The sequence below is a fragment of the Butyricicoccus sp. AM05-1 genome, from assembly GCF_003474415.1.
GTDB classification, from domain to species: domain Bacteria; phylum Bacillota; class Clostridia; order Oscillospirales; family Butyricicoccaceae; genus Agathobaculum; species Agathobaculum butyriciproducens.
In genome coordinates this window covers 1-230,686 of record NZ_QUDG01000003.1, presented here as the reverse complement: position 1 = coordinate 230,686, position 230,686 = coordinate 1, and the positions used below count along the sequence as shown (strand labels likewise).

Annotated in this window: 233 protein-coding genes, 1 tRNA gene and 13 pseudogenes (1 of these 247 cut by a window edge); 162 read left to right on the top strand and 85 right to left on the bottom strand. The window is 49.7% G+C overall.

Features of this window, described 5'->3' with window-relative positions; genetic code table 11:
• Positions 1-154, bottom strand: partial view of a hypothetical protein gene (locus DW088_RS07140; RefSeq protein ID WP_116704816.1) — the 5' end (the start) only. It extends 749 nt beyond the left edge of the window; only the first 154 of its 903 coding nucleotides appear in the window; it begins with the start codon at positions 152-154; its stop codon lies beyond the left edge, outside the window.
• Positions 155-293: 139 nt separating this feature from the next.
• Between DW088_RS07140 and ychF the strand changes: the two genes are divergently transcribed.
• The 4 genes from ychF to DW088_RS07120 all read left to right on the top strand — a co-directional run bounded on the left by ychF (position 294) and on the right by DW088_RS07120 (position 3,324).
• Positions 294-1,397 (top strand): redox-regulated ATPase YchF, encoded by a 1,104-nt coding sequence (gene ychF / locus DW088_RS07135; RefSeq protein ID WP_118360199.1) that lies wholly within the window; start codon positions 294-296, stop codon positions 1,395-1,397.
• 349 nt (positions 1,398-1,746) lie between these two features.
• Positions 1,747-2,520, top strand: coding sequence for an IclR family transcriptional regulator (locus DW088_RS07130; RefSeq protein WP_118360198.1), 774 nt, complete (start codon positions 1,747-1,749; stop codon positions 2,518-2,520).
• A 12-nt stretch (positions 2,521-2,532) separates the two neighbouring features.
• A complete protein-coding gene (locus DW088_RS07125) occupies positions 2,533-3,081 on the top strand; it encodes a tRNA (mnm(5)s(2)U34)-methyltransferase (protein ID WP_118360197.1) in 549 nt (182 codons plus the stop codon).
• Positions 3,082-3,087: 6 nt separating this feature from the next.
• Positions 3,088-3,324: a hypothetical protein gene (locus DW088_RS07120; RefSeq protein ID WP_118360196.1), complete on the top strand. Its 237-nt coding sequence runs from the start codon at positions 3,088-3,090 to the stop codon at positions 3,322-3,324.
• A 61-nt stretch (positions 3,325-3,385) separates the two neighbouring features.
• Here the strand turns inward: DW088_RS07120 and DW088_RS07115 are convergent, their stop codons facing one another.
• The 3 genes from DW088_RS07115 to DW088_RS07105 all read right to left on the bottom strand — a co-directional run bounded on the left by DW088_RS07115 (position 3,386) and on the right by DW088_RS07105 (position 6,958).
• Positions 3,386-5,011: a class I adenylate-forming enzyme family protein gene (locus DW088_RS07115; protein WP_199720419.1), complete on the bottom strand. Its 1,626-nt coding sequence runs from the start codon at positions 5,009-5,011 to the stop codon at positions 3,386-3,388.
• A 227-nt stretch (positions 5,012-5,238) separates the two neighbouring features.
• Positions 5,239-6,477, bottom strand: a complete 1,239-nt coding sequence (gene fabF / locus DW088_RS07110) for a beta-ketoacyl-ACP synthase II (protein ID WP_118360195.1) — start codon at positions 6,475-6,477, stop codon at positions 5,239-5,241.
• A gap of 220 nt (positions 6,478-6,697) precedes the next feature.
• Positions 6,698-6,958: a manganese catalase family protein gene (locus DW088_RS07105; protein WP_367399550.1), complete on the bottom strand. Its 261-nt coding sequence runs from the start codon at positions 6,956-6,958 to the stop codon at positions 6,698-6,700.
• Positions 6,959-7,217: 259 nt separating this feature from the next.
• Between DW088_RS07105 and DW088_RS15850 the strand changes: the two genes are divergently transcribed.
• The 16 genes from DW088_RS15850 (at position 7,218) to DW088_RS07030 (ending at position 20,772) form a co-directional block, all read left to right on the top strand.
• Positions 7,218-7,373 (top strand): hypothetical protein, encoded by a 156-nt coding sequence (locus DW088_RS15850; RefSeq protein ID WP_158574629.1) that lies wholly within the window; start codon positions 7,218-7,220, stop codon positions 7,371-7,373.
• Positions 7,360-8,421: a DNA cytosine methyltransferase gene (locus tag DW088_RS07100; protein WP_118360194.1), complete on the top strand. Its 1,062-nt coding sequence runs from the start codon at positions 7,360-7,362 to the stop codon at positions 8,419-8,421. The genes DW088_RS15850 and DW088_RS07100 overlap by 14 nt, the downstream gene beginning before the upstream one ends.
• Positions 8,422-8,438: 17 nt before the next feature.
• The gene (locus tag DW088_RS07095) at positions 8,439-8,762 is read left to right on the top strand and encodes a YdcP family protein (RefSeq protein ID WP_116704820.1); all 324 of its coding nucleotides are present in this window, start codon (positions 8,439-8,441) and stop codon (positions 8,760-8,762) included.
• A gap of 22 nt (positions 8,763-8,784) precedes the next feature.
• Complete coding sequence (locus tag DW088_RS07090) at positions 8,785-9,165, top strand: YdcP family protein (RefSeq protein ID WP_117751331.1); 381 nt, start codon at positions 8,785-8,787, stop codon at positions 9,163-9,165.
• Complete coding sequence (locus tag DW088_RS07085) at positions 9,165-10,475, top strand: FtsK/SpoIIIE domain-containing protein (RefSeq protein WP_118360193.1); 1,311 nt, start codon at positions 9,165-9,167, stop codon at positions 10,473-10,475. Before DW088_RS07090 ends, DW088_RS07085 begins: the two co-directional genes overlap by 1 nt.
• A gap of 80 nt (positions 10,476-10,555) precedes the next feature.
• The gene (locus DW088_RS07080) at positions 10,556-10,858 is read left to right on the top strand and encodes a type II toxin-antitoxin system RelB/DinJ family antitoxin (RefSeq protein ID WP_110437267.1); all 303 of its coding nucleotides are present in this window, start codon (positions 10,556-10,558) and stop codon (positions 10,856-10,858) included.
• Positions 10,855-11,160 (top strand): type II toxin-antitoxin system RelE/ParE family toxin, encoded by a 306-nt coding sequence (locus tag DW088_RS07075; RefSeq protein WP_110437266.1) that lies wholly within the window; start codon positions 10,855-10,857, stop codon positions 11,158-11,160. The genes DW088_RS07080 and DW088_RS07075 overlap by 4 nt, the downstream gene beginning before the upstream one ends.
• A gap of 282 nt (positions 11,161-11,442) precedes the next feature.
• A complete protein-coding gene (locus DW088_RS07070; protein ID WP_243038521.1) occupies positions 11,443-12,597 on the top strand; it encodes a replication initiation factor domain-containing protein in 1,155 nt (384 codons plus the stop codon).
• Entirely contained in the window at positions 12,597-12,818 is a 222-nt protein-coding gene (locus DW088_RS07065; RefSeq protein WP_110437264.1) for a hypothetical protein, read from the top strand. The genes DW088_RS07070 and DW088_RS07065 overlap by 1 nt, the downstream gene beginning before the upstream one ends.
• Positions 12,819-12,864: 46 nt before the next feature.
• Positions 12,865-13,353 (top strand): antirestriction protein ArdA, encoded by a 489-nt coding sequence (locus tag DW088_RS07060; protein WP_199677292.1) that lies wholly within the window; start codon positions 12,865-12,867, stop codon positions 13,351-13,353.
• A 2-nt stretch (positions 13,354-13,355) separates the two neighbouring features.
• Positions 13,356-13,688 (top strand): antirestriction protein ArdA, encoded by a 333-nt coding sequence (locus DW088_RS07055; RefSeq protein WP_243022699.1) that lies wholly within the window; start codon positions 13,356-13,358, stop codon positions 13,686-13,688.
• Between the two features lie 172 nt (positions 13,689-13,860).
• Complete coding sequence (locus DW088_RS07050; RefSeq protein ID WP_118360191.1) at positions 13,861-14,253, top strand: conjugal transfer protein; 393 nt, start codon at positions 13,861-13,863, stop codon at positions 14,251-14,253.
• Positions 14,237-16,687, top strand: coding sequence for an ATP-binding protein (locus tag DW088_RS07045; protein WP_118360190.1), 2,451 nt, complete (start codon positions 14,237-14,239; stop codon positions 16,685-16,687). Before DW088_RS07050 ends, DW088_RS07045 begins: the two co-directional genes overlap by 17 nt.
• Before the next feature lie 3 nt (positions 16,688-16,690).
• On the top strand, positions 16,691-18,817 hold the full coding sequence (locus DW088_RS07040) for a CD3337/EF1877 family mobilome membrane protein (RefSeq protein ID WP_118360189.1): 2,127 nt from the start codon (positions 16,691-16,693) through the stop codon (positions 18,815-18,817).
• Positions 18,817-19,851, top strand: a complete 1,035-nt coding sequence (locus DW088_RS16730) for a lysozyme family protein (RefSeq protein WP_118360188.1) — start codon at positions 18,817-18,819, stop codon at positions 19,849-19,851. The genes DW088_RS07040 and DW088_RS16730 overlap by 1 nt, the downstream gene beginning before the upstream one ends.
• Positions 19,852-19,869: 18 nt before the next feature.
• Entirely contained in the window at positions 19,870-20,772 is a 903-nt protein-coding gene (locus tag DW088_RS07030) for a conjugal transfer protein (RefSeq protein WP_118360187.1), read from the top strand.
• 135 nt (positions 20,773-20,907) lie between these two features.
• Here DW088_RS07030 and DW088_RS07025 read toward each other — a convergent pair whose 3' ends face one another.
• From DW088_RS07025 to DW088_RS06990, 8 genes are all read right to left on the bottom strand, one after another.
• On the bottom strand, positions 20,908-22,056 hold the full coding sequence (locus tag DW088_RS07025) for a hypothetical protein (protein ID WP_118360186.1): 1,149 nt from the start codon (positions 22,054-22,056) through the stop codon (positions 20,908-20,910).
• 580 nt (positions 22,057-22,636) lie between these two features.
• Complete coding sequence (locus tag DW088_RS07020) at positions 22,637-23,680, bottom strand: stalk domain-containing protein (RefSeq protein WP_158574628.1); 1,044 nt, start codon at positions 23,678-23,680, stop codon at positions 22,637-22,639.
• A 141-nt stretch (positions 23,681-23,821) separates the two neighbouring features.
• Positions 23,822-24,520 carry a hypothetical protein gene (locus DW088_RS07015; protein ID WP_117491610.1) on the bottom strand — a complete coding sequence of 233 codons (699 nt, stop codon included), beginning with the start codon at positions 24,518-24,520 and terminating at the stop codon, positions 23,822-23,824.
• A gap of 506 nt (positions 24,521-25,026) precedes the next feature.
• Positions 25,027-25,659, bottom strand: a complete 633-nt coding sequence (locus DW088_RS07010) for a copper amine oxidase N-terminal domain-containing protein (RefSeq protein ID WP_117491608.1) — start codon at positions 25,657-25,659, stop codon at positions 25,027-25,029.
• A 46-nt stretch (positions 25,660-25,705) separates the two neighbouring features.
• A complete protein-coding gene (locus tag DW088_RS07005) occupies positions 25,706-26,848 on the bottom strand; it encodes an amidase domain-containing protein (RefSeq protein ID WP_158574627.1) in 1,143 nt (380 codons plus the stop codon).
• A 207-nt stretch (positions 26,849-27,055) separates the two neighbouring features.
• Positions 27,056-28,321 (bottom strand): sensor histidine kinase, encoded by a 1,266-nt coding sequence (locus tag DW088_RS07000; RefSeq protein ID WP_118360183.1) that lies wholly within the window; start codon positions 28,319-28,321, stop codon positions 27,056-27,058.
• Positions 28,318-29,004, bottom strand: coding sequence for a LytR/AlgR family response regulator transcription factor (locus DW088_RS06995; protein ID WP_117491603.1), 687 nt, complete (start codon positions 29,002-29,004; stop codon positions 28,318-28,320). Before DW088_RS06995 ends, DW088_RS07000 begins: the two co-directional genes overlap by 4 nt.
• A gap of 11 nt (positions 29,005-29,015) precedes the next feature.
• Positions 29,016-29,333: a helix-turn-helix domain-containing protein gene (locus DW088_RS06990; RefSeq protein ID WP_117491601.1), complete on the bottom strand. Its 318-nt coding sequence runs from the start codon at positions 29,331-29,333 to the stop codon at positions 29,016-29,018.
• Between the two features lie 220 nt (positions 29,334-29,553).
• Here DW088_RS06990 and DW088_RS06985 point away from each other — a divergent pair, with 220 nt between their 5' ends.
• The 7 genes from DW088_RS06985 to DW088_RS06955 all read left to right on the top strand — a co-directional run bounded on the left by DW088_RS06985 (position 29,554) and on the right by DW088_RS06955 (position 38,526).
• Positions 29,554-30,150, top strand: a complete 597-nt coding sequence (locus tag DW088_RS06985; protein WP_118360182.1) for an accessory gene regulator B family protein — start codon at positions 29,554-29,556, stop codon at positions 30,148-30,150.
• On the top strand, positions 30,147-30,293 hold the full coding sequence (locus DW088_RS06980) for a cyclic lactone autoinducer peptide (protein ID WP_117491597.1): 147 nt from the start codon (positions 30,147-30,149) through the stop codon (positions 30,291-30,293). Before DW088_RS06985 ends, DW088_RS06980 begins: the two co-directional genes overlap by 4 nt.
• Before the next feature lie 293 nt (positions 30,294-30,586).
• A complete protein-coding gene (locus tag DW088_RS06975; RefSeq protein ID WP_118360181.1) occupies positions 30,587-31,072 on the top strand; it encodes a sigma-70 family RNA polymerase sigma factor in 486 nt (161 codons plus the stop codon).
• A 446-nt stretch (positions 31,073-31,518) separates the two neighbouring features.
• On the top strand, positions 31,519-31,719 hold the full coding sequence (locus tag DW088_RS06965; RefSeq protein ID WP_110437253.1) for a hypothetical protein: 201 nt from the start codon (positions 31,519-31,521) through the stop codon (positions 31,717-31,719).
• A gap of 131 nt (positions 31,720-31,850) precedes the next feature.
• On the top strand, positions 31,851-36,656 hold the full coding sequence (locus DW088_RS06960) for an S-layer homology domain-containing protein (protein ID WP_118360180.1): 4,806 nt from the start codon (positions 31,851-31,853) through the stop codon (positions 36,654-36,656).
• Positions 36,657-36,750: 94 nt separating this feature from the next.
• On the top strand, positions 36,751-36,900 hold the full coding sequence (locus DW088_RS16055; protein WP_188885711.1) for a hypothetical protein: 150 nt from the start codon (positions 36,751-36,753) through the stop codon (positions 36,898-36,900).
• Between the two features lie 69 nt (positions 36,901-36,969).
• Positions 36,970-38,526, top strand: a complete 1,557-nt coding sequence (locus DW088_RS06955; RefSeq protein ID WP_118360179.1) for a recombinase family protein — start codon at positions 36,970-36,972, stop codon at positions 38,524-38,526.
• Between the two features lie 110 nt (positions 38,527-38,636).
• On the opposite strand, the pseudogene DW088_RS06950 reads toward DW088_RS06955, so the two are convergent.
• The 3 genes and pseudogenes from DW088_RS06950 to DW088_RS06940 all read right to left on the bottom strand — a co-directional run.
• Positions 38,637-39,044: pseudogene (locus DW088_RS06950) on the bottom strand (manganese catalase family protein); the annotation flags it as partial.
• The gene (locus DW088_RS06945) at positions 39,044-39,301 is read right to left on the bottom strand and encodes a spore coat protein CotJB (protein WP_117491587.1); all 258 of its coding nucleotides are present in this window, start codon (positions 39,299-39,301) and stop codon (positions 39,044-39,046) included. The gene DW088_RS06945 and the pseudogene DW088_RS06950, both read right to left, overlap by 1 nt.
• Positions 39,298-39,477, bottom strand: a complete 180-nt coding sequence (locus DW088_RS06940) for a spore coat associated protein CotJA (RefSeq protein ID WP_118360178.1) — start codon at positions 39,475-39,477, stop codon at positions 39,298-39,300. Before DW088_RS06940 ends, DW088_RS06945 begins: the two co-directional genes overlap by 4 nt.
• A 192-nt stretch (positions 39,478-39,669) precedes the next feature.
• Between DW088_RS06940 and DW088_RS06935 the strand changes: the two genes are divergently transcribed.
• Genes DW088_RS06935 through DW088_RS06925 form a run of 3 tightly spaced genes read left to right on the top strand, consistent with a single transcriptional unit; the run spans position 39,670 to position 41,222 of the window.
• Positions 39,670-40,230, top strand: coding sequence for a TIGR01440 family protein (locus tag DW088_RS06935; RefSeq protein ID WP_117491574.1), 561 nt, complete (start codon positions 39,670-39,672; stop codon positions 40,228-40,230).
• Positions 40,231-40,237: 7 nt separating this feature from the next.
• Positions 40,238-40,942 (top strand): HAD family hydrolase, encoded by a 705-nt coding sequence (locus tag DW088_RS06930; RefSeq protein WP_118360177.1) that lies wholly within the window; start codon positions 40,238-40,240, stop codon positions 40,940-40,942.
• A 25-nt stretch (positions 40,943-40,967) separates the two neighbouring features.
• Complete coding sequence (locus DW088_RS06925) at positions 40,968-41,222, top strand: TIGR03905 family TSCPD domain-containing protein (protein WP_118360176.1); 255 nt, start codon at positions 40,968-40,970, stop codon at positions 41,220-41,222.
• Between the two features lie 43 nt (positions 41,223-41,265).
• On the opposite strand, the gene DW088_RS06920 is transcribed toward DW088_RS06925, so the two are convergent.
• The 4 genes and pseudogenes from DW088_RS06920 to DW088_RS06900 form a co-directional block, all read right to left on the bottom strand.
• Positions 41,266-41,925, bottom strand: coding sequence for a 4'-phosphopantetheinyl transferase family protein (locus tag DW088_RS06920; protein WP_118360175.1), 660 nt, complete (start codon positions 41,923-41,925; stop codon positions 41,266-41,268).
• 230 nt (positions 41,926-42,155) lie between these two features.
• The gene (locus DW088_RS06910) at positions 42,156-42,557 is read right to left on the bottom strand and encodes a (deoxy)nucleoside triphosphate pyrophosphohydrolase (protein ID WP_118360173.1); all 402 of its coding nucleotides are present in this window, start codon (positions 42,555-42,557) and stop codon (positions 42,156-42,158) included.
• Between the two features lie 12 nt (positions 42,558-42,569).
• Positions 42,570-44,225 (bottom strand): DUF3427 domain-containing protein, encoded by a 1,656-nt coding sequence (locus tag DW088_RS06905; RefSeq protein ID WP_118360172.1) that lies wholly within the window; start codon positions 44,223-44,225, stop codon positions 42,570-42,572.
• 128 nt (positions 44,226-44,353) lie between these two features.
• Positions 44,354-44,755 (bottom strand): annotated as a pseudogene (locus DW088_RS06900) (MobQ family relaxase); the annotation flags it as partial.
• A gap of 685 nt (positions 44,756-45,440) precedes the next feature.
• On the opposite strand from DW088_RS06900, the gene DW088_RS06890 reads away from it, so the two are divergent.
• The 5 genes and pseudogenes from DW088_RS06890 (at position 45,441) to DW088_RS06875 (ending at position 48,472) form a co-directional block, all read left to right on the top strand.
• The gene (locus DW088_RS06890; RefSeq protein ID WP_207663032.1) at positions 45,441-45,638 is read left to right on the top strand and encodes a helix-turn-helix domain-containing protein; all 198 of its coding nucleotides are present in this window, start codon (positions 45,441-45,443) and stop codon (positions 45,636-45,638) included.
• 175 nt (positions 45,639-45,813) lie between these two features.
• Positions 45,814-46,038: pseudogene (locus DW088_RS16725) on the top strand (transposase); the annotation flags it as partial.
• Positions 46,033-46,605 (top strand): IS256 family transposase, encoded by a 573-nt coding sequence (locus DW088_RS06885; protein ID WP_442861177.1) that lies wholly within the window; start codon positions 46,033-46,035, stop codon positions 46,603-46,605. The pseudogene DW088_RS16725 and the gene DW088_RS06885, both read left to right, overlap by 6 nt.
• A 619-nt stretch (positions 46,606-47,224) precedes the next feature.
• Positions 47,225-47,341, top strand: a pseudogene (locus DW088_RS16250) (glucosamine-6-phosphate deaminase); the annotation flags it as partial.
• Between the two features lie 105 nt (positions 47,342-47,446).
• A complete protein-coding gene (locus tag DW088_RS06875) occupies positions 47,447-48,472 on the top strand; it encodes an MATE family efflux transporter (protein WP_118360168.1) in 1,026 nt (341 codons plus the stop codon).
• Between the two features lie 253 nt (positions 48,473-48,725).
• Here DW088_RS06875 and DW088_RS06870 read toward each other — a convergent pair whose 3' ends face one another.
• From DW088_RS06870 to DW088_RS06860, 3 genes are all read right to left on the bottom strand, one after another.
• On the bottom strand, positions 48,726-49,733 hold the full coding sequence (locus tag DW088_RS06870) for a Gfo/Idh/MocA family oxidoreductase (protein ID WP_118360167.1): 1,008 nt from the start codon (positions 49,731-49,733) through the stop codon (positions 48,726-48,728).
• 95 nt (positions 49,734-49,828) lie between these two features.
• On the bottom strand, positions 49,829-50,848 hold the full coding sequence (locus tag DW088_RS06865) for a Gfo/Idh/MocA family oxidoreductase (protein WP_118360166.1): 1,020 nt from the start codon (positions 50,846-50,848) through the stop codon (positions 49,829-49,831).
• A gap of 117 nt (positions 50,849-50,965) precedes the next feature.
• A complete protein-coding gene (locus DW088_RS06860) occupies positions 50,966-52,609 on the bottom strand; it encodes a solute:sodium symporter family transporter (RefSeq protein WP_118360165.1) in 1,644 nt (547 codons plus the stop codon).
• A 592-nt stretch (positions 52,610-53,201) separates the two neighbouring features.
• Between DW088_RS06860 and DW088_RS06855 the strand changes: the two genes are divergently transcribed.
• On the top strand, positions 53,202-54,248 hold the full coding sequence (locus DW088_RS06855) for a LacI family DNA-binding transcriptional regulator (RefSeq protein WP_330428043.1): 1,047 nt from the start codon (positions 53,202-53,204) through the stop codon (positions 54,246-54,248).
• Positions 54,249-54,324: 76 nt separating this feature from the next.
• Here the strand turns inward: DW088_RS06855 and DW088_RS06850 are convergent, their stop codons facing one another.
• Both DW088_RS06850 and DW088_RS06845 read right to left on the bottom strand, forming a co-directional pair.
• Positions 54,325-54,906 carry a hypothetical protein gene (locus tag DW088_RS06850; RefSeq protein WP_118360163.1) on the bottom strand — a complete coding sequence of 194 codons (582 nt, stop codon included), beginning with the start codon at positions 54,904-54,906 and terminating at the stop codon, positions 54,325-54,327.
• Positions 54,907-54,943: 37 nt separating this feature from the next.
• The gene (locus DW088_RS06845) at positions 54,944-55,813 is read right to left on the bottom strand and encodes a recombinase family protein (RefSeq protein ID WP_158574626.1); all 870 of its coding nucleotides are present in this window, start codon (positions 55,811-55,813) and stop codon (positions 54,944-54,946) included.
• Between the two features lie 10 nt (positions 55,814-55,823).
• Between DW088_RS06845 and DW088_RS06840 the strand changes: the two are divergent.
• From DW088_RS06840 to DW088_RS06820, 5 genes and pseudogenes are all read left to right on the top strand, one after another.
• Positions 55,824-56,114, top strand: a pseudogene (locus DW088_RS06840) (ABC transporter ATP-binding protein); the annotation flags it as partial.
• 532 nt (positions 56,115-56,646) lie between these two features.
• The gene (locus DW088_RS06835; protein WP_118360161.1) at positions 56,647-57,081 is read left to right on the top strand and encodes a sigma-70 family RNA polymerase sigma factor; all 435 of its coding nucleotides are present in this window, start codon (positions 56,647-56,649) and stop codon (positions 57,079-57,081) included.
• 4 nt (positions 57,082-57,085) lie between these two features.
• Positions 57,086-57,322 carry a helix-turn-helix domain-containing protein gene (locus DW088_RS06830; RefSeq protein ID WP_118360160.1) on the top strand — a complete coding sequence of 79 codons (237 nt, stop codon included), beginning with the start codon at positions 57,086-57,088 and terminating at the stop codon, positions 57,320-57,322.
• Positions 57,323-57,847: 525 nt separating this feature from the next.
• Complete coding sequence (locus tag DW088_RS06825; protein WP_118360159.1) at positions 57,848-58,054, top strand: helix-turn-helix domain-containing protein; 207 nt, start codon at positions 57,848-57,850, stop codon at positions 58,052-58,054.
• Positions 58,055-58,074: 20 nt separating this feature from the next.
• Positions 58,075-59,469: a site-specific integrase gene (locus DW088_RS06820; RefSeq protein WP_199720418.1), complete on the top strand. Its 1,395-nt coding sequence runs from the start codon at positions 58,075-58,077 to the stop codon at positions 59,467-59,469.
• Positions 59,470-60,096: 627 nt separating this feature from the next.
• Here DW088_RS06820 and DW088_RS06815 read toward each other — a convergent pair.
• From DW088_RS06815 to DW088_RS06785, 7 genes are all read right to left on the bottom strand, one after another.
• Complete coding sequence (locus DW088_RS06815) at positions 60,097-60,402, bottom strand: hypothetical protein (RefSeq protein ID WP_002304425.1); 306 nt, start codon at positions 60,400-60,402, stop codon at positions 60,097-60,099.
• Positions 60,403-60,487: 85 nt separating this feature from the next.
• Complete coding sequence (locus DW088_RS06810; protein ID WP_002304423.1) at positions 60,488-61,861, bottom strand: site-specific integrase; 1,374 nt, start codon at positions 61,859-61,861, stop codon at positions 60,488-60,490.
• Positions 61,862-61,865: 4 nt separating this feature from the next.
• Positions 61,866-62,489, bottom strand: a complete 624-nt coding sequence (locus tag DW088_RS06805) for a helix-turn-helix domain-containing protein (protein WP_002304420.1) — start codon at positions 62,487-62,489, stop codon at positions 61,866-61,868.
• A 117-nt stretch (positions 62,490-62,606) separates the two neighbouring features.
• A complete protein-coding gene (locus DW088_RS06800; RefSeq protein WP_002304418.1) occupies positions 62,607-62,843 on the bottom strand; it encodes a helix-turn-helix domain-containing protein in 237 nt (78 codons plus the stop codon).
• A gap of 6 nt (positions 62,844-62,849) precedes the next feature.
• Positions 62,850-63,254, bottom strand: a complete 405-nt coding sequence (locus DW088_RS06795; protein WP_002304415.1) for a type II toxin-antitoxin system PemK/MazF family toxin — start codon at positions 63,252-63,254, stop codon at positions 62,850-62,852.
• Between the two features lie 517 nt (positions 63,255-63,771).
• A complete protein-coding gene (locus tag DW088_RS06790; protein WP_002304413.1) occupies positions 63,772-64,077 on the bottom strand; it encodes a helix-turn-helix transcriptional regulator in 306 nt (101 codons plus the stop codon).
• Positions 64,078-64,339: 262 nt separating this feature from the next.
• Entirely contained in the window at positions 64,340-64,903 is a 564-nt protein-coding gene (locus DW088_RS06785) for a hypothetical protein (protein WP_002304412.1), read from the bottom strand.
• A 286-nt stretch (positions 64,904-65,189) separates the two neighbouring features.
• Between DW088_RS06785 and DW088_RS06780 the strand changes: the two genes are divergently transcribed.
• Positions 65,190-65,639, top strand: coding sequence for a helix-turn-helix domain-containing protein (locus DW088_RS06780; RefSeq protein ID WP_002304411.1), 450 nt, complete (start codon positions 65,190-65,192; stop codon positions 65,637-65,639).
• A gap of 51 nt (positions 65,640-65,690) precedes the next feature.
• Positions 65,691-66,245 carry an ImmA/IrrE family metallo-endopeptidase gene (locus tag DW088_RS06775; protein ID WP_002304410.1) on the top strand — a complete coding sequence of 185 codons (555 nt, stop codon included), beginning with the start codon at positions 65,691-65,693 and terminating at the stop codon, positions 66,243-66,245.
• 162 nt (positions 66,246-66,407) lie between these two features.
• Here the strand turns inward: DW088_RS06775 and DW088_RS06770 are convergent, their stop codons facing one another.
• Entirely contained in the window at positions 66,408-66,785 is a 378-nt protein-coding gene (locus DW088_RS06770) for a helix-turn-helix domain-containing protein (protein WP_002578940.1), read from the bottom strand.
• Positions 66,786-67,167: 382 nt separating this feature from the next.
• On the opposite strand from DW088_RS06770, the gene DW088_RS06765 reads away from it, so the two are divergent.
• The 3 genes from DW088_RS06765 to DW088_RS06750 all read left to right on the top strand — a co-directional run bounded on the left by DW088_RS06765 (position 67,168) and on the right by DW088_RS06750 (position 68,965).
• Entirely contained in the window at positions 67,168-67,800 is a 633-nt protein-coding gene (locus DW088_RS06765; RefSeq protein ID WP_235844072.1) for an N-terminal phage integrase SAM-like domain-containing protein, read from the top strand.
• A gap of 18 nt (positions 67,801-67,818) precedes the next feature.
• A complete protein-coding gene (gene erm(B), locus DW088_RS06760; RefSeq protein WP_118219131.1) occupies positions 67,819-68,556 on the top strand; it encodes a 23S rRNA (adenine(2058)-N(6))-methyltransferase Erm(B) in 738 nt (245 codons plus the stop codon).
• A gap of 145 nt (positions 68,557-68,701) precedes the next feature.
• The gene (locus DW088_RS06750) at positions 68,702-68,965 is read left to right on the top strand and encodes a topoisomerase DNA-binding C4 zinc finger domain-containing protein (RefSeq protein WP_118219135.1); all 264 of its coding nucleotides are present in this window, start codon (positions 68,702-68,704) and stop codon (positions 68,963-68,965) included.
• Positions 68,966-69,266: 301 nt separating this feature from the next.
• On the opposite strand, the gene DW088_RS06745 is transcribed toward DW088_RS06750, so the two are convergent.
• The 28 genes from DW088_RS06745 to DW088_RS06605 form a co-directional block, all read right to left on the bottom strand.
• Positions 69,267-70,679: a relaxase/mobilization nuclease domain-containing protein gene (locus tag DW088_RS06745; RefSeq protein WP_002578945.1), complete on the bottom strand. Its 1,413-nt coding sequence runs from the start codon at positions 70,677-70,679 to the stop codon at positions 69,267-69,269.
• Between the two features lie 62 nt (positions 70,680-70,741).
• Positions 70,742-71,026, bottom strand: a complete 285-nt coding sequence (locus tag DW088_RS06740) for a hypothetical protein (protein WP_002578946.1) — start codon at positions 71,024-71,026, stop codon at positions 70,742-70,744.
• A gap of 116 nt (positions 71,027-71,142) precedes the next feature.
• Positions 71,143-71,475 (bottom strand): plasmid mobilization protein, encoded by a 333-nt coding sequence (locus tag DW088_RS06735; RefSeq protein ID WP_002578947.1) that lies wholly within the window; start codon positions 71,473-71,475, stop codon positions 71,143-71,145.
• Positions 71,475-79,805 (bottom strand): LPD11 domain-containing protein, encoded by an 8,331-nt coding sequence (locus DW088_RS06730; protein ID WP_118360158.1) that lies wholly within the window; start codon positions 79,803-79,805, stop codon positions 71,475-71,477. Before DW088_RS06730 ends, DW088_RS06735 begins: the two co-directional genes overlap by 1 nt.
• An 18-nt stretch (positions 79,806-79,823) precedes the next feature.
• A complete protein-coding gene (locus DW088_RS06725; RefSeq protein WP_015564218.1) occupies positions 79,824-80,027 on the bottom strand; it encodes a transposon-transfer assisting family protein in 204 nt (67 codons plus the stop codon).
• Entirely contained in the window at positions 80,027-80,623 is a 597-nt protein-coding gene (locus DW088_RS06720; protein ID WP_002304389.1) for a YodL domain-containing protein, read from the bottom strand. Before DW088_RS06720 ends, DW088_RS06725 begins: the two co-directional genes overlap by 1 nt.
• A gap of 13 nt (positions 80,624-80,636) precedes the next feature.
• On the bottom strand, positions 80,637-81,482 hold the full coding sequence (locus DW088_RS06715) for an LPD16 domain-containing protein (protein WP_002304387.1): 846 nt from the start codon (positions 81,480-81,482) through the stop codon (positions 80,637-80,639).
• Positions 81,479-83,554 carry a DNA topoisomerase 3 gene (locus tag DW088_RS06710; RefSeq protein WP_002578949.1) on the bottom strand — a complete coding sequence of 692 codons (2,076 nt, stop codon included), beginning with the start codon at positions 83,552-83,554 and terminating at the stop codon, positions 81,479-81,481. Before DW088_RS06710 ends, DW088_RS06715 begins: the two co-directional genes overlap by 4 nt.
• A gap of 177 nt (positions 83,555-83,731) precedes the next feature.
• On the bottom strand, positions 83,732-84,964 hold the full coding sequence (locus DW088_RS06705; protein ID WP_002304383.1) for an ATP-binding protein: 1,233 nt from the start codon (positions 84,962-84,964) through the stop codon (positions 83,732-83,734).
• A gap of 151 nt (positions 84,965-85,115) precedes the next feature.
• Positions 85,116-85,799: a DUF4366 domain-containing protein gene (locus DW088_RS06700; RefSeq protein WP_002578950.1), complete on the bottom strand. Its 684-nt coding sequence runs from the start codon at positions 85,797-85,799 to the stop codon at positions 85,116-85,118.
• Complete coding sequence (locus DW088_RS06695; RefSeq protein WP_002304378.1) at positions 85,789-86,046, bottom strand: DUF4315 family protein; 258 nt, start codon at positions 86,044-86,046, stop codon at positions 85,789-85,791. Before DW088_RS06695 ends, DW088_RS06700 begins: the two co-directional genes overlap by 11 nt.
• A 14-nt stretch (positions 86,047-86,060) precedes the next feature.
• Positions 86,061-87,797: a C40 family peptidase gene (locus DW088_RS06690; protein ID WP_002304377.1), complete on the bottom strand. Its 1,737-nt coding sequence runs from the start codon at positions 87,795-87,797 to the stop codon at positions 86,061-86,063.
• Positions 87,798-87,800: 3 nt separating this feature from the next.
• Positions 87,801-90,188, bottom strand: a complete 2,388-nt coding sequence (locus tag DW088_RS06685; protein WP_002588967.1) for a VirB4-like conjugal transfer ATPase, CD1110 family — start codon at positions 90,186-90,188, stop codon at positions 87,801-87,803.
• Positions 90,148-90,582 (bottom strand): PrgI family protein, encoded by a 435-nt coding sequence (locus DW088_RS06680; protein WP_002304375.1) that lies wholly within the window; start codon positions 90,580-90,582, stop codon positions 90,148-90,150. The genes DW088_RS06685 and DW088_RS06680 overlap by 41 nt, the downstream gene beginning before the upstream one ends.
• Before the next feature lie 17 nt (positions 90,583-90,599).
• Positions 90,600-91,466 (bottom strand): VirB6/TrbL-like conjugal transfer protein, CD1112 family, encoded by an 867-nt coding sequence (locus DW088_RS06675; protein ID WP_002304374.1) that lies wholly within the window; start codon positions 91,464-91,466, stop codon positions 90,600-90,602.
• Between the two features lie 25 nt (positions 91,467-91,491).
• On the bottom strand, positions 91,492-91,707 hold the full coding sequence (locus tag DW088_RS06670) for a Maff2 family mobile element protein (RefSeq protein ID WP_002576404.1): 216 nt from the start codon (positions 91,705-91,707) through the stop codon (positions 91,492-91,494).
• Positions 91,708-91,790: 83 nt separating this feature from the next.
• Positions 91,791-92,183 carry a helix-turn-helix domain-containing protein gene (locus DW088_RS06665; RefSeq protein ID WP_002304334.1) on the bottom strand — a complete coding sequence of 131 codons (393 nt, stop codon included), beginning with the start codon at positions 92,181-92,183 and terminating at the stop codon, positions 91,791-91,793.
• 5 nt (positions 92,184-92,188) lie between these two features.
• Entirely contained in the window at positions 92,189-92,509 is a 321-nt protein-coding gene (locus DW088_RS06660; protein WP_002304332.1) for a hypothetical protein, read from the bottom strand.
• 12 nt (positions 92,510-92,521) lie between these two features.
• A complete protein-coding gene (locus DW088_RS06655; RefSeq protein ID WP_002588968.1) occupies positions 92,522-94,273 on the bottom strand; it encodes a VirD4-like conjugal transfer protein, CD1115 family in 1,752 nt (583 codons plus the stop codon).
• Positions 94,273-94,755 (bottom strand): PcfB family protein, encoded by a 483-nt coding sequence (locus tag DW088_RS06650; protein ID WP_002304320.1) that lies wholly within the window; start codon positions 94,753-94,755, stop codon positions 94,273-94,275. The genes DW088_RS06655 and DW088_RS06650 overlap by 1 nt, the downstream gene beginning before the upstream one ends.
• A gap of 36 nt (positions 94,756-94,791) precedes the next feature.
• Positions 94,792-95,103: a DUF5720 family protein gene (locus DW088_RS06645; protein ID WP_002304317.1), complete on the bottom strand. Its 312-nt coding sequence runs from the start codon at positions 95,101-95,103 to the stop codon at positions 94,792-94,794.
• Between the two features lie 10 nt (positions 95,104-95,113).
• Complete coding sequence (locus tag DW088_RS06640; protein WP_002588969.1) at positions 95,114-95,755, bottom strand: DUF3846 domain-containing protein; 642 nt, start codon at positions 95,753-95,755, stop codon at positions 95,114-95,116.
• A 54-nt stretch (positions 95,756-95,809) separates the two neighbouring features.
• The gene (locus DW088_RS06635; RefSeq protein WP_002304315.1) at positions 95,810-96,337 is read right to left on the bottom strand and encodes a hypothetical protein; all 528 of its coding nucleotides are present in this window, start codon (positions 96,335-96,337) and stop codon (positions 95,810-95,812) included.
• Between the two features lie 8 nt (positions 96,338-96,345).
• On the bottom strand, positions 96,346-97,272 hold the full coding sequence (locus DW088_RS06630; protein ID WP_002304314.1) for a ParB/RepB/Spo0J family partition protein: 927 nt from the start codon (positions 97,270-97,272) through the stop codon (positions 96,346-96,348).
• Positions 97,229-98,056: a ParA family protein gene (locus DW088_RS06625; protein WP_002304313.1), complete on the bottom strand. Its 828-nt coding sequence runs from the start codon at positions 98,054-98,056 to the stop codon at positions 97,229-97,231. The genes DW088_RS06630 and DW088_RS06625 overlap by 44 nt, the downstream gene beginning before the upstream one ends.
• Positions 98,057-98,062: 6 nt before the next feature.
• Positions 98,063-98,992, bottom strand: a complete 930-nt coding sequence (locus DW088_RS06620; protein ID WP_002304312.1) for a DUF6017 domain-containing protein — start codon at positions 98,990-98,992, stop codon at positions 98,063-98,065.
• Positions 98,989-99,192, bottom strand: coding sequence for a hypothetical protein (locus DW088_RS06615; RefSeq protein WP_223385014.1), 204 nt, complete (start codon positions 99,190-99,192; stop codon positions 98,989-98,991). Before DW088_RS06615 ends, DW088_RS06620 begins: the two co-directional genes overlap by 4 nt.
• 569 nt (positions 99,193-99,761) lie before the next feature.
• Positions 99,762-99,838, bottom strand: a tRNA-Arg gene (locus DW088_RS06605).
• 474 nt (positions 99,839-100,312) lie between these two features.
• Between DW088_RS06605 and DW088_RS06600 the strand changes: the two genes are divergently transcribed.
• The 6 genes from DW088_RS06600 (at position 100,313) to spoIIID (ending at position 105,025) form a co-directional block, all read left to right on the top strand.
• Positions 100,313-101,680 (top strand): pyruvate carboxylase subunit B, encoded by a 1,368-nt coding sequence (locus DW088_RS06600; protein ID WP_243029826.1) that lies wholly within the window; start codon positions 100,313-100,315, stop codon positions 101,678-101,680.
• A 2-nt stretch (positions 101,681-101,682) separates the two neighbouring features.
• Positions 101,683-102,012, top strand: a complete 330-nt coding sequence (locus DW088_RS06595; protein ID WP_118360156.1) for an OadG family protein — start codon at positions 101,683-101,685, stop codon at positions 102,010-102,012.
• A 14-nt stretch (positions 102,013-102,026) separates the two neighbouring features.
• Positions 102,027-102,407, top strand: a complete 381-nt coding sequence (locus tag DW088_RS06590; protein WP_118360155.1) for a biotin/lipoyl-containing protein — start codon at positions 102,027-102,029, stop codon at positions 102,405-102,407.
• 15 nt (positions 102,408-102,422) lie between these two features.
• Positions 102,423-103,574, top strand: coding sequence for a sodium ion-translocating decarboxylase subunit beta (locus DW088_RS06585; RefSeq protein ID WP_118360154.1), 1,152 nt, complete (start codon positions 102,423-102,425; stop codon positions 103,572-103,574).
• 251 nt (positions 103,575-103,825) lie between these two features.
• A complete protein-coding gene (locus tag DW088_RS06580; RefSeq protein ID WP_158574625.1) occupies positions 103,826-104,398 on the top strand; it encodes a TetR/AcrR family transcriptional regulator in 573 nt (190 codons plus the stop codon).
• 354 nt (positions 104,399-104,752) lie between these two features.
• On the top strand, positions 104,753-105,025 hold the full coding sequence (gene spoIIID / locus DW088_RS06575) for a sporulation transcriptional regulator SpoIIID (RefSeq protein ID WP_117492171.1): 273 nt from the start codon (positions 104,753-104,755) through the stop codon (positions 105,023-105,025).
• A 67-nt stretch (positions 105,026-105,092) separates the two neighbouring features.
• Here the strand turns inward: spoIIID and DW088_RS06570 are convergent, their stop codons facing one another.
• The gene (locus DW088_RS06570; RefSeq protein ID WP_110437393.1) at positions 105,093-105,335 is read right to left on the bottom strand and encodes an AbrB/MazE/SpoVT family DNA-binding domain-containing protein; all 243 of its coding nucleotides are present in this window, start codon (positions 105,333-105,335) and stop codon (positions 105,093-105,095) included.
• 87 nt (positions 105,336-105,422) lie between these two features.
• Between DW088_RS06570 and DW088_RS06565 the strand changes: the two genes are divergently transcribed.
• Both DW088_RS06565 and DW088_RS06560 read left to right on the top strand, forming a co-directional pair.
• Positions 105,423-106,007: a nucleoside recognition domain-containing protein gene (locus tag DW088_RS06565; RefSeq protein ID WP_118360152.1), complete on the top strand. Its 585-nt coding sequence runs from the start codon at positions 105,423-105,425 to the stop codon at positions 106,005-106,007.
• A 123-nt stretch (positions 106,008-106,130) separates the two neighbouring features.
• The gene (locus DW088_RS06560; RefSeq protein WP_330425279.1) at positions 106,131-106,658 is read left to right on the top strand and encodes a nucleoside recognition domain-containing protein; all 528 of its coding nucleotides are present in this window, start codon (positions 106,131-106,133) and stop codon (positions 106,656-106,658) included.
• Positions 106,659-106,819: 161 nt separating this feature from the next.
• Here DW088_RS06560 and DW088_RS06555 read toward each other — a convergent pair whose 3' ends face one another.
• The 10 genes from DW088_RS06555 to DW088_RS06510 form a co-directional block, all read right to left on the bottom strand.
• The gene (locus tag DW088_RS06555) at positions 106,820-107,695 is read right to left on the bottom strand and encodes a 3-hydroxyacyl-CoA dehydrogenase family protein (protein ID WP_117492169.1); all 876 of its coding nucleotides are present in this window, start codon (positions 107,693-107,695) and stop codon (positions 106,820-106,822) included.
• A 114-nt stretch (positions 107,696-107,809) separates the two neighbouring features.
• A complete protein-coding gene (locus tag DW088_RS06550) occupies positions 107,810-108,628 on the bottom strand; it encodes an enoyl-CoA hydratase-related protein (protein ID WP_117492168.1) in 819 nt (272 codons plus the stop codon).
• 260 nt (positions 108,629-108,888) lie between these two features.
• Positions 108,889-110,079, bottom strand: coding sequence for an acetyl-CoA C-acetyltransferase (locus tag DW088_RS06545; RefSeq protein ID WP_117492167.1), 1,191 nt, complete (start codon positions 110,077-110,079; stop codon positions 108,889-108,891).
• 191 nt (positions 110,080-110,270) lie between these two features.
• Positions 110,271-111,827 (bottom strand): acyl CoA:acetate/3-ketoacid CoA transferase, encoded by a 1,557-nt coding sequence (locus DW088_RS06540; RefSeq protein WP_117555204.1) that lies wholly within the window; start codon positions 111,825-111,827, stop codon positions 110,271-110,273.
• A 44-nt stretch (positions 111,828-111,871) separates the two neighbouring features.
• The gene (locus tag DW088_RS06535; protein ID WP_110437399.1) at positions 111,872-112,147 is read right to left on the bottom strand and encodes a hypothetical protein; all 276 of its coding nucleotides are present in this window, start codon (positions 112,145-112,147) and stop codon (positions 111,872-111,874) included.
• 117 nt (positions 112,148-112,264) lie between these two features.
• On the bottom strand, positions 112,265-113,710 hold the full coding sequence (locus DW088_RS06530; RefSeq protein WP_118286158.1) for a 4-hydroxyphenylacetate 3-hydroxylase family protein: 1,446 nt from the start codon (positions 113,708-113,710) through the stop codon (positions 112,265-112,267).
• A 109-nt stretch (positions 113,711-113,819) separates the two neighbouring features.
• On the bottom strand, positions 113,820-115,001 hold the full coding sequence (locus tag DW088_RS06525; protein ID WP_227109720.1) for a 4-hydroxybutyrate dehydrogenase: 1,182 nt from the start codon (positions 114,999-115,001) through the stop codon (positions 113,820-113,822).
• A gap of 285 nt (positions 115,002-115,286) precedes the next feature.
• A complete protein-coding gene (locus DW088_RS06520; RefSeq protein ID WP_118360151.1) occupies positions 115,287-116,075 on the bottom strand; it encodes an amino acid ABC transporter ATP-binding protein in 789 nt (262 codons plus the stop codon).
• Between the two features lie 12 nt (positions 116,076-116,087).
• Entirely contained in the window at positions 116,088-116,726 is a 639-nt protein-coding gene (locus DW088_RS06515) for an amino acid ABC transporter permease (RefSeq protein ID WP_118360150.1), read from the bottom strand.
• A gap of 101 nt (positions 116,727-116,827) precedes the next feature.
• Positions 116,828-117,694 carry a transporter substrate-binding domain-containing protein gene (locus DW088_RS06510; RefSeq protein WP_118360149.1) on the bottom strand — a complete coding sequence of 289 codons (867 nt, stop codon included), beginning with the start codon at positions 117,692-117,694 and terminating at the stop codon, positions 116,828-116,830.
• Between the two features lie 308 nt (positions 117,695-118,002).
• Here DW088_RS06510 and DW088_RS06505 point away from each other — a divergent pair, with 308 nt between their 5' ends.
• Complete coding sequence (locus tag DW088_RS06505; RefSeq protein ID WP_118360148.1) at positions 118,003-119,343, top strand: butyryl-CoA:acetate CoA-transferase; 1,341 nt, start codon at positions 118,003-118,005, stop codon at positions 119,341-119,343.
• Between the two features lie 340 nt (positions 119,344-119,683).
• Here DW088_RS06505 and DW088_RS06495 read toward each other — a convergent pair whose 3' ends face one another.
• Genes DW088_RS06495 through DW088_RS06485 form a run of 3 tightly spaced genes read right to left on the bottom strand, consistent with a single transcriptional unit; the run spans position 119,684 to position 122,457 of the window.
• Positions 119,684-120,952, bottom strand: a complete 1,269-nt coding sequence (locus DW088_RS06495; RefSeq protein WP_118360146.1) for a sensor histidine kinase — start codon at positions 120,950-120,952, stop codon at positions 119,684-119,686.
• Positions 120,949-121,686: a LytR/AlgR family response regulator transcription factor gene (locus tag DW088_RS06490; protein WP_118360145.1), complete on the bottom strand. Its 738-nt coding sequence runs from the start codon at positions 121,684-121,686 to the stop codon at positions 120,949-120,951. The genes DW088_RS06495 and DW088_RS06490 overlap by 4 nt, the downstream gene beginning before the upstream one ends.
• Before the next feature lie 36 nt (positions 121,687-121,722).
• Positions 121,723-122,457 carry a tRNA lysidine(34) synthetase gene (locus DW088_RS06485; RefSeq protein ID WP_118360144.1) on the bottom strand — a complete coding sequence of 245 codons (735 nt, stop codon included), beginning with the start codon at positions 122,455-122,457 and terminating at the stop codon, positions 121,723-121,725.
• Positions 122,458-122,719: 262 nt separating this feature from the next.
• On the opposite strand from DW088_RS06485, the gene rplM reads away from it, so the two are divergent.
• From rplM to DW088_RS06300, 33 genes and pseudogenes are all read left to right on the top strand, one after another.
• Positions 122,720-123,148, top strand: coding sequence for a 50S ribosomal protein L13 (rplM, locus tag DW088_RS06480; RefSeq protein ID WP_116704844.1), 429 nt, complete (start codon positions 122,720-122,722; stop codon positions 123,146-123,148).
• A gap of 14 nt (positions 123,149-123,162) precedes the next feature.
• On the top strand, positions 123,163-123,570 hold the full coding sequence (rpsI, locus tag DW088_RS06475) for a 30S ribosomal protein S9 (RefSeq protein WP_110437409.1): 408 nt from the start codon (positions 123,163-123,165) through the stop codon (positions 123,568-123,570).
• Positions 123,571-124,036: 466 nt separating this feature from the next.
• Positions 124,037-124,858, top strand: a complete 822-nt coding sequence (locus DW088_RS06460; RefSeq protein WP_117453424.1) for a ParA family protein — start codon at positions 124,037-124,039, stop codon at positions 124,856-124,858.
• Complete coding sequence (locus tag DW088_RS06455) at positions 124,815-125,750, top strand: ParB/RepB/Spo0J family partition protein (RefSeq protein WP_117453425.1); 936 nt, start codon at positions 124,815-124,817, stop codon at positions 125,748-125,750. Before DW088_RS06460 ends, DW088_RS06455 begins: the two co-directional genes overlap by 44 nt.
• Positions 125,751-125,762: 12 nt before the next feature.
• Entirely contained in the window at positions 125,763-126,041 is a 279-nt protein-coding gene (locus DW088_RS06450; protein WP_117453426.1) for a DUF5720 family protein, read from the top strand.
• Positions 126,042-126,328: 287 nt separating this feature from the next.
• The gene (locus DW088_RS06440; RefSeq protein WP_117453427.1) at positions 126,329-127,207 is read left to right on the top strand and encodes a DUF6017 domain-containing protein; all 879 of its coding nucleotides are present in this window, start codon (positions 126,329-126,331) and stop codon (positions 127,205-127,207) included.
• Positions 127,208-127,255: 48 nt separating this feature from the next.
• Entirely contained in the window at positions 127,256-127,618 is a 363-nt protein-coding gene (locus DW088_RS06435; RefSeq protein ID WP_027644087.1) for a DUF7768 domain-containing protein, read from the top strand.
• On the top strand, positions 127,611-127,922 hold the full coding sequence (locus tag DW088_RS06430; RefSeq protein ID WP_117453428.1) for a DUF5720 family protein: 312 nt from the start codon (positions 127,611-127,613) through the stop codon (positions 127,920-127,922). The genes DW088_RS06435 and DW088_RS06430 overlap by 8 nt, the downstream gene beginning before the upstream one ends.
• Positions 127,923-128,023: 101 nt before the next feature.
• Positions 128,024-128,524 (top strand): PcfB family protein, encoded by a 501-nt coding sequence (locus DW088_RS06425; RefSeq protein ID WP_050005939.1) that lies wholly within the window; start codon positions 128,024-128,026, stop codon positions 128,522-128,524.
• Positions 128,521-129,567, top strand: a pseudogene (locus DW088_RS16720) (type IV secretory system conjugative DNA transfer family protein); the annotation flags it as partial. The gene DW088_RS06425 and the pseudogene DW088_RS16720, both read left to right, overlap by 4 nt.
• Before the next feature lie 60 nt (positions 129,568-129,627).
• Positions 129,628-131,514: a recombinase family protein gene (locus DW088_RS16715; protein WP_330383013.1), complete on the top strand. Its 1,887-nt coding sequence runs from the start codon at positions 129,628-129,630 to the stop codon at positions 131,512-131,514.
• Complete coding sequence (locus DW088_RS06415) at positions 131,511-131,855, top strand: TnpV protein (RefSeq protein WP_085533511.1); 345 nt, start codon at positions 131,511-131,513, stop codon at positions 131,853-131,855. The genes DW088_RS16715 and DW088_RS06415 overlap by 4 nt, the downstream gene beginning before the upstream one ends.
• Before the next feature lie 215 nt (positions 131,856-132,070).
• Positions 132,071-134,035, top strand: a complete 1,965-nt coding sequence (locus DW088_RS06405; RefSeq protein ID WP_004845300.1) for a bacteriocin-associated integral membrane family protein — start codon at positions 132,071-132,073, stop codon at positions 134,033-134,035.
• Positions 134,032-134,640: an ATP-binding cassette domain-containing protein gene (locus DW088_RS06400; protein WP_002593328.1), complete on the top strand. Its 609-nt coding sequence runs from the start codon at positions 134,032-134,034 to the stop codon at positions 134,638-134,640. Before DW088_RS06405 ends, DW088_RS06400 begins: the two co-directional genes overlap by 4 nt.
• 382 nt (positions 134,641-135,022) lie before the next feature.
• On the top strand, positions 135,023-135,382 hold the full coding sequence (locus DW088_RS06390; protein WP_003500140.1) for a DUF3847 domain-containing protein: 360 nt from the start codon (positions 135,023-135,025) through the stop codon (positions 135,380-135,382).
• A complete protein-coding gene (mobQ, locus tag DW088_RS06385; protein ID WP_006858516.1) occupies positions 135,348-136,844 on the top strand; it encodes a MobQ family relaxase in 1,497 nt (498 codons plus the stop codon). The genes DW088_RS06390 and mobQ (DW088_RS06385) overlap by 35 nt, the downstream gene beginning before the upstream one ends.
• Positions 136,841-138,712, top strand: a complete 1,872-nt coding sequence (locus tag DW088_RS06380; RefSeq protein WP_117500180.1) for an AAA family ATPase — start codon at positions 136,841-136,843, stop codon at positions 138,710-138,712. The genes mobQ (DW088_RS06385) and DW088_RS06380 overlap by 4 nt, the downstream gene beginning before the upstream one ends.
• 142 nt (positions 138,713-138,854) lie before the next feature.
• Positions 138,855-139,013: a transposon-encoded TnpW family protein gene (locus tag DW088_RS06375; RefSeq protein WP_004845310.1), complete on the top strand. Its 159-nt coding sequence runs from the start codon at positions 138,855-138,857 to the stop codon at positions 139,011-139,013.
• A gap of 41 nt (positions 139,014-139,054) precedes the next feature.
• Positions 139,055-139,870: pseudogene (locus tag DW088_RS06370) on the top strand (VirD4-like conjugal transfer protein, CD1115 family); the annotation flags it as partial.
• Between the two features lie 219 nt (positions 139,871-140,089).
• A complete protein-coding gene (locus DW088_RS06365) occupies positions 140,090-140,308 on the top strand; it encodes a Maff2 family mobile element protein (protein WP_003525154.1) in 219 nt (72 codons plus the stop codon).
• A gap of 69 nt (positions 140,309-140,377) precedes the next feature.
• Complete coding sequence (locus DW088_RS06360) at positions 140,378-141,247, top strand: VirB6/TrbL-like conjugal transfer protein, CD1112 family (protein ID WP_024724981.1); 870 nt, start codon at positions 140,378-140,380, stop codon at positions 141,245-141,247.
• A gap of 20 nt (positions 141,248-141,267) precedes the next feature.
• The gene (locus DW088_RS06355; RefSeq protein ID WP_117453430.1) at positions 141,268-141,720 is read left to right on the top strand and encodes a PrgI family protein; all 453 of its coding nucleotides are present in this window, start codon (positions 141,268-141,270) and stop codon (positions 141,718-141,720) included.
• Complete coding sequence (locus DW088_RS06350; protein WP_117453431.1) at positions 141,680-144,079, top strand: VirB4-like conjugal transfer ATPase, CD1110 family; 2,400 nt, start codon at positions 141,680-141,682, stop codon at positions 144,077-144,079. Before DW088_RS06355 ends, DW088_RS06350 begins: the two co-directional genes overlap by 41 nt.
• Positions 144,079-144,459 (top strand): DUF3851 domain-containing protein, encoded by a 381-nt coding sequence (locus DW088_RS06345; protein ID WP_429835015.1) that lies wholly within the window; start codon positions 144,079-144,081, stop codon positions 144,457-144,459. The genes DW088_RS06350 and DW088_RS06345 overlap by 1 nt, the downstream gene beginning before the upstream one ends.
• Complete coding sequence (locus tag DW088_RS06340; protein WP_117453432.1) at positions 144,452-146,188, top strand: CHAP domain-containing protein; 1,737 nt, start codon at positions 144,452-144,454, stop codon at positions 146,186-146,188. The genes DW088_RS06345 and DW088_RS06340 overlap by 8 nt, the downstream gene beginning before the upstream one ends.
• Before the next feature lie 29 nt (positions 146,189-146,217).
• Positions 146,218-146,472 carry a DUF4315 family protein gene (locus DW088_RS06335; RefSeq protein WP_117453433.1) on the top strand — a complete coding sequence of 85 codons (255 nt, stop codon included), beginning with the start codon at positions 146,218-146,220 and terminating at the stop codon, positions 146,470-146,472.
• Positions 146,465-147,226 (top strand): DUF4366 domain-containing protein, encoded by a 762-nt coding sequence (locus tag DW088_RS06330; RefSeq protein WP_117453434.1) that lies wholly within the window; start codon positions 146,465-146,467, stop codon positions 147,224-147,226. The genes DW088_RS06335 and DW088_RS06330 overlap by 8 nt, the downstream gene beginning before the upstream one ends.
• Entirely contained in the window at positions 147,223-147,417 is a 195-nt protein-coding gene (locus tag DW088_RS06325; protein WP_003526245.1) for a hypothetical protein, read from the top strand. The genes DW088_RS06330 and DW088_RS06325 overlap by 4 nt, the downstream gene beginning before the upstream one ends.
• A complete protein-coding gene (locus DW088_RS06320; protein ID WP_003526248.1) occupies positions 147,414-148,106 on the top strand; it encodes a hypothetical protein in 693 nt (230 codons plus the stop codon). Before DW088_RS06325 ends, DW088_RS06320 begins: the two co-directional genes overlap by 4 nt.
• Positions 148,087-150,186, top strand: a complete 2,100-nt coding sequence (locus tag DW088_RS06315; RefSeq protein ID WP_117453435.1) for a type IA DNA topoisomerase — start codon at positions 148,087-148,089, stop codon at positions 150,184-150,186. Before DW088_RS06320 ends, DW088_RS06315 begins: the two co-directional genes overlap by 20 nt.
• A complete protein-coding gene (locus tag DW088_RS06310) occupies positions 150,183-150,461 on the top strand; it encodes an immunoglobulin (protein ID WP_117453436.1) in 279 nt (92 codons plus the stop codon). Before DW088_RS06315 ends, DW088_RS06310 begins: the two co-directional genes overlap by 4 nt.
• Positions 150,462-150,467: 6 nt before the next feature.
• Positions 150,468-153,836: an LPD28 domain-containing protein gene (locus DW088_RS06305; RefSeq protein ID WP_117453437.1), complete on the top strand. Its 3,369-nt coding sequence runs from the start codon at positions 150,468-150,470 to the stop codon at positions 153,834-153,836.
• A 1-nt stretch (position 153,837) separates the two neighbouring features.
• On the top strand, positions 153,838-154,053 hold the full coding sequence (locus tag DW088_RS06300; protein ID WP_003526257.1) for a transposon-transfer assisting family protein: 216 nt from the start codon (positions 153,838-153,840) through the stop codon (positions 154,051-154,053).
• 366 nt (positions 154,054-154,419) lie between these two features.
• On the opposite strand, the gene DW088_RS16230 is transcribed toward DW088_RS06300, so the two are convergent.
• The gene (locus tag DW088_RS16230; protein ID WP_199483553.1) at positions 154,420-154,917 is read right to left on the bottom strand and encodes a hypothetical protein; all 498 of its coding nucleotides are present in this window, start codon (positions 154,915-154,917) and stop codon (positions 154,420-154,422) included.
• Between DW088_RS16230 and DW088_RS06290 the strand changes: the two genes are divergently transcribed.
• From DW088_RS06290 to DW088_RS06260, 6 genes are all read left to right on the top strand, one after another.
• On the top strand, positions 154,904-155,260 hold the full coding sequence (locus DW088_RS06290) for a TnpV protein (protein ID WP_117453438.1): 357 nt from the start codon (positions 154,904-154,906) through the stop codon (positions 155,258-155,260). The two genes, DW088_RS16230 and DW088_RS06290, sit on opposite strands and share 14 nt — an antisense overlap.
• Before the next feature lie 110 nt (positions 155,261-155,370).
• Entirely contained in the window at positions 155,371-163,026 is a 7,656-nt protein-coding gene (locus DW088_RS16050) for an SNF2-related protein (RefSeq protein WP_330428042.1), read from the top strand.
• A 1-nt stretch (position 163,027) separates the two neighbouring features.
• Positions 163,028-163,834 carry a DUF3848 domain-containing protein gene (locus DW088_RS06280; protein ID WP_117453439.1) on the top strand — a complete coding sequence of 269 codons (807 nt, stop codon included), beginning with the start codon at positions 163,028-163,030 and terminating at the stop codon, positions 163,832-163,834.
• Positions 163,831-164,175, top strand: a complete 345-nt coding sequence (locus tag DW088_RS06275) for a plasmid mobilization protein (protein ID WP_442861176.1) — start codon at positions 163,831-163,833, stop codon at positions 164,173-164,175. Before DW088_RS06280 ends, DW088_RS06275 begins: the two co-directional genes overlap by 4 nt.
• 151 nt (positions 164,176-164,326) lie before the next feature.
• Complete coding sequence (locus DW088_RS06265) at positions 164,327-164,629, top strand: hypothetical protein (protein ID WP_015529855.1); 303 nt, start codon at positions 164,327-164,329, stop codon at positions 164,627-164,629.
• Positions 164,626-164,925, top strand: a complete 300-nt coding sequence (locus DW088_RS06260; RefSeq protein ID WP_015529856.1) for a CD1845 family protein — start codon at positions 164,626-164,628, stop codon at positions 164,923-164,925. Before DW088_RS06265 ends, DW088_RS06260 begins: the two co-directional genes overlap by 4 nt.
• Positions 164,926-164,999: 74 nt before the next feature.
• Here DW088_RS06260 and DW088_RS06255 read toward each other — a convergent pair whose 3' ends face one another.
• A complete protein-coding gene (locus DW088_RS06255) occupies positions 165,000-166,412 on the bottom strand; it encodes an ATP-binding protein (RefSeq protein WP_117453442.1) in 1,413 nt (470 codons plus the stop codon).
• A gap of 121 nt (positions 166,413-166,533) precedes the next feature.
• Between DW088_RS06255 and DW088_RS06250 the strand changes: the two genes are divergently transcribed.
• Positions 166,534-167,946 (top strand): relaxase/mobilization nuclease domain-containing protein, encoded by a 1,413-nt coding sequence (locus DW088_RS06250; RefSeq protein ID WP_117453443.1) that lies wholly within the window; start codon positions 166,534-166,536, stop codon positions 167,944-167,946.
• Positions 167,947-168,167: 221 nt separating this feature from the next.
• Here DW088_RS06250 and DW088_RS06240 read toward each other — a convergent pair whose 3' ends face one another.
• Positions 168,168-168,524, bottom strand: a complete 357-nt coding sequence (locus tag DW088_RS06240) for a helix-turn-helix domain-containing protein (protein ID WP_008728409.1) — start codon at positions 168,522-168,524, stop codon at positions 168,168-168,170.
• Between the two features lie 361 nt (positions 168,525-168,885).
• Here DW088_RS06240 and DW088_RS06235 point away from each other — a divergent pair, with 361 nt between their 5' ends.
• The 9 genes from DW088_RS06235 (at position 168,886) to DW088_RS06195 (ending at position 178,871) form a co-directional block, all read left to right on the top strand.
• The gene (locus DW088_RS06235) at positions 168,886-169,857 is read left to right on the top strand and encodes a helix-turn-helix domain-containing protein (RefSeq protein WP_044921512.1); all 972 of its coding nucleotides are present in this window, start codon (positions 168,886-168,888) and stop codon (positions 169,855-169,857) included.
• Positions 169,858-170,005: 148 nt separating this feature from the next.
• A complete protein-coding gene (locus tag DW088_RS06230) occupies positions 170,006-170,947 on the top strand; it encodes an ABC transporter permease (protein ID WP_005344243.1) in 942 nt (313 codons plus the stop codon).
• Positions 170,948-171,748 (top strand): ABC transporter permease, encoded by an 801-nt coding sequence (locus DW088_RS06225; RefSeq protein WP_097772885.1) that lies wholly within the window; start codon positions 170,948-170,950, stop codon positions 171,746-171,748.
• Positions 171,748-172,539 (top strand): ATP-binding cassette domain-containing protein, encoded by a 792-nt coding sequence (locus tag DW088_RS06220; RefSeq protein ID WP_117453445.1) that lies wholly within the window; start codon positions 171,748-171,750, stop codon positions 172,537-172,539. The genes DW088_RS06225 and DW088_RS06220 overlap by 1 nt, the downstream gene beginning before the upstream one ends.
• Positions 172,524-173,255 (top strand): ATP-binding cassette domain-containing protein, encoded by a 732-nt coding sequence (locus DW088_RS06215; RefSeq protein WP_049940617.1) that lies wholly within the window; start codon positions 172,524-172,526, stop codon positions 173,253-173,255. The genes DW088_RS06220 and DW088_RS06215 overlap by 16 nt, the downstream gene beginning before the upstream one ends.
• A 1-nt stretch (position 173,256) precedes the next feature.
• Positions 173,257-174,870, top strand: coding sequence for a nickel ABC transporter substrate-binding protein (locus DW088_RS06210; RefSeq protein WP_199483554.1), 1,614 nt, complete (start codon positions 173,257-173,259; stop codon positions 174,868-174,870).
• Between the two features lie 131 nt (positions 174,871-175,001).
• Positions 175,002-176,741: an ABC transporter ATP-binding protein gene (locus DW088_RS06205; RefSeq protein ID WP_097772884.1), complete on the top strand. Its 1,740-nt coding sequence runs from the start codon at positions 175,002-175,004 to the stop codon at positions 176,739-176,741.
• Between the two features lie 11 nt (positions 176,742-176,752).
• Positions 176,753-178,483, top strand: a complete 1,731-nt coding sequence (locus DW088_RS06200; RefSeq protein WP_117453446.1) for an ABC transporter ATP-binding protein — start codon at positions 176,753-176,755, stop codon at positions 178,481-178,483.
• Positions 178,484-178,502: 19 nt separating this feature from the next.
• Positions 178,503-178,871, top strand: a complete 369-nt coding sequence (locus tag DW088_RS06195) for a metal-dependent transcriptional regulator (protein WP_117453447.1) — start codon at positions 178,503-178,505, stop codon at positions 178,869-178,871.
• Between the two features lie 111 nt (positions 178,872-178,982).
• Here the strand turns inward: DW088_RS06195 and DW088_RS16045 are convergent, their stop codons facing one another.
• Positions 178,983-179,144 (bottom strand): hypothetical protein, encoded by a 162-nt coding sequence (locus DW088_RS16045; RefSeq protein WP_015529866.1) that lies wholly within the window; start codon positions 179,142-179,144, stop codon positions 178,983-178,985.
• A gap of 218 nt (positions 179,145-179,362) precedes the next feature.
• Here DW088_RS16045 and DW088_RS06185 point away from each other — a divergent pair, with 218 nt between their 5' ends.
• From DW088_RS06185 to mobQ (DW088_RS06085), 21 genes and pseudogenes are all read left to right on the top strand, one after another.
• Positions 179,363-179,776 (top strand): sigma-70 family RNA polymerase sigma factor, encoded by a 414-nt coding sequence (locus tag DW088_RS06185; RefSeq protein ID WP_015518833.1) that lies wholly within the window; start codon positions 179,363-179,365, stop codon positions 179,774-179,776.
• Between the two features lie 537 nt (positions 179,777-180,313).
• Positions 180,314-180,544, top strand: coding sequence for a helix-turn-helix domain-containing protein (locus DW088_RS06175; protein ID WP_008728422.1), 231 nt, complete (start codon positions 180,314-180,316; stop codon positions 180,542-180,544).
• Positions 180,545-180,628: 84 nt separating this feature from the next.
• Positions 180,629-181,846, top strand: coding sequence for a tyrosine-type recombinase/integrase (locus DW088_RS06170; protein ID WP_055224659.1), 1,218 nt, complete (start codon positions 180,629-180,631; stop codon positions 181,844-181,846).
• A 148-nt stretch (positions 181,847-181,994) separates the two neighbouring features.
• The gene (locus tag DW088_RS06165; RefSeq protein WP_015518835.1) at positions 181,995-183,206 is read left to right on the top strand and encodes a tyrosine-type recombinase/integrase; all 1,212 of its coding nucleotides are present in this window, start codon (positions 181,995-181,997) and stop codon (positions 183,204-183,206) included.
• A gap of 527 nt (positions 183,207-183,733) precedes the next feature.
• The gene (locus DW088_RS06155) at positions 183,734-184,087 is read left to right on the top strand and encodes a phage antirepressor KilAC domain-containing protein (protein ID WP_243029819.1); all 354 of its coding nucleotides are present in this window, start codon (positions 183,734-183,736) and stop codon (positions 184,085-184,087) included.
• The gene (locus DW088_RS16040) at positions 184,084-184,251 is read left to right on the top strand and encodes a hypothetical protein (RefSeq protein ID WP_199720417.1); all 168 of its coding nucleotides are present in this window, start codon (positions 184,084-184,086) and stop codon (positions 184,249-184,251) included. The genes DW088_RS06155 and DW088_RS16040 overlap by 4 nt, the downstream gene beginning before the upstream one ends.
• Before the next feature lie 105 nt (positions 184,252-184,356).
• Entirely contained in the window at positions 184,357-184,905 is a 549-nt protein-coding gene (locus tag DW088_RS06150) for a hypothetical protein (protein WP_442861174.1), read from the top strand.
• The gene (locus DW088_RS06145; RefSeq protein ID WP_118360141.1) at positions 184,902-185,747 is read left to right on the top strand and encodes an ATP-binding protein; all 846 of its coding nucleotides are present in this window, start codon (positions 184,902-184,904) and stop codon (positions 185,745-185,747) included. Before DW088_RS06150 ends, DW088_RS06145 begins: the two co-directional genes overlap by 4 nt.
• Positions 185,744-185,890 (top strand): hypothetical protein, encoded by a 147-nt coding sequence (locus DW088_RS15845; protein WP_158574624.1) that lies wholly within the window; start codon positions 185,744-185,746, stop codon positions 185,888-185,890. The genes DW088_RS06145 and DW088_RS15845 overlap by 4 nt, the downstream gene beginning before the upstream one ends.
• A gap of 16 nt (positions 185,891-185,906) precedes the next feature.
• Positions 185,907-186,749, top strand: coding sequence for a ParB/RepB/Spo0J family partition protein (locus DW088_RS06140; RefSeq protein WP_442861175.1), 843 nt, complete (start codon positions 185,907-185,909; stop codon positions 186,747-186,749).
• Between the two features lie 13 nt (positions 186,750-186,762).
• Positions 186,763-187,005 carry a hypothetical protein gene (locus DW088_RS06135; protein ID WP_243029817.1) on the top strand — a complete coding sequence of 81 codons (243 nt, stop codon included), beginning with the start codon at positions 186,763-186,765 and terminating at the stop codon, positions 187,003-187,005.
• Between the two features lie 10 nt (positions 187,006-187,015).
• Positions 187,016-187,651 carry a DUF3846 domain-containing protein gene (locus DW088_RS06130; protein WP_118360139.1) on the top strand — a complete coding sequence of 212 codons (636 nt, stop codon included), beginning with the start codon at positions 187,016-187,018 and terminating at the stop codon, positions 187,649-187,651.
• Between the two features lie 18 nt (positions 187,652-187,669).
• A pseudogene (locus tag DW088_RS06125) lies at positions 187,670-188,152 on the top strand (PcfB family protein).
• Positions 188,149-188,445, top strand: a pseudogene (locus DW088_RS06120) (VirD4-like conjugal transfer protein, CD1115 family); the annotation flags it as partial. The pseudogenes DW088_RS06125 and DW088_RS06120, both read left to right, overlap by 4 nt.
• A gap of 32 nt (positions 188,446-188,477) precedes the next feature.
• A complete protein-coding gene (locus DW088_RS06115) occupies positions 188,478-190,352 on the top strand; it encodes a recombinase family protein (RefSeq protein WP_118360137.1) in 1,875 nt (624 codons plus the stop codon).
• A gap of 79 nt (positions 190,353-190,431) precedes the next feature.
• Positions 190,432-190,623, top strand: a complete 192-nt coding sequence (locus DW088_RS06110) for a transposon-encoded TnpW family protein (RefSeq protein ID WP_015553283.1) — start codon at positions 190,432-190,434, stop codon at positions 190,621-190,623.
• Positions 190,624-190,757: 134 nt separating this feature from the next.
• Positions 190,758-191,072 (top strand): hypothetical protein, encoded by a 315-nt coding sequence (locus DW088_RS06105; protein WP_118360136.1) that lies wholly within the window; start codon positions 190,758-190,760, stop codon positions 191,070-191,072.
• A gap of 84 nt (positions 191,073-191,156) precedes the next feature.
• The gene (locus tag DW088_RS06100) at positions 191,157-191,717 is read left to right on the top strand and encodes an RNA polymerase sigma factor (RefSeq protein ID WP_118360135.1); all 561 of its coding nucleotides are present in this window, start codon (positions 191,157-191,159) and stop codon (positions 191,715-191,717) included.
• A complete protein-coding gene (locus tag DW088_RS06095) occupies positions 191,714-192,562 on the top strand; it encodes a hypothetical protein (protein ID WP_007887193.1) in 849 nt (282 codons plus the stop codon). Before DW088_RS06100 ends, DW088_RS06095 begins: the two co-directional genes overlap by 4 nt.
• Before the next feature lie 152 nt (positions 192,563-192,714).
• On the top strand, positions 192,715-193,020 hold the full coding sequence (locus tag DW088_RS06090; protein ID WP_118360134.1) for a DUF3847 domain-containing protein: 306 nt from the start codon (positions 192,715-192,717) through the stop codon (positions 193,018-193,020).
• Positions 193,021-193,254: 234 nt separating this feature from the next.
• Entirely contained in the window at positions 193,255-194,766 is a 1,512-nt protein-coding gene (gene mobQ / locus DW088_RS06085; RefSeq protein WP_118360133.1) for a MobQ family relaxase, read from the top strand.
• Positions 194,767-194,827: 61 nt separating this feature from the next.
• Here the strand turns inward: mobQ (DW088_RS06085) and catA are convergent, their stop codons facing one another.
• Positions 194,828-195,451 (bottom strand): type A chloramphenicol O-acetyltransferase, encoded by a 624-nt coding sequence (gene catA / locus DW088_RS06080; RefSeq protein ID WP_118360132.1) that lies wholly within the window; start codon positions 195,449-195,451, stop codon positions 194,828-194,830.
• An 86-nt stretch (positions 195,452-195,537) separates the two neighbouring features.
• Here catA and DW088_RS06075 point away from each other — a divergent pair, with 86 nt between their 5' ends.
• From DW088_RS06075 to DW088_RS06065, 3 genes and pseudogenes are all read left to right on the top strand, one after another.
• Positions 195,538-197,439: an AAA family ATPase gene (locus DW088_RS06075; RefSeq protein WP_118360131.1), complete on the top strand. Its 1,902-nt coding sequence runs from the start codon at positions 195,538-195,540 to the stop codon at positions 197,437-197,439.
• Between the two features lie 77 nt (positions 197,440-197,516).
• Positions 197,517-197,762: pseudogene (locus DW088_RS16620) on the top strand (VirD4-like conjugal transfer protein, CD1115 family); the annotation flags it as partial.
• A gap of 48 nt (positions 197,763-197,810) precedes the next feature.
• Positions 197,811-200,171 carry a recombinase family protein gene (locus DW088_RS06065; RefSeq protein ID WP_021631982.1) on the top strand — a complete coding sequence of 787 codons (2,361 nt, stop codon included), beginning with the start codon at positions 197,811-197,813 and terminating at the stop codon, positions 200,169-200,171.
• Between the two features lie 51 nt (positions 200,172-200,222).
• Here DW088_RS06065 and DW088_RS06060 read toward each other — a convergent pair whose 3' ends face one another.
• Complete coding sequence (locus DW088_RS06060) at positions 200,223-201,188, bottom strand: hypothetical protein (protein ID WP_021631983.1); 966 nt, start codon at positions 201,186-201,188, stop codon at positions 200,223-200,225.
• A gap of 414 nt (positions 201,189-201,602) precedes the next feature.
• Here DW088_RS06060 and tet point away from each other — a divergent pair, with 414 nt between their 5' ends.
• The 9 genes and pseudogenes from tet (at position 201,603) to DW088_RS06015 (ending at position 209,508) form a co-directional block, all read left to right on the top strand.
• The gene (gene tet / locus DW088_RS06055; RefSeq protein ID WP_035300359.1) at positions 201,603-203,540 is read left to right on the top strand and encodes a TetM/TetW/TetO/TetS family tetracycline resistance ribosomal protection protein; all 1,938 of its coding nucleotides are present in this window, start codon (positions 201,603-201,605) and stop codon (positions 203,538-203,540) included.
• 300 nt (positions 203,541-203,840) lie between these two features.
• Positions 203,841-204,134, top strand: a complete 294-nt coding sequence (locus DW088_RS15840; RefSeq protein ID WP_021631985.1) for a DUF3847 domain-containing protein — start codon at positions 203,841-203,843, stop codon at positions 204,132-204,134.
• Entirely contained in the window at positions 204,135-205,601 is a 1,467-nt protein-coding gene (mobQ, locus tag DW088_RS06045; protein ID WP_021631986.1) for a MobQ family relaxase, read from the top strand.
• A complete protein-coding gene (locus tag DW088_RS06040) occupies positions 205,598-206,017 on the top strand; it encodes a cysteine-rich VLP domain-containing protein (protein ID WP_021631987.1) in 420 nt (139 codons plus the stop codon). Before mobQ (DW088_RS06045) ends, DW088_RS06040 begins: the two co-directional genes overlap by 4 nt.
• Before the next feature lie 84 nt (positions 206,018-206,101).
• Positions 206,102-206,368 carry a transposon-encoded TnpW family protein gene (locus DW088_RS16220; RefSeq protein WP_035300361.1) on the top strand — a complete coding sequence of 89 codons (267 nt, stop codon included), beginning with the start codon at positions 206,102-206,104 and terminating at the stop codon, positions 206,366-206,368.
• A gap of 35 nt (positions 206,369-206,403) precedes the next feature.
• Positions 206,404-206,841: pseudogene (locus DW088_RS06030) on the top strand (type IV secretory system conjugative DNA transfer family protein); the annotation flags it as partial.
• A gap of 90 nt (positions 206,842-206,931) precedes the next feature.
• A complete protein-coding gene (locus tag DW088_RS06025; protein WP_118360130.1) occupies positions 206,932-208,812 on the top strand; it encodes a recombinase family protein in 1,881 nt (626 codons plus the stop codon).
• Positions 208,813-208,838: 26 nt separating this feature from the next.
• The gene (locus tag DW088_RS06020; RefSeq protein WP_118360129.1) at positions 208,839-209,192 is read left to right on the top strand and encodes a TnpV protein; all 354 of its coding nucleotides are present in this window, start codon (positions 208,839-208,841) and stop codon (positions 209,190-209,192) included.
• 16 nt (positions 209,193-209,208) lie between these two features.
• Entirely contained in the window at positions 209,209-209,508 is a 300-nt protein-coding gene (locus tag DW088_RS06015) for a hypothetical protein (protein ID WP_021650276.1), read from the top strand.
• A gap of 27 nt (positions 209,509-209,535) precedes the next feature.
• Here the strand turns inward: DW088_RS06015 and DW088_RS06010 are convergent, their stop codons facing one another.
• On the bottom strand, positions 209,536-209,904 hold the full coding sequence (locus tag DW088_RS06010; RefSeq protein WP_005933665.1) for a helix-turn-helix transcriptional regulator: 369 nt from the start codon (positions 209,902-209,904) through the stop codon (positions 209,536-209,538).
• Between the two features lie 144 nt (positions 209,905-210,048).
• Here DW088_RS06010 and DW088_RS06005 point away from each other — a divergent pair, with 144 nt between their 5' ends.
• The 12 genes from DW088_RS06005 (at position 210,049) to mobQ (DW088_RS05950) (ending at position 218,824) form a co-directional block, all read left to right on the top strand.
• A complete protein-coding gene (locus DW088_RS06005) occupies positions 210,049-210,237 on the top strand; it encodes a helix-turn-helix domain-containing protein (protein WP_118360128.1) in 189 nt (62 codons plus the stop codon).
• Complete coding sequence (locus DW088_RS06000; protein ID WP_118360127.1) at positions 210,230-210,922, top strand: response regulator transcription factor; 693 nt, start codon at positions 210,230-210,232, stop codon at positions 210,920-210,922. The genes DW088_RS06005 and DW088_RS06000 overlap by 8 nt, the downstream gene beginning before the upstream one ends.
• A 5-nt stretch (positions 210,923-210,927) precedes the next feature.
• Positions 210,928-211,845: a sensor histidine kinase gene (locus DW088_RS05995; protein WP_002596319.1), complete on the top strand. Its 918-nt coding sequence runs from the start codon at positions 210,928-210,930 to the stop codon at positions 211,843-211,845.
• Between the two features lie 135 nt (positions 211,846-211,980).
• Positions 211,981-212,907 carry an ABC transporter ATP-binding protein gene (locus DW088_RS05990; protein WP_002594743.1) on the top strand — a complete coding sequence of 309 codons (927 nt, stop codon included), beginning with the start codon at positions 211,981-211,983 and terminating at the stop codon, positions 212,905-212,907.
• Complete coding sequence (locus DW088_RS05985; protein ID WP_118360126.1) at positions 212,900-213,694, top strand: ABC transporter permease; 795 nt, start codon at positions 212,900-212,902, stop codon at positions 213,692-213,694. The genes DW088_RS05990 and DW088_RS05985 overlap by 8 nt, the downstream gene beginning before the upstream one ends.
• A gap of 12 nt (positions 213,695-213,706) precedes the next feature.
• Complete coding sequence (locus DW088_RS05980) at positions 213,707-214,522, top strand: ABC transporter permease (RefSeq protein WP_002596321.1); 816 nt, start codon at positions 213,707-213,709, stop codon at positions 214,520-214,522.
• A 5-nt stretch (positions 214,523-214,527) separates the two neighbouring features.
• The gene (locus tag DW088_RS05975; protein ID WP_118360125.1) at positions 214,528-214,989 is read left to right on the top strand and encodes a hypothetical protein; all 462 of its coding nucleotides are present in this window, start codon (positions 214,528-214,530) and stop codon (positions 214,987-214,989) included.
• A 442-nt stretch (positions 214,990-215,431) separates the two neighbouring features.
• The gene (locus DW088_RS05970; protein ID WP_118360124.1) at positions 215,432-215,845 is read left to right on the top strand and encodes an RNA polymerase sigma factor; all 414 of its coding nucleotides are present in this window, start codon (positions 215,432-215,434) and stop codon (positions 215,843-215,845) included.
• Positions 215,846-215,948: 103 nt separating this feature from the next.
• Positions 215,949-216,401: an RNA polymerase subunit sigma-24 gene (locus DW088_RS05965; RefSeq protein WP_117522862.1), complete on the top strand. Its 453-nt coding sequence runs from the start codon at positions 215,949-215,951 to the stop codon at positions 216,399-216,401.
• Between the two features lie 10 nt (positions 216,402-216,411).
• Complete coding sequence (locus tag DW088_RS05960; RefSeq protein WP_118360123.1) at positions 216,412-216,873, top strand: RNA polymerase sigma factor; 462 nt, start codon at positions 216,412-216,414, stop codon at positions 216,871-216,873.
• A 28-nt stretch (positions 216,874-216,901) separates the two neighbouring features.
• Positions 216,902-217,192 (top strand): DUF3847 domain-containing protein, encoded by a 291-nt coding sequence (locus DW088_RS05955; protein WP_024739841.1) that lies wholly within the window; start codon positions 216,902-216,904, stop codon positions 217,190-217,192.
• A 186-nt stretch (positions 217,193-217,378) separates the two neighbouring features.
• On the top strand, positions 217,379-218,824 hold the full coding sequence (mobQ, locus tag DW088_RS05950) for a MobQ family relaxase (RefSeq protein WP_118360122.1): 1,446 nt from the start codon (positions 217,379-217,381) through the stop codon (positions 218,822-218,824).
• Between the two features lie 107 nt (positions 218,825-218,931).
• Here the strand turns inward: mobQ (DW088_RS05950) and DW088_RS05945 are convergent, their stop codons facing one another.
• Positions 218,932-219,222: a type II toxin-antitoxin system YafQ family toxin gene (locus tag DW088_RS05945; protein ID WP_002596328.1), complete on the bottom strand. Its 291-nt coding sequence runs from the start codon at positions 219,220-219,222 to the stop codon at positions 218,932-218,934.
• Positions 219,219-219,497, bottom strand: coding sequence for a type II toxin-antitoxin system RelB/DinJ family antitoxin (locus tag DW088_RS05940; RefSeq protein WP_005924829.1), 279 nt, complete (start codon positions 219,495-219,497; stop codon positions 219,219-219,221). Before DW088_RS05940 ends, DW088_RS05945 begins: the two co-directional genes overlap by 4 nt.
• A gap of 126 nt (positions 219,498-219,623) precedes the next feature.
• On the opposite strand from DW088_RS05940, the gene DW088_RS05935 reads away from it, so the two are divergent.
• The 5 genes from DW088_RS05935 (at position 219,624) to DW088_RS05915 (ending at position 222,411) form a co-directional block, all read left to right on the top strand.
• Entirely contained in the window at positions 219,624-220,022 is a 399-nt protein-coding gene (locus DW088_RS05935; RefSeq protein ID WP_118360121.1) for a cysteine-rich VLP domain-containing protein, read from the top strand.
• A gap of 113 nt (positions 220,023-220,135) precedes the next feature.
• Positions 220,136-220,870 (top strand): phage replisome organizer N-terminal domain-containing protein, encoded by a 735-nt coding sequence (locus DW088_RS05930; RefSeq protein ID WP_014081139.1) that lies wholly within the window; start codon positions 220,136-220,138, stop codon positions 220,868-220,870.
• Positions 220,867-221,730 carry an ATP-binding protein gene (locus DW088_RS05925; RefSeq protein ID WP_118360120.1) on the top strand — a complete coding sequence of 288 codons (864 nt, stop codon included), beginning with the start codon at positions 220,867-220,869 and terminating at the stop codon, positions 221,728-221,730. The genes DW088_RS05930 and DW088_RS05925 overlap by 4 nt, the downstream gene beginning before the upstream one ends.
• A 64-nt stretch (positions 221,731-221,794) precedes the next feature.
• Positions 221,795-221,968, top strand: a complete 174-nt coding sequence (locus DW088_RS05920) for a transposon-encoded TnpW family protein (RefSeq protein WP_005924807.1) — start codon at positions 221,795-221,797, stop codon at positions 221,966-221,968.
• Between the two features lie 77 nt (positions 221,969-222,045).
• Complete coding sequence (locus tag DW088_RS05915) at positions 222,046-222,411, top strand: hypothetical protein (RefSeq protein ID WP_117541254.1); 366 nt, start codon at positions 222,046-222,048, stop codon at positions 222,409-222,411.
• Positions 222,412-222,467: 56 nt separating this feature from the next.
• Here the strand turns inward: DW088_RS05915 and DW088_RS05910 are convergent, their stop codons facing one another.
• Positions 222,468-223,781 (bottom strand): hypothetical protein, encoded by a 1,314-nt coding sequence (locus DW088_RS05910; RefSeq protein WP_118360119.1) that lies wholly within the window; start codon positions 223,779-223,781, stop codon positions 222,468-222,470.
• Between the two features lie 124 nt (positions 223,782-223,905).
• Here DW088_RS05910 and DW088_RS05905 point away from each other — a divergent pair.
• Both DW088_RS05905 and DW088_RS05900 read left to right on the top strand, forming a co-directional pair.
• Positions 223,906-224,496: pseudogene (locus DW088_RS05905) on the top strand (VirD4-like conjugal transfer protein, CD1115 family); the annotation flags it as partial.
• Between the two features lie 97 nt (positions 224,497-224,593).
• Positions 224,594-224,971: a TnpV protein gene (locus tag DW088_RS05900; protein ID WP_118360118.1), complete on the top strand. Its 378-nt coding sequence runs from the start codon at positions 224,594-224,596 to the stop codon at positions 224,969-224,971.
• A 4-nt stretch (positions 224,972-224,975) separates the two neighbouring features.
• Here DW088_RS05900 and DW088_RS05895 read toward each other — a convergent pair whose 3' ends face one another.
• A complete protein-coding gene (locus DW088_RS05895; RefSeq protein WP_118360117.1) occupies positions 224,976-226,025 on the bottom strand; it encodes a DUF6076 domain-containing protein in 1,050 nt (349 codons plus the stop codon).
• Between the two features lie 328 nt (positions 226,026-226,353).
• Here DW088_RS05895 and DW088_RS16710 point away from each other — a divergent pair, with 328 nt between their 5' ends.
• The 6 genes and pseudogenes from DW088_RS16710 to DW088_RS05855 all read left to right on the top strand — a co-directional run bounded on the left by DW088_RS16710 (position 226,354) and on the right by DW088_RS05855 (position 230,673).
• Complete coding sequence (locus tag DW088_RS16710) at positions 226,354-226,506, top strand: hypothetical protein (protein WP_243029812.1); 153 nt, start codon at positions 226,354-226,356, stop codon at positions 226,504-226,506.
• Between the two features lie 108 nt (positions 226,507-226,614).
• Positions 226,615-226,920: a molecular chaperone gene (locus tag DW088_RS05885; protein WP_118360116.1), complete on the top strand. Its 306-nt coding sequence runs from the start codon at positions 226,615-226,617 to the stop codon at positions 226,918-226,920.
• Positions 226,921-227,051: 131 nt separating this feature from the next.
• The gene (locus tag DW088_RS05880) at positions 227,052-227,660 is read left to right on the top strand and encodes a recombinase family protein (RefSeq protein WP_118360115.1); all 609 of its coding nucleotides are present in this window, start codon (positions 227,052-227,054) and stop codon (positions 227,658-227,660) included.
• Between the two features lie 123 nt (positions 227,661-227,783).
• Positions 227,784-228,977 carry a hypothetical protein gene (locus tag DW088_RS05870; RefSeq protein ID WP_199720416.1) on the top strand — a complete coding sequence of 398 codons (1,194 nt, stop codon included), beginning with the start codon at positions 227,784-227,786 and terminating at the stop codon, positions 228,975-228,977.
• Positions 228,978-229,178: 201 nt separating this feature from the next.
• A pseudogene (locus DW088_RS05860) lies at positions 229,179-229,511 on the top strand (macro domain-containing protein); the annotation flags it as partial.
• A gap of 178 nt (positions 229,512-229,689) precedes the next feature.
• Positions 229,690-230,673 carry a transposase gene (locus tag DW088_RS05855; protein WP_147356553.1) on the top strand — a complete coding sequence of 328 codons (984 nt, stop codon included), beginning with the start codon at positions 229,690-229,692 and terminating at the stop codon, positions 230,671-230,673.
• Positions 230,674-230,686: the final 13 nt, after the last annotated feature.

Below are 230,686 nucleotides of genomic sequence, written 5' to 3'. Positions count from 1 at the left end.
ACGGGAACGGCGCGTGATAGAGCGCCAGCGGGTCCGCTCCCTGCGAGCCCCATCGGTAGGCCGCCGGATAGGAGGACGCGATATGGGCAACCGAATCACTGGTTACGCGCTGTACGGTAGCCGCAAAAATATGGTAAGTGACATAAGAAGGCATGGCTTTTCACCTCTTGCAGACAAATTGGTATCTTTAGTATAGCGCAAAACATTGCAAAATTCCAGCGAAAGCGGTATACTATTTTTATGCAGAAAACGGGGAGCAGAAAATCCCCTTATAAAGTTGGAGGAATTACATTATGAAACTCGGCATCGTCGGACTGCCAAATGTCGGCAAGTCTACCTTGTTCAACGCAATTACGCAGGCAGGCGCGGAAAGCGCAAACTATCCGTTCTGCACCATCGACCCGAACGTCGGCATGGTTGCTGTACCGGATGAGCGTCTGCAGCCGCTGACCGATCTCTATCACGCAAAGAAGACCACGCCTGCGGTGGTCGAGTTCGTTGACATTGCCGGTCTGGTGCGCGGCGCAAGCAAGGGTGAGGGCCTTGGCAACAAGTTCCTGTCCCACATCCGCGAGGTTGACGCCATCGTTCACGTTGTCCGCTGCTTCGACAACGAGAACATCGTGCACGTTGAAGGCTCGGTCGATCCGGCCCGTGACATCGAGACCATCAACCTCGAGCTGATCCTTGCGGACATCGAGCACCTCGAGCGCCGTCTCGACCGCACCCGCAAGGCTGCGAAGGCAGACAAGAAGCTGCTCCGCGATGTGGAAATCCTCGAGAACCTGAAGGCGCATTTGGAGGAGGGCAAGACCGCCCGCACCTTCGAGGGCTTTGGCGAGGACGAGGACATTGACCGCGTGATCGGCGAGAGCGACCTGCTGTCCGCGAAGAAGGTCATCTACGCGGCAAACATGGATGAGGAAGGCTTTACCGGCAACGACACCGAGAACGAGCGCCTCAAGGCGGTACAGGCCATTGCAGACGCAGAAGGCGCGATGGTTCTGCCGATCTGCGCAAAGCTGGAGGAGGATATCGCCGGCATGGACGCGGAGGAGAAGGAGATGTTCCTGTCCGAGCTCGGCCTGCATGAGTCCGGTCTGGACCGTCTGATCAAGGTCTGCTACGACCTGCTCGGCCTGATGAGCTACCTCACCGCCGGCGAGCAGGAGGTTCGCGCGTGGACCATCGAGAAGGGCACAAAGGCGCCGCAGGCTGCCGGTAAGATTCACACCGACTTCGAGCGCGGCTTCATTCGTGCTGAAGTTATCAACTATAAGGACCTTATCGAGCTTGGTTCGCTGGCTGCTGCCCGCGAAAAGGGTTTGGTTCGCTCCGAGGGCAAGGAGTATGTGATGCAGGACGGCGATGTTGTTCTGTTCCGTTTCAATGTTTAATTGCTGAATTTTATGCAGACCACAGTCGTTTTGACTGTGGTTTTGCTTTGTAAAAGGAGAAATTTCGATTCCTGCAAGATGGTGTTTATCAGCAGATTTATTCGCAGGTGACAGGCGGTATAACGTGTTAAAAAGCTGCGCGGCACTGTTATCCCACAGGGGACGCTCTCTTGCCCGACGGGCAACTTGCCTTGTGTTGCGCCCGCGCGGTGTCAGCGCAAATTCCGTCCGCTTCGCAAGTGACCAATCCAAATTTGGCGACCACACCAAAATAATCCCTTGTTTTTTGTGCAGCTTTGCTGTATAATGGAGATGTGTTTTATAATACGGAACGAAGGGAAGCGTTTTCATGGCGGAGCAATCGACCGTTCAATCGCTCGACCGCGCATTCGATTTGCTGGAAACTCTGTGCCGCAGCCGCAACGGCATGAGCATCGGCAGTCTGTCTGCGGAAACCGGCCTGCACAAAAGCACGGTTCACCGTCTGCTGACCAGCATGTGTGCGCGCGGCTATGTGCAGCGCGACGCGGAAACCAGCGTCTACCGCGCCGGTATGCGCCTGTGCGAGATGAGCAGCTATATTGTGGATAATCTGGATATTGTTGAGAGAGCACGCGCGTCGCTTGAACGGCTCGAGCAGTGCACGGATGAGACCGTTCATCTTGTCATGCGCGACGACAAGGACATTGTGTACATCCATAAAGTGGATAACGGCTCGTCTGCCATCCGCATGTTCTCGCGCATCGGCATGCGCCTGCCGCTGTACTGTACGGGCGTTGGAAAGGCAATTCTTGCCACATGGGACACCGCAGAGGTGCGCGACGTGTGGCAGCACAGCGATGTGCACGCGTGGACCGAGCACACCATCGTCGATGAGGACGCATTCTTCCGCGAGATCGACAAGGTGCGTCAGCTTGGTTATGCGCTCGACAATGAGGAGAACGAGCTTGGCGTGCGCTGCATTGCGGCCGCCATTCCGGACTACCGCGGACGCGCGTCCTACGCGATTTCGCTGTCTGCGCCGGTTAGCCGCATGACCGACCAGCGCGTGGCAGAGCTGCGTGCGCCGCTCATGGCTGCGCGGGACGAAATCGCGCGTGCGCTCGGTGGCAGTCGCTTTTGAGGAGGGCAGAGCATGAACACACTTTCGGTTGTACATGATGTGCTCCGGCGGCAGGTTCGGGAAGGCGATTTTTGTATTGATGCGACTGCGGGCAAGGGCAGAGACACAGCGCTGCTGTGCCGTCTGACAGGCGAAAACGGCCGTGTGCTGGCCTTTGATGTGCAGGAGGATGCCGTCCGGCAGACCCGTGAGCTGTTGGCGAAGGAGCACCTCAGTGCCGAGGTGCTCCTTGACAGCCACGCTAACATGGCGCACTACGCCGAACCGGAGACCGTGGATTGCATCGTGTTCAATTTCGGCCGTCTGCCCGGCGGAGACCCGACAAAATTCACCACCGCAGAGACTTCACTGCCTGCTGTTGATGCGGGACTGAATCTGCTCAAAAAAGGCGGATTGATGGCGCTTGCGCTCTATTACGGCAAGGAAAACGGCTATGAGGAGCGCGATGCGCTTCTGGCTCACTTGCGGGAACTCGACGACCGAACCTATACCGTGCTCGGCTGTGAATGGATGAACCGCAAGAATGATCCGCCGCTGCCGATTTTCATCTGGAAGGAGTAACAAATTATGCCTTGGTGCCCGAAATGCGGCGCGGAATACGTCGAGAATGTTCGTAAATGCAAGGATTGCGACGTGAGGCTGCTCGACCATAAGCCGACACCGGACGAAATGCTTCCTCCGGACCCGAAGCCGACAGGCTGGCGGCGGTTTGTCACAAGAGAACGATTCCTGCGCGTGCTGAAAACGCTGATCGCCATTTTGCTGGCGCTGGCGGCTGCACTGTCGCTGCAAGGATTGCTGTAAACGTGTTGTAGATGTAAAAAGGAGAATGGAACGAATCCATTCTCCTTTTGTGCTGTCTGGGTTATTTTTGCTTGCGCAGGGCGCGGTGCATGATTTTGCCGGTCGCGGTGTGCGGCAGGGAATCAACGATGTTGTAGATACGCGGCCACTTGTACGAGGACAGCATGGGACTGTTCGTGCAGTACTCCTTCAGCTCCTCAACGGTGAGGGAGGGATCGCTCGGCACAACATATGCCGCAACAACTTCGCCGCGCAGCTTGTCCGGCGCACCGATAACGGCGCTCTCTGCGACCTTGGGATGGTCGTTCAGTACGGCCTCAATCTGCGGCGGATAGATGTTCTCGCCTGCGGAAACGATCATATCGTCCTTGCGGCCGCGCACGGTGACGAACTCGTTCTCGTCCCATGTGCCGACGTCGCCGGTGTACAGAAAGCCCTTGTAGAACTTCTGCTCGGTCATTTCCGGGTTATTATAGTAACAAAATGCGCTCTTTGCCGGAGAGGAGATGATAATCTCGCCCTCGGCCACGTTGTCGTGCGGGACCATGTCGTCCGGCTCGGAATGGGAGCCGTCCTCGCGCAGTTTTACGATGCGAACCTCGTCGTCCGTACACGAGCGGCCGGCCGAGCCTGCGTTATCCGGCAGGTCGAACGGGCGCAGAAATGTGTTCCAGAAGGATTCCGTTGTGCCGTATCCGTTGAAAATGTTCGGCGTGAGTAGCTTCATATACTTCTCACATGCGCTCTTTTCAAACGGCGCGCCCATGGTGACAATGCCGCGCAGCGCAGACAGGTCGTGCGGGGTGCGCTCCTGCGTGCGGGCGAGCATGGCAATGATGGTCGGTACACCGATCAGGAACGAGATGTTGTACTTCGCGGCATATTCCAGGCAGCGCTTCGGTGCAAAATCGCGCAGAATGACAACTTCGCCGCCCGCATAGAGGGTCGGGCATGGGCCGCCGGAGTGGATGCCGCCGCGGTGGAACCACGGGGTCATGTTCATCGTGCGGTCGGTCGGACCGAGAGGGAAGTGCATCATAACGTCATGCGCGGAAAGCACCTCGTTGATATTGTTGATCGGCACGCCCTTCGGACGGTTGGTTGTGCCGGAAGTGTACAGACGGGTGGTCTCGTCGTAGATGTGCGGGTCGAAGTCGATCGGCGGGTCGTTCTCCGGCTGATCGGCAACGTAATCCGCATAGCGCACCTGACCGGCAGGTACGGCATCGTCCGCGCCGACAACGATCTTGATGGCAGGCTTGCTCTCGCACAGGTCGAGCGCACCGCCGGACAGTTCTCCGAACTCGGCGTCGTAGATGAAAGCCTTGGGTGTGCTGTCATCAATGACGAGTGCAATCTCGCCTGCGCCCTGCCGGTAGTTGACCGGACACGCGATCGCACCAATCTTGTGCGCCGCCAGATAACAGAAAACAAACTCCGGCGAGTTGAGCAGGGTGAACATGACAACGTCGTTCTTGCCGACGCCGTCCGCGCGCAGCGCATGCGCCAGACGGTTGGCTTCGGCGTTCAGTTCGCGGTAGGTCCAGCGGCGGCCGGAACGCGGGTCAAAGAGTGCCGGTCGGCTGCCGAAACGCGAAACATTGCGAAGAAAACCGTTCAGATAGGTGAAACGGGTTTCAAATGTGTCGCGGAACATGGAAATATCATAGGTGTATTCGTGACTCAAGGGATCACCTCGTAATAATTTGTATGGGGAATTAGCAATTCGTAATTACCTCAGGAAATGGGTTGTATGTAGAGTTAAAAACTACTTAACGAATATTATAATACCACACAATCATGGAATTGCAAGAAGAAAAATCTTACAGGGACACAGGCTGCATGCCGATGTCCCTGTTTGTTTATTGTTTGACAGGAGGAGAATTGCTGCACAAGCTTCTCACTCCTACCGCCTCACTGTTTCTCGTACCGAGCAACAATCAGGCTGGAATTCTGTCCGCCGAAGCCGAGCGAATTGCTCATTGCGGCGTTGATTTCCGTCTTGCGCGCGGTATTCGGCACATAATCCAGATCGCATTCCGGATCGGGCTTTGCCAGGTGCAGGGTGGGCGGCAGAACGCCTTCCTCGATGGCTTTGATGCAGGCAATGGCTTCGGTCAGGCCGCCGGCACCCATGAGGTGACCGGTCGCGGACTTGGTGGAGCTCATCGGCGGTGCGCTTTCGCGGCCGCCGAACACGGTCTTGACCGCCAGCGTTTCGGCCTTGTCGCCGAGCGGCGTGGACGTGCCGTGCGCGTTGATATAGCCAATGTCGGACGGCTGCATGCCGGCCTTCTTGAGCGCCAGCTTCATGCAGCGGGAAGCGCCTTCGCCGTCCGGGCAGGGCGCGGTAACGTGGTGTGCATCCGAGGTGTTCGCGTAACCGGCGAGTACGGCGTGGATTTTTGCGCCGCGGGCGAGTGCGTGCTCCTCGGTCTCGATCAGGAGAGCGCCGCCGCCCTCACCGATAACGAAGCCGTCGCGGTCAATGTCGAACGGGCGGCACGCCTGCTCGGGGTCGTCGTTTCGGCGGGAAAGCGCCTTGGCCTGCGACAGACCGGAAACGACGATCGGGCACAGAATGCTTTCGCCGCCGACTGCCAGAACCGCGTCTGCCTCGCCGGAGCGGAGCAGCATCGCTGCGGTCATGATGGCGTCGCCGCCTGCCGAGCATGCCGTGTTGAGCGTCAGACTCGGGCCGTGAATGCCGTGTGCAATCGAGATCTGGGCAGCAGCGATGTTGCCGATGGTCATCGGCACAAAGCGAGGGCCGACGCGCTTGCCTGCGTCGAACGCCGCCTGCGTCTGTGCAACGGTGGTAACACCGTCCATTGCAGTGCCCATGACGATGCCGATACGGTCGCTTTCGCTCTCGATGGACAGCTCACTGTCCTTGAGAGCCTCCTCGGCCGCAACAAAGGCAAACTGCATGAACGGGTCCATCGTGCGGGCCAGCGTTTTCGGCATGTAGGCAGCGGGATCGAAGTCCTTCAGCTCTGCCGCGATCTGCACGGGCAGTTCGGATGCATCAAAGCGGGTAATTTTTCCTACACCGCATTGTCCCTCCACCAGTGCGGACCAGTATGCGTCCACACCAATACCGATCGGCGTAACAGCGCCCATACCGGTGATGACCAATTTCTGTTCTTTCATGCTTGTTCCCCTACTTACTGAAATTTATGCGAAGCCTGTCCGATAGTGATCAGGCAAATATATAATATGCGCTACTTAATAACATTATAGCAGAAATGCACGGAAAAGAAAAGTCACTTTACACAGTAAAGTGTTCAAATTTGTTTTGCACAATACCCCAGATTGATACAGTATTTGCACAAAAAAGGAGACGGTCAGGGACCATCTCCTTGCAAATGCGTTATTTCTCTTTGGGCCGGATGTCGATGGATGGATTGTAGGCGTAGTAATTCTTGGCATCCAGATTATCCTGCACAACGCGCAGTGCGTCTCCGAACCGCTGGAAATGCACGACTTCCCGTTCTCGCAGGAATTTGAGCGGTTCACGAACATCCGGGTCGTCGATCAGGCGGAGAAGGTTGTCATAGGTTGTTCTGGCTTTTTGCTCTGGTACGATGGGATAAGAACAACTTTTGAGGGGAATTTGTACAAGCCTTTTCATGCTGCGGTGTGACAAGAACAACAAAATTACCGTAAAATGACAAAAATAAAGCAGGACAAGCTGTTTCCTAAAATACAAACCATATTACGTCAAAAACTGGTAAAGCGAAAGCCGTTCTCAAAGAAGGACGGCTTTTTCATTACCCGAAAAAGGAGAAGATCATGCTTACTCAATATAAAATCTATTGTTTGTTTGCCAGACCGCCGCCGTTCAGCGTACAGATAGTATGACAATTCATGTAATAGCAGGAGGGATACTCATGTACTACAACATCTGTCCGCACTGCGGGGCACACTTAGACCCGGACGAGCACTGCGACTGCCTTGCCCGTGTGCGCGGCAAGAAAATCCGCACCGGCAACTGCCGTATCCACGGCATGATGGGCCGCACGAGGTATGCGCGTGACCGCACTTAAACTCGGCAGTCTGTTCGATGGAATCGGCGTATTTCCATTGGCGGCGGTACACTGCGGCATTGAACCCGTATGGGCGAGTGAGATCGAAGCACGCCCGATCTCCATCACCAAACGGCATTTCCCGGATATGCTGCACCTGGGTGACATTACAAAGATCAGCGGCGCAGAGATACCGCCGGTCGATGTGATTACGTTCGGCTCGCCCTGTCAGGACTTGTCGCAGATTGGCACGAGAAATGGTTTTGCGGGCAAGAAATCCAGCCTGTTTTATCAGGCCATGCGAATTATCGAGGAGATGAGATATGCAACCAATGGTCGGTATCCAGCTTTCTGTATTTGGGAAAACGTTGCGGGAGCGTTTTCTTCAAATGACAGGCTGGATTTTGCAGCCATGCTCAGTGCGTTCACAGGTGCCGAGGTTTCAGTGCCTCCTCGTGGATGGGCGCACGCCGGAATGGTGCGAGGGGGACGCGCTGATACCGCTTGGCGACTGCTGGACGCCCAGTATTGGGGAGAACCCGCCCTCGCACAGCGGCGCAAGCGCGTGTTCGTCGTGGCGGATTTTGCAGGCCAGCGTGCCGGAGAAGTATTATTTAAGCCCCGGACTGTGCTCCCGTTTTCTACGATTAGCGGTCCGGGCGGGTTGTCCGCCACCCAAAGAGGTGGAGTGCCTGCTGCTCAAACAGGGCGGCAGGTACCCATCGTCAGACCGTTTTCCCTCCGGCGTATGCGAACTATGGCACAGGTCGGAGATCAGAAAGGGTTCTGTGCCAGCTTCGGACGAGGAGGAGAACCGTTCCCAACTCTGCTTGCGAGTGTAACGGCGCCGTTTTCGTTTTGGTACGAGAGTGAGGAACGGGACGGATTCCTGCGCGTGCTGACACCGCTGGAATGTGAGCGGTTGATGGGTCTGCCTGAAAACTGGACAAAGTACGGCTGCAAGAATGAAGAAATCAGCGATCATGCCCGTTATCGCGCACTTGGCAACTCGATTGCCCTGCCGTGCGCAGAATATGTGATGGCGGGTATCGCGGAAGTAATGAATTAGAATTTGGAGGTCTTTTTATGGAATTGAAATTTGTGATTCCGAACATGGCGAAGTCGCTCGGCAATCTGGAATTTGGCGGTCCGGCCGAGGTAAAGCGCGGCGACACCCGTCGCAACGGCACCCAGACCAAGGTGCTGTACCGCCGCTACAAGCTGTTCAGCGATGTGCAGCGTGCGGATGATATTGAGGTCGTGATCGACGGCGCAGCAGGTCAGAAGCAGTTCGCGTATATGGAGCCGGTCAAGCTCAAGAACCCGTCCGTGACGGCTGAGGGCTACGTTATCAACGGCCGCGCGTTCGTGGACTACATTCTACACGCGGAAGATATGGAAAAGGCGTAAACGAGAAAGGACGGTACGATTTATGAGATTCAGCAATGGTTTTTTTGGTGAAAATGAAGCAACGCTCGGCACGCTGCGTTTTTCGGCAATGCGCCGCGAGGTGTTCGAGGAGAACGCAGACGGCACGCCGTCCGAGGTGGTCAAGGAGCGCACCTACGATCTGAAAAGCGACAAGCAGGGCCGTATGATTCAGGTCAGTGTTCCGGCGAGCGTTCCGGTGCGCGATTTTGCGTACAACGCGGAAGTGAAACTGGTCAATCCGATGTTCGGTGCAATCGCCCATGTGACGTTCGGCAACAGCGCCGAGGTGGACTGGTACATCAAGGCGGACGATCTGGTGCTCAAAACGCCCGCACAGAACAGCCAGCCGCACAAGGATGTTCCGGCGGATAAGAAATCGTAATGCACAGGCTGTGGAGAAAGCGCGGCAGGCGGATTCGTCCGAACGATAAAGATTTGGTGTTCCGAACGGTGTTTTTCCTGCTGTTCGCGGTGTTTGCCGTGGCATTTGTACTGCTGAATATCCGCACAGACTGGCGCAGTCCGTCCGTGGCTTACCTGCTGTTCAGCGCGGCCATGGGTGTAAAAGTGTGTACCGTGACGGCGTGGCTGCTGTACCGCCGGTTTCCGGACAAGCTGAATGAAATGCGCCATCGGCAAAAGCTGGCGCGCATGGTACTGGAAAACCAGTGGTATGAGCAGAGCGACACCAAACAGTCGGAGGGATTTTTTAAGGACCTGCCTGCAAGTTCAAAACCGAAGATTGCCCGTTTTCTGCGAATGTATTACCGCATGGAAAACGGGCTTTTGCATATCACGGCGGAGATTACGCTCGGAAAGTTTCAAGAACCGCTGCTGCACTTGGAAAACAAGCTGGAAAGCGGTTTGTATTGTGAGCTTGTCAGCAGGGAACTGCTGGACGGATTTGTGGAGTACACGCTGCTGTATGACATGATCGCAAACCGTATCCCCATCTCTGAGGTGTGCGTGGAGCACGGCAAAATGCGGCTTATGCAGAACACCTATTGGGAGTTTGACAGTCTGCCGCATATGCTGATCGCGGGCGGTACAGGCGGCGGCAAAACGTACTTTATCCTGACGTTGATTCGGGCATTGTTAGAAACTAATGCGGTTTTGTACATTCTTGACCCGAAAAACGCAGATTTAGCGGACTTATCCAGTGTCCTGCCGAACGTATGCAGCCGCAAAGAGGAGATCGTGCAGTGTATCACCGAGTTCTGCACGGCTATGCACGAACGCAGTGCGGATATGAAGCGCATGGAAAATTACAAAACCGGCGAAAACTATGCATATCTCGGACTTTCACCGCATTTTCTCGTGTTTGACGAGTACGTTGCGTTTATGGAAATGCTGACCAGCAGGGAGCGCGAAGATGTGCTCAACAAGCTGCGGCAGATTGTCATGCTGGGACGGCAGGCGGGATTCTTCCTGATTCTCGCCTGTCAGCGCCCGGATGCTAAATATCTCGGTGACGGTATCCGCGACCAGTTTAATTTCCGTGTCGCGCTTGGTAGAATGTCCGAACTTGGATACAGTATGATGTTTGGAGAAACGAAAAAGGAGTTCTTTTTCAAGAATATCAAGGGAAGAGGTTATGCCGATACCGGAAAGGGGGTGATTACGGAGTTTTATACTCCGATCGTGCCGAAAGGGTACGACTTTTTGCAGGAGATTGGGAGGTGTGCAAAATAATTATGTAGCAACAATGTAGCTACATAATTGACGCATAGAATACGATGTGTTATACTAAATTTGAAAAGGAGGTCTGCAAGATGGATAATGTTATTTCTTCTGCAAAAACAGATATGTTCCGTATTCGCATGAATCCTGAAATTCGTGAAGAATTGGAGCAGATTTATGCAAAAACGGGGTTGACACTCACGGACGCAATCAATGTGTTTTTTCAGCAGTCATTAAATGCAGGCGGTTTCCCCTTTGCAGTGACAGGAGATAATGCGGAAATTGTTAAGGCAAAGGCTCTGGCACGGTTGGTGAAAGAACTGAAAAAGGGCGATGATTGCACCGAAAGCTATTCTGCCGAGCAGGCCCGGGCTATGTTGGGTATTGCTGAATGAGAATTAAATTTAAGAAAACTGCTGTTGAAGATATGCGGGCAACGGAACGATATATTAGGGAGCAGCTTAACAATCCGTCAGCAGCAGCAAAATTAACTCGTCGGGTGTATGACGCGATTATGCTGTTAGAGGATAATCCGTTTATGGGCACAGAATTGTGCAGTCGCTATGCGGTAGATACGGACATTCGGTTTTTAGTAGTAGCAAAGCAGATTGTGTTCTATCGTGTTGTGGGCAACGAATATGTAGAAGTTACCCGTGTACTTGATGGGCGTCAGGATTATATGGCGCTGCTTTTTTGAAATTAAATATGTACACGCAAAACGCGCAGAGAAAAGAACTCTGCGCGTTTTTCTATGCCCTCGCGCCGTCTGTGCGGCGGCGTGCAGCGCGAAAGCCGACGGCACGGAACGGTGCGTTGGGCGCGGCGCAGCCGCGCCCGAACGTCGGAACCCCCTTTCTCTAACAGGGGGGTACAAATCGGACAAGATAGGCGAACTACGCAAAACTTTGAACAAAATCAATCAGAAACGGAGGTAAAATTGCAAAACAGGACTTGGATAACGGACTTTCGGGCAAAACGGATGCAAATTGGCGTATCCGAACAGGAACTGGCTCTGGAAGCCGGACTGACACCGGAATATTACCGCCGGTTGGAGCAGGAAAACCAATCCGTGCCGCAAAAGGTACGCAGGCGGCTGAAAGACGCGCTCATTCGGCTGCACCCTGAGCCGCTGACACTGCTGTTCGACTATGTGCGTATCCGCTTTCCAACAATGGATGTGAAGCACATCATTGAAGATGTACTTCGGCTGAAAATGAAATATCTGGTGCAGGAGCCGCGTGGAATGTACGGCTACACGAGCACTTACCGGATTGGTGACGTGATGGTGCTGACCTCGCCGTTGGAAGAAATGGGCGTGTTGCTTGAACTGCGCGGCAAAGGCTGTCGGCAGTTTGAAGCGTATCTGGACGGACAAAAGCGGACTTGGTACGAATTTTTCCGTAAGTGTATGAAAGAAAAGGCGGTGTTCAAACGGGTAGACCTCGCGGTGAATGACTTGGTGGGTATGCTGGATATTCCGCTGCTTATCAGCAAATGCCGCAAGGAGGAATGCGTTTCGGTGTTCCGCAGTTTTCGGGCGTTTCGCTCGGGCGGGCTGGTCAGTCGGCAGGAGCAGGACAGCGCCCACATGGGCGCAACGCTGTACATCGGCTCGATGCAGTCCGATTTGTACTTTTGCCTTTACGAGAAAGCGTATGAGCAGCTTGTGAAAAACGGTACGCCGCTCGAACAGGCGGACATTCAGAACCGCTTTGAAATCCGGCTGAAAAATGAGCGGGCGGACAACGCCGTGTATGATCTTGTGTCGAACGAGAATCCGGAACAGACAGCGTTCGGCATTATCAACCGCTATGTGCGTTTTGTGGATAAGGAGAGCGGAAAACCGCGTGAGGAATGGCCGCTGAACCCGATGTGGGAAACCTTTATCGGCAAGCACCGCAATACGCTCAAACTGACAACTGCACCCGAGCCGTACACGCTGGAACGGACGCTGAACTGGTTTTCGCATCAGGTGGCACCGACGGCGAAAATGCTCATGCTGATTGATGAAAAGTGTGGAACGTCCCATGTCAAGGATATTCTGGACAACACAGAACTGCGGGACAAGCACCGTAAAATCATTCAGCAGAAGATGAGAACGGTTAATGAAATGATTCAGATGGAGGATAACTAATGAATTTTGGCGTAAATCTGTATAACTGGCTGCTGTCGAACGCCCAGCCGCTGGTGCTGGTTGCTATCGTGGTGATCGGCCTGTATCTCGGCTTCAAGCGTGAGTTTACGAAGCTGATTGGTTTTCTCGTGGTGGCCATGCTGTCGGTTGGTCTGGTGTTCAACGCGGCAGGCGTTAAAGATGTTCTGCTGAATCTGTTCAATCAGATTCTTGGTGCGTAAGGCTGGCTGAAAAGTCAGCCTTTTCTTATGAGATGGAGGTGAAAACATGGAAGAAATGCGCGTTTATATTGCCAATCTCGGCAAATACAACGAAGGCGAACTTGTCGGCGCGTGGTTTGAACCGCCTATCGACATGGACGAAGTGAGAGAGCGTATCGGGCTGAACGACCAGTATGAGGAGTACGCCATCCACGATTTTGAACTGCCGTTCGAGATCGGCGAGTATACGCCTATCGAGGAGGTCAACCGCCTGTGCGAAATGGTGGAGGACCTGCCGGACTACATTCGGGATAACATGGGTTCGCTGCTCAGTTATTACAGCGGTGTCGAGGACTTCTGCGAACACGCGGACGATATTATCCTGTGGAGCGGTTGTGATACAACGGCCGATGTGGCAGAGCAGATGTTGGACGAGGGCCTGATTTCGGATGAAACACTGCGCCGGTATTTCGACAGCGTGCAGTACGGACGCGATCTCTCGATGGAGGGCGACTTTGTGGAAACCAAAGACGGCGTGTTTGAACTGGTGAGGTGAAAATGATATTAGAAATGCGAGTTTACATCGAAAAGCGGCATAAGAGCCGCGAAATTGAGCTGGTCGGTGCGTGGTTTACGCCGCCCATCGACTATGACGAGCTGGAAGAACGTATTGGCGTGACCGACCAGGAGCCGGACTACGTTATCCGTGATTACGAGCTGCCGTTCGAGATTGATGAAGATATGATGATCGAAGAACTGAACTGTCTGTGTCAGCTTGTAGAATATCTGCCGGAATCCGTGCAGAACAATACGGGTGCACTGCTCAAAGAGTATGGCAGTGTGGAAAATGTGTATAAGCACTTTGCCAAAAATCAGAATCCCGTTCTATAAAAGGAGGGCCGCTGCGAGAATGGTGAGGGGGTGAAGCACGGCTGTGTGTAACTGCCGACAAGGAGTTATACATCAACCGTGTAGGGGGAGAGGAAAGACGCCTGCGGCAGGAACTCGTTCCTCTCCCCCTATACCCTTTATATAATGTAGAAAAGTGAAAAGGAGCTGCAATTTGAAAAAACTAAGAAGTTACAGCAGTGTATGGAAAGTAGAACAGGTAATATACTCGTTCGGTGACGCAAAACTGCCGACACCTGTCACCGTGACCCAGCTGCTCTGGCTGGCGGTAAGCGGTGTGCTGGTGTTCATGTTCCGTAAAGTGCCGCCGCTGGTGCTTATTCATAACCCGCTGATTTTGTGCGGTATTCCGTTCGGTGTGACGTGGTTTATGAGCAAAAAGACCTTTGACGGCAAGAAACCGTACAGTTTCGTGTGCTCGGTAATCGCCTATGCGCTGCGTCCGAAAGTCACCTTTGCCGGAAAGTCTGTCCGGCTGAAAAAGCACCGCGAGAACGCGGATATTACCGTAGTGAGGAGTGAGATTATCCGTGCCGTATCCGATTAAATATATTGAAAATAACCTTGTTTGGAACATTGAGGGCGAGTGTTTTGCATATTACGAACTGATTCCGTTCAACTACTCGTTCCTCTCGCTGGAACAGAAAGACGCGGTGCATGACGCTTTCCGGCAGCTTATCGCGCAGAACCGTGATGGCAAGATTCACGCTTTGCAGATTAGCACAGAAAGCAGTATCCGCGCCGCACAGGAGCGTTCCAAGAAAAGCGTGACCGGACGACTGAAAGAGATCGCTTGCGCCGAGATTGACGAGCAGACGGAAAATCTGATTGCTTCTCTCGGTGATACACAGGTCGATTACCGCTTTTTCCTCGGCTTTAAGCTGGTTGTGACGGATAAGGAGTTGTCCGTGAAAGATGTGGGAAAACAGGTCAAGAATGTGCTGTTCGATGCGGCAAACGCTATCAGCAGTTCTTTCATGGGTGATTTCGTGAGTATGCCAAACGACGAAATCCGCCGTTATTCCCGCATGGAAAAGTTGATGGAAAATAAGCTGTCGCGTCGTTTTAAGGTGCGTCGGCTAAATAAGAATGACTTCGGCTATCTGCTGGAGCATATCTACGGCAGGACCGGCACGGCCTATGAAGATTTTGCGTTTACGCTGCCACTTAAAAAACGCAAGCGTGATACACTGGTTAAAAAGTATGATCTTATCAAGCCTGCCCGTTGTCTGATTGAGGAAAAACAGCGGTATTTACACATGAAGTCCGAGAATTCGGAAAGCTACGTTGCGTACTTTACGATTTCGGATGTGGTCGGTGAACTGGATTTCCCATCCAGTGAGATTTTCTACTATCAGGAACAGCAGTTTGACTTTGCGATTGATACCTCAATGAATGTAGAGATTATCACGAATAAAGCTGCATTACATACGGTTCGCAACAAGAAAAAAGAGCTGAAAGACCTCGATAATCATGCGTGGGAAAATAACTCGGAAACCACCAATCAGGTGGCAGAAGCGCTGGACAGCGTAGATGAACTCGAAAGTGTTCTTGACCAGAGCAAAGAATCCATGTACAAGCTGTCCTATGTTGTGCGCGTTACCGCGCCGGACGTGGAAGAACTCAAACGCCGCTGTAACCAAGTGCGCGATTTCTACGATGACGCAAGTATCAAGCTGGTTCGGCCGATCGGTGATATGATGGGACTGCACAGCGAATTTATTCCGGCAAGTAAGCGGTACATGAATGACTATATGCAGTATGTCACCAGTGATTTTCTCGCCGGTTTGGGATTCGGCGCAACGCAAATGCTCGGTGAGCGTGACGGTATCTATCTCGGCTACAATGTCGATACCGACCAGAATGTCTATGTTCAGCCTGCCAAAGCGGCACAAGGCGTTAAAGGCTCTGTCACCAATGCGCTGTCCGGTGCATTTCTCGGCTCTCTGGGCGGCGGTAAATCGCTGTCGTTCAACCTGCTTACTTACTACGCTGTTCTGAACGGCGCACAGGCTCTTATCCTTGACCCGAAATCCGAGCGCGGCCGTTGGAAAGAGAGGTTGCCGGAGATTGCAGACGAGATCAATATTGTAAATCTGACCTCGGACGAGGAAAACAAGGGGATGCTTGACCCATATATCATCATGCGGAAAACTAAGGATGCAGAAAGCCTTGCGCTTGATGTGCTGACTTTCCTTACGGGCATTTCCTCGCGTGACGGCAAGCTGTTTCCTGTCCTGCGACGGGCGGTGCGTGCGGTCACAAACAGCGAAACGCGCGGTCTGCTCCGCGTCATTGATGCGCTGCGGGACGATGGCTCGGAAACCGCGCTTGCGATTGCCGAGCATATCGAATCGTTCACGGACTATGACTTTGCTCACCTGCTGTTCTCAAATGGCAAGGTGCAGCAGACGATCAGCCTTGAAAAGCAGCTGAATATCATTCAAGTTGCCGATCTGGTTCTGCCGGATAAGGATACCGCGCCTGCGGACTACACCACCATTGAAATGCTGTCTATCTCCATGCTGATCGTCATTTCCACCTTTGCGCTGGACTTTATCCATTCGGACAGAAGTATCTTCAAGATGGTCGGTCTTGATGAAGCATGGGCGTTCCTCAATGTGGCACAGGGCAAAACGCTGGCAAACAAGCTGGTTCGCGCCGGTCGTTCGATGAACGCTGCCGTTTACTTTGTCACCCAGAACGCCGGTGATGTGGCAGACGAGAATATCAAGAACAATATCGGCATGAAGTTTGCGTTCCGCTCTACGGATATTAACGAGATCAAGAAAACGCTTGAATTTTTTGGCCTGGATTCCGAGGACGAAAACAATCAGAAGCGGCTTCGCAATCTGGAAAACGGTCAGTGCCTTTTCCAAGACCTTTACGGTCGCATCGGCGTTATCAAGTTCCATGTCATGTTCGATTATCTGTTCCATGCGTTCGATACGCGCCCGCCGGTTACAGGGAACGAGGTGTAACGTGTGACAAATGCCTTAAAAGTTCAGAAATTAGCCATTACAGCCTTTATCGCGGTTGTGATGGCTTTTCTTTTTCTCAATTTGTTCACCGTGCAGGCGCACGCCGCCGGACTGCTGGACGAAACCATTGATACGGCGCACGAGTTCAGCAGGTATCCCATTGATAACTACCAGCTTGATTTTTACGTTGATTCCTCGTGGGATTGGCTGCCATGGAACTGGCTGGACGGTATCGGCAAAACGGCGCAGTACGCAATTTACCTGTTCACGAATTTCCTGTGGACGCTGAATTTGTACATTTCAAATGCAGTTGGTTATCTGATTCAGCAGGCATATGACCTCGACTTCATCAGCAGTGCCGCCAGTGAGATCGGCAAAAACATTCAGTTGATCGCGGGTGTATCGGCCAGCGGATTTGACAGCACGGGCCTGTTTCCCGGTATGATGGCGATTGTCACGCTACTGGTTGGCGTGTACTGCACCTATGTTGGACTGGTCAAACGAGAAACGACAAAAGCGTTTCATGCGGCGCTGAATTTCGCCGTTGTGTTTGTGGTGTCGGTTGGGCTGATTGCCTACGCACCATCTGCAATTACCGGTGTAAACGAGTTTTCGAGCGACATCAGCAACGGTATTGTCGATGTGAGCGCGAAAATTCTTGCGCCGGACACGGCAGGCGAGAACACGGGCGTTTCTGCGATTCGGGACTGTTTGTTCGGTATCCAAGTCAAGCAGCCGTGGCTTATCATGCAGTTTGGCGATTCGAATGTGGAGAATATCGGAGAAGAACGGGTAAACAGCCTGCTCGGCACTTCGCCGGACGAGAATCGCGGCAAAGACAGGGAAGAAGTCGTGAAATCGGAACTGGAAGATTACGATAATGGCAATCTGACCGTAACCGAGGTGACAAGCCGGTTCGGCCTATCCGTGTTCTTCCTGATTTTCAATCTGATAGTGTCGGCGTTTGCGATTATGCTCACAGGCAGTATGCTTCTATCGCAGATTTTGTTTATCATCAGCGCGATGTTCCTGCCGGTGAGCCTGCTGATCAGCATGATTCCGGCGTTTTCTGGGACAAGCAGACGAGCAGTGATTTCGCTGTTTAACACAATTATGCTGAGAGTGGGAACAACGCTGCTGACCACGTTCGTTCTGGTGCTATCCTCGCTAGCGTACACGATTGCCAACGGAAAACCGTTCGTGGTGGTCGTATTGCTGCAGGTAATTGTGTTCGCGGGCGTGTACATGAAGCGCGACAAGCTGCTCGGCATGATCGGTCTGCGTGATGAGGGCACGGGTCGTGTCGGTCGAGCCATGACAAACCGGCCGCGCCGGACGATTTCTCGTGCTGTGAGAAAGGCACTGCCGTTTGCGGCAGGTGTTGGAGTAGGAAAGCGCTCTGCGCAGCGCCGTGCTATGCAGAGTACACAGAGAACAGCTTCAACTTCGGCAAGCCGTGAAACCGTTCAGCCGAAGAAGAAGAATCTTGGTCAGAGAGTAGGCGAAACGGCAGGCAAGATTGCGGATACGCCATCTCGCGTGCGGGATAAGGCGGTAGAAACCGTGCAAAAGGTCAAGGACGCACCGACTAATGCGGAATATGCTGTCCGCAGCAATGTGGAATCTGCACGGGAAAGTGTGCGGGAAACCATGCAGAAACGTCGAGAAGCGCGTGCTGCACAGATGGAATCTCGCAGGACTACCACGGCAAGCTGCCGGGAACAGTTATCTCAGCGAAAAAGAGAACGCAATGAGGGTAATACGGAAAAGCCCAGAACGGAAAGCACTCGTGTTGCACCAAAGGAGCGCCCAACTGTCCCCAAACAGCAGAAAACCGAACCGGAAAAGCCGTCTGCACCGCAGAATCGACCTCGGTCGGAACGGATTGAACCGACACCCAGACAGCGGGAAGATCGTCCGACGGTCAAGGATAAGCCGCAGACTACGGTTGCAGACCGCAAGCCGGACCGTCCGGCAGAACGTCCGATGGTGCCGGACAAGCCGAAAACACGATATACAATGCCAAAAGGACTGGACGAAGAAACCTTTGGTGTGGAGTTCAAACAGCGGAAAACCGGAGAAATCACGCGCAAACAGCGGCGTTCGGAGAGCCGAGGTGAGCGCAAGTGATGAAAAAGGCGGCAATGGCAGGTGCCCTGGGCTTCGGACTGCTGATTGCTTTACTTCTGTCGATGTTTCTGATTATTGCTTCGGATGATGAGGGCGGCGGAAGTAATTCGGGACTGTATATCGGTGTGAATCTCTCAGCAGAAGTGCTCGCGCATCAACCCATGGTTGAGAAGTACGCACGGCAGAACGGTATCAGCGATTATGTCTATGTCCTGCTTGCTATTATTCAGGTGGAAAGCGAGGGCAAGCTGGAGGACGTTATGCAGTCGTCTGAATCTGCCGGACTGCCGATGAATACGCTCGGCACAGAGGACAGTATCAAGCAGGGATGCAAGTATTTCGCCGAATTGGTGACAAAGGCGGACAAACTCGGCTGTGATATGGACGCTGTAATTCAAGCGTACAATTACGGCAGTGGCTTTCTGGACTTCGTTGCGAAAAACGGCAAGCGGTACACCTTTGAACTGGCACAGGAGTTTTCTCGTCAGCACTCCGGCGGCGTGAAAGTCACCTATAAAAATGAGATTTCCACGCCGATCAACGGCGGCTGGCGGTATAACTACGGCAATATGTTCTATGTCAAGTTGGTAAAGCAATATCTGACGCAGACCGGCGGTGACGCACTCGGAACGGACGCACAGAATCGCATTGTCGAGGTGGCACGAAATTCAGAAAAGTACGGTATTTCGGCTGCTGGCGGATATTGTGAAGCATGGGCGGAAGAAGTTTACCGCAAAGCGGGTGTATCCATCGACCGGCATTGTTGTGCGGGCAAAAATCGTGCGCTGTATACGGTCGGAAAGTCCAGCAAGAATATTCCGCTCGGTGCGATGGTTTACAATGACCCGGCGGTATACCAGTCCCGAACGAACGACACCTGCGGACGAAATGCGGGTCACGTCGGCATTTACATTGGCAACGGCCAGATTATTTCCAACATCGGCGGTACTGTCATTGATACCGTAGAGGGCTGGACGGCCTACTATGGCTTCGGCGGCTGGGGCTGGGGCGGCGCTGTGGTTGCACAAAAATAAGACAAAGGAGAACGAATTATGTTTCAGAAAAAGACAGAAAAGCAGCAGAAACAAAAGAAACTGCGCGTTTACACGGTGAACAGCCGCAAGCCTGCTGTGATTGCACTGTGGCTGCTGTTCGTCTGTGGATTTGCGTTTGCATTGTACAAGAACTTTACAGCGATTGACACCCATACTGTTCACGAAAAGGAGATTGTTGAGCGCCGTGTGGAGGATACCAGCGGCGTAGAAGCGTTTGTGCGGAACTTTGCGAAAACGTACTATTCATGGAGCAACAACAAGGATTCCGTTGCACAGCGTACCGATGCGCTGACCGGTTATCTGACCGAGGACCTGCAGCGTTTAACGGCTGACACCGTGAAAAGTGACGTTGCGGTTTCCTCGTCCGTGCAGGACGTTCAGATTTGGTCTGTGGCGCAGAGAGGCGAAAACGATTTTGCGGTCGTGTTCACGGTAGCGCAAACCATTTCGGACGGCAAGAAAAAGGACACCGTATTCAGCGTTTATAAAACGATGGTCCACAAGGACGATAACGGCGATATGGTTATCACGCAAGCACCGACGATCACCGGAAAGCCTGCAAAATCTGCATATACGCCAAAAGCCGCAGAACCCGACGGAACGGTTTCTGCGGCCGAGAGCGAGGATATTACGGATTTCCTGACCACTTTTTTCACGCTGTATCCGACGGCTACGGAAAAAGAGCTGTCTTACTATGTCAGCAGTGGTTCCATGCCGTCGGTAAAGTGCGTGGACTATGCGTTCAATCAACTTAAAAGCACGGTGCTGAACAAGGACGGCGATACCGTAACGGCAACTGTGGCGGTGGAATATCTGGACAGCGTTACACAAATGACGCAGATTTCGCAGTTTGAGCTTGCGCTGAAACTGGTGGATGGGAATTGGAAAATCGTCGGGTGATGTATGCGTTTGTACGGGGAAAAGTAGCAAGTAACGAAGTGTGAAAATCGAATACCGAAGAGGAAAAAGGCTCGTCGCAGAATGTTTCGATTCTGAGACGAGCCTTCTATTCTCGCGGTGGCGAGCGCAAAAATTTTATGATTCACTTGATATTTTTATACATGGATACTTAGTTTCTTGCGTTTGTGTATTTGTTTCACACCAAACCAGATAATCTTCATCAAAAGGATATAATACATAATCAATTAACCCAGAAACATTTTCGGACAAATCCAATACTTTATTGGTTGTTATATCCCACACATAAAGTGCATTTCCAGTAATCGGACGCCATGTTATAAAATCGTTTGAAGATTGCAGTTCAGCAAATTCTAAGGTGCTGTCAATATTGTTTGGATATAATTTCGTGGTGGCGTCTATCTGTTTTGACCATTTCTTATGAGCGAAGTCATAACAGTATAACGATTCTGATTTTTGCGGCTGCCACTCCGAAACGCCTACGATAAAAGAGTTTGTGATGCATATTTCCTGCAACGGTTCGGGCGGCTCGATACACATACGTTTATGTTTTTCTATGTCATATGTCCAAAGGGAACTGCCATTAGAATCATATTTTAGATAAACAACATTTTTGTCATTCACAGACGGTGAACCAAAAGTGGTTTGCATGGAATCTGCTGTATCTGCAATTTCCAATTTATGATTGTTCAAATCATAAATTTTTATTGCAGGGTAAATACCATCTTCATTAGCTGTATAGCTGGCGTAAACAACAAAGCTGCCATTTACCGAAAGCGACCACGGGTGCGGGTCAAAATTCCGTGTTTTAGGGAAGAAATCGTTTTCGCCGTCTACGAATATGATTTCTCCTGTACGCAGGTCAGCCGCGTATACAGCCCAATTTTCACCAATAGAACTTCCTACACGCAGTTCGGCGTCTTGGCTCTCGGACCAGACAAACCAATTATCCTTATAATCAAAGGTTGTCATGGTGCCGTTTGTTTGCGTGTCCAATTTAATAAGTTCCTGTTGCTCTTGGGTATTTAAGTCAACCGACCTGATATAGTTATCAGCGTAATTTTTATATAATATCTCATGGTCGGATTTGTGACCGATATAAATGCTTTTTTCAAAATCAATATAATCTGATAAGATTACTGCGGTTTCGGTGTATGGTTCAATGGAAGCAACTAAATTTTTATTTTCACGCTCTCGATAACAATAAAGACCGAACATAGTTACTACAGCTAATAGAATGCATGAAATGGAAAGGTTCTTTTTCATTACTTTTCTCCTGCAATAGCCATTATAATTTAACTCAAATATAGCTGGTAAGACTATAAAATGCTTTACAGTTATTGTGAAAGATAATCGAGTATGTAAATTGTTTATTTCATATTTGTATTATACCATTAAAAGTGGAATTTGTACTGAAAGTGCAGAGTTCAGTATGATTTTTGCAGTAAAATGCACAGATGACGAATGGCGTTTTGGAGAGCTGTTGTCTGTTGTTTTACATTTTTAAAATAATCGCTACGGTATATCGATTATTATTCGTTGCGTGTTATGGATTTCTTGATTATCTTTTTCATATTATAGCCGACGGCAACCTAAAGGACTATCTTACTATGTTAGCAATGATTCCATGCTTACATATATGGTCAGCCAGCTTAAAAGCATAGTGTTGAACAGGCATAGCGATACTGTAATGGTAACTGTGACAGTAGAATACTGGATAATGTTATGAAAATGACGCAAATTTCGCAGTTTGAGCTTGTGCTGAAACTGGTAGATGGGAATTGGGAAATTGTCGGATAAATAAAAAGCTGAGGTAATCCTCAGCTTTTTATGGTCTTGGTTTGCATTAAAAAAGTCTATCCATGTTCTGCCGCAGCATACGAACCATGCGTTCGCAGTCCAGCATAGTATTATCAGCGCCGAACATGACAGCGGTCTGATCGACCACGCTCGTATCCGGATTGCTGCTGCCGAGCACGACCCGCCCGTTCTTCACGCGGTCCATCACGGCGTCCGCGTTATCGATGAGGAAATCCAGTTCGTTCATCAGGCTGCTGTTGTAGTAGCGGATCGGATTCTCCTGCTCGGTCATGCCGCTGCGGATGGTCTGCGCTTTGCGCTTGATGGAGTCCAGCGCCGCCATGGCGGTTGCCTTATCGGTAACTACATAGTCGGTATAGCCGCCGTTTTTCACCGCAGACGCACAATTCTTGATCTTCTGCGTATCCGTCCGCATATCAAGCAGCTGCTTCATGAGATTTGTCGCGTAGGTTTCCATTTCGGCACGCTTGCTGTCACTCAGCGGCATGCGCAGGAAGATGGCGTTCACGTCATTCTCCGCCTTGGCACTGTACCACGTTACGTCCATGCCGGTCAGCTCACCGATGTTGCGCAGCGGCAGATAGATGGAATTCTGGTAAAACAGCGGATAAATGGTCACGCCCTTCTGGTTTTTGAAGGTCTGCTGTTTGCCGTCCACGAGGACCTTTACGCCCTTATCGAGCGTAGCATGACCGGTCGCACCGACATATTTCACGCCTTCCTTGTGGTACGCATCGTCATCCGCACACGGACACGACCTTTCCGTAGTACCCGACAGGAACACCGTGCGCGATGCACCGTCCCACGAGATATTTTGGCCCATCCAGCGGCCAACCGTGCGCAGCGGCATGGAGGTCGAGCCGTTGTAGCTCAGCGCCGTGTAAACCGTCTTGCCGTCCTCGCTCGGGAAGGTGGCCGGAATGCCCTCTGCATAAATGTCCGCGCTCTGCGGATTGATTTTTACGGCGGTGCGGGGCTGTGTTGTAGTCTGTGTAGCTGCCTGTTCAGCAATTTGAGCTGTAGTGTGTGCCGGAATATTTGCGGCTTGCGCGCCAATACTTGCAGCCATTAGAGAGAAAACACAAACAATACTTCCTAATATGCGTTTCAGCTTCATACGATACACCCTTTCTCTGGTTACTATAATATTGCGTATAATATTACAACGAAGCACAACGGTTACTTTCATTGTACTTCGTTGATAGGGCGCTTAGTAGATGCCGTACAGTTCGGTAGTTACCTCACCAGAACCCGACACCGCGCTGCCAAAAGCTGTGATGTTATCGCCGGGGCTAATGATAAAATTATCTGCACCATACTGAATATCATCATAAAAGAGTACAGTGCATTCACTTTTCGTATTAACAACGCGTCTCAGCTGATAGCAGTTGCTCTGACCCATTGCAGAAGTCCAAACGCTGACGTTCATCTTAGTGATAGAACGATCAATATTATGCATATATACTGCCAAACCACTGTAGTCAACATTTCCGGCCAAGCCATCGGCTAATGTGACTCCCTGGTTGCCATCAACGTTTGTATATACTGTTGCGGTACGCGAATCGCCAAGACGACGGCCATTCGGTGCAGAGCGCGCAGCCTGAAGCATAATACCAGTAGAATCAGACGCCTGTACAGCTGCATTTACAATGATAGAACCCTGCTCATCGTTGGTCGTATCTTCGGGAATTGCTACTTCTACGGGAGTCTGCGTAGTGCTGCCATCAGCCTTGACATGAACGACATTGACAGTAACATTATCACCGGCAAATGCCGAAATCGACTGAGAATTTGCGAGTGCTGAGGACGGAACATCCTGCGAATTTACTGCGCCTGCGCTCATCATAAGAGCGGATGCGGCCATACAGCCTGCGAGCGTTGTGCTCATCATCTTCTTAAATTTGCTCATAGTGTTAATAATCCCTCCATATTCTGGTGTACTCTCGATGATTGCCATCGTATGGGTGCGACAATCATTCATGCTTTTATTGTAGAATAGTATTTGGTACATTAACAATGCGGTGTTTATCTGCATGATTGCAATTTACTTTTGATTGTTGCTCGGTGTAGCAATCTATGCAGATTTTTGTTAAACCATGGGAACCACTTCCATATGATAAAATGTGTATTAAAGAATTGTTTTTGATGTTTGCATTATAACATTTGAAGTAAAATTTTCAATAGATTTGCAGAGTTTGGTATGTCTGGTGCAGAAAGATGCAAAGGTTAGTAATTAAAGCAGGATTTGGTGGATGTATCTGATAATCAGCTAAGGATATGGCGAATAAATAATACATACTTAATAATCAATAGCTAAAAACATATGTGAACGCAAATATAAGCAGACGCCAATGCGATTGGCATTGGTGTCTGCTTATGAGTGATATTGTAAGTTTCAGAGTATGCGTTGAGAATTTAGAAACCGCTTGCAAATTCATCAATCAAGAACTGACTGCCGACCTTTTTTACATAAATCAAGCAGGTAGTGCTGGTTTGATTGGGGTCATACACCGAGTTTGCGGCGGGTTTCATTGCAAAAGAACATTCAAAAACGAGTTCTTTGGCTCTTGCGGAATAATCACCGTTATAAGTGCAGGACTTTAGTTTTGCTTCTTTCATACCGAATACGCCAATGCTGTAGTCAAATCCTGCGGCATCGCCGGTGCATAGCGTATTCATCTTCTGATACTGCTGATTGCCGAACAGCGTAAAGAACTCACTGATTACATTTTTAGCAGATGAAACGTCGCTGTCAGAAAAGACAGAATCGTTGATAAGAACAGAACTGGTGCTGCCTTGCCATGTAACCGTTTTGCCCAGCCATTCGCTGACAGCGCGTATCGGCACATAAGTCGTACCCTGATAGATCAACGGTTCTACTACCTTGCCGTTTACATCGGTAGCAACCTGTTTCTGGCCGTTCAGGTAAATGGTGATGCCGCCGTAGGTTGCAGTGATTTTGCGGCCATTGACTGCGAAAGCAATCGTACCCAGCAGCATACAGCAAATCAAGCCGATAATTGGGATGCGAAAACGCTTTTTCTTCATGTGCAATACCTCCCTGAATGATTATCGTTGTTACAGCAGGTATGCGTTAGTAGTTTTTGATTACATAGAAGCTGTAATTGCCGTTCAAATCTGCCGAGGAGAACGCAGCGTCTTTTCGATCGGTGGTGTGTGCTGTGTACGCGATTTTAGCACCATCATTGATGCTTACTAACACAATATGACCCGCACCGCTCGAAGTATAGGCAAAGCTGCCAGCTGTAGCATTGGTGTAGCTGGTTTTTGTTGCATAACCCTTGTTTACCATATACGAGGGTACTGCGGATGCACGAATCCACGAAACAGAATCGGCTTTCCAAGTTGCATCGGTGGGAATACCACCAGCATGGATACACTGAGAAACGAAATTAGCGCAGTCACCGCCGTTGCCCTTATAGCTGGTATATGCCGGATTGTAAGACGACCAATACTTGTATGCGTAGTCGCGGGCGGCAATGCGGTTATAGCTGTTGTAGTTATTGATCTTGGTTGCAACCCAAGCGGGGGAAACCATCATGCTCTGAACAGCAGCCTGCGCATCTTCTGCACCATTTCGGTAAATATCATCATACGACCGCAGCTCGTACTCGTTGATATTGACATCATTGTCGAACTCGTCAAGGCCGGTTAGTGTAATGTTGTCCGGCTCGGCAACGGGTGCAGAAACCTTGATGTGATAGGTAAAATCGCTGGTTTCACCAATGTATTCGTCGAACATCTCAACAGTTGCATCCATCGACTGAACGAATGTGTCAACAACATTCTGCTGGGCCGCTGTCAGAGTAACATCCTGATCTAAGCCGAAAGTGGATTTTGCCAACTCCGCCTTATCGGATGCGGCCATTGTGGCATACGAAGAAGCGCCGAGTTCATCCAGATAGCCAGCGATGTACGGCATTTCTTCAACGCTCTGTGCTTTAAGGCGTTCGCTGACAGTTACTGTGGTTTCGTACTGAACCAAGCCGTCGGACTGGGTTACTTCACTGTCATCGAAGCGGAAGCCAACAAGCGAATAGAGGTCTTCATCGCTCTCACGGAAAAAATGCTCAATCTCGTTTTGTGCGGTTGCCTTCAACTGATTGATCGTGGCATCATCGAGTGCGTTGGGTTCCAGTGCAGCGACACCTATGTTGAGACACGAGAGAACCATTACGGAAGAAAGACTGCCTGCAAGAAACTTTTTGATAGTCATACTGCTGTTCATCTCCATGTTAGCAGTTCGGCTTGGATGAAAACTCATTAACTGAACTTACTGCATTGGAGTCATTCCCTTCATTTGGTGTATTTGTATTATACAACATATGATAAAATGCACAATATGAGTGCAGAGTTTGGTAGGTATGGTGCAGTAAAATGCACAAAGAAAGGACGACAGCTTTTAAAACTGTCGTCCATGATTTTACAAATTCAAAATAATCTCTACAGTATATTGATTATTCTCCTGATTGATTTGCATTGTGCCGCCGATTTGTTCTACTGTGGAACTGACGTTTTTCAGCCCATAACCATGAATACCCTCGCGTTTCTTAGAAGAAAATTCTGGGTCATAGGGATTGGAAATGCGGTAATATAGAATACTGTCCTTTTGTCTTAAAGTTAAACTTACGATTTTAGGCGTATCGGCAGATACACCGCTGCACGCGCGAATTGCGTTATCCAATGTATTTCCGAGAATAACACTTAAAACCAGCGGGGACAGGGCAAGCTGAGGGGAAACAAAAACGTCGATTTTTAAAGTAATACCGGCAAGCGAGGATTTTCCCAGTGCATCATTCAAAATTGCGTTAATAACCGGATGGTCTACATCAACGATTTTGCTAAGCGAATTAAATGATTTGGTAATGGTTTCGAGATATAACTCTGCTTGTGATACATCACTGTCCTTGACTAATGCAGTAACAGCAGTTAATTGCTTCTTTATATCATGCCACAGGCTTCGCGTTTGCTCGTTAGCGGATTTCATCTGTTCGTAATAAGACAGCTGAGTTTCGAGTTGCTGTTCAGCCAAACGCCGCTGCTGCTCGTTTTCGTAATTTGTACGAATAGATCGCATATATACGAAGAATACAATGTTGATGTACAAAATTCCGGCAATAGAAAGTGTTAATAATATTAAAAGAAAGTGCGATACGGTTCCGACCAATTCCAATGATACAATGCAGATAAATACACTGACGAGCTGGCAGGTCGTGAGTGGGAGCAATTCTTTGAATGGAATATCAAGTAAACCTTTTTTGCCGAACAGTGTGACAATAAAAAGAATGAGCAGCAAGTTTATCAGCTTTGCAAAGATGATAAATATGCAGCGTGCTAACCCCTGTCCGAGGATAATCGTTCGTGAAATGCCGGAGAGATAAAAAGGATATTCACATATTACGTCAACCAACACACTGAGGGTTATAAATGCTGTTGAAGTTAAAAGTGCCTTGCGAACAGTGGATTCAAAAATCGCATATGTTGATACACTGATAATGCTCCAGCTAAGTAGGATACGAAGTATACCCGGCATAGGGATACAGCTCATCACGATAATAAAAATACCTACAAGCAAGTATAAATGTCCTTTGTATTTAGTGCTGCGATATTTTGAGTAAAATCCAGATGCAAAAAGATAGAGTAGAAAAGTGTCTAATACACCACTGAGGGCTTCAATTAGCAAAGTCATATGTTTTCCCTCGCAAACTTTGTAAAAGCTGCAATGACATCTTTCTTTCGGTTTCTACTGATTTTGATGAGTTGATGGTCCTGCATTTCTATATCGTCTTTTGTTATGCGAATTACATGATGCAGATTGATTAAGAAACTGGCATGAATACGAAGAAAATTGGCTGATGATAATTGGGGTTCGACCTCTTTCAGGCTCAAGCGAGCTTTGTAAATCTGCTGCTGTGTATGAACGAAAAGCATATAATTACGAGACTCGAAATACAGAATTTCTTGTACAGGGATACGATACAATTCGCCGTTCGAGGAGAATGTAAAATACTGCGGAATAATCAGACGCAAAGCGCGCTTTAGAACTTCGTGGAACTTTGCCTCATTAAGAGGTTTTACAAGATAATGAAAAGCCACATCATAACCACGAATCGTATATTCGGTGCTCTTGGTTACAAAAACAATAAGCGGTTTTGCGCTTCCTGACATAAGTTCTTCTGCAGCATCAAAGCCATTTGTATCATCCATTTCAATATCCAGAAAAATCAATGGGAAAAATGTCGTCTTCGCTGCTGCCAGCAGTTCGTCTGCTGAGGAAAAAAGGACAATAGATAATTCGGGGGCATATCGCTTGACTAATGCTTCGATATTGAGCCGTTCCTGATCTTCATCATCACAAATTGCAATTCGCATAAATACTCCTGTTAAAAATCACATCTCGAAATAAGTTTTAACATTCCAAGGGCTAATTGTTGCTGTTTCTTTGAGAGTTTGGAATAGAGTTGTGCGTATTCTTGCTTCAGTTTTGCGCTTTCTTCGAGTGTTGATGTGCAGAATAAAGATTGTACATCAAGTTCTAATGTCTCAATCAACTGTAATAAAACCGGATAAGATGGATAACTGAGTCCGCGTTCAATTTGGCCGATATATCCGGCGGTTTTTCCGATTTTCTCAGCAAGACGCTCTTGCGTCAACCCTAACTCTTTTCGTTTGGCTTGAATAATTTCTCCAAGACCTGTCATTTATAATCACCTCAGGTATAGCGATACTATTATTCTAAGTAGTATGGATACCAATTAGAAGCGACTAATACTATTATTTTATAATAGTTATACTATCTTTTCAACTAATTACTGCAAAAACATGACTAAACTCTGCAAGGACATTGAAATACTTCAAGAGGTCGATATAATAGTGGGTATCAGGTATAGTAAAGTAAATAAGAGAGAATAGAGTATTTTTATGAAGAAATTTGTCGATTCTTATTGTAACTATCTCCAAAAGAAGCGGATTATTGTATCAAATGAGCAATGGGAAATCTGTGCGTATGGCTTGGAATTGATTGTTTCTGCAGTTCTAAATATTGTAATTTTGGTAATGTGTTCATTTATACTACATGAAGAAAGGTATATTTTATTTTACTTTTTGGGATTTATTCCGTTGCGCTTGTTTGCAGGGGGATACCATGCGGATAATCATTTGAATTGCTGTATAATATTTGCAGGAATTTACTTGGTATCAGTTTTTCTGAGATGTATTGCTGAGCCTCCTTTAGTTCTTTGCTTCATTGTGATTGAAACAATATTGATTTTGCTGTTATCTCCGGTCGAATCAGCTAATAAACAGATTACATACAAACGTCGTAGAATTAGCAGAAATAGAAGTATATGGATATTGCTGGCGAATGTGGTTGTATGTATAGTATTTCTTTGGGTTCAGCCCAATAACAGTTATATAGAATACTATCTTATCAGTGGATTTTTAGCATCATCTACGATGATTGCTGGAAAAATAAAATTACATTTTGCAAGTCGTAAAAAGGAGGGTGCATCTTTATGAAAAAATTTATCAACTGGTGTATTGTGCATGGTGGTCAGATTATTACTGCACTGGCAATTGTTGCAGCAACCGCTTCTGTGGGCACTACTTGTCTGTTTGAATCGTATCAGCCGGAAGTTCCAGAATGCCTTCGTGAGCGATAATATGTGGGCGGATGTACAAATATTGAAGTAAAAAATTCAAATCTGTAAAATTTGATCAGAACGCTACTGCAATCCTAATCAAGGGTGTTGTCAGTAGCGTTTTGATTTGTAAAATGTTTTATGAAGCAAAGCCATTTGTATAGCTTAATAGCTGTGCGAAAGGCTTTATTTTTTTGCCCTAAAATCAAAAAGTGCAGAGTATTTCGCTCTTTTATAGATTCCTGGCAAGCCTGTATTGCCCGCTATCCATAATCTCCAATCTCAAACAAAAACTTTGAGATTGGAGCTTGAAAATGAAAAAGTGGCAGAAAAACCGCAACTACAAGCGGATTAAAGATAAGGACGGCAACGTGGTTGCAAACATCATCACTGTGTTCGGACAGGATGTAGAGGTTTCGGACGAGATATTTGATACATACTCGCAGATGGACCGGCGTGCAAGATATATCGGAGAGGATATTCCCGCAGAGAGCGAAATATCGCTGGAACGCACGATTGAGGATGGTATACATATCAAAACGTTGGAAAACGCAGAACTGAGTGCGGAGGAATATTGCTTGCTTGAGGAAGAAGCAGAACATGAAGCAAAAATGCTGGATGAGTTGCCTAAAGTTATTGAATCACTGCCGGAAAGTGACAAAAAGCTGATTAAAGCGCTGTACTATGACGGCTATTCGACCCGAGAATATGCACAAAAATTGGGTATTACGCAGGCTGCAATGCTTAAGCGCCGAAATCGTATTTTGAAGTATCTGAAAAAATATTTTGAAAAATTCTGATTTTCAGGGTGTTCAGTAGGCGTTTTTCTTGGGGGTACAGTGAGGGGATAAATATTCTCTCACTGCTCCTTGGCAACTGAACATCAAACATCAGGTACAAATTCTGTGCGGAGAGCTGCGGCGCAAAGCCGCGAACTGTCGGGCGGCTCCCGACAAGGCGATGACCCGCATAGATGATAATGATACTCCCGATCAGTCACCGTCCGAGCGTTGAAAGCGTCGCAGGCTATGAGATCGGACAACGAGATAGGTGCAATGCCTGTGAGGTCGGTACGCTGCTGACCGCCTGATGTTTCCCGGCAGCCGGGGGTGAGGACGAATAGGCTGACAGAGAAATGCGAGGTGATGATATATATGATAGTGTAAAAATCCAGACAACAGAATAATCACAAACCGGAAGAACCGCATGGATTCCTCCGGTTTTGCTTTTACAGAGAGGTTTATCTATGGAATGGAAAAACGCAAATAAGATACTGCCGGAACGCGGTCATCGGGTTCTGTGCCTGTATCCGAACGGCAAAATGGACGTACAGCTTTACTTAGGCCGTGAGAGTTTCGTTCACGATCTGTACGGACGCTGTATTTTCTGGACGGAACTGCCGAAACGCCCGAAAGCCTATTTTAAGCTGATGGGACGCAATGAATAAAGAACAGCAGGCAATCGCTCGTCTGGCAGAGCGGGGAAGAAGTGCTGCACTGGTGGCTGCAGGACGGCGTGCTGCCGGGGCAGTTGAGTATTTCAGATTACTTAACAGAAATGGAGTGAAGGAGTGAAACAATGTCAATCATAAAGCGAATCACCTCAGCAGGACTGTCGCTGGCGATGGCGGCAACGATTATCCCAAGTTCGTTTGCCGTCAGCACGAAGTCTGCAAGCACGCTGTCCTCGGTGACGGCAAAATATCTTGACACAGAAAACGGCAAGGAGATTGCCAAAAAGCAGACATACAGCGTCACACACGAGGAAAAGTCCCCGCAGACGATCACAAACTACACCTACGCAGATTATACCGAAAGTGTTGAGTATGTGTATTCGCATAAGGACTTGACCTATATCATCGGTTATCCCGACAAGGGCGTACACCCGAACGGTGATCTGACCCGCGCCGAAGCTGCTATGATCTTCTACCGTCTGTATGACGGTGATTATCCCAGCTTCACGCGCCGTATGTCAAACAGCACCTTCAAGGATGTAAGCGCAAAGAACTGGTTCTATGAGCCGGTCGAAACGCTGTACAATATCGGTCTGCTGGAAGGTAAGTCCAAGGACAGCTTTGCACCGAACGCGCCCATCAGTCGTGCGGAGTTCGCCGCGCTGGCGGCTCGTTTCCAGAACCTCAAATACACCAGCGGCAAGGTTTTTTCCGATGTAGAGAAAGGTCACTGGGCATACAGCTATATCAACGCTGCGAGCGAAGCAGGATGGATTCAGGGCTATCCCGACGGCACTTTCCGTCCCGACAAGGAGATTACCCGAACCGAAACCGTAACGCTGGTGAACAGCATGATTAACCGCACTGTTACCCGCGAAAAGCTGAAAGCACTGAAAGTGCGAAATCCGTACAACGATCTTGCAGAATCGTTCTGGGGCTACACAAACCTTATGGAAGCAACGGTATCCCATACCGCCGAAGAATGGCATGACGCGAAGTACAACGATGGCAAGTACAATATCATTGTCGAGAAATTCGTGGACATGAGCGGCAAGGAGATCGCAAAGTCTGTCACTACGGCGGGCAAGGCAGAAACCGCGCCGAAATCCATTCCGGCGTATGAGTATCGCGGCTATATTCGCACGATTACTTATAAGTACAGCACCGGTGATGCGCTCCCGTCCATCGAAAAGACGGCAAGCGTCAAGGACGCTAAGGTAGGCGATGAGATCACTTACACGATCAAGCTGTCAAACGATAAAAAGGCAAGTTCCGCATGGAAAAGCGTTGTTTTGACTGACAACATTCCGTCCAGTCTGACTTTCGTTGAGGGTAGCGTGTATGTGAACAATGTAGCGGCTACCCACACTGCAAAGAACGGCACTCTGACCGTGGGCCTCGGTGATATTGCCGCTGGCAAGACCGTGATTGCCACTTTCAAGGCAAAAATCAACGGTGATATGTACAATCAGACGATCTACAACACCGCTGTTGCCAAGGGTACGAACGGTTATGTGACCGCTGCGGACGGCAAGAAAACCAACATTTACGAGGACAAGGACGATGGCGTGTATGTCAAAAAGGGCGATACCGCGCCGTATGTGACCAAGACTGCGGATAAAGAAACCGCGAATGTCGGTGACAAGATCACCTACACCGTCAAGGTTGGCAACGGTGACGGTGCTGTTTACGAAATCGAAAACGCTAAAATGGCAGATACCATTCCGGCTGAATTTGACTTCGTAGACGGCAGCGTGCAGGTGGATGGCAAGTCCTATCCGTACAGCTATGACAACGCCAGCCGCAAGCTGTCTGTTGTGATCGGCAATCTGAAGCCGAACGCTGCCCGCACCGTAACTTTCGCTGTGACCGTGGGCAAGTCGGCTTACGGCAAGACCGTACACAACACCGCTGTCCTCTCCGGCGATAACATCAAGGACACCGAGGACAAGGACAAGGGCGTTGAGATTGGTGACGGCAAGACCAAGCCGGAAGTTACCAAGACTGCGGACAAGTCCGCTGCCAATGTTGGCGATAAAGTGACTTACACCATCAAGCTGGCAAACGGCGAGTTCGCAAGCGTGACAATCAAGGGCGCTGTGCTGACCGATACCATTCCGAACGGACTGGATATTCAGTACGGTTCTGTCACGCTCAACGGCAAGCTGACCAACGATTACAGCTATGATGAAGCATCCCGCGTTCTGACCGTCAAGGTCGGTGATCTCGGCGTGGAAGAAAGCGCAACGGTAACTTTCGTTGCAGTGGTCAACACCGCCGCATACGGCAAGACTATCTACAACACCGCTGTGATGAAGTCCGACAACACGCCGGACACCAGCGGCAAGGACAATGGCGTAACCGTTGGTGACGGCAAGGCAAAGCCACAGATCGACAAGACTGCAAACAAGTCCTCTGCCCGCGTGGGCGATAAGATTGCGTACACGCTGACCGTAAAGAATGATGATACCGCAACTGTTCCGGTTGAGAACGGCGTTATCACCGATGTTCTTCCGGCTGGACTGACCTTTGAATACGGTTCTGTCACGCTGAACGGCAAGAACACCAACGATTACACCTACGATGAAAACACCCGCCTGCTGACCGTCCAGATCGTCACGATTGAGCCGGATGCAAAGCAGATCATCGGCTTTACCGCAACGGTGAACGAATCCGCGTACAACACCATCATCCAGAACCTTGCAACGCTGACCTCTGATAATGCAGACCCGGTGCAGGACAAGGACGATGGTGTAGCAATCGCAGACGGTGACGTGCTGCTGACTGTTTCCAAGTCCGCAGACAAAACCATTGCTAAGGTTGGCGATACGATCACCTACACCGTAAACGCAGCGAATGCGACTGGTGCAGATGTGAATATCCGCGACGCGGTTATGACCGATACCATTCCGGACGGACTGACCTTCCGCGGCAATGTAACCGTAGACGGCTACTCCGCAGAATATCAGTACGACAATACCGGCAAGACCCTGACCGTATCGCTCGGTGAGATCGCGCCGAACCAGACCAAGGCTATCCGCTTTGATGTAACTGTGAACAGCGATGCTTACGGTATGCACATTGAAAATACCGCCCTCGTCAGCGGCAGCAATACGCCGGACAAGAGCGGTACGGATAACGGTGTGGATATTGAAGATGGTACGGCAGATGGTCATGCGAGCAGCAAGACCGCAAACAAGACCACCGCAGCAGTTGGTGATACGATTACCTATTCTATCCGCCTGGAAAACGGTGCAGCAGCTACCGCTGATTGGGAGAACATGAAAGTGATTGACGTTTTGCCTGACGGCGTAAGTTTTGCAGGAAACGTGCAGGAGAATGGTTCTGCAACGGTAAACTACTCCTACAACGCCGACACTAAGACGATCACCTTCACGCCGGATGCTATCGCAGCAGGCGCACAGACCGTTCTTAGCTTCGATGTAACCGTAGATGATGGTTCGCAGGGCAAGTTCATTGTCAATACCGCTATCCTCGATGATAACGGCAAGGAAACGCCCATGCCGGACGGCGGCGTTCAGATTGACGAGGGCGAAGCGGCTCCGATCGTCAACAAGACTGCCAGCGTCACCACTGCCAATGTAGGCGATACTTTCACCTACACCGTTACCGCCAAGAACGGCAATAAGGCAACTGCCGCATGGAAGAATGTCGTAATGACCGATACGCTCCCGACTGGCGTTAAGCTGGTAGGCGGCGTGTATCTCAACAATGAGTTCGCGCTGTATCATTTGAGCGGCAATGCGCTGTCTGTACTCGTAGGTGATCTTGAACCGGGTGAATCGGCTGAAATCACTTTTGACGTGCAGGTGCTTGAAAATGCGGCTGGAACAACGATTACCAATACGGCTTCACTTGACGGCGATAACGGTCACGGCACTGCAACGGATAAGGGTGTAACGATTCCTGACACGACAGAACAGCCGGACGACACCACCGCGTTTTATGTCACCAAAGAGGTGGATAAAACTGTGGTGAATGTGGGTTCTGGCGTTTCGGCAGACTGCAAACGTGCCACTTTTACCATCACGGTTGGCAACGATTCTAACCAGACGTGGAAACGGGTTATTCTCAAAGACACGCTGGATACTACGCTGGTAACGCCGGTTTTGAAGAACAACGTCTATGTGGACGGTGTTCTGAACGGCAAATGGAGTTTCCAGAACAAAGTGTTCACGCTGGAACTCGGTGACATTGGTCCGCATGAAAAACGTGTAGTGAAAATTACGGTTGAGTTTAAGACCGACGCTGGCGGCAAGACGTACACGAATCTTGCCGCGGCCACGGGTGCCAATGGTTTCGCTTCGGGCCGCTCGCCGGAGATTGAAGTCGTTTCGTCTGGTACACCGGAGCTGACGGATATTCACTATCAGCTGTTCGGTGGCTACGCGGACGGCCTGTGGCGGCCGAATGATCGCGTATCCCTGCAGGAAGCCTGCACGGTTGTATATCGTCTGATTGCTAACGGCGGCAACACTTGGCTGCCGCGCGGCACGGCTACCGTTCCGAAATACAAGTACGATATTCCGGAAGAAGCAAAGTATTTCGTTTCCATCGGCGTTCTGCCTGCGTCCGCATTTGATACCGCTCGCATGGACGAGGGTGACGATTACGAGATCAACTATACGATCTCGAAGAACGGTTATCTGCGTATCTGGGCTACATCTGGTCAGCTTAATTCACTGGTGGCGTATGCGACAAAGGCAAACATTGGCCTGAGCGGTGATGTATCCCGTCTGACGTTCGCAAAGGCAATCTGCCAGATTACCGGACGCGACACCTCGCCGGATGTTTCCGATTACAGCGGCAATCTCCGTACATGGGCGGATGCGCCCTCGTCCGTCGTGACCGAGGTTTCGCACGAACACGATTTCATCATGGACAGTGACCGCAACGAATACTGGATTTGAGAGTAGAATGAGAAAACCCGCCTGTTTTGCAGCAGGCGGGTTTTACATTAGCAGAGAGCAACATAGGCTATTCTGAAAGGAAGGGTGAAGCCGTATGGCAAAACAGCAGATCAAAGCGGTTTGCACACACGTTTTTCAGAATGGAGGGGAAACCTGCGACCGGAAACGATTTACAGAGAAATGGGTAGAGATGATCAATCGTATCGAACGGACAGAAACGAAAATTACGGAGAAAAGGCAATGACAAAAGTGCAGTTATGCGTTACAATAAAAGTAGGAAACAGCTTGTTCTTATCTGAATGAGGGATAGAACATGAAAAAAGCAGCAATTTATTGCCGTTTATCCGAGGAAGATAAAAACAAGCTATGTGCGACCGATGATTCGGGCAGCATTCAGAATCAGAAAGCAATGCTGGTGCAGTATGCAGAAGAACAGGGGTGGGAAGTTTATCAGATTTACAGTGATGATGATTATACTGGTGCAGACAGGCGGCGGCCGCAGTTTAAGCGGCTGCTGAAAGACGCAGAACAGCACAAGTTCGATATTATCCTCTGCAAAACACAGTCACGTTTTACCCGTGAATTGGAACTGGTGGAAAAGTATATCCACGGTCTGTTTCCCATCTGGGGTATCCGTTTTGTCAGCATTGTAGACAATGCGGATACGGACAATAAGGGCAACAAGAAATCACGTCAGATCAACGGTCTTGTAAACGAATGGTATCTGGAAGATATGTCGGATAACATTCGCAGCGTACTGACCAACCGCCGTGTCAACGGTTTGCATATCGGTGCGTTTGCACTATACGGCTACCGCAAAGACCCTGACCGCAAAGGGCATTTGCTGATAGACGAAGAAGCGGCAGCAGTAGTCCGTGAGGTGTTCAATCTATTTGCACAGGGATATGGGAAAACTTCGATCGCCCGTATTTTGAACACACGCGGGATTCCCAATCCCACCGAGTACAAACGACAGCATGGCTTACGCTACAAGCAGGCGGTGAGCAAAAACAGCACCTTGTGGAAATACTTTGCGATTGCGGATATGCTGGAAAATGAAATTTACATCGGCAATATGGTGCAGGGCAAGTATGGCAGTGTGTCGTATAAAACCAAGCAGTGTAAGCCGCGTCCGAAAGATCAGTGGTATGTTGTGCGTGGTACGCACGAGCCGATTATTGACCAGGAACTGTGGAACAAGGTATGTCGGCGGCGAGCAGAGCGCAGCAGACCGTTCAGTGATGGAAAAATTGGTATTTTCGCACGCAAAGCACGGTGCGCATATTGCGGCTATACGCTTCGGTCCTCCAAGACGCAGGACCGGCACTATCTGCAATGTCCGAATCGGCATATCTCTGTGGAAGCCTGTCCCGGTGCGTTTATTGCGGTCAGCCATTTGGAGGAAGCTGTACTGGAAGAGCTGAACCGGATGGCGCAGGAATTTCTCGATAAGGATGAAGCGGCCGAGAGCGTAGCGTTCTGCAAGGATTTGCAGAAACAGAAGAAATGCCTGCAAAAGGAGATCAACACCTATCGTCAGAAGCAGGAGGAATATACAACAGGCATTCGCAATCTGTACCTCGACAAGGTAAAGGGACTGCTGACAGAGCAGGACTATCTTGCTATGTCGAAAGATTTTGCCGGAGAGCGTGATCGGCTGGAGCATGTGATCGAGGATGGCGAAAAGCAGATGCGAGAACTTGAGGAGCGAATCGCTATCGGAGATAACCGCCGTGCGCTGGTCGAGAAGTACATGAACATTGAGCACCTGAATCGTGAGATGGTCGATACGCTGATTGACTATGTGACTGTCGGTCGGCGCGCAAAGGGCACGAAAACGGTTCCCATAGAGATTCATTGGAATTTTTGATCAATTATCGTTCAATGAGTATACCGCGTATGATAATATACAGAAATGCGGCGATATATACACTAAAATGGTGCGAAAAGCCTAAAGGATTGTTCTTGTAAAGGTGTAGCTTCCGCTGCCATATCCTCAAACAGATCAGTGATCGGGTCGCCTTTGGACTGGAACGTTGCGGCGCTCCACGGCACACCGGAGGCCGACTGCGGGTAAATGCCGGTCGTGTGATCGACAAAGTAGGCGTCAAAGCCGCCCTCCTTGATCTGCTCGGGCGTGAGATTGCGCGTCAGCTGGTACACGATGGCGGAGATCATCTCCATGTGGGCAAGTTCTTCCGTGCCGATGTCCGTCAAAATGCCCTTGCATTCCTTATACGGCATGGCATACCGCTGGTTGAGGTAGCGCATGGACGCACCCAGCTCGCCGTCCGGGCCGCCAAGCTGAGAGATAACAATTTTGGCGGTCTGCGGATTCGGATTCTTGATCTTTACCGGAAACTGCAATCGTTTATCGTATGACCACATCAGTCCTCAGCTCCTTCCCACGGCCACGGATCGTCGATCCACGTCCAATGTCCGCTGCAGGTATCCACCTCGCGGGCGGTCAGCGGACCGAATGCATCCTCGTACTCAGCGGCGGCCTTGTCAAACGCCGTGCGCATTTCGTTGTAGTATTTGAGCGCGGCAGCGTTGTCCGGATGGCCGTCGAGGTACTCGATCACCTCGACGAGCGCGAAATCGTACATGCGCACGCGCCCGAGCAGCTTCTCCTTGTCGGTCATTGCGGCACGGCCTCCTCTCCGAGAAACGGCTTGTCGAGTGCCGGAAAGATCGTGCCGCGCGAGAACGCCAGCACCGGATCATACGGCGTATCAAATTCCTGCGTCGGCACAAAGGCCATCGCAAGCGAAAGCAGACCGGCAGGAATACTCTCCTTGGTCTGTGGATTTTTGTTCATAAGATCACCCTGTAAATTGAAAATTGAGAATGGAGAATAGAAAATGAATGAAATGAAATATTGCCGGGCACCCCGCCTTGCAATATAACAAAGCTATAATGATTGCATTCTCCATTGTCATGCTATGCTCTGGGGTCTTAACAAGTTCTCAAACTTGTGTTATACTATATAAATAAAAAGGAGGCATGAAAAATGGAGCTTTCTGAAATCAGAGAACAAAGTGCGAAGGCGGCAGAGCAGGTTTGCGAGGCAGCCAAGCTGAAGATCGGCGACCTGTTTGTGGTCGGCTGCTCGTCAAGTGAGATCCTGGGCGAGAAGATCGGCACGCATTCCAGTGTAGAGGTAGCCGAAGCGGTATTCGAGGGCATTCACAGCGTACTGCATGAGCACGGCGTGGAGCTGGCGGCACAGTGCTGCGAGCACCTCAATCGTGCGCTGATCGTGGAGCGTGCTGTGGCAGAGCAGTTCGGTCTGGAGGAGGTCAACGTCGTTCCGCAGCCCAAGGCAGGCGGTTCGTTCGGCACGACCGCGTACAAGCGCTTTGATGATCCGGTGGCGGTTGAGTCGCTCAAGCAGAGCGCCTCTGCGGGCATGGACATCGGCGGAACGCTGATCGGCATGCACATCAAGCCGGTGGTCGTACCGCTGCGCATTGAGACCAAGAAGATCGGCGAAGCCGTTCTGCTGTGCGCACGCCGCCGTCCGAAGTTTGTAGGCGGCAGCCGCGCAGTCTATAACGAAAAACTTTTGTGAGGATTTTATGGGATTAAAAGCAGTTTTTTTCGATCTGGATGACACGTTATACACCAGCTTTCAGGCCGGGGACGCCTACGCCTACGAAAAGCTGGAGGAGTGGGCCATCAGCACGTTTGGAGACAAAGGCAAGGGGTTCGCGGACGCATTCCGCGTCAACCGCAAGCGTCTGGCACGGCAGCAGCCTGCCATGCCGCCCACGCATGACCGTGTGCTGTTTGCGCAGGGCGCACTCGAGCGCATGGGCCTGAACGCCGTTCGCTATTCGCGCGAGGCATTCCGCGTGTACTGGAATGCGGTGTTCGCTAAGATGACCTTGCGCCCGGGCGTGGATGAGTTTTTGGATGAGCTGCGTGCGGCGGGCGTTAAGGTGGCCATCTGCACCAACATGCTGGCGGATATCCAGATGGAAAAGCTGGAGTACCTCGGCATTGCCGACAAGGTGGACTGCCTTGTTACGAGTGAGGAAGCCGGTGTGGATAAGCCGGGTTCGGCGATCTTCTGGCTGGCGATGCACAAATGCCGCTGTCTGCCGGAGGAGACCGTCATGGTCGGCGACAACTTCACGCACGATATTCAGGGCGCGCTTGACGTCGGCATTGACGGCGTGTGGCTCAACTGGACGGACAAACCGAAACCGGTCGGTGAGCTGTCCTATACCGAGGTAAGCACATTTGAGCAGGCAGCGGCGCATATCCGCACCCTGCTCTGATAAGTTAGGGAGGACAAGGAAAGACATGCAGCATTTTGACTACAAGCCGCACGGCGTATGTCCGATGAACATCTCGTTTGATCTGGACGGCGATACCGTGCACAACGTATCCTTCAAGGGCGGCTGCAACGGCAACCTGCAGGCGATCAGCCGCGTGGTCGAGGGCATGACCGTGGAGCAGATTGAAGGCTACTTCAAGGGCATTTCGTGCAGCGGACGCGGCACAAGCTGCTCGGATCAGCTGGCAACAGCGGTTCGCAAGGCGAAAGAGTCTGAATAAACAGAAAGAACCGATACCTTATGGTATCGGTTCTTTTTGCGTTTTATGGGGTGGATAGATGCTGTAAAACAGTGAGAGCAGGTGCTTCGGAGTGTTCTTCCTGCACGCATACGCCGAGCTTGTAGGCGGGATCGGGAAAATCCGGCACAAAGAGGGAGCAGGGTGCGCCGACGGTGATTGCCGGCGGCTGACAGGCGATATCTACGCAGAACTGCCGCAGCAGCCGCAGACCGCGGCCGTCAGCCTTGACGTAGCTTTCCTTGAGCGCCCACAGTGTGTAAAACGCGTTTTCGCGCTCGGCAGGCGAGAGCGAGGACAGGTACTGCACCTCATCGGGGTGGAAGAAGCGGTCGGCAATATTGGGCTTGAAGGAGCGGCACTGCTGAATGTCTACGCCGACCGGGTGGTCGCTCACCGCACAGACCGCCCATGCGGCGGAATGCGACAGGCTGAAATGGACATCCGGCGCGGCGGTCAGATACGGCTTGCCGTTCTCGTTCGCGGCAATGTCGAGCGGGCGCGGCACGGACGGGAAACAGCGGCGCACCGCCTCGTCCAGCAGCAGGGAAGCGGTGAAGCTCTGCTGACGGGAGACGCCGTGCAGGCTGTCGATATACGTCAGCCGCGCGGCGGACAGGCGGGAACGAAGCGAAATGCTCATAATATCGGTGGCCGCTGCGGACAGGGCGAAAAGATGGGTCAAAGTAATGCTCCTCTTGCAACATTCATGTAATTTGCTGTCTGATTAACGAATAAATGCATCAGTTCGGTATTCATAATACCGGTTTGCGTCTGGTTTCTGTGTAAACCAATATACATCCAACCGGTTTTGCTGTCAACAAGTTTCGGCAAGACGATTATTTTTCGCATATCCGTTTTTTTGAATACCGGAAAGGCTTCGCAGATAATGGCTGCACCGCCGTGCATTACAGTTCAAGATGGCAGCAAAGCGAGCGCTTTCTCAATTTTATCAACCAGAGCTAAATCAGCCGGCAGCCAATCCACGCTTTTCAGCGTTTCCTTTGTCAGCCATCGCGCCTCGGCCGCCTCTAACAGTTCAAGATTACCGCGAATCAGCTGACACCAGAAGCAATCCATTGAAAGGTGAAAGGTCGGATAATCAAATTCAACGGTGTCAATCAATTCACCAACCGAAATCTCGGAGGCCAGTTCCTCCCGGATTTCTCTTTTTAAGGCCTCCTGCGGTGTTTCGCCGGACTCAATTTTTCCGCCGGGAAACTCCCATAGTCCCCTAAAGTCACCATAGCCGCGCATGGTGGCAAAGATTTTTTCGCCATCACGAATGACTGCGGCGACCACTCGGATTGTTTTCATAAAATACCTTCCTTATCCGACGACCAGCTTGTTCGTCTTGCGAAGATACTTCGCCGGAATCGGCTGGTCCAGATGCCATGTAATATTCATTGGCTTGCTGCCGGTGTGCTTCACATAGGCTGCCGTTCCAAGACAGGTATACGGTGCAGCGCCAATGCTGTCCTGCTTGAACTCCCGCACAAAGAGAACGACCTTGCTGCCGCGCTGCCGGTGGTTGATATAACGCTGACCGGTGCTTGCCGTATCGGAGGTCGTGCTTTGGCTTTGCCAATGGAACAGGCTTTCGTTGATCGAATAGTCGTTGTACATGGTAGTCGGGGAGTAGTCCTTGTCCGCCTTGTTGAGCGTGATAAAGAACACATCGACCTGCTTGTCCGGCAGCCATTTGACACCTTCCCGCACATTTTTCGGCACTGAAATAAATAGATGCTCCAGGCTGCTCGGCTTGAAGCTGCCCACAAAAAGCTCTCCGAAATTGGGGTCCTTTAATACAGCGCGGAAGGCACTTCGGCTCTGTTTCAGAATTTCCTCTCGATGAACGACAAACAGCAGACGGGGCTTCGAACCGGAAAAGGCTTTGCAGAACCGTCGGTAATCAAAGGCGGAGATTAAGGTTTTGCCGGTGCCGGTTGCCGCAACGACAAGATTGCGGTAATAGCCACGCACCTCGCGCTCTGCCTGCAGGCGATCCAAAATCTCCTGCTGGTATGGGTAGGGCTGAATATCGAAAACGAACTGCATCTCGCTTGTCGGATTGGCCTTTCCGTTTGTTGACAGTGCACGCTCCAGTCTTTCCCTGCACCCGTCCTCATAGACTTCAAAGCTGGCGGTGTTCCAATAACTATCGAAGGTTGCTTCCATCTTCTGAATGGTCGGCAGCATATCCTTGGTTGTCAGCTTAACATTCCATTCCAGTCCACTGGACATAGCCGGATTGGAGAGGTTGGAAGAACTGACATACGCCGTGGTAAAGCCGGTTTCACGATAGAACATATACGCCTTTGCATGAAGTCTGGTACGCTCGGTATCGTAAGATACACGGATTTCTGTGTTGGGGAGCTTGCGAAGCGCTTCCACCGCTTTCACGTCTGTTGCGCCCATGTATGTTGTCGTAATAACGCGGAGCCTGCCGCCGCGTTCCGCAAAATGCTGAAGGTCATCAATGATTAAACGAAGGCCGCTCCATTTGACAAACGAAACCAGCATATCAATGCGGTCTGCGGAGGCGATTTCTTTCTTCAGCTCGGAAAACATCTGCGGCTCATGAACTGCTCCGGTAAATAAGCTGCTTTGCGCAATCGATGTTTCGGGGCGGGGGAGGTCCTTTGCTTTTTTCTGGCCGATGCGCATCATAGGATCATCGCGGGACAGCAATGCGAATAACTGCTCGCCCTCATCGTCCACAGTAAAATCGCGCAGGTCATCCTGCGCTGTCTCCTGCGAAATCAGATCAACAATTTTGTTGACCAGATTTAACTGCGCAGAAATATCGTCACCGGCAATGCGGTCAAGACCTTTGTGAACGACTTCGGACAGGTACTGCGTTAAGACCGCGGAGGACTCGGCAGCATCGATTTTCTCGACGTGCTTGCTGCCTTCCGGAAGCTGACGCAGCTCATCTTTGATTTCGGTATTCACTACTTGCTCGTAAAGGCCTTGTTTAAGCATGAAAGCAGTCTCCTGTGCGATAGCGTAATTCGTAATAGGTGTTATTCCTTGAACTGTTTTGAGTAATTTCGACAATTTTATTGTACTCTAAACCGCAAGGAAAATCAATCCATTCATCAGCGTCCAACCTTCAAGCTCTCTGTGGCAGCACTGTGTTCGCTGACACGGTGTTCCAAATCTTCAAGGGAATAAATGCCGTTTGCCCGGAGATAATTGAAGGTATCGTTCAGCTCCTTTAGGTTGCTGATTTTGCCTTTCTGGGAATACGCCCTGGCTTTGCGCTGGGTGTAATAGGCGTTCAGCAGAGAAACAAGGTCGGGTGCCTGCGGCTTGGCAAGCTCTGCTTTCATATCCGCTATCCAGCCCATAAGCGAAGTGATTTTCTTCTTGATGTCTCGAATAACGGCGTTGGTGGCTTTGATTCAGCGGTTGAACTCGCCCTTTCCGGTGCGTATGCCTTTCTTCTCCATCGCCCGGACGGTTGCGCCCTCATGGACGGTGGAAAGTAAATCCACGCCTTGCTGACCGTAAAAATAATCAAAACTCACACGGCTTCACCACCTTCTTTCTACGGAAAACTTTCTGTTGTCAGCGGAATGCTGCGGAAAGCCATATCCGTCTTTTCGTCAGGACATCGGGCAAAATAGCAGAAGCGGCATTCTTGTTCATACGCATCCATATCAACGAAGCCCCACTTTACGCATAACCTTCTTCGTACACCAACCAATGCACGGGTGATCTCGCCCATACCGTTTTCTGCTAAACATTAGCTGGCGTTTTTGACTTATAACAACCGTTCGATTCTGGAGGGGTTGTCAAAAATCAAATTTTGGAGTAGAATTTTATCCCATACAGTGAAAGAACTTTTTCACAGCTTTTTATATAAGAAAAGCCGAAAACCCTTGAAAACAAAGGCTTTCGGCGTTGTTAGCTGGCGTCCCAGAGAGGATTTGAACCTCCGGCCCCATGCTTAGGAGTATGGCTTACCATGTGATACACGGTTCGGATGTAACTTCCAATATCATCCCTTACGCAGAATGACTTGTAGTAAACGAACTTTATGGTGCAAAACACCTATTCTGACGCAGTTTTATGTGTCCGTTGGGTGGTCCTATTAGCAAATTCTTAGCAAGAGGACACCCAGCCAAAGCCGATTGCTACTGCCATTCTTCACTCCCTTAGTCAAAATGACAAGGCAAATACATGGAGGTTACTATGGACAAGAAAGAGAAAAAGTCACTGCCGGAACCGCGCACATATACCGTGGAACAGATTGCAGCCATGCTCAACATCGGCCGCACAACCGCATATCAGCTCGTCAAGCAGGAGGAGTTCAGGATCGTCCGCATAGAAAATGCAATCCGCGTTTCAAAGAAATCTTTTGACGAGTGGCTGGAAAGTTTAGAACTGTGAATATCACAAGAAACGCCGTAGGCTCAAAAACCTATGGCGTTTCTATGTTACAAGCTTCGCTTTAGCTGATTGGATAAGGCAGAGTGTGTATAAGCGCCATTGGATTTTTCACAAGTTCTCCGACTCCATCCCAAACTTTGTGTAAACCTCCAACAAGGTGTAGAATAGAAGCAGGATGACGGAGGTAATCACAATGGCAAGAAGGAAAAGAACCCCAGAAGAAAACACACGTCGCGAAAAAATTCGTGAGCTGCTGCAGCTGGCGAATGTAGGCAGCAAGAACAAGGACACGGATAACAGCCGGAACGGGTACAGCAGCAAAACCCTGCGCACCAGTTTTAGCGATGTAGAGGTATCTGTGCCGCGGGATCGCAAGAGCGAATTCGAACCCAAGGTGCTGCGGAAAAATCAGACCAGCATCAGCCAGGACATCGAGGATATTTTTATCGCCTGCACGGACAATTTGACCGGTTTTTTTGCGGCGATCGAGGCGGTCTATCCCAAGACGGAAATCCAGAACTGCATCATCCATCAGCTTCGAAATTCCAGCAAATATGTCTCCTACAAGGATTTGAAGGCACTTATGGCTGACTTGAAAGCAGTCTACGCAGCGGTAGATGAACCGGCTGCTTTGGACGCGTTAGACACGTTCGCAGAACACTGGGACAAGAAATACCCCAAAATTTCTCAGTCGTGGAGGGATAACTGGGCAAATCTCAGTACCTATTTCAAGTTTCCTCAGGCACTTCGGCGGCTGATCTATACGAACAACACTATCGAAGGCTTCAACCGTCAGCTCAGGAAGGTAACCAAGTCGAAATCCGTGTTTCCGACCGATGACAGCCTTTTCAAAATGCTGTATCTGGCGATGATCGACATCACGAAAAAGCGGACCGGCCGCCGGCAGGACTGGAGCATGATTCATGCTCAGCTGGCAATCTACTTCGAGGATCGGATGCCCGATTAACAACCCGGCTCGAAGGTCAAGGGGCGCTACGCCGCCGGCGAGGCTCCAATGGACGAGGGTGTCCCTTGACTTCCGCCCATGTCGGCGTTATGTTGTAAACAAGGCGGGCGCAGCCAACGCCGCTCCCGCCTTGAAATATAAGTTCTATTTTACACCGCATTTTGGCGGTTACACAGAATTCGGGATAGTCCCTATTTTCCCGCGTTTTTGTTCTCGGTTTGTACTTCAAAAACCAATACAGTTCATCCATTTCCACGATCTTTGGTGTCTGTTTGGGCGCTGAATTCTCCTTGCAGCTGGCTTTTTTATCCAATTCATCACATTGAATTTGTTCATGTGCAGAATCTTTCCAACACTTCGTCCGCTGATCCCGCCATAGTACATCTTTAGTGCCAGTTTTCGGGTTTATTCCGGATACGTGTGCTGTTTAGGGTTTATTGTGTAGTATTTGCCGCACTCCTTACATTTGCAGCGTTGACTTCCTGACCCATTATATCCTGCTCGTACCTGATTTTTAGTTTTTCCACATACCGGGCATTTCTTCCATGCCTCTACTGTCATCTTTTTCATAGCTCTATTTTACCACTATATCTTTCATTTGGACACTCTTGCTGTTTGAGAATCCTGTTTCGGTCCGGTGACGCCCAAAGTGCCCGGATCGATCCTGCAGCTGCATAATGATGCGATCGTTATTGCAGATGAGGCAGCGCTCAGCCTGTGCGGTGACTTTATCTGATTTCTGATCATATCAGCGGCGGTATCACCGCCTCGAAACCCGAAGTGCAGTTTCGTCTCCTTCTGTGCTTTGGGTTTTGCTGATTTTTCGCAAGGGAGGTGCGGTATGGCTCGTGTTACCGATATGACACATGGCCGTCCGATACGGTTAATTCTGCTGTTTTCGCTGCCGCTGATGTTGAGCAGCGTGTTTCAGCAGCTATATACCATTGTGGATACGATTATCATCGGACGCGGTGTCGGCATGCAGGCATTGGCGTCCATTGGTGCGGCGGATTGGATCAACTGGCTGGTTTTGTGGGGACTGCAGGGCTTTACGCAGGGCTTTGCGATTCTCGCGGCACAGGAGTTCGGCGCGGGCGCATACGACCGGCTGCGCCGCGTGCTGGCTATGATCATTAAGCTGTCGTGCTGGTTCGGCATCGCAGTGACGATCATCAGCCTGCTGCTGGTAAGGCCGCTGCTCACACTGCTGCACACCGATCCTGCAGTGTTCGGTGGAGCACAGACATACTTATATGTGCAGTTCGGCGGCTCACTCATCATTATTGCATACAATATGGCGGCGGCCGTGCTGCGCTGTCTGGGCGACAGTAAAACGCCGCTGCTCGCGATCATCGCGGCAAGCTTTGCCAATATTGCACTCGACCTGCTGTTCGTGATGGGGTTTGGCTGGGGCATTTTCGGAGCCTCGTTCGCAACCGTACTGGCACAGCTGATTGCGTTTCTGTTGTGTCTGCGGTCATTGCGACGGCTGCCGTTCGTTCAGCTGGCCAAAGCCGACTGGAAAACCGACCCTGCGATTTTGCTGCACTTGTGCCGTCTTGGTATTCCGACTGGTCTGCAGATGAGCATGATCACACTGGGCGGCATGGTGCTGCAGTCCGTATTGAACGGCTTCGGCGTGGTGTTCGTAGCGAGCTATACGGCGGCAAATAAGCTGTATGGCATACTCGAAAGTGCATCGGTGGCGTTTGGCTATGCCATGACAGCCTACATGGGGCAGAACCGCGGTGCACGAAACGCGGCACGCATTGATGCAGGCATTCGGGCGGTGCTGGTACTTTCCATAGGATTTACTGCCGCCTGGTCTGGTATTATATCCGGGTTGGGAAGATCAAGCGGGATATGATGCAATAGCTTCTCGATCGAAACTGCACTTTTGATCGAAGCTCGATGAAAAGCCGCGCCCTGCGGGCGCGAAGGCTTTTCGACAAACCAAAAGACAGCGAGAGATGTCTTTTTTGTTTGCAGAGCGGGTGATCGGTCTGGTCAGCCCTGCTCCTTTACGGAACAGCGCAGGGAAAACGACAAAAGGATGCCCTGCGCACGCATTGCGATACGCAGGGCATGAAAAAATGGGAATAGATTCAGGCAGAAACCATTTAGTAGATGGACGGCTTTTCCATCAGCTCGATCGCTTCCGGCTTGCCGGTCTGGCGGGAGAGAATGAGTGCATCGCCGGTGACACAGGCAACGTAGCCATCCCATGCGGACGGACCGTCCGGTGCACCGTTCAGCAGAGCCTTGGCCCATGCACCGAACTCAATGTCATACGCTTCGATAAAACGCTGCGACCAGTCGGTCATGATCGGGAAGCTGCAGGCTGCGCCCGAGCGCTTGACCACAGCCGACGGATCGGGCAGGCTGACCGTGCCGTTCTCACCGACTACCTGACACTGGATATCATAGGCATATGCGCCGTCGGTCTGTACCTCTACATCGATGCGCTGTCCCGAACGGGTGGTCAGCATCATGATCTGCGGGTTGAGCCAGTCCCCCTGTGTGTTTTTGCTTTGACGGACTGCCAGCACCTGCGCCTCAGCGTATTCATCGTCCAGCAGCCAGCGGGAAATATCAATTTCGTGAATTGCAACACGCGTTACTGCGTAGTCGGTCGCAAAGCCGGGCGCCTGCGACATATTACGATGGCACGAGTGGATCATCAGCGGAGCGCCGATCTCTCCGGACTCGATCGCTTGCTTCATGGCAGCATAGCCGCGGTCATAACGGCGCATGAAGCCGACCTGCACCAGCCGTCTGCCGCCTGCAACCTCTGCGCGGATGATCTCCTCACATTCCTGTGCGGTCTGCGCCAGCGGCTTTTCGCAGAATACGAATTTGCCCGCCTTGATGCATTCGAGCACATAGCCCGCATGGGACGGGTCTGCGGATGTGACGAGCACAGCATCTACTTCGGGGAGTGCGATCAGTTCTTCGCCGGTGGCGCAGCAGGTGATGCCGTACTGCTCTGCAACCGCTTGCGCAGACGGCTGATAATAATCCGCAACGGCAACCACGCGCGTTTCGGGAATCGTGTTCATCAGGCGTGCGATATGCTGTCTGCCGATCGCACCGCAGCCGATGACACCGACTTTGATTTCTTTGCTCATGTCAGAGTCCTCCTTCCGGTCTCTTGGGAAACAGAATGAATGGCGGTACCGGGCGGACAGATGCGTTCTCTGCCCGCCCCGTGATGCAACGATGATTATTCGTTCACCAGCATTTCGCCGGTTTCAAAGGATTCCTTGCAGCGGTATGCCGCCTGAGAAACCTTGGTGCCGTCGTAAACGGTGACACCGGGCTTGCGGCCCTCGTTGATGCAGGATACGAACTCCTGGATCTCATTGATATAGGCCTGATGCCAGCGGCTGAGGAAGTCCGGATAGTACTCCTCGCGTGCGCCGGAGCCGTCTACAATCTGAAGCAGGTTCTTTGCGCCGACATTTGCAATGCGCAGCGTGCCGTGCGTGCCGATGATCTCGGTTTCTACGTTGCAGCCTGCACCGTGGGTGCGGTTGGTGAACATGAAGCCCATTGCGCCGTTGTCCAGCTGTACGGTTGCGCAGCAGTTATCTGCGTCGTTCAGCTCACGGTACAGGTCAAACTCGAATACGCCGCCGATCGCCCAGACGCGCTTGACCTCTGCGCCGGTAAACCAGCGGATCAGGTCGAGGTCATGCACGCACATATCCAGATACTGGCCGCCGGAGTGCGGTGCAAACTTGAGCGTACCCTCGATGGTGGTGCGGGGGTCCTGCGTGTAGGAGCGGACGAGAACGACCTTGCCGATGTCGCCTGCATCGATGCGGCGTTTGGCCTCTGCGTAGGAATCATCAAAGCGGCGCATGAAGCCGAGCATGAACACCTTGTCCGGATGGGCTTCCACAGCCTTTTCTGCCAACTTGCACTTTTCAACCGTCGTGTCGAGCGGCTTGTCGCAGAAGCAGTGCTTGCCTGCATCCAGTGCGAGCTTGATGTGCTCGGCATGGAACATGGAGGGCGAAACGACAACGATCGCATCCAGATCCGGGTTCTTGACCATCTCAGCTACGTCCGTGTAGGTGTAGGGAACGTTCAGCTCCTCGGCTACCTGTGCTACGCGCTCTGCGTCCGTGTCGCAGATGGCGGTCAGCTCTGCGCCGGTGACATAGTTTGCGATATTCTTTGCGTGCTCATAGCCCAGACGACCCAGACCGACCGAACCGATTTTTAAAGTTTTTGCCATGGTAACAGCATCCTTTCTTTGTTTACAGAAATTTCAGTATGTTTTTTGTTGGTGTTTTAGGTTGCCGCCTGTGCACCGCTGTGGAAAACAGTCAGCGGTGCGGGCGGCTCTATCTCATCACCCGGCAAGACCGAGAGGAGAGAACAGCAGGTAAACGCAGCACATCAGGCACAGTGCGCCGATGGCAGCAATCTTGCGGTATTTCCACGGTGTCAGATCGACAGCGCCGACATCCTGCATGACGTACGGCGTTGCACGCGGGCTGGTCTTGCCGATCAGCAGCATGACCGCAACATTCAGTACGAACAGTACCGCAAGAACGTACAGGTAGTGCACATTCTGGAGTGCAGGGATGAATTTGGAAATGGAGTACAGAACAACGTGCATCACGATCGATACCTTGGCGGCACGAGCGGGAACGTTTCTGGTGAACAGACCGACGATGACCGCCGCCAGAATCGGCACGTTGAAGAATCCGAAGCAGGACTGGAGGAAGTCATACAGACCGGAGGGAGCAAAGCTGACGACCGGTGCCACGCAGATCGAAACGATGGCAAGCACGGTGCCGAAGATTTTGCCGATGCGAACCAGCTGTGCGTCCGTTGCCTGCGGATTGAACAGCGGGCGGTGAATATCCAGCGTGTACAGCGTGACCGAAGAATTGAGCGCCGAGTTAAAGGACGACAGGATCGCACCGAACAGCACGGCTGCGAAGAAGCCGAGCAGCGGCTTGGGCAGGACGTTCAGGATGAGCGTCGGATAGGCAAGGTCGCCGTTCTGTGCCAGATTTGCGATGTGCTCCGCGGAGAAGAAGCCCTCGGTGTGGTCCATCGACATACGGTAGCAGATCAGGCCGCAGATGGTGATGAAGAACGGGCCGCAGCACTTAAGGAAGCCTGCAAAGATCGCACCGCGCTGTGCTTCACACAGGTTCTTTGCACCCAGCGTTCGCTGAATGATCGCCTGATTGGTACACCAGTAGAACATATTATTGACGACCATGCCGGTAAAGAGCACCGGCCATGGGATCATCGGCGCCATTGCGTTGGCCGGATTGATGGCGTTGAACTTTTCTGCCGGTACGACCGAGATCAGATCGCGCAAACCGGCGAGGAAGTGGTCATTGCCGAGCAGCAGCAGACCGAAGATCGGGATCATAAAGCCGCCGATGATCAGTCCGATGCCGTTGATGGTATCCGATACCGCAACCGCCTTCAGGCCGCCGAAGATGGCGTAGCAGGCGCCGACGATACCGATGGCAACAGCTGTGATGATAACACCCTGCATCTGCGATACACCCATGCGCTTATCGACCTCGAAGATCTGGTTGAATACCAGTGCGCCCGAATACAGAACGGTCGGCAGATAGGTGAGCAGGTAGCCGAGCAGGAACATGATGGAAACGATACGCTTGGTTGTGCTGTCGTAGCGGTTTTCGAGGAATTCCGGTACGGTAGTCAGTCCCATCTTGAGATAGCGCGGCAGGAATACCAGCGCCAGAATGACAAGTGCTGCTGCTGAGGTGACTTCCCAGGCGATCGGTCCCATGTTGGTTGAAAAGCTCTGGCCGGTCTGACCGATCAGCTGCTCGGTGGAAAGGTTGGTCAGCATCAGGGAGCCGGCGATTACCGGTCCGGTCAGGCTTCGGCCTGCAAGGAAATAACCGTCCTGTGTACTCAGGTCATCGTCGCGCGTGCGCCACCATGCAATGACAGCGACGAGCGCAGTGAATGCAATGAAGGTTACAGCAGTAAAAAGCATATGTTGATCTCTCCTTCTTTCTCTACAATTTTACGCTTTATTATTTTGTGCTTACTCTTTTCGCCGCCTCGCAGTCTTTCTCAAGAAAATTTTACAGGGGCTTGCGACTGCGTATTTGTTTGGGGTCCTCCTTTCCGCTCCGGCGACAGATAGCTTTTTAATATTAGAAATACAAAAATAATGGGGATTTACGATATGATTTTTCTGCTTACAAACACATTTTATCATATTATTTTTCAATGTCAAGCAAGATGATTCTTGTGAAAAATGGCGAGTTTTCATACGAAATAACTCCGATTAAGGGCGCGATTCAGCGAAAGAACGGTAAAAAGTAAACTTTTATGCAAATAATTGAGATTTAATATTAAAAAACTTTGGCTAATTCGTACATTTTCCTAATATTTTAATATAAGATTTACTGATACATAATATGATAAAAGCGCAATAGTAATCGGTAGCTGCGCAGAAATCCGGTCGCATTACCGATAAACAACACGCGGGAACCGCAGATCCGTATCCACGGCGGCAGGATCTGTCTGCGGTTTGGATGCCCCTTGACATCAGCGGCACAATACTTTAATATGAAAGTGACCTGATAACGGTTTTACTTTTTCAAACAAATGGGGAATGCGTCATAGCAAAGGTTACACTCAAACAAATCGCGGAGCGGGCAGGGGTTTCCATCAATACCGTATCGCTGGCACTGCGGGATATGCCAAACGTCAATCATGATACGCGCGCAAGGATTTGCGGCATTGCGGCAGAGCTGGGGTATTATGCGCATAAAAGTCACCGCACACCGTCCCAAAAGCTGGGGCTGATCTCGACCGGCGCACATCTGAAGGATTCCTACTTCTATATGGCGTTCCAGAAGCTGTTTCTGGGGATGGCGTATGAGCACGGCTATCAAATGATGGTTTTTGATAACGAATACTGGGATCGCGATCCACAGGCACTGCGTCGGTGGCTGACGGAAAGCGAGATCAGCGGTGTTTTGATCCTCGGTGACATGGAAGAAACGCTGGCGGCTAATATCGTATCGTGCGGGCTGCCGGTCGTAGCGGTGGGAACACGCTATCATAGCTTGCGTGTGTGCACCTATATTGAGGACAACACAGAGGCGGCCTATCAGGCGGTGCAGCATTTGTATACCTGCGGCTGCCGCAAAATGGGTTTTATCGGTGATCCGATGTATTCCACGGCATTCGGAGAACGGTATGACGGCTTCTGCAGCGCCTTGCGGCGGTTCGGTCTGCCGTGTGATCCGCAGCACCTGCTGCTGACACCCAGAGCGGATGACGCGGATATTCCGCGGACGATTGACCGTGCACTGGATCAGGTGGACGAGTTGCCGGATGCGTTCTTCTGTGCGAACGACTATCTGGGCGTCGGTGCGGCAAAGGCGCTGTTCCTGCGCGGGGTTTCGGTGCCCGGCGAGGTTTCGCTGGTTGGCGTGGATAATAATCCCCTTGGAAAAATAGCACTGCCGTCCCTGACTTCGATTGATGTGCACTGCCGTCAGCAGGCAGAGCTGAGCATCCGCAAGCTGATTTCGTTTGTCTGCGGAGAGGAATACGATCCGCTGCGCTTTCTGGTTCCCACCGAGCTGGTGCAGGGGGATTCGGTGAAGCAGGCGTAATCAACGCAAAAACGACAGACAGGAGCGCTGTTTTCTTTGGAAAACAGCGCTTTTTTCATAGGATTCAATCCAGATGTCACCGTACACAGTACGTCACCTCATACCCGCCCTGATGACCGGAGCGCGGACGCGGAAAGGTCATTTTCAGCGGTGCATCCGAGGCTTGTGATGCGGCGGGAAGCACCGGATCCGTGCAGGACTCTCGGCCGGCGGTGAGGAAAACATCCAGAGAAATACAGGTCTTGTTCTCGTCTGCATCCACAACGATGCGGTTCACCAGTGCCTTGGACATTTCACGCGAAAAGCCGCAGTTCGCCTGCCACTGTTCCTCGATCGTGCGGCGCAGATTTTCCACACGCCGGATGCGTTCCGCAAGGGTTTGCTCTGCGTTCTGCAGGGAGCTGCGCCGCTCCTCGAGTGCGGCAAGCTGCTCGTTGCAGGCTTCGTTGCGCTGCTTGAACTCCTCATTTGAGAGCGCTCCCGCAAGCACCAGATCGAGCAGCTTGTCCTTGCGGCGGGTGACCGTTTCGATTTCCTGCTCGACTTGAGCAAGGGCAGGCGCGTTGTCCTGCCGGGCGGCAAAGGCGCGCAGATTGTCGATGTACTCCTGCACGGCGGCTGAGCGCTCGTCCGTTATCTGCTCGAACACACGCTCCAAAATGCGGTCCAGCTCGTGGCTGTAAACCGTAGGAGAGTTACAGCCGCCGGTTGGCCTGCTCCCACAGCGCCTCCGACACGATGGCGGGGATGCGGTCATCCTCGTGTACGAGCCACTTGTCCTCACTCAGGCGGTAGCTGCGCTTGTCACGGTAATCACGGGAGGCGTACCGCCGTCCGGCATAGCAGCCCTTGTATTTCGGGTTGCGGATCATGCCGTACAGGGTGGAATAATGGAACGGACGGCCCTGCCGTCCGCGTATGCCGCGGCGGTCCAGGTCGTTGGCGATCGCCCGCAGACCGAGTTCTCCGGCGGTGTAGCGCTCGAATACCTCACGGACGATGGCTGCTTCCGGCTCAATGATTTCCAGCCGTCCATCGGTCTTGTTGTAGCCGAACAGGTTGTTCTGTCCGAGCAGAACGCTGTTCTTCTGCGCCCGCTTGAATCCGAAGCGTGTGCGTTCGGACAGCTTACGCACCTCATCCTGTGCGATCGAGGACATGATGGTGAGCCGCAGTTCGGCGTCCTTGTCGAAGGTGTTGATGTTGTCGTTCTGGAAGTACACGCCCACGCCGAACCGCAGCAGCTCGCGCGTGTAGCGCAGACTGTCAAGCGTGTTTCGGGCGAAACGGCTGATCTCCTTGGTGATAATGAGATCAAACGTTCCGCGTTTGGCATCCTCGATCATTTTGAGGAACTGCTCGCGCCCCTCGACCGACGTGCCGCTGATGCCCTCATCGACATAGCCGCCGGTGAACCTCCAGTGCGGATTTTCGGCAATGCAGTCCTCAAAATAGCGTTTCTGGTTGCTCAGACTGTTGATCTGCTTGTCTTTGTCGGTCGAAACGCGGGCATAATATGCCACGGCAAGGTCGGTGTCGAAAATGCTGCGGCCCTGCGCCTGCATTTCGTCCAGTCGGCGAATTTCAATAGCCCGCGCTAATAGCCCCATCCTGCTTTTGGATGAAGCAACAGCATCTCTTGACATTGAAAATGAGCTTGCCGTAAAGCAGGCCATCGCCAATCTGTTAAAAGAGAAAAAGACAGTGGTAATGATTGCTCATACCCTTTCCATTGTCAAAAATGCAGACCAAATCCTTGTAATGGGTGATGGTGGGATTGCTGAATCGGGAACCCATGAAGAATTGCTTGCGAAAGGCGGAAAATATGCTGCTATGTGGAACGCAGAGCAAAAAATATCAGCTTGATAGAAGCTAAAGAAGAATAATTGCATAGCGCATGAACCTGCCCCGACTACGGGGAAAGAAAAAAACGCTGGCTGGGGCAGGTGATTTTGCGCGCTCATTTTAAGTTATTACCCTAACGGTGGTTTTGAGAAATCAGAGCCGGCGTTTCTTTGCGTCTACACAAACCAATGACGACTTGCAGGGACGCGGTAGCCGATTGGAGGTTATTTTGCCGTGTCCTTTTCTCTTTTTCGCAGTATCCATGATCTGCACCAGTTAAAAAAAGCGTAGCCCCTCCCTCGGAGCCATCCGGCTTTGAAGATGAACTATACCATGTAAGTAATCTTCTTTATAAAACATTTCTGCGTCCAGCAGGTCCGTTGCGACTTGCTGGGCGCTTTTTGCTGTTTTCCGAGGACAAGCCCGCCTCGAAAAAAATTTTTAAGAAATTTTCAAAAAGGAAGCTTTTAGCGGGTAGCGAGCGGCTTTGCGTTCGCCTTGTTAGCGGAAAGGGAGAAACCCACCTCATTCCCCCAGGAAAGGGGGTGAAAAGATGGATATGATCCCCCGCAATAACTATGGCGAGCGGTGCCAGTTCGATGCTTACTGCAAGCTGGTACTGTACCATGAGGCAATCGACTACCTTCGGGAAATGCAGAGGCGCCGTGACAGGGAACTGTCATTCAGCGACCTTCCGCAAATGGAGATGGACAAGCTCTGCGTTGTAGATCATTACCCCAGTGACAGATTTACATTCTCGTCCCACGGGTATGACCTACATATCGAAAACGAGCTTGTGGCTGATGCCTTCGCCGGCTTGTCTGTTCAGGAGCAGAGTATTTTGATCCTGCATTTTGTTCTGGACCTGCCGGATCAGGAAGTTGGCCGCCTTGTTGGAATGTCTCGCAGCGCCGTTCAGCGGCGAAGGGCAAAATCATTGACCGAGCTGTGGATCAAGTTGGCCGCACTCATGCCGAAGGGAGGTTGAAGGTATGAAGAAACCCACTTACAAGGGCAAGGAGCTTCTTCCTCTTTCGGTGATTGACGCCGCCCGTGACGGGGATTCTCAGGCTGTGGATCAGGTACTCCGGTATTATGAGGGCTATATCAATAAGCTCTGCACCCGGACGCTCTACGATTCTGACGGCCAGTCCCATGTCCGGGTGGACGAGTACATGAAGCGCCGATGGGAGATCAAGCTCATTCATTCCATTGTCAGCATGAGCTGACAAGCCCGGTCTGAAAGCGAAAACAGTTTACCCTTTCCCTGTTTCTCTCTTTCGTGGCCGGAGGCAGCACCTTGACAAAGAAAGCCCGTTGGGAGGCCAACGCCGCAGTATAAGGCAAACGGATACATTCCTGTTTGTGCCGAGCCATACGGTCGGTGCGCCATGACCTTGTTTCAAGTCCGCAGGACGGGACCACTGTAACGGGCGAGCGAACAGCACCAGACCGCAAAGCAAGCGTGGCAGCTTGCAGGCGATGACACACGGGCAGGGTCAAAGATACTCGCGCATTGAACGCCCACAAAGCATTGTGCGCCGCACCCATCAGCATGGGCTGGGGTTAGACTCCCGTGGAGCTGTGCCAGCAGCCGTCCGTAAGCCTACTTTTCCTTTTTGAAAGTTTATATAGATCGTAAACTTTTCAATTAGCAGCGGACAAACACGGAGCAGCACGGTAAAATGATGGTGGAAGTTATATTATCCACACATATTCGTGCTGTTCCTTTTCATAACTGAAAGGGGGTTCTCATGTCTCAAATATGGAACGGCACGAAGAAAGAAACCCCTGAAAGAAGGACATATACGGTTGACGATATTGCTCAGATTCTGGGCATTGGACGGAGTTCCGCATATCTCCTCGTTAAAGAGGGGCATTTTAGAATCGTGCGAATTGGTAACGCTATACGAATTTCCAAGCGGTCATTTGACGAGTGGCTTGACTTCCTCGACCTGTGATTGAAGAAAGGAAGAACGATATGGCATCTATAATCAAGCGAAAGAAAAACTATTCCGTTGTTTACAACTATGTGGACGAAAACGGAGAAACCAAACAAAAGTGGGAAACCTGGCATACCCACAAAGAGGCCTTGAAGCGCAAGGCAGAAATCGAAAATCAGCAGCACACGGGAACTTTTCTCCCGCCAAGCAATCAGACGATCACCGAGTTCCTTTATGACTTCGTATCTCTTTACGGAGAAAAGAAATGGGGCGTGTCTATGTATGACAGCCAAACGGCGCTGATTGCGAACTATATCAATCCGATCATCGGTGATATGGAGGTACAGGCGGTTACGCCCCGTGCGGTTGACGGTTATATCCAGACCTTGCAGAAAACCAAGTCGGTGTCTACCAAGACCCGAAAGGCCGTTACCACCTATGTCAGCGACAAGACCATTGAAAAGATCATCAAGCTGATGCGGTGTGCGTTCAAGCAGGCGGTACGATGGGAAATCATTGCAAGAAATCCCTTTGACAATGTGATCCTCCCGAAAACGGAGTATGCGAAACGAGATATCTGGACAGCAGATATGATTCGTCTTGCTCTGGACAAATGCACGGACAGCAAGTTCTATGTGGCAATGAACCTTTCCTTTGCCTGCTCTCTGCGTATGGGTGAAATCCTGGGGTTGACCTGGGAGAACGTCCATATTTCCGATGAAGATATTGCGGCGGATAACGCCTATGTCTACATCGACAAGGAGCTGACACGGGCTTCCAAACGGGCGATTGAAACACTGGGTGAGAAGGATATCTATTACATCTTCACTCCGCTCATGCCGAACACCAGCACAAGAATTGTTCTGAAAAAGCCGAAAACCGATTCCAGTATCCGTAAGGTGTGGCTGCCAAAAACGCTGGCTTACATCCTGCGGGAATGGAAGAAGTCCCAGGACGAACTGAAAGGCTTCCTGGGCGACGAGTATCAGGATTTCGATCTGGTCGTGGCACTTCCCAATGGACGGCCCTGCGAGGATCGTATCATCCTCAAAGAGTTTGCAAAACTCCGTGAGGACGCAGGGCTGCCGAAGGTGGTCTTTCATTCTCTCCGTCATTCCAGTACCACCTACAAGCTGAAGCTGAACCACGGCGACCTGAAGGCCACCCAGGGCGATACAGGCCATGCCGAGATCGACATGATAACCAGTATCTATGCTCACATTCTGGACGAGGATAGAAAGGTCAATGCTCAGAAATTCGAGACAGCCTTCTATGCCAAGCCTGATCTTCGCAATGTCCGTCCGCCGGAGGAACCGGCAAAATCGGAGCCTGCGACCTTGGACCTTGAAAGCCTTGTGGAGCAGCTTCAGAAGTCGCCGGAGCTGGCAAGTGCGCTCGCAGCCCTGATAGCAGCGCAAGCCCCGGCAAAGTGATCCGAAAAATCGAATTAGCAAAACGCAGAATTTTCTTAGCAAATTTCTGAAAAGCGTTCGAGTCCAATTAGCAAATATACATCATGCGGCGTATAAGAATCTCCCGGTAACGGAAGTGAAATTACCGGGAGAAGGAGGAACAAAAAACGCTGCAAACCCCGAAAAAAGGCTTGCAGCGGTGCTTTCTGGCGTCCCAGAGAGGATTTGAACCTCCGACCCCACGCTTAGGAGTAGACCCGATACGACATCGGGAAGTGGCATCTAATGCTTAAAAATGCTTGGAAATACAAGGTTTTTCAGCATTTCAAATCCCATCTGATACTACGCTGTGATAGCTAATTCAGAGGGATTTTACACCGTCCGATTGGCTCGAAATTAGCAAGTCTTTCGATTTTTGGTGGACGTTGCAAGTGCAAGTAAATGTCACTATGTAACTTCTCGTGATGCGAAATGATAGGAAATCCTATTCATTCTCGTGTGAGGGTGCGGGTGTCCTTAGACACAGATTTCAGTCTGTTTTATATATCATTTCAAAATGAATTTTTCAACCAGAATTATTAAGAATTTCAAAGGTTTTTCAGACTCAATGATTCTATGTAATTTAGACCCGCCGAAGCAGGTCTTTTTTTATTTCAGCATAATCTCTCTATCCTCAGCGCCGAGCATATAAGCACCCTTGGCAAAAGCATCCCTTGCAAGAAGCTCTGCTACATCAACCCTATCGAACAGCATCCATATTTCTTTCTCTTTCGGAGTCAGTTCATGGCTATGGTCAAACAAATGCTCAAGTCCCAATCCTTCAAGCAATGCCGACTTTGCTGCTTTGTATTCCTCAGCTCTGCCAACATATTCGTCGTTCCTTTCCTTGGAAAATGCCTCGATATTGTCAGCTCTCAGATGCTCGTAATACTCGTCCATAAAGATTCTATCCATACTCGTTGACCTCCATAACAAAAAAATAAGGGCAGACCCTTTTACAGCTATTGTAGCTATGTAAAAGGATCTGCCCTTGCAGTTACTATAATGTTTTTGCCAGCGACTTCAGGAGTGCTGCCATTTCCGGATTTTGCAGAAGCTTCAGAAGAAGTTCTTTATCATCAGCGGAGCTTTCCGTTGCGGCTGGTTGAACCGGCTCAGGCGTTGCCTGTCTGCCTGAGTAGAACGCAGCTTCCATTCTTTCAGCGTTCAGTCTGCGGTCATCGTCGATGATATGGGAGTAAACATCCGCTACCATCTTGACCTGTGCATGACCGGAATCGCCTTGAACGGATTTCATATCGCCGCCGTTCAGCTTCAGCTTGTAAGTGATACTGGAATGTCGGAGACTATGGAAAACCACTTTCGGCAGTCCCTTCTCCTCAATCAGCTTATTGAAAGCACGGTTGATAACCTGCCCCTCAATCGGCTTGCCATTGGAAGAACAGAAAACCAGATTGAAGTCTACGAACTCGTCACCGAAAAGGTCTTTCAGTTCTTCGATGTCAGCCTTTCGCTGTACCAACATTTCCGCTACGGTTTTCGGTAAGAACACCTTGCGGACACTTGTTTTGGTCTTAGGAGTTTTGAGAACCAATGCGGTATGCGTACTGGCGAAGGTCGGTGGGAACTTGAACATGATGTCCTTACCGTCCAGATCTGCCATCGCTTCACGATTTACTCTCTGCAACTCCTTTTCAACGAAGATGCTTGCCTGACCAAGTTCAATACTGGTGGGGGAAATGTCAATACAGTCCCAGGTAAGCCCCAGAAGCTCGCCCATTCGCAGGGAACAGGAGAAGGCAAGGTTAATAGCCAGACGAAGAATATCATCGTCACAGGCTTCCAGAGCCTTCTGGAGCACTTCTGCTGTCCAGATATCCCTGGTCTTGTGTTCTTCTTTCGGCAGCGTAGCGTGCTCCACAGGGTTTCTGGTCATCAATTCCCACTTGACCGCTTGATTGAAAGCATTTCGCAATGTCTTGTGAACCTCTCGGACAGTATGCGGAGTCAGATATTCTGTACGGGCTTTTACATACTTAGAAGAAACCGCTTTGACAGAAAGCAAATCTCGGTAATACTTGTCCATGATTCTCGGCGTGACATCCTCCAGCTTCATATCACCGATGAGGGGACGAATATAGTTTGCAATCAGGCTCTTTCTGCTTTCATAGGTAGACATCGCCCAGGTGTTCACACCATAGATTGACATATACTCATCCAAAAGATCATTGACGGTTTTAGCAGAAGGGGGAATAAAGGTTCCGGACTCCTGCTCATATTCAACCTGCAACTTCCTTTTCTTTGCTTCGGCATTCGTTTCAAAGGTTTCCCACTTCTGACGCTTGTTGCCGTTCTCATCGGTGTATGTATAAACCACAGAATACTTCTTTTTTCTCTTAACGATAGATGCCATGTAATCAGCTCCTTTCCTGTCTATCTTCCGCTAACTGGTAGCGGGTCTGATTGTGATACCATTTTTCAAAGCTCTCTTTGGTAGCTCGCTTATACCTGCCAACCTTGATAAGCTCAAAATCTTCATTGGCAACGATATAGTAAATGGTCTGACGATGTACCCCAAGCATTCTTGCCATTTCCGGCAGACCGTAGGTGGATGCCATAATATCTGCATCCAGTTCCTGATCCTCTACCGTGCGGTAATCGGTTTGAGAAGCATACCATCTTTCAAAGCTCTCCTTTGTCACTCTGCGCTTGCCCAGGACATCGACCACATCAAAATGCCCTTTGGCAACCAGTTCGTAAGCAGTCGCTTCTTTCAGCCCAAGGCGCTGTCCAAGCTCCTCCATTGAATATGTAGTTTTCTTCAATTCCTCGCCGGGAGGGGTTCCATCGACCTTCTGGTATTTGAACTGATTGGCATACCATTCTTCAAAGCTGTCGATCATCACCCTCATGGTGTTGCCGACAAGAATGGTTTTGAAGTAATTCTTCTTAATGAGCCAGTATGACTCCGTTTTACCAAGACCGAGCATCCTGCCCATTTCCAGAACAGACATACTCGTGCGTTTTCTCATTTCCGCCATCGTACAACCTCCTATGTAAAAAATGTAGCCATGTGTTTCTTGTCATGGCTACATTTTATCGAACTCTCAATATGTTTTGAAGTTTGTCGCCGGGTTGTACGACGCCCTTGACAAATCTTACATTTGATGATCCAACCACTCATCAAAACTCTTTTTGGAGATTCTGATACTGCCACCGATGCGGACGCTATGGAAAACTTTCTTTTTCACAAGGTTGTATGCGCTGGTTCTGCTGATGCCCAGAATATCCTGAATCTCATCAACCGTATAGGTTCTCTTATCAAACTGAACTGCGTTAGCAGCCATCGCTTCTTCGGTGCGCTGATTCATGGCAGCGATTCTTTCTTCAAACATTTATGTTCACTCCTTCGCTCTCTTTGCTTTATGTTTTGGGGAACGCTTTTTCAGCTGTTCCATTGCCAGGCTGACAGATAAGGCTTTCTCAATCGCTACCATTTCACGGGGCGTTACCTTACCTAAGTAATTATCAATCCTGCTTTTATCAATGGTACGAATCTGTTCCAGCTGAACAACGGACGCTTCTTTGAATGCAGGATTGTCGTAAATAACAAAGTGCGTCGGCATATTCGCTTTCTTATGGATTCTGGTGGTGACCGTTGCCACAATCAATGTGGGAGCGTGTTTATTACCGGTATCGTTCTGAATGACGATAACCGGACGGATGCCGCCTTGTTCCGACCCAACTACCGGGTCCAGCTTGGCGCAATAAATATCACCACGGCAATATACCCAATTTTCTTTCATCATGTGCCATGACCTCCTTTCGTTGGCTATGTAATAACTGACTGCCAGAAAGGAATCAGGCAGTCAGTCCAAAAGTCTATGTGTCCCATATTTGCCACGCACCCCTGGGAAAGAGGGCTTACGCCCTCAGGGAATCACCGAACGACTGATTGCGAATCAGTTCCATAGGAATCTAACCTCTGCCGGGTTCTCCGCCAGCTCCGTAGAGAAGTATCTTTAATCCTGTTGCTTTCATGGCCGTATTGGGAGCAACCCAATATTTACAAGCCAGTATTGATCGCTGGCATCGGGAGAGAGACAAGCGCTTAATTTATAGAAGAAAGTCGTTCTGTTTCTCTATCCGATACGTCTCGGCGTACCGCTGATGTGGCTGATGCTCTCGCACCGGCAACAGGAACGTATTCGATGACTGTGTATTCAGTTTTCAAGGATCAAGCAGCCGATTTTCTTTGGCTGTATCTAAATTGTACCTGTTCCTCATGCAAGTTTTTATTGCCTCGTAGGTATAGTTTTGAGGTTATTCACGACCTAAAAATATGTAATCAAGGGTTGTCTCAAAGCGCACAACCAGTTCGATTGCCAAATCAATAGAGATACCTCTGTTGCCGGTTTCAATTCGTGCAATGGTGTTTGCGGCAACACCTAACTGCTCCGCAAGCTGTTCCTGTGTAAGCCCATGTTCCTTTCTCAAGGCTTTAATTCTTTTTCCGCTTTCAACCAAGTCGTAATACATTTTCGTTCCTCCGTGTTTTTGAATTTGTGAAGTTGCAAAATCAAAAACAGCGGGAGGAGATCGTGCCCGATTCTCAATACCCTTTGCCATCTGCCTGTCCTCCTTGCAGGCATAAAAAAAGAGCCGGAGTAAATTACTCCAAGCTCTCGTTCATGCCTTTGTGTTAATTATGGGGGAAAATAGGCAGGTATAAAAAAAGCCCCGTACCCATTACAGGCACGAGGCGTAACTCTCTCTATTCAATTTTATGCCGCTATCTCCCAGCATAGCCATTTTAACACTGGACAAGTCGGACTTTCAGTAGGGGAACCGTCGTATTTTCATCGGATTTTAGTCGGACTAAAATCCTGTCTTAGCATTCACAATAACACAATGCTTCTTCCTCCCGGGCACTTTCCAGGAAATCTTTCAATTTAGGAATGGCTGTTCCCCAAAGTGACAGACCAAATAACAGTATCGCTTCTTTCTTTCGGTCATAGTAGGTGCTGCGTTCCATATTCAAAACCTCCAGCATTTCTGATTCCCTGTACTTGAAGCGGTTGAGATATGCCTTTGAGATAATCTCACAGTACAGAGCGCCTTTATCTGGATATTCTCTGATTTTCAACATAGCCATATCTACCAGTTCAATGATCCACTTTGTCTCAAATAAGCTGCGAATGCGTTCTTCAAATCGTTCTCTCGCTTCATCCGGAGCAAAGTTCTCCAGATAAATCAATGCACCATCTAAGCTGTCACCGTAAGTACAAATAAGGGTATCACATACATCATTCGCACGATCAATGGTAGACCAGCACACCTCTCGATATATGGATAAAATCAGCTTTGCTCTTTCATACAGAACCTTCTCGTCAATGTTCTGCATCCGGCAAAGCATTCGAATACTGCTTAATACCTGTGTATTATATCTGCTCATTCAGAATCTCCTTTCAGCCTAATCCATAAAATAAGAATTCCTTTCTAACTCCTGTCACTTGGCTAAAGGGAAACAAATACCATGGGACAAGAATGACTATAACTTCCGATATTTGATTAAAATAACAGAAGTGAAATCGGAAGTTCTTGACTTTATAAAAGTTCCGATATATAATTAAGTGGAATTAAAACTTCTGTTATGATTCTTATTATAGCATTTTCCAGAAGTTTGTCAACAAATAATCGGAAGTTACGAATAAATATTTTTTGAAAGGAAGGATACTACCATGACATTTGGAGAAAAAATTAAAGAAGCTCGTTTGGCTATGAACCTATCTCAAACGGAGCTTGCCCAGATGACCGGCATTTCCGAAAGATCCCTTTACACCTATGAGCAGCTCGGAACACTCCCCAGAAAAAGCAACATCAGAAAACTTGCTGAAGCACTGCATATCTCTGTGTCCTATCTTTTGGACGAATCTGAAACGGATAGCCAGAGCCATATAGATCAGGATATGTTTATTTTAGAGGCAAAGGAAAACTTCGGTTCAAAAGGAGCAAAAGAAGCTCAGGAAGTGTTGGGTCGTGTAAATTCTCTGTTTGCCGGTGGAGAATTGGACGAGGACGCAAAAGATGTATTCTTCCAGGCGATTATGTCAGTTTATATGGACTCTAAGAAAACAGCACGGGAAAAGTACACTCCGAAGAAATACAGAAAGCATAAAGATAAAGAGTAAAATCCTCAAGCACAGAATATGTTTTCTGTGTGCGATTCGGAGGTGAAGCAAATGAAAACGGCAGAGCATATCATTGAAACTGTCGATAAGCTTGTGCGAAAATATCACACCAGAGACCCTTACGAGCTATGTCAGCTGTTAGGTATCAAAATCCACTATTACGATTTACAGAAGAAATTGAAGGGCTTCTTCTATTACCAGTCCAGACAAAAGAATATCGTGATAGATCACAATGTGAACGGTATCCTGGAGCGTATATTAGTCGCACATGAATTAGGACACGCTGTCCTGCATACAAAAATCGCTATGATGCACGGCTTTCAAGAAATGGAAGTTTTTGATGATAGATCAATCGAAGAAAATGAAGCAAACTTCTTTGCGGCGGAGCTTCTGTTAGAAGATGGGAAAGTCCTGGAATGCCTTTCGGAACACACATTTTTTGAAACGGCTAAAATGCTCTATGTACCGGCAGCATTATTAGACTACAAATTCAGCCTGCTCCACGAAAAAGGAGAGCTGGTAAATTCGATGTATATTCGTAAAGCAGATTTCCTGAAAGAAGATCTTCATGCCTACGATAACGACATTGGTTATGGCGATATATGAATATCTATTTTTATATCTTTACAGAAAAAGTCCACCAGTACGATGCGTAGTGCATCATGACTGGTGGACTTTTTGCTTCTTAAAGAATCAGTATATTGTGCTGCAAAAAAGAACCCCATAGCAGTTCACTCTGTACCGTCAATGGGCTTCTTTTTCATTATATCAATCAAGCTCCGCTTTTTTTATCATCTCTTGCTGGTCAATCAAGACATCAATCAACTTTCCTACGGTTATCAATGTTGTTACATTACACTTTTTCAGTTTTGCAGCAATCTCATTATCAATGATGCTGTCGCATTTTGCATATGGGGTATCCAGTAAAAAATAGTCAAAGTTCTTTTCCAAGACGAATGCCAGTTTTAGAAGCATTGCCAAAGAAACTTTCGTCTGTCCAACTTCAACATGGCTCATATGATTGTTCGAGCAACCAACCAACGCACCCAAATCAGCCTGACTATAACCCTTTTCCAGTCGGGCAGCTCTAATGCGCTGACCAATCTTAACGTAATCAATTTCCGGTTGCGTTTCAATCACCTCCATGCTGTGTATGATTCTGCTATACATTATAAAATGTACCAAAAATCTCAACAACCAACATCGGGTGCAAGTTGCATTTATAAATGCAATATGATAAAATTTTATAGGCAGATTGCATTAAATGATAGAATGAAAAGAACCCCAAGACGACAATATGAGCTATCTTGAGGTTCTTTAAAATAAAAAATTCGTAGAGTACATTACTCCACGAATCGCATTCTTCTCTGTTTTTTTTAGTTTATATCTTTATTTTACAAATTGTCGCACTGTTTGTCAATATGTTAGGGACATAAAACACGAGGTTTTGCACAAAAATCCATCTTAGAAAGTTCCAAAGTCACAATTTGCCGTCAGAATTATAGTCATATTGAAGGAGGTGTACCTTATGGCACGAAAAGGAGAAAATATTTACAAAAGGAAAGACGGCAGATGGGAAGGAAGATACATTAAGTCCCGATCTTCTACAGGCAAAGCCAATTACGGTTATGTTTATGCAAAGTCATATCGAGAAGTCAAGGCAAAACTTATCAGTCAAAGTTCGTGCACGAGTAATTCTGTCACTGTCGATCCAGAAATTAGCTCAGATCAATTTGAACAGGTTGCTATGGAATGGTTTCAAGCTATATGTCCTAAAGTGAAGGAATCTACAAGCAACAAATATAGGAATCTTCTCAGCTCGTATATACTTCCTGTGTTCGGAAGCAAACAATTGCGTGATATAACACACGAGTTTATTGAAACGCAGTGTAATTTTTTCCTTGTTTCTGGTGGATTAAAGGAGAATGGACTTTCCTCTAAAACTGTTTCAGATATTTTATCTCTAATTCGAAATGTCTTACAATTTGCCACCCGAAACGGGAAAGCCATTTCTTGTGACGCACGATCTATACAGATAAAACGTCAAACGAAGGAAATGAGAGTTTTGAGTCGTGCTGAACAGGAAAAATTATGCCAATACTTGTATTCTAATCTTGATTCCTGCAATATTGGTATATTAGTAGATGCTAAAAATTTGTAATTAAGAAGGAGTGATTACATGAACAAAAATATAAAATATTCTCAAAACTTTTTAACGAGTGAAAAAGTACTCAACCAAATAATAAAACAATTGAATTTAAAAGAAACCGATACCGTTTACGAAATTGGAACAGGTAAAGGGCATTTAACGACGAAACTGGCTAAAATAAGTAAACAGGTAACGTCTATTGAATTAGACAGTCATCTATTCAACTTATCGTCAGAAAAATTAAAACTGAATACTCGTGTCACTTTAATTCACCAAGATATTCTACAGTTTCAATTCCCTAACAAACAGAGGTATAAAATTGTTGGGAGTATTCCTTACCATTTAAGCACACAAATTATTAAAAAAGTGGTTTTTGAAAGCCATGCGTCTGACATCTATCTGATTGTTGAAGAAGGATTCTACAAGCGTACCTTGGATATTCACCGAACACTAGGGTTGCTCTTGCACACTCAAGTCTCGATTCAGCAATTGCTTAAGCTGCCAGCGGAATGCTTTCATCCTAAACCAAAAGTAAACAGTGTCTTAATAAAACTTACCCGCCATACCACAGATGTTCCAGATAAATATTGGAAGCTATATACGTACTTTGTTTCAAAATGGGTCAATCGAGAATATCGTCAACTGTTTACTAAAAATCAGTTTCATCAAGCAATGAAACACGCCAAAGTAAACAATTTAAGTACCGTTACTTATGAGCAAGTATTGTCTATTTTTAATAGTTATCTATCATTTAACGGGAGGAAATAATTCTATGAGTCGCTTTTGTAAATTTGGAAAGTTACACGTTACTAAAGGGAATGTAGATAAATTATTAGGTATACTACTGACAGCTTCCAAGGAGCTAAAGAGGTCCCTAGCGCCTACGGGGAATTTGTATCGATAAGGGGTACAAATTCCCACTAAGCGCTCGGGACCCCTTGTAGGAAAATGTCCTAAGTGTGGCAACAATATTGTATTAAAAAAATCGTTTTATGGTTGTTCAAATTATCCTGAATGTACCTTCACTTTAGCTGAACATTTTAGAAAGAAAAAACTCACCAAAACAAATGTAAAAGAATTACTAGAGGGAAAAGAAACCCTGGTAAAAGGAATCAAAACGAAAGATACTCAACTCATCCATGCAACGATGATAGGGTTGCAGCATTGCAAAATTTAGGTGTACCCTATTCTCGATACTAAATTCATAATCTCACAAATTGGCAAGCAGTGTAAACCTGTACAGGTTCACTCATTTTCTCGATTTTCCCTTCGGTGCAATCTTCGCAAATTTGCTTGTTGGGGAAGCATCCCCAATCCCCTTTGAACATCATCTGCCGATGATGGCTACACGATTTTCAATCGTTTCTCAAAGAACAGTAGAATAAAAATTTGCCCATGGTTGAAAGCACCGAAATCGAAAAGCAAAAAAGCAGCCACGATCCGCACCCTTTGGGGAGTGCAGACCGTGGCTTTTTGCTTTAACGGAAGTTCTTCTTTTCCTCTTTCTCTTTCTCTTTTTCCTGCTCTTTCTGCCTGTCGATATTCAAAATCGTTTCAACCGTCCGTTTGGCAATCAGCAGTTCTTCTTTCTCTTTTCTGATCTGACGGTACTCAGCGTAGTCCTGCTTTTTCTGGACTGCCAGCTGATGAAACTCCTCATACAATGATTGCATGGACGGGAGCTTTGTAATCTGCAATTCATCAAAGGCTTGCTTCGCCGCTTTATGAATTGTGATTTCCTGACGGTGTTCTTCAAAGAATTTTTTGCTATATCCAGACTTGCGGTACTCGATATAAATTTGCCTTGTGTTGCGATAATTTTTGATGTGCTGCTGCAACGCCTGAACCTCAACCATACGTTTCTCTGCGACCTTGATAGAATCAGAAAGCGCATCGAACCGGGCAGACAGATTTTCAATATGAGCAGTCAGATCGTCGTAGTTGCCCAAGCCTTTTTCTTTCAGTAGGATTACCGTTCGGGCAGCTTCTTTTCGGTTGAACTTCTTCGCCCACTTTTCATAACCGACCGTCTTGCCCTCGGCCATCTTTGCCTGAATATCAATCAGCATCTGGAACTGCTTCGGGGCAGGAGCCTTGGCAGAGCCGCCTTTTGATTTGTGCAGGTTCTTGCCGGAGATAACCGCTTGAATTTCCTCTTTGCTATATCCTTCGCCCAGGGAACGCAGCCGAATGAAACGCTTCTGATTCTCGCCCTTGAACGCAGGCTGCTTTCCATCCTTGAACTCAAATCCCATGTCAGCCAGAGCCTGAACAAAGCCATCAAAGCTCTTTGGTTTCTGCTTCAGCACCGCATCAATCGCATCACATAATTCGTCACGCTGGGTACGCTTCTTGGGATAAACAGTTCTTTTCTGGCGCTCCCGATACGGCTTCGGTGTAATAATGGACAGCCCGTGTTCCAGGCAAACCATATCACTGAGTCTTTGCACCGCCAGACCGGAAAGAAAGAAGTTTTTGAATTTCCGTGTGGCATCCAGCGAGGTCGAATTATAAATGATATGATTGTGAATGTGGGATTTGTCGATGTGGGTCGCAACGATGAAAGCGTGTTTTCCCTTTGTCCATCGCATCGCTGTTTCATAGCCGACTTGGTTCGCTTCTTCCGGGGTGATTTCTCCCGGCTTAAAGGACTGGCGTATCTGGTATGCGATGATATTGTTCTTCTGCTGTCTGCCGGTAATATGCTGATACTGCCGTTTGGAAAGCAGAAATTCCTCATCTGCTGTCTTTGGATCACACTCATAGGAACTGATAAATTCGCCATCATTGGTTTTTGCGGCATTTTGTGAGTAGTCGGTTCTGTCTGCCAAACATTGAGCGACCGTCTTTCCCTTATTCACATGGAGTGCAATCAATCTTGTCGCTGCCATTCCCATCACTTCCTTCCCAAAAAGAAAAAGCCACCGGTCGGTGACTTTTCTCTGATATTATCTTATGACCTGATAAATGCTCCCAGACTTTCTCCAATATTCTCGACTTTCATAACAGCCCAGACGAGCAAGAACACCGCTGCTATTGTCGCAATTCCAAGAACCACAAGAATAAGCAGGGACTGCCACAAAGCCTTTACAATGCAGTAAATCGCAGATCCGCCAATGACCAAGAGCAATAAACCAATTACATAGGACACAACATTTGTAAGCAGATTTCCAAGAATGCAAATCACTTTTACAACGAACAGCACCGGCAGTGCCAATATCTTCAATACCAGCTTCATAGGCTCAACCCCTTTCTTTTAATTATATTGTACAAGGGTATCTGCCATAACGCAATGATGTCAACCCTTATGTAAAAGCCGCAGCCGAAACTGCGACTTCCCAACAAGTTGTCGGATTACTGGATTGAGGACAGGCGAACAAGAACTTCTCTCATGTCCGTCCAGATCTCCTCCAGCCGTTTTTGCAAATCCTCAATGTCAGCACGATAGATGCTGCCTGTTTCGTTCGCTCGCTTTGCGTACTGGTTCAGGTTGTTGGAGCAGATTCGCAGGAGCGAAACCAGGGCTTTCACATCCTGCAAATCCAGTCTGATACAGTAACCATCCAGAGCCATTTTCCGCAGATAGGCTCCCATGCTGCGGATGCCAAGCTCGTCCATCTTCTCATGGATTCGCTCGACCTCCTCCTTGGATGCAAGGAAATGAACATCCTGATCTCGCTTTGCCATTACAACACCTCCTCACGGGTTTCAGAGTATTTTGCAGGCGGGATATGCTCCGCTTTGGATTTCAGATCAGCCAACACAGAAGGACGCTCTGACTCGCTTCTTTCGTCACGATTTTCCACAGAGTCCTCCATATTCAGGGCTGCATCCAGTTCTGCCAGTCGCTGACTTTTGGCTGTCAGCTCTGCTTCCTGCGGGAACGGTTTTCCAACCTCCGCCTTGGCTGCTTCCTGCTGATTGTAGAGATTATTCAACTGCTCATTGGCTCGTTCTAAGCGCTCAAGGATGCCTGCAAGGGCATTGTCCAGTCGGGTGATATTTCCTCGTGCGTCCGTTCCAAGGGCTACTCTGTGGCTCACAGCGCCCTTCAGGGTCACATCGAACTCGTTCCGGAAACTGTCAAACGAAAGCTCCATCTGAAAGCCACGGTAACTGCCAAGAGGAACCGGATCGGCACTTTTCGTGTCCTTACAAGCCGCAAGGAGGATTTCACCGGCATCTGCCTTTTCGGTGTAGGCTTTGCCCATGATTTCCATGCCGCAAAAGCCATCGGCAATCTGCGGGTGTGCTTCCACGGTTTTAATATCAGCTTCAAAGCCATGAATATAGCCTGTCTGCTTTTCAATCTCAGCCGGGAAGTATTTCAGAAGCTTATCTTCCATACGGTACTGCTGGCTCTGGTGGTCAGCTTTCAGCACCTTCAGCCTTGCCACATCAATGTCCAAGTCCATCTTTTCCTTGATAAGCGGATTGCCGGCACACAGCGCCTTGATCTCCGCATAGGACAGCGCCTGCTCATCCACATCGTCACAGGAGCGAACCGGTGATTTGGAGGTCATAATCTGAGAAATAAACTTCTGCTTGTTTTCCAAGGTCTGATACAGGTAGGCATCGAAGGTTCCCTCGGTCACATACTGATACACCTGAACCTCTTTGTTCCGGTTGCCCTGACGGATGATACGACCGTTTCTCTGGGTCATATCAGACGGACGCCAACCCACATCCAAGTGGTGAACTGCCACCAATTTGTCCTGGACGTTGGTTCCTGCACCCATCTTTTGCGTACTGCCAAGAAGCACTCGCACCTGCCCGGTACGAACCTTGGCAAAGAGGTCTTTTTTCTTTGCCTCGGTATCTGCATCATGGATAAAGGCAACTTCTTCCGCAGGCACACCGTTTGCAATCAGCTTGGTTTTGACATCATCATAGACATTGAAGGTTCCATCATTTTTCGGTGTGCTAAGGTCGCAGAACACCAACTGGGTCAATTTGTCAGCCTGACCGTCCTGCCAGATACGCAGGATATTTCCCACGCAGGCATTGAGCTTGCTGTCAGGGTCATCGGGTAACAGGGTGTTCATTAGCCGCTGATCCAGTCCCAATTTTCGTCCGTCGCTGGTAATCTTGAGCATATTATCGACGGACGGGTCTACAATACCGGCATGAACATCTGCTGCTCTCTCTGAAAGGGAAGCCACCATATCCTTCTGGTACTCAGAGGGCTGAACCACAACCGTTTCAAACTTTGCTTCGGGAACAGGGAGATGCAACTGGTCAGAGGTCTTGATGTCGGCAACCTCCTTGAACATATTCATCAGTTCAGGCAGGTTGAAGAACTTCGCAAATCGGGTTCTGGCACGATAGCCGGTTCCCTCCGGTGCAAGCTCAATCGCAGTTGTTGTTTCTCCGAAGGTCGATGCCCAGGAATCAAAATGGGTCAGGTTCTTTTGCTGGAGCGTACTGTACTGGAGATAGCGCATGACCGTATAAAGCTCGGTCATCGAGTTACTTACTGGAGTACCGGTTGCAAAGATCACACCACGCCCGCCGGTCAGCTCATCCATATAGCGGCACTTCATAAACATATCCGAAGATTTCTGGGCTTCGGAGGTGGACAGACCTGCCACATTTCGCATTTTTGTGTAGAGGAACAAATTCTTGAACGCATGGCTTTCGTCCACAAACAGCCGGTCTACACCCAACTGCTCAAAGGTAATGACATCATCTTTCTTGTCAGCGGCAAGGAGCTTGTCCAGTCTGGCTTCCAATGATTTTCGTGTTTTCTCCATCTGCTTGATCGTGAAGTTTTCGCCACGCTGCCATTTCAGCTCCGCAATCGCACCCTCGATCTCATCAATCTGCTCCCGCAGCTGCCGTTCCTGTCGTTCGGCAGAAAGCGGGATTTTTTCAAACTGGCTGTGACCGATGATGACTGCATCATAGTCACCCGTTGCGATACGAGCGCAGAACTTCTTACGGTTTGCTGTTTCAAAATCCTTCTTGGTGGCAACAAGGAGCTTGGCACTCGGATAGAGGTGCAGGAACTCGTTTGCCCACTGTAAGGTCAAGTGATTCGGCACAACGAACAGGGATTTCTGGCTCAATCCAAGCCGTTTACTCTCCATAGCCGATGCAGCCATCTCGAAGGTCTTGCCCGCACCAACTTCGTGTGCAAGCAGCGTATTTCCACCATATAGCACATGAGCGATAGCATTTCTCTGGTGTTCACGGAGGGTAATATCCGGGTTCATGCCGCCGAAACGGATATGAGAGCCATCATACTCACGAGGTCTGGTGGAGTTAAAAAGTTCGTTGTACTTGGTGGAAAGGGTTTCTCGTCTGTGCGGATCTCTCCAAATCCAATCTCGGAACGCATCCTTGATTGCCTGCTGTTTCTGCTGTGCCAGGGTAGTTTCTTTTTTATTGAGGACACGCTTCTGCTTACCATCTGCATCTTCAATCGTATCATAGATACGAATATCCTTCAGATTCAGCGTTTCCTCCAGAATCCGATATGCGTTGGCTCGCTCTGTACCGTAGGTGACATACGCCGCCACATCGTTGTAGTTGGGAGAACTCTTACCGTTGATGCGCCACTCTGCGGTCAGCTCGGAGAACTTGACCTCAATGGAACGGCGCAAGTAATACGGCGTTTCAAAGGTTTCCTCCATGAACTGCTGAATATAATCGGCATCAATCCATGTTGCACCCAAACGCACATCAATCTCGGACGCATCCAAGTCCTTCGGCTGTGCTTTCTGCAAGGCTTCCACATTGATGTGGAAGGAAGAATCCCTGTCTGCCGCCATCTGTGCGACACGCAGCTTGCTTCTTACATCACCGGAAAGGTAATCATCGGCAGTCTGCCATCCAACTTCCACAGCATCGGGAGCCATCGGGTCTTTGAAGATCACCCCTCGAAGCTCTGCCTGAATCGCATCGTATTCTCCAGGTGTTCCAAGCAGCTGTGCCATAAACGGCAAATCCACCTTGCCACGCTCACCGATAGAGATTGCCAGAGCTTCGGACGGCGTATCCACGCTCGTCACTCTGCGTTCCGGCTTGATGGTTCGCTTGGTGAACATATCCGCCTTGCTTTTCAGATTGCCGTCCTCATCCACATTTTCCAGAGAACACAGGAGATAGTAGGAGGAATCGTCAGCAAATGCCTGACCATTGGCTCGATTATTGATAAGCCCGTTCTTTGCGGCAAACGCATCGTAGGCATCATTCAGTTCTGCCTGTTTCTGAGTAATCATTTCATCCGGGTAATCCTCAAGCTGATATTCGATCAGCTCGTTGACGATACCACGAAGTTCCACCATGCCCATCACACGGTCTTTTGCTTTCTCATTCAGGTCTACACGGCGCATCAGGGAGTTTTCACGGAAGTACACATTGCCATCCACCACGGTATAAGAGAAATTCTTTACATCCGGGGTTGCAGGAATGGTTTCGATTTCCTTACCCTTGTCAGCTTCGGGAAGCTCCACAGCCTGATAGGTTCCTTGGATGTGGGAAACTGCTTCTTTCAGAAGTTCGGACAGTTCCATGCCCTCAATGGGACGCACTGTAATGTCCATGCCGTAGGCGGTACTTTCTTCCACCGTATCGCCCAGAACCATTTCAGGATGAGCGACAAAGTAGCTGTTCATGGTGTGTCCTTCTTCGGTGCGGTCAAGGTTTACCCATTCCGGTACAATGTCAATCGGATGGTCACGCTTTTGCAGGAACAGGATGTCGGACACGACTTCCGTGCCTGCGTTTTTCTTAAAGGCATCGTTTGGCAGACGGATTGCACCAAGCAGTTCCGCCCTCTGCGCCATATATCGCCTTGCGTCAGAGTTCTTGGAATCCATGGTGTAACGGCTTGTCACAAAAGCGACCACACCACCGGGACGAACCTGATCCAAAGCCTTGGCAAAGAAATAGTTGTGAATGGAGAATCCCAGCTTGTCATACGGCTTGTCGGACACTTTGTAGTTGCCGAAAGGGACATTACCCACAGCCAGATCGTAAAAGTCTCGGCGGTCTGTCGTTTCAAAACCGGCTACTTTGATTTCTGCGTTGGGATAGAGCTTCTGAGCAATTCTGCCGGTGATGGAATCCAGTTCCACACCATACAAACGGCTGCTCTGCATTTCAGGAGGGAGCATACCAAAGAAGTTGCCGATACCCATAGCAGGCTCCAGAATATTTCCTGTTTCAAAGCCCATCTGTCCGACCGCATCGTAGATGGAGCGAATGACCGTAGGGCTGGTGTAATGTGCGTTCAGGGTGGAAGCTCTTGCCGCAGCATATTCATCTTCGGAAAGCAGGTTTTTCAGTGTCTGATACTCCTTCGCCCAATTTCCCTTGTCCGGGTCAAAGGCATCTGCCAGACCGCCCCAACCGACATAATTCGACAAAATCTCCTGTTCTTCGGTAGTGGCGTTCCTGTTCTCGCTTTCCAGTTTGAACAGAGTTTCAATGGCTGCGATGTTTCTTGCGAATTTCTGCTTCGGTCCACCTTCACCGATGTTGTCATCCGTGATGTGGAAGTTCACCGCAGGAACAGGTGGGATTTCTCTGGTGGTGATGGACTGCTCAAGCTGAGCGATAATGTCCATGACTTCGGCATTCTGCCATCCGTCCACCTGGGCATAATCCTGAATGATGGTGTCCTTTCCATCTACGCACTGTACGAAGTCCAGACTACCCGGCAGATCTCTGGTATTCATTGCACCCAGGGCTTTTCTCTGCGTGTCAGGAAGTGCATAGTAGGCTCGCAGGGCATCATCAAAGGAACTGTATTCCTTGATGTCCAGCGCACCCCGCTTCTGAATGTCCTCGGCAACATAAAAATGATCGATGAAGTGTTCCGGTTCCTGCTGTTCGGGTTCCGCACTGGCTCTGACCTGTGCGTGTGCCTTTTCGTCAGGGTAGTCCCCATAGATACGGATGCACTTATGCTCCTGCTGATCGTAAACGGCAGCACCATCGTACTTGAATCCGTCATCCTCCATGGTTCCGTCCACATAGCCCTGGGCAGCTTTTTCCGCTTCTTCCAGAGTGTAGTAGTCCAGTTTATCATCGAAGCCGTTTTCAAAGTGATGGTAGGCGGCAACCAGATAGCGGGGAGCCATGCGCTCCTCGTAGCTGTTAATCATCTCAGGTGTCAGCCATTCTGGTTTGTCGGGAATCATTTCATACAGCTCACGCATCTTGGCAATCTGTGCATGGCGGTTGCCTGCCCACAGATGCTTTTCGCTGTGCTGTCCTGCACCAAGGAAGTATTCGCAGTCCATACGCAGACGGTCTAACAGCTGATACTCAGGGGTGTAGTCCCTCGGTTCGGTTTTGCCCAGAAAATCCTCTGTAACGGGCTTTTCTTCGGTTTGGGCATCAACCCTTACCGCATGGTTTCTTTCGTCCTGAGAGAGCATACGCTCGAAATTCTCACGATTCTCGGCACGGAAGATGGGATAAGCAAGCGTAGGGTCACGCAGCTGAACTTCTCTGTCCGTGATCTGCTCCACACGGAAAGCTGTATCGTCCAGATATACCGTGTCACCGACCTGATAATTCCATTTCGGTTCCTCGGAAGCAGATGCTTCCACAACTTCGGCAGGCTCTGCCACAGGCGCTTCTGGCTGAACCGACTCCATCGCAGCTACGGACTGACGAACTTCCTCCAAATAGTCATTGGCAAGCCATTCGTCCGTGAAGTATTCCGTAACGCCTTCCGGGTCTACATAGTAGTCATCGGTCTGATTATCCCAGATCGCATACTCGCCATCCTCGGTATCAATCACTGCGAAACGGTCATAAACATCTTCCAACGGATCAGTTTTAGCTTCTTCGATAGCCTGTCGTTCCGCTTCTTCCTCCGGGCTGAGGTAGCGTCCCTTTCGTATCAGACCGTCGATTCTCTGCGCCACCTGCGCCCAGGACATCTGCAATTTATCGCAACCGCTCTTGGTGTAAGCAACACCCTTGGCATCGTGATCCTGACCGCTGTGCGTTGCACCAGAGCAGGCATGGGAATGACCACCGGTTCCGTATTCATGCTTCAGGAAGTCCATCTTTTCCTTGGCAGAATGATTCTCCTGCCAGTAGTTATAAATACGGGCTTTACCACCGGAAAAGCCGCTTCCACGGGTCAAGTCTGCATTGACTTCATCATCCGTAATGAACTGGCGGACAAGGGGCATCTGCATCATATCGGTCTGATACTCACGCAAAGGCATATTCAACTCATACAGCTGTTTCTGAATGAGATTCAGCTTGTGATAGTGAAAACGAAGCAGATCGGGATTTTCCGCAAGGGTTTTTCTAAATTCCGAATACTGCTGTACCAAGGTTGCGTGGAAACGAGGGTCATCCAACTTTTCAGCCAAGTCTGCGGTTTCGTCAGGGAAACCACGAAACGGTTCCTGATGAAGAATTGCCAGATAGTTGCTGGAACGGGCTTCTTCACTCAAATCGTGATAAAGATGCCACAGGGATTCTGCCAACTTCTGACGCTCATATCCGGATGCTTCTACCAGTTCCACATTAGTTGCGAACCGACCATTTTCAAGCAGTTCTCCAATGCGCTCGGCAACCGTTTCCCAAGAAACGATCTGCGCTCTGGGGCTGTCAATGGCAGAGGAACCTTTGGCAAGGTGGATACCGTCCTCGGCATACCACGCACAGATATTCCCGCTATCTTCTTTCAGACCATAGCCGCCGTGATAGACCTGCTTTAAGGTCTGAACGATTTCTTCCAACGGCTTCTGCTTCATATATTCCAGCGCTACGACTTTTCGGGCTTCATCGGTATTGCTACCAAGCAGAAGGAAGTGGTCGATTTCTTCCTGGGCAAAAGAAAAAGCAGAGGGCGTAAAGCTCTCTGCTCGGTCGATAAAACTGATTTGTTCATTTTCGGAGAGGAAAAGGTTCAGACTCAGCTGTTGATAAGCTCCGTCATCACGACTTCCTCCGCCTGTGCTTTCAGGCTGTTCATGTGCTGCACCCACGCCATCTGCTGCGTTTCCTTGTCCGGTGCGGGGCTGTCCTTCAGGTACTGCTCCATCAGAAACTCCACTCTGGCTTTCGCTGTTTCCTCGATCTCCCACAGGTGCGGGAACAGGCTCTCCGTCAGAATCATGTCGTTCAGGAGCATCGGATTGTTCTGTTCCAAAAATGCTCGACGCATCCTGCCGTACTTGCCCAGAGGTTTCTCTCCCTCGTTCTCCAACTGAAGGTTCGGAATCTGATAATCTCCGGCCTGTCTGTAAGTCATCTCGCTCATAATCTGTACTCCTTTCGGTAGCTTTAATCTGCTCATGTTCTCCAATCGCTTTTTCGATTTCCTGAAACATCCTTGTGCTGATGGCATTCACCGCAGTACCAAGGGCATTTACCGTCTGTCTGGTGTTAAAATCAAACACCTTCTGGAAATCCTCATGCTCGAAGTAGTTGTCGGGACTTTCCACGAACCGGCAATACATCGTATAGGATACGCTGTTTGCCACCGCATTTTTGAAAGCTACTTCGATGTTGAGTTCATCATACTCCTCAAGGAAGCTGTTGGCAACGATGTCGAGGAACTGCTTTTTGTAATCGTCCCAATACTCAGCCGCCAGTGCGGATGCAATATCTTCAAGCTGTGCTTCCAGTACCCCGTCAGCGGCAACACCGAAGGTACGCTCCATCGCTTCCATGACATAGGAGCGGTTTTCAGGCGTCACCTCCCACGGTTTCAGTTCCGGGGAAGAACGGCGAACGCCGGTATCCGCCACATCAAACACATAGCGCAGATACGGTTTATCCCTGTTCATCACAAACAGAGCAATGCCGGTAGAGCCACGCTTTACATATCTGCGGTAATTTTCAGCGTTCCAGTCCTCATAGGGCTTGCAAAAGGTCGCATTGGGGCGCTGAGCATAAATCATCACCTGTTCCGGATAGGTGAACTCATAGTTGCGGGACATCGTTCTCAAAAACGAAGTCCAGTTATCTGTGTTCGAGGTGATTTTCCCAATCGTTTCTTTTGCTAATCCGGAATAAAATCGCTCTTTTGCGTTCATTGTATCCCTCCAATCCTATCAATCCGGATAAAGGTTCAGCTTCTCAAAGGCGGCATCGTCCATGGCTGAAACTTTACGGAGAACCGAGTCTGCCAAAGCAAAAAGCTCTGACTCGTCCTCCGAAAGCTGTTCCTTCATCAGTGTCAGTGCTTCACACAGCCCTGACCTTGTGCCAGGGCTGTAAAGCATCATCATGTTCCGCTCATCCTGTGTGAAATCCATCATTCAATCTCCCTTTCCGGGTGGCTCTTGGGCGGCTTATGGGAAACATCCGGCACGGGCTTTTCCTTTAACTGCTCCAACACCGAAGGACGTTCCTCTAATCCGGACGCTTTTCCGTTATTGATGATACCGTCAATCATCCCATAATCATCTTCCATTGCCATCTCTGCGTTTTTCAGGTAGTTTTCGGACTTCATAAAGTTTTCCAGCTTCTGAAACCCAACAGAATCTACATAGTGAAAGGATACCTCACCGACTACCTTTAAGGCTACGATGTCGCTGACCGACATACTGTGACCACGGAAATCATCCGGGTGGTCAATATTGAACTTTACATACAAATCTTCCAGCTGCCGATTCACATCCTCGGACATAGAAATGGAGCCATGATAGACCACCTCGTAACGGTCAATCTCAGGCTCCATTTCTTTCTTCTGAAGGTAGCTGTAATTTGCAAACATGAGCGGGATATTATCGTCTACATCTTCCCGCAGCTGAAGAATCGCATAGGAATCCGTGGGGCTTTCCAGAAAAGCAACCATTCTGTCATCCGGGGTGGTATTTCCGTGAACATCATCCCATTTTTCGTTTTTCATATCCGTGTCCTCCTTATCGTTCAGGCTCTTTGCGTTTGGGAGAGGGACTGGCAGGCGCAGCTTTTTCTGCGGCCTGTGCCAGTTTTTCCATGACCGACTCACGCTTCGGAGAGTCGAGCTTATCCAGCTGACTTTTCAGCACTTTGGCAACCTCAACCGCAGTTTCCTCACGGGCTTCTTCAATGGCTGTATTCAGGAACTCACGATACGGAGCCGTATTACCAGCGGCAAGATCTGCCTTGATTTCTTGGATATGCGCCTGCACATCATCGACCTGATCCATATATTCATAGGGGTCGAAGTTCTCTGCAAAACGGTCGAGCTTAAAAGCAAGCTCAGCGATAGGGTCATTGACCACCACCGCCTGTCTGCCGACTTCAAAAGCCTGCTCCATGACATCCTCATAGAACATTGCCCGCAGTTCCCGGCGCTCCAGCCCGAAGGATTCCAGAATATCCCGGCGGACTTCGAGCATGGACAGTTCAGGGTTATCAACCTGACCGCCATCAATCTCGTTGTAGTTTTCATCCAACAGGGTGTAGTCGTAACCATCTTCGCAGGTCTGCACCGCAAGGATTCTATCCTTTCCGACCTTCCATGCGGCTTCATCGCCCATAATCTCAGGCTCCGGCATATAGCTTGCGCCGTTGCGCTCCATAATTTCTGCAAACTGGCAGATATGAAACACATTGTATCCGATCTGCGTATGATACTCGTCAATGAAGGTGCAGGGCTTCACAACCATTTCATCCGGGTAGTGAATCTGCACACAGCTGCCATCGGGGATATGAAACAAATCCTTATAATGGCTGTCGATAAATCGGATTTCCTTACCATCCGGGTTGTACTCATTTGTCATTTGCGCTTTCCTCCATTTTCAAATTCCATACTGAACTTCGTTTTGCCATCATCTGATACCTCCATAAAGACGGTGGCATCAAAGGTGTTGCCCGTTCTTTCGGACTTGCAATTCTTGAGCTTTACCTTGCCGGAACCAAGCAATTTCTGCGCCGTGGCAGAAGTCATGCTCTTGCCGATGCTCGCAAAGTAGCGATTGTTTTTCCAGAGGGCAAATTTGCAAGCTCTGTTGGAACAGAAAAATGCCTTGGCTTTGTCCTCTACAGCACTGCCGCAGAGCGGGCATTTGCCGATAGAATTGGCTTCTTTCGACATCATAACCTCGGAATCACGGATTACTTCATAGTTCTGAATCAGACCGGCAATCACATCTTTGATCTCGTCCATAAAGTCCTCGCTGGCATATTCGCCTTTCTCAATGAGCAACAATTTTTCTTCCCAATCCGCCGTCATGGATGGGGACTGAATCTGTTCCGGCATGACTGTTACCAGAGCCGTACCCTTGTGGGTCGGAATCAGGTGTTTGGTTTTCTTATCACCCTTACGCTCCAGAAAACCGATGCGAACCAGCTTCTCAATGATACCGGCACGGGTCGCAGGCGTTCCCAAACCTTTGCGCTCCACCTCATCAGGCATTTCGTCCGCACCGGCAGTTTCCATAGCAGAAAGCAGAGTATCCTCGGTAAAGTGTTTAGGGGGAGATGTTTTCCCTTCCTTGATTTCCGTGCCGCTGACGGTCATTTCGTCACCAACGGAAACAGAAGGGAGTGTCTGCACGTTTTCGTCGGATTTTGTCGAATCATTTTTCTGAACCAGAGCTTTCCATCCATCCTGCACAACAGTTTTGCCTTTGGTGGAAAACACGGTACCGCCACAGTCCAGCTCAATAACTGTCTCTGCGTATCGGTGCGGATCGCCAACAGCTACGCACAACCGATTCGAGATCAGTTGCAAAATTGCAAGTTCACCCTTGGGAAGTTCGCTCAGATTGCATTTCTGCAATTCTCTGGTCGGAATGATGGCATGGTGATCTGTGACCTTTTTGTTATTCACAACCTGCTCTGCATGAACTGGTATGTTATCCACATCCTCCACGGGGAATGTGTGGAAAGCCAGCTTTACGAGGTCGGTCAGGCTATGTGCCATATCTTCCGTCAGAAACCTGCTGTCGGTACGGGGATAAGTGACCAGTTTCTTTTCATAGAGGTTCTGCGTGTAGTCCAAGGTCTGCTGTGCCGTGTAGCCAAGCACACGGTTGGCTTCTCTCTGTAAACTGGTCAGGTCATAGAGCGCAGGCGGCTTTTCTGTTTTCTCCTTACATTCAGCTTTCTGAACGATTGCCACCGAACAGCTTTGTTTGACAGCTTCGGCTGCTGCCTTGGTTTTGAAGCGTTCGCTTGCAGCCGTAAAACCATCCAATCCAATCTGAACTGTGTAGAACAGTTCAGGCTTGAATGCGGAAATGGCAGCTTCTCGCATAACAGCCATAGCAAGGGTAGGGGTCATAACACGACCAACATTCAGGGTCTGCCCGTAAAGGGTCGAAAAAAGTCGAGTAGCGTTAATACCAACAATCCAGTCGGCTCGTTCTCGACACAGTGCTGCTTCATACAAAGCATCATATTCCGTTCCAGACCTGAGATTTTCAAAGCCCTCCTTGATTGCTACATCTTCCATCGAGGAAATCCAAAGCCGCTCAAACGGCTTTCTGCACCCGGCTTTGTGGTACACCAACCGAAAGATCAGCTCGCCCTCACGACCGGCATCTGTTGCACACACAAGACTCGCAACATCTTCTCTGGCCATGAGCTTTTTCAGAATCCCAAACTGTTTTTTCGTACCGGCAGAAACCTCATACTGCCAGTCCATCGGGAAGATAGGAAGGTCTGCATAAGCCCATTTGCTGTACTTCGCATCATAGACTTCCGGCTGTGCCAGCTCCACCAAATGCCCTACACACCAGCTGACCACATATCCGTTTCCCTCTAAGTAGCCATCCTCACGCTTGGCAGCACCTAACACTTTGGCAATACTCTGTGCAACCGAAGGCTTTTCAGCCAAAACTAATTTCATTTGCATCTGCTCCTTTCACAAAAAAATAAGCAGCCACACACCGTAGTGCATGACTGCTATGTAAAAAGTTCGGAAAGGATTTTTGCAACCTGATACAATTTTCTGTTCTACAATCTCCGTCATAATAAAAATATCTCCATCATTTCAAAAGAGAATGACGGAGATATTTCACCTTGCTTATTCTTGTAGCAACCAATCGGCTATATCGTGAATTTCGATTCCTTCATAGCTATATTGGGGATGTTTGGTTCTGGCAATAATCATTTTCGGATAAGCGTCTCGAATCTGAAGCAGAGGAGAGCATTCTCTCTCAAATGTTTCCTGCCCGGAAATGTTGTCGCTGACCTGAATATAAATCTTTTCGCTACCTCTCTGAGCAACAAAGTCGATTTCCTTTTGATAGAGCTTGCCGACATAGACATCATATCCACGGCGAAGAAGCTCGATACAAACAACGTTTTCATATACTCTGCCATAGTCTATATTTCTGCTTCCCAGTATTGCATATCGAATACCGCTGTCACACAAATAGAACTTTTCAGAGCTTTCAAGGTATTTCTTACCTCGGATGTCATATCTCTTAATATCATAAAATACAAAAGCATTGCACAAATACTTAATGTACTTGCCGACGGTTACATGATTGGTTGGAGTCTCATTTGCTGTCAGTAGCTGACTGACCTTATTCGGAGAAGTCAGGTTGCTGATATTATCCATAAGGAACTCGCTCAGACGTTGTAAAACCAAAGTGTCCGGGAGAGTATATTTCTGTACCAAATCCCTTGTAACAATCGTTTCGTAGACCTCTTTGATATAGTTTGTTCTGTCTTTTTCGGTTCTATAAGCATAGGAACCTGCTAAACCGCCCTTGATAGCGTACTCATCAAAGAGCTTATCTTTGTCACTAATATCATCATAATACTGGCAATATTCCTGGAAGCTGAAAGGAAACACATGAATTTCAATATAGCGTCCGGTAAACAGAGTTGCCAGATCTGCACTCAACAGGAAAGCATTAGAGCCTGTTACATAGATGTCGTATTTTCCCTTAGAGTACAGGCTATTGATTGCCAACTCAAACTTGGGACACATCTGAACCTCGTCTACAAACAGGTAGTTCGTTTTTCCTTCCTGATAATGTTCTTCCACATAGGCGTGTAAGGCATGGTATTCCTTGATTTCTTCATACGCCAAATCCATGAAGTCGATGAAGATAATATTGATGTTTTCAAAATTGCTTTTCAGATACGCAATATACGCCTGCATCAATTTGGACTTACCAGATCGACGAATGCCCGTGATGATCTTGATGTCAGGAGTACCATTCAGTTCAATGATTCTATCGAGATATTTTGCTCTCGTGATTGTTTTCATATAGTCACCCGCTTTCAAAAATTGAAGTTTTTTCATTTCTCGAAACCGCTTCGCTGTACTTATTATACTGTCTGCTAATAGTATATGCAAGATGTCACTTTCAAAAACGCAAATTTTTTTATTTTTTGAAAGCGGAAACTATGTAAAGGCAACCCGAAGGCTGCCCCAGGCATCAAGCCTATCCTGTTTACACAGGTTCATTATCATCTTCATCGACGGAGCTATCTTCATCGTCGTCCTCAAACTCCGGATCGTACCCATAGTCCTCGTCATCGTCCACATAATCAGCATCTGGGTCAGGCTTTGCCGCTTCCTGTGCCTTCTTCTTTTCCTGGACTTTCTTAAATACGAAGAATCCACCACCACAGGCAAGCACAATCAGAGTAAGAATCGCCGGGAGCATATTTGTGGATTTCGGCTTTTCCTCCGGTGTCGGTTCTGTAATTTCAGGAACTGTTTCAACTACTTCCGGCTTTGTTTCCTCAACCGGCTTGGTGAACTCTGCAACTTCTTCCTCGTCCATCAGCTTGAGCAGGTCGGCTTCATCCACCTGATTCAGAAAATGCACGGTTTCCTCGCCCTTATCATCACGGTCAATGATGATATAGAAGTAGTTTCCGTTTTTGGTTACAGCGGTAATGAACTGCTTTCCGCTTTTCGTAGGCGAGCCAGCGTCATCAACCAAAGTCAGATTGCCGTCGGGAGTAAGCGGTAGCATCGGCTCCTCCGGCTCTGTTTCGGGAACTTTTTCTTCGACCGCAGGTTCTTCAGTCGCTACGCTTTCATCTACATAGGCAAATGCCGTTGTAGAAAACACGCCAAAACACATTGCACACGCCAGCAATGCGGCTCCAATTTTCTTAAATCTCATTCTGCGTTTCCTCCTCATTCATAGTATTGATCGTATCAGGCTTCGGAGCCATATCCGCAGCAAACATACGGAGCAGCTCGGAAAGCTGTTCGGGATTCAGGTTCGCAGCATGAACCATCTCATGGATTTCGGAATTTTCCTCCTCACGGTATCTGCGTTCCAGGTCTTTCACCTTAGCATCCCATTCTGCCCGTTTCTTACGGGCTTTTTCAAGGTCTGCACCTATTCTGTCTAACTTGGCACTCAATCGCCATCCCTCCTTTAGTTTCTGATTCTGCCGAAGCAGTAAAAATGCTGTTGCCAGTAATTCGATTCGATAGAAGCGTAGGAAATGGGGTTTCCGCAGTGGATCATCATACCATTGCCAACATAGATACCAACGTGTGATGCACCGGAGGTATCATAAGTGCCTTGGAAGAAAATCAAATCTCCCGGTTTGGCAGAGCTTTTCGGGATAATGTCGCATACGCCCATCAAACCGTTTGCGGTCAAACGACCAACACTCCAACCGTTTCCGCAGTGATTGATTACATAGGAAACAAATCCGGAGCAGTCAAAGGAGGTAGACGGGCTGCTGCCGCCCCACACATACGGGTATCCCAGATATTTTTCAGCTTCCCGAATCATATTGGCAAATCTTGTGTCTGTCAGCGCTTCGCCCGGAATATCATAATCGGTGTACTCGCCGCCAGGGGTGGCGTAAATGTCATTTCCGAAAATATCCGGTCTGTTGCCCCTTGTCTGAAGCAAAATTCTATATCGCTCCATATCATCTTCCGACAAGCCGGAATTTGAAATCACACTGTTCAAGCCCTTATTTCTGAGCTTCACATTCAGAATATAATATTCGTAATCTTCTTCCTCTGTTGTTGTCTCTCCCGTTTCGGGATCAGTAGAAGATGTTGTTCGTGTACGAATCTCTACTACTTCCGTCAGGGTCAGCTCATATTGTTGCTCAAATAGCCATTGCAGGGTAGCCTGCACCTCATCTCTGGTGTAATCCTCAAACTTCACCGTCAAATACGCCGCCAGCTCATAAGGATTGTGGTTGATTTCATCAAGGTCATACCGGTACTCGTCATATCCGCTATGAGTACGCTCGATATTATTGATTTTATTGCGGAGCGCAGCTTCCAAAGCCTTGTAATCATTGTCCGCACCAATAATATCTTCCTCTTTTGCAGTAAAAGAAGTTCCCAGAATGATCTGTGTGCCGCCTTGGAACATAGCCGAACAAGACGAGAACATCCCTGAGAGTATCATAAAAAGCAGTCCGGCAATCAAAACAAACAGAATCGTTTTAGAGTGTGTGGTGCAGAACTCCGTTACTCTTTCTGTGATGTTCTTGGCTCCCTGAGCTGCTTTGCCCGTTGCCTTGCCTGCACCCTTAGATGCAGAAGCCGTTGTCGAAGCGGTATTCTTACCGGCTTTGGCGGCAGCATATTCTTTCTTGATTGCCCTTTTCTGTTGCCAACGGGAAAAGGGATTGGAACCGGCATCGGGGTTGTCCTTTTTGAACTTCTCATACAGGGCATTTACATTTGCTTTATCTGACTTCTCAACCAGCTTTTCCGCCTTGTCGTAGGCTTTCAGCTTGTGACTGTAAACGGCATGATCGACGGTATAGACAGTGGATTCAACAGCCTTGGTCGTTTCCTGCACAGCCTGAACGCCGATATTATCATCCTCATATTCTGACACCGCCCGATGTGCTTTGGATGTGAGCGTGACTGCGGCACCACGGCTTGCCATGTGCTTTGCCACAGATGGGCGCTCGATTTCCGTAAACTCCGCTTTTTCAAAACGGAGCTTTGCTTTACGGGAACCGGCTGCATCTGTTTCCAGCTTTAGCTTCGGCTTTGCCTTTTTAGAAGCCAATTTGTCTGCCGCTTTTTCAGCCCTATCAACCGCCTTATCTGCACGGTCGGCAGCTTTCTTCACATGAGAATCTGCAAGGTCATCTTCGGTAAAACGGAGTCGTGTAGGTCTTTTCGCCATACATTACGCCTCCTTTTCCTGTGCCACCTCGTTTAACTTCGTGGTCATAATGCGATACAGTTCCAGATCTGTCGGGAATCGGTCAATGAACGGCAGAATCACATTGCCATAGAACAGAAGTCCTTCGCCCTCACCGGAGTTGGTTACATAGGACAGCTGATGCGGCGAAATGTTCAACCGCTGTGCCAGAATACTTCGGTCATCGCTTGCCTGATTCAGCATATAGATGAAATCAGAGTTTTCGAGGATGTTGGCAATCTCCGGGGAACGAAGCAGGTCTTTGACATTCTGAGTAATACCGGTCGGCAAGCCGCCCCATTTACGGAATCGCTTCCAGATTTCTACGGAATAGGTTGCCGTCTGTTCTTCCTTCAGAAGCAGATGGAACTCGTCAATATAATATCTGGTCGATTTACCGGCAGAACGGTTGGCAGTTACACGCCCCCAGACCTGATCCTGAACGATCAGCATACCGATTTTTTTCAGCTGATTGCCCAGCTCCTTAATGTCGAAGCACACCAGACGATTCTGAATATCCACATTGGTTCTGTTGTTAAACAGTTTCAGAGAACCCTTAACATAGATTTCCAAGGCGGTCGCTACATGGTGGGCTTCCTTTTCGTCCTGTTTCAGAAGGGCATCATACAAATCCTCAAGGATCGGCATATTCTCAGGGGCAGGATTGTCGAAATATCTCTGGTAAATCTGATGCACACAACGGTCGATAACCGTCTTTTCGATAGGCTGCAAGCCATCCTTACTGCCCATAATCAACTCACAGAGGGACAGGATAAAATCAGCTTTCAGTGCTACCGGGTTGTCATCCTCAGAGTAGTTCAGGTTGATGTCCATAGGGTTGATATAGTTGGTACTGGAGGAGCTGATTTTTACCACCTGACCATTGAACTTGTGAACCAGAGCCGCATATTCCGCTTCGGGGTCGCAGATGATAATATCGTCATCCGTAACCAGGAACGCATTGGTGATTTCACGCTTTGCGGAAAAGGATTTACCGGAACCGGGAGTACCCAGAATCAGTCCGTTGGGGTTCTTGAGCTTCTTTCTGTCCACCATGATAAGGTTGTTCGACAGAGCATTCAGCCCGTAATAGAGCGTTTCTCCACCATTCTGGAACAGCTCCTGCGTGGTGAAAGGCACAAAAATAGCCGTGGAACTGGTAGTCAGGCCACGACGAATCTCAATCAGGTTTTGTGCCAAAGGCAGGCTGCTCATCAGTCCGGATTCCTGCTGAAAATCCAAACGACGCAGATTGCAGTTATGCTTCTGGGCGATGCTCTGTGCCTGGAACACATTGTTCTCCAGTTCCTGCTCGGTGCGCCCGGTGTTCAGCACCAGAAATGTCACCATGAACATTCGCTCATTCTGGCTCTGCAATTCTTTCAGAAGTGACTTCGCATCTTTACCATAGGTAGCAAGGTCAGATGGGATAATGTCCATGTCATAGCCAGAACGCACAGCCTTTTTCTGTTCCTCGATTTTGGAACGGTCAAGCTCGGTGATGATTCTCTTGATGGTCTTAATCGCCGCAGTCTGGTCAACCGACTGGATGTGCATGGTCACGATCTGCGTGGATTCCATATCCAGAAAATCCGCCAGCATACGATCAGACAGGTCTGATGCCGTAATTGCCAGATAAGACATCGAACCGAAGATACTGCCCATCTGGAAGGTGCGGTTGGTCTTAAAGGCAAACGCCGTCGGAGCAATGAAGTCCTTTACGGACAGCCCGGATTCCACAAGATACTTCCAATCGAAGAAGAACTTATCATTATCACCCATGTGGAACATAGAGTGCATCAGATGCAGCCGCTCTTTGCCGTTCATGGTAGTGGCAATGACACCCAAACGCCGAAAGTTATTGAGCAGATCGTTTTCGATATGGTTGAGTCTCGGCTTTGCCTGCCGCATGGATTCGGCTTCAATGCCGAATGTCAGGTACTTGGTTTTGGTCAAGCCGTTGTTGCCCTGCGCCAACTGCTTTTTCAGCATCTGGCTATACTCGGCACGGACGGGATTGAAGCTGTCCTTCTTGAACGGGATACGGATACTCTTTTCAAAGCTTTCAGCATCGGTACTCAGGTTCATAAAGGAAAGCTCAAAGTGAATGGAGCTGTCAAAGAAATTCAGGAAACTGCACCACTCATCGAAGATGGCAGTCTTATCTTCCTGCTGTGCCAGCTGATAGTTGATGTCCTGAAACTGAATGGTCTTGGTGTAATAACTGTCAGTGACACGGCAGATGCCATCCGGGAACATTCTCTGAAAGGGAATGGACTGCTGTGCAGTCTGCGGAATACCGTTGTCCTTCTTTGCCCGTTCCACAACAGCTTTAATTTCTCGCTGCTGCTTCCGATTCAGATTTGCAGGCATTTTGATGTTTCTTGCCTGTGGCTTCTTTTTGAAAAACAATTCGTTCAACCTCCTTTTCCAGTTTGTACTGACGCATCAAAGCGTCATAATAGTTGTCCGTCTGATAAGGGCGAACCTTGGGACGAACGAATTTGGTCTGAATGAAGTGTTCTACAACCACTTCCAACGGCTGACTATCCTTTTCATACATTGCCAGAAAGAACAACGGTAACATGACGATCATCATGGACAGTGCTGCAAGGCTCACATTTCCGGTTGCTTTGACCAGAAAGAAAATCGGCACTCCGATGAGCGCCGCCGCACCAAAGCAAAGTAACTGCCGTTTCGTCAGATTGAAGAACACTTTTGTTTTTACCCTCGTCAGGTCACGAGGTACGGGAATATACGCTGCCAAACAATTTCCTCCTTCCCTTAGTGAGCGCTGAATACACCCTTCGCAAGCGAACCAGTCTTAAACAGGGTGAAGCACAAAAGGACGGTGTAGCCCATAACACCCCAGATAGAACCGATGATGTCATCACTGAATGCGATAGACTGAATCAGCACCGCATAAATGCCCACGCAGATCATAATCAGGAATCCCTGGAATCCGATTGCAAACAGCGAACGCAGATAATTCTGTCCGATATTGCTCTGTTCTCTGTTTCCAAAAGTGGAAAGCGGAATCGGGGCAAGGCTGACCATCAGATAAATTTCAATCATTCGACCGTAGACGATCACAAAGATGATGATTGCCAAAGCGGACATCGTGACCTGCACGATAAAGGATTGCAGGAACAAGCCGAGCAAAGGACCCAAATCCATTGCCATCAGCGTTTCTTCCATTGTTTCCAATGCCGAAGCATCTATGGCAGTATTTCCGGATATGATACCGGCGCTTGCGTTTATAACGTGCTGTGTCACATCAAACACAGCCATCGTGATATTGAATGTGTTTGTGATTAACATGACCGCAACAAAAGTCTTGAACACCCATTTGAAGAAGATCCAGGTTTCAAAATTTGCCAGATTGTTGTGGTCAATAATCATCTGAATTAGCTCATAACAGGCAATGAAGGTCAGAATCAAGCCTGCGATTGGGATAATCACTGACTCGGAGATGTTTCGTACCATGGCAAAGACACCCGGCGAAAAATTCGCCGGGGTCATGCCAACGGAGGTTGCTATCTCGCCAACCTGGTTGTTGACGGACTCAAACATCCCCGACAGATTTCCCATAATAGCTGAAACGAGCATTTCTTTCAGCCAGTCTGTGATCTGTTGGAGTATGCTGTCCAAAGGCGATTACCTCCTTGTTTTGTGATTAACCGAACAGTCCGGAGAGCAGAGGTACAAGGGTGGTGCCGATGAGGGCAACACCGCCGCCAGCCATGAGCTGCTTCATGCCCTGGGACTTTGCGCCGGGGTTATCGTTGCCGTAGCCCTCAAGCAGATTGATTGCACCCCAGATGCCAAGACCTGCGCCCAGAGCGATAACGAGAGTCTGAAGAACGGTTACTGCGCTATTGAAAAATGCCATAATATTTTCCTCCTAAAATTTGAAATTGTTTTGAGAATAGAAAAAGCCCTCCGTACTACCGGCATCAAAACCGGACGGAAGGCTTAGTTTACGAGAATCTTTTCAAGGAACTCCTCGACGGTTATCACGCCAAGTTTCTGTTCCATTCTGCTTCTTGCATATTCAGTTTCACAATCATATATATCACCACCACCTTTCATAAGAAACAGCCAATACATTGACTGCAACAAATCTTCACGAGAAGCACAGATTGTCGGTGAAAAAACGACAGGTGAAACCTTCAGAACCTCTGCGAGTTTCGCTGTGGTTTCTGCATTAGGGGTTCGAGCGTTTTTCTCATACTGAGCAATACGGACATCCGCTGTTTTCTCGGAATACCCCATCAGGAGTCCAAGCTCTTTCTGGGTAAGGCGGCGAAATCGTCTAACGAACTTCAATCGCTGCCCAATAGAGGTATCCGTGATCCACCAAGTCATTTTTTTTACACCTCGCTTTCTGCAAATTCTCGATATACAACCTCATTTTTTGCTCTGCGCTTGCCTACGGCTTCACTGGGAGCAAGGTCAGGGTAGGTTGCCTGCACTTTCTGTCTGCTTCTGCGGACAGTTTCAAACCCCGGAAAGCTGCGTCTATCCAGTTCCTTCAAAAACACAGGAACCGTCATGGCATGAATGTCGATGCCACGCAGACCGGAATAGTGTTCCAGTACCATCAGGTACAAATGATTGTCGGTATTTCTTGCCTTGTGGTCGTGTTCCAAGATGTTCTTAACCAGGGCAGATACCGTTTTCAGATTTTCCAAACAGAAACCTCCTTAATCCGCATCGACTACCACAAACTCATCACCTGCCTTGAGCTTCAACCTTCGACTCAGAAACTGCTCAATGTTGAACTCATTTCTCTTATCAAAGTCTGATGTGTACTTATAATTGGGGTGCTGCGTCAGATCGTACTTGTCAGAAAGAAACGGTCTGACACCACGCAACTGCAAAATACACTTGCTGCCATCCAGAACCGCAAGCTCATCTACGCTCGCAAGGTCTTTGCCTAACTTCTGATAATTCAAGCCGTAAGACGGGCTGTTACCTCTGGTGTTGGAGGTGTTGTAGGTGTCGATAGTTTCTTTTCCCAATGCCTGATTCAGTTCTTTGAGCGTGGTTGGCTCAGAACCACCCAGGAAAATTCGGGAATCCATGTTGCCGATGATGGTATCGGCATTGTCTTTATAAATGGCTTTCAGCTGTGATTGTGCCTGGAGAACAAGGCAAGCCGATATTTCACGGCTTCGGATTGTCGCTACCAGTTTTTCCAGATTGGGAATCTGACCGATGTTTGCCATCTCATCAATCAAGCAGCGCACATGAACCGGCAGTCTGCCGCCGTACACATCATCTGCTTTCTCGCACAACAAGTTGAACAGCTGTGTGTAAATCATGGAGATCAAAAAATTAAACGTCGCATCCGTATCTGACATAATCAGAAAGAGCGCCGTTTTCTTATCTCCGAGAGTATCCAACTGCAACTCGTCATAGGCAGTCACATCTCTGACCTCCTGAATATCAAAAGGAGCCAGACGAGCGCCGCAGGAAATCAAAATCGACTTAGCGGTCTTGCCGGCAGCCAGCTTGTATTTTTTATACTGACGGACTGCAAAGTGATTCGGCTTTTTCTTTTCCAGGGCTTCAAACATCAGATCCACCGGGTTCTGGAACTCCTCATCATCTTCCCGCACCTCCATTGCGTTCAGGAACTCAATCAGGGTGGAGAAATTCTGTTCCTCAACCGGAGCTTCATAGTGGATATATCCGATCAAGGCACAGTAGAGCAGCGTTTCCGCCTTCGTCCAGAACTCATCACCGGCTTTTCCATCACCCTTTGTGTTGGCAATCAGCGTTGTCACCAGTTTCAGAATGTCTTTTTCTGAATGGATATAGGCAAATGGGTTATAGTGCATCGACTTCTGAAAGTTGATGGTGTTGAAAATCTTGATGGTGTAGCCATGCTTCAAAAGGGCGTTGCCGCACTCAATCACGATGCTGCCTTTCGGGTCAGTGACCACATAGGAACTGTGCATCTGGAGAAGGTTTGGCTTCAACCAAAAGCGAGTTTTACCGGAACCCGAACCGCCGATAATCAGAACATTCTTATTTCGGGCATTGGCAGGATTCTTCGGGCGATTGCTCATCATCAGCCGCTCCGTTTTCGTCAGGATCACATTGTCCTCGAACTTTGGTGCAATAAACGGCTCAATATCTTTTGCCGTTCCCCAACGAGCAGAACCGTACTCAACATTGTGTCGGTACTTCTTTGCGTTTTTGCCTTTTAGATAGACAGCCAGCCGAAGTCCTGCGCCGCAGAGAATACCAATCAGCAAATCCAACGGGTGAAAGCTGGGAAACGGATTGTTCAGGGCTATCGGAAGGGCATGAAAAAAGCTGAGGATTTTCGCAGATGAATCTGCCCCCTCAGCCAATCTCCATGCTTCTCCTAAATTCGTAGCGAACAACCCTACCAGAAAATACGGTAAATTCAGAATCAGGAGCTTTTTCATTTTTCTCTTATCCATCACAGATCACGCTCCTGTTTCTTCTCTCGAACCTTCTTCGGAATCGCTGCGACAATTTCCTTGAACTTCTTCAGCTGCGCCAGAACGCTCGGCTTTTCATTCTTGGTTAATGCCCTTGCCTGATGTTCCTTGCAGATTGCATCCAAAGCATCTGCATCTTTAGAACGGACAAAAACAAGAAACCGGGGAGGATCAACGGACTTATCTTTTCTTACGGCAAAGTCCACGCCATACTTCTTGGCGAGCTTTTCAAAATCACGGATACTCTCTTTGTCGATCTCAACATTCGTAGCACCCTGATTCTGTCCCAAAAGCTGTTTCACGGATTGCTTTCCATGAACGGCAGGGTCTCGTGCCTTTTTCATCTTCACTTTTTCCCGGTGCTGCAAATACTTGCGGATACCGGCAATGATAGTGCGCCCCGTCAGCTTGGTTGTGCTGATCGCCAGGTTTACTGTTCTGTTTTCAACTTCTTCCTGCATGATTCATCACCTCCTGCAAGCAGTAGAGTGAACAGATTATCGTGCCATATCTCTGTGGTCGTAATACAGATTGCCCTTGGCAACTGCGGCATGGCTGATAATCTTGATATTGCCAGCTTTCTGGTTATCCAGAGCCTTCTGATAACCCACATCGCTCAAATACAGGCGATTTCTTTCGCCTTTCCAACCGACAGGCGATTCATCGGTCAGCACATCGAAAATAATCATGTGCTTGGTGGCGTCATCAAATCGTGCCAAGTCCATATAGGTATGTCCCTGGTACTCCTTGGCACCATCCTGAATCCGCTTTCGCTCCATCAGCTCTCCAATCGTCGAATTTCTTTGCATAAGAACCTCCTTACAGAACATCTCGGTCAGGGTTACTTTTGTGGGGAACCGAATCAGCTTTGACAGGTGCATCTTCTTTCTTCACCATGTCATCCGGCAGGGGAAGCGCCATAATGCTGCGCCCCATGCGTACAAAAGTCTCAGGCTGATGAAAGTGTTCCTCAAACTGCTTCATCAGTTCCGGGGACAGAGAACAAAAATCATCCTCGCCCAATCCCACAACCAGAAAATCACCGGCGATAATGTCATAAATATCGCCGTCATCATCACGCAGCGCACGGTTCAGTTCTTTGCCTACGAGTTTACCTTCGTCGTGCATCACCAGTGCAACCGGCTCATTGAACGGATAAGTTGCCTCAATATCGCCACCTACGGCTTTCTGCAAATCCTCCAGCTCACAGCCGATCTGCACAGCCTGCGGATACATGAACGGCTTTACCAGCAACACATTCATGGTATCTGCCTGTTCTTTCTGAACCTCCCGTTCCTCGGTCGTGCCGAACGCAACACCGGTAAAGTTTTCGGAGTCCAGAATGTACTCCGAATTGTAATAAGCGGCTCTAACCTGTTCCTCTGCCGCATCGTGAGATTCTGCTTGCACCGTAACCGTTTTCTCCAAGGTTTCGGTGATCTTCACATCGTATTCTTTCAAGTTTCGATACCTCCGTTTCTTTGGAAATAAGAAAAGCGACCATCCATGAACCTGTTACAGTTCATAAATAGTCGCATCCACATCGGCTAAAAGCTCGAACAAGCAAATATCGTCCAGTTCGCAAATCAGGGAACCCATGTCGAAGAAAATATCGTCCTCGCATTCCACCGTAGTAACCACGCTGCGGTGTTCGTTAAGACAAATGGCTTCTTCCTTGTCCATCGTGATCGTAGACATACAGGACACCACATAGAATGTCATATCTTCTGCTAACCACAGCTCCTTGCTCTGAATCGTGCGAACTTTTTCATCGCCGCTCATATCTTCTACATAGGACAGAAGCCGCACGGCTCTGCTGTTCAGAAGTACCTTTCCCTGATAGTCGATACCCTCACCAGCAGAGGACAATACTCGATACTCGCTAATCATCTCGGCATTTTTCTGAAACGACTTTGCCAGAAGCGCAGGAGAAATATCATCGAACTCCTCACTGTAGTTTACGAGCATATCTACCATATAATCAGGATCGCAAAGGTCGTAGAGTTCTTCCAAAGCGCCCTGAATGTTTTTGGGTGTAAACATTTTTTACCTTACCTTTCCATTGATTTTTCTCTTTTTTTCTGCCATTGCTCCAAAAGCTGAATGATTTTATCCTCCATCTGCTTGTTGGTATAGGACTTCGGGAAGTATTTTCGCAACGAATCCGTTTTGAAGGTTACTCTGTCCAGCTCTCCCTTCTTGATTTCATTCATAATCTCGCACATCGCATCCAGCGTACACTCGCCCTCCTGTGCGAGCTTTTTAATTCGCTGTGCTTGCGAAAGGGAAGGAGCTGCTTGAGCATAATCCATTGCAGAAAGAAAATCCTTCTGTTCTTCACTTGCCAGATAGGAAAGCTCCACCGCAGGATTGAATTTGATCTGACCCGTATCTACCATATCCAGCAGTTCCGGAATCAGTTCGGTCAGACGGATATAACGGTGTACCTGATTTCTGCTTTCTCCTGCCTCCTGACCGACTATATCCATTGCCTGCAACTTCATCCCAACTTGGGATGAAGTTAAATCGGTGCGTTGACCTTGATGTTTAATCGCATCCAGCTTCATCTTATAAGCAAATGCTCTTTCACTCGGCAGGATACTCTCCCTCTGCAAATTCGCATCAACCATCAAAATAATGGCTGCATCATCGTCCAGGTCACGAACAATCGCAGGCATGGTTTCCTTACCCGCAAGCTCCGATGCCCGGTGCCGCCTGTGACCAGAAACGATTTCATAACCACCGTCGGGGTCAGGACGGACAATCGCAGGAGTGAGAACTCCGAAATCTCGGACGCTCTCTGCCGTTTTCATCATTTCTTCATCATCAACCACACGGAAGGGGTGTCCCTCAAAGGGGTGTAGCTCAGAAAGCGGAATTTCCTGCACACGCTCCTGCTGGGCTTCAGCTCTGGATTGATCGGTGGAGAAAATATCATCGTACCCCTTCAAGCTGATGTTTGCGCCTTTTTTCTGCATTGTTTAACACCTCCTTCGTCAGAATTTTATAGGCTTCGGCAACTTTGCCTTTGGGATCATGCTTGAAGATACTGGTTCCCTCTGCGCTGATTTCCTCTGCACGGACAGAGCGGGGAATGTCGGTCTTGTAAACCTTCAGCTTTCCGCCGTAGCTCTCCCGAATCAGATTGCTGATGTCTTTGGAGTAGTTGGTGCGGCTGTCCACCATCGTCAGAAGAATCCCTTCAATCCTCAGTTTCGGGTTGATTTGCCTCTTGACCTTGTTGATGGTTCCAAGCAGCTGTTCCAGACCCTTTGCAGGAAGGTATGCTGCCTGAACCGGTATCAGCACATTGTCGGCAGCTGCCAACGCATTGACGGTCAGCATACCCAAAGACGGCATACAGTCAAGAAGAATGTAATCATAATTCTGTTTGACTGTATCCAGGTATTGCCGGAGAATGGTTTCCCGGCTCATGGCATTGACCAGTGCTACCTCCATACCTGAGAGTTCGATGTTGGACGGCACCAAATCAACGCCCTCCGGATGATGAAGAATCCCTTCATCGGGAGTAATAGGGTTTTCCATCATAATCTTTCCCATCAGATCGGAAAGTGTCGGAGACAGATCATCCGGGCAGGGATTGCCCAAACTGACCGTCAGGGAAGCCTGGGGATCGGTGTCTACCAGAAGCACCTTTTTTCCTTCAAGAGCCAAGCCAACGCCCAGATTCTCGGTGGTGGTGGTCTTTCCAGTGCCTCCTTTCTGATTGACCACCGCAATGATGGTTGCTTTTTTCGACATTTATCGTCACTCTCCTTCCTCTCGCTTCATTTTCAATTTCTTAAATCCTCCTTCCAAATATCCGTGTGACATATCGTGCCGAACAAGAGCATCGTAGTAGGTGTCTATTGTCGTCGGCGCATTGTATATCGTAGTCAGCATATACTGACGGATATTTCTAATCTTTGTGGTGTTCTCCTTGAAGCAGTCCATAACATATCGAATGTGTTCGGCATTCAGTTTCATAAACCGACTGCGGACAATTTCTGCCGGACGCTCCTCTGCACCAATGCGAATCAACGGTCGCTTCGTGCAAACTGTTTCAACGATCAACTCCAGAATGTTATCCAGCATTTCGGAATCGTAAGGGTAATCCTTCTTCAACAAATCCATACTGAGCTGATCCGAGAAATAATCAAAGTATTCTTGATACCGGTCATTCTCGTCCATCATTCCACCATTTCCGGAAGGAAAGATAGAATCAGTATCACTAAATTCAGTATTTTTAATATCAGTATTATTACATTGTGATTTCGGAAGTTCTTGAGTTGTGATTTCCATTGTTCCAGAATTGTGATTTTCACAATTCAAGAGTTGTGAATCCACAGCAGAGATAAAGTTCTTCACATAGATCAGGTTGGGCTTTCCCAAACCCTGGCGCTTACGTTCAATCAATCCTGCTTTCTTCTCAAGTTCACTGAGCAGCTTGATAGCCTTTTGTTCAGCACAGTTCAGAGCCATCTTCGCTTCGTCGATTGTAAAAATGATATACACTCTACCGTTTTTATCTATCCAACCATTTTTGGCAGACAGGCTCATGCGGTCAAGCAAAATGCCATACAGCATCTTGGCATCGGCAGAAATATTCCAGAACCTCTCGTTCGTGAACAACACCTTCGGAACTCGATAGAATGTGAATAGATCGGATTGCTGACCGTAAAAATAATCAAAACTCACACGGCTTCACCACCTTCTTTCTGCGGAAAACTTTCTGTTGTCAGCGGAATGCTGCGGAAAGTCGTATCCGTCTTTTCGTAAGGACATCGGGCAAAATAGTAGAAGCGGTATTCCTGTTCATACACATCCATATCAACGAAGCCCCACTTCACGCATAACCTTCTTCGTACACCAACCAATGCACGGGTGATCTCGCCCATAGGGACAGCCATCACATTCCGACTTGGGTTTCGGCGGCAAAGAGATTAAGTAGTAGCAATTATTTCTACCCAGACGGCAGCCCTTTCTGCCATTCGTCCAGAAGTAGCAGTAATGACAGTCGCTCGGCTTGTCTGCGGTATAAACAGGCTTGCTCAAATAAAACACCTCCAATCTCTTGTATTTGCCCATGGGTTTGGGCATAAAAAAAGAGCGCCTATCCATCCCCAATGCGGGGCAAATAGACGCTCTATGTACATAACGATATTTAATTTTATCTGCTATAACTGCATGGTATTCAAAACATCCGCCTTTTTTGATTAGCTGGATTTTTGGCACGATTTTGGGGCTGATTAGCAGGAAGGGCATTTTCATTAGCAAGAACAGCCCGTTTTCTGCTAAAAATTAGCTGGCGATTTTGTCTTATAACAACCGTTCGATTCTGGAGGGGTTGTCAAAAATCAAATTTTGGAGTAGAATTTTATCTCATACAGTGAAAGAGCTTTTTCGTAGCTTTTTATATAAGAAAAGCCGAAAACCCTTGAAAACAAAGGCTTTCGGCGTTGTTCACTGGCGTCCATAAGAGGATTTGAACCTCCGACCCCACGCTTAGGAGGCGTGTGCTCTATCCAGCTGAGCTATATGGACGTGTCTGATATATGATTATAGCCCGATCAAAGTCGAACTGCAATCCCTTATTTAGTTTTTTTTGAGGTGGCCGTTGTAACGCAACCTTAGGAGGCGTGTGCTCTATCCAGCTGAGCTACTGAGACATTTTTAAGATTTATGTAATTTTTACTGCTCGAAGGAATCGAACAATCTGCCGCTTAGGAGGCGTGTGCTCTATCCAACTGAGCTACTGAGACATAAAAACAAAAGTTTTTGCGAGCGGCTCCTTTGTGCAGAGTCGCAGCACGCGATATATTTATATTACTGCATTGAGAGCAAAAAGTCAATTCCGAATGCGGTGAAAAAAGTAAAGTGCAGCTGTGCAAAATTAAAGAATCATATTCTTGCAAGCGGGTGCAGAAAGTGATATGATACAATTACATATATGGGGTTAATGAGGGGAATCACGAAACCCATTTATTTCCCGAAGGAGGGGGCATACTTGTGAAACAAATGCACATCACCGAAACGGTGCTGCGTGACGCGCAGCAGTCGCTGATTGCGACGCGAATGCCGTTTGAGGATTTCGAGGGCATTCTCGATGAGATGGATCGGGCCGGCTATCACTCGATTGAGTGCTGGGGCGGTGCGACCTTCGATTCCTGCCTGCGCTATCTGCATGAGGACCCGTGGGAGCGTCTGCGCAAGATCAAATCTCACATGAAGAACACCAAGCTGCAGATGCTGCTGCGAGGTCAGAACCTGCTCGGCTATCACCATTATTCGGATGATACCGTGCGCCGTTTTGTCCGCAAGAGCATCGAGAACGGCATGGATATCATCCGTATTTTTGATGCGCTGAACGATTTGCGCAACATCGAGACCGCTGTGGACGAATGCCTCAAGGCAGGCGGCCATGCACAGGGCTGTATCTGTTACACACTGAGTCCGATCCACAATCTGGAGATGTTCGTTTCGCTCGGCAGGCAGATCGAAGCCATGGGCTGCAACTCGCTGTGCATTAAGGATATGGCGGGCATCATGTCTCCGCAGGAGTGCTATGACCTGGTTACCGCACTCAAGCAGAACATCAAAATTCCGGTTTATGTGCATACACACGCGACCACCGGTCTGGGTTATATGACTTATCTAAAGGCAGCGGAAGCCGGTGCGGACGGCATCGACTGCGCGACTTCGTGTATGTCGGGCGGCACCAGCCAGCCGGCAACCGAGTCCATGGTCTACGCGCTCCAGCAGATGGGCTATGACTGCGGCGTGGATTCCAAAACGCTGCATGAGATCAACGAATTTTTCGTGCCGGTCAAGGACAAGTTCGCGGCGAGCGGTATGTTCGACCCGTATGTCCTGTCCACCAAGACCGATGCGCTCGTGTACCAGATCCCGGGCGGCATGCTGTCCAATCTGGTGGCACAGCTGAAGGCACAGAACGCAATCGACCGTCTCGATGAGGTACTCGCCGAAACGCCGCGCGTGCGTGCCGATATGGGCTATCCGCCGTTGGTAACGCCGCTTTCGCAGATGGTCGGCGTACAGGCAACGGTCAACGTTCTCCTCGGCGGCCGCTATAAGTCGATCGGCAAGGAAATCAAGAGCTACATCCGCGGCGAATATGGCAAGGCACCGGGCGAAGTCAATCCCGAGCTCGCCAAGCAGGTGCTCGGTGACGAGCAGCCGATGACCGGCCGCTTTGCCGATACGCTCGAGCCGGAATTTCCGGCTGCACGCGAGCATCTCGGCACGCATGCCCGCAGTGAAGAGGATGTCCTGTCCTATATCGCATTCCCGCAGCAGGCAGAGCAGTTCTTTGAGCGTCGGGAACAGACCTTCACCGCAAGCTATTCGTTCAAGGAGGTTAAGTGAGCATGGTACACGATCCGATCAGCGTACTGGACGCGCTCATGATCGCCCTGTCCGGTATCGTTATTGTATTTTTGATGCTGGCACTTCTCTGGGGTGTCATCGCTGTTATTTCCCGTGTGATGGGCGCGCTCGAAAAGCACACCGCGCATCCGGCTTCGGTCAGTGCAGCGGCTCCGGCGGCTGCGGCTCCGGCAGCAGCACCGGCTCCGGTTCCGCAGGTCAAGCTGGAAGGTGTCAGCGAGGTGGAGGCGGCCTGCGTTATGGCTATCGTCAGCCACGAAACGGGCATTCCGCTCGATCAGCTTGTATTTAAGTCCATCAAGGCGGTTTAAGGGGAGAAAGAAACATGAAATATCAGGTATCGCTTAACGGAAAGCAGTTTGAAGTAGAAGTAGAAAAGGGGTCGGTAAGCGCAGTACCGACCGGCGCGGCTCCCGCACCGGCACCGGCTGCAGCAGCACCGGCACCCGCGGCAGCGCCGGCTCCGGCAGCAGCACCCGCAGCAGCGCCTGCAGGCGGCGAGACCGTTGCAGCGCCCATGCCGGGCACCATTCTGGATATCCGATGCACGGCAGGTCAGGCCGTTAAGGGCGGCGATGTGCTGTTTATTCTCGAGGCCATGAAGATGGAGAACGAGATCTGCGCACCGCATGACGGCACGGTCGGCTCTGTCTGCGTACAGAAGGGCGCTTCCGTACAGACCGGCGCAGCACTCTGCACGATGTAACGGGAGGCGCGTATTATGCAATTTTCGTTTTTCGGTGCATTAGGCAGCATTCTGGCAAGCTCGGGCTTCGCGTCCTTCGCGGAGGACCCGCGCAGCCTGATCATGATCATCATTGCATGCGTGCTGCTGTACATGGGTATCGGCAAGAAGTTTGAGCCGCTGCTGCTCGTTCCGATCGCATTCGGCATGCTGCTGGCCAATCTGCCGCTGACCGGCCTGCTTAATGCACCGGTTGACGGTTCCAGTCCCGGTATGCTGTGGGTGTTCTATCAGGGCGTCCAGCATGCGATTTATCCGTCCATCATTTTCCTCGGCATCGGTGCCATGACCGACTTCGGCCCGCTGATCGCGCGTCCGTCCTCGCTGCTGCTGGGTGCAGCGGCACAGCTCGGCATCTTCTCCGCATTCCTGCTCGCGCTTGTGCTCGGCTTCCCGGGCAAGGTTGCGGCAGCCATCGCCATCATCGGCGGTGCGGACGGCCCGACCTCCATTCTGGTCGCATCCCGTCTGGCAGCGGATTATCTGCCCGCCATCGCTATTGCGGCGTACTCGTATATGGCGCTCATACCGCTTATCCAGCCGCCGATCATGCGCCTGCTGACCACCAAGAAGGAGCGCGAGGTCAAGATGGAGCAGCTGCGTCAGGTCTCCAAGACCGAGAAGATCGTATTCCCGATCGCCGTTGCCATCATCGTTATCCTGCTGATTCCGGATACCGCTCCGCTGATCGGCATGCTCATGCTGGGCAACCTGCTGCGTGAGTGCGGCGTAACCGACCGCCTGAGCGACACCGCGCAGAACGCGCTGTGCAACATCGTCACCATCTTCCTCGGTCTGTCGGTAGGCTGCAAGGCGATTGCGTCCACCTTCCTGACCTGGGAGACCATCAAGATCATCATCCTTGGCCTGATCGCGTTCACGTTCTCGACCGTCGGCGGCCTGCTGTTCGGCAAGGTTATGTATATGCTGACCGGCGGCAAGGTAAACCCGCTGATCGGCTCGGCCGGTGTTTCCGCCGTCCCGATGGCAGCGCGCGTTTCGCAGGTTGAGGGCCAGAAGGCCAATCCGGCAAACTTCCTGCTCATGCACGCGATGGGCCCGAACGTAGCCGGTGTTATCGGCTCCGCTGTTGCCGCAGGCTTTGTCCTCAAGGTATTCGGCGCGTAAGTGCAAAGCAAAAGAACCCGAATTTTCGGGTTCTTTTTTATGCTCTTTTGGTTGAGAAGAATTGAAAATCAATTTGTAACGGTATGCACACGATATCCCGTAAGGGGGGCGCATTGTGCTCTCACGCAAAGGTAAAACATCACGCTAATTCTACATTTTCCATTTTCCATTCTCAATTTTTTATGCTTTCTTGACAATTTATGTCGCCCTGTTTTATAATAAATGTAAGAAATGAACGGGTGGTCCTTATTGTGCAGGTACTAAAAGACGAACTTCGACACAAAATTCTGCTTGAATCCGAGCATTTATTCCTGCAGCGCGGCTATGACCGCACCTCGCTGCAGATGATCGCGGACAAGGTAAATATCAGCAAGAGCAACCTCTACCACTACTTCAAAAATAAGGAGGAGCTGTTCTACGAGTTGACCGACAGCGCTGCAGACGGCCTGAAGCGCATGATCCTGCGCTTCCGCAGCATGCGGTTTGACCTGAACATGGACGCGCAGGAATTCCGCATGCTGCTCACCGAGGAGGTACTCTCGCTGCTGCTGGCGGAGAAATACGGCCTTCTTCTTATCATGGAGCAGGCCAACGGCACCCGATATGAAAACCTGCGGCCGGTAATGATTGAACTGATTGCGTCCAAGATCGTGTCCATGCTGGCCGACGAGGAGAACAGCCCGATGATGGCGCAGATCATGGCACGCAATCTGGTGGACGGGACGGTACATATCCTCAAGAACCGCGTTCGTCCGAGCGAGGTCCGTGCCGGACTGAATCAGCTGATTACCTATCATACACAGGGAATGCACGCGCTGCAGTAAGCAGCGCGTGAGGCTGTCGAAAAACTCCGTTTTTCGAGCAGCCTCTCGATTGAAACCACGCTTTCAATCGAATCTTGACGAAAAGCCGCGCCCTACGGGCACAATTTTTCGTCCCTTGTATAATTCCCGAGGTACACGCCCCCGGGAATTATGAATTTGCTTCGCAAATTCTATTTTATGCGTGCTACCGCACGAAGCGTAAAAATTAAAATAATACTTTTTTGACAGACTGACGCGCTGCAGTAAGCAGCGCGTTTTCTTTTGCCCTCAAACGGATACAAATGCGTTCTAACCGTCCTCGAATCCACATACACTGTCACAGATGAAACCTCATCAGGCAGGAGGGAAACAGCGGTGAAGGGCTTACCGGAGGAGCGCACGATCCGTCTGGCGCAGTACATGATCGAGCAGAAGGCCACCGTGCGGCAGACTGCGGCACGGTTCGGAATATCCAAGTCAACCGTACATAAGGATATCACAACGCGCCTGCAAAAGCTGAATACCGAGCTGTATGAGCGCGTACAGACCGTTCTGCAGGTGAACAAGCAGGAGCGGCACATACGCGGCGGCAGAGCAACACAGGCGAAATACCGCGCCGAAGCGGCGCAGCGACGCGGTGAAAAATAAAAAAACCGACTTTCCAAGCGGAAAGTCGGCAAACAGAAGCAGCGTGACAGTGTTGCTATGTAAAGGCTTAAAGCAGGCCGAGCTCATGCGCGCAATCGCTGCAGACATTCTTACCCTTGAAGTGGATAATGTCCTTTGCGTTACCGCAGAAGACGCAGGACGGCTCGTACTTCTTGAGGACGATATGATCGCCGTCAACGTAGATTTCCAGAGCGTCCTTTACTTCGATGCCCATAGTGCGGCGCAGCTCAATCGGGAGCACGATGCGACCAAGTTCATCAACCTTACGAACAATACCGGTGGATTTCATTTTCAACACACTCCATTTCTTTATCATAAAAAATGTATTACCAAATCCCAATCACGCGGGATGTTGGACGGAAGGGGGGAACACGATATGCTGTCCGTTATCTGGACGGTGTTCCTTTGTATGGCGCTGCTATGCGGTGCGGTCACGGGCAGGCTGGCAGAGGTTACGGCAGCGGTACCCACAGGGGCTGCGGAAGCGATCACGTTGGCGATCAGTATCACCGGGCTGATGTGCTTCTGGAGCGGTGTGATGGAGCTGCTGCAGGCTTCCGGACTGGCAGAGCGGCTGTCCCGTCTGATGGCACCTGTTCTGCGTCCCTTGTTCGGAAGCGCATCGCAGGATAAACAGGCGATGGAAGCAGTAAGCGCCAATGTAACGGCAAATTTGCTGGGGGTATCCAACGCGGCAACGCCGTTGGGATTGCGTGCGTCAGAGCGGCTGTATGTTCTTGCAGGGCGGAGAGGAGCGCCGGATACCGTGCTGACGCTGATCGTGCTGAACGCAACCTCAATTCAGCTGATTCCGTCTACGGTGGCGGCGGTTCGTGCGGCTTGCGGAGCACACGCGCCATTTGATATTATGCTGCCGGTGTGGGGAGCTTCTGCGGCTTCCGTTGCGGCGGTGCTGCTCAGCAGCAAGCTGCTGCGTCCTTTTTTTCCGGATGGGGAATAGCGGGACAGGTAAGTGCGCCTTACAAGTAGTATTATCACACATGAAAAGCAAGAAATTTGTCGAATAAGCAAACAATTCTCAAAAAATTTCCAAACGAGGGAAATAATACAAGGAGGGAGATGATTGCAGATTTTGCAGAACGCGCTCATTCCGGCACTTTTGGCAGGAATCAGCCTGTATGCGCTGTGCAAAGGCGTGGACGTATTTCCAACTTTTCTGCGCGGTGCAGCCGTCGGTTTGAAAACCGCGGTGCAGATACTGCCTGTTATGGTCGGGATGCTGACAGTCGTGTTCATGCTGCGCGCCTCAGGTGCCGTTGATATTGCGGCAAGCGTGCTCGCGCCCGCACTGCGTATACTGGGCATACCGAAAGAATGCACAGCCCTGACCCTGCTGAAGCCGATCAGCGGAGGAGGAGGACTGGCGATGGGCAGTGAAATTATACGACGCTGCGGACCGGACAGCTATGCCGGACGCGTGGCCGCAGTGATGCTGGGAGCCTCGGAAACCAGCCTGTACACGATCAGCGTGTACAGCGGGCACCTTGGTTTAAACCGAACCAGATATGCTGTATTTGCGGCATTGTGCGGTGATCTGGCAGCATTTACCGTCTCTGCAGCATTGGTTAGAATATATTTCCCATACAATTAATATTATATCGTGTATGTTAAAAAATTACCATAGCTTATGTCAAAAATTAGCGAATTAAATAAACATTACTTGTATTCTTTGTGCAATATGCGAAAAATACAGGCTGAGAAAATAAAAAGCATCTATGCCGAAGCACAGATGCTTTTCATATTGCAAAGCGATTACTTCTTTACGATCTCCTTGCCGAAAGGACCATCATAGTCGAAGAAGCCCTTGCCGGTCTTAACGCCCAGCCAGCCGGCACGAACCATCTGACGCATCAGCGGATGCGGACGGTACTTCGGGTCGCCGGTCTCGCGGTACAGCGTCTCCATGATTGCGAGGTTTACATCGTGGCCAACAAGGTCAGCGGTGTGCAGCGGGCCGGACTTCATGCCTGCGCCAAGCTGCATGGCAACGTCGACATCAGCAGGGGAAGCGATGCCGTCAGCAACGATACCCATTGCCTCGTTCATCATCGGGATCAGGATGCGGTTTACAACGAAACCAGGACCTTCCTTAACGGCAACCGGGGTCTTGCCCAGGGATGCCATCAGGTCAAATGCGGTCTGGAAGGTTTCGTCCGAAGTCTGGATCGCGCGGGTAACCTCAACCAGCTTCATGATCTGAGCCGGGTTGAAGAAGTGGCAGCCGATGAACTTGTCCGAACGGTGCGGGATGCAGGCAGCCATCTCGGTGATGGACAGACCGGAAGTGTTGGAAGCGAAGATGGTGTGAGCGGGGCAGATCTTGTCCAGATCCTCCAGCAGGTCCTTCTTCAGATCCATGCGCTCCAGAATAACTTCCATGATGAAGTCAGCATCGGCAGCGTCCTTGCGGTCAACCGAGGTCTTGAGGGAAGCGAGCAGCTCGTCCTTGCGCTCTGCGGTCATCTTGCCCTTGCTTACGAGAAACTCGTAATCGTGTGTGATAACGGTCTTGCCGCGCTCGGTGAACTCCGGCTTGATGTCGATCATGGTAACGTCATGACCTGCGTTCAGAAATACCTCAGTGATGCGTGCGCCCATGTTGCCAGCGCCGAATACACAAACTTTCATGCTAAATTAACCTCTCTCTCACTCTTTGCGGATGGATGAACAGGTATTGCGAATATTGATTAGTCAAAACCGCACAATCCGGTTTTGAATTGTGCGGTCCTACTGTATCAATGCTTACTTATTCTTGAATTCCTTAGCCGGCTTGTCGCGGTTCTTGTCCAGGAAGTAAGCCATGCCGTACTTCTGATCCTCGGTAGCGAAGCACTGTGCGAAGCAGTTGCCCTCGAACTTCAGAGCGGAGTTCAGGTCGGTCTGCATGCCAACGTTTACAGCTTCCTTAACCAGGGAAACAGCGATCGGAGCCTGAGCAGCGATCTCCTCGGCCAGCTTTACAGCCTCGTCGAGCAGGTTCTCCAGCGGATATACGTAGTTAACCAGGCCCATGTCCAGAGCGTCCTGAGCGGTGTAGTTAGCGCGTGCGGTGTACAGCATTTCCTTAGCCTTGCCTGCGCCTACGAAGCGAGCCAGACGCTGGGTGCCGCCGCAGCCCGGGGTGATGCCCAGACCAACTTCAGGCTGACCGAAGGAAGCGTTCTCGGAAGCGAGACGGATGTCGCAGGACATAGCCAGCTCGCAGCCGCCGCCGAGGCAGAAGCCGTTGATGGCAGCGATAACCGGACGCTTGAAGTTCTCGATCTTCCAGCAAACGCGGTTGGACTCGTTGCCGAACAGCTTGCCCTCTGCACAGGTCTTGGTAGCCATCTCGGAGATGTCAGCGCCTGCAACGAAGGAGTTAACGGTCTTGCCCTTCTTGTTAACGGTGGAAGAACCGGTCAGAACTACTGCATAAACGTTGTCCAGATCCTTAGCCAGCTCGTCGAATGCCTCTTCCAGCTGTGCGTACATGTCGGTGGACAGAGCGTTCATAGCCTTCATGTGCTCGATCTTAACAATCGCAACATGACCCTTTTTTTCGATTACTACGTCAGTCATTTTTAAGACTTCCTTTCAGAATATGTGCTATGAGCGTAAAACGCTCAAAAGCAATCTCCGTTCGGAGATTACCAAACATCCAAAGGATGTTTGCAGTCAAAATAGAACAGAAGCGAGCTTCTGTTCGTAAAAACCCGCGACATGCGCGTGGGTTTTTACACCCCGACCCAACCGCCGTGGGCGGCGTCGTTCGGGTATCCAAAATCAGTTTCTACGGAACTGATTTTGGTATATAGGGGGTACTGGGTACCCCCTATAATTTACTTGCAGAGCTCGTCGCGCTCAACGATGATAGCTTCGCCCATACCGCCGCCGATGCACATGGTAGCCAGACCGATGGTCAGGTCGCGCTTGATCATTTCGTAGATCAGGGTGGTGGTGATGCGGCAGCCGGCTGCACCGATCGGGTGACCCAGAGCGATTGCGCCGCCGTTTACGTTAACCTTGTCCATATCAAAGCCAAGCTCACGGTTAACAGCAGCAGCCTGTGCAGCAAATGCCTCGTTGGACTCGATCAGGTCGAGGTCAGCAACGGTCAGACCTGCGCGGGACAGAGCCTGACGGGTGGACTCGATCGGACCTACGCCCATGATGGACGGATCGCAGCCTACAGAGCCCCAGGCACGAACCTTAGCCAGCGGCTTGAGGCCGTTTGCCTTAACGAACTCCTCGGAAGCGATGATCATTGCAGCGCCTGCATCGTTGATGCCGGAAGCGTTGCCTGCGGTTACGGTGCCGCCGTCCTTCTTGAATGCCGGGCGCAGCTTGCCGAGGATCTCCAGAGTGGTGTTCGGCTTTACATGCTCGTCGGTATCAAAGATAACGGTTTCCTTCTTCTTCTTAACTTCGATCGGAACGATCTCGTCCTTGAAGCGGCCGTTAGCGATGGCAGCAGCTGCCTTCTGCTGGGAAGCGAGAGCGATCTCGTCCTGCATCTCGCGGGTGATGCCGTACTTTTCAGCTACGTTTTCTGCAGTGATGCCCATGTGGTACTGGTTGAATACATCAAATACGCCGTCGTATACCATCATATCGACCAGCTTCTTGTCGCCCATGCGAGCACCCCAGCGGGTATCGCGGGAGATGTACGGAGCACCGGACATAGACTCGCAGCCGCCTACCAGCATCATCTTGTTCTCACCGGAACGGATGATCTGGGTGCCGAGGGAGATGGCACGCATGGAGGAAGCGCAAACCTTGTTCAGGGTCATAGCCGGGGTGGTGATCGGCAGACCGGACTTCAGGCAAACCTGACGTGCTACGTTCTGGCCTACGCCGCCCTGCAGTACCTGACCGAACAGAACCTCGTCGATTGCTTCCTTGTCAACGCCTGCACGCTCGATAGCTGCCTTTGCAGCAGCGGTGCCAAGCTCGGAGGAGTGTACATCGCGGAGGGTGCCGCCGTAAGTGCCGATTGCAGTACGGGCAGCGGAACAGATGTAAACGTTCATTTAGCTGTTTCTCCTTTTCTACTGATGCGGCGAAAAAACTATGCCGCCGCATGGTGATGGAAACTCGATTTTCTTGAGTTCGTTAATATTTTATCAAACCATTCGGCAGAATGCAAGGGAAACTGGTCGATTCTGTAAAATTATATGAAAAGGCCGGTTTCCGTTTGCATAATCTGCACAAATAGAATTGATTAGTCGTTAGCCAGACCCATCAGCTCGTCACGGAAGATGCGAGCGTCCATGGTCTTGATCTCGTCAGCCATCTTCGGAACGAATTCCATCTGGTCGAGGATCTGGGTCTGCAGGTCGATGCCCGGAGCGATCTCGGTCAGGGTAACGCCTTCCGGACGCAGCTCAAATACGCAGCGCTCGGTGATGTACAGAACCGGCTGATGTACCTCGTTAGCGTAATCGCCGGAGAAGGTGATGTGCTCAACCTGCTTAACGAACTTCTTCTTAGCGCCTTCCTGGGTGATAACGAGCTTGCCGTCCTTGCACTCAGTCTTGAGGCCCTTTGCAGTGAAGGTGCCGCAGTAAACAACCTTCTTGGCGTTCTGGGTGATGTCGATGAAGCCGCCTGCACCTGCCAGACGGGTGCCGAACTTGGATACGTTCAGGTCGCCGTTCGGAGCAGTCTCGGCCAGACCGAGGAATGCAACGTCAAGGCCGCCGCCCTGATAGAAGTCGAACTGAACATTGTGCGGGATGATGCACTGTGCGTTGGCAGCAGCGCCGAACTGGGTGCCGCCGTACGGTACACCTGCGATGGAGCCTGCCTCAACGGTAAGGGTCATCTTGTCGGAGATGCCTTCTTCAGCAGCTACGTTAGCGATCTTCTCCGGTGCGCCGGTGCCGAGGTTTACGATAGCGTCCTGCGGCAGCTCCATAGCAGCACGGCGGGCGATGATCTTCTTAGCGTCCATCGGGATCGGCGGGATAGCGTCAACCGGGATGCGGAATTCGCCGGTCAGCGCGCCGTCATACGGCATGCCGAGGCACTGCATGTTCTCCTCCTCGGTGCCGACTACAACAGAGTCAACATAGATGCCCGGGATAGCAACCAGCTTCGGGTCCAGAGAACCGCCCTGAACGATCTTCTCAACCTGAACGATTACCTTGCCGCCGGAGTTCTTGCAGGCCTGAGCCATAGCAGTTACGTCCAGAGGACCGATCTCACGATGTACGGTGCAGTTGCCGTACTCATCGCAGTAGGAAGCACGCAGGAATACAACGTTGATCGGGAAGCCCTTGTACAGCAGGCGCTCCTGACCCTCGATGTTAACGATCTTTACCAGATCTTCCTTGGTAACGTCGTTCAGCTTGCCGCCGCCGTTGCGCGGGTCAGCGAAGGTCTTCAGGCCAACGTGAGTGATGGTGCCGATGTTGTGAGCAGCGATATCGCGGTACATGTGCGAGATAACGCCCTGCGGCAGGTTGTAAGCCTCGATCTTGTTGTTCAGAGCCAGCTCGCCGAGCTTCGGAGCACGGTCCCAGTGGCCGCCGATAACGCGCTTAACCATGCCTTCATGGCCGTAATGGTCACCGCCGGTGCCATCGCGGTGGCCCTGACCGGCTGCAAAGAACAGGGTCAGGTTCTGCGGGTGGCCGGTCTCAAGAAAACGCTTCTCGAGAGCCTTGGACAGGGTCTCCGGGCAAGCACAGGATACGAAACCGCCGGTAGCAATGGTATCGCCGTCCTGAACCTTCAGAGCAGCTTCCTCCGCGGTGATGATGCTTACTTTCTTCATGTTTATCAATCCTCCTGATAATAGTGCGACCGGTTTTACAGTGGTCACGCCTGTGACGTGAAAGACCTGATTCTATCTATCGCCTGCGGAATCTCATCCGCTGCGGCAACAACAACACGGTGCGCGGCCTCGATCTCCTCATAGAGATACGGACAGCCGGTGCAGCCGCGCAGGATCAGCAGTACGTCATATGGAACACCGTCCTCCGGATAGGAGAATGAGGCGGTGTCCTGAAGGGCAGCGCAAATCGCCTTGTAGGCGTCTCCGCGCTCATAGCGCGGATTGCAGCCGCCGCAGAATTTTACTGTGCAGCGAAGCAAGGCGCACAACCCCTTTCTATGTAGCATTTCCGAATGTTACCATAGGGAAACAATGGGTAATAACACAAACACAGGCACTCACGGGTGCTCCATGAGTGCCTATAGTTTGCTCAGAGATTACTTGATGCGAGCAATCTTCTTTGCCAGTTCCTTCTTCATTTCAAGGTTGGACTGACGGGCAATCATGATGCGCTGAGCCTGCGGCGAGCCTGCACCGTGCATGGACTCCGGCAGATAACCGACAGCTGCAGTACCCATGGTCATGTTCTCGATCAGGCGCAGCAGACGCATACGGTCCTCAGTCGGAACGGAAGCAACGCCCTTGAGGTACTTCTCGATGTACGGCTTGAGCTCCGGGTTGCGGTAATCAGCCTCGGACGGCTGGGTTACCATCAGGCCGCCTGCCAGATCCTGTGCCAGACGAGCGATCTCGTACGGGAAGCGGGTAACGTTCTGCTTGCAGACGTTAGCCAGCAGCAGGTCGATCAGGTAGTTGCCTGCCTTGGTCTTGGTGCCCTGAGAGGAGCAAGCGATACCGCAGCAGTACAGGGTCTCGTTCAGGTGGGTCATCTCAATCAGCTTGTCCTTAACGTGGGAAGCCTTGGAGGAGCCAGCCATATCGCCAGCCAGAGCGGTAGCGCCGATCAGAACGTCGCCTACGCCGACCTTGCAGCCGCCGTAAGACTGACGGTGATAGCCTGCGAAACGTTCTACGATCATGCCGGCAAACTTAACTTCGCCGTTCAGGAAGATGCGGTCGTTCGGAACGAATACGCGGTCGAAGATAACGAGAACTTCGTGGCCGCCGTATACCTTGTTGCCAACGTCGATGTCGTTGTACTCTTCAATCTTGCGGGTGTCGCAGGACTGACGGCCGTAGATCAGGGTGATGCCCTTGGAATCGGTCGGTACAGCGAAGGAGATCGCGTAGTCCTCGTCGCCCTCACGCATGGAGATGGTCGGCATTACCAGAACCTCGTGAGAGTTTACAAAGCCGGTCTGATGAGCCTTAGCGCCGGTAACGTATACGCCGTCAGCGGTGCGCTCTACAACGTGCAGGAACAGATCCGGATCAGCCTGCTTGGACGGAGCGAGGGAACGGTCGCCCTTAACGTCGGTCATAGCGCCGTCAACTGCGAGGTCCTCGTCCTGCACGCGGGTCAGGAACTTGAGGAAGTTCTCGTGGTACTTGGTGCCGCAAGCCTCGTCGATCTCGTAGGTGGAGGAGAATACAGCGTTCATAGCGTCCATGCCTACGCAGCGCTGGAAGCAGGCTGCAGTCTTCTGACCGAGCAGACGCTGCATCTTAACCTTCTTGATCAGGTCGTCGGTGGACTGATGCATGTGGGTGAAGCGGTTGATCTTCTTGCCGGAGATGTGGGAGGTAGCAGTCATCAGATCCTGATACTGCGGGTCCTCAGCCAGCTCGTAGGTAGCGGCAAAGGAGTTCAGGGAAGGACGGATAACCGGGTCGTCAACCGGATTCTCTACCTTCTTACCGAACATATACAGATTGAGGTTCAGCTTGCGCAGGGACTCAATGTACTGGTCTTTGGTCATCATAAGTGATCAAGTATCCTTTCTCATTACAATTTGGTACACATAACATGAATAAAGAAAATAGGGCGGGGAGACGGGACTCCCCGCCCTATTCAGGCGTTACATACGGAAATTAGAAGCACTCTTTGTATACGCGCTCGCTGAGCTCGATGCTCCACGGACGGTAAGAGTTAGTGATCAGACGCTGCTGGTTTGCATCAACAGACAGTGCAAATGCCTTAACGTCCTCTTCCTTGAAGCCGTACTCATGCAGCGGCTTCAGGTGCAGAACCTTCTCCAGGGTTACGTTCAGGGTGCGCAGAGCGTCGTCCTTGGTGCAGCCCAGGCAGCGAGCAACGATTTCCTTGAACTTGCCCAGCTCGCCAGCCGGCTCGTACTCGTCGTACATCTCGAGGATCTTGCCGAACAGAGCGTAGTTGGACTCGCCGTGCGGAACATGGTAGGTGCCGCCGAGCGGGAAGGACATGCCGTGTACGGTTGCACAGCCGGCCTTCAGGAATGCGATGCCTGCGAACAGGGAAGCGTGAACGAACTCGCCGAGGTAATCCATACGAGCGTCCGGGCCTTCCAGAGCGATGCGACGGAAGCCCTCGAGGATCATCTCCATAGCCTTAACGGAGAACATCTCGGAGGTAACGGTCTTGCGGTGCGGGGACAGGAAAGACTCGGTAGCGTGGATCAGAGCATCGATAGCGGATGCTGCGAACGGCTTGTACGGCAGGGTCTTGAGCAGATCCGGAACCAGGCAAACCTTGTTCGGGATGATGTCGTCGGAAACCAGGCCGAGCTTGGTATCGCCGCCGGTCAGCTTGCCGTCCTTCTCGTCCTTAACGATAGCAACAGAAATGTTGGTAACCTCAGAACCGGTACCGCAGGTGGTCGGGATAGCGATAACTTCCTTCTCATGTACAACAGGCTCGCGCTTGAAGTACAGCTCATGTACGGAGGTCGGGCGCTTGCAGCCGAGCAGCTTGCAAAGGTCCATGATAGCACCGCCGCCTACTGCGATTACGCGGTCGTAGGAATCGTACGGAATAGCCTCGTACATGGTCTCGATCATAGCCTCGGAAGGCTCGCCTGCACCGAACTTCTCCTGGAATACGAACTTGCTCTTGAGGCCAAGCTCTTCCATGAAGGGCTTGTAGATGAATTCGTTGGTCAGAACGACGTCGCGCTCGCCCAGCTTGAACTCCTCAGCGAAAGCACCAAAGGTGTCAAACTTGTAAATAGTCGGGGCAATGACGATCTCTCTCTTGTCCTTCATCAGGGAGGCGCTGAAAGCATCCATAGCCATAGTAGAAACATCTCCAATCAAAAATTTTATAAAAGGCCGTGCGGCTTTTTATTACATGATTTTACAGGGTGGTTTTTTCCTGTGTTCTTATTGTAGCAAATTTGCGCCAAAACTTCAACACAAACAAACAATAATTTCATCAAAAATTGACCAACTAAACCTGTACAAAAAGACAATAAAAAGTCCCGTAATCTTATTACGGGACTATTTTAACGTATTTATTGTGATTTGTAAATGGGGTAATGGTGAAAAGTACCGAAAAGTTTTTGCATAATTTTCCGTTCTTTAGCTGTTTTGCGAAAAACGGCTCAAAAATGCGCGGGTTCGCTCGTTATGTGCATTTTCAAATACCTCTGTCGGCGTGCCCTCCTCAACGATGGTGCCGCCGTCCATGAATACGACATGATCGGCCACATCGCGGGCAAATGCCATCTCGTGGGTGACGATGATCATGGTGGTGTGCTGGTCCGCCAGTGAGCGGATAACGCGCAGCACCTCGCCGGTCAGCTCGGGGTCAAGCGCCGAGGTCGGCTCGTCGAAGCACAGGATATCCGGCTTGAGCGCCAGTGCACGCGCAATGGCTACACGCTGCTGCTGACCGCCGGACAGCTGGTGTGGATAGTGGCTCATGCGGCCCTCGAGGCTCATCATCTCGAGCAGCTCGATGGCGCGGTGCTCGATCTGCTCGTGAATCTCGCGTTTTTTCTGCTTGTAGTCCGGGCGTTCCTTGGCCTGCAGCAGGGGAGCGAGCATGACGTTCTCGAGTGCGGTGTACTGCGGGAACAGATTGAACGACTGGAACACCATGCCGAAGTGCAGACGGTTCTTGCGAATCTGCGCATCGCTCTTGGCGGCATGGTCGGCAGCGTCGAGCAGTGTCTCGCCGTTTACGATGATCTTACCCTCATTCGGGGTTTCGAGAAAATTCAGGCAGCGCAGCAGCGTGGTCTTGCCCGAGCCGGACGAGCCGATGATGGCAAGCGCCTTGCCGCGCTCCAATGTAAAACTGATGTCTTTGAGCACCTTGGTAGAGCCGAAGTTCTTATAAAGGTGCTGTACCTCCAGAATAGGCATAACGGCTCCTCCTTATTTAAAGTAATCCATTTTCTTTTCGATCCAGCCGAACAGCAGGGTCAGAATGCCGCTGAACAGCAGGTAGAATACGGCGGTGTAGAACAGCGGCCAGATAATGCCAGGGTTCTTGACGAACTTTTCGCCTGCCCACAGCACCTCGTACACCGCGATGGTACGCGCCAGTGCGGTATCTTTAACAAGGTTGATAAACTCGTTGCCCATCGGCGGGATAACGCGCTTGATGACCTGCAGCAGCGTTACCTTGAAGAAGATCTGGCTCTTGGTCATGCCGAGCACCTGACCGGCCTCATACTGGCCGCTCGGGATACCCTGAATGCCGCCGCGGAAGATCTCCGAGAAGTAGCAGGCGTAGTTGATGACGAACGCCACCAGCGCAGCGGTGAAGCGCGGCAGCTTGATTCCCCACACCAGAGCAGGGCCATAGTAGATGATGATGATCTGGAGCATGAGCGGTGTGCCGCGGACGATCCAGACGATGATTTTGATGAGTGCGCGCAGCGGAGTAATGCGGCTCATCGAGCCGAAGCTGATAAGCAGGCCGAGCGGCAGAGCGAATACCAGCGTCAGGCAGAAAAGCTGTACGGTGGTAACAAAGCCGCCCATCAGGCTGAGTGTTACATTGGCAAACATGTCGTTTCCTCTTTACCTCTTTTTTACTTTATTTCCTGTGATACATAAGGCAGAAGACGGTAGTCCGCCTTCTGCCTTATATTGAACTGGGGAATGGGAGATTAAGCCTCCGGATCTACGATTGCTTCCTGTACGCCGTACTTCTGAGCGAAGGAAAGAACAATGCCGTCCTTGTAGGCGCCCTTGTAGAAGTTGTTGAATGCTTCGGTCAGGTCAGAACCCTTGCGGAAGCCTACAACGTAGTTCTCGTCCTCCTCGCCGTTGGCCTCGTTGAGGTTTACGGTGTAGGTCAGGTTCGGGTAGCTGGTGCCCTCGCCGATCATAGCGCCTGCCATCAGCAGGTCGATCACGCAGGCATCAGAGGTGCCTGCGGCAACCTCCATCAGTGCGTCAGCCTGAGACTGAACTGCGGTTGCATTCAGACCGGCAGCCTGTGCAGCAGCCTCACCGGCAGAGCCGGACTCAACCGCGAAGGTCATATCCTTGATGGACTCGATGTCCTTGGCAGCGTCGGCCTTGTCGGACGGAACAACAACAACCTGTGCGTTGGTTGCATACGGGTCGGAGCAGTTCATGGAGGTCTTGACCTCATCGGTCAGGGTCATGCCGTTCCAAACAGCGTCAACGCCCTTGGAATCCAGCTCCATGATCTTGTTGTCCCAGTTGATCTCGATGAACTCAGCTTTTACGCCCAGGCTCTCAGCGAAAGCCTTTGCCATGTCCGCGTCAAAGCCGACCCACTCGTCCGAGCCGTCTTCCTTATAATCCATCGGTGCGAAATCCGTGATGCCGATAACCAGCTTGCCGTTGCTCTTTACATAATCCACATCGCTCTCAGCGGAAGCCGAGGTATCAGCCGCATCGGCACTCGAGTCGTCGGTCTTGGCAGCAGAGCCGCCGCAGCCGGACAGCACGGATACACTCATTGCGCCTGCCATCAGCAGTGCGAGAAGTTTCTTCGTCTTCATTTTTAGAAAACCTCCTGTAATTCGGTTCATATCTTGTTTACTATTATAACACTTTAGCGCAGAAAATCAACCCCTGATTTTCATGCAGATTTTCAGCATTTTTGAAGGATAATCGGGCGGTATTTTGTGCAAAATCTAAAATAACAGGGTGAAATATATGGAAAAGAGGGCGGGGAGCGGTTGGAACGGATTCTCACTCTTTTTTGCGAACCTGTGTTGACCTGTACCAAAAAAGAGATTATAATCATAAGTAAGCATGATTGTTAAAGAATAAACAATGAAGAACAAGTAAGACGGAGGGAATCAGCGTGGATTATACTGCACTGTATCAGCAGAAGCTGACAACGGCGGATGAAGCCGTTAAAGTTGTTAAATCGGGTGACTGGGTAGACTACGGCTGGTGTACGGGTACGCCTGTTGCACTGGACAAGGCACTTGCTGCCCGCATGGGCGAGCTGGAGGACGTAAACTTCCGCGGCGGCGTACTCATGCGCCGACCGGCGGTATTCGATATTCCGGATGCAGCCGATAAGATCACCTGGAACTCGTGGCACATGTCCGGCATTGAGCGCAAGGCATGCATGGAGGGCTTCGGCTTTTACAGCGCACTGCGCTACTCCGAGATGCCGCGCTGGTACCGCGAGAATGTCCGTCATGTCAATGTAGCCATGATTCAGGTGGCGCCGATGGACGCACATGGCTGGTTCAGCTTCGGTCCGCAGGCTTCGCACCTGAAAGCCATCTGCGATGTATCCGATGTTATCATCGTTGAGGTCAACAAGTATATGCCGCGCTGCCTTGGTGGCTTTGAGGACGGCATTCACATTTCGCAGGTGGATATGATCGTTGAGAGCGACACCGAAATGCCGCAGATGGGCGCAGGCGGCGAGCCGACCGAGGTTGATAAGGCGGTTGCAAAGCTGATCGTGGAGGAAATCCCGAACGGCGCGTGCCTGCAGCTGGGCATCGGCGGCATGCCGAATACCGTAGGCTCGATGATCGCGGAGTCCGACCTGAAGGACCTCGGCGTTCATACTGAAATGTACGTTGACGCTTTCGTTGACATCTCCCGTGCAGGCAAGATCAACGGCTCGAAGAAGGCCATCGACCGCGGCCGTCAGGTGTTCGCGTTCGGCGCAGGCACCCAGAAGCTGTACGATTTTGTAAATGATAATCCGGAGTGCATGTCTGCACCGGTATCCTATACTAACGATGCGCGCACCATCGCACAGATCGACAACTTCATTTCCATCAACAATATCGTGGATGTGGATCTGTTCGGCCAGATGAACGCAGAAAGTGCCGGTGTCAAGCAGATTTCCGGTGCAGGCGGTCAGTTGGACTTCGTTCTGGGCGCGTATCTGTCCAAGGGCGGCAAGAGCTTTATCTGCTGCTCGTCCACCTTTAAGAAGAAGGACGGCACGCTCGAGAGCCGTATTCGTCCGACGCTCGAGAACGGATCGGTCGTTACCGATGCCCGTCCGTGCGCGCACTGGTTTGTCACCGAGTACGGCAAGGTAAACCTCAAGGGTCTGACTGCATGGCAGCGTGCAGAGGCTCTGATCTCGGTTGCGCATCCGGATTTTCGTGAGCAGCTGATTCAGGAAGCGGAGAAGATGCGTATCTGGAAGCGCTCCAATAAGAGATAAAATGCTGTCAGCGGAACTACAGTTCCGCACGGTGTTTGCTACTGTTTATAAGAAAACGCTCTGTGAAAACAGAGCGTTTGAGGCTGTCGAAAAACTATCGTTTTTCGAGCAGCCTCTCGATCGAAACCACGCTTTCGATCGAATGCTGAAGAAAAACCGCGTCCTCCGGAAACATTTTTTCTTCCCTTGTATAAAAACCGAGGTACACGCCCCCGGTTTTTATGAATTTGCTGCGCAAATTCTATTTTATACGTGCTGTCGCACGAAGCACAAAATAGAAATCTGACTTTTTCGACAAGCTGAAACGCTCTGTGAAAACAGAGCGTTTTTTCTTATGTGATTAAAGAGAGATACGCAGAATAAACTGCTGATTCTTAACCGAAAAGCTGTATACACCGCCGTATCGCTCGACGATGCTGCAAATGCTGTGCACACCGATGCCGTGTCCGGCGCGGTCGGAGACCGGCACGCCGTGGCTGAACTGCACCGGCTGCGTGCAGTCGTTGACAACCTGCAGGAAGAACTTTCCGGATTTTTCGTAGGCCTGCACCTCAATATGTCCGGGAACACCGTCTGCGCGCTCGCTGCATGCGTGAATCGCATTCTCAAGTGCGTTGGAGAGCAGCACGCACAGGTCGCTCTCGGCAAGCGGCAGCTGATTGGGCAGCACGGCATGCACCGCAAGCGGGATGCCCTGCGCCTTGGCGCGGTCGGCAAACGATGAGAGAATCAGGTTTGCGGCCTCGTTTTCGCAGTAAACGGTCACGCGGCTGGCTTCGATTTCCTCGCTGATGGAGTGAATGTACTGCAGTGCCTGCTCATACTGCTCATTCTCGATGCAGGCGGTGATGTACTGCAGATGATGCCGCAGATCATGCCGGTAGGCGCGGGTTTTCTGCTGAGAGATACGCAGTGCTTCAATCTCACGAACGGCCTGATGCACCTGCAGGTCAAGATTGCTTTTCAGCTCCTCCAAACGCAGCCGTGCGTGCTGCTCTCTGGAAATGTGAATCAGGAACAGCAGGTATGCCGCACTGCACACGAACGGCATGAACTCCACGACTACGGCCGAACCGGAGAACAGCAGGTCGGTGTAAACGCGGGTAGCATAGTCAAACGCATAGTACACCGCGGGCACAATGCCGAACTGACACTGCACCGCCCGCGAATACTGCGACACCGACCGGATGGCAGGTGCGGCCTTGAGCAGCAGAATGAGCATCGGCACGGTGACGATTATTTCCACAGCGTACTGCATGGTGTCTCCGCCGGAGAAGATAGCGACCGCGATCAGCGCCAGCCAGCGCCGCAGCTGACAGCACAGGTACGCCGTCAGCACGGAAATCACCGGCCACAGGCGTTCGTGACTGAGCGAGCACAGCGCGAGCACAAGCGGCAGGTGGGTGTGCAGCGGATACAGATAGCGTCCGAAGCCCGGGTCCACACCGAGGTAGGCGATGCCGGACAGGCAGAAGATCATCAGCGTGTACAGCAGCATGCGCTTTTTCGCCTTGGGCGTCCAGTGGATATTGCAGAATGCCGCAGAGAGCGCGATGCCGAACAGCGTAACGGCAACGGAGTTGCAAAGGTCAACAGCGAGTGCGATCATGTCAGGAACACCTGCTCTTTCTGAAAGGCGTGTTCAAGGTACGCATCCTTGATGTCGTTGTAGCGTCCGCGCGGAATGGGCAGCTCGGCACGGCTGGACATGACAAGCGTTTTCGGCGTGATCGTCTGGATATGCTCTAAATTTACAAGGTAGGAGCGGTGAATGCGCAGAAAATTCCTGTGTTCGGCAAGGCTTTCGCACAGGCTGTCCATGCTGCCGGCGGCTTCGAGCACGGTGCCGTCAGTCTTGTGCAGCAGCAGGGAACGGCGGATGACCTCGCAGTATTCCAGTTTGTCCAGTTCAACGCGCGTGATGCCGGTTCTGCAGCGCAGAATCAGGCTGGCGCTGCTCTCACGCGAGCAGGCGGCAATGACCGAATCCATCAGCCGGAAGAAGCTTTCCGGCCAGATCGGCTTGAGCTGATAGAAATACGCGCCCACCGTATACGACTGCACGGCAAACTCTGCGGATGAGGTGAGAAAGATGATCTTCACGTTGGAGTCGTACTGACGGATCTCGCGGGCGGCTTCGATGCCGTTTTCACCGGGCATGAGCACATCGAGCAGCAGAATGTCAAAGCGTGCGCCCTTTTCGATGGACGCCAGCAGCTCGAACGGGCTTTGGAAGGCCGTAGGGGCGATATCGGCGTTGTGTTCCGCACGGTAGCTGCCGAGCAGCTCGTGCAGTTCATCGAGCACGCTGAGATCGTCGTCGCAGAAGCCAATCTGGATCATGGTTCTCATCTCCTTTCTTTTTATACAGGGAACAGATCATTTGTAATCGCGGCGGGTCTTGTCCGGTTCCCAGCCCTCGAGCGGGTAGCGCTGCATGGCGCCGAAAATGCGCTCGCGCACACCGGGCATGGTCTTTTCGAGACTTTTCAGCAAATCCTTGATCTCCTGCCGCTTGGTGTTGCCGTCCGCCGGACACGGATTGTGCACGATCGGCAGCTCATGCCGTTTGGCGAACGAACGCACATAATACTCCGGCACATACAGCAGCGGACGAATGAGCGTGATGTCGGCACGGTCGAGGTAGGTTACCGGCGAAAAGCACGAAATGCGGCCTTCATAAAATAAGGAAAGCATGTAGGTCTCCACCACATCGTCAAAGTGATGGCCGAGCGCAACCTTGCTGCAGCCTGCCTTGCGGGCGGCATCGTGCAGGGCACCGCGGCGCAGCTTGGCACAGAGCGAGCAGGGGTTTTCCTCATGGCGGATATCAAACACGATAGGGCCGATCTGGGTGGGGACGCGGATGTACTCGACGCCCAGCTTGTCGCACAGCGTCTGTACAGGGGAAAAGTCCATCTCATCATAGCCCATCTCCAATGTAATAGCCACGACTGTAAAATGGTGCGGATAAAAGCGACTCAGCTGGCTGAGCGCCACGAGCAGCGCGAGCGAGTCCTTGCCGCCGGAAACACCGACCGCAATCCTGTCGCCCTCGTCTATCATATGGTAATGGTCCACCGCACGGCGGACATAGGAAAGCATTTTCTGCATAACAGTCTCCTTTTTGATCGTACATATTAAAATTTATCAGAAAACATCAAAAATCGCAAATGCAAAAAATGAAATGCAAAGTGAGTATTCGTTAGTATGAGAGAGATTGGAAGAGAAAACAAGAGAATGTATTGGATTGCAGATATTTTTTCAAAATTTCGCTTGACTTGCGCAAAATGATGTGTTTTAATAAATATGCTCGTTTCGAGCGATCAAACAGTTGTCAAAGTATTTTTGATATATATAAACGGAGGAAAAAACCATGTCTACTTTTATGGCTAAGGCAGAAAATGTCGAGCGTAAGTGGTATGTACTGGACGCAGCTGGCAAGCCGCTGGGCCGTACTGCTGCAACCGCTGCAATGCTGCTTCGCGGCAAGCACAAGACCACGTTCACTCCCCATGTTGACTGCGGCGATTTCGTAATCATCGTCAACGCTGACAAGGCGGTTCTGACCGGTAAGAAGCTCACCCAGAAGTACTATCGTCATCACACCGGCTGGGTCGGCGGTCTGAAGGAAGTTCAGTACAAGACCCTGATGGCTGAGAAGCCGGAGTTCGCTATGCAGCTCGCAGTTAAGGGCATGCTGCCGAAGAATTCCATCGGCCGTCAGTCCGCTACCCGTCTGAAGGTATTTGCTGGCGAGAACCACAATCATCAGGCTCAGAAGCCCGAGAACTGGGAAAAGTAAGGGAGGATTAACTGATGTATACACCTAAGAAGGCATATTTCTATGGCACCGGCAGAAGAAAGTCCTCTGTTGCCCGCGTTCGTCTTTTCCCGGGCGGCACCGGTGAGATCAAGATCAACAACCGCACCATCGACAACTACTTCGGTCTAGAGACCCTGAAGATGGTTTGCCGTCAGCCGTTCGAAGTAACCGGCACCGAGGGCAAGTTCGACGTAGAGTGCACCGTAACCGGCGGCGGCTTCACCGGCCAGGCTGGCGCAATCCGTCACGGCATCGCTCGTGCTCTGCTGCAGGCTGATTCCGACCAGTACCGCGCAGCTCTGAAGGCTGCCGGCTTCCTGACCCGCGATCCGCGTATGAAGGAACGTAAGAAATACGGTCTCAAAGCAGCTCGTCGCGCTCCGCAGTTCAGCAAGCGATAATCGACTGCTCAGACTATATCAAAATGGTTCAAAAACCCCGGAAAATCAAGGTTTTCCGGGGTTTTACTATATCTAAACGGGATGATATGGTTTGACCAAATTTGGCAAAACGAGAGCCGTTTTCACCCAATTTTTAGTGGTCCGCAAGTGGTTAACTGGCCAAAAAGAGGGCGAAAAGAGGGGTAAGTGGTTCCCAAAGTGGTTAACCGAGAGCCGATTTTAGGGGTGCTTTTCAGCCCTCCTTCCCCTCGTTTTTTTGGCTGTGGCAGTTTGGCATAGTTTGAGCTAATTTGAATAATTGAATATGAATTTGATGTAGCACACAGTATAAATGCTGGGTGCTTTTTTCATTTCAGGAACTCGTATTCCGGCGATAGAAAGAGCCGTCACTTCACTGTTAATTTTGAAGTGGCGGCTTTTTCTATTTCCAGAAGCAACAGCAATAATTAGAAATGAGGTGAAGTCAATGAACACGCAAATCATCGCCATTGCCAACCAGAAAGGCGGCGTTGGCAAGACAACGACCTGTGCCAACTTGGGAATCGGGCTGGCGCAGGCCGGAAAGAAAGTCCTTCTGATCGACGGGGACCCACAAGGGAGCCTGACAATCAGCCTGGGAAATCCGCAACCGGACAAGTTGCCATTTACATTGTCCGATGCAATGGGCAAAATTTTGATGGATCAGCCTATACGCACTGGAGAAGGTATTCTGCATCATGCGGAAGGCATTGACCTGATGCCTGCGGACATCCAGTTATCCGGTATGGAGGTATCCCTGGTAAATGCCATGAGCCGTGAGACTATCTTGCGGCAATATCTGGACACGCTGAAGGGGCAATACTCCCATATTCTCATCGACTGTCAGCCCTCCCTGGGGATGCTCACGGTCAATGCGCTGGCCGCTGCGAACAGGATCATCATTCCCGTTCAGGCGGAGTATCTGCCCGCCAAAGGGTTGGAACAGCTGCTCTCCACGGTAAACAAGGTAAAGCGGCAGATCAACCCCAAGATCCAGATAGACGGTATCCTGCTGACGATGGTGGACAGCCGAACCAACTTTGCCAAAGAGATCTCCGCGCTCCTGCGTGAGACCTATGGCAGCAAGATCAAAGTATTCGGCACAGAGATTCCCCATTCTGTCCGGGCAAAGGAAATCAGCGCCGAGGGAAAAAGTATTTTTGTCCATGACCCTGGCGGCAAGGTGGCAGAGGGGTATCGAAATCTGACGAAGGAGGTGTTGAAACTTGAAAAGCAGCGCGAAAAAAATAGAGCTGGCCTCGGTAGATGATCTGTTCTCCACCGAAGAAGGCCGTCAGGATGCAAAGCTGGAAAAGATTCAGGAGATTCCGCTGTCTGAACTGCATCCCTTTAAGAACCACCCATTCAAAGTCAAGGATGACGAAGCCATGATGGAGACCGCTGACAGTATCAAGCAGTATGGCGTTCTGGTTCCGGTGATTGCTCGACCGGACCCGGAGGGCGGTTATGAGCTGGTAGCCGGACACAGGCGGCACAGAGCCAGTGAGCTGGCAGAAAAGGAGACTATGCCGGTCATTGTTCGGGATTTGGATGATGATGCCGCCACGATCATTATGGTTGACAGCAACTTACAACGAGAAAGTCTGCTCCCCAGTGAAAGAGCATTTGCTTATAAAATGAAACTGGATGCCATGAAACATCAAGGAGAGCGAGTGGATTTAACTTGTGCCCAACTTGGGCACAAGTCCGATGGTAGGAAATCCAGAGATGTTTTAGCTGAACAGGTTGGGCAGAGTAAAAATCAAATTCAGAGATTTATCCGCCTGACGGAGCTTATCCCCGAACTGCTGGATATGGTGGATGAAAAGAAGATTGCCCTGAACCCTGCCTATGAGCTGTCCTTTCTCAAAAAGGAGGAACAGGTAGACCTGTTGGACGCGATGGACAGCGAACAGGCTACCCCTTCTCTTTCTCAAGCCCAGCGGCTCAAGAAATACAGTCAGGAGGGGCATCTGACCCTCGATATGATGCGTGTCATCATGGGTGAGGAAAAGAAAAGCGATCTGGACCGAGTGACATTTACCTCTGACACCTTGCGGAAGTATTTCCCTAAAAGCTATACGCCCCAGCGGATGCAGGAAACCATCATCAAGTTGCTGGAGGCATGGCAGAAAAAGCGTCAGAGAGACCAGGAACGATGAAAGGAGCCGCCTATGAGGGATATTTCAGCCCGTGAGCTGAAAGGACACAACATTCTCGCCGTAGAGAGGTTTTGGGATAACACCCGCTGGATGATTGAGTTTTCCGTCCTGCGTCCCAGCACAGCTTACGGTAGTCCCGGAGAGGAAATGCGGTTGTTTTTAACCGAGGACGGGTATCAGGCCGCCCTGCAAAGCCAGCAGCGCCGGGAGATCAAGATCAAGCGTTACGCTCGTGTGATTGAGGGACATATCCTCGATTTCAAACCGGGAAAACACCGCCGCCACTCATAAACAAATCATTACTGCGAAAGGAAAGGATTGAAATGTGTACTGTAAAGGAAATCCGGGAAGCAATCCGGGAGGATTGCCATTCCCAGCATGGTATGGAATTTATAGAGATTGACCGTGTTCTGCAAACTCTGCCATTCTCTCAGGGAAATGACTTGTTGGATAAACCGCCCATTTCCAAGCGCCCCTACCGGCGCAGAAAAAGTGAACAAAACAGCTGACTGCCACAATTCTTTTTACAGGAGTGTGGCTTTTTTCATACCCTGAGAAATTTGGAAGGAGTGAGGTCGATGGCCGTTTTTCGCATTGAACGGACCCGTGATTATACCGTGATGAGCAATCATCATTTACGAAATGCAAATCTGTCGTTAAAAGCCAAGGGGCTGCTTTCCATGATGCTGTCTTTGCCAGAGGACTGGAATTACACCACCCGTGGTCTTGCAAAGATTTGTAAGGAGGGCGTGGATGCCATAGGCGCTGCGTTGCGGGAATTGGAGGCTGCCGGTTACATTGTGCGGCACAAACTGCGTGACCGCCAGGGACGCATCAGTGATACGGAGTATGTCATATATGAGCAGCCACAGCCGAAGAACCCGGATACGCCCCAGCCGGATATGGCTTCACCAGATACGGAAAACCCGGATATGGTAAAACCGGATACGGAAAAGCCCGCAGAATTAAATATAGAGAAATCAAATACAGAAAAAACAATTACTTATGGATCAAGTACCGATTCTATTCCCTTCCGGGAGGCAGCGGCAGCACAGCTGCCGGAACGGAAAGGAAGGGATGCGATGTCTGTCTCAGAGATGGAAAGTTATCGGGATTTGATTCTGGAGAACATCGAGTATGACCACCTGTGCCGGGAGTTTACCACCTACCGGGAGGACCTGGACGAGATTGTGGAGCTGATGGTGGAGACCGTCTGCGCTAAGCGGAAAACCACCCGGATCGCTGGCAGCGACTTCCCCCATGAGGTGGTCCGCTCCCGTTTTTTGAAGCTGGATTGCTCCCACATCGAGTTTGTCATGGAATGCCTGCGGAACAATACCACCGAAATCCGCAACATGAAGCAGTATCTGCTTGCGGTGCTGTTTAATGCGCCGACCACGATCAGCAACCACTACACCGCACAAGTTAACCACGATATGTACGCAGGCGGCTGGTAAACAGCCGCTTTTCTGCTGCCCGAAAATACCGGGAGAAAGGATTTTGCCATGAAACGACCTCTTGCCTACATTACGGCTCCCTGGAGCAACAGCCAGTATGAGAACGCCGAGAACGCTGCGGCCTACTGCCGTCAGGTGTACGATGCCGGGTATTCGCCCATCTGCCCGGTGCTGTTCCTGCCTACCTTCCTCAAAGACGAGATTCCCCAGGAACACAAGGACGGGCTGGATATGGCGCGGGACTACCTGCGCCGGTCCCATGTGCTGGTGGTCTGCGGCCACGGCATCGACGAGACCGTGAAGAATGACATTGCCACCGCCGAGCGCCTGCGGATCACCGCCACCACCCTGGACGGTATCCTGGCCGTGAAGGGCCAGGGACGCGGGAAAGGAGGTGCACGCCATGCCTGAGCGTAAGACCGTGGGCCAGCTGATGGAGGAAATGCGCCTCAAAGCCGGGGCGCAGAACTACCACGGCCATGAGTACATGGATTTGGAGCGGTTTGCCGAGGACACCCGGCACATGATTATCTTCGATGTGCTGACCGACGATTCCCCGGTGGGCTGGAAAGGTGAACGGAACCGCCTGTTTCTGACGGAGGCCGGATACCAGAAAAGCCTGGAGAACCAGGAAAAGGGCCACATCAAGATTCTCAGCCATGCCAAAGTGCGCCAGGGCCATCTGTACTATGACCGCTCCGACCAGCTGCGCTGAAAGGAGCCTGACATGCTGAAATACCTGCTGCGGCGGCTGGTGGTCCCACCTTAGTATCAAGTGCCACCCCTGCAAAATCCGTGGAAAGGAGGCGATGACCTATGCAGGAGGAAGTGGAAAACAGGACTTTGACGCTGGTAGTCAGCGGAACAAAGTTTACCGGGCGGTTGATGAAAGCCGCCATCACCAAGTACCTTGCCCACCGCAAGGAAAAGAAGCTGCAAAAGCAGAGAAGCCGTGACGCGCCTGTGAAGCCCCAGGGCAAGCAGACGGTGAAACAGCTGATTGGTCAGAACCAAGGGGTTTCCAACATCGAGATCACCGACCCCTCCATCAAGGAGTTTGAGAAGATCGCGCGGAAATACGGTGTGGACTATGCGGTGAAGAAGGACCGCAGCAGCTCCCCACCCAAGTACCTGATCTTTTTCAAGGGTCGGGACGCGGATGCCCTGACCGCTGCTTTTACCGAGTACACCGGGAAAAAGGTCAGGAAGGCGGAGAAATCCGAGCGTCCGTCCGTGCTGGCAAAGTTGAGCCAGTTCAAAGAGCTGGTGAAACACGCCGTCGTGGACCGGAACAAGCGGAAGGAGCTGGAACGATGAAAAAGCAGCTGAACATCAAAAAGCTCATTTTGCTGAACCTGCCGTATATCCTGATGGGGCTTTTCTCCACCAACTTCGGTGAAGCGTGGCGGATGGCCGTGGGTGCGGACGCTTCGGCAAAAATGCTCTCGTTCTTCTCCACGCTGCCGATGGCGCTGACCAGCTGGTGGCCCAGCCTGCACCCGCTGGACCTGCTGGTGGGCCTGTGCTGCGGCGGCGGCCTGCGGCTGGCTGTGTACCTGAAAAGCAAGAACGCCAAGAAGTACAGGCACGGCATGGAATACGGTTCCGCCCGTTGGGGAACCCATGAGGACATTGCACCCTACATCGACCCGGTATTCCAGAACAATGTGATTCTGACGAAAACGGAGAGCCTGACAATGAACAGCCGCCCCAAGGACCCAAAGACCGCCAGAAACAAAAATGTGCTGGTGATTGGCGGCTCCGGTTCCGGTAAGACCCGCTTCTGGCTCAAACCGAATCTGATGCAGATGCACAGTTCCTATGTGGTCACAGACCCGAAGGGAACCATTTTGGTGGAGTGCGGAAAAATGCTCCAAAGGGGCGCACCCAAGCTGGGGAAAGACGGAAAGCCTATGAAGGATAAGCACGGCAAGGTCATTTATGAGCCGTACCGAATCAAGGTCCTAAATACCATCAACTTCAAGAAGTCCATGCACTATAACCCTTTCGCCTATATCCATAGCGAAAAGGACATCTTGAAGCTGGTAACAACGCTGATCGCCAATACCAAAGGCGAAGGCAAGGCCGGAGACGATTTCTGGGTAAAAGCAGAAACCTTGTTGTACTGCGCGCTTATTGGCTATATCCATTATGAGGCTCCGGTGGAGGAACAAAACTTCTCCACCCTCATTGAGTTCATCAACGCCATGGAAGTCCGTGAGGATGACGAGGAGTTCAAAAACCCCGTAGACCTGATGTTTGATGCACTGGAAGCCGAGAAGCCAAACCACTTTGCGGTGCGCCAGTATAAGAAATATAAGCTGGCCGCTGGTGTTGTATGCTCTAAAAGACTTCTTAATCAAGCGGTTGGGAAGTCTCTTAGAACACACAACCTAAAACCGAAGAAAGGAGCGCAAGTTATGAGAAAAAACGAGAAAATCACTGCTCTGTACGAACGACTGAGCCGTGATGACTTTGGCAAAGATGATGACCAACAGCGTGAGAGCAATTCCATTTCCAATCAAAAAGCTATGTTGGAGGAGTTCGCCGCACGGCAGGGCTTTACAAACATTGTCCATTTCACAGACGATGGCATTAGCGGCACCTGCTTTGACCGCCCCGGATTTTTGGCAATGATGAAAGAGGTTGAAGCCGGGAATGTGGAGTACCTGTGTATCAAGGACATGAGTCGCATGGGTCGTGACTATCTGAAAGTCGGTCAGATTATGGAAATCCTGCGTCAGCGTGGCGTTCGCCTTATCGCCATCAATGACGGCGTGGACAGTGCCAGAGGGGACGATGATTTTACCCCTTTCCGCAACATTATGAACGAGTATTACGCCAGAGACACCAGCCGTAAAATCCGTTCCACTTTCCAGTCCAAAGGCAAGTCCGGCAAGCACCTCACAGGCACAGTCATTTACGGCTATCTCTGGAACGAAGCCAGAGACCAATGGTTGGTTGACCCCGAAGCCGCAGAGGTGGTCAAGCGTATCTTTGCCATGACGATTGAGGGCTACGGTCCGTATCAGATCGCCAGCAAGCTGAAAGAAGAAAAAATCCTCATTCCGTCCGCTTACCTTGCCCAGCACGGCGAGGGCGTGAACAAGAATAAGACTTTCAAAGATGTGTACGGCTGGGGTTCTTCCACCATCTGCAACCTTCTTGAAAAGCGTGAATATCTGGGACACACCGTCAATTTCAAGACCCGAAAGCACTTCAAGGACAAGAAAAGCCATTATGTCCCGGAGGACGAATGGACGATTTTTGAGAATACCCATGAGCCTATCATTGACCAGCAGACCTTTGACCTTGTGCAGAAAATCCGTGGGAATGTCAGACGCTACCCGGACGGCTGGGGCGAAGCAGCTCCCCTCACAGGCTTGCTTTATTGTGCCGATTGCGGCGGCAAGATGTATGTCCACCGAACCAATAACGGCAAGCGCATTTCTCAATACACCTGCTCACAGTACACCAAAGTTCCTTGCGGAACGCTCTGCAAGACCCAGCACCGTATCAATGAAGATGTGGTACTGTCCCTTGTCTCTGAAATGCTGAAAGCCATTGCCGAGTATGCCAAGCATGACCGAGCCGAGTTTGTCCGTGTGGTGCAGGAAGCGCAGTCCAGCCAGCAGACCACAGAGGTCAGGAAACATCGGACACGCCTTGCCACAGCAAAGCAGAGAGTTTCCGAGCTGGAAGTCCTGCTCTGCAAGATCTATGAGGACAACATTTTAGGCAAGCTGTCCGACAGCAGATACGCCACTCTGGACGCTCAATACGAAAAGGAACAGTCCGAGCTTACCGCTGAAATCTCTGTTCTGGAAAAGGCTGTCAAGAGCTATGAGAAGCACGAAAAGGACGCTGACCGTTTTATCGCTCTGATTGACAAATATGAGAACTTCGACAAGCTGACCATTGCCATGCTCAACGAGTTTATCGAGAAAATCCTTGTGCATGAGCGTGACCGCAAAGGCAGTATACAGACCACACAGGAGGTCGAGATTTACTTCAATTTTGTTGGGCGATTCGTTCCCCCGGCGTTTGGAGAAGTGGAGCTGACCCCGGAAGAATTAGAGGAAATCCGCAAGCGTGAGGAACGCAAGGACAGGCTTCATCAGAACTACTTGAAGCGGAAAGCCAGCGGAGCACAGAAGCAATACGAGGACAAAATCAAAAAGCGGAAAAAGGCAGAAATCGAAGCTAAGAAAGCCGCCATTCGTGCGGAGGACATTGCAAAGGGCGTGTTCGTTCCTGTCAGCAGTTTACCGCAGAGAGAGCCGATGAAAGGAGTACAAACAGCATGAATATCACTTATACACAGAACGGCGATTATCTTATCCCGAACATCGTTATCCGCAAGACCAAACCCCTCGGACACTACGGCAGACTTCGCAAGGCGTATCTGGAAATGCACCGTCCGATACTGTTCAATGAGCTGGTGCTATCCGACAAGCTCTTTGAGCATTGCGCCGAGATTGACGAAGCGGCACGAAATCGCATGGAGCTGATCGTGCCGCAACTGGCAAAGCAGTACGGCGTGACCGAAAGGCTGAAAGCCGAAAACCAAATGGAATGGGTGCGGCAGATGAACGCTTGCAAGGCACAGGCAGAGGAGATTGTGAAAGCGGAATTGATTTACGATTGATCGAGGAAGTCCGGGCAGAAAACTGTTCGGACTTTTCTCATATAGTCCAAAGTTGCGGTAGAAATGTTCACAAGTTTTATGGTACAATTTATGCGAATAAAGAAAACGGAAAATTAGAATCTAACAAGAGAATGTGGTTGTATGAAAAAATCCATATTAGTATTTTGGGCAATCGTGTGTCTGTTACCTATTCAAAGGAGGTTTAAGAATTTCAAATGAAACATATAAGAAATATATTGCTGTTGATTACGATTATTTTTGCTTTTGTTATGCAAGCTGAAGTATATCAAAATATGCTCTGGAACTTTAATGGTGCTTATTATTTATCGTCCAGATACACAACTACTAATGACGATATGGATTCATTTTTAGCCAATGCAGAAGATACAGCTGAGAAGCATGGTGTTCATATTTTTTCGACTTTTAATCAGAGAGTTTCTAATTATCAGACAAGACTTTATATTTATGGTGATGATACCGTTGTTCGGGATAGTCTTAAAAGCACAATGGATATTGAGGAAAAAACATATACGGCTTTGATAGGTGGAATCACCGTAATAGAATTTGAAGATTTTAGAGAAGCAAAAAACACAGGCAATGGACAGGAAATAATGGTCAGCTATATCGGTGATGATGATGACATTATTGCCACATATCAAGATTTGGCAAAAGAATATTCTATATCGCAGCCAGAGTTTTGGCAATCAACCGAAACTGATATGATGTTCATTGTTTGGGGCCTGGTTGCCATATTGATGATTGTACTTAATATGATTGAGGTGATACGCAGGCAAAAGGAAGTAGTTGTACGAGCTTCTCTGGGCGAAAATGCTGCTGTGATTGCTCTAAAAGCTGTAGTGGCTGATATGATTTCATATGCTGCATTATTCGTCTTAGCAAAGTTGCTTGTTTCTCAATTTATATCGGGAGCGTATGAAGATCATCTCATTTTGGCAGTGTATTGTGCCGGAGCAGTTCTTTCCGTAATTCCTTATGCTGCTTTTGTCCGCTTTGATGTAAAAAAAGCCTTTGCCAATGCTTCAGATAAAAAAGGTATGTTTTATCTTCTGAACGGTCTTAAAGTATTTGCTACTGCTATGACAATTTTTACAATAACTACAAATCTCAGTAGCATTCAAGGTAATTTACTTACAAACACTACTCTTTTAGAAAATCATTATAATGATTATTATTTTGGAGTTATGCAGATTGAACCTCCTTTTGAAGAAAATGAGGAGGAATCCAAAGAGAGCAAATTTTGGAATGACCTTTACGAAAATGAATACAACACGATAAATCCGGTGGTCTGCATAGGCAGCCGGATAAGCGATACGGATAATTATATTTTTGTAAATCATAATGCCAGAGATATGCTACAAGGGTTTTCTGATATGCTTACTGAAGATGATGAAAAAGAGGATATCGTGGTCTTCGTGCCAAAGGGAAGAAATGCGGAATCATACAAAGATATCGCAAAAGAGGAAATTGGCTCTCTTACCCAAAATGCAGAAGAACTGCGTGTTGTTTATAAAGAATATTCTGGCAGAGAACAATTTTATTATCTCAATTCGAACAGAGAAGAGGCTATTGACGGATTGTCAAGAGTAACAAATCCGATTGTGATTTATCAGGCAAATGAGGCTGTTGCTTTAAATGGAAGTTATATCGAAACAGGAACATATAATGGTGAGGTAATCTACGGATGCGATGAAAGCACAATTCGCAGTGTTGCGAAAAAATATTCAGAACAGCTTGGTTCACACTATTTTATGCTGACGAATGTCGGAGAGGATTACATTTATAGTCATAGTTTCCTCGTGAAACTGATTGGCTTTATAAGCTCTCTTTGCGTATTAGTATTGCTGTTAGATATCGCTATCATCATATCTGAAGTGAAAATGGAATTTAGACTTAATGCGATGGAAATCTCCCTCAAAAAGGTTTTGGGCTATCGCTTTTATGAAAGGCACAAAAGATTTATTTCCGTTAATCTCTTAGAAAATATAGCCGTTGTGATATTGATTTGCATTGTTTCAATTTTTATATCTAACGCAAGTGTCGGGATTGCTTTACTGATTGGAGCGTTGCTCACCATTATTGAAATGGCAATCATTTTCACAAATATTATGTGGGTTGAAAAAACAAATATCTCAAAGTCATTGAAGGGAGGATGTTTATGATTATAATTCGTGGCTTAAATAAAGCATTTGGAGAGAAAATAATTTTCTCTAACTTTAATTTAGAAATTCCGGATGGAAGTTTTGTAGTAATCAGCGGCGATAGCGGCAGTGGAAAAAGCACTTTACTCAATATGATTGGTGGTATCGAAAAACCGGATAGCGGCAGTATCATAATCGAAGGGCTGAATATTACCCGGCTTAAAAATAAAAACAGTTTTTTTGCGGATACAGTGGGGTTTCTTTTTCAGAATTTTGCACTGCTTGAAAATAAGACAGTTAAAGAAAATTTAAGTTTGATTAAAAAATCAAGCCGAACTAAAGTATCACTTAAAGAAGCTCTTAATCGTGTGGGGTTATCAAAGGAAGTTAACAAAAAAGTTTATCAGCTTTCCGGTGGTGAACAACAGAGAGTTGCTTTAGCTCGTCTTATGATGAAAAAATGTTCTGTTGTTTTGGCAGATGAACCTACTGGCTCACTTGACAAGAAAAATAGAGATATTGTTATGAGGTTATTGCACGAACTCAATGAAGAAGGTAAAACGGTTATCATTGTTACCCACGATCAGGGTATTATTGAAGATGAACCTTATGTTGTGAAAATCTGAGAGTACCTCTTAGAAATGTCTTGATCTACATTTTATATAATTTGGGTCAGAAGAAAATCCCTTTAGGAACTAAAGGGCGCACTTCTATACTCTCCTATCGGGAGTATGTGCGTCCTGCGGAGCTTCATTCTCTGTCAGCAGAAGAAAACTGCCCGACCGAGAAAGTTGCGTCACTTCGTTCCGTCAAGGTGGCTACACCCCCTTGCGCCGCTAATGCGGCTATCCCCTGTGGACTTGCCGTCCGCAAACAGCATAAAATGCTGTTCGCCGCCAGCAAGTTTGGAAAAATAAATACCGAAAATCAGACCGTTGACTGGTCGCACTATGCGAAAAGTTGACGGTCTTTTTTTATCCCCAAAATCAAAAAAGGAGGTCAATCACAATGACAAAACCGAAAACCCTTGACCAGCTCCGAGCCGAAAAGGAACGAGCCGAGACGCAGCTTGCACAGGAACAACACAAGCTGGAGCGTCTGGAGAATAGAAAGAAGTATCTGGAGAAAGGCGAACGCACCAAGCGCACCCACCGCCTTTGCAATCTGGGCGGCACGATTGAGAGCCTTGCCCCGGAGGTCAAAGATCTCACACGCACCGAAATGACAGAGCTGATGGAACACATCTTTTCCCTGTCCGAAGTCCAGCGAGCCGTCCGTCACATGGCGATTACTCATATCAGCCAAGCAAACAGAGAAAAGGAGTTGAAAGCCGATGGCACTATTTCATCTGAGCGTCACGCAGACTAAGCGAAGCGCAGGACAGTCCGCTATCGCTTCTGCCGCCTACCGAGCCGGGGAGCGATTGTATAGCGAGTATTACGGCGAATACAGCGACTACACCCGCAAGGGCGGCGTGATCTGCTCTGACATTCTCCTGCCGTCCCATGCACCGCCCGAATACGCAGACCGCCAGACCCTATGGAACGCCGTGGAAAAAGCCGAGCGTGGAAAGAACGCCCAGCTTGCATACAGCTTTGACATTGCCTTGCAGAATGAATTTTCCCTTGAGGAAAACATCGCTCTTGCAAGGCAATTTTTGTTGGAGAACTTTGTGAGCCGGGGCATGGTGGTTGACTTCGCCGTACACCAGCCCGACCGGGAGGACGGCGGCATACCAAACCCACACTTCCATGTGCTTTGCCCCATCCGTCCCATCGAGCAGAACGGCAAATGGGGACTAAAGCAACGCCGGGTGTACGAGCTGGACGAGGACGGCAACCGTATCCGAGACCAGAACGGCGAGTTTGTTTTCAACGCCGTTCCCACTACCGACTGGGGCAGTCCCGAAACGCTGGAACATTGGCGTGAAGCATGGGCGGAGCTATGCAATGCCAAGTTTGCGGAAAAAGGTATTGATGTTCGTATCGACCACCGGAGCTATGAGCGTCAGGGCGTGGAGCTTCTTCCCACTATCCACGAGGGCGCAACCGTCCGGGCAATGGAGAAGAAAGGCATACGCACCGAGAAAGGCGAGTTCAACCGCTGGATCAAAGCCACCAATGCCGTTATCCGGGACATCAAGAAGAAAATCACTCTCCTGTTTGATTGGATTGCCGAAGCAAAAGCAGAGCTTGCCAAGCCGCAGGCACCCGACCTTGTTTCGCTGCTGAACGCCTATTACACCCAGCGCAGAGCCGGGGCGTATTCGCAGAAAGGCAAGGTCAGCAACCTAAAGGAGATGAACGAGACTTTCAATTATCTCCGGGCAAACGGCATTTACACTCTTGAAGATTTGGAAAGCCGTGTCAGCGAACACAGTGCTGCCACAGAGAGCTTGAAGAAAACGCTGGACGAACAGACCGCCCGAATGAAAGCAATTAAGCAGCTCTATGACAGCTCTGCTGCTTTCCAGAGCTTGAAGCCTGTCTATGACGGCTTGCAGAAAATCAAGTTTGAGAAGCCCAGAGCCAAGTACAAGGCAGAGCATGAAGCGGAACTGAAACAGTTCTACGCCGCCAGACGCAAGCTGACCGGGGAGTTCCCGGACGGCAAGGTGGATATGAAAAAGCTGACCGAAGAGTATGACGAGCTGGAACAGGCGCACAACACCACCTATGGCGAGTTTAAGACCGTCAGAGACGATTTACATCGCCTTTGGAAGGTTAAGTCATGCGTAGGTACTGCCGCCCGATTTAACGAGCGCACAGAGGAACAAAAGCTCCAAAATCGACCCCAAACACGACAGAAAAAGGAGGAACTATCCCGATGAATTACACCCAAGCGCAGATTGACCGGGCAAACGCCGTCAGTCTGGAAGATTTTCTCCGCACACAGGGAGAGACGCTTATCAAAAGCGGACGGGAATACCGCTGGAAAGAACATGACAGCCTGACCGTCCGGGGAAACAAGTGGTTTCGCCACAGCCAGAGCAAGGGCGGCTATCCCATTGATTTCGTCATGGAGTTTTACGGCAAGTCCTTTCCCGAAGCTGTCCAGATGTTGACAGGCGAAAACGGCGAGGGACAGACCGAAGCCACCACAGCACCGCCCACAGCGTTCCACTTGCCCTTGCACAACAGAACAGCCGACAGAGCAATTCAATATCTTTGCGAAAGCCGAGGTCTCAACAAAACGCTTGTTGAGGATTTTCTTCTTTCCGGGGATATTTACGAGGACGCAAAGCGGCACAATGTTGTGTTTGTCGGCAGAGACCGAAGCGGTACGCCGAGATACGCCCATGTGCGAGGAACGGCAGACCCATTCAGACAGGACATTGCCGGGTCTGACAAATCCTATCCGTTCCACTATGAGGGAAACGGCAACCAGCTCTTTGTCTTTGAAGCACCGATTGACCTTTTGTCCTTTATCTGCCTTTATCCGCAGGACTGGCGGACAAGGAGCTACCTTGCCCTGGGCGGCGTTTCAGGCAAAGCCCTTGACCGTTTCCTTTCTGAACGCAAGGACACCCGAAAAGTGTTCCTCTGCCTTGACAGCGACACCGCAGGAAGTGAAGCCTGCACCCGGCTGGCACAGGACATTCCCGGCGAGATCGCCGTCATTCGCCTTGTCCCGGCAAGGAAAGACTGGAACGATGTTCTCCGTCAGCAAGGGGACATTCCCAGCCGCAAATTCATAGCCGAGACAATCACGCTGCGAGAGCTGCCCACCGCCCAGCCTGTCCCCATGCTCCGTATGGCAGATGTGGAGCTGACGAGCGTGGATTGGCTATGGTTTCCGTATATCCCCTTTGGAAAGCTGACGATTATACAGGGCAACCCCGGCGAGGGCAAGACCTACTTTGCCATGCGTCTTGCGGCGGCTTGCACCAACCGAAAGCCTTTACCCGGTATGGAGACCCTTGAGCCTTTCAACATCATCTACCAGACCGCAGAGGACGGTCTGGGCGATACCGTCAAGCCCCGGCTGATGGAAGCAGACGCAGACCTTGAAAAAGTGCTTGTCATTGACGATAGAGACACACCACTGACCCTTGCCGATAAACGCATAGCAAGGGCAATCCGGGAAAACAACGCAAGGCTGGTTATCATTGACCCGGTACAGGCGTTTCTGGGCGCAGATGTGGACATGAACCGGGCAAACGAGGTGCGCCCGATATTCCGCAGTCTGGGAGACATTGCACAGGCTACCGGGTGCGCTATCGTGCTGATCGGACACCTCAACAAAGCCGCAGGAACGCAAAGCACCTACCGGGGATTAGGGTCTATCGACATTACGGCGGCAGTCCGCAGTCTGCTCTTTATCGGCAAGCTGAAGGACAGCCCCACAACAAGGGTACTTATCCATGAGAAAAGCTCCCTTGCGCCGCCCGGACAGTCCCTTGCCTTTTCTCTGGGAGACGAGAAAGGCTTTGAGTGGATAGGGGCTTATGACATTACCGCTGACGAGCTTCTTGCCGGGACAGACACCGCCAAGACCGAAAGCAAGACCGCACAGGCGCAAATGCTCATTCTGGAACTGCTTGCGGACGGAAAGCGTATGCCGAGTGCAGAGCTGGAAAAGGCAGTCAATGAGCGTGGGATTTCCTCACGCACCATGAGAACGGCAAAGAGCCGTATCGGGGACAGACTTGTGACCGAGAAAGACGGCACAGCATGGGTCTGCTATCTCCGAAACTGACAACAGGAACACGGCAAGCGTGGCAAAGACGGCAAGGTTTTTATAGATACCTTAATGTTGCCGCCTTGCCTTGTTCCCTCATACCGACACCGCCCGATGATGAACCGTCACCGGACATTTTTCATTTACAGGAGGATTTTGAATGAACAATACCGCAACCAACACCGCCACTTGCCCGACTGTCAGAAAGCAGATCGGCAAGACCACCTATATCGTCCGTGTCCATTTCAGCCAGACCGCAAAAGAGACAATGGAGGACAAAATCAAGCGTATGCTCCGTGAGGAAGTCCGCAAAATGTGACTTCTTTGTGAATTTGATGAAAAAGTCCTTGACTTTTCGTCTCTGGAAAAACAGCCAAGTCGATTTTGATTTCCTGCGGCGCTCGCCTTGCCGTGTTCGACATTGCAGAGTTGCGTGAGGTCACGGCTTATGATGAGCTGGAGCTGGATACTCTGGGAGACAGGAAAACTGCTCTGTTCCTCATTATGAGTGATACGGATGACAGCTTTAACTTCCTGATCTCCATGTGTTATACCCAGCTTTTCAATCTGCTCTGCGAAAAAGCCGACGATGTGTATGGCGGCAGGCTTCCGGTTCATGTGCGCTGTTTGATTGATGAGTGTGCTAACATCGGGCAGATTCCGAAACTGGAAAAGCTGGTGGCCACCATCCGAAGCCGTGAGATCTCTGCCTGTCTGGTGTTGCAGGCACAGAGTCAGCTCAAGGCGATCTATAAGGATAACGCAGATACCATCATCGGTAACATGGATACATCCATCTTCCTGGGCGGTAAAGAGCCGACTACCCTCAAAGAGTTGGCTGCCGTGCTGGGAAAGGAAACCATCGACACCTACAACACCGGAGAGAGCCGTGGGAGGGAAACCTCCCATTCACTCAACTATCAAAAATTGGGGAAAGAGCTGATGAGCCAGGATGAGCTTGCTGTTATGGATGGAGGCAAGTGTATCCTCCAGCTGCGCGGTGTGCGTCCTTTCCTTTCGGATAAGTACGACATCACCAAGCACCCCAATTTCAAGTACACTGCCGACGCGGATGATAAGAACGCTTTTGACATTGAAGCATTCTTGTCTGCAAGGCTGAAACTCAAGCCCAATGAGGTCTGCGATGTATATGAAGTAGACACAAAGGGCGCTTAATTTCGTTCCGCTTTAGAAGGGAGTGATCTTATCTATTCGCCGCACTTGCCCTCTATGGGCCATTGGCGTACAAAGCGGACAATCGCGAGAAAAAATAATGAAAAAGGAGGACAGCCGGAATCATGCCCCCGGAAACCGGGCGGCAGATTGTTCCGGCTTTTGTATGCCTATGAAACATGACAAACCTATTTTTTAATCAGATTCCGGCTAACAAACTATATGGCATTTTTTGAACAGGCAATCACCGTTCTTCAGACCCTCGTTATCGCGCTCGGTGCCGGTCTCGGTATCTGGGGCGTTATCAACCTGCTGGAAGGTTACGGCAACGACAACCCCGGCGCCAAGAGCCAGGGCATGAAGCAGCTCATGGCCGGTGCTGGTGTAGCCGTGGTAGGCATGGTCCTTGTACCTCTGCTCTCCGGGCTTTTCTCTGTCTAAGCGTCTCCGTATGAAATCCTTGCCGCTCCCGCAGCTTTGCGGGGGCGGCGGAAAGGAGGTTGACACCGTATGGATTTCTTACTTGAAGCCCTGACAAATTGGCTGAAAGAAATGCTGGTGGGCGGCATTATGAGCAACCTTTCGGGGATGTTTGACAGTGTAAACCAGCAGGTCGCGGATATATCCGTACAGGTAGGCCAGACCCCACAGGGATGGAATGGCAGTATTTTCAGCATGATTGAGAATCTGTCCAACTCCATCATGGTGCCGATTGCAGGCGTGATCCTGGCTATCGTGATGACCGTAGACCTGATCCAGATGATCGCAGACAAGAACAACCTGCATGATGTGGACACCTGGATGATTTTCAAGTGGGTGTTCAAATCAGCCGCTGCCATCCTCATTGTCACAAATACATGGAATATCGTGATGGGCGTCTTTGATATGGCGCAGAGCGTAGTGGCGCAGGCGGCAGGGGTTATCAATTCGGATGCGTCCATTGACATTTCCTCAGTTATGACCGATCTGGAACCGAGGCTGATGGAAATGGATCTGGGACCGCTGTTCGGACTGTGGTTCCAATCCCTCTTTATTGGCATTACTATGTGGGCGTTATATATCTGTATCTTTATCGTTATTTATGGCCGTATGATCGAAATCTACCTTGTGACTTCGGTGGCTCCCGTTCCAATGGCTGCAATGATGGGTAAAGAATGGGGCGGTATGGGACAGAATTACCTCCGATCCCTGCTGGCGCTGGGCTTTCAGGCGTTTCTCATTATCGTCTGCGTGGCAATTTATGCTGTGCTGGTGCAGAACATCGCTCTGGAAGATGACATCATCATGGCAATCTGGAGCTGTGTGGGCTACACCGTACTGCTGTGCTTTACACTATTCAAAACCGGCAGCCTCGCAAAATCAGTCTTTCAGGCGCATTAAAACGGAAGGAGGTTCCCACATTGGCTTATGTACCCGTACCCAAGGACTTAACAAAAGTCAAAACAAAGGTCATGTTCAATCTGACCAAGCGGCAGCTTATCTGCTTCACGGGCGGAGCGCTTATTGGCGTACCGCTTTTCTTTTTGCTCAGAAAACCTACCGGAAACAGTGTAGCGGCTATGTGTATGATGCTGGTTATGCTGCCCTTCTTTATGCTGGCTATGTACGAAAAGCATGGACAGCCCCTGGAAAAGATCGTGGGCAACATTCTCAAAGTAGCTGTGATCCGTCCCAAGCAGCGTCCCTACCAGACCAATAACTTTTATGCCGTATTAAAGCGGCAGGAAATGCTCGATAAGGAGGTGTATGACATTGTTCACCGCAATAAAAAAATGGCTGCATCGGATGTTCGGGAAAACCGAGGAAAAAACTGTGCAGCCGGTAAAGACAAAGAAAAAGCTGTCCCGCGCTGATAAGAAGCAGATCGACGCGGCCATTGTCCGCGCCAACCGCACGGACAAAAAAGGAAAATCTGCGCAGGACAGTATCCCTTATGAACGGATGTGGCCGGACGGAATCTGCCGCATATCGGACAGCCACTACACAAAGACCATTCAGTTTCAGGACATCAACTATCAGCTCTCCCAAAACGAAGATAAGACGGCAATCTTTGAGGGTTGGTGTGATTTCCTCAATTATTTTGACAGCTCGATTCATTTCCAGCTGTCTTTTTTGAACCTTGCGGCATCGGAGGAGACCTTTGCTAACTCCATTTCCATCCCGCCCCAGAGGGATGCCTTTGACAGTATCCGCGAGGAATATACCACAATGCTACAAAATCAGCTGGCCAGAGGTAACAACGGCCTCATCAAGACCAAATACCTGACCTTTGGTATCGACGCAGACAGCATCAAAGCCGCCAAGCCCCGTCTGGAGCGTATTGAGACCGATATACTTAATAACTTCAAGCGTCTTGGTGTAGCTGCCAGAACGCTGGACGGTAAAGAAAGGCTTTCTCAGCTTCATGCGGTATTCCACATGGATGAACAACTCCCGTTTCAGTTTGAATGGGACTGGCTGGCTCCTTCCGGTCTGTCCACAAAGGATTTTATTGCACCAAGTTCCTTTGAGTTCCGCACCGGCAAGCAGTTCCGTATGGGCAAGAAATACGGGGCTGTTTCTTTTTTGCAGATTCTCGCACCGGAGCTGAATGACCGTCTGCTGGCTGATTTTCTGGATATGGAAAGCTCGCTCATTGTGAGTATGCACATTCAGTCGGTGGATCAGGTGAAAGCCATCAAAACGATAAAGCGCAAGATTACCGACCTGGACCGCAGTAAGATCGAGGAACAGAAAAAAGCAGTCCGCGCCGGATACGACATGGACATCATTCCATCTGACCTTGCTACTTACGGCAGTGAAGCGAAAAAACTCTTGCAGGATTTGCAGAGCCGCAACGAGAGAATGTTCCTTTTGACCTTTCTGGTGCTGAACACAGCGGACAATCCCCGTCAGCTTGGCAACAACATTTTCCAGGCAGGCTCCATTGCCCAGAAGTATAACTGTCAGCTGACCAGGCTGGACTTCCAGCAAGAAGAAGGGCTGATGAGCTGTCTGCCCCTGGGACTCAATCAGATCGAGATCCAGCGAGGACTGACCACCAGTTCTACGGCCATCTTTGTACCGTTCACCACACAGGAATTATTCCAGAACGGCAAAGAAGCTCTGTACTACGGCATCAACGCCCTGTCCAACAATCTCATCATGGTGGATCGAAAGCTGCTGAAAAACCCCAACGGCTTGATTTTGGGTACGCCGGGTTCCGGTAAGTCCTTCAGCGCAAAACGAGAAATCGCAAACTGCTTTTTGCTTACCAGTGATGATGTTATCATTTGTGACCCGGAAGCGGAGTATGCACCTCTGGTGGAGCGTCTGCATGGGCAGGTCATCAAGATCTCGCCTACCTCCACCAACTACATCAATCCGATGGACCTGAACCTGGACTACTCGGATGATGAAAGCCCGCTGTCCCTCAAGTCTGACTTTATTCTCAGCTTGTGTGAGCTGATCGTGGGCGGTAAGGAGGGCTTGCAGCCGGTGCAGAAAACCATCATCGACCGCTGTGTGCGTCTGGTCTATCAGACTTACCTCAATGACCCGCGCCCGGAGAATATGCCCATACTGGAGGATCTGTATAACCTGCTTCGGGAACAGGAGGAAAAGGAAGCTCAGTATATCGCTACGGCCCTTGAAATCTATGTAACCGGCTCCCTCAATGTGTTCAACCACCAGAGCAATGTGGACATCAACAACCGCATTGTCTGCTATGACATCAAGGAACTGGGCAAGCAGCTTAAGAAAATCGGTATGCTGGTGGTACAGGATCAGGTGTGGAACCGTGTTACCATTAACCGTGCCGCCCACAAGTCCACCCGTTACTATATCGACGAGATGCACCTGCTTTTGAAGGAGGAACAGACCGCTGCCTATACGGTGGAAATCTGGAAGCGATTCCGTAAATGGGGCGGTATTCCGACAGGTATTACCCAGAATGTCAAAGACCTTTTGAGCAGCCGCGAGGTAGAGAACATCTTTGAAAACTCCGACTTCGTGTATATGCTCAACCAGGCAGGCGGAGACCGTCAGATACTTGCCAAGCAGCTGGGCATTTCCACACACCAGCTTAGCTATGTGACCCACTCCGGTGAGGGCGAGGGCCTGCTGTTCTATGGCTCCACAATTCTGCCTTTCGTGGACCACTTCCCGAAGAATACCGAGCTGTACCGCATTATGACCACCAAACCCCAGGAACTGAAAAAGGAGGATGAATGATGATGAACCCCAACATTTTGAATCAAAACCCGTTGATGTTTTTTGACAGGGCGGTAAATGCCCAGCGCAGCCAGCTGCTTACGGTCATGGCCGATGCGGTAAGTGAGTGCCGCACGGCGGCAGATCAGGCAGCCGAACTGAATGAGACCGGTCAGGTGGGGCTGCTCCGTCTGGCAGAGGTCTGGAGCACCATCCGTGCCAAGGAAGGTATGGGTGGTCTGGTTCTGGAAGGAACCGAAGCGAAAATCCTGTCCGATGTGGTGGCACAGTTTTACGCCTACCTGTCCGGTTGTATGTTCAACGATCCTGTGGGAATGGCCATTTATGCAGAGCTGCACTACATGATGTCCTCCCTCATGCTGGGAGAATGGTTTGAATAAGGAGCCGCGCCTGCGCTTTACTGATGAGGAACGGTCTGACCCTGCACTGGAAAAGCCGATCCGTAAAGCGGAGAAAGCTGCGGCCAGAGCAGATAAGGCGCAGGCCAATATCCCAAAGAAAAAGGTCAGGCAGACGGTCATCGACCCGGATACCGGAAAAAAGACCTCGAAGCTGACCTTTGAGGACAAGAAAAAGCCACCCTCCAAACTTTCTCAAGGGGTCAAGGAAGCTCCCGTCCATCTGATTGTGGGCAAGCTCCACAAAGAGATCCGGGAAACAGAACAGGACAATGTGGGCGTGGAAAGCGCCCACAAGTCCGAGGAAGCGGTGGAGACCGGCGCTTATCTGGTGCGGGAGGGCTATCGCAGCCACAAGCTGAAGCCGTACCGCAAAGCAGCACAGGCAGAGCGCCAACTGGAAAAGGCAAATGTAAATGTTCTGTACCAGAAATCTTTGCAGGAAAATCCCCAGTTTGCCAGCAATCCACTTTCCCGCTGGCAGCAAAAGCAGGCCATCAAAAAGCAGTATGCCGCCGCCAAACATGCCGGTCAGACTGCTGGAAATACTGCCCAGGCTGCATCCAAAACAGGAAAAGCCGCAAGGACGGTAAAAGAAAAGGTACAGCAGGCAGGGGCATTCGTCATGCGCCACAAGAAGGGTTTCCTGATGGCAGGGGTTTTGTTCCTCATTACCTGTATGCTGATGAATACCATGTCCTCCTGCTCCATGATGGCGCAGAGCATCGGTTCCGTTCTCTCCGGCACCACCTATCCGTCGGATGACCCGGAAATGCTGGCGGTGGAGGCAGATTATGCAGCCAGAGAAGCCCAGTTGCAGGAGGAAATCGACAACATAGAAAGCAGCCACCCAGGGTATGACGAGTATCGCTATGACCTTGGTATGATCGGCCATGACCCTCATGAGCTGGCAGCATTTCTGTCTGCCGTTTTGCAAGGCTACACCCGGCAGAGCGCTCAGGCAGAGCTGGCGCGTGTGTTTGCAGCACAGTATCAGCTGACGCTTACTGAGGAAGTGGAGATTCGCTACCGCACGGAGACCTCCACCGACCCGGAGACCGGCGAGACCACCTCAGAAGAAGTCCCCTATGAGTATTACATTTTGAATGTGAAACTCGCCAGCAAGCCCATTTCCGCTGTGGTGTCGGAGCTTCTGACCCCGGAGCAGATGAAAATGTATCAGGTTTACCGGCAGACCATGGGCAATAAGCCGCTGTTGTTTGGCGGCGGCTCCCCTGATACCAGCGGCTCGGAAGATCTGTCCGGTGTGCAGTTCATTAACGGTACCCGCCCCGGCAATCCTCAGCTGGTGGAACTGGCCAAGCGTCAGGTGGGCAATGTGGGCGGTTATCCCTACTGGAGCTGGTACGGCTTTGACTCCCGTGTGGAATGGTGCGCCTGCTTCGTATCCTGGTGCTATAACCAGGCAGGAAAAAGTGAACCGCGCTTTGCAGGCTGTGAGTGGCAGGGCGTTCCGTGGTTCCAGTCCCATGGACAATGGGGTGCAAGAGGCTATAACAATCTGGCTCCCGGAGATGCAATTTTCTTTGACTGGGATTTGGATGGGACAGCAGACCATGTAGGTATCGTGATCGGTACGGATGGCAGCCGTGTTTATACCGTGGAGGGAAATTCCGGCGATGCCTGCAAGATCAAAAGTTATGACCTGAATTATCAAAGCATTAAGGGCTATGGCCTGATGAACTGGTAACAGAGATTTTTAAGAAGGAGTGATAGACGATGGCAAAGAACAAAATTGAGCGCATTGACCAGGAGATTACAAAGGTCCGCGAGAAGATCGCAGAGTATCAGGAAAAGCTCAAGGCGCTGGAAGCACAGAAAACCGAGGCAGAAAATTTGGAGATCGTTCAGATGGTTCGTGCGTTACGCGTGACTCCAGCACAGCTGAACGCTATGCTTTCCGGTGGAATGAACCACGGCAGAGATACAGCACTGTCGGAATCAAATAATCAGGAGGCTACCGCTTATGAATAAAAGAATTTGCAAAACACTTTCCGCCTTTTGCCTGACAATGGTTGTGGCATTTGGCTTTACGATCCCTGCTTTTGCACAGGGGTCAGAACAGGCTCCGGCGGCACCGGCAGAGGATTCTACCAATGACAGCAATGTGATTGTGGAAGAAACAGAACCGGCACCGGCACTTACACCAGATGGCAATGCCGCTCTGGTGGATGATTTTGGTGGCAATAAGCAGCTCATTACCGTTACTACCAAGGCTGGCAACTATTTTTACATTTTGATCGACAGGGCTAATGAGGATAAAAAGACTGCTGTTCACTTTCTGAACCAGGTGGATGAAGCGGATTTGATGGCACTGATGGAAGATGAAAATGTCAAAGAGGAGCCGGCTGCTGTGTGTAGCTGCACGACAAAATGTGAAGCAGGGGCAGTCAATACGGCTTGCCCGGTCTGCGCAACTGATAAGAGTAAATGTACGGGCAAAGCACCGGAACCTCCGGCAGAAACACCGGAGCCGGAAAAAGAGACGCCTGCCGGACTGAATCCGGCTGCGCTGATTCTTCTGCTGGCTCTGCTGGGCGGCGGTGGCGTATTTGCCTACATGAAGCTCATGAAGAATAAACCTAAGACCAAGGGCAATGACAGTCTGGACGATTATGATTATGGCGAGGAGGATTCCGAGGAATGGGAAACCGAGGATGTGGAGTCGGACGAACCGGACGCTGATGGGGGCAGCACAGAAGAAGATGACGAGGACAGCGTGAAATGACCCGTTTCACAGACAGTCCCTATGAACGCATGATGACACGCAGGCCGGAGGGCGGGAGGGAAACTTCCCGTCCTCATTCTTTATCCCACAACCACCCCTGCTATGGTTGCGGGAGTTATGGAAGTCCCTGCGTAGGTATCTGCCATCGTGAGATGGAACGCTGGCTCAAAGAAAGGAAACGAAAAAAATGAGTGTTCTGATTATATTTATCAAGCTGATTGCTGTTTTTGACCTGCTTGTGATTGCTGTGTATTTTGGCGGCGACATTCTTTCTACCATGTTAAACAAACTTTGGAGAAAGCCAAAGCAAGATGACCCCTTTGATTTCTCCTTAGATACCATGACAGTTTCATTGTCCATAGATTCTATCCGTCAGCTTTATTCCGGTGACGCGGCAGATTTTGTGGAAGAAAAGATCCTGCCAAATGCGGAGAAAACAATGGCCGTTTTGACGGAACAAGAACAGACGGCGGCTCATCTGCTCTTATCCGCTCTGATCGGTTTTCTTGCAGCAGAAGCTCCTATGGATGAACAGAGCTTTCCTTTGATGATGGAACTTCTGAACTGCATGGAAGGGGAAAAAGAAGATGGTTGTCAGGATGCAGTAGATAGTTTACTTGAAGATGCCGCCTGCAATACCCGCCGTCACGAAGAATATTACAGCAATTATCAACGCTACCAGCTGATGCAGGTGGATAAAACCCGTGTCATTTTGGCTTGCCGTATCATCATCAATGACCTGCTGGGGAAACTGTACCGCTATGACTACCGGTTTGGTTATAACCTGCTACTGGATGAGGAAAACAGCATAGAGAAAAAACTGCACACGCCTGTGCGGGAAGAATGGGAGGCTGAAGATTATGAATTTAGTGATTGCTGAAAAACCATCGGTTGCACAAAGTCTGGCTACGGTAATCGGTGCAACTGCTCGTAAGGATGGGTATCTGGAGGGTAACGGCTGGCGTGTCAGCTGGTGCGTGGGCCACCTGGCCGGTCTTGCGGATGCAGACAGCTATGACTCCAAGTATGCCAAGTGGCGATATGATGACCTGCCTATCCTGCCGGAGCATTGGCAGATGGTGGTGGGAAAGGACAAGAAAAAGCAGTTTGATATTCTCAAAAAGCTGATGAACGCCCCGGATGTGACGGAGGTAGTAAATGCCTGTGATGCCGGACGCGAGGGCGAGCTGATCTTCCGCAGCGTCTATGAGCTGGCAGGCTGCCAAAAGCCGATGAAAAGGCTCTGGATTTCTTCGATGGAGGACTCCGCCATAAGGGAGGGCTTTGCAAACCTGCGCCCAGGTGTAGATTATGATGGACTTCGGGATGCTGCTCTCTGCCGTGCCAAGGCCGACTGGCTGGTGGGGATCAATGCCACAAGGCTTTTTTCCGTGCTGTACCACCGCACCCTCAACATCGGGCGCGTGATGTCCCCAACGCTGGCACTGATTGTTCAGCGAGAAGCTGAGATCGACACCTTTAAGCAGGTTCCCTTTTATACCGTGGCGCTGGAGCTGCCCGGTCTTACCGTATCCGGGGAGCGCATGAGTGACCGAGCAAGCGCAGAGCAGCTGAAAGAAGCCTGTCAGGGTGCAGCTGTCACAATCAAAAAAGTGGAGTGCAAGGAAAAATCCGAAAAGCCGCCTGCCCTCTATGACCTGACTACTCTGCAAAGAGATGCCAACCGCCTGCTTGGATTTACAGCCCAGCAGACCCTGGACTATCTGCAAAGCCTGTATGAAAAGAAGCTCTGCACCTATCCCCGTACTGACAGCCGCTATCTGACCGGTGATATGGCAGACAGCCTGCCGGTGCTGGTGAATCTGGTTGCCAATGCTATGCCATTTCGCAAAGGGATCGCCATTACCTGTGATCCGCAGACGGTCATCAACGACAAGAAAGTAACCGACCACCACGCAGTAATCCCTACCAGAAATCTCAAGGATGCAGACCTTTCTGCCCTTCCTGCGGGAGAAAAAGCGGTGCTGGAGCTGGTGGCCCTGCGTCTGCTGTGTGCCGTGGCCCAGCCCCATATCTATTCGGAAACCGTTGTGATTGCAACGTGTGCCGGTAGGAAGTTTACTGCCAAAGGAAAAACGGTGAAGCACCCCGGATGGAAAGCACTGGAGGACGCCTACCGTGCCAAAATGAAGGATGCAGAGCCGAAAAAAGAGGGCGCAGAGAAAGCCCTGCCGGAGCTGACCGAAGGACAGATCCTTTCGGTTGCTGCTGCAATCGTCAAAGAAGGCAAAAGCAGTCCGCCCCAGCACTTTACGGAGGACACCCTGTTGTCCGCGATGGAGACTGCCGGAAAAGAGGATATGCCGGAGGATGCCGAACGAAAAGGTCTGGGGACACCGGCCACCCGTGCCGGTATTTTGGAAAAGCTGGTATCTGCCGGTTTTCTGGAACGAAAAAAGAGCAGGAAAACGGTGCAGCTTCTCCCTTCCCATGATGCAGTTTCCCTGATCACCGTTCTGCCGGAACAACTGCAATCGCCGCTTTTGACTGCCGAGTGGGAGTACCGCCTGGGCGAGATCGAGCGCGGGCAGCTTGCCCCGGAGGAGTTTTTGGACGGGATTAGCACCATGCTGAAAGACCTGGTGGGGACTTATCAGGTCATCAAGGGAACGGAGTACCTGTTCACTCCGCCTCGTGAGGTGGTGGGCAAATGCCCTCGCTGCGGCGGGGAGGTTGCAGAACTGCAAAAAGGCTTCTTCTGTCAGAATGATTCTTGCAGATTTGCAATCTGGAAAAACAACAAATGGTGGGCTGCCAAGAAAAAACAGCCGACTAAGGCTGTGGTGTCTGCACTGCTTAACGATGGCCGTGTCCGTGTGACGGGCCTATATTCGGAGAAAACCGGAAAGACCTACGATGCCACTGTGGTTTTGGAGGACGATGGACAGTACGCCAACTTCAAGCTGGAATTTGACCAGCGGAAAGGAGGTAGCCGATGAAGCTCTCTTTAGTGGAACGGGAAACCATTCTTCTCTATAATCAGGCAGAACCAATGGCTGAGATCTATACCCATGATCCCCGTCTGATGGAGAAGCTGGATCTGCTGGCAAAAAAGCACCCCGACCAGATCACCCGAAAGGACGCCCATAACTTTACCGTCCCCAAGCGGTGTGTATCAGTCAGGGAGCCATATAGCGCAGAACGCCGCAAAGCTGCCAGTGAGCGTGCGAAAGCTGCCGGATACCAGCCTCCTATGCGAAAGTCCAGCAGTTAAAGGCACATGGCAGAGAATGTATTTGAAGCAGTCAAGCTGTCAGTCAGCACCAGAGAAGCGGCAGAGCTTTATGGGATAAAAGTCAGGCGAAATGGCATGGCCTGCTGTCCTTTTCACGATGATAAGAACCCCAGCATGAAGGTAGACCAGCGATTCCACTGCTTTGGCTGCGGTGAAGATGGGGATGTGATCGACTTTACCGCAAAGCTCTTTGACCTCTCCCCAAAAGAAGCGGCGGAGAAACTGGCACAGGACTTTGGCCTGATCTATGACAGTCAGGCCCCTCCCCGTAGGAGATATGTCCGGCAGAAAACAGAGGCACAAAAGTTTCGGGAGGACCGGCAGCGGTGTTATCGCGTACTGTCCGATTACTACTATCTGCTGAAAAAATGGGAGGCCGACAATTCTCCCCGGACACCGGAGGAAGAACCGCACCCCCGTTTTGTGGAAGCAATCCAGAAGAAAACCTATGTAGAGTACCTGTTGGACCTTTTTCTTTATGAAAGTGAAGAAGAACAAAAGGCATGGATTGCAGAACACACAGCAGAAATCACACATTTGGAAAGGAGATTGAAAATCATGGCTGAGAACAAACCCACCAACCGAGAGCGGCTAAGAGAAATCACAGATGGCATCGAGCAGGGGATCAAGGAACTGTTTGAGAGTGAAAAGTATATGCGCTATCTGTCCGTCATGTCCCGCTTCCACCGCTATTCGGTAAACAACACCATGCTCATCTATATGCAGAAGCCGGACGCTACATTGGTAGCCGGATACAATAAGTGGAAAGACCAGTTTGAGCGTCATGTAAAAAAGGGCGAGCATGGCATTACCATCATTGCTCCCACACCATATAAGAAGAAAATCGAGGAGCAGAAACTGGACCCGGATACCAAGGCTCCGATTTTGGATAAAGACGGAAAGATCGTCACAGAGGAAAAAGAAATCGAGATCCCCATGTTTCGCCCGGTCAAGGTCTTTGATGTGAGCCAGACCGACGGGAAACCTTTGCCTGAGCTTGCTTCCTCCCTTTCCGGCAATGTGCCAAATTATGAGGCATTCATGGAGGCTCTGCGCCGCAGCGCACCGGTGCCGATCACTTTTGAAGCAATGGCCGCCGATACGGACGGCTATTTTTCTGCCGATCATCAGAAAATCGCCATTCGCCAGGGCATGAGTGAGGTGCAGACGGTTTCGGCCACAGTACACGAGATTGCCCACAGCAAGCTCCACAATCAGAAAAAGATTCAGATTGCCAATGACGAGCAATATCAGGAGATCGAGCTGTTTGATAAACCCGGTCTGTTCTCCAATGGGCGGATTGTCCGTGATAATCTGCCGGAGGGCGTTTATTGCTATGACCTGCGCGGTTCTGACTACGACCCCGGAGAGCCGGTCTGTGTAGAAGAACAAGTGGTTGTAAACCATGCAGGTTCCGTTCTGCTGACAGAGCCGCTGGAGCTGGCGGAAGATGGACGCCTGATGCTGACCGAGGAAGAAGGGCTGAATTTTGTTGGCGGCTTTTCTACCCTCACCCAGTTTTTGCAAGAACAGAGGAAAGACCGCCACACGGAGGAAGTGGAGGCTGAAAGCATCTCCTATGCGGTCTGCAAATATTTTGGCATTGAGACCGGAGAAAACAGCTTCGGCTATATTGCAAGCTGGAGTCAGGGCAAGGAACTGAAAGAGCTGAGAGCCAGTTTGGAGACCATCAATAAGACCTCCGGCACTTTGATCTCTGACATTGAGCGCCACTATAAGGAAATCTGCAAAGAGCGTGGGATTGATCCCCATGCAAAGGCAGAGCCGGAAACCGCCCCGATAGAGCAGCCAACCGGCAATCTGACTTACTATGTGGCAGAGTGCATGGAGTTTCCAAACCTCGGAGAATACCACGATAACCTGTCTTTGGAGGAGGCGGTCCGCATCTATCAGGAAATTCCGGCAGAGCGAATGAACGGGATCAAAGGAATTGGTTTTGAGCTGAAAGACGGAAGCGACTATGAAGGACCGTTTCCGATTTTGACCGGGCAGACCATTGACCTGGACACTATTCAGGCAATCGACTATTACCGTGACAATCCGCTGGTACAGAAAGCGGTAAAGGAACTGGCTGCGACCATGCCGGAAATGGAGGTACTGGGGGCGGATGCCAACCAGCAGGAGGCTTTGTTTCTGATCAACGATACTACCTATCTTCATATCCAACCTTGTGACAGCGGATGGGACTACACTCTTTACGATGCTGCGTCCATGAAAGAGCTGGATGGTGGTCAGCTGGATATGTCGGAGCTTTCCTGCATGAAGGCAGTTCTCCAGATTTGTGATGATAACGATCTGGACAGCACTTCGCTCAGACGCGCTCCCTTGTCTATGGCTGAGACCTTGCAGGAAGCGGCCTATCAGCAGATGCAGGCAGAGACCAGTCAGATGACTGCCTCTTCCCAGCTGCCGGAAGCGCAGGAGCAGGCACTGGATGAATACCCCATGCCGGATGAGCAGGTATCCACACCGGATATGCAGGAATATGGCTACACCTATGATGGGATGCTCCCTGTTACCAGAGAACGGGCGCTGGAACTGGATGCCGCCGGTTTGACCGTCTATGTGCTGTATGAGGACAATACGGAGAGCATGGTGTTTGACCCGCAGGAAATCATGGATCATGGCGGTCTTTTCGGTGTGGACCATGAGGAATGGGAGAAAAGCCCTCAGTTCCACGAAAAGGTCATGGAGCGTCAGGAACATCAGCAGGAACGCGAACAGGCATTTCTCTCCCAGAACAGAGATTGCTTTGCCATCTATCAGGTAAGTCGTGACGATCCGCAGAATGTGCGCTTTATGAATCTGGACTGGTTAAAGTCCCATAACATTTCCATAGACCGCAGCAATTATGACCTCATTTACACAGCTCCTCTGAGGGAGTCTGGCACTGTGCCGGAGCAGCTGGAAAAACTCTATCAGCAATTCAATCTGGAAAAGCCCGTGGACTTTCACAGTCCCTCCATGAGCGTCAGCGACATCGTTGCGATCAGACAGGACGGTAAGGTATCCTGTCATTACTGTGACAGTGTTGGTTTTACCCAGATCCCCGGATTCCTGCCAGAAAACCCGCTGAAAAATGCGGAAATGATGCTGGAGGACGATTACGGCATGATTGACGGTATCATCAACAATGGCGCAAAAGAACCCACGGTGGCAGAGCTGGAACAGCAGGCCCGAAGCGGTCAGCCCATTTCCCTGATGGAGTTGGCAGCCGCCACCCATCGGGAGGAACGGGAAAAGAAAAAGTCCGTCATGGAGCAGCTGAAAGGCCAGCCCAAGACAGAACACAAAAAGACAGCACCCAAAAAGAGTGCGGAAAGGGAGATTTGATATGGGAAACTTTACTTTTGAGGAAATGAACCTGATGTGCATTTACAATACCGGCAGCCGCACCGGGCTGATTGACAGTCTGCGTGAGATGCGCGGCGAGCTTTCGCCGGAGGAAACAGAGCTGAGAGAGTTGACCGACAGCGCCCTTACGAAGCTCTGTGCGATGACCGATGAGAAGTTTGCCGAACTGGAGCTGTACCCGGATTTTGACCAGTAAACAACATAACCGCAGGGATGGGGTGGCGATCTGCCACCCCACCTTTTTACCCCAAAACTGAAAGGAGGACAGAACACTATGCCAACCAAAGCTGAACTATATGCACAGATGGCGGACAAAGTGGCAACACAGCTCACGGGGAGCTGGCAGGAATGGGCAGAGTTTCTCACCACTGCTTCTCGCCTTTACAAGTACCCGTTCCATGAGCAGCTGATGATCTACGCCCAGCGACCGGACGCTACCGCCTGTGCAGAGTACGATTTGTGGAATGAAAAGATGGGCCGATATGTAAGGCGCGGTTCCAAGGGAATCGCTCTGGTGGATGATTCCGGGGACAGACCTCGCCTGCGTTATGTCTTTGACATTTCAGACACCGGAACCCGTGAACATTCCCGCACTCCCTGGCTGTGGCAGCTGGAGGAGCGCCATCTGGATTCGGTGCAGGCCATGCTGGAGCGCACCTATGATGTTTCCGGTGATGACCTTGCAGGACAGCTTACCGAGGTAGCCGGAAAACTGGCTGAGGAATACTGGACGGAGCATCAGCAGGACTTCTTCTATATCGTTGACGGTTCCTTTTTGGAGGAATATGATGAGTATAACATCGGAGTGCAGTTCAAGGCAGCCGCCACCGTCAGCATCACTTACGCTTTGATGTCCCGCTGTGGACTGGAGCCGGAACGCTACTTCGACCACGAAGATTTCATGGCGATCTTTGATTTCAACACCCCGTCCACCATCGGGGCGCTGGGAACAGCGGTCAGCCAGATCAACCAACAGGTGCTGCGGCAGATCGGCGTCACCGTCCGAAATGCAGAGCGCGAAGCCAACCAAGAAAGGAGCAAACAAGATGAACAATCCCATGACCTATATCCAGAACGGAGACTATCTGATTCCCGACCTGAAGCTGAGCCAGCAGCCGGAGAAACCCCTGGGCAAGTACGGCAGGATGAGGAAAACCTATCTGAAGGAACACCGTCCCATCCTCTACAACCAGATGCTGCTGAGCGAGAAGCTGTACCCGCACCTCATCGAGATCGACGAGACCGCCCAGAACAGACTGGAGCAGATGATACCCCAGCTGGCGAAGGAAGCGGGAGCCACCGAGGAACTGAAAGCCAGCAATCCCATGAAGTGGGTGGGGCTGATGAATACCTGCAAAGCCCAGGCCGAGGAGATCCTGATGGCGGAGCTTATCAACAGCTGACCCTAAACCTGTTCCTCTCCGAAGCGGAACAGATCCAATCCATAGATGAAGCAGAGAATGTAGCGCATACATCCTCTGCTTTTTCTTTTGCCCAGAATGATATTGACCATGTGCTGCGTTTGGGCGGCAATACAGACCGCCAGAGGGAGCGTGTGGTTGCAGCCTTTGAAAAGCAGAAAACCACCGCTGAGATTGCCGAGATACTGAAAACGCTGTACCACGGCGGCAATGGCCTTGGCAGTGTGAGCGCATGGTATGCCGAGGATGGTATCCATCTTTCCCACGGGAAGTCTGTCCGTTATGACAGGTCTGCCCAGGTCATTTCCTGGGAGAGTGCCGCAGAGCGTATCGGGGAGCTTTTGGAGAGCGGCCAGTTTGCCTCCAATGTGGAGCTTGCGGAAGCGGCAGGCTATGAACGCTCCCTCCTTTCAGAAAAGCTCTGGTATCTGTACCACGATTTCAGCGAGGAAGCCAGAGAAGCCGGATATTTGTCCTGCCTGTCGAGTATCCAGCGCAATGTGTTTCCGACAGAAACAGAATGGCTTGCCGAGCAGCTGAACAGCCCGGAGTTTCGTAAGACCCTCAAGGAAGAATACGCTGCCTTCTGGACTGCCTATCAGCAGGACCGTGACCTGTTGCGTTTTCACTATCATAGACCGAGGGAGATCTGGGAGAACCTGAAGGACCTTGACCTGCCCCGCAGGACCTTTTCTTCAGAGCTTTCCAAAGTGCCAACCGTCCAGCACTTTATTACCGAGGATGAGATCGACGCCGCCATGACCGGCGGAAGCAGTTTTGCCGGAGGAAAAGGCCGTATCTATGCGTTCTTCATGGAAAACCATACGGATAAGGAAAAAGTGAGATTCCTTAAAGACGAGTATGGCATTGGCGGACGCTCTCATGCCCTGTCCGGCGCAACACACAGCGGCGAAGATCACGATGGGAAAGGACTGCACTATAAAAAGCAGGACTGCCCGGATGTTCACTTGAACTGGGAAAAGGTTGCCAAGCGCATTACCTCACTTGTCCAGAAAGGCCGCTATCTTACCGAACAGGAACAAGCGCAGTATGACAAGATCCAGGCTGAAAAGGATCTGGCAAAAGAAGATGCCATCCAAGCCCAGCAGCCGGAGGTGGAGGAAGAAACTCCAAAGCCTACCCTTCGGGAGCAGTTTGATCAGTATAAGACTGTGGTGACTGCCGCCATTTCCGAGGATGCCGCATACCGCAATGCCTGCGGGCATTCTGACCGCGAAAATGCTGTCATCGAGGGCAATGCTGCCATCCGCCGTGCCGTTCTCGGCTCCGGTGATTTGGAGCTGATTCGGCTCTATTCCGATGTGCCGGAGTTCCGCCAACGGCTGCACCGGGAAGTAATTGACGAAACCTACCCACGGCTCCATGAAATGCTGCGTCCTCTCTCGCAGGATGACATTGACGATGCCATCCGCGCATGGAACGGCGATATTCAGAGCAAACACGCCGTTGTCCGCTACATGGAACAGCATGGGCGGGAAAAAGATACCGCCGCATGGCTGGCTCAGGAATACGGCGGCAGTAACAGCAACAGCCTGTTCGTTGTCCGTGCCGGCAGCCCGGAGGAAACGCAGCTGCCCTGGCCGAAGGTACAGCGTCGGATTGCCCAGCTCATTCAGGAGGACCGGTTCTATACCGAAGAAGAACAGAACCGTTTTGACGACATCGACCCAATCGCCATCCGGGAAGCTCTGGAAGAAAGAGGGATCGTCAACGGCCAGGTGGCAGACCCGGAAAAACTGGACAATGATCCGTTTATCCAACAGGTGATGTCGGATGTAGAGCAGATCGCAGCTGCTGAGACAGAGCAGACTTCCGAAGTTGCTATTTCCGATGAGGAATATGATGCAGTTCGCCGCCCAACTCCGCAAAGAACATCCTATGACCCTGCTGCCCCGGTCTATGCCGTGGGCGATACCGTGTATATCGAGGATGACGCCTATCAGATCACCGAGCTGCGGGAGGACACCGTACAGCTTCTGCCCACCGGGATGGTATATCCCATCTACCGGGCAGAGCGCAAAGAACAGTTCGAGCAGCTGCTTCGGGCAGACCGCCGCAATGCTTACTATACCGAGTTTCTTCCTATTGCCCCGGACAAGGCAGATCAAGACTTGCGGGATGTATTGGCTCATGGACTGATGGATGAAGCGGATAAAAAGCAGATTTCCACGCTGCTGCAATCCGGCAGGAGTAACAGCGAGATCGCCTACTGGTTGAGCAGAGTCTATTCCGGTGAGATCGAGACACTGAATCTGGAGACCGGCGATATTGCCGATTACCGTACCACGGCACAGGGCATAGAACTGGAAGTCATGGATGCAGAGGAAAAGCGTCTGGCTATGCTGTATTTCCGCTGGGATGAGGTTGCACCTTTGCTGCGCGGACTGTACGCCCGTCAGCAGGACGGCTTTGGACAGGAACAGCCCCAATCGGCTACCGAATCCCCGACCTTCCATTCCGAGACCATGGCCGTCTATCCGGGCGATAAGAACAATCTGCCTTATGATGTGGTGGTGGAACGACTGCATATCGAGGAGCCAGAGCCACCAGCCCCTGTGACTGAGCCGGAGAAAACCTTTGAGGAAGTGCTGGACGAACACCCGGTTTCCATTCAGGTCAATGGCCAGTGGGAGACCTTCTCCAATGCCAAAGCTGCCGAGGAAGCCTCCTATGAGGAATACAAGGCTAACCTGCGCCGCAATGCAAAAAACTTCCGCATTACTGATGAGCATTTGGGCGAAGGCGGTCCGAAAGCCAAGTTCCAGGCAAATGTCAATGCGATTCGTTTGCTGAAAGAGCTGGAAGCTGCCGGACAGCAGGCAAGCCCCGAACAGCAGGAGGTTCTTTCTCGATATGTGGGCTGGGGCGGTCTCTCTGATGCTTTTGACCCGGAGAAACCGGCATGGGCTTTAGAGTATGCCCAGCTAAAAGAACTGCTGACCCCGGAGGAATATGCCGCCGCCAGAAGCTCTACCCTCAACGCCCATTACACCAGCCCTACGGTCATTCAGGCCATCTATGAAGCGGTGGACCGTATGGGATTTGAGACCGGAAATATTCTGGAGCCGTCTATGGGTGTGGGCAATTTCTTTGGTATGCTGCCGGAGAAAATGCGAAACAGCCGTCTGTACGGCGTGGAGCTGGACCCTGTTTCCGGGCGCATCGCAAAGCAGCTCTATCCCAAGGCGGACATCACAGTAGGCGGCTTTGAGACCACCGATAGGCGTGACTTCTTTGACCTTGCCATCGGCAATGTACCTTTCGGTCAGTATCAGGTCAATGACAAAGCCTACAACAAGCTGAGTTTCAGTATTCACAACTACTTTTTTGCCAAAGCACTGGACCAGGTGCGTCCCGGCGGCGTGGTGGCTTTTGTAACCTCCCGCTATACTATGGACGCCAAGGATTCCACCGTGCGCCGCTATCTTGCCCAGCGTGCTGAGCTGCTGGGAGCTATCCGTCTGCCGAATGACGCGTTCAAAAAGAATGCCGGTGCCGAGGTGGTATCGGACATCATCTTCCTCCAAAAGCGGGACCGCCCGCTGGACATCGTGCCGGAATGGACCCAGACCGGCATTATCAGGGTTCCCGCAAAGTCGCAAGACTTTGTGGGAGAAGGAGGAGCGACGGAGCAAGCGAGCTTTTCGCCGCAAGGCGGAAACGAGCAGGCGCAGTCCGCGACGACGCAGGACGGCTTTGCCATCAACCGCTATTTCCTGGACCACCCGGAAATGGTGCTGGGCCGACAGGAGCCGGAAAGCACCGCCCATGGCATGGACTACACCGTGAATCCCATTGAGGGGCTGGAGCTTGCCGATCAGCTGCATGATGCCGTGAAGTACATTCGCGGCACCTACCAGGAAGCCGAGCTGCCGGAGCTGGGTGAGGGCGAAGCCATCGACACCTCCATTCCCGCCGACCCCAATGTGAAAAATTACTCCTACACCGTTGTGGACGGCACTGTGTATTTCCGTGAAAACAGCCGCATGGTGCGCCCAGACCTGAACTCCACCGCCGAGGCCCGCGTGAAAGGGCTGGTGGGCCTGCGGGAATGTGTCCAGCAGCTCATTGATCTCCAAATGGACGCCGCCACACCGGACAGCGCCATCCAGGATAAACAGGCTGAACTGAACCGGCTCTATGACAGCTTTTCCGCAAAATATGGTCTTATCAATGACCGGGCGAACCGGCTGGCCTTTGCCGATGATTCCAGCTACTATCTGCTCTGTGCGCTGGAAGTCATCGACGAGAACGGAAAGCTGGAACGCAAGGCAGATATGTTCACCAAGCGGACCATCAAGCCCCATCAGGCGGTGGCTGTGGTGGATACGGCAAGTGAAGCACTGGCGGTGTCCATCTCGGAAAAAGCCTGCGTGGATATGGACTATATGAGCCAGCTTACCGGAAAAACAAAAGAAGAACTGGCCGGAGAGCTGCAAGGCGTAATCTTCCGTGTACCGGGACAGCTGGAGAAAGATGGCACACCCCATTATGTGACTGCTGATGAATACCTCTCCGGCAATGTACGCCGCAAACTGCGTCAGGCGCAGCGGGCGGCACAGCAGGACTCTTCTTTTGCAGTCAATGTGGAAGCTCTTACCGCCGCCCAGCCCCAAGACCTGGATGCGTCGGAGATCGAGGTGCGCCTTGGTGCCACCTGGATCGACAAGGAATATATCCAGCAGTTTATGTACGAGACCTTCAACACCCCGTTTTATCTCCAGCGCAGTATCGAGGTCAACTATTCTTCCTTTACTGCTGAATGGCAGATCAAGGGGAAATCTTCCGTATCCTACAACGATGTGGCAGCTTATACCACCTATGGGACCAGCCGCGCCAATGCTTATAAGATTTTGGAGGACAGTCTGAACCTGCGGGATGTCCGTATCTATGACACCATAGAGGACGCGGATGGAAAAGAGCGCCGCGTGCTGAATGCCAAGGAGACCACCCTGGCTGCTCAAAAACAGCAGGCTATCCGGGAAGCCTTTAGGGACTGGATCTGGAGAGACCCGGAGCGCCGCCAGACTTTGGTGCGCCAGTATAACGAAGAAATGAACTCTACCCGTCCCCGCGAGTATGATGGCAGCCATATCACTTTTGGCGGCATGAACCCGGCCATTACCCTGCGGGAACACCAGAAAAGTGCCATCGCCCATGTGCTGTATGGCGGAAATACCCTGCTGGCACACGAAGTAGGCGCAGGCAAAACCTTTGAGATGGTGGCCGCTGCGATGGAAGCCAAACGCCTGGGCTTGTGCCAGAAATCTCTCTTTGTGGTTCCCAACCACCTGACTGAGCAGTGGGCATCGGAGTTTCTGCGCCTCTATCCTTCTGCCAACATCTTAGTCACAACCAAAAAGGACTTTGAGACCCATAACCGCAAGAAGTTCTGCGCCCGTATTGCGACCGGTGACTACGACGCCATCATCATGGGACACAGCCAGTTTGAGCGTATCCCCATCAGCCGGGAGCGTCAGGAAAGGCTTCTCTATGAGCAGATCGACGAGATCACCGAGGGCATCGCAGAGGTGCAGGCCAGCGGCGGCGAGCGTTTTACCGTCAAGCAGCTGGAGCGTACCAGAAAGTCTCTGGAAGCCAGACTGGAAAAGCTGCAAGCCGAGGGGCGAAAAGACGATGTGGTAACCTTCGAGCAGCTGGGTGTGGACCGTTTGTTTGTGGACGAGGCCCACAACTATAAAAACCTGTTTCTATACACAAAAATGCGGAATGTGGCTGGTCTTTCCACATCGGACGCGCAGAAATCCTCCGATATGTTTGCCAAGTGCCGCTATATGGATGAGATCACCGGAAACCGTGGCGTGATTTTCGCCACCGGCACCCCGGTCAGCAACTCCATGACCGAGCTTTACACCATGCAGCGTTACCTTCAGTATGAACGCTTGCAAGAGCTGAACATGACCCACTTCGACTGCTGGGCTTCCCGCTTTGGGGAGACCGTCACAGCATTGGAGCTGGCACCGGAAGGCACCGGCTACCGGGCAAGAACGAGATTCAGCAAGTTCTTTAACTTGCCTGAGCTGATGAACCTGTTCAAAGAAGTGGCCGACATTAAGACTGCCGATCAGTTAAATCTCCCTACCCCGGAAGTGGAGTACCACAACATCGTGGCGCAACCCACCGAACATCAGCAGGAAATGGTCAAGGCTCTTTCGGAGCGCGCATCGCTGGTACACAGCGGAACCGTTGACCCGTCCCAGGATAATATGCTCAAGATTACCTCGGATGGCCGCAAGCTGGGGCTTGACCAGAGGATCGTCAACCAGATGCTGCCGGATGAACCCGGAACAAAGGTCAATCAGTGCGTGGACAACATCATGCAGATCTGGCGGGACGGCAAAGCTGACAAGCTGACCCAGCTGGTGTTCTGCGACATTTCTACCCCGCAGGCAAAAGCTCCTGTAAGCAAGGCGGCGAAAACGCTGGATAATCCACTGCTTCACGCACTGGAAGGCGCTGTGCCTCTGCCGGAGCAGGAACCGGTCTTTACGGTATATGACGATATTCGTCAGAAACTCATTGCCCAGGGGATGCCTGCCGACCAGATCGCTTTTATCCATGAAGCCAATACCGAAGTGCGGAAAAAGGAGCTGTTCTCTAAAGTCCGTACCGGTCAGGTTCGTGTCCTTTTGGGCAGCACCGCCAAGATGGGCGCAGGCACCAATGTGCAGGACCGTCTGGTGGCACTTCATGACCTGGACTGTCCGTGGAGACCGGGAGACCTTGCCCAGCGCAAGGGCCGTATCGAGCGCCAGGGCAACCAGAACCCCCTTGTCCATGTGTACCGCTATGTGACAGAAGGAACTTTTGACGCATACCTCTGGCAGACGGTGGAGAACAAGCAGAAATTTATCAGCCAGATCATGACCAGCAAAAGTCCGGTTCGCTCCTGCGATGATGTGGATGAAACCGCCCTGAGTTTTGCCGAGATCAAGGCTCTGTGTGCCGGAGATCCCCGTATCAAGGAGCGTATGGATTTGGATGTGGAGGTATCCCGCCTGAAGCTGATGAAAGCTGACCACCAGAGCAAGCAGTACCGTCTGGAGGACCAGCTGCTCAAATACTTCCCAGAGGAGATTGAAAAGCACAAGGGCTTTATCAAGGGCTTTGAATCTGACCTGGAGGTTTTGGCAGCTCACCCGCACCCGGAGGACGGCTTTGCCGGTATGGAGATTCGTGGAGACCTGCTGACCGATAAGGAGAACGCCGGTGCAGCCCTTTTGGATGCCTGCAAGGAGGTTAAAACCTCCGATCCGGTGCAGATCGGCAACTACCGGGGGTATGCCATGTCCGTGGAATTTTCCGCTTGGAAACAGGAGTATACGCTCCTGCTGAAAGGACAGATGACCCACCGGGCAACCCTTGGTACAGACCCTCGCGGAAATCTTACCCGTATCGACAATGCCCTTGCTCAGATGCCCCAGCGTCTGGAGGCGGCAAAGGCCCAGCTGGATAACCTCTATCAGCAGCAGGCTGCCGCAAAGGAGGAAGTCGGAAAGCCATTCCTTTATGAAGAAGAACTGAGAAGCAAAAACGCCCGTCTGGTGGAGCTGGATACCCTGCTCAACATCGACGGAAAGGGGCAGGCACACACCGAGTCTGTTGTTGCCAAAAGCACACGGCCTTCGGTGCTGGATAACCTAAAACGCCCGGTGCAACCCCGCAGTACAGACAAGAAACCAAAACAGCATGAGGAGGTGCGATAACATGAATACTAACGATCTGAATACAGCCCTTTATGAAAAGATGGCTGCCGAACAGGATAAGTTCCGGGACTGGCTGAAAAGCCAGCCCCCGGAAGAAATCCTGCACCACACCTATGAATATACTGTCCGTGAGGATATTGTGATGGCGATGGAGGAGCTGGAGCTGACCGACGCCCAGGCCAAGGCACTTTTGGAATCTCCCTCTCCATTGGCGGATGTGTACCGCTATTTTGAAAAGCTGGAGACCGGCTATATGGATGTGATCCGGGACAGTATTGAGAACCGTGCCGATGATGTGTGCAAGGCGCAGGAAGAATTACGAACCGCCCCTCTCTACCCCCATTCTGCCGCCTATGCGTCCGAGCATGGAGAGATGGCACAATATAACCGTTCGTATCAGGCGAACAGCGCCTGCAAAGAAGCCATTGCGCAGACCATCAGCGCCCACTATGCAGAGAACCGGCTGGATACGGAGGCGGCGGTCAAAGATGTGCTGGAAAAGTTCGGGACGGAACGGGTACAGTTTATTCTTGCCAATACCATCCAGCGCAAGAACTATGACGGGCGTATCTCTCAGAACAATAAAGCATGGGCAAAAACCATTCCTATGCTGGAGGACAGCGGCGCTTCTCGCCACTGTGCCTATCTGGTGGTAGATCAGGTCAATCCCGGTTTGACCGATCTGTTCACCAGACAGTTCCGAAAAGTTGCTCAAGAACAGCAGAAAAGTTCTGTCCTGCAAAAGCTCAAACAGGAGCTGCCCGCCCATAAGTCTGCCGCCCCGAAAAAACGGGAGCCGGAGCGATAACCATGGCAAAGCGCAAGCGGGATGTTCCGGTTTTGTTTTGGGTGTCCGCAGAAGAACTGGAGCTGATCCATCAAAAGATGCAGCAATACGGGACAGAGAATTTGAGCGCTTATCTGCGGAAAATGGCACTGGATGGGTATGTGGTCAAACTGGATTTGCCGGAGCTGAAGGAGTTGGTTTCCCTGATGCGCCGAAGCAGCAACAACTTGAATCAGCTGACTCGCAAAGTGCATGAGACCGGGCGGATTTATGATGCTGACTTGGAGGATATATCCCAGCGGCAGGAACAACTGTGGGAGGGTGTGAAGGAAATCCTTACCCAACTCTCCAAACTTTCATAACAGGGATAGATACTCCATTTGCGGAGGGAGGAACGGCGTTTCTTCGCCGCACCTTCCTCCGCTTTTTCTTTTTGTCTGTATCCTTGTCTTTTGCCTGTCCGTACCGGATAATATGAGTAGAATAAGAAGCGTAGCAAAGGAGTGAAAACAGATGCTGACCTTTGAAAAGGTGCTGGAGATTTTTGCGGATTACCTAACCGCAGACGAGACCATAGAAGTTTATATCAGCCGCCATGGATGTGTAAGAGTTGAATTTGACCAAGATTTTCACTATTGCTCTGGCGAGGTGTGCCATACTCCCAAGGAACTGTTCGACCTCTTAGCCGATGATTACCGGACTTATCTGGAGATTGAACTGACCAAAGGAAAACGGGAAGTGACGGAAGATGATGAGAGAGAAGCGGATGCCCTATGCAAACAGTATCTGGAGCGTTGGAAGGAGGAACAGAAATGAAGATTTTGAAATGTCTGCTGATGATCGTAACTGCACCGGTCATTTTGGTGTTGACGCTTTTTGTCTGGCTCTGCACGGGGCTGATCTACATATCCGGTCTGGTGCTTGGTCTACTAAGCACGGTAATTGCTCTGCTTGGCGTGGCTGTGCTGATTACCTATTCCCCGCAGAATGGTGTGATTTTGCTGGTTATGGCATTTTTGATTAGCCCGATGGGGCTGCCGCTGGCTGCGATCTGGCTACTGGGAAAGGTGCAGAGTTTGAAATTTGCGATACAGGATTGGGTGTATGGGTAAATGATGTGAATATAATTTGGAATGAAAAAGAAGCAGGACAATGGGAGATGAGACCCAATGCCCTGCTTCTCTGTTTATTCGGAACGAACTGTAATATATTTTTGATTGCGACTTTTAGGTTTATCGGGAATCGTCATTTCTAATTGCCCGGATTCTAAAAGCGGATTGATATGTTTCAAAGTGAAGTTTCTTAAATCTTTGAAGCCGCAAAATACTGCAAGCTCTTTCTTGGATTTTGGTGTTGTGCAAAAAGTCAAAATCTGTTTGGATACCGTTGATAGTTCAATAACTTGGTGGGTAACTTGGTGGATAACTTGGTGGGCGTCACCCTCTAAGTTGTAGTTTACATTTTTCAAGATGACTCTGAAATCTGTCGCTGTTGAGGAGAATTCAGGCTTATATGCCGCTGTGTATCCAGGCAGCTTTTCAGTTTCACTGACGATTTTGCGTAGGCCACTTCCACGGCGTTCCATGTACTTCATGCGGTGGAACAGGTCAGCAATCACAGGGTTTCGTCGCATGGAACGGATACTGTAAATATCGTATTCCTGAATTGAGCCGCCGCCAAACATACCGCCCGGAGATGTGATTTCCACCCGATCATCAAACATATCAATATGGATTTCGCTGCCAAGCACAATATAATCACGATGGATAAGCGCATTAACAAGAGCCTCTGTCACAGCTCGTTCAGCATAATCCGGCTTGTCTACACGATACTGTGCCTTTTTGACAAAACGGACTTTGGAATTATTGCGAATAAATTCACTGCCGCTGTTCAGTAAATAAATCAAATTTCCCTCGTATTCTTTATCGTCCAGCGCATCATCAAAGATAGAGCCTTTTTCCAAGCCATTCCACCGGGTACAGAACATACGGGAGTTATAAACCGTGTGCTGATCGGTCATGAGTTTTCCGGCATTGGTCAGGAGTCCATTTTTATCAGTCAAACCGAAGGAAACATAATCGGATGGCTCAAAGCGGAGACCGGTCCGTTCCAGATAGGTTGCTTCCAGAAGTGTAAAGCTGTAATCCTTTTTTACCGCGTCTGTTGTTAGGGTATCAAAGGACTGATTGGTTCCCTTTAAGATCAGTTCATTCACAATGTAATCAGGGGCAATTACGCTTTCATTTCCAACACGGATATATGCTTCCATCACGCCGTCTGCCTTGTAATAATATGGGGTGCTGCGGCCGGGAGAAACCTCCAGAGCTAATAGATTTTTACCATCTTCCTGTAATGGTTTTAAGATGAACTGAGGTAATGGTGTGATTCGTTCTTTGATTAAGCGGCTGATCGCTTCAGCATCCTTTTGAACATCTGACAAGCCGATAGGCTCCCGGTCATCAGAGACTCCGAAAAACAGAGTGCCGCCGATCCCATTGGAAAAGGCACTGACACTTTTTAACCAGCTTTTTGGCTTTTTTGTTTCGAGAGCAACTTTGAAATCACATTCCGTTGCTTCGGCAATGAGCTGTTCTATCATAAAATCCCTCCTTTGAGGTTGTAGAATGTTCTTTTTTATTATACCCAGCGGAGAAAGTTATTGCAACGATAGAAGCAAAGAGTTCAGCGAAAAAAAATTTATGAGAGGAGGGCCTTCTATTATGGCAACTACAAGAATCATGCCGCTTCATGTTGGCAAGGGTCGCACAGAAAGTCGGGCAATCAGTGACATCATCGACTATGTAGCAAATCCACAGAAAACAGATAACGGCAAGCTCATTACCGGCTATGCGTGTGACAGCCGGACTGCGGATGCGGAGTTCCTTCTGGCAAAGCGGCAGTACATTGCCGCTACCGGACGGGTGCGCGGCGCAGATGATGTGATTGCCTATCATGTGCGCCAGTCCTTCCGCCCTGGTGAGATTACCCCGGAAGAAGCAAACCGGCTGGGCGTAGAATTTGCAAAGCGTTTTACTAAAGGCAATCATGCCTTTGTGGTCTGCACTCACATAGACAAGTCGCACATTCATAATCACATTATCTGGTCATCGGTCAGCTTAGAATATGACCGGAAATTCCGAAACTTTTGGGGCAGCACCAAGGCGGTTCGCCGGTTAAGTGATACCATCTGCATTGAAAACGGACTGTCCATTGTAGAGAATCCGAAACCTCACGGAAAAAGCTATAACAAGTGGCTGGGAGATCAGGCAAAGCCCTCTCACCGAGAGCTGCTGCGTGTGGCGATTGACAACGCATTATCACAAAGTCCTGCTGACTTTGAAGAACTGCTGAAACTGTTGCAAGAGTATGGTTGTGAAGTCTCAAAGCGCGGAAAATCGTATCGACTGAAACTCTCTGGTTGGGAGAAAGCCGCCCGCATGGACAGTCTGGGCGAAGGATATGGATTGGAAGATTTGCGGGCAGTTCTCTTAGGGAAGAAAGCACATACCCCGCGAAAGAAAACAGTCACACGGGCAGAGCCGCCAAAGATCAATCTGCTGGTGGACATTCAGGCAAAATTGCAGGCTGGAAAAGGTGCTGGCTATACGCGATGGGCTAAAGTTTTCAATCTGAAGCAAATGGCGCAGACCATGAATTACCTGTCAGAGAATAACCTGCTGGAGTATGCGGTTTTGGAAGAAAAGGCTGCGGCTGCCACGGCACATCACAATGAACTTTCGGCGCAGATTAAAGCGGCTGAAAAGCGCATGGCAGAGATTGCTGTTCTGCGTACTCACATCGTAAATTATGCTAAAACCCGTGAGGTCTATGTGGCATACCGCAAGGCGGGTTACTCTAAGAAATTCCGGGGGGAACATGAGGAAGAAATTCTGCTCCACCAGGCTGCTAAGAATGCCTTTGATGAGATGGGAGTCAAGAAACTTCCCAAGGTCAAAGAGTTGCAGACGGAGTACGCGAAATTGCTGGAAGAAAAGAAAAAGACCTATGCCGAGTACCGGCGTTCCCGTGAGGAAATGCGCGAGCTTTTAACGGCAAAGGCCAATGTGGATCGAGTGCTGAAAATGGAGGTAGAACAGGATGTTGAAAAAGAAAAAGACCACGGCCAGCGGTAAGCTGGTCCTGGGCAAAAGCGTTCGCAGAACGCGCAGCCACAGAATGAAATTCTGTGTTCAAAGGGGCTTGGGGGCGCTGCCCTCAACAAGCAAGCAGAGAGGAAAATCACAAAGGGATTTTCTTCTCTGGGGCCTGTGTGTATTAACACAGGCATTGCTTGCCTCTTTTCTCTGGAAATAAAAAGAACCAGTGAGAAAATCGTTAAACTTCACTCACTGGCTCAATTCATTTCAAATTTCTCGGACAACTCTGTTAGCTCTTTCACCGTTTCTTGTGTGTGATGCAACAGGGTGTCGCGCATTTCTGGCGGACAGCTGGAATAAAGCATTTTCATCTGATTGACACCCTCATCCTCCAGAGAAATATCTGGATTTATAAGCGTATCTAAAGAGATGTGCAGGACCTTTGCCAATGCTCTCAAAATCAAATAGGACGGGTTCATTTTCCCTTTTTCGATATTGGCAATTTGCTTTACAGAAACATGGCTTAGATCGGAAAGTTCCTGTTGTGTCAGTTCTTTATTCTTTCTGGCCTCTCTCATTTTCTGCCCTAAAGCAGTTAAATCATCAATCGGCATAATCGTTCACCTCAAATATATTTTATCGTTCCGATTTGCACAAAGGAATAACCTTATTGTGCTTGATAACAGGACTGATTATGCTGATTCCTTTTTGATAACATGGTTGCTCCATGATTATGGCGTTTCCGGCTGCTAATTGAACTATGAGGATGAATTGCAGATTTCAGCTTTTAGTTCGTTGCCAAACGAGAATGATATTGAATGCGGTAAGAGGACAATAATCCTGTGTGTCCAAATGCGTAAGAATCGAGAATCAACACGCATACTTCAAAATTCAAAAAATATCTATGGACTGCGGCCATGAAAAGATGCTATACTAACCGTGGTTTGCCTATGCTAACCCCAGGAGGAAATACAAATGAGCGAACAGCAATTTACAGACTTTTTTGACCCGGAAATTCAAAAAATTGTCAGCGAAGATGGCTGCTCCATTTACAGAATGAAAAATGTAACTGGAGAGGGTGTTATCACTCGCTATGAAATTCTTCCGGGTATTGAATTATTCTATAATGATTTTCACATGAGCGATGGACAGAATCAAAACAAGCTTCCGCACTCTGATGTACTTGAAATCAATCATTGCCGGGAGGGACGTTTTGAATGCGAATTTGCTAATGGAGATTATCAGTATGTCGGTGCTGGCGATCTTGCAATTAACCGCCTGACAAACGAAACTACATCAACTTACTTTCCGTTGTCGCATTATCACGGCATTTCTATTACCATTGATCTGCCTACGGCAGATCAAACTATGAAGCGGATAGAAAGTGTGATTGGAGGTCTGAATATAGATGTCTTTTCGATTGCAGATAAGTTTTGCAAGAATGATACCTGCATTGTATTAAGAACTCAAAGCGAAATTGAACATATTTTTTCGGAACTTTATCGGGTGGAGCCTCGGATGATCGCTTACTATTTAAAAGTGAAAGTGTTGGAATTGCTGATGTTTCTGAATCAGGTTTCGCTTCAGGATTACCAGGAAGAACGAAGATATTTTGCAAGAAATCAAGTACAAACAATAAAGAAAATGCAGGAATATATGACAGCTGATCTTCGCAACCATTATACTTTGCAGGAGTTATCAGAAAAATTTGAAATTCCTCTTACCTCAATGAAGGTTTGCTTCAAGGGCGTTTATGGGTGTTCTATTTATGCTTATATGAAATCCTATCGTATGCAGGCTGCCACGATCTTGCTTCGGGATACTTCTGACAGCATAACAGAAATTGCGGCTAAAATGGGATACGATAATCCAAGTAAATTTTCCGAAGTATTCAAAAAGGAATTTGGAGAACTGCCTTCCGAGTTCCGAAAAAAGTTGTCCAAATAGGGGGTGTTTGGTCTTTTTAGAGTGGCGGCAAAATAGCAGATACAATATACTATCATCTGTGCGAGCAGATGATTTAAGAGCGTCGTGCAGACGCTCTTTCTTTTTACATGGAGGTTAGCTTCCTCTAACTCTCAAAGGAGTCGGTATTATGAAACGGGATATGAGAAAATATATCCTACGGAAACTGGTTGAGCTGATATTTACTTTATTGTTTGTAACTCTACTGTCTTTCTTGCTGATGAGACTGTCATCCGTTGATCCAGCCACAGCTTATGCAAAGAGGATGATCGGAAACCCCACAGCGGAACAGATTGAAAAGATTCGGATTCAGTTGGGGTTTGATAAACCATTGCTTGTCCAGTATGGCCGTTGGGTATGGGACTTACTGCATTTTGATTTAGGCGTTTCTTTGGCAAATGGACATGATGTTTGGACGGATATTGCCACAGCCTTTCCGAAAACGCTTGGAATTGTAGCTCTGGCATCTATCTTTCAGGTTGTTTTCATTGTAATCGTTAGTTGTATTGCCTTTTTACTTCCCTGGAAACTTCCGAAAAAGGCAGTCAGGCTTTTGTGCATTTTGGGTGTGTCCATACCCTCTTTCTATTTGGCAACCGTTTATCTGGATTATTTTGCTGTTCAAAAGTCCTTAATTTCTGTGGCAGGAAATACAACCCTACTCAGCTACATATCTCCGGCAATCTGCATTGGCGTATTCGGGGCTTCTTTCTATACGCCGCTTCTGATGGATGCTCTGGAGCATGAAAGCAACGAGGATTACGCATTTTATGCCCGTTGCCGTGGGCTTTCGGAAAAAAGGCTTTTGCTGTGCCATTTTTTTCCGCGGGCAGCGATGGGTTTAGTTCCAAACTTTTTACAAAGCATTGGTTTGGCACTGGCTAACGCAACGGTGATTGAATCCATTTTTTCAATTCCGGGATTTGGTTATCTGATTGTAAACCATGTGCTTGATCGCGATACTCCCATGATACACGCCGAGGTGTTTTTTCTGGCGCTGGCGATTGCTCTTTGCAACATTGCCGCTGACTTGGTGCAGTGGGCAATCGGGCGTAAAAAGGGGGTGGCGTAAATGAAAACGAAGCGTTTTCGGAAATGGTGTGCGATTTTCATTCCAACCCTTGTGATTATTTTCTTTTTTGCCGGATTTTTATTTGCACCCAACGATCCAATGAAATCAAACTTGTTGGAGAGATATGCTGATCCCAGCGCAGAATATCCGTTTGGTACGGATGCTTTAGGGCGCTGCATTCTGTCACGGATTCTTTATGGTGGCTGGACAACGCTGGGGATTGTATTAGGAGGCTCTCTTATTGTTTTTCTGCTTGGCACTGTTATCGGAATGGTGACAAGCCGGGCCGTTATGAAAGAAAATGCACTTATTGATGGCCTGATTAACGCTGTTACAGCCATCCCCCCGATTGCGTATTTAATTGTGTTTATTGGAGCCTGGGGCAGCGGAGCGAAAACTACTCTTGTCGCGCTCACTGTGTCTTACATTTTGAGATACATAAAACTGGTTCGTACCCGTACCGACATGGAAATGGGAAAAGCCTATGTCATGTGTGCAATCGCTTCCGGCGCTTCAAAGCTCAGAATCATGCTGATTCATATTTTCCCGAATTTGATTGCCGAAATGATTCGCTTTCTGTGCCTTTCCTGTGCGGATATGATTCTGGCTATTACCGGATTTTCCTTTATTGGATTAGGGCTTGGTGATAATGTAGTAGATTGGGGAAGTATGATTTTAGACGCAAGGGGTGCTTTGGTTCTTCACCCGACCATGATTCTCTATCCAATAGGGGCGGTAATTTTATCGACACTCTGCTTTAACGTCATTGGCAGGCAGTTGACAACGAAGGAGGCAGAGTGATGTTAAAAATTGAACAGTTAGATGTCAAGGAACGGTCAGGCCGCTACCTTCTGAAAGACATATCTATGGAAATTCCTGCAGGCCATGTGATTGGACTTACAGGTAAAAGCGGCTCTGGAAAAACAACTTTGCTGCGGAGCATTTTGGGGATGCTTCACACAAGCTGTCATATTGATGCCGGGAAAATTTTGTTGGACGATATAGATTTATCACATCTTTCCCGCAAGTCACATCGTGAGCTTTGTGGGAAGAAGCTTGGATTTATCCCCCAGAACCCTATGACGGCTTTTGACAGCCGATTAAAAATCGGTTATCAGATGCGGGAAACCTTTGTCAATCGTTTGCATTTGAATACAAGTGAAGCAACTGACCTGGCGAAAGAGAAACTGGTTTCCGTAAATCTAAAAGACACGGATCGGATTTTGGGTGCGTATCCGTCTGAACTATCAGGCGGAATGCTACAACGAGTAGCTGCGGCAATCTTATTGGGAATGTCGCCGGATTATGTTTTAGCCGATGAACCAACCGCTGCATTGGATGAAGAAAACAGGGATTTATTGCTTCTCATCATGCAGGAGCAAATGAAGGACAAAGGCATATTATTTGTATCCCATGATGTGGCCGCACTTAAAAACTTATGTCAGAACGTTTATGTTCTGGGAACCGGAAAAATTATTGAGCATGGAACGATGGATAAACTCTTGTCAAGTCCGCAGACAGACTGGATGAAACAATTTTCCGCGTTGAGCCATAGGGAAAGTCGGGGTGAATGGAAATGGGAGAAATTGTAATCCAGAATGTAAATCAGGTATATCATAATGTGAACCAGGGAGATTTTAATGCGCTTTCGGACATCAACCTCCACCTTTGTAAAGGTGAAAGCCTTGCTATTGAGGGAGAAAGCGGATCGGGAAAAAGCACGCTGGCAAGACTTCTGATCGGCATTGAGAAACCAACTTCTGGCAAAATATTACTGGATGGTGAAGATATAACCTGTTGGAATTATCGAACATGGAAACAGCACCGTAAAAAAATACAGGCTGTTTTTCAGGATTCTTCCGGCACTTTAAATCCTGCCAGGTCTGCATACGCAAATGTAGAAGAAGCACTGGTGAACTTAACTGATAAGAAAAGAGCCGAAAGAAAAAAACATATTTTAGATTTGATGGATGCCGTACACATGGATTATGGGCTTTTGGAAACGCCTGTCCGTCAGCTTTCGGGCGGCGAACAGAGGCGGCTCTCTTTGCTTCGGGCGATTGCCGTGGAACCTGATTACTTAATCATGGATGAAGTGACCAGCGGGCTTGACCTGATTTCGGCGGATGCCGTACTTACTTTAGTAGAGAACTTTGTGAAGCTATCCGGCAGCTCCTGCATTTTCATTACGCATAGCAGAAAGGACGCAATGCGTATTGCAAATCGGATTATCATCATGCGGGAGGGACGGATCGCCGAGCAAGGCTATCTAATAGATCAATTATCAAACCAGAAAGGACAAGGATAACATGAAACAGATTTACAAGAAACTTCTCGCCGCTGCATTGGGCGTGAGTATGCTTCTGTCTATGGTCGGCTGTGGTCAGAATGATACCTCCGATCAGACGCAGACTGGCGGTGAAAACGAAGCGAAGGTACTGACGATCGTCACGGCTAAGGAATTGGACAGCCTTACGACACTGACCATGAACAAGGAAAACAATATTGCCTGTGGCCTGGTCTATGAGACTTTAGTCGCCTATGAGGACGGGGAAATTGTTCCCGAACTGGCCGAGGAATGGGGATGGGATGAGACAAATACTGTCCTTACCTTTAAGCTCCGTCAGGATGTTGCTTTTACAGATGGAGCCGCTTTTAATGCGGAAAGCGTAAAGGAAATTCTGGACTTTGACCGTTCCAACCCTAATTTTAGCGGTATCAAGGGCATTTACAACATTGAAAGCGTAGAGGTTGTTGACGAATACACGGTGGCCGTTCATTATGCTGCCCCTTGCTTCTCTTATATCAATGACTTCTGCTTCCAGAATGTTGCTGGTATGATGTCCCCGAATGTGTTTGAAGCTGAAAACTTCCAGACATTCACAGATGTTGTCGGCACTGGTCCATACATCCGCGAAGAAATGATTTCCGGTGACTGCACCCGTTTTGTCAGAAATGAAAACTATTGGGGCGAAGCTCCTTACTATGATGAAGTTGTCATAAAGTATATCCCGGAGGCATCTTCCAGACTTCAGGCATTACAGACTGGTGAGGTTGACCTGATTTACGGTGCTGACCTTCTCAGCTATGATGACTATAATCAGGCTCTTTCTCTGGATGGGATCGAGGGCGCAATCAATGATGGAAATACCCTGACCCGGAACCTGGTTCTGAATGCGTCCAGCAAAATTTTGAGCGATCTTAAGGTTCGCCAGGCGATTGCATACGCTGTCAATAAGGAAGAAATCACCAAGGGCCTGACCTATGGATACGAAACTCCGGCCACCAGCCTGTTTGCACCCGGAGCGCCCTACACAGACATTACTTATAACAGCACATGGAGCTATGATCTGGATAAAGCAAATGCACTTCTGGATGAAGCTGGATGGGTGATGAATGAAAGCACTGGTATCCGTGAAAAAGATGGACAGCAGCTTTCCCTGAATTACACCTATTGGACTGATCTTTCTCTTGCACAGGACATGGCTCTTGCAATTAAGACCCAGCTTGCAGAGGTTGGTATTGACGTAACCACTACCGGCCAGGATCAGATGACCTGGTGGACCGAAGGCGTTGCAGGAAATTATGACATTACAACATGGAATACAGAAGGGTCTTATACTGAACCGCACAAGTTCCTGCAGGAATCCCTCGGTGCTGATCCTCATGCTATTTCCTTGCAGGCACTTGAGGATTTCCAGAGCTATTCGGATGCGGTAAATGCGTTCTCCACCTCTGCTGATCCCGAAGTGGTTCAGAGTGCGATTGCTACTGCACTGAATGTTTCCAACGACAATGTGATTGACCTTCCGATCTCCTATTCTAAGGATCTGGTTGTATATAATTCCTCCAAAATCGCCGGATATACTTTCTCCAGCGTGCCACAGTTCTTTGAGATCGATAACGTACAGCCTGCGGGATAAATATAATCCAATGTCTAAATGGAGGGTTTAACGCCCTATCAGAGTGGCAGAAAATAGCCGAATAGATATAATAGAGGTTGGTTAGAAGCGTTTAACCAACCTCTATTTTTATGAAAAGGAGCGTATGTGAAATGGACAAGAAAGATAATCCCATGTCCAGACTGATGGAACTTGCCGCTCCATATAAGGGTGAATATGTTCTTTCAGTGATTTTGGCAATCCTGGGTGTTGCCGCTGGATTGCTGCCGTTTTTTGCAGTTTCAAAAATTGTGATTCTCTTGATGGATGGAGAGACATCTGTGTCCGTCTATATGGAGTGGTGTCTGATTGCGGGAATTGGTTTCCTTGGGAAAGTATGCTTTGCAAATTTCTCTACTTTAGTTTCCCATACGGCCACTTTCGCAACTCTGGCGGAGATCCGCCTGAAACTAGCAGATAAACTTACCAGGGTTCCGATGGGCTATATGATTAACACCCCATCGGGAGAATTAAAAAATGTCTTGGTAGATCGTGTGGAGGGAATGGAAACGACCCTTGCGCATTTAGTACCGGAGCTGACAGCGAATCTCTGTATTCCGATTTGTATTCTGATTTACCTACTGTTTTTGGATTGGAGAATGGCGCTGGCTGCATTGATTACCCTGCCGATTGGTATGTTGTGCTATAAGGGAATGGCAAATGGATATGAAGAAAAATTCCAGGGTCTTATTATGCGCGTGCGTAAAATGACCAGCACTGTGGTTGAGTATATCGGCGGAATAGAAGTCATTAAGGCGTTTAATCAGTCTGCTAATTCTTACCAGAAATATTCAGATGCCGTTGAAGATAATGCGGCCTATGCTGTGAACTGGATGAAAAGCGTGCAGCTTTACAAATCCATGCTTGTTACAATCTGGCCCAGTGTGTTAGTGTGTGTTCTTCCTATTGGCTGTGTCCTGTACCGGAACGGGAGCCTGAGCGTTCCGGCATTTGTTACCTGTATCGTGCTGTCATTGGGTATTATCACACCAATTTTAAATGCCATGAACTTTACGGACAGCATTTCTCAAATGAAATCAGTAGTCGGGGAATTGTGCGCCGTATTGGATGAAAAAGAACTGGATCGCCCGGAAACGCCGGTGTCTATTCATTCTTCCAATATTGTGTTAGAAAACGTCAGCTTTTCGTATGAAAGCGAAAAGCCGTTGCTAAAAAATATCAACCTTTCTATTCCAGAAAACAGCATTACCGCTTTTGTCGGTCCCAGTGGCGGCGGCAAGTCTACCATTACGAAGCTGATTGCGGGATTTTGGGATGTAACAAACGGAACTGTCAAGTTAGACGGAACAGATATTCGCAAAATTCCGTTGTCACAGCTTATGGATAACATCGCTTATATTTCACAGGACAACTATCTTTTTGACGAAACTGTTTTAGAAAATATCCGTATGGGAAAACCATCCGCAACGGATGAAGAAGTATATCAGGCTGCCAGAGATTGTGGCTGCTATGATTTCATTCTGAATCTGGAAAATGGATTCCATACAGTTGTCGGAGGTGCAGGAGGTCACTTGTCGGGCGGTGAGCGCCAGAGAATTGCGATTGCCCGCGCTGTACTGAAAAATGCGCCGATTGTTATTCTTGACGAGGCAACCGCTTACATTGACGCCGAGAATGAAGCCTTAATTCAAGAGGCAATGGCAAAAGTGATTGCCGGGAAAACCGTTCTGATGATTGCGCACCGTCTTTCTACGATTACCGATGCAGATAAAATTGTTGTCATAAAAGATGGGCAGATTATTGACGAAGGAACACATGAAAACTTATTGACTTCCTGTACGCTCTATCAGGAAATGTGGAAAGCGCACATGGACACAAAAGATGTGGCGTAGGAGGTGCGAAGATGATAAAGACATTAAGCAAGATTTATCAGTTTTCAGGGAAAATGCAGGGGACAATGAAAAAAGCTATCCTTTTTTCTGTCCTGCACTCCCTTTTTGATATGATGTCCTTTGGAGCATTAGCCATGGTTTTTTCGGGTTTAACAGACGGTTTTACTACGTCTATGATCTGGATGATATTTGGAATCACCCTGGCAAGTATGCTGCTTAAAATTTATTGCAGCTACATTTCAGATTTCGGCAAGGTGCAAATTGGATATTTTATGTGCGCGGAGAAACGGATTCATATTGGAGATCGCATGAAATATATGCCGATGGGGTATTTCAACGATCACAATTTGGGGAATTTGACTTCTGTCGTCACTACGACTATGGGCGATATTGAAAATAATGCGTCCATGGTGCTAACCAACATATTAGGCGGCTATATCCATGCAGCGATTATTACTATTGTTATGCTCTGTATCGACTGGCGGATCGGACTGACGATTTTGTGCGGGATTCTGCTTTTTACATGGTGCATCGGCCGGTTACAGAAAAAATCGGAAACGGTTTCGCCACAAAGACAGCAGGCCCAGGAGGCCCTCGTTTCTAATGTGCTGGAATACGTTCAAGGGATGCTGATTGTAAAATCCTTTAACCTCGGTCAAAATTCCAATAGCAAAATGAGACAGGCAATTCTGGACAGCAAGGATAAAAATCTGAAATTAGAGCGTACATTCGTCCCTTACAATATGCTGCAACAAATCATTCTCTACGGAACAAGTATTCTTGTTATAGTGGAGGGGTTGTACTTTTACCTGAATGGAACGATGGCGCTTTCCATTTGCCTGCTTATGACAGTAGCATCATTTATGCTCTTTAGTCAGCTTCAGTCAGCCGGAAATACTTCCGCACTCCTGCGGTTACTGGATGTTTCGATTGACAAAGTAAACGAAATTGACAAAACTCCCGTCATGGACGAACATGGTAAACCCGTAAAGCCTGAAAATTACAATATTGTTTTTGATGATGTTTCTTTTTCTTATGGCGAACACCAGGTTCTGGATCATGTGAGCCTGACTATACCCGAAAGAACCGTAACGGCTATCGTCGGTCCGTCCGGTGCCGGAAAAAGTACGCTTTGTAACCTGATCGCCCGGTTTTGGGATGTTGACGGAGGAAAAATTACAATCGGCGGTGTAGATGTGCGGGATTACACACTGGACAGTCTGCTTACCAATATTAGCGAAGTATTCCAAAAGGTATATCTTTTCGCTGATACCATAGAAAATAATATCAAATTCGGCAATCCAGCGGCTTCCCATGAAGAAGTTGTAAAAGCAGCTCAAAAGGCTTGCTGCCATGAGTTTATTATGAGCCTGCCAGATGGTTATGGCACCGTAATTGGAGAGGGAGGCGCTACATTGTCCGGCGGTGAAAAGCAACGGATTTCGATTGCCAGAGCAATCCTGAAAGACGCTCCTATCATCATTTTAGACGAAGCTACATCAAGCGTCGATCCAGAAAATGAAAATCTTCTGATGAGTGCTATTGCAGAACTGACAAAGAATAAAACGGTTATTATGATAGCTCATCGGCTAAAAACAGTCAGAAACGCAGATCAAATTTTCGTGTTGTCTGGTGGTCACATTGTTCAGACAGGCAAACATGAGGATTTGATAAGGCAGCCTGGTATTTATGCAGATTTCATTGGTATTCGCAAGAAAGCGATTGGATGGAAACTAAAATAGCCGTGGGAAGGAGGAGGCAATGAAACTATATGCGTCAGGCGAGGATTACTTAGAGGCCGTGTTGGTTCTTCAAAGGAAACAGGGCATGGTCCGCTCCATTGACCTTGCCCGGCACATGGGCTTTAGCAAACCGAGTATCAGCCATGCGGTAGGCGTTTTGAAAAATGGAGGTTTTCTGACCGTGGATGATGATGGGTTCCTTCATCTGACCGTCATAGGTCGGGAGATTGCCGAGAAAATCTATGAACGCCATTTGTTTTTTATGGAGCAGTTTATCGCTGCTGGCGTCGATCAGGAAACAGCGGAACAAGACGCCTGCCGGATTGAACACGCCATCAGTGATACATCTTTCCGAAAGCTGAAGGAGAAAGTACAAGGAACCGATTAGCGCACATCGGCTCCGCTCTGCTCTGCATAATAAGTTATCTGCCCCGTCCGGGGAAAGAAAAAAACCGTTGACTGGGGCAGATAATTTCGTGCGCTATTTTAAGGTTTGAACTCAATCGGCGGTTTTGAAGGACAATTTCAGAGCCGCCGTTTCTTTGCGTTTACACAAACTAATGACGACTTGCAGGGACACGGTAGCCGCTTGGAGGTTAATTTGCCGTGTCTCTTTTGCTTTTTCAAAGCTCCCATGATCTACATCAATTAAAAAAAGCATTGCCCCTCCTCCGGGCAAGTATAGCATTGCATCGGCATTATCGTTCCATGTGATTCAGCATAATAATAACTGTTCTTGGTGCGCCAGTTTCCCATTGCGGGAATCTGGCGTTTTTTGTTGCCTTTTTTTCGGAGATAATCCGGCTGTATACCGGTGTCGTTCCCCACCTCCATTCGATTCACTCGTCAATCACCCGTGAATCGAAATGGAGGTACATAATGAAGAAAATTAACCTTCGGGAACTTTATCCTGATGTTTATACAACAGACTTTTTTGTAGATGTGACAGAGGAAGTAATGGAGACTATTCGAGCAGCTGAACGTGCGGAGGCTGCGTATGAGCGAAAGATGTATCGTTATAAAGCACAGTATTCTCTGGATTGCGAGAATGGCATTGAAAATGCGGTGCTGTTGAAGCCGAAAACACCGGAGATGCTTCTGGAGGAAAAGCAGCTTCAGGAGCAGGTCTATTCTGCTGTGATGAATTTACCGGAAAAACAGGCAAAGAGGATTTATGCCCGATATTACCTGGGAATGACGGTAAATGAAATTGCCGGGGTAGAAGGTGTAGATCCAAGCCGTGTTCGAGACAGTATCCGCCGTGGCTTAAAGCAGCTCGGAAAATATTTTTGATAAAGTTTCATTTGATGCGCCTGTTTTTTGCCTTTTTTGTCAGTGTTAATAAGAAGGACAAGTTTTCCTCCTTCATCTGCACATTGACAATCGAATAGACAGCACAACAGGTACATAAACCCATGTATGAGCGAATATGAAACGCCGCGAGGATAGAGCAGTCAGGGAGGTGATGAAAGCACTGCTTCGGAGCGATCTACGATTTCATAAAAGAATGGTGGCAGATTTGGCGCGATGACTACATGGGGGCTTAAAGATACTTCCTCACGGCCCGCCAAAGACTTGGGGGGAACCCTGCGGCACACGTTACGAACGATGCTGCGGAGTTATGACATCCGCGCCAGCGGAGACCTATTGTGTTCCCATCGTCAGGGGGCGTGGCAAATGTGACGAAAGCTGAGAAATATAAATAGGAAGCGTTTGCCGCTTTCTGTTCAAAATCAGATACCATGCGCTGGTGGTTTCGGCTGCCAGCGTATTCATGTGATTTTGAACAAACACGATGACAAACTTGACGGATTGGAGGAAATATGCTTTATGGAAAAACTTATTACGCGAAAAGAAGCAGCAGAAATTTTGGGTATCAGCATTGCAACGCTGGACGCGGCCCGTAACAATGGCCTTATTTCTTATGTGCAATATGTGCAGAATGGCTGTGTGTACTTTACCTCGGCGGGCCTTCAGGAGTATATCGCAAAATGCACCCACAGAGCAAAGCCAGCAGAAAAGAACGCAACATATCGTAAACCTCGCAGAGCTGGAGTGTGAGCCGGTCCGTATCCTTGTCGAAATCATAATGGTCTGATAAAACATAGATACAGCGCTGGAGTATATTCTTAGGAGGTGGAGGAATTGGCAAATAGGAAAATAATGCTTCCTCAATATGGCACAGTTATGAAAAGAGGTGTCCTATATTATAGGACCAGAATCAAAGACACGAATGGTAAGCTCGTAGCTATCTACGCAAAAACACCTGAAGAACTATACAACAAAGAAACGCTTGCGTTGGAACAGATTGAGAATGCCACTTTTCATCGGAAAACGCCCACAGTTGCAGAGTATTGTGAAAAGTGGCTGCTGATGCAGTCGGTTCATGTACGAGCTACTACTTTGACGGATTACACCTCAAAGGTCAGGCGGCATATTATAGCGGAATTGGGAGATAAACGGATGGGTGAGGTTAGCCTGGATGATATTCAGCTTGCCCTTGTTCCGGTTTCCAAGAAATCTGCATCGGTTTATAAATCTGTGGTAATCCTTTACAAATCTATCTTTCGCGCAGCGATGGAAAGCAGGATCATTGACCATAACCCGACGATTTATCTCACGACAAAAGGTGGCGGTGTTCCACAAGAGGATCGTCAGGCTTTGACAGATGAACAGGCAGCACGCCTTTTGGATGCTATCCGAGATTTGCCGCCTTATGTCTTTGTCATGATTGGTTTATATGCAGGGCTGCGCCGGGAAGAAATTCTTGCTCTGCAATGGGATTCAGTATATCTGGATACGGATACTCCATATCTGACGGTAAGGCGGGCATGGCACACAGAACACAACAGACCGGTAATCTCAGACGAATTGAAAACCAAGGCTGCGGAGAGAAATATCCCTCTTCCTGTTTGCTTGGCTGAGTGTTTGAAAGCAGCAAAGGAAACATCGACTTCGGAGTATGTGGTTTCAAACCGGGACGGCGAACCGCTGTCCTACACGCAGTTTAAGCGACTTTGGCAGTATATTGTTACGAGGACGGTCAAGGAGCGGAGCTATTATCGGTATGAAGATGGAAAAAGAGTAAAGCATACTGTCACACCTGTCTTGGGGGAAAAGGCTGCTCATAACGGAAAAGTGGTTTACAGTCTGGACTTTGAAGTAACACCCCATCAGCTGCGGCATACTTACATTACCAATCTCATTCATGCATCGGTAGATCCCAAAACGGTTCAATACCTGGCAGGCCATGAAAGCAGCAAGATTACCATGGACATTTATGCAAAGGTTAAGTACAACAGACCAGATGAGCTGGTCAGATCAATGAGTTGCGCGTTTGCAAGCTGGGACGCAGCACAGTAATAATAAAATAGGAAGTAAAGCAGGAGCGAGGCAAGGATGTCTCGCTCTTTGTTTTACATCAGCCGTATCTTTGATTAAATCGAGGCTTTCTGATAAAAAGAGAGTGTAGATACGGAGACTACACATTATCAAGAAAGGACGATCAAAGATGGCAAAAAAGAAAACACAGATCCCGAAGTATGGGACCATTACATTGAAAGGAATCCAGTATTACAGAACCAGGATTACGGATGCAGATGGCAAAGAGTTGAGTTTGTATGCCGCTACTTGTGAAGAATTGTATGAGAAGCAGTTAGAGGCCCGGAAGAAGGTGGAAGAAATTATCTTTCACCGGCAGCACCCGACAGTAGCTGAGTATGGAGAGAAGTGGCTGCTGATGCAGTCGGCAAAGGTGTCTGCGTCTACACTCAGAGGTTATACGAGGGATATGACAAACTATATCATCAAACCTCTGGGAGAGATGTATATGGAAGAAGTGACTGCTGACGATATTCGGCTGGCTCTTGTTCCATTGTCAAAGAAATCGGAAGGCTTATACAATAAGGTCAATATGCTGCTCAAGTGCATTTTTTATGCGGCAGAGAGAAACCAAATTCTTGAACACAATCCCTGTGCGGGAATATCCGGTAAAGGCGGAAAACCGACAAAAAAGAAGGAGGCATTGACAGATCAGCAGGTAGCCGTGCTTCTGGATACAGTCAAGGGGCTTCCTCCATATTTGTTTATTATGCTCGGTTTGTATTCCGGTCTGCGTCGGGAAGAAATTCTTGCACTGCAATGGGATTGTGTGTTTCTGGACGAGGATACACCTTATCTATCGGTGAGGCGGGCATGGCGTACAGAGCATAACAGACCCGTGGTTTCTACGGTGCTAAAGACTCCGGCGGCAAAAAGGGATATTCCGATACCGAAGTGTTTGGTGGACTGTCTGAGAGAAACGAAAGAAAATTCCATATCAGATTATGTGATCGCTGACAGCAAAGGAGAGCCACTGGCTGCCTCGCAGTTCCAAAGAGTGTGGCAGTATGTCGTTGTCCGCTCCACTAAGCCCCGGAACTATTATAAGTATGTAAATGGGGAGAGTATCAAATATACGGTTACTCCAACGCTGGGTATGACCCAGAAGAATCAACCCCAAATCAAATATACGCTGGACTTTGATGTGACACCTCATCAGCTGCGGCACACTTACATCACCAATCTTCTCTATGCGGGCGTTGATCCAAAGACAGTACAATACCTTGCCGGACACGAAAACAGCAAAACAACTATGGACATCTATGCAAAAGTGAAGTATAATAAACCAGAGGAGTTGTTTGGGGTAGTAAATGGTGCGTTTCATCAGGCTATCGCTGAATGAAAAAAGGCCGTTTTTTATGGTCCGCACACCGGATAACTGAGAAGCAGAAAGCCGGAAAAGCCCGGAATATCAAGGAAAAACAGCTCAAAAACTCGCGCAGTACGGCCTCAAGGCTGCACGTCGCGCACCGCAGTTCTCCAAGCGCTAATCTACAGCTTAATAATGCTAAAAAGCCTGGAAATACACCATTTTCTGGGCTTTTTCTATACCCAAAATTCTGTTTGGACTGTTCGATTTTGATGGAATTTGAACGGAAATTTATGGGTTTATAGTGGCCAAATTACTGGTGGACAATAGGAGCAAATGAAGTCCAATTTTGCCGTCAACAGACGAACACATACTTGACTGATTTACATAGAGCCTTGGCTCATTCTTTGAAAACGAGAATGGGTCGAGGCTCTATTTTTTTCGCCAGAAATCCGGCGAGACAAATTTGAGCAGGAGGTAACAGGTATGACGGATTTCAATCAAAAGACCCATGACACCGATGTGGGCAGTCATGGCGGACAGTCAAGGCAGATGATGAGGTGTTTGAGAACCAGGAGTTTGGTTCGATCCGCGTGTTGCAGGAGGCGGCGCAGCCCAAGGCAGACTACTTCGATACCTTTGTAAATTCGGAGGATTGCACCTGCATCCGGAATTTCTGTAAGGAAATCGGAATTCCGGAGAAGACGGCGGTGGCTCTCTTGCTGGATCATCGCTATCTGTACCGCAGTCCAAGTGGCTGGCTGATGCCTTTTGCAGACAAATCTGCAAGGGGTTATTTTATTGTTCGGGATTGCTACGGCAGAAGCGGAAAGCTGGTGCAGCAGACGAGAGTGACCTGCAAGGGAAAGAATCATTTCTTCAAGTTGTTTAAGAAATGGGGTGTGATCGAATGACGCTTTTTACAGAGGGACGCCTTCAGGCGTTTGAACGCATGATGCAGGATACCGGCAAATACCATCGCCGGGAGGACAGCGAAGATCGTCCGCGCAAATGTCCGAAGAAAAAAGCGGAGCCTGCGAAAAAGGATAGTGAGCACCATGCCGGTATTCAGGGTTGAGAAGAACAGCAATTACACAACGATGTGCAATTACCACCTGCGGGATCAGGGTCTCAGCCTGAAAGGAAAAGGACTTCTCACGATGCTGCTCAGTTTGCCGGACACATGGAACTATTCGTACGGGGATTATCTTCGATTACGCCGGACGGCGTAGATGGAGTGCTTACGGCTCTGAAAGAGCTGGAGCGTCTTGGGTATCTGGAAAGGAACCAGCAGCGTGAGAGCAACGGTCGGATGGGCAGAGCAGAGTATGTGATTTATGAGATGCCGAGGAAAAGGCCGTGTTCGGAATCACCGTGTACGGAAAAGCCGTATACGGTAAATCCGGATACGGACACACCGGTTACGGAAAATCCCGCGCAATTAAGTACTAATAGAACAAGTACTGAAACAATCAATAAAAGAGAAAGAAAGGAAATCCAGCACCGGTATGGCTCATATGAAAATGTCCTTCTCTCTGACACAGAATACGGAAAGCTCCGGCAGGAGTTTCCAGGTGATTATCTGATGCGGGTGGAACGGCTCTCTGAGTATATGGCCTCCACCGGCAGAAGCTACAAAAATCACCTTGCCACAATCCGGAGCTGGGCAAAGAGAGAAAAGCCGAAGTATAACCCGGCAGACTACACATTTGAGGAAGGAGACAGCCTATGAGCGACATGGTGCCTGAAGTTTTGAATGCGGCGTTGGATTCGCTCTTTACGCCGAAAGAACCCGGAGAGCAGGAATACCAGGGCGAAGATGGTCTGCTGTATTATCGGAGCTGCCACACGCCGGTGCAGTGCAGGGTAAAGCTCTGGGGCAGGGACAAGATGGTTCCCTGCCTTTGCAGATGCCAGCAGGAAGCGATGGCGGAGAAGAAACGCCGGGATGAGCTGGTGGAGCGGCAGCGTAAAATCAGGCAGCTGAAAGCAACGGGGATTCAGGAAAAGCATCTTCTGGAATGGAATTTTGCTGTTGCAGAAGATAATAAGGATATCCAGATGGCAAAACGCTATGTGGAGCAGTGGAAAAAGGTCAAGGCTGAAAACCTTGGCCTTTTGTTATGGGGAGATGTCGGAACCGGAAAGTCCTTTGTGGCGGCATGTATTGCCAATGCACTGCTGGATCAGGGTATTCCGTTTTTGATGACGAACTTCTCCAAAATCCTGAACCAGATGAGTGCCATGTATTCGGAAGAGCGATACCGGTATATCGCTTCGTTTTCCAACTATTCTTTGTTGATTCTGGATGATCTTGGGATTGAGCGCAGCACCGAATATGCGTTGGAGCAGGTTTATGCTGTCATTGATGAGCGGTACAAGTCCGGGCTTCCGGTCATTATCACAATCAATCTGAAGATTGCAGAAATCTGCAATCCGCAGGATGTGGCATACGCCCGGATCTATAGCAGGATTCTGGAAATGTGTACGCCGGTGCGAATCAGCGGAGAGGACCGCAGAAAGAGCATTGGAAAAGAAAAACAGCAGGTCGTTAAGGAGGCACTTGATCTATGAAGTGCAAGGCAAAAAAGGCGTTTTTCGCAGGCAAGAATGACATCTATCACCGCTGGAAGGAGGTTAAGAAGCTGAATGGCAAAAGCAAAAACCAGTATTACAACAGAAAACCGCAGTGGCTCAGCTGCCGACGCTGCGGCTAAGGAGCAGCGGACGGAGATGCCGCTTTCTGACTTGCATTCCTTTGAAGGGCATCACTTTAAGGTGCTGGACGATGAGCTGATGGAACAGACCGTGGAGAGCATCAAGCAGATCGGTGTGGTATCACCGCTGATTGTCCGACCTGACCCGGAAGGCGGATACGAAATCCTTTCGGGACACCGCAGACTTCATGCGGCGCAGCTGGCAGGTTTGGAGACAGTGCCGGTCATCGTTAAGGAAATGGACGATGATGCGGCAATCATTTTCATGGTGGACAGCAACTTGCAGCGGGAAAATATCCTTCCCAGTGAGAGAGCTTTTTCCTACAAGATGAAGTTGGAGGCAATGAAACATCAGGGTGAAAGGGTAGATTTACAGCCTGAGACAACTTCTCGCCAATTTGGCGAGAAGTTACAAACATCGGTGGCAGTAATGTCCGAGGAGATGGGAGAAAGTCAAAGGCAGATTCAACGGTTTATCCGCCTTATCAATCTGATTCCTGAAATTCTGGATATGGTGGATGAGAAGAAGATCGCCTTCAATCCGGCGGTAGAGTTGTCTTACCTGAAAGCGTCCGAACAAAAAGAATTTCTGGAGGCTATGGACTATGCACAGGCATCTCCATCCCTATCGCAGGCGCAGCGGCTGAAAAAGCTCTCGCAGGAGGGCGGCTGCAACTTGGATGCCATGTGTGAAGTGATGAATGAAATCAAAAAGGATGAGCTTGACCATGTGACGATTAAAAACGAGGTTCTTTGGAAGTATTTCCCGAAATCCTATACGCCGAAGCAAATGCAGGACACGATTATCCGGCTGCTGGAAAAGTGGCAGCGAAGTAAACAACGAGATATGGAACGATAAGAAGGAGATTTTTATGATGATGAACTTTAAGAAGAATCAGAACAACGCGGTGTGCAGCATGGACTGTAAGAACTGCCCCAACGGTGCAGCGCAGCCGAATCCGATGGATGATCCCATGTTTGAGAAGTCCATTGCGATGCTTCATAACTGGGTGATGCTGGAGGCAATCCGTGAAGATCACCCGAAGGAGAGCATTGTGATGGTGATCCTGCCGGGGGCTGGCGGCGAGCTGGTTCCGGCACTGCGCCTGATCTAAGGAGGAGCCTATGAAGAAATTCGATGTGGAGATTACGGAAACTCTCCAGAGAAAGGTTTCTGTGGAAGCTGCCTCACAGGAAGACGCGGAACGCATGGTGACGCAGGCATGGAACAATCAGGACTATGTTCTGGATTCCGGCGATTTCACCGGCGTGGACTTCAAGACCGTGGGAGAACATGAACTGTCGGAGAACAGAACAATGGATGTGCTGCTGGTGCAGCCCAACGCCTACCCGAAGAAAATCAGTGTTGGCACGGAGCTGGAAGATTTGCAGGCTATGGTTGGCGGCGATATTGAAGTGACCTATCCTTTCGAGGATGAAGTGGCCATCATTTTGAATGAATCCGGCAAAATCAACGGCCTGCCGCTGAACCGTGCGATTTACACCGAAGACGGGGATATGCAGGACATTTATGCCGGTGATTTTCTGGTGGTTGGGCTGACAGAAGATGACTTTGGTTCTCTAACCTCGGAGCAGATGCAGAAATTTGAGGAGCAGTTCCATCAGCCCCAGATGTTCGTCCGTATGGGGCGCAGTATCATGGCAATTCCGGTTCCGGATGACATGGTGAAGAAGATGGAGGAAAAGGCTGCAAAGCCTATAGAAAAGAGCAAGCCGGCACCGGACCAGGACAGTTTGTAAGGAAGGAGGCGGAGATTCATGCAGGAAGAAGTTGAAAATCGTACCGTCAATCTGGCAATCAGTACCACGAAACTGACCTTTCGCACCATCGTGAATGGCTATAATGCGTGGAAACGACACCATCAGGCGAAGGTGGCTCAGAAAACAGCGCAGCTGCCGATTGGAAAGCAGAGCATCAAAGAACGGATCGGTCAGAATCAGGGAGTCAGCAGTATTCCCATTGAGAAAACGGATTTGAAAGGCTTTGAACAGGTGGCGCGGAAATACGGTGTGGATTATGCCATTACGAAAGACCAAAATGTGATTCCTCCCCAATACACGGTGTTTTTTTAGGCGAAGGATGCGGATGCACTGACTTCCGCTTTTGAGAAATTCACCAACCACAAGCTGAAAGCAAAGGAAAAACCGAGTGCTCTGGAGCAGCTGAACAAGCTCAAAGAACTGGTTGCTGCAATTCTGCCGGATAAGGTTCGCCACAAAAGTCAGGAGCGTGATCTATGAGTAATAAGACAAAAAAGCTGCCGATCCTGAACCTGCCGTACTTCATTGCCGGTCTTGTATGTACCAATCTGGGAGAAGCGTGGAGAATTGCCGAGGGCGCAGACATGTCTGAAAAGCTCCTCGGCTTTCTTTCTGCCCTGGGTGCAGCCTTTTCCAATCCGATGCCAAGTCTGCATCCGATGGATTTGCTGATTGGCGTGTGCTGCGGAACAGGTCTGCGGCTTGCCGTGTACCTGAAAGGCAAAAATGCCAAGAAATATCGCCATGGCATGGAGTACGGCTCTGTCCGGTGGAGTGCATAATTTTAAGTGTAAATGACACATACATGGACGCACAGGAGGTTATGCACATGACTGATTATAGCAAAATTACAGCCCTTTACTCTCGCCTTTCCGTGGGCGACGAGGACAGGGACGGCGGCGAGAGCAACAGCATACAGAGCCAAAAAATATTTTTGGAGAACTATGCCAGAGGGCAGCACCTAACCAATATCCGGCACTACATCGACGATGACGAAAGCGGCAGGTTTTTTGACCGTTCTGCCTACTCCCGCATGATGGACGATGTGGAAACCGGGAAAATCGGTGTCTGCATTATGAAAGACCTTACCCGCTGGGGGCGTGACTATCTCCAAGTCGGCAACGCGATGGAGATATTCAGACGGAACAATGTGCGTTTTATCGCGGTCAACAACGGGATAGACAGCGAGAAGCCCGACACATTGGAGTTTGCGCCCTTTATCAATATCATGTCGGAGTGGTACGCAAAGGACATCAGCAAGAAAGTGAAAACGGGCATTAAGACCAAAGGCATGAGCGGAAAGCCGATTGTCACCGAAGCCCCTTACGGCTATGTCAAAGACCCGGACAACAAGGATTTTTGGATAATCGACGAGGAAGCCGCCGAGGTTGTCCGCTTGATTTTCCGTCTGTTTATCGGTGGGAAGAACAGCAATCAAATCGCCGTATATCTGACACAGGAGCAAATCCCACCCCCCACTTTCTACATGAAAGACCGGGGGCGGGGAACTTGTAAAAATAAGACGCTGGGCGAGGATAACCGTTACAAGTGGAACAAAGCCACCTTGACCAATATCCTCACACGGCAGGAGTATTGCGGCGATGTAGTCAACTTCAAGACCACAAAGCATTTCCGGGATAAACATAACCACTATGTAGACCGGAGCCAGTGGCACATCACAGAAAATGTGCATGAGCCGATTATCAGCCGCAGCGATTTTGAAACCGTACAGCGGATTTTGGAAAACGCACCCGTCAAACGCCCCAACGGGGACGGGGAAATCCACCCTTTGTCGGGCTTACTTTTCTGTAAGGACTGCGGCGCAAAAATGCACATCCGAATAGATTACAGATACGGCAGCAAGCGGCACGTTGCCTATTGCAGCGAGTACCACAAGGGGAAAGCCAAGAACCCCAAATGCCATTCCCCGCACATCATGGATGCGGACTTGCTCATGCAGACCATCGCGGAAGTGCTGAAGAAAATCGAGGACTATTCTATCAGCAACCGGGTGGAGTTTGAAGCCTTAGTGAAAAAGAACCTTGCCATGCAGCAGACCGACCAGACTAAGAAACAGCAGAAGCGTATTCCGCAAATCACGACGCGCCTTGAACAGATTGACAAGGTGCTGAATAAGCTCTACGAGGACAACGCCCTCGGCACGATCCCGCAAGACCGTTATGAGCAGATGTCGCAAAAGTATTCGGAAGAATACTATGCGCTGAAAGCGGAGCTTGCCACGCTCCAAGAGCAGCTATCCGCTTATGAGAACGCGGGAGGACGGGCGCAGAAGTTTTTGAAGCTGACGGAACGCCATGCCGCCTTTACCGACCTGACCCCCACCATTCTCAACGAGTTTATCAGCCGGATTGAAGTGCATGAGCGCGACCAGAAAAGGGCGAGATACGCAATCCAGCACATCAGCATATATTTCAATTATATCGGCAAGTTTGAGAATGAAGTGACACAGCTTGCAGAGCCGACCGAGCAGGAAATCCGGCAAATGCGGGAGGAAATCGAAGAAGCCAAAAAGGAAAAGAGCCGTGCCTACCACCGGCAGTATTCAAGGGAGTACCGGGCGCGAAACCTTGAAAAGCAGCGGGAGTATGACCGCATGAAAGCGCGGGAATACCGGGCAAGAAGAAAGGCACAGGCAGCCGCCGCACAGCCCACACAGTAAAACAGAATAACCGTCAACCAAGAGGGATTTTCCGAACTACGGGAAATCCCTCTTTTGCGCCCGGAGAAAGGAGCCGCCTATGGCAGAACAGACCCCCGACAGTATCATCACGACCCAGAGGAACGGGCAGACCATTGTTGCGGAGTTATTTTTCAATCACAGCAGCACAGAAACATTCCGCGACAAGCTGCTCAAACTGGCACTTGCCGACAGCTCGCGTTTATTCGCGTCTGACGGTCAAGAGCCGGAAAAAACAGAAATCTTGCGATAACAGCCGCCCCGACGAACCATTTCCCTGTCTGAGCGGTTTCTATTTGAAAATCCTCATTTTCCCCAAGTCAAGAGCCGGGAAAAACACCCGAAAAATGCCCCTATTGCGTAACAGGGGCGCAGAAAGGAGAGTTTATGAGAACAGGGCTTACGAAGCAGGAAAAGACCACCGATATATGGTTTGACGAGAAAGACCCGCTGATCTATATCCGCACCCACAACACCGACTTAAAGAAGCGGCTTGCCGCCTACGCCGGACAGCACCCCGACCAGTGCCGCCAGACTGACGCAGACCCAGACACGGGCTGCATGGAGTTTGAAATCCGCAAGGGGCGGTTCTCTTTTCGTCTGACCGCCCCATACAGTGAGGAACGGAGGAACGCCGCCAGCAAAGCGGCAAAGAAACATTCCGGCAACTTGACACACCCTATTCAAAAAGATGTGCTATAATTTTTTTGAAAAAGTTTCGGATTAGATGTAGTATTTGCCGCTGAAACCGTAGTACATAGGTGAAGCCCGAAAGGAGGCGGTGAGATGATAGACGACGAAAAAATCATAGAAATGTTTTTTGGACGTTCAGAACAAGGCATACGAGAGCTGGATATAAAATACGGAAAGGTCTGCCACAATCTTTCCTACCATATCGTAGGGAGCAGGCAAGACACGGAGGAATGTGTAAACGATGCTTATTTGGGCGCATGGAACGCCATCCCCCCGGCACGACCTAACCCGCTGGTGTCTTATCTTTTGAAAATCGTTCGGAACATTTCGCTCAAAATCTATTGGAGAAAGGAAGCAGCCAAACGAAGCAGCCATTACACGATTGCTTTAGAGGAAATTGAAGCCTGTATAGCAGCCCCAAACACAGTAGAAGCAGAAATTGAAGCCAGAGAATTAGCCCGTATCATTGAAAGCTTTTTGGACACGCTGACTACCGAAAACCGCGTTATTTTCATGCGCCGCTATTGGTTTTCTGACAGCTACAAGGACATAGCCGAGTTTGTAGGGCTTTCAGAGAAAAACATCTCTGTCCGGCTGACCCGTATCCGCAAAAAAATGAAACAATACTTGATTGAAAGAGAGGTATTCATATGAACGCAAAGAAGTTTTCCGACGCTATGAGCGAACTTGATACAAAATATGTCGATGAAGCTCTCAACTACAAGAAGAAAGCCAAAAAGCCCATTTGGGTAAAGTGGGGGGCTATTGCAGCTTGCTTGTGCTTGATGATACCATTGACCGCATTTGCCGTTGATATAATTCAATATAATGCAGCGGTTGATTATCTCAATTCTCTCGGCATTGCTGTTGAAGATTTGAGCGACTATTCTCATAAAGAAATAAAAGAAGCTGCAAAAACGATTGACGCAGGAGAAAGTAACCCGTTGACTGAAGAAATCCTTAGTCTAATACCAGAAAACAAAGAACCGCTCGATACACCGACGCAGGTAACATCTGAGCAAATTAAAGAACTAACACCGACCATGACAAGAGAAGATGTTCTTTCTCTTTTAGGTGACACACAAGATGTTGGCTCAGGCATTTATATATATCTTTACGAAGTAGACCAACAATACCTGCTGCGTATTCCTTTTGCAAGCGATGAAGCACAATTAGGTGTAACAGGAGAAGATTTGCTAAAGGCATTGGTTCCCATTTCTGGAGATATTGCTCCTATGGTCTATGTAAATGATACGCTTTATCAAATCGTTGACTCTCAACCCAACTTCGCAGATGAAAAAAGTTCTTTCAATTTGTTAGGAAAAATCGAAAACACAGTTAGTTCTTCGGAAGAACCAAAAGAAAATTTCCAAGCAAATGATGATATTGTAGGGGCTGCGGTTTATCAGTACGGCGATAACATTGTCGTTGAGTTTGAGGGAAAATACTGGTTATATGAACACTATCATAACACAGACTTTGACGGAAACTCAGACTGATATGCCCCACGCCCAAACAAGCCATACTTCTGATGAAAAAGTATCCGAACAAAACCTTCTTGCAAAGTAAATAAGTTTTCTATTTTACAAGGGCAGCCGAGAAAATCGACTGTCCTTTTTCTATGCTTATGAGCAGAAAGGAGCGCCCAACCATGACAAAGCCAAGAGAGAAAACCCGCGAAGAACTGCAAGCCGAGATTGAGGACGGAAAGAAGAAAATCCGGCAGCTTGAAAACCGGGAAAAGATGTTGCGTCAGAAGTTATCCAAAGAGGAACGCAGAACGCGCAGCCACCGCCTTATCGTCCGGGGCGCGATCTTTGAGAGCATTGTGCCGGAAGCAAAGAACATGACCGACGAGGAAGCCACAGCACTTCTTAAACTTGCATTGACGAGTGAGCTGGTACGGGAATATCTGAAAAAACGAGCCGAGAACGGGAACGCTGAACAAATCCCTTAGACACTAAGGGCGCACTTATACACCTTAACGGGCGTGTGCGCTCTGCCGAGGGCTTTATCTTAAACATAGGGATTTTACCCCGCGCTACGATTGGCGGCTTTGCCGCAGACAGGGGACGCTACACTTCCCCTGCGACAGCTTACGCTGTCTACCCTTTTGTGTACTTGCGGAAACCGAACACCTTGCTACGCAAGCTATTCATTTTCCACAAGTTTTATATCCGCTATACTGGAGGTGATACCCATAGCTATTTACCATTGTAACATCGGCATAGTCAGCCGGGGCAAAGGCAAATCAGCAGTTGCCGCAGCCGCCTACCGAAGCGGCGAAAAGCTGACAAACGAATGGGACGGAATGACCCATGACTACACCCGCAAAGGCGGTGTTGTCCATACAGAGATCATGCTGCCGCCCCACGCGCCACCCTCATTCTCTGACCGTTCAACCTTGTGGAACAGCGTGGAGCTTTACGAGAAAGCCGGGAACGCCCAGCTTGCGCGTGAGATTGACGCAGCGCTCCCCATAGAATTATCCAGAGAGGAACAGATCCGGCTTGTCCGGGAATACTGTTCCTCTCAATTTGTTTCCAGAGGAATGTGCGTTGATTATGCCATTCACGACACCGACAAAGGCAATCCCCATTGTCATATCATGCTGACCATGCGACCACTTGACGAGCGCGGCGCATGGGCGGCGAAGTCCCCAAAGGAATATGACCTTGACGAAAACGGCGAGCGTATCCGCTTGCCAAGCGGCAGATACAAGACGCACAAAATTGACCTTACAGGCTGGAACGACAAGGACAACACCCTCTTGTGGCGCAAGGCATGGGCTGACTATACCAACGACTTTTTGGAGAGGAACGGAAGCCCGGAGCGTATCGACCACCGCAGCAACGCCGAGCGCGGCATAGACGAGCTGCCCACCGTCCACATGGGCGTGGCGGCTTGCCAGATGGAGAAGAAAGGTATCGCCACCGAGAAAGGCGAACTGAACCGCAGTATTCAAAAGGCAAACCGCCTTATCCGGGAAATCCGGGCGCAGATTGGGAAGCTCAAAGAGTGGATTGCCGACCTGTTCAAAGCGCGGGAAACCGCCCCAGAACAGCCGCCGCAATCTCCCAACCTTGCAAATCTGTTGATGAAGTATTTGAGCGTTCAGAGAGAAAAAAGCCGGAAGTATTCGCAGAGTTGGCAGCGGCAGCACGCAGCCGACGAACTGAAAACCGTAGCGGCAGCGGTCAACTATCTTTTCGAGCATGGTATCTCTAATCTTGACGAGCTGGACGCTTCTCTTTCCTCTGTCAGTGATAAAGCCTATTCAATCCGGGAGGGAATGAAAACCGCCGAGCAGCGCATGAAGAAGCTGCAAAAGCTAATTGAATACGGGAAGAACTACACAGAGTACAAGCCCATTCATGCCGAACTGAAAAAGCTGAAAAACGGCTGGACGAACAAACGGGATAAGTATGAGGAAGCCCACCGCGCTGAGCTGACCATATGGAACGCAGCAAGTCGCTATCTCCATGCAAATCTGACAGATACAAAGACGCTGCCTATCTCCAAATGGAAACAGGAATACGCCGACCTCAAAGAGCAGAGAGATACCGACTACACCAAACTGAAAGCTACCCGCGCCGAGGTTGCCGAGCTTCAGAAGATACGCAAGTGCGTTGATATTGCACTGAAAGCCGAGCAGCCGGAGCAGACACAGAATCGCACCAAGCGGCACGAACAGGAGCGATAAAGGAAGGGACGGGCAAGCGGTTTTGCCTGTCCGTCCTTTGTACTCCCCGATAAACCGGAAGTTAACTATTTATCAATTCTTGCAGTTCATTTACAAAACGGCAAATATGAAATCCATCACATACTGCATGATGAACTTGAATTGCTAAAGGAAGTATAATTTTCTCATCTTCTTTGTAATATTTCCCCATGGTAAAAATGGGGATTAAATAATCATACCCTTTCTGCAAATTCAAATTAAAACTCTCAAATGTTGACCACGGTATCATAGATACTGTAAAAACATTTTCCGGAACATCTGGTTTTCCTATCATTCCGTGATTGCTTCCATACCGCTGCATATCGTTTTCATAAGCCGCAACAAATGTTTCAAAATCCGGCATATATGCAGTCCAAATGTCGGAAAATGTTTCCGTATCCTTGTGAAATGTAGTATAACTTGGTATCATTTCATCATATATGCCTAATTCGCCCGACTGATTGATTGCTGTTCTAAATTCAGAATGGCGGTTCACAATCGTTGTAATGTAATAAAGCATTGCTGGATATAATTTCATTTGTTTTTTCTTTATTTGTGTAATATCCACTTTAACAGTCATGCTGTATGTGCAAGGTATATTCGTAAAGTAGTGTTCAAAATACTCTTTCCGCTTCCAACTGTTTCTATCAATTTTTTCAAATACCATTTTAGTACCCTCACAAATTTCAATTACTGATTTTATTATACTTAAAAACTATGAACAATTCAACCACAGAAAGCGAGGTATCAACCATGTATTACACCCAAGAACAGATAGACCGCGCCAACCAAGCCGACCTTGTTTCTTTCCTGCAATCACAGGGCGAGCAGCTTACCCGCGCCGGACAGGAATACCGCTGGAAGCGGCACGACAGCTTGACCGTCCGGGGAAACAAATGGTATCGCCACAGCCAGAGCAAAGGCGGCGCACCCATTGATTTTGTCATGGAGTTTTTCGGCAAGAGCTTCACCGAAGCCGTTGAACTTCTCACAGGCGAAAAAGGAGCCGCCCCGCCGCCGGACAGACCAAGCCCCGCGTCCCTATCCGACTTCCGGCTACCGCCCCCAAACAGCGACAATAGAATAGCAAGGAACTACCTCACAGCAGCCCGCCGCATTGATGAAGATGTGACGGGCTTTTTCTTTGCCCGCGGCGATATTTACGAGGACACAGCCCACCACAACGCCGTATTTGTTGGGCGGGACGAGGACGGAATACCGCGCTACGCCCACAGCAAAGGAACGGCGGGAAACTTCCGGCTTGATGTGAAAGGCAGCGACAAAGCCTTTAATTTCTGCTACCGGGGCGAGGGCGAAAGATTGTTTGTCTTTGAAGCCCCGATTGACCTGTTATCTTTCCTCTGCCTGTTCAAAAAGGGCTGGCAGAAGCAAAGCTATTTGTCACTGGGCGGTGTGGGAGAAAAAGCCCTCTTACGCTTTCTCTCTGACCGTCCAGACATTCAGACGGTTTACCTCTGCCTTGACAACGACAACGCCGGAAACGACGCTTGCAGCCGCCTTGCGGAGCTTGTGCCGGAGGGCTTGACCGTCCACCGCCTTGTGCCGCTCTACAAGGACTGGAACGAGGTATTGCAGCACCGGGCAGAAATCGCGGACGGGAAGTATTTGCGTGAAGCGGTCTACGGCTTGAAAGAGCCAACCCAGGAGGAAACCGTTGAGATTATCCGCATGAGCGAGGTTGATACACAGACCGTTGAATGGCTATGGGAGCCGTATATCCCCTTTGGGAAAGTAACCATTGTGCAAGGCAATCCCGGCGAAGGTAAGACCACTTTTGCCCTACGCCTTGCCGCCGCCTGCACCACCGGGGGAACGCTGCCGGGAATGAAATCCTTGCCGCCATTCCAAGTGATTTACCAGACCGCCGAGGACGGGCTGGGCGATACCGTCAAGCCCCGCTTGATGGAAGCAGAAGCCGACCTTGACCGGGTGCTTGTGATTGATGAAGCCAAGCGGGAGCTTACCCTGTCCGATGAGCGCATAGAAAAGGCAATCACGCAGAACGGGGCGCGGCTGATTATCCTTGACCCCATACAGGCGTACATGGGCGAAAAAACCGACATGAACCGGGCAAACGAAGTGCGCCCCATGTTCCGCCGCCTTGCCGATGTTGCCGAGCGTACCGGGTGCGCCGTTATCCTTATCGGACATCTCAACAAAGCTGCTGGAGGGCAGAGCGCATACCGGGGCTTAGGTTCTATCGACTTTAGAGCCGCAGCAAGGAGCGTCCTTTTAATCGGGCGCGTGAAGCGTGAGCCGAATGTGCGCGTTATCATTCACGACAAATCTTCCCTTGCGCCGGAGGGAAAGCCCGTTGCCTTTTGCCTTGACCCGGAAACGGGCTTTTCGTGGATAGGCGAATATGATATAACCGCCGACGAGCTGCTGTCCGGCGCGGGCGGGAACACCGCCACCAAGACCGAACAGGCGGAACGGCTGATACTGGATTTACTGGCAGACGGGAAAGAGCTTGCCAGCGAGGACATTGTAAAAGCCGCAGCCGAAGCCGGAATATCCGAGAGGACGGTACAGAACGCCAAGCGCAACATGGGCGGCATTTTAGGCGCAAGGCGTGTCGGCGGTCAATGGTACAACTTCATCAAGAAGAAGCAACCACCCGAACCCGCAAGCTGAAAGTGCAAAACGCAGACCCTTTGCACTTTGCACTTTCACGATAATTTGCGTCAATAACTCAAAAAAGCACTTGACAAAACGCTTCATGGGGAACGCAGAAAGACATCAAACCGTTTGAAGACCCGGTGTTTGCAAACAATGTGATTCTGACCCGGACGGAGCGGCTGATGATGAGCAATCGTCCGAAGAATCCGGCCAACGCAAGGAATAAGAATGTTCTGATTGTCGGCGGTTCTGGTTCCGGTAAAACTCGCTTTTGGTTGAAGCTAAACCTTCTCCAGATGCACAGCTCCTATGTGGTCACTAACCCGAAAGGGTCACTATAATAAGGATAGAAAGGTCGTGAAAATACAAAACAGGAGGTTACACACATGAGGAAGCAGGAGCAAAAGGGTAAAATCACAGCATTGTACGAAAGGTTATCTCACGACGATGGGCGGTCTGACGAGAGCGTGTCCGTAGAAAATCAAAAGCGCATCCTGGAGGACTACGCCCGAAAAAATGGCTTCACTAATGTCCGCCACTTCACCGATGACGGGGTGCGGGGAACGACCTTCAAGCGGCCCGGCCTGGACGCTATGGTGGACGAGATACGGGCCGGAAATGTGGCTACCGTCATTGTCAAAGACCAGAGCAGAATAGGCCGTGACGTGGTGGAGGTCGGCTTGCTCAAACGCACCTTTGACGAGTACAACGTCCGCTTTATCGCCGCCAATGACAACCTGGACACCGCCAATGGATTTGATATTATGTCCATCTTCCGGGATGTGATAAATGAGTGGTACGTTGCTGACACCAGCCGCAAAATCAAGACCGTTTTCAAGTCCAGAATGGAAAAGGGCCTGCGCTGTTCGGGGGCCGTCCCCTATGGCTATCTCGCCTCAAAAGAAGAAAAGGGCGAGTGGGTGATCGACGAGGAAGCTGCCGCCGTTGTGCGCCGCATCTTTCAGATGGTCATGGACGGTCAGAGCGTCAACGGCATCGCCCGAACGCTGCGGGCCGAGCAAATCCCCATCCCTTCCGAACACTGGAAGCGTATCGGCTGTCCTGTTCGAGCCAACAGCTACCGCGACCCCTACGCATGGTCTGCCACCACCCTGGGTTATATTCTTAAAAGGCCGGAGTACCTGGGGCGCAAGGTGCTGGGCAAGACTGTCTGTGAGAACTACAAGACTAAAAGCACCCGCAGGACAATGCCAGAGGAACAATTTGTATTTGAGGGAGCCGTCCCCGCCATCATTGACGAAGAAACGTGGCACAATGTTCAGCGTTTGCGGGAAACCAAGCGCCGGACACCCAAGCGGAGTAATGCCCCTAACCGTTTAACCGGACTGCTCTACTGTGCCGACTGCGGCGCAAAGCTGACCCACCACAACAGTCTTGTCCAAGGCAAGTACATTGACGATGCTTTCACCTGTTCCAGATACCGGGCACCTATGGAGGATTGCACCATTCACTATGTTGCCACGCAAAAGCTGGAAGCGGCGATCCTCTCCGCCATCCAGCGGATAAGCTGGTATGTCCGCAACAACGAGCAGGAGTTTGTTCAGCGGGTTCGAAAGGCATCCAGTCTGCGCCAGGAGGAAGCAGTCAAGGATTGCCGGAAACAGATTGTCCAGGCGAAGAAGCGCCACGCCGAACTGGACGGACTGGTGAAGAAGCTGTACGAGGCCAACGCCACGGGCAAGCTGCCGGATAAGCATTTCAGCCGTCTCCTTGCCGAGTATGACGAGGAACAGGCCGCGCTGGAAGCCTCCATGACGGAGTGGCAGGGCTTGCTGGACAACTGGAACGCCGACCGGGTGAGAATGACGGAGTTTATCGACCTTGCCAAGCGGTACACCGATTTTTCGGAACTGACTACGCCCATTCTCAATGAGTTTATCGAGAAAATCGTTGTCCATGAGGGCAACGGACGGGGAAAGCAGCGCCGTCAGCGGTTAGATTTCTATTTCAATTTCATTGGCGCGTTTGAGGTTCCCGCCGACATTGTGACCCCGATGGAGCAGGAGGAAGAACGCCGCCAGCAGGAGGAACAGGCAGAGAAAGAGGAACGCTCCCAGGTGCTTGCCCAGGTTCGGTATGAGAGGTACAAGCAGGAGCGCCGGGAGTTTACCGCGAGGAAGCGGGCGGGCCTGTTGACCCCGGAGGAACAGGCGGAGGAAGAACGGCGGTTAGAGCGCAATCGGGCCTATCAGCAGAAGCAACGCGACAAGAAAAAGGCCAGTCAGCCAGAGAAGCCTCGCAAACGCTCACTGAAGGAACTCGCCAAGCTGGATGGAGCCGATCTCACCCCGGAGGAAGCGGAGCGGCTTGCGGCGCACCGCCAGAAGAAAGCCGAGCAGCACAAAGCGTGGCGTGACAGGCAGAAGTCCGCACAGCCCCCGAAGCCCCAACAGCGGACGTTGAAAGAACTTGCCAGATGTGCCGAGGCAGGTTTGCCTCTCACCCTAGAAGAAGCGGAACGGCTGGAAGCCCATCGCAATCGGAAAAAGGCGGCTTTGCAGGATTTGAAAGCCCGCGCCGAAACCGACCCGGTAGCGGCGGCAGAGTTGGCGCAGCAGAGAGCGCAACAGTCAGAAGCGGTAAAGAAGTCCCGTCAGAAAATGTATGCGGACGCTGCCGCCGGAGATCCCGAAGCCCAGGCCCGGTATGAACGTATGCTTGCCGCGAGGCGGGAGAACTACCACAGGAAGAAACAGGCAGAAGCCGAAGCTGCTCAAGTCAGCTAACGTAGATACAGAAAACGCCAGGGACAACGATAGTCCGTGGCGTTTTTGTCATTACTGCCGTTCCAGCAAATCCATATATTTCTGACGTTCGCCCTCCGGGACTTTCAGCGCCGCCATAGCCTGTTCAATGGTCAGCCCCATCGTTTCCATGAGGTTTTTGATAGAGGACAAGATACCTTTAGCAACGCCTTTTTCCTCAACGCCCTTGCTCAAATTACACATGACCGACACCTCCCTTTCCATTGTCTGCGTCATTTGAATGTCGTAATCGTCCTGCAAAATTTTCCGCTTTTCCGCCTCGCTGGTTTCGTTGGAGAGAAGCACATCCAGCATCCGCAATACGCCGTCATAATTTGACCCATCCGGCCCGCCAAGGCACAGCATGATGATGGACAGCAAATCATAATTCCTGATGGGTTCTTTGCCCTCGCCGACCAGATATTCTTCCACCAGCCGATACCGGGTAATGGTGTTCTCTCGATACTGCGGCGGTTTCATGCAAATCCAGATGGAGTAGACCTTCTTGATTTTCTCATAATGGGAGCCAGTGAACTCCCTGCCGTACTGGGAAGAAATCATGCGGCAACAGTAGTATATGCCACGCTTTATCAGCGGATAGCCGGGGTAAAAATCGTTCTGGGCCTCCACGTTGATGATGAGGGCAATTTGTTCCTCGGAGTCGGGAACGATGGCGCGGAAGCGAATGTCATAGGTGACTGTCCCCTCGCGCACCGATTTGTCCTCGGTGTCCATGCCGCTGATGACTGTGCCACCCTCGTCCGGCAGCACCGGGACGGCGGACACCTGGGGTTGGCCCTCAATGTACTTCTCGGCAATATCATTGACATCGCAATCCTTGTATTCTTCCAGGCAGGACTTCATAATCCGCGCCAGGATTGCCTTTTCAGACAGGACACGCTTACAGGCGGCATCATAACCCGCGCTGTCATCTGTGACGTGCAGTCCCTGGGCGATTGTCGTTTTGAGCTCCACCATCCTCACCTTCTTTCGTTTCATTCTACCACAGCTTTGCCAGCGCGTCCACTTCTTTTTTGAAAAGAGTTGCGTATGGCGTATACACGAGAGAGATATGGAGGTGCAGTGACAGAAAAAATTTATCTTAACAGGGTTGCTTTTGGGAATTTGATATGCTATACTATAAAAAACCAAGCAAAGGAGTTTATCAATATGCGGCAAGGTATTCTTAAATAAAATTTGATAATGGGAACAAAGACAAACGTCCTCAAGGAGAGGGCTTGGTTTTTGTACCCAATTTAAGAATACTTTTGCCTTTTCATTTCATATCGTGATAGACAACGGCCAGCCTTGGCCGCAGTTTTCATGTGTGTCCTACCTATCATCCCCAGCGGTAAAAGTATTTGTCGCTGGGGATTTTTGCGCCCTTCTGGGCCTTGTATGGAGGAGAATCATATGAAAATCATCAATATTGGCATTCTTGCTCATGTAGACGCAGGTAAGACGACCTTGACGGAGAGCCTGTTATATACCAGCGGAGCAATCGAGGCGCCCGGCAGTGTGGATCAGGGAACAACGAGAACGGACACCATGTTTTTAGAGCGGCAGCGTGGAATCACCATTCAAACGGCGGTCACTTCCTTTCAGTGGCACGATTGTAAGGTCAACATTGTGGATACTCCTGGGCATATGGATTTCTTAGCGGAGGTCTATCGCTCCCTTGCCATTCTTGACGGAGCGATTTTGGTTGTTTCTGCAAAAGACGGCGTTCAGGCGCAGACCCGTATTCTGTTTCATGCTCTGCAAGTAATGAAAATCCCAACTGTTATCTTTATTAACAAAATCGACCAGGACGGGATTGACCTGCCAGGTGTGTATCAGTCTATCCGAGATAAGCTCTCCGCAAATATGATTATTAAGCAGAACGTGCAGCTTTCCCCGGATATATCCATCATGGAAAACATGGGGCTGGAGAATTGGGATACCGTGATTGCGGACTGTGATGAATTGTTGGAGAAATATATTGCCGGAGAACCAATGGACAAAGAAGAACTTCTGCGGGAGGAAAACAGGAGAATCCAAAGCGTCTCTCTGTTTCCGGTCTATCATGGCAGTGCCAAGGTAAACTTGGGAATCCGACAACTCATTGAAGCGGTCACAGATACATTCCAATCACCCACCGGGCAGAACAGCTCTGAATTGTGCGGAACTGTGTTCAAAGTTGAGTACGCAAACCAGAGCCAACGCCTTGCCTATCTGCGGTTGTATAGCGGTACGCTTCATTTGCGGGATTCCGTAGCCTTGGCAGGGAAAGAAAAACTGAAAATTACGGAAATGCGTATCCCCTCAAAGGGTGAGATTGTCCGAACAGAGATTGCCCATGCGGGCGAGATCGTCATTGTACCCTGCGACAGTTTGCGGCTGAATGATGTGCTGGGAAACAAACTGCTGCTGCCCCGTGAAACGTGGAGCGACAATCCTCTCCCTTTGCTGCGGACAACAATTGCACCAGAGAAACCAGAACAGAGGGAACGCTTGTTAAACGCCTTGACAGAAATTGCGGATACCGACCCGCTTCTGCGCTATGAAGTAGACGCTGTGACCCATGAGATCATTCTCTCCTTTTTGGGCCGGGTACAATTGGAAATTATCTCTGATCTTCTGGTGGAAAAATATCAGCTCAACACAACTGCAAAAGAACCTACCGTCATCTATATGGAGAGGCCATTGAAAGCGGTAAGTCACACCATTCATATCGAAGTGCCGCCCAATCCATTCTGGGCGTCCATCGGGCTGTCCGTCACCCCTCTCCCCCTTGGCACCGGAGTGCAGTATGAGAGCAAAGTTTCCGTTGGATACTTGAATCAGAGTTTTCAAAACGCTGTATTGGATGGTATCCGCTACGGTCTGGAACAAGGCGTGTATGGATGGAAGGTAACGGACTGTAAAATCTGTTTTGAGTATGGGCTTTATTATAGTCCGGTCAGCACTCCCGCAGACTTTCGGTCATTGGCACCTATTGTATTGGAGCAGGTGTTGAAAAAGGCGGGGACGCAGCTATTGGAACCATATCTTTCTTTTACACTCTATGCGCCGCAGGAATATCTCTCCAGAGCTTATCATGACGCACCAAAATATTGCGCGAGTATTGAAACGACCCAGGTTAAAAACAGCGAGGTGATTTTTACTGGCGAAATCCCTGCCCGCTGTGTGCAAGAGTACCGCAATGACCTCACCTTTTATACAAACGGGAGAAGCGTTTGTTTAACAGAATTGAAGGGGTATCAAATCGCCAGCGGCGAACCAGTTTTTCAGCCACGCCGCCCAAACACCCGGATTGATAAGGTGCGCCATATGTTCAACAAAATTCTCCCATCAATGATGGACTTATAAAATCCCTTTGGAACAAAGGGCGCACTTCTATACATGGTCTGCGACCATGTATCGTGCGCTCTGCGAGGCTACGGCCCGGACTTCCGAAAGTCCGGGCCGTTTGCGTCGCTCCGCTCCGTACAAGGGGCTGCGCCCCTTGCGCCGCTTTGCGGCTATCCCTGCGCCCTCGCTGGAAAGGTACATCCGCTCTGCGTCTGCACCTTTCCAGCGAGGCTAAAACCGAATACCGTTACCCTTGACCGTTTACCCGACACAGCAGGTAGACGGTCTTTTGTTTTGCCAAGAAGGAGGTCAAACACGATGGACAAGTCACGCGAAGAATTAGAGAAAGAGTATGCTGAGGCCACCGCTAAGTTGGAGCAGTACCAGCACAGAGGCCAGCGGTATGAGAACCGCATCCGCTACTACACCCAAGGCGAAAGGAAGAAGCGAAACCACCGACTTATCACCCGTGGCGGAGCGGTGGAGAGTATCGCCCCGGAGGTGCGCGGCATGAGCGAAAGGGCCTTTTTTCTTTTGATGGAAAAGGTCTTTTCCCTGCCGGAAGTTGCCGCCCTGGTGAGCCAAGCCACTGACCAGCAGGAAAGCGGATAATTGGCCCTGTTCCATCTCCACGTTACCCAGGTCAAACGGAGCGCGGGACAGTCTGTTGTCACGTCCGCCGCCTACCGAGCCGGGGAGAAATTGTATAGCGAATACTATGGCGAGGTCAGCGACTACACCCACAAGGGCGGCGTGGTCTGCACAGACATTCTCCTGCCGCCCCAGGCCCCCAACCAGTACCAAGACCGCGCCACCCTCTGGAACGCCGTGGAGAAGGCCGAGCGCGGCAAGAAAGCCCAGCTTGCATATAGCTTTGACATTGCCTTGCAGAACGAGTTTTCATTGGAGGAAAACATCGCTCTTGCAAGGCAATTTGTTTCGGAGCAGCTTGTGGGCCGGGGCATGATTGCCGACTTTGCCATCCACCAGCCGGACAAGGAGGACGGCGGTATTCCTAACCCGCACTTTCATGTTCTCTGCCCCATCCGGCCCATTGAGCCAGACGGCAAATGGGGGTGCAAGCAGCGCCGCCGCTACCGTCTGGACGAGGACGGGAACCGCATTATGGGAGAGGACGGCAAGCCCCTCTTTGACGCTGTTCCCACTACCGACTGGGGAAGCCCGGAAACACTGGAACATTGGCGGGAGGCGTGGGCCGCTATGGTGAACGCCAAGTTTGAGGAAAAGGGGCTGACCTGCCGCATCGACCACCGCTCCTATGAGCGTCAGGGCCTTGACCTGCTGCCCACCGTCCATGAGGGCGTGGCCGTCCGCCAGATGGAGGCCAAGGGCATCCCCACCGACAAGGGCGATCTGAACCGCTGGATAAAAAAGGCCAACAACATTCTGCGGGATATTCGGAAGAAAATCGCCGGCCTGACGGATTGGATTAAGGCCATAAAAGAAGAATTGAGCAAGCCCCAGGCCCCGACCCTTGCCGCCCTGCTGACCGACTACTATGAGGGCCGGAACGCCGGAGCATGGAGCCGCAACGCCAGGATTGGAAATCTTAAAGGTTTTGCCGAGGCCATCAATTTTCTGACCGAGAGGGGCATCGCTACGCTGGAAGATTTAGAGACCCATATCGCCGCCCAGAGTGAACGAACGGAGGCCATCAACACATCCATGAAAGCGAAGCGTGACCGTCTGAACGAATTGAAGGAACTGCTTCGCCTTGTTGACCTCTACCGAGACACCAAGCCCGTCTATGACGAGTTGCAGGGTATCAAGTGGAAGGGCAAGCGGGAAAAATTCGAGAGGGAGCATGAGAACGAGTTGAGGACGTTCCACATGGCCCGCCGGAAGCTGGACAAGCACCGTTCCCCTGCTGGTAAAATCCCCGTTCATGCGTGGGAACAGGAACAGGCGAGGCTTCACCAGGAGTACACAGCCGAGTATGAGCAGTACAAGCCTATCCAAGACGATTTGCGGCGGCTTCAACAGGTGAAGCGGAACGCCGATGCTGCCATACACCAGCAGGAGCAGACCCAGCAGAAACGCCGGGAGGTGGAGCGGTGAACGGCATTCCCCGACTGACCTACCAGCAGTACCGAGCCGTCCGGCGGCTGGTGCATGACTGCTGCAATTATGACGGCGGCAACTGTCTTGCTCTTGATGACGGCTGGGAGCCTTGTGTCTGCGTCCAGAGTATCACCTATTCCCTGGTCTGTAAATGGTTCCGCGCCGCCGTCCTGCCAACAGACAAGGGGTTGTGTGCCGCCTTGCTCCACCGAGGACAGGCGCGGCCCTGTGCCGAGTGCGGGGCGATGTTCGTGCCGCGCTCCAATCGGGGCAAATACTGTGACGAGTGCGCCGCCAATGTGCGCCGGAGAAAGAAAGCTGCCAGCGAACGGGAACGCCGCAGGCGTGGACATTTAGAGGCTGAAAAGCCTTGCAATCAGGGGGCTTGTGGACAGTCCTCAAAGGGGGACTAATACATTCCCCTTCCCCCACTCCAACGTGGGCGGCAAAATGGCGCTCACGTGGATTAACTTTGATGAATGATGAAAGGAGAGCCTATGACCTACGACCCCAGCATGACGATCACCAGCACCATCCCCGCCCCGGAGGGGAGCGACAGCACCAGCAGAGAGGGCAAGGCCATCCCCCTGCCCGTGATGGCGGGCGGCAACGCTTCACCCGCCCCGGACGTACCGCCACCCGATATGGTAAAGACCGTTGGCGGTACGACCTTTGATATTTATTTCCATTTCAGCCAGACCAGCCGGGAAACCTTTACCGACAAGGTACTGCGCCTTATTCAATCCGATGTTGTAACCTCATAAAAATAATTTACTTTTTTCTCTATCCTTATTGACAAAACCCGAAAGGCAGCATCGTGATTGAGTGCAGCAATGCCCTTTTGAAGCATGGCTACAACATCAAGATTTTCAACACGATCAACTTTCAGAAGTCGATGCACTATAACCCCTTCGCCTATATCCATTCAGAAAAAGACATTCTGAAACTGGTGACAACGCTGATTGCCAACACAAAGGGCGATGGAAAAGCCGGTGATGAATTCTGGACGAAAGCAGAGACGCTGTTGTATTGTGCCTTGATCGGTTATATCCACTATGAGGCACCGCTGGAAGAGCAGAACTTTGCAACACTGATCGAATTCCTGAATGCGATGGAAGTGCGCGAGGATGATGAAACCTTTCAGAATCCAGTGGATCTGATGTTTGAAGCCCTGGAAAAGAAAAAGCCGAATCACTTTGCAGTCCGTCAGTATAAAAAATACAAGCTGGCTGCCGGTGATATATGCTCTAAGTGACTTCTTAATCATGATTTTGTCATGGTTAGTGAAGCAATCACTTAGAGCATTTTTGTTTCAGGAGGTACAGCCATGAGAAATGAAAAAATTACCCCACTGTACGAGCGCCTGAGCCGGGACGATGAGTTACAGGGCGAGAGCAACTCCATATCCAACCAAAAACAGATGTTAGAGGATTTTGCCCGCCGGAATGGGCTGCCCAACCCTACGCACTTTACCGATGATGGTATCTCAGGCACCCGTTTTGACCGCCCCGGATTTTTGGCGATGATGGAGGAAGTGGAGGCAGGGCGTGTAGAGGCAATCGTCATCAAGGACATGAGCCGGTTAGGACGCGACTATCTGAAGGTCGGTCAAGTTATGGAGGTTTTGCGGCAGCGAGGCGTTCGTCTGATTGCCATCAACGACGGTGTGGACAGTCTGAAAGGCGATGACGATTTTACCCCGTTCCGCAACATCATGAATGAATTTTACGCCCGTGATACCAGCCGGAAAATCCGATCTGTGTTTAAGTCAAAAGGCATGAGTGGCAAGCACCTGACCGGCACTGTGATTTACGGCTACTTATGGGACGAAAAACGGGAGCATTGGCTGGTAGATGAGGAAGCTGCCGAAGTGGTACGCCGTATATTCTCCCTCACGCTGGAGGGATATGGGCCTTACCAGATCGCCTGCAAATTATCCACAGACCGGATTGAAATTCCTGTCGTACACCTTGCCCGCTTCAACGAGGGTGTGAACCGTTCAAAGCCGGTCAAAGACCCCTATGGGTGGGGATCATCTACCATCGTGAACATTTTGAAAAAACGAGAGTATTTAGGGCATACCATCAATTTCAAGACCCGCAAGCACTTTAAGGACAAGAAAAGCCACTATGTTTCTGAGGACAAATGGACGATCTTTGAGAATACCCATGAAGCCATTATCGACCAGCAGACCTTTGATTTGGCGCAGAAAATCCGCAGCAATGTACGGCGTTATCCAAACGGCTGGGGCGAAGCGGCTCCCCTCACAGGTTTGCTCTATTGTGCCGATTGTGGCGGCAAGATGTATGTCCACCGCACCAACAATGGCAGGCGGATTTCTCAATATACCTGTTCCAATTATACCAAAGTTCCGTGTGGGACACTATGCCCTACACAACACCGTATCAATGAGAGTGCTGTTCTGACATTGGTTTCTGACACGCTCCGGGCTATCGCTGAATATTCCAGAAATGACCGGACGGAATTTATTCACACCGTTCAGGAAACGCAGGTTGCTCAACAGAGTGCCGATATATCGAAAAAGCGCAGGCGTCTGGCTGCTGCTCAAAAGAGAGCCGAAGAACTGGAAAAACTGATTTGCAAAATCTATGAGGACAACGCCCTCGGCAAGCTGCCGGATGCACGATATAAGGCGCTTGATGCACAGTATGCCAAAGAGCAGGATGCACTTGAGATTGAAATTGCAGAGCTGGAAAAGGCTGTTACCGGCTATGAGCAGAGCCAGAAATCAGCGGAGAAATTTATAGCCCTGATTGATAAGTACGAGAATTTTGACACTCTGACAAACACCATGCTCAATGAGTTTGTAGAGAAAATCCTTGTCCACGAACGCGCCCGAAAAGGCAGTCAGGACACCACGCAGGAAATTGAAATCTACTTCAATTTTTTAGGACGCTATATCCCACCATCCTTACAGCCGGTTCCTTTAACTCCGGAGGAACAGGAAGAACTGCGGAAAAAAGAAGAACGCAAGGACAGGCTTCATCAGAATTATTTGAAGCGGAAAGCCAGCGGCGCACAGAAACAGTATGAGGACAAAATCAAGGCGAAGAAAAAAGCGGAAATGGACGCTAAGAAAGCCCTGATCCGGGCTGAGGATATGAAAAAAGGTGTTTTTTCTACTATCGGTCAGCTGCCAAAAGAAGAACCACGCAAAGGCAGCATAGCAGCCAGCGCAGCAGTCTAATCATCACGAAGCAAAGGAGAATGAATATGAGTGAGTTGACTTACATTCGTTGTGGAGATTATGATATACCCAACCTAAAACTTTCTGAACAGCCGGAAACTTCTATCGGCAAGTACGGCAGAATGCGAAAATCCTACCTAAAGAAACATCGCCCCATTCTCTACAACCATCTGCTGATGAGCGAGAAGCTGTATCCACACCTGTTAGAGATTGAGCGGACAGCACAGGAGCGCGTGGACACCATGTTGCCTCACATGATGGAGACTGCGGGTGTCGCGGAAGAACTGAAAGCCTGTGACCCTATGCGTTGGGTGGGGCTGATGAACACATTAACGGCACAGATTGAGGAAATTTTAATCAGGGAACTGATTTGCAGCTGAATGGGAGGTGCGGGAAATGCTGACCTTTGAAAAGATTTTGAAAGTGTTTCAGGCATATCTGGATGATGATCCACTGTATGAGGTGGTTCAGACCAGCCACGGTTATACATTGATGGCATGGGAACCCCACCGGAATGACTGGTACAGCGCTGAAATACAGAAAACCCCGGAGGATTTACGGAACGCTTTGTTGGGTACATACGCCAACTTTCTGGAAGATAAGATTACTGGAAATGACCGTGACCTGACTGTGACAGAAACCGGAGAAATCCAGCAGAGGTGCCGGGAACTTTTGGAAAAGTGCAGGGAAACATGATACAGAAACGCCAGAAGGAGGCCGCGATTATGCGTCCTCCTTCTGCTTCGCAGTCTGTTCCATTTTGAGCGCCCCGTCTATGGCACCTTCGATAATCGGCAGGTATTCTTCAGGGCAAAGCTTCAGCTTGTGGCTGACCCGTTGCCGCTGTTCGCTTTCTTCTCGCATAATCTCCGGGTTAAAATACCGTTCCACGGGAAGTCCGCAGACCTTAATCAACTGGATCATCACAGGCAGGCTCGGAATCGCACCTTGATTCTCAATGTTGGCAAGATACCGCCATTCAATCCCAACCATTTCTGCCAATGTTTTTCGTGCCAGACGCTTTGCCTCTCGTGCAGCTTTGACATCTGCGCCGAAGGTTTCAAAACCGGGACAATCTTCAACTTTCGCCATATAACATCACCAAGTTACATTGTATAATTCATACTTCGCCCGTGGAATGTTGCTATATGCAGGTTGGTTGAAGTTTATAATTCACATTTCGTTCCTTGCATTGTTCGAGAAAGAGAACTATAATGTACTCTGTGGAGGTGCGAAATGGACTATATGACATTGAAAGAGACCGCCGAAAAGTGGGGCGTGACACCTCGTAGGGTAAATTATTATTGCGCCGGAGGGCGCATTCCCGGCGCCGTGAAGATGGCTGGTGTTTGGCTGATCCCAAAGAACGCAGAAAAGCCGATTGACGGAAGGACAAAACAAGGGAAGGGGTTGCACCATGAATAAAATCCTGATTATAGATGATGACAGAGAACTGTGCGCTTTGATTAAACGTAGCGTACAAGCAGAAAACATAGAAGCTGATTTTTGTAATACCGGAAAAGAGGGCTTACAAAAATTAAGAGAGCAGGAGTATCAGCTTGTGGTGTTGGATGTGATGATGCCTGGTATGGATGGCTTTGAAACGCTGGAAGAAATCCGCAAAGAGAGCAGTCTGCCGATTTTGATGTTCACATCTAAAAATGACAGCATTTCTAAAGTACGGGGCTTACGGGCCGGAGCGGACGATTATCTTACAAAACCGTTTGATATGGATGAACTGATTGCCCGTATTGCGTCTCTTATTCGCCGCTACACTCGCTTTAATCAGCAAGCTGGAGCCATACAAAAGCTAAATTTTGACGGATTGCAGATTGACCTTGAAAATCGTTCTGTTACTACATCAAACGGCGCTTTTGAACTGCCCCCAAAGGAATTTGATTTGCTCCTGTACTGTGCAAAACATCAAGGGAAAATTTTGACCAAACAGCAGATTTATGAGGAAGTATGGGGCGAAGAATATTTCTATGATGACAGTAACATTATGGCGATTATCAGCCGACTTCGTAAAAAATTAGAAGTCAATCCTTCAAGCCCAAAGTATATCCAAACGGTCAAAGGGATTGGCTACCGCTTTAATAAGGAGGTATAGCCAATATGGAAATCATCGTTTTCTTGTCCATTGTGATTGCTGTTGTGGCTGTGCTGACTTCCATCGTTCTCGTTCGGCGCGTAAAAAAACAAATCGCAGAAATGACCGATGTGCTGGTTGATGTGAAAAACGGAAATGGCAACCGGCGTATTCTGTCTGCAACAAATGAATTGACAGCACCTCTTGCCTATGAAATCAATGAGATTGTTGTGTCCTATGAAAGCAGACTTTCAACTGTACGGCAGACAGAAGAAACCAACCGCCAGCTTATGACGAGCCTTTCCCATGATGTTCGGACACCCCTTACCACTCTGATTGGGTATCTTGACGCTGCACACAAAGGACTGGTCACAGGAAAAGACCGGGATGATTATATTGAAACCGCCCGACGGAAAGCCCATGATCTGAAAGAATATATTGATGTGCTCTTTGACTGGTTCAAGTTAAATTCCAATGAGTTTGCTTTGGAAATCCAGAGCGTTGAGGCCGCAGAGCTGACAAGAAATATCCTGATTGACTGGATACCGATTTTTGAGGATAAACAGGTTGATTATGACATTGATATTCCCGAACAGCCTGTCCGGGTAAGATTGGATATGGACAGCTATATGAGGATCGTCAACAATCTCATTCAAAATGTAATCGCTCACAGCCATGCAGACAAAATCAAAATTGTCCTGTCAAAGAAGGAAAATAACATGGAGCTGCTGCTGGCGGATAATGGAGTAGGAATTGAGAAAGACGATTTGAAACACATATTTGAACGGCTTTATAAGTGTGATAAAGGACGCTCCGAAAAAGGAAGCGGACTTGGTCTTTCTATTGTCCATCAGCTTGTAGAAAAGATGGGTGGAAGCATAACAGTTGAAAGCTTTCCGGGAGAAGGAACTGAATTTATGTTGCTTTTTCCTTTGGAGATTTAAGCGGGTTCCCGTCTTTATGGCGGGAACCTTTGTCATTTTTGCCGGATTTCAAATTGCAAGGTTAATGCAAGGTTGCGGCAAGGTTAATGCAAGGTTGGCGTGATAGAATACCTTACAGAACAGGAGGTTTTGAATATGGATACAAATTACATCATTGAAACAAAAAATCTGACGAAGCAATATGGCTCACAAAAGAGTGTGGCTGACTTAAATATCCATGTGAAGCGTGGGAGAATTTATGGTCTGCTGGGCAGAAACGGAGCCGGAAAAACCACTACCATGAAAATGCTGTTGGGCTTAACGAAGCCGACTTCCGGGGAGGTCAAAATCTGGGGGAAACCCTTGCAGGGGAATGAAAAGAAATTGCTGCCCCGTATTGGTAGCTTGATTGAGTCTCCCGGCTTTTATCCCAATCTGACCGGCACAGAGAACCTGCGTATCTTTGCTACCCTGCGGGGCGTACCAAACAATCATGCCATCAAAGATGCTCTGGATCTGGTAGGACTGCCTTACAAAGATAAAAAGCTCTTTTCACAGTATTCTCTTGGTATGAAGCAGCGGCTTGCCATCGCCCTTGCCGTTATGCACGATCCAGAACTTTTAATTTTGGATGAGCCGATCAACGGTCTCGATCCTATCGGTATTGCAGAAGTACGCTCCTTTATTCGGGAGCTTTGCGACGCAAGAGGAAAAACCATTTTGATTTCCAGTCACATTCTTTCGGAGATTTCCTTGCTGGCTGACGATATTGGAATTATCGACCACGGCGCATTGCTGGAAGAAGAAAGCCTTGCTGAACTGGAGCAAAAAAGCAGTAAGCATATCCGGTTTACACTCTCTGATACTGCACAGGCGGCAAGAATTTTGGAACGCAATTTCCATGAAAACCATTTTTCCATACAGGACGACCACAATCTGCGCCTGCACAACCTTGATCTGCCTGTGGGGAAAATTGTAACTGCCTTTGTAGAAAACGGATTGGAGGTATCGGAGGCGCATACCTGTGAAGAAAGTCTTGAAGATTACTTCAAGCGTGTGACAGGGGGCGAAGGAATTGCTTAAACTAATCAAATGCGAATTTTTTAAATTAAAACGGAAGCCCTTGGTATTTATTTCTCTGCTGCTTTCTGTTTTCATGCCATTGGCTTATGCTTTCTTTCTGGCAGATGTAAACACTGATGTGGATGCTGTAAATGGAGTGATGTCCAGCCTGTTCCAGCTCAGTGCTTATTTGCTTTTGATGCCGCTCCTTGTGATACTGGCTTCCAATCTGCTGTTTGAGGAGCTGGACAATGACACACTAAAAAACCTTGTTACCATACCGATAAACAGAACCAAGTTGGTGCTGTCCAAGATGCTGGTTTTGCTATTGTTTGCCGTTGGCTTTATGGCAGTTGGAGGATTGGTAAATCTTGCGGTTTTGCTGTTTCAGGGCTGGGAGCCGGTTGGGTTTTGGACCTTGTTTGGCGTTGGGATAGAAGAAGGGCTGATTATGTGGGTAGGCGCACTTCCATGTATCCTGCTCGTTGTTCTTCTTAATAAAAACTATATCGTGTCGGTCGTGATTACCTTTTTCTATACGACTGCAAATTATATCCTTTCGATGAGCGATGCGTTCCTCACACAGCCTTTTGGTTTGAATATCGGAACCCTGTTTCCGGGACCGCTGGCTTTCCGCTGGACCTTCCAATTTTATGACCAAAGCCAGACCAGTGCGGAATTGGCAGACTTGTTGGAACGGATCAGTCCGTATTTTCTGAATGGTGTTCAGGTGTTCGGTGTGATTGTTGGGGAAGCCGTTGTATTTCTTGCGCTGATTGCGTTGGTTTACCGGCGCCAGGAAATCTAAGGGGGTGTAATTATGTGGAATTTATTAAAAGCAGAATTGCTCAAGCTACGCCGGTGCCAAATACTTTGGGTGGGGCTGGTGGCGCTTGCACTCTGTCCGTTGGTGCAATATGGGAGCCAGCTGATTGTGGAGGCGGAGTACCGAAATCCAAACTATGATTTTTCCACTCTGTTTGAGAATGTTGTCTGGGGCAATACGCAGATGTTTTTTCCGATTTCACTGGTGATGATTGGCAGCTGGCTGATTGACAGAGAATCCACCCATGATACGCTGAAAAACATCATGACAATTCCTGTTTCCATGCCGAAAATGCTGGGAGCTAAGCTCTTTTGGGTCGGGATTTTTGCAGTCCTGCTGGGAATATACAGCGTTGGCGTTACCTTGATTACTGGATTGACGGTTGGATTATCGGGACTGACAGTGGAAGTGTTTTTTCATGGAGGTACACAGATCGTGTTGGCAGCTCTGACGACCTATTTGGTCTGTATGCCGCTGATCTTGATTTTTGGGCAGATCCGAGGGGCATATCTGGGAGGTTCCATTCTGGCGTTTTTCCTTGGATATAGCATGCTGTTCTTCAAAGGCGGTATCCTTGCCAGCATCTATCCGTTTTCTGCTGCGCTGATTTTAGTGGGCTTTGACATGAGTGGATATGCCGGAACAACCACAGCCCCGAATCCTTTGCTGGCAGTCATTGGGGTTGGCATCATGGTTCTCTGGGCGGTGCTGTTGTTACTGATGTCCAGTAACAAAAAAGAAATAAAATCCCGTAAACAGGCAAATTCCAAGGGAAAAGGAAAGCGTGCTGTACGCAGGAAAGGAAGGTGATACCTGTGAAGAAAATAGTTCTATCATTATGCTTGATACTGTTGGGCGCTTCTGTGCTTTCCGGTTGTACAAAAGATGAAGTTCTCGATCAGTATAACAATATTGTTCAGTCTGCTGGTTCCATAGCACTTACCGGAAATTCATCCTTACAAGGTACGAAAGAAAAAGGAATTGATGATTATACAGGAAGCTATACAGCCAACTATGAGGATTTTTCAGATACAGAGTATTTGTTCGGCGGAACTTCCATAAAGCGTGAAGCGGGTAAGGATCTGTCTATTGACTGCGCGCTGGAGGTTACGGATGGAACTGCAAAAGTATTTTGGATTTCTGGATCTGATGAAGCAGTCACGTTGATTGAAGCAACCGGAACTTATAGTGACACAATTACACTTCCTGATGGTGGAAATTATATTGGCATTGAATGTGAGAATTTCACTGGAAACATTGAATTAAATATTGAATAATACTCTGCCGCGCGACGGCAAAAGAAAAAAGCCGTCGCAGAGCAGACATATTTTCACGCGCCTATGAAACGGCGGCTTTGATTTTCAGAGCCGCCGTTTCTTTGCGTTTGCACAAACCAATGACGACTTGCAGGGACACGGTAGCTGATTGGAGGTTAATTTACCGTGTCCTTCTTCTTATTTCGCAGTATCCATGATCTGCACCAGTTAAAAAAAGCCTGTTCCCAGCAGTGGAGCAATGCGGTCAGAAGTATGCACTATACCATGTAACTAAACAGCAAAATATACTCTATTACGCTCGTATGGCTTTATGCCGTCCGGGCGTTTTTTTGTCCCTATGGAGCCGGAACATCGGGTCAGCATGGCCCGAACTTTATCCCCGGTGCCGCTCCCCGCCGCCTCATTCAGATTTACCAAAAAAATCTGAATGGAGGAAAGGCAGATGGAAGTTACCATCAATTATAACGGACAAGCTGTGACCGTGGAGGTCACGCTGGAAGTCTATGAATTTCTTGACCGGGCCGATCACAAAACGGAGAACCTGTTCCATGAGCAGCGGCGGCATTGGGATGGCCGGGAGTTTGACGAGTACATCATTACCACCGAAGGCGTAGGAACCTACGGAGAAACGCCGGAGGAATACCTTTGCCGCATGGAAACGCTGCATGAGCTGATGGCTGTTCTGGACACCTGTACCGAGGCCCAGCGCCGCCGGTTCCTACTCTATGCGCTTGACGGGCTGAGCCTTGCAGAGATCGGTGTGCTGTGCGGTTGCTCCAAAGTGGCTGTTTATCAAAGTGTGGAGGCGGTCAGAAAAAAATTTATAAATTTCTTTGAGAACAGGCTTAACGAATGACCTGTTTTCTGGCTACCAAGTGAAAGGGATTATTTCCCTTATCTCAGCGATGGGCGGACAGCGGACAAGCTGCCCGCCCATCCGATTTTCAGGAGGTAAGCCTATGAAAACAATCAATCTGCGGTGGATGTATCCCCACTACCGGCATGACGAGTTTGTGGATGTTACGGACGAGGTATGGGCAGCGATGTATCAGGCCCAGCGGGAGATGGAGAACTATGAGCGTCGGAAAGTCTACCACCGCGCCTACTATTCTCTGGACGCATACAGCTGGCTGGAAAATTACGCACTGGAACACAGCAGATCGCCGGAAGATATTTTGCTGGAACGAGAAGAAATGACCACCCGCCTATATCTGATTGCAGCTCTGCCGGTGGCTCTGGCTCATGCCACTCCGACACAGGCCCGCCGTGTTCACGCCTACTACATTGCTGGTATCAAGCAGCCGGAAATCTCTCGGATAGAGGGTATCCACAGCAGCAAGGTTAGCGTTGCCATCCGCCGGGGTCTGCGGAATATGCGCCGCTGCTATGATGGCCTTTTCCAAACAGAGTGAGGGCGTGCCTATGCAGACTATCAATCTCAAACAATATTATCCATTTTGCAAAGAGGACATTTTTTTGGAGGTGTCCGATGAGATCGTCGAAGCGTTTCTTCTGGATAAGAGAGCCGAGGCCGCCAGAGATCGCAAGATGTTCCGGTATAAGGCGTTTTATTCCCTCGATTGTAACGATGGAATCGAAAATGCCGCCATCGGCTGGGCGCAGCCATCGCCGGAGGACTACCTGATAGAAAAAGAAGAATTAGCCGAATACGAAGAACTGATACGGCGATTGTATGAAGCCATTTCCTCCCTGTCGCCTATGCAGGCTCGCCGTGTTCACGCCCGCTATATGCTGGGTATGAAAGTGAAAGATATTGCCGCAATGGAGGGTATCACGCCATCACAGGCGGGAAAATCCATCCACGCTGCACTGCGGAGGCTGCGCCGGTACTTTGCTCGACAGAAATGGACGGTCAATCTATGAGTATTTTCAAAGAAAAGAGGTGCCTGACATGAACGAAAAAATTACAGCCCACCCCCAAAAAGAAGAACGGGAGAAAGTCCTGAAGGAGATTCGGCAGCTTGAAAACCGAAAGAAGATTTTGGAGAACAAGCAGCGGAACGAAGAACGCAGGGTTCGCACCCGCCGCCTGATTGAGCGCGGAGCCGTTTTGGAGGGGATTTTCCCGCTGGCTCCCGACCTTTCCGGCGCGGAGGTCAAAGCATTTCTGATTGCCCTGTCCCATCTTCCGGGGGCGGCGGAATTGACTGCAAACCTGCCAAAATCCGGGGACACGCCATAAGTCCCTTGTTTACAAGGGCGCACTTATACACCGTTGCCGGTGCTGTGCGCCCTGCCGGGAGCGTTGCGTACTTCGTCCGCGATGGGAAGCTACGCTCCCCAAACCCCTTGTGCGCTCTGCGCAGCCAGACACCCGCTTTGCGTATGCCCGGCTCCACAGAGCCTGTTATCCCCTCACTGAAAGGAGGTGTTCCCCATAGATTTCTGTCATATCCCCGTCAGTATCATCAAGCGCAGCGCAGGCCGTTCTGCTGTTGCCGCAGCTGCTTACCGCAGCGGAACCAAGCTGACAAATGAATGGGATGGAATGACCCACGACTACACCCGGAAAGGCGGCATTGTCCATGCGGAGATCATGCTGCCTGCCCACGCCCCGCCGGAATTTGCAGACCGTTCTATCCTCTGGAACAGCGTGGAGCAAATCGAGAAAGCAAGGGACAGCCAGCTTGCCCGCGAGGTTGAAGCAGCCCTGCCCCGTGAACTGTCCGGCGAACAGCAGCTTGCCCTTGTGCGTGCCTATGTGAAGGACAACTTTGTAGACAAAGGAATGTGCGCCGACTTTGCTATCCATGACAAGGGAACCGGCAACCCTCATGTCCATATCATGCTGACGCTCCGGCCTTTGAAAGAAAATGGACAGTGGGGCGCAAAGTGCCGCAAGGCATACGATCTGGACGAGAATGGACAGCGTATCCCGGATGGGAAAGGCGGCTGGAAAAATCATCGAGAGGATACGACCAACTGGAACGATAAAGGGAATGTGGAGATTTGGAGGGCAGCGTGGGCGGCCTGCACCAACCGGGCGCTGGAATCTGCCGGCAGACCGGAGCGCATTGACCACCGCAGTTACAAGCGGCAGGGCATTGATAAGATTCCGTCTGTCCATCTGGGGCCAGCCGCCAGCCAAATGGAAAAGCGCGGTATCTGCACCGACAAGGGAGAAGTAAACCGGCAGATCGCCGCCGACAACAAGCTGCTGAAAGAAATCAAAGCCCGCATTACCCGTCTTTATTACTGGTCGAAAGCCGAAGCGGAAAAACCACAAACACAGCAAAGCAGCTTGACCGCCTTGTGGGAGGCTCAGCAGCAGTTGAACGCTCCCCGCACCCGTACCGGAAAAATCCGGGCTTTGCAGGAAAGCGCTGCACTATTCAGCTTTTTACAGGCAAACGGCATCCAGTCTATGCAGCAGCTTCATGAAAAAATCGCTGATATGAACAGCCATTACTATGACTTGCGTGGTAAGATCGTCAAGGCCGAGCGCCGGATCGCCATTCTTACCGAACGCGGGGAGATGTGGGAACAGTACAACCAGTACAAGTCCATCCACAAGCAGCTTGCCAAAGTAAAGCCGGAAAAGCGGGAACAGTTTGAGCAGCGCCACAGCCGGGAACTGATCCTCTATGACGCGGCGGCCCGGTATCTGAAAGAACTGAAAGCCAGCGGCGAGGAAATCACCCCGAAGGCATGGCAGCGGGAAATCGACCAGCTGACCGCCGGAAAGCAGACGGACACGCTTGCCATGAAATCCATGCGGGAGGATTTGAAAGCAGTGGAACGGCTCCGCAAAACCGCCGAGCAGCTGTCCCGACAGGAAAGGGACAAGTCTCACGACCGTGAGCCGGAGCGGTAAAGGCTACCGCGTTTTGGCGTACCCCTGTCAAGTGCGTCGCGTTTCACGACATACCTTTGCATACAGAAAAACCGCCGTACAGGTTTCCCCATACGGCGGCAGACGGTTTATTTGCCGAACAAGTCGCTGTGTGTGCCGGTGCGGGCCAGCGTCAGCACCAGAACATCATCCTCTATGCGATAGACAAGCAGCCAGTCCGGGAGAATATGACATTCCCGATGACCTGCCCAATCGCCGGATAGGTCATGGTCACGGTTCTTATCCGGCAGCGGTTCGCCCATCGCCAGCAACGCTACGACCTGCTCCAGCAGCTCGATCTTCAAGCCACGCTTGATGGCTCGTTTGTAGTCTTTTTTGAAACTGGTCGTGTACTTGACGGTATATTTGGTTTCTTTCATCTTTTCAGGTCAGCAAATAACTCGTCAAGGTCATTGTAGCCCTTTACAGACGGGTCTTTTGCAATCCTTTCCGCTTCCAGCATGGCAGCAACCGTTTCTTTGTTCGGCTGTTCCAGCCTTACTTCAAAGGGAATGCCGCCTTCACGAAGCGACTGGCGCACAAAGATGTTAAACGCCGTAGTCAGGTTCATGCCAAGTTCAGTAAACAGTGCGTCCGCTTGCGCTTTCAAATCTGCGTCCATGCGGATACTGATGTTTGTGGTATTTCCAGCCATACGATCAACCCCTTTCTGCTGGCAATTATAGTATATGCCATTTGCACGAAGAAAACAATACTTTGCACGAATATTTAACAATAAATTCATTCAAGGAGGTTACCGGCTTTATGAAAGAAATCATTTATGAAGAACAATAAGTCTGAACCTATCCCAGTCATGGATTACCGCCAGTACCGCAGAGTGCGGAGGCTGGTGCATGAGTGCTGTAACTACATCGACGAAAACTGTATCGCCCTGGACGATGGGGAGAAATGTGTCTGTGTCCAGTCCATTTCCTATTCCCTGTTGTGCAGGTGGTTTCGGACGGCGGTATTGCCGCAGGATAAGGAACTGGAAACGGCGCTGTTCCACCGGCTGAATGCGAAGAAATGCGCCGTATGTGGGGCGCTGTTTACCCCCGGTTCCAACCGGGCCAAATACTGCCCGGAATGTGCCGCACGCATGAAGCGGATCAACGCCGCAAAGCGCAAGCGGAAACAACGGGAGAAATGTCACGCTTTAGGGGCTGAAAAACCCTTGTAAATCAAGGATTTTTTCGAGGGTGTCAAAGGCAGGCTGATAGATTTATCCTCCGACCCCTAAAACGGCCTTAAAATGCGTACAGAATCCCAAGAGAAACCCCAAGGAGGAACCCTATGTCAGACAACCGAAAATATTATTACCTGAAACTCAAAGAAAACTATTTTGACGATGATTCCATCGTGCTGCTGGAAAGTATGCAGGATGGTGTGCTGTATTCCAACATTCTGCTCAAGCTGTATCTGAAATCGCTGAAACATGGCGGGCGGCTCCAGCTTGACGAGGACATTCCTTACACGGCGCAGATGATCGCCACCATTACCCGCCAGCAGATCGGCACTGTGGAGAGAGCCTTGCAGATCTTTTTGAAGCTGGGTCTTGTGGAAGTGCTGGACAGCGGCACATTCTACATGAGCAACATCGAACTTTTAATCGGCCAGTCCTCTACCGAGGCCGAGCGAAAGCGGGCTGCAAGGCTTCAAAATAAGGCTCTTTCTGCGCCCCGGACAAACGGCGGACATTTGTCCGACATTCGTCCACCAGAGATAGAGATAGAGTTAGAGAAAGAGATAGAGATAAAGAGAGAGATAGAGAAGGGACGCTCCGCCCGCGCCTATGGCCGTTACCAGAATGTTTTCCTGACGGACGAGGAACTGGCAGACTTGCAGGCCAGTTTTCCCACTGTATGGGGCCAGTACATCGAAAAGCTGTCCGAATACATGGCCTCTACCGGTAAGCGGTATCAGAGCCATGCCGCCACCATCCGGCGCTGGGCCGGTGAGGACGCGAAAAAGGCGGCCCCGCCCACCCGCAACCGGGATTACAGCGTAAAGGAGGATGAAACCGTATGATGGAGATTACCGCAGAAATCCGGGCGCTGATCGACAAGGCAGCCGCCGGTATGGAACTGGCCGGGGACGAGTACATAGACCCGGCAGACGGCCTCATTCACTGTAAAAAGTGCGGCGGCCAGAGGCAGACCGTTGTGCCATGCTTTGGGAAACCCGGCTACTTCATGCCCCGCTGTATCTGCCAGTGTCAGCGGGAGGCTGAGGAGCAGCGCAAGGCTGCTGAAGAACGGCAGCGCCGCATGGAGCGTATCAAACGCCGAAAGGCACAGGGCTTGCAAGACCGCTATCTCTATGACTACACCTTTGCCAACGACAACGGCAAAAACCCATTGATGGACAAGGCCCGCGCCTATGTGGAGAACTGGAAGGAGGCATATAAAAACAACACCGGCCTGCTGTTGTTCGGGGATGTGGGAACCGGCAAGTCTTTCTTCGCCGGATGTATCGCCAATGCTCTACTTGACCAAGATGTGCCGGTGCTGATGACGAACTTTCCCACCATTCTGAACCGCCTGACCGGGATGTTCTCTGAGGACAGGTCGGAGTTTATTGCCAGCTTTGATGAGTACGACCTGCTTATCATTGACGATTTGGGTGTAGAGCGCAGTACCGAATATGCTATGGAGCAGATGTTTTTCGTCATCGACAGCCGCTACCGCAGCCGCAGGCCCATGATTATCACAACAAACTTGAAACTGTCCGAGCTGAAAAACCCGCCTGATCTGGCCCACGCCCGTATCTATGACCGTATTCTGGAACGGTGTGCGCCGATTCTTTTTGACGGGAAGAATTTCCGGGAAGAAAATGCCGGTGCTACCCGACAGATAGCAAAAGACATTGTAAACAGTAAGCAAGACTGATTTTTTACCGGGCGGCACAGACCCGTTCGGAGAAAGGAGCGCCATGAACAGAGAACCCCGTACTATGCAGGTGGCAGACGCCGCTACTGCGTCCAGAGCGCCGGAAAACACGCCAGCGATGGTAAAGAAAATCGGCAAGACAACCTACAAGGTTCATGTCCATTTCAGCAATACCAGCACAGAAACCATGAGCGATAAAATCAAGCGTATGCTCAAAAATGAAATTCAGCAGATGTGACAGACTGATAAACGAAGCCGCCTTGTGCTAAACTGATGATGGTACGCACCAAAATTTTTGTCAAGGAGGACACGAAAATGCTTTACACAGAAAAAGAGAAGCATGAAATTGAACGAGTAAAGGAGGTCTTTGCGGAACATCTGCGGCAAAGCCCTGATTTTGAACTGTTTTGGTCGGACAAGGTAGGCTATGTCTGGCTGGCGATTGGCGTAAATCCAGTCTATGTGGATACCGGTATCAGAATCGAATCTGCCGCCGATCTCTGTTACAGGTGTTTGGACGATGTAGCTACGGATGTTTTATATATGACGGGCAACGATCACGCGCTGGAAGCAGCCGATCCGCTGGAATTGGCCGAAATCAAGCGGCGCTGGGAACCATATATCAACCAGCTGCCGGAATATGCGTATATCTGCGACGATTTACTAAGTGGACGCCAATAATTCACATGCAAACGTGCCAGAAGCAATAAAATGCTTCTGGCACGTTGTTACGAATTTTAGAGCTTTCTATGGTTTCGATACTCTATTATTCCCCAAAACAGTCCGAGAATAAACAGCGTGACCACAATAATAAAGCTGTATTTGAATGGTACACCAAAATGTGCTTCTATGACATCAAGAGTTCCGATAGCACTGAGTAAAGAAATAATGTATAGCAGAACATTCAAAATCGCAGAGTTTCTGCTTTTCTTTAGTTCATTTTGTGCAGTCAAATAGGATATTTTTAGGTGAAGAGCTTCTGCATGTTTTTTGTAAGGCTCGCTTTCCTTAATGTAGTTCAATAAATTATGAGTTTCAATTGGAAGATTAGGAGAGCAAAAAAGATTCTGCAAGTAAATATCATTTCGTACCGACCGCCGAAGATCTGTTTCATTTTCAAGGTTAGAGTTTTGAAAAATATGAATATAGAGTTTTAGCGATTCCAATATAATGGCCGAATATAAAATTGGTTGAAAGTTATCACAATCAAAGTCAGAAACTACACTACAACCAGCTTGTGGATAATATTGGTATATTTCCACTGTACTAATGTCCTTAATTGGTTCAGCAGGCGCTTTCGTATCAATGAGTTTGCAAAAGTAATCTGAAATATTTTCAATATTATTCGAAAAGACCAATGTGTCATGCACAAAGAAATATTCTTGGGAACGATAACACTTATTTGTCAATTCCCAGATAAACTCAGAAATATTTTCATATATTATTTCAGAAATTTTCATTCCTGCCTCGACAGGTTTCTCTTCATCAAAGAATTGATATTTCTCCACAGACAGTAGGTTGTAGTTTTCTGCTTTTGCCCCGACATCATCTTTGGCAAGTGGTTTTCCTGTTTTGTAGTTTATGACTTCAAAAGCAATGAACAAAACACTGTTCATCATAAAGGCACCGGCATCAATTTGATACATCTGACCATTTATCCAAACTAAAAATGGCTCTAGCCAGAAAGTAAATTCGATTTTGAAATATCGTTCATCAACTAAGATAGATTGTGCGTGCCTAAGATTGATATAGAAACCGGAATCTTTCAAAGAGTCACTTGCATTATTTTCTTTTTCAGCTGAATCTTTTGATTTGAAGGAAAATGTAGTCGCTTGATGTACATAATCATATTGGGCCGTTACCTCCATTTTCCCATCAACAGAAGTAATAGTCTCGTCTGTTGCCACGAAAGAAAGATGATGCTTTTCCAGTAAGGATTGCATCTGCTTCTTTTTGTGCGGGATAACATTACGAAGTTTTCGTAAAAACCAGTTTGTCGCTTTATACTGTGTCGAATTATATGCGCTTAAAAATAAAACAGTATCATCCACTTGCAATGACCTCCGATCTCGTCAGTAAAATTTATATTATTAATTATACAGCCAAATGACATACACAACAAGCATAGTGCAACAGATAATACTGTTGCTTATTTTTTTGATAAAAAGTCCTTGACAACTCGTTTCGGGAAAAACAGCCAAGTCGATTCTTATTTCTTGCGATGCGCGTCTTGCCGTATTTGATATTGTGGAGCTGCGCGAGGTTACATCCTACGATGAGTTGGAACTGGATACGCTGGGAGACAGAAAAACGGCTCTGTTTCTGATCATGAGCGATACGGATGACAGTTTTAACTTTCTCATTTCCATGTGCTACACCCAGTTGTTCAACCTGCTTTGTGAAAAGGCAGATGATGTGTACGGAGGCAGGCTTCCGGTTCATGTGCGCTGTCTGATTGATGAGTGTGCGAACATCGGGCAGATTCCGAAACTGGAAAAGCTGGTGGCCACCATCCGAAGCCGTGAAATCTCTGCCTGTCTGGTGTTGCAGGCGCAGAGTCAGCTCAAGGCGATCTATAAGGACAACGCGGATACCATCATCGGTAACATGGACTCACAGGTATTTCTTGGCGGTTCTGAACCGACCACGCTGAAAGAACTCTCCGAAGCGCTCGGCAAGGAAACCATCGACACCTTCAACACCTCAGACACGCGCGGCAGCAGTCCAAGCTGCGGCACGAACTATCAGAAGCTCGGCAAGGATGTGCCATGCTTGTTGGTGAAGAGTTCAGCTGCCTTGAATTTGATATGAACAGGGACACGATCAGCTGGATTCGGAGGAAATCGAATACAGGAGGTTGCTTATGGAACACTTACCGAAGAAAACCTGTCAAAACGGCATCAGCTATACGCTGGTCGGTGACTATTATATTCCGGACTTACAGTTACCGGAAGAAAACCGCCCCATTGGAATCTGGGGGCGGATGCACAAAGCCTATCTGGAGTTGTACCACCCAGCCCGGTATAATGACCTGATTTTGTCCGGCAAACTATGGACATATCTGGCAGATCTGAATGAGCAGGCACAGGAGCGTTTGTTCCTGATTATCAAGCAGATGAAGGTATCCGAGGGTGTGACTGAGGAGCTGAAAGCAGCCGATCAGATGGCGTGGGTCAGGGCAATGAACAGCATCCGCAACCGGGCAGAAGAAATTATTCGTTCTGAAATGATTTACTGCTGAAGTGTCAGTTTTTTGATTCAGCCAGTTCCACAATAATATTACTCTGCCGGAGAAGCCAGCCTGAAAATTCCTTTGGGCTGGCTTCTTTCTTTTTCACAGCCTGTTTGCGCTGCAAGGCTTCTTTTTTGAAGGATTCAAAAGCAGCCAGCATTTCTTCCAGACGCTCAGAAGGAAAACCAGAAGTTTTCTTTGCCTTATTGATTTTGTTTCGCCAGTTCTGGCACTCATTTTTGTAGAGCGGATCATAATTGTTTTCTCTGGCTCGTTCATCAAACTCACGCTTGTTTTGGAGGGACGGTTTTTTGCGGCACTTATCGCTGCACAGCTCATATCGCTGGCTTTTGGCAAGAAATACTTTCCCACAGATTTTGCATTTTCGGAAATAAAGCCCCCAATCGTTCAGCCGGTTCAGATAATAGATCATCAGTGGATACAGGGATGAATAGGCGGCAACATACTCCATTTTTCGGTTGCTGTCTGGATACCAGAGGTCAAGCCGGGTATCTTCCTGCGGCACAGAACCATAAATATGCGTGGAAATGTTCAGGCGTTTTGGTTTTCCTAAATTTTCATCAAAGTCAAGAGGTGGATTCCCCATAAATAGAGCAGTGAAGCCATTCATTTTCCCAATAAAACATTCACAGGCAGACTCCCGATCTCGTGGTTCTCTTGCCTTTAAATATTCGTTCCAGATACGAAGTGCCACATACATTCTCACCGGATCACCGGTGAGATATTTTTTTGCCAGAAAATCACCGGACACCTGTTCCAGTTCTGGCTGCTTCCACCGGTTAGAGTGAAGCGATTCTCTCAGCGGTATTAAACCGAGGCGATTCCATTCACCGTCTGGATCATGTTCAAAGGCTGAAAGCATAGTTCCCAAAGGGCGTGTAACATCACATAGCACCTCGGCATCGTCATATCCCTGTAAACGAAACCGGATTTGCAGTTCTTCTCCAATCAAAATACGCTCTTTCATTTTCTGTCTGTCCAGCGTCAGCACCAGCAGAATACGGTCATAAAGCGGTTCGTGCCGTACAAATTCAAAGTCCATACAATTCCCTCATCTTGCTTTATGGTAATTTTATAATTCGGTTATATCCGTTACGCTCGTGATACTGTAAAGCTATTGTTTTGTCAAGTTTATGGAGATATGATGGCATCGGATGGTAATTTTGTTCTATCGTGTACCTTGACAACTGAATGACCGTCTGAACTGAGATAAACCGCCACGACCTCTCCTAAAGCGGAGGGCGAGCGCACCGAGAAATCGGTGACTCATGTATGTCGAGCAGGACAGCATGAAGGAAACGGGACAGGTAGAACGGCAAATATGCGGAAAATGAAATATCAAAAAATTTAAATAAAGGAGGAACACCGATATGAAAGAAAAAACGAAGTGGAACAACTATGACGCTCTGCCCCTGATTTTGGATGTTACAGATATTCAGCATATCATGGGGATTTCCAGAGCCAGCGCCTATGAGCTGGTACACACACACCGGGGTTTCCTGTGGTGCGTAGTGGCCGGTTGATTAAAATCAGCAGGAAAGCCTTTTTTAATTGGCTGGACAGCGGCGGCAATTCCCACGAGAACAGAAAAGAGACAACAGCATAACTGCGAAATGGAAGAGGAGTTTTTTATGATGAAGCTGTCTAAGTATGAGAAAGAAACCATCATTAACTGGAACGAAGCAGAAAGCACCGCCAGCATCTACACCTTCAACACCGATCTGAAACGCAGACTGGCAGAGTTCAGCCGTAAGTATCCGCTACTATGCCGGCTGGAGCGCAGCACCTCGGAGGACAGCGTAACCTATGTGATCGAAAAGTCTCGGCGGTCTGTCCGTTTGATTTCACCATACAGTGAAGAACGACTGGCAGCTGCCAGAGAGTACGCCAAACAACATGGATTTCAGGTTTTGCGTGCAGAAAAGGAAAGTGCCTGATTACAGGGCAAGTGACTGCAAAATGCCGGGTCTGCACCCGGCATTTTCACAGTCTATTTATTCGGGAGCATCAAGTATCCTGTACCATAGAAAATGAAACATATCCGGTCGGGAGAAAGGAGGGAAAAGCAATGGGAAATTTGTATGGATATATCCGTGTCAGCACCAGAGAACAGAATGAGGACAGGCAGATTCTTGCACTGAAAGAACTTTCTATCCCGGAGAAAAATTTGTTTATTGATAAGCAATCCGGTAAGGATTTTGAACGTCCTCAGTATCGGAAAATGGTAAGGAAACTGAAAAAAGACGATCTGCTCTATATCAAGAGCATCGACCGTCTGGGGCGCAACTATTCTGAAATTCTGGAGCAATGGCGGATTCTGACCAAGGAAAAAGGGATTGACATTGTGGTGCTGGATATGCCCCTGCTGGATACACGCCGAGGCAAAGACCTGATGGGTACGTTCCTCAGCGATATTGTGCTGCAAGTGTTGTCCTTTGTAGCGGAGAACGAACGCACCAATATCCGGCAGCGTCAGGCGGAAGGAATTGCCGCCGCTAAAGCAAGAGGTGTCCGCTTTGGACGCCCACCAAAGCCTTTACCGGAAAATTTCCACCACTTATACCAACAATGGAAAAACGGCAAAATCACAGGCACAGCTGCTGCAAAGCTGTGCGGGATGCCACTTTCCACCTTCCGCTATCGTGCGGAGATTTACGAAAAAGCCAAGTTGTTGTAAGCGGGTGTTTTTACAGAATTGTGTAGACGAGCTTTCTTTGACTTTGGCATTGAGAGAAGATGCAGATGAACGAGTTGAAGAAGCAGTGGAAGAAATGCTGAATGAACTGTGGAGGAAGATAAAATGGCAGTATGGAGATTACAGGTGAACACAGGAGGTACAAATGTTGCCGACTATTGCTTGAGAAATCATGTCGCAGCAATGGGATGGAGTCTGCGTGAATTAACCCAGGCAGAACGTTCTGGGATACATACATTTTTGGATTACTGTAATCTGGCAAGGACTCAGTACAAATCATTCGACAGTGTGTGCCGTATGGTAGAGGATGTAAAAGAAGGAGACTTGCTATGGATGCGCTCAAAAAATGAAGGGAAATACTATATTGCAAGGGTTAAGGCAAATAGCACCTGGGTGTTTCGTGAAGATGCGGTACAGATTGATGCTGCGAATCAGTTGACAAACATAGACTGGTATCCGGCTACAGATAAGGCTGATCAAGAATCCGTTCCTGGTGCTGTGGCAACATCATTTATTATGGGATCAACTATCCAGAGAATTAAGAAAAATGGAGTGGAAGCATACAGTCAAATGCTGTATAACCGTGTCCACGATTCAGCACTGGATTTATTCAATTATCCCGATCCGGCTCTCTCATTATGTGAGAAGTATTTTTACAGCTTGCTTCAGCCGGAAGATGTTGAAGATTTACTTGCGCTGTGGTTGTATGATACCAAAGGCTATGTTTGCATCCCATCGACGAATAGAATTGCCACACCAAAGTATGAGTGCGTTTTGGTTGATCCAAATGACCTGAACCGAAAGCATATTTACATTCAGGTAAAGAAGGGTGATGTTGATCTTAATACAGATGACTATTCCATCCTGAATGGTGAAGTGTATTTGCTTACAACGGAAGGAAACGTTCAAAATACACAGAAATATTCAAATGTGAAAGTAGCAGATCCAACGGTTATTTATGAATTTGCGATCAATCCGGATAAGTCCCATATCATTCCGGAAAATGTTTTATACTGGGGGAAGTTTCTGACAGAAATAGAAAATAATAGATTGAAGTTCTCTGCGTGTAAGGGAATCATGTTTGATACGAATATCTCGTATTCAGACACAAATGAATCCGAGATGATTCTTGGAAACAAAATAGCGGCATATGGAGATGCAAAACGGTATATCGACAACTTCCGCCAAGGGGATTATGCTCTTTTTTATTCCAAAGGAAGAGGAATTATTGCGGTTGGACAGATTGTCACAGACACGCCGACAGAAGTGGCTGATGAAAATATCATAGTGTCAAAATGATTGTGCCGGAAAATTTCAATGGGGATGTCAAGGCGTTGCCTGCGCTTTCTCCGAATGAAATAAAAACAATTTTGAAGCGGAATTTTTATTGGGCATCGACAATAAAAGCACCGTTTCTTACAGGGGCACAGGTTGAAATGTTGATTCGTGAACTGCAAAAAAGCATGTTTAACGAGGCAGCAGAAAGGGGAAAAATAAGCAATGCCCTTACAGATTATTAGAAACGACATTACAAAGATGAGTGTTGATGCAATCGTCAATGCTGCCAACACGTCTCTGTTGGGCGGTGGTGGTGTGGACGGCTGCATTCATCGTGCCGCCGGACCGGAGCTGCTTGCAGAGTGCAGTACGCTGCATGGCTGCGAGACAGGCAGCGCAAAAATCACAAAGGGATACCACTTGCCCTGCAAATATGTGATCCATGCAGTGGGACCGCGTTGGAGGGATGGCAAACATCGGGAACAGGAGCTTCTGGAATCTTGTTATCGGACATCTTTGAACCTAGCAAAAGAAGATGGCTGTCAGTCGTGTGCCGATAAGACAGTAATTTGAGAGAACCACAAAATCGGCATCTGCCAGGCAGGATTGGACAACAAAAAACAGGCGGCACTCAGCCGGGTGCCGCCTCAGTCTGTCGAAAAAGGTCACCTACGGGTGGCCTTTTTCTGGTAAAATGGTTCGAAAAATGGAATAATAAGTACGGGTGATAAACGTGCTAACGAAAAATATTGAAAACAGAAATCAAGTTGAGTTTGTAAGTTTGGAACAGATGGTTCCTCAGGACCATCTGCTGCGTCAGATCGATGCAGCAATCGACTTTAATAAGGTGTATGAATTTGTTGAGGATTTGTACTGCAAAGACAATGGGCGTCCCAGCATTGATCCTGTTGTTCTGTTCAAAATTGTGCTGATTCAATATATCTACGGCATTCGTTCTCTGCACCGAACACTGGAAGAGATTGGAATGAATATGGCGTATCGGTGGTTTATTGGATATCCGCTGAACGAGCAGGTTCCGCATTTTTCAACGGTGAGCTATAACTTCAAACACCGTTTTAATACCGCATCGGTAGAGTATATTTTCTGCTGGGAATTAAAGGCAGCTGCGGACGAGGGATATTTGGACACAGAAGCCATATTTGTAGACAGTACGCACATAAAGGCAAGTGCGAATCTGAAAAAGCAGGCCCGCAAAGCTGTACCCAAAGAAGCAAAGCGCTATGCACACGAATTGTTTGATGAGATAGACAAGGACAGAGAAACGCACGGAAAGAAACCTTTCGACGAAAACAACAACGGGAATGATTCCGGCAGTGGAGATAACTCCGGTGAATCGGAAATGGTAGAAAAGACTGTTTCTACTACAGACCCGGAATGCGGCGTATTCCACAAGGGCGAACACAAGAAAGTCTTTGCCTATGAAGCGCACATCGCTTGTGACAAGCACAACTTTATTTTAGGTGTACATGTTACGCCAGGAAATATTCACGACAGCGTAGCATTTGATTCTCTGTATGATGATATTTGCCAGCACTACCCCGAACACAAAATCGTTGCAGCCGACAGCGCCTACAAAACCCCTTGGATCTGCAAAAGAATCTTTGAAAGTGGCAGAGTTCTGACTTCTGCCTATACACGCCCCAAAACCAAAGATGGCAAACCCCTTACATGCTATCTGCTCTTTTGCCCTGTCTGAGTGAACGGCAGAT

Excerpts from the sequence above, each read along its gene's own strand:
- ychF (WP_118360199.1), top strand. The coding sequence starts at position 294 with ATGAAACTCGGCATCGTCGGACTGCCAAATGTCGGCAAGTCTACCTTG.
- DW088_RS07130 (WP_118360198.1), top strand. The coding sequence starts at position 1,747 with ATGGCGGAGCAATCGACCGTTCAATCGCTCGACCGCGCATTCGATTTG.
- DW088_RS07125 (WP_118360197.1), top strand. The coding sequence starts at position 2,533 with ATGAACACACTTTCGGTTGTACATGATGTGCTCCGGCGGCAGGTTCGG.
- DW088_RS07120 (WP_118360196.1), top strand. The coding sequence starts at position 3,088 with ATGCCTTGGTGCCCGAAATGCGGCGCGGAATACGTCGAGAATGTTCGT.
- fabF (WP_118360195.1), bottom strand. The coding sequence starts at position 6,477 with ATGAAAGAACAGAAATTGGTCATCACCGGTATGGGCGCTGTTACGCCG.
- DW088_RS07105 (WP_367399550.1), bottom strand. The coding sequence starts at position 6,958 with ATGAAAAGGCTTGTACAAATTCCCCTCAAAAGTTGTTCTTATCCCATC.
- DW088_RS15850 (WP_158574629.1), top strand. The coding sequence starts at position 7,218 with ATGTACTACAACATCTGTCCGCACTGCGGGGCACACTTAGACCCGGAC.
- DW088_RS07095 (WP_116704820.1), top strand. The coding sequence starts at position 8,439 with ATGGAATTGAAATTTGTGATTCCGAACATGGCGAAGTCGCTCGGCAAT.
- DW088_RS07090 (WP_117751331.1), top strand. The coding sequence starts at position 8,785 with ATGAGATTCAGCAATGGTTTTTTTGGTGAAAATGAAGCAACGCTCGGC.
- DW088_RS07085 (WP_118360193.1), top strand. The coding sequence starts at position 9,165 with ATGCACAGGCTGTGGAGAAAGCGCGGCAGGCGGATTCGTCCGAACGAT.
- DW088_RS07080 (WP_110437267.1), top strand. The coding sequence starts at position 10,556 with ATGGATAATGTTATTTCTTCTGCAAAAACAGATATGTTCCGTATTCGC.
- DW088_RS07075 (WP_110437266.1), top strand. The coding sequence starts at position 10,855 with ATGAGAATTAAATTTAAGAAAACTGCTGTTGAAGATATGCGGGCAACG.
- DW088_RS07070 (WP_243038521.1), top strand. The coding sequence starts at position 11,443 with ATGCAAATTGGCGTATCCGAACAGGAACTGGCTCTGGAAGCCGGACTG.
- DW088_RS07065 (WP_110437264.1), top strand. The coding sequence starts at position 12,597 with ATGAATTTTGGCGTAAATCTGTATAACTGGCTGCTGTCGAACGCCCAG.
- DW088_RS07060 (WP_199677292.1), top strand. The coding sequence starts at position 12,865 with ATGGAAGAAATGCGCGTTTATATTGCCAATCTCGGCAAATACAACGAA.
- DW088_RS07055 (WP_243022699.1), top strand. The coding sequence starts at position 13,356 with ATGATATTAGAAATGCGAGTTTACATCGAAAAGCGGCATAAGAGCCGC.
- DW088_RS16730 (WP_118360188.1), top strand. The coding sequence starts at position 18,817 with ATGAAAAAGGCGGCAATGGCAGGTGCCCTGGGCTTCGGACTGCTGATT.
- DW088_RS07030 (WP_118360187.1), top strand. The coding sequence starts at position 19,870 with ATGTTTCAGAAAAAGACAGAAAAGCAGCAGAAACAAAAGAAACTGCGC.
- DW088_RS07025 (WP_118360186.1), bottom strand. The coding sequence starts at position 22,056 with ATGAAAAAGAACCTTTCCATTTCATGCATTCTATTAGCTGTAGTAACT.
- DW088_RS07020 (WP_158574628.1), bottom strand. The coding sequence starts at position 23,680 with ATGGCTGCAAGTATTGGCGCGCAAGCCGCAAATATTCCGGCACACACT.
- DW088_RS07015 (WP_117491610.1), bottom strand. The coding sequence starts at position 24,520 with ATGAGCAAATTTAAGAAGATGATGAGCACAACGCTCGCAGGCTGTATG.
- DW088_RS07010 (WP_117491608.1), bottom strand. The coding sequence starts at position 25,659 with ATGAAGAAAAAGCGTTTTCGCATCCCAATTATCGGCTTGATTTGCTGT.
- DW088_RS07005 (WP_158574627.1), bottom strand. The coding sequence starts at position 26,848 with ATGACTATCAAAAAGTTTCTTGCAGGCAGTCTTTCTTCCGTAATGGTT.
- DW088_RS07000 (WP_118360183.1), bottom strand. The coding sequence starts at position 28,321 with ATGACTTTGCTAATTGAAGCCCTCAGTGGTGTATTAGACACTTTTCTA.
- DW088_RS06995 (WP_117491603.1), bottom strand. The coding sequence starts at position 29,004 with ATGCGAATTGCAATTTGTGATGATGAAGATCAGGAACGGCTCAATATC.
- DW088_RS06990 (WP_117491601.1), bottom strand. The coding sequence starts at position 29,333 with ATGACAGGTCTTGGAGAAATTATTCAAGCCAAACGAAAAGAGTTAGGG.
- DW088_RS06985 (WP_118360182.1), top strand. The coding sequence starts at position 29,554 with ATGAAGAAATTTGTCGATTCTTATTGTAACTATCTCCAAAAGAAGCGG.
- DW088_RS06980 (WP_117491597.1), top strand. The coding sequence starts at position 30,147 with ATGAAAAAATTTATCAACTGGTGTATTGTGCATGGTGGTCAGATTATT.
- DW088_RS06975 (WP_118360181.1), top strand. The coding sequence starts at position 30,587 with ATGAAAAAGTGGCAGAAAAACCGCAACTACAAGCGGATTAAAGATAAG.
- DW088_RS06965 (WP_110437253.1), top strand. The coding sequence starts at position 31,519 with ATGGAATGGAAAAACGCAAATAAGATACTGCCGGAACGCGGTCATCGG.
- DW088_RS06960 (WP_118360180.1), top strand. The coding sequence starts at position 31,851 with ATGTCAATCATAAAGCGAATCACCTCAGCAGGACTGTCGCTGGCGATG.
- DW088_RS16055 (WP_188885711.1), top strand. The coding sequence starts at position 36,751 with ATGGCAAAACAGCAGATCAAAGCGGTTTGCACACACGTTTTTCAGAAT.
- DW088_RS06955 (WP_118360179.1), top strand. The coding sequence starts at position 36,970 with ATGAAAAAAGCAGCAATTTATTGCCGTTTATCCGAGGAAGATAAAAAC.
- DW088_RS06945 (WP_117491587.1), bottom strand. The coding sequence starts at position 39,301 with ATGACCGACAAGGAGAAGCTGCTCGGGCGCGTGCGCATGTACGATTTC.
- DW088_RS06940 (WP_118360178.1), bottom strand. The coding sequence starts at position 39,477 with ATGAACAAAAATCCACAGACCAAGGAGAGTATTCCTGCCGGTCTGCTT.
- DW088_RS06935 (WP_117491574.1), top strand. The coding sequence starts at position 39,670 with ATGGAGCTTTCTGAAATCAGAGAACAAAGTGCGAAGGCGGCAGAGCAG.
- DW088_RS06930 (WP_118360177.1), top strand. The coding sequence starts at position 40,238 with ATGGGATTAAAAGCAGTTTTTTTCGATCTGGATGACACGTTATACACC.
- DW088_RS06925 (WP_118360176.1), top strand. The coding sequence starts at position 40,968 with ATGCAGCATTTTGACTACAAGCCGCACGGCGTATGTCCGATGAACATC.
- DW088_RS06910 (WP_118360173.1), bottom strand. The coding sequence starts at position 42,557 with ATGAAAACAATCCGAGTGGTCGCCGCAGTCATTCGTGATGGCGAAAAA.
- DW088_RS06905 (WP_118360172.1), bottom strand. The coding sequence starts at position 44,225 with ATGCTTAAACAAGGCCTTTACGAGCAAGTAGTGAATACCGAAATCAAA.
- DW088_RS06890 (WP_207663032.1), top strand. The coding sequence starts at position 45,441 with ATGGACAAGAAAGAGAAAAAGTCACTGCCGGAACCGCGCACATATACC.
- DW088_RS06875 (WP_118360168.1), top strand. The coding sequence starts at position 47,447 with ATGGCTCGTGTTACCGATATGACACATGGCCGTCCGATACGGTTAATT.
- DW088_RS06870 (WP_118360167.1), bottom strand. The coding sequence starts at position 49,733 with ATGAGCAAAGAAATCAAAGTCGGTGTCATCGGCTGCGGTGCGATCGGC.
- DW088_RS06865 (WP_118360166.1), bottom strand. The coding sequence starts at position 50,848 with ATGGCAAAAACTTTAAAAATCGGTTCGGTCGGTCTGGGTCGTCTGGGC.
- DW088_RS06860 (WP_118360165.1), bottom strand. The coding sequence starts at position 52,609 with ATGCTTTTTACTGCTGTAACCTTCATTGCATTCACTGCGCTCGTCGCT.
- DW088_RS06845 (WP_158574626.1), bottom strand. The coding sequence starts at position 55,813 with ATGCAGGCGCAGGGCCGCAGCATTTTCGACACCGACCTTGCCGTGGCA.
- DW088_RS06835 (WP_118360161.1), top strand. The coding sequence starts at position 56,647 with ATGGATATGATCCCCCGCAATAACTATGGCGAGCGGTGCCAGTTCGAT.
- DW088_RS06830 (WP_118360160.1), top strand. The coding sequence starts at position 57,086 with ATGAAGAAACCCACTTACAAGGGCAAGGAGCTTCTTCCTCTTTCGGTG.
- DW088_RS06825 (WP_118360159.1), top strand. The coding sequence starts at position 57,848 with ATGTCTCAAATATGGAACGGCACGAAGAAAGAAACCCCTGAAAGAAGG.
- DW088_RS06820 (WP_199720418.1), top strand. The coding sequence starts at position 58,075 with ATGGCATCTATAATCAAGCGAAAGAAAAACTATTCCGTTGTTTACAAC.
- DW088_RS06815 (WP_002304425.1), bottom strand. The coding sequence starts at position 60,402 with ATGGATAGAATCTTTATGGACGAGTATTACGAGCATCTGAGAGCTGAC.
- DW088_RS06810 (WP_002304423.1), bottom strand. The coding sequence starts at position 61,861 with ATGGCATCTATCGTTAAGAGAAAAAAGAAGTATTCTGTGGTTTATACA.
- DW088_RS06805 (WP_002304420.1), bottom strand. The coding sequence starts at position 62,489 with ATGGCGGAAATGAGAAAACGCACGAGTATGTCTGTTCTGGAAATGGGC.
- DW088_RS06800 (WP_002304418.1), bottom strand. The coding sequence starts at position 62,843 with ATGTTTGAAGAAAGAATCGCTGCCATGAATCAGCGCACCGAAGAAGCG.
- DW088_RS06795 (WP_002304415.1), bottom strand. The coding sequence starts at position 63,254 with ATGAAAGAAAATTGGGTATATTGCCGTGGTGATATTTATTGCGCCAAG.
- DW088_RS06790 (WP_002304413.1), bottom strand. The coding sequence starts at position 64,077 with ATGGCAAAGGGTATTGAGAATCGGGCACGATCTCCTCCCGCTGTTTTT.
- DW088_RS06785 (WP_002304412.1), bottom strand. The coding sequence starts at position 64,903 with ATGAGCAGATATAATACACAGGTATTAAGCAGTATTCGAATGCTTTGC.
- DW088_RS06780 (WP_002304411.1), top strand. The coding sequence starts at position 65,190 with ATGACATTTGGAGAAAAAATTAAAGAAGCTCGTTTGGCTATGAACCTA.
- DW088_RS06775 (WP_002304410.1), top strand. The coding sequence starts at position 65,691 with ATGAAAACGGCAGAGCATATCATTGAAACTGTCGATAAGCTTGTGCGA.
- DW088_RS06770 (WP_002578940.1), bottom strand. The coding sequence starts at position 66,785 with ATGGAGGTGATTGAAACGCAACCGGAAATTGATTACGTTAAGATTGGT.
- DW088_RS06765 (WP_235844072.1), top strand. The coding sequence starts at position 67,168 with ATGGCACGAAAAGGAGAAAATATTTACAAAAGGAAAGACGGCAGATGG.
- DW088_RS06745 (WP_002578945.1), bottom strand. The coding sequence starts at position 70,679 with ATGGCAGCGACAAGATTGATTGCACTCCATGTGAATAAGGGAAAGACG.
- DW088_RS06740 (WP_002578946.1), bottom strand. The coding sequence starts at position 71,026 with ATGAAGCTGGTATTGAAGATATTGGCACTGCCGGTGCTGTTCGTTGTA.
- DW088_RS06735 (WP_002578947.1), bottom strand. The coding sequence starts at position 71,475 with ATGGCAAAGCGAGATCAGGATGTTCATTTCCTTGCATCCAAGGAGGAG.
- DW088_RS06730 (WP_118360158.1), bottom strand. The coding sequence starts at position 79,805 with ATGAACGCAAAAGAGCGATTTTATTCCGGATTAGCAAAAGAAACGATT.
- DW088_RS06725 (WP_015564218.1), bottom strand. The coding sequence starts at position 80,027 with ATGGATTTCACACAGGATGAGCGGAACATGATGATGCTTTACAGCCCT.
- DW088_RS06720 (WP_002304389.1), bottom strand. The coding sequence starts at position 80,623 with ATGAAAAACGAAAAATGGGATGATGTTCACGGAAATACCACCCCGGAT.
- DW088_RS06715 (WP_002304387.1), bottom strand. The coding sequence starts at position 81,482 with ATGACAAATGAGTACAACCCGGATGGTAAGGAAATCCGATTTATCGAC.
- DW088_RS06710 (WP_002578949.1), bottom strand. The coding sequence starts at position 83,554 with ATGAAATTAGTTTTGGCTGAAAAGCCTTCGGTTGCACAGAGTATTGCC.
- DW088_RS06705 (WP_002304383.1), bottom strand. The coding sequence starts at position 84,964 with ATGAAAAAACTTCAATTTTTGAAAGCGGGTGACTATATGAAAACAATC.
- DW088_RS06700 (WP_002578950.1), bottom strand. The coding sequence starts at position 85,799 with ATGAGATTTAAGAAAATTGGAGCCGCATTGCTGGCGTGTGCAATGTGT.
- DW088_RS06690 (WP_002304377.1), bottom strand. The coding sequence starts at position 87,797 with ATGGCGAAAAGACCTACACGACTCCGTTTTACCGAAGATGACCTTGCA.
- DW088_RS06685 (WP_002588967.1), bottom strand. The coding sequence starts at position 90,188 with ATGCCTGCAAATCTGAATCGGAAGCAGCAGCGAGAAATTAAAGCTGTT.
- DW088_RS06670 (WP_002576404.1), bottom strand. The coding sequence starts at position 91,707 with ATGGCATTTTTCAATAGCGCAGTAACCGTTCTTCAGACTCTCGTTATC.
- DW088_RS06665 (WP_002304334.1), bottom strand. The coding sequence starts at position 92,183 with ATGACTTGGTGGATCACGGATACCTCTATTGGGCAGCGATTGAAGTTC.
- DW088_RS06655 (WP_002588968.1), bottom strand. The coding sequence starts at position 94,273 with ATGGATAAGAGAAAAATGAAAAAGCTCCTGATTCTGAATTTACCGTAT.
- DW088_RS06650 (WP_002304320.1), bottom strand. The coding sequence starts at position 94,755 with ATGCAGGAAGAAGTTGAAAACAGAACAGTAAACCTGGCGATCAGCACA.
- DW088_RS06645 (WP_002304317.1), bottom strand. The coding sequence starts at position 95,103 with ATGCAAAGAAATTCGACGATTGGAGAGCTGATGGAGCGAAAGCGGATT.
- DW088_RS06635 (WP_002304315.1), bottom strand. The coding sequence starts at position 96,337 with ATGTTTACACCCAAAAACATTCAGGGCGCTTTGGAAGAACTCTACGAC.
- DW088_RS06630 (WP_002304314.1), bottom strand. The coding sequence starts at position 97,272 with ATGCAGAAAAAAGGCGCAAACATCAGCTTGAAGGGGTACGATGATATT.
- DW088_RS06625 (WP_002304313.1), bottom strand. The coding sequence starts at position 98,056 with ATGTCGAAAAAAGCAACCATCATTGCGGTGGTCAATCAGAAAGGAGGC.
- DW088_RS06615 (WP_223385014.1), bottom strand. The coding sequence starts at position 99,192 with ATGGGCGAGATCACCCGTGCATTGGTTGGTGTACGAAGAAGGTTATGC.
- DW088_RS06600 (WP_243029826.1), top strand. The coding sequence starts at position 100,313 with ATGCACATCACCGAAACGGTGCTGCGTGACGCGCAGCAGTCGCTGATT.
- DW088_RS06595 (WP_118360156.1), top strand. The coding sequence starts at position 101,683 with ATGGTACACGATCCGATCAGCGTACTGGACGCGCTCATGATCGCCCTG.
- DW088_RS06590 (WP_118360155.1), top strand. The coding sequence starts at position 102,027 with ATGAAATATCAGGTATCGCTTAACGGAAAGCAGTTTGAAGTAGAAGTA.
- DW088_RS06585 (WP_118360154.1), top strand. The coding sequence starts at position 102,423 with ATGCAATTTTCGTTTTTCGGTGCATTAGGCAGCATTCTGGCAAGCTCG.
- DW088_RS06570 (WP_110437393.1), bottom strand. The coding sequence starts at position 105,335 with ATGAAATCCACCGGTATTGTTCGTAAGGTTGATGAACTTGGTCGCATC.
- DW088_RS06565 (WP_118360152.1), top strand. The coding sequence starts at position 105,423 with ATGCTGTCCGTTATCTGGACGGTGTTCCTTTGTATGGCGCTGCTATGC.
- DW088_RS06555 (WP_117492169.1), bottom strand. The coding sequence starts at position 107,695 with ATGAAAGTTTGTGTATTCGGCGCTGGCAACATGGGCGCACGCATCACT.
- DW088_RS06550 (WP_117492168.1), bottom strand. The coding sequence starts at position 108,628 with ATGACTGACGTAGTAATCGAAAAAAAGGGTCATGTTGCGATTGTTAAG.
- DW088_RS06545 (WP_117492167.1), bottom strand. The coding sequence starts at position 110,079 with ATGAACGTTTACATCTGTTCCGCTGCCCGTACTGCAATCGGCACTTAC.
- DW088_RS06540 (WP_117555204.1), bottom strand. The coding sequence starts at position 111,827 with ATGAAGAAAGTAAGCATCATCACCGCGGAGGAAGCTGCTCTGAAGGTT.
- DW088_RS06530 (WP_118286158.1), bottom strand. The coding sequence starts at position 113,710 with ATGATGACCAAAGACCAGTACATTGAGTCCCTGCGCAAGCTGAACCTC.
- DW088_RS06525 (WP_227109720.1), bottom strand. The coding sequence starts at position 115,001 with ATGGCTATGGATGCTTTCAGCGCCTCCCTGATGAAGGACAAGAGAGAG.
- DW088_RS06520 (WP_118360151.1), bottom strand. The coding sequence starts at position 116,075 with ATGCCTATTCTGGAGGTACAGCACCTTTATAAGAACTTCGGCTCTACC.
- DW088_RS06515 (WP_118360150.1), bottom strand. The coding sequence starts at position 116,726 with ATGTTTGCCAATGTAACACTCAGCCTGATGGGCGGCTTTGTTACCACC.
- DW088_RS06510 (WP_118360149.1), bottom strand. The coding sequence starts at position 117,694 with ATGAAGACGAAGAAACTTCTCGCACTGCTGATGGCAGGCGCAATGAGT.
- DW088_RS06495 (WP_118360146.1), bottom strand. The coding sequence starts at position 120,952 with ATGATCGCACTCGCTGTTGACCTTTGCAACTCCGTTGCCGTTACGCTG.
- DW088_RS06490 (WP_118360145.1), bottom strand. The coding sequence starts at position 121,686 with ATGATCCAGATTGGCTTCTGCGACGACGATCTCAGCGTGCTCGATGAA.
- DW088_RS06485 (WP_118360144.1), bottom strand. The coding sequence starts at position 122,457 with ATGCAGAAAATGCTTTCCTATGTCCGCCGTGCGGTGGACCATTACCAT.
- rplM (WP_116704844.1), top strand. The coding sequence starts at position 122,720 with ATGTCTACTTTTATGGCTAAGGCAGAAAATGTCGAGCGTAAGTGGTAT.
- rpsI (WP_110437409.1), top strand. The coding sequence starts at position 123,163 with ATGTATACACCTAAGAAGGCATATTTCTATGGCACCGGCAGAAGAAAG.
- DW088_RS06460 (WP_117453424.1), top strand. The coding sequence starts at position 124,037 with ATGAACACGCAAATCATCGCCATTGCCAACCAGAAAGGCGGCGTTGGC.
- DW088_RS06450 (WP_117453426.1), top strand. The coding sequence starts at position 125,763 with ATGAGGGATATTTCAGCCCGTGAGCTGAAAGGACACAACATTCTCGCC.
- DW088_RS06440 (WP_117453427.1), top strand. The coding sequence starts at position 126,329 with ATGGCCGTTTTTCGCATTGAACGGACCCGTGATTATACCGTGATGAGC.
- DW088_RS06435 (WP_027644087.1), top strand. The coding sequence starts at position 127,256 with ATGAAACGACCTCTTGCCTACATTACGGCTCCCTGGAGCAACAGCCAG.
- DW088_RS06430 (WP_117453428.1), top strand. The coding sequence starts at position 127,611 with ATGCCTGAGCGTAAGACCGTGGGCCAGCTGATGGAGGAAATGCGCCTC.
- DW088_RS06425 (WP_050005939.1), top strand. The coding sequence starts at position 128,024 with ATGCAGGAGGAAGTGGAAAACAGGACTTTGACGCTGGTAGTCAGCGGA.
- DW088_RS16715 (WP_330383013.1), top strand. The coding sequence starts at position 129,628 with ATGAGAAAAAACGAGAAAATCACTGCTCTGTACGAACGACTGAGCCGT.
- DW088_RS06415 (WP_085533511.1), top strand. The coding sequence starts at position 131,511 with ATGAATATCACTTATACACAGAACGGCGATTATCTTATCCCGAACATC.
- DW088_RS06405 (WP_004845300.1), top strand. The coding sequence starts at position 132,071 with ATGAAACATATAAGAAATATATTGCTGTTGATTACGATTATTTTTGCT.
- DW088_RS06400 (WP_002593328.1), top strand. The coding sequence starts at position 134,032 with ATGATTATAATTCGTGGCTTAAATAAAGCATTTGGAGAGAAAATAATT.
- DW088_RS06390 (WP_003500140.1), top strand. The coding sequence starts at position 135,023 with ATGACAAAACCGAAAACCCTTGACCAGCTCCGAGCCGAAAAGGAACGA.
- mobQ (WP_006858516.1), top strand. The coding sequence starts at position 135,348 with ATGGCACTATTTCATCTGAGCGTCACGCAGACTAAGCGAAGCGCAGGA.
- DW088_RS06380 (WP_117500180.1), top strand. The coding sequence starts at position 136,841 with ATGAATTACACCCAAGCGCAGATTGACCGGGCAAACGCCGTCAGTCTG.
- DW088_RS06375 (WP_004845310.1), top strand. The coding sequence starts at position 138,855 with ATGAACAATACCGCAACCAACACCGCCACTTGCCCGACTGTCAGAAAG.
- DW088_RS06365 (WP_003525154.1), top strand. The coding sequence starts at position 140,090 with ATGGCATTTTTTGAACAGGCAATCACCGTTCTTCAGACCCTCGTTATC.
- DW088_RS06360 (WP_024724981.1), top strand. The coding sequence starts at position 140,378 with ATGGATTTCTTACTTGAAGCCCTGACAAATTGGCTGAAAGAAATGCTG.
- DW088_RS06345 (WP_429835015.1), top strand. The coding sequence starts at position 144,079 with ATGATGAACCCCAACATTTTGAATCAAAACCCGTTGATGTTTTTTGAC.
- DW088_RS06335 (WP_117453433.1), top strand. The coding sequence starts at position 146,218 with ATGGCAAAGAACAAAATTGAGCGCATTGACCAGGAGATTACAAAGGTC.
- DW088_RS06330 (WP_117453434.1), top strand. The coding sequence starts at position 146,465 with ATGAATAAAAGAATTTGCAAAACACTTTCCGCCTTTTGCCTGACAATG.
- DW088_RS06325 (WP_003526245.1), top strand. The coding sequence starts at position 147,223 with ATGACCCGTTTCACAGACAGTCCCTATGAACGCATGATGACACGCAGG.
- DW088_RS06320 (WP_003526248.1), top strand. The coding sequence starts at position 147,414 with ATGAGTGTTCTGATTATATTTATCAAGCTGATTGCTGTTTTTGACCTG.
- DW088_RS06315 (WP_117453435.1), top strand. The coding sequence starts at position 148,087 with ATGAATTTAGTGATTGCTGAAAAACCATCGGTTGCACAAAGTCTGGCT.
- DW088_RS06310 (WP_117453436.1), top strand. The coding sequence starts at position 150,183 with ATGAAGCTCTCTTTAGTGGAACGGGAAACCATTCTTCTCTATAATCAG.
- DW088_RS06305 (WP_117453437.1), top strand. The coding sequence starts at position 150,468 with ATGGCAGAGAATGTATTTGAAGCAGTCAAGCTGTCAGTCAGCACCAGA.
- DW088_RS06300 (WP_003526257.1), top strand. The coding sequence starts at position 153,838 with ATGGGAAACTTTACTTTTGAGGAAATGAACCTGATGTGCATTTACAAT.
- DW088_RS06290 (WP_117453438.1), top strand. The coding sequence starts at position 154,904 with ATGAACAATCCCATGACCTATATCCAGAACGGAGACTATCTGATTCCC.
- DW088_RS16230 (WP_199483553.1), bottom strand. The coding sequence starts at position 154,917 with ATGGGATTGTTCATCTTGTTTGCTCCTTTCTTGGTTGGCTTCGCGCTC.
- DW088_RS06280 (WP_117453439.1), top strand. The coding sequence starts at position 163,028 with ATGAATACTAACGATCTGAATACAGCCCTTTATGAAAAGATGGCTGCC.
- DW088_RS06265 (WP_015529855.1), top strand. The coding sequence starts at position 164,327 with ATGCTGACCTTTGAAAAGGTGCTGGAGATTTTTGCGGATTACCTAACC.
- DW088_RS06260 (WP_015529856.1), top strand. The coding sequence starts at position 164,626 with ATGAAGATTTTGAAATGTCTGCTGATGATCGTAACTGCACCGGTCATT.
- DW088_RS06255 (WP_117453442.1), bottom strand. The coding sequence starts at position 166,412 with ATGATAGAACAGCTCATTGCCGAAGCAACGGAATGTGATTTCAAAGTT.
- DW088_RS06250 (WP_117453443.1), top strand. The coding sequence starts at position 166,534 with ATGGCAACTACAAGAATCATGCCGCTTCATGTTGGCAAGGGTCGCACA.
- DW088_RS06240 (WP_008728409.1), bottom strand. The coding sequence starts at position 168,524 with ATGCCGATTGATGATTTAACTGCTTTAGGGCAGAAAATGAGAGAGGCC.
- DW088_RS06235 (WP_044921512.1), top strand. The coding sequence starts at position 168,886 with ATGAGCGAACAGCAATTTACAGACTTTTTTGACCCGGAAATTCAAAAA.
- DW088_RS06230 (WP_005344243.1), top strand. The coding sequence starts at position 170,006 with ATGAAACGGGATATGAGAAAATATATCCTACGGAAACTGGTTGAGCTG.
- DW088_RS06225 (WP_097772885.1), top strand. The coding sequence starts at position 170,948 with ATGAAAACGAAGCGTTTTCGGAAATGGTGTGCGATTTTCATTCCAACC.
- DW088_RS06220 (WP_117453445.1), top strand. The coding sequence starts at position 171,748 with ATGTTAAAAATTGAACAGTTAGATGTCAAGGAACGGTCAGGCCGCTAC.
- DW088_RS06215 (WP_049940617.1), top strand. The coding sequence starts at position 172,524 with ATGGGAGAAATTGTAATCCAGAATGTAAATCAGGTATATCATAATGTG.
- DW088_RS06210 (WP_199483554.1), top strand. The coding sequence starts at position 173,257 with ATGAAACAGATTTACAAGAAACTTCTCGCCGCTGCATTGGGCGTGAGT.
- DW088_RS06205 (WP_097772884.1), top strand. The coding sequence starts at position 175,002 with ATGGACAAGAAAGATAATCCCATGTCCAGACTGATGGAACTTGCCGCT.
- DW088_RS06200 (WP_117453446.1), top strand. The coding sequence starts at position 176,753 with ATGATAAAGACATTAAGCAAGATTTATCAGTTTTCAGGGAAAATGCAG.
- DW088_RS06195 (WP_117453447.1), top strand. The coding sequence starts at position 178,503 with ATGAAACTATATGCGTCAGGCGAGGATTACTTAGAGGCCGTGTTGGTT.
- DW088_RS16045 (WP_015529866.1), bottom strand. The coding sequence starts at position 179,144 with ATGCTTTTTTTAATTGATGTAGATCATGGGAGCTTTGAAAAAGCAAAA.
- DW088_RS06185 (WP_015518833.1), top strand. The coding sequence starts at position 179,363 with ATGAAGAAAATTAACCTTCGGGAACTTTATCCTGATGTTTATACAACA.
- DW088_RS06175 (WP_008728422.1), top strand. The coding sequence starts at position 180,314 with ATGGAAAAACTTATTACGCGAAAAGAAGCAGCAGAAATTTTGGGTATC.
- DW088_RS06165 (WP_015518835.1), top strand. The coding sequence starts at position 181,995 with ATGGCAAAAAAGAAAACACAGATCCCGAAGTATGGGACCATTACATTG.
- DW088_RS16040 (WP_199720417.1), top strand. The coding sequence starts at position 184,084 with ATGACGCTTTTTACAGAGGGACGCCTTCAGGCGTTTGAACGCATGATG.
- DW088_RS06150 (WP_442861174.1), top strand. The coding sequence starts at position 184,357 with ATGGAACTATTCGTACGGGGATTATCTTCGATTACGCCGGACGGCGTA.
- DW088_RS06145 (WP_118360141.1), top strand. The coding sequence starts at position 184,902 with ATGAGCGACATGGTGCCTGAAGTTTTGAATGCGGCGTTGGATTCGCTC.
- DW088_RS15845 (WP_158574624.1), top strand. The coding sequence starts at position 185,744 with ATGAAGTGCAAGGCAAAAAAGGCGTTTTTCGCAGGCAAGAATGACATC.
- DW088_RS06140 (WP_442861175.1), top strand. The coding sequence starts at position 185,907 with ATGCCGCTTTCTGACTTGCATTCCTTTGAAGGGCATCACTTTAAGGTG.
- DW088_RS06135 (WP_243029817.1), top strand. The coding sequence starts at position 186,763 with ATGATGATGAACTTTAAGAAGAATCAGAACAACGCGGTGTGCAGCATG.
- DW088_RS06130 (WP_118360139.1), top strand. The coding sequence starts at position 187,016 with ATGAAGAAATTCGATGTGGAGATTACGGAAACTCTCCAGAGAAAGGTT.
- DW088_RS06115 (WP_118360137.1), top strand. The coding sequence starts at position 188,478 with ATGGACGCACAGGAGGTTATGCACATGACTGATTATAGCAAAATTACA.
- DW088_RS06110 (WP_015553283.1), top strand. The coding sequence starts at position 190,432 with ATGGCAGAACAGACCCCCGACAGTATCATCACGACCCAGAGGAACGGG.
- DW088_RS06105 (WP_118360136.1), top strand. The coding sequence starts at position 190,758 with ATGAGAACAGGGCTTACGAAGCAGGAAAAGACCACCGATATATGGTTT.
- DW088_RS06100 (WP_118360135.1), top strand. The coding sequence starts at position 191,157 with ATGATAGACGACGAAAAAATCATAGAAATGTTTTTTGGACGTTCAGAA.
- DW088_RS06095 (WP_007887193.1), top strand. The coding sequence starts at position 191,714 with ATGAACGCAAAGAAGTTTTCCGACGCTATGAGCGAACTTGATACAAAA.
- DW088_RS06090 (WP_118360134.1), top strand. The coding sequence starts at position 192,715 with ATGACAAAGCCAAGAGAGAAAACCCGCGAAGAACTGCAAGCCGAGATT.
- catA (WP_118360132.1), bottom strand. The coding sequence starts at position 195,451 with ATGGTATTTGAAAAAATTGATAGAAACAGTTGGAAGCGGAAAGAGTAT.
- DW088_RS06075 (WP_118360131.1), top strand. The coding sequence starts at position 195,538 with ATGTATTACACCCAAGAACAGATAGACCGCGCCAACCAAGCCGACCTT.
- DW088_RS06065 (WP_021631982.1), top strand. The coding sequence starts at position 197,811 with ATGAGGAAGCAGGAGCAAAAGGGTAAAATCACAGCATTGTACGAAAGG.
- DW088_RS06060 (WP_021631983.1), bottom strand. The coding sequence starts at position 201,188 with ATGAAACGAAAGAAGGTGAGGATGGTGGAGCTCAAAACGACAATCGCC.
- tet (WP_035300359.1), top strand. The coding sequence starts at position 201,603 with ATGAAAATCATCAATATTGGCATTCTTGCTCATGTAGACGCAGGTAAG.
- DW088_RS15840 (WP_021631985.1), top strand. The coding sequence starts at position 203,841 with ATGGACAAGTCACGCGAAGAATTAGAGAAAGAGTATGCTGAGGCCACC.
- DW088_RS16220 (WP_035300361.1), top strand. The coding sequence starts at position 206,102 with ATGACCTACGACCCCAGCATGACGATCACCAGCACCATCCCCGCCCCG.
- DW088_RS06025 (WP_118360130.1), top strand. The coding sequence starts at position 206,932 with ATGAGAAATGAAAAAATTACCCCACTGTACGAGCGCCTGAGCCGGGAC.
- DW088_RS06020 (WP_118360129.1), top strand. The coding sequence starts at position 208,839 with ATGAGTGAGTTGACTTACATTCGTTGTGGAGATTATGATATACCCAAC.
- DW088_RS06015 (WP_021650276.1), top strand. The coding sequence starts at position 209,209 with ATGCTGACCTTTGAAAAGATTTTGAAAGTGTTTCAGGCATATCTGGAT.
- DW088_RS06010 (WP_005933665.1), bottom strand. The coding sequence starts at position 209,904 with ATGGCGAAAGTTGAAGATTGTCCCGGTTTTGAAACCTTCGGCGCAGAT.
- DW088_RS06005 (WP_118360128.1), top strand. The coding sequence starts at position 210,049 with ATGGACTATATGACATTGAAAGAGACCGCCGAAAAGTGGGGCGTGACA.
- DW088_RS06000 (WP_118360127.1), top strand. The coding sequence starts at position 210,230 with ATGAATAAAATCCTGATTATAGATGATGACAGAGAACTGTGCGCTTTG.
- DW088_RS05995 (WP_002596319.1), top strand. The coding sequence starts at position 210,928 with ATGGAAATCATCGTTTTCTTGTCCATTGTGATTGCTGTTGTGGCTGTG.
- DW088_RS05990 (WP_002594743.1), top strand. The coding sequence starts at position 211,981 with ATGGATACAAATTACATCATTGAAACAAAAAATCTGACGAAGCAATAT.
- DW088_RS05980 (WP_002596321.1), top strand. The coding sequence starts at position 213,707 with ATGTGGAATTTATTAAAAGCAGAATTGCTCAAGCTACGCCGGTGCCAA.
- DW088_RS05970 (WP_118360124.1), top strand. The coding sequence starts at position 215,432 with ATGGAAGTTACCATCAATTATAACGGACAAGCTGTGACCGTGGAGGTC.
- DW088_RS05965 (WP_117522862.1), top strand. The coding sequence starts at position 215,949 with ATGAAAACAATCAATCTGCGGTGGATGTATCCCCACTACCGGCATGAC.
- DW088_RS05960 (WP_118360123.1), top strand. The coding sequence starts at position 216,412 with ATGCAGACTATCAATCTCAAACAATATTATCCATTTTGCAAAGAGGAC.
- DW088_RS05955 (WP_024739841.1), top strand. The coding sequence starts at position 216,902 with ATGAACGAAAAAATTACAGCCCACCCCCAAAAAGAAGAACGGGAGAAA.
- DW088_RS05945 (WP_002596328.1), bottom strand. The coding sequence starts at position 219,222 with ATGAAAGAAACCAAATATACCGTCAAGTACACGACCAGTTTCAAAAAA.
- DW088_RS05940 (WP_005924829.1), bottom strand. The coding sequence starts at position 219,497 with ATGGCTGGAAATACCACAAACATCAGTATCCGCATGGACGCAGATTTG.
- DW088_RS05935 (WP_118360121.1), top strand. The coding sequence starts at position 219,624 with ATGAAGAACAATAAGTCTGAACCTATCCCAGTCATGGATTACCGCCAG.
- DW088_RS05930 (WP_014081139.1), top strand. The coding sequence starts at position 220,136 with ATGTCAGACAACCGAAAATATTATTACCTGAAACTCAAAGAAAACTAT.
- DW088_RS05925 (WP_118360120.1), top strand. The coding sequence starts at position 220,867 with ATGATGGAGATTACCGCAGAAATCCGGGCGCTGATCGACAAGGCAGCC.
- DW088_RS05920 (WP_005924807.1), top strand. The coding sequence starts at position 221,795 with ATGCAGGTGGCAGACGCCGCTACTGCGTCCAGAGCGCCGGAAAACACG.
- DW088_RS05915 (WP_117541254.1), top strand. The coding sequence starts at position 222,046 with ATGCTTTACACAGAAAAAGAGAAGCATGAAATTGAACGAGTAAAGGAG.
- DW088_RS05900 (WP_118360118.1), top strand. The coding sequence starts at position 224,594 with ATGGAACACTTACCGAAGAAAACCTGTCAAAACGGCATCAGCTATACG.
- DW088_RS05895 (WP_118360117.1), bottom strand. The coding sequence starts at position 226,025 with ATGGACTTTGAATTTGTACGGCACGAACCGCTTTATGACCGTATTCTG.
- DW088_RS16710 (WP_243029812.1), top strand. The coding sequence starts at position 226,354 with ATGAAAGAAAAAACGAAGTGGAACAACTATGACGCTCTGCCCCTGATT.
- DW088_RS05885 (WP_118360116.1), top strand. The coding sequence starts at position 226,615 with ATGATGAAGCTGTCTAAGTATGAGAAAGAAACCATCATTAACTGGAAC.
- DW088_RS05880 (WP_118360115.1), top strand. The coding sequence starts at position 227,052 with ATGGGAAATTTGTATGGATATATCCGTGTCAGCACCAGAGAACAGAAT.
- DW088_RS05870 (WP_199720416.1), top strand. The coding sequence starts at position 227,784 with ATGGCAGTATGGAGATTACAGGTGAACACAGGAGGTACAAATGTTGCC.